This window comes from uncultured Roseibium sp. (genome assembly GCF_947496995.1).
Classification (GTDB): Bacteria; Pseudomonadota; Alphaproteobacteria; order Rhizobiales; family Stappiaceae; genus Roseibium.
Genome location: NZ_CANMFD010000007.1, coordinates 1 through 196427, shown reverse-complemented (window position 1 = coordinate 196427; position 196427 = coordinate 1). Strand labels below are relative to the sequence as shown.

General features: G+C 59.3%; 188 protein-coding genes, 4 tRNA genes, 1 pseudogene and 1 riboswitch. Of the genes and pseudogenes, 51 read left to right on the top strand and 142 right to left on the bottom strand.

The features are described from left to right. Positions 1-77, bottom strand: a tRNA-Asp gene (locus tag Q1B40_RS23075). A gap of 380 nt (positions 78-457) precedes the next feature. Further along, positions 458-533: transfer RNA gene (locus tag Q1B40_RS23070), tRNA-Val, on the bottom strand. 144 nt (positions 534-677) lie between these two features. Here Q1B40_RS23070 and Q1B40_RS23065 point away from each other — a divergent pair. Next, positions 678-2042 carry an FAD-dependent oxidoreductase gene (locus tag Q1B40_RS23065; RefSeq protein ID WP_299820268.1) on the top strand — a complete coding sequence of 455 codons (1365 nt, stop codon included), beginning with the start codon at positions 678-680 and terminating at the stop codon, positions 2040-2042. 4 nt (positions 2043-2046) lie between these two features. On the opposite strand, the gene Q1B40_RS23060 is transcribed toward Q1B40_RS23065, so the two are convergent. The 6 genes from Q1B40_RS23060 to tig all read right to left on the bottom strand — a co-directional run bounded on the left by Q1B40_RS23060 (position 2047) and on the right by tig (position 9775). Further along, positions 2047-2703 carry a hypothetical protein gene (locus Q1B40_RS23060; protein ID WP_299820265.1) on the bottom strand — a complete coding sequence of 219 codons (657 nt, stop codon included), beginning with the start codon at positions 2701-2703 and terminating at the stop codon, positions 2047-2049. A gap of 160 nt (positions 2704-2863) precedes the next feature. Beyond that, positions 2864-3139 (bottom strand): HU family DNA-binding protein, encoded by a 276-nt coding sequence (locus Q1B40_RS23055; RefSeq protein ID WP_068418563.1) that lies wholly within the window; start codon positions 3137-3139, stop codon positions 2864-2866. Between the two features lie 187 nt (positions 3140-3326). Beyond that, positions 3327-5756, bottom strand: coding sequence for an endopeptidase La (gene lon / locus Q1B40_RS23050; RefSeq protein ID WP_299820262.1), 2430 nt, complete (start codon positions 5754-5756; stop codon positions 3327-3329). Positions 5757-6084: 328 nt separating this feature from the next. Continuing rightward, a complete protein-coding gene (gene clpX / locus Q1B40_RS23045) occupies positions 6085-7350 on the bottom strand; it encodes an ATP-dependent Clp protease ATP-binding subunit ClpX (RefSeq protein WP_299820259.1) in 1266 nt (421 codons plus the stop codon). 238 nt (positions 7351-7588) lie between these two features. Next, positions 7589-8224, bottom strand: a complete 636-nt coding sequence (locus Q1B40_RS23040; RefSeq protein WP_299820256.1) for an ATP-dependent Clp protease proteolytic subunit — start codon at positions 8222-8224, stop codon at positions 7589-7591. Between the two features lie 201 nt (positions 8225-8425). Next, positions 8426-9775, bottom strand: coding sequence for a trigger factor (tig, locus tag Q1B40_RS23035; protein ID WP_299820253.1), 1350 nt, complete (start codon positions 9773-9775; stop codon positions 8426-8428). A gap of 315 nt (positions 9776-10090) precedes the next feature. Between tig and Q1B40_RS23030 the strand changes: the two genes are divergently transcribed. Further along, positions 10091-10732: a DUF4145 domain-containing protein gene (locus Q1B40_RS23030; protein ID WP_299820250.1), complete on the top strand. Its 642-nt coding sequence runs from the start codon at positions 10091-10093 to the stop codon at positions 10730-10732. 36 nt (positions 10733-10768) lie between these two features. Here the strand turns inward: Q1B40_RS23030 and Q1B40_RS23025 are convergent. Both Q1B40_RS23025 and Q1B40_RS23020 read right to left on the bottom strand, forming a co-directional pair. After that, positions 10769-10853 (bottom strand) — tRNA-Leu (locus Q1B40_RS23025). An 89-nt stretch (positions 10854-10942) separates the two neighbouring features. Then, positions 10943-12490 carry an NAD(P)H-hydrate dehydratase gene (locus tag Q1B40_RS23020; RefSeq protein WP_299820247.1) on the bottom strand — a complete coding sequence of 516 codons (1548 nt, stop codon included), beginning with the start codon at positions 12488-12490 and terminating at the stop codon, positions 10943-10945. Between the two features lie 466 nt (positions 12491-12956). Here Q1B40_RS23020 and Q1B40_RS23015 point away from each other — a divergent pair, with 466 nt between their 5' ends. Both Q1B40_RS23015 and glnA read left to right on the top strand, forming a co-directional pair. Then, the gene (locus tag Q1B40_RS23015; protein ID WP_006934743.1) at positions 12957-13295 is read left to right on the top strand and encodes a P-II family nitrogen regulator; all 339 of its coding nucleotides are present in this window, start codon (positions 12957-12959) and stop codon (positions 13293-13295) included. Between the two features lie 127 nt (positions 13296-13422). Further along, positions 13423-14832, top strand: a complete 1410-nt coding sequence (gene glnA / locus Q1B40_RS23010) for a type I glutamate--ammonia ligase (RefSeq protein ID WP_299820243.1) — start codon at positions 13423-13425, stop codon at positions 14830-14832. Between the two features lie 181 nt (positions 14833-15013). Here glnA and Q1B40_RS23005 read toward each other — a convergent pair whose 3' ends face one another. Then, complete coding sequence (locus tag Q1B40_RS23005; RefSeq protein WP_299820240.1) at positions 15014-15286, bottom strand: tyrosyl-tRNA synthetase; 273 nt, start codon at positions 15284-15286, stop codon at positions 15014-15016. Positions 15287-15627: 341 nt separating this feature from the next. On the opposite strand from Q1B40_RS23005, the gene tyrS reads away from it, so the two are divergent. Beyond that, positions 15628-16881 carry a tyrosine--tRNA ligase gene (gene tyrS / locus Q1B40_RS23000; RefSeq protein WP_299820237.1) on the top strand — a complete coding sequence of 418 codons (1254 nt, stop codon included), beginning with the start codon at positions 15628-15630 and terminating at the stop codon, positions 16879-16881. Positions 16882-16950: 69 nt separating this feature from the next. On the opposite strand, the gene Q1B40_RS22995 is transcribed toward tyrS, so the two are convergent. Beyond that, on the bottom strand, positions 16951-20178 hold the full coding sequence (locus tag Q1B40_RS22995) for an AsmA-like C-terminal domain-containing protein (RefSeq protein WP_299820234.1): 3228 nt from the start codon (positions 20176-20178) through the stop codon (positions 16951-16953). 274 nt (positions 20179-20452) lie between these two features. Between Q1B40_RS22995 and bcp the strand changes: the two genes are divergently transcribed. The 3 genes from bcp (at position 20453) to Q1B40_RS22980 (ending at position 23216) form a co-directional block, all read left to right on the top strand. Further along, on the top strand, positions 20453-20920 hold the full coding sequence (bcp, locus tag Q1B40_RS22990) for a thioredoxin-dependent thiol peroxidase (protein WP_299820231.1): 468 nt from the start codon (positions 20453-20455) through the stop codon (positions 20918-20920). Continuing rightward, complete coding sequence (locus Q1B40_RS22985; protein WP_299820228.1) at positions 20917-21774, top strand: ferritin-like domain-containing protein; 858 nt, start codon at positions 20917-20919, stop codon at positions 21772-21774. Before bcp ends, Q1B40_RS22985 begins: the two co-directional genes overlap by 4 nt. A gap of 89 nt (positions 21775-21863) precedes the next feature. Next, the gene (locus Q1B40_RS22980; RefSeq protein ID WP_299820225.1) at positions 21864-23216 is read left to right on the top strand and encodes a M23 family metallopeptidase; all 1353 of its coding nucleotides are present in this window, start codon (positions 21864-21866) and stop codon (positions 23214-23216) included. Between the two features lie 56 nt (positions 23217-23272). Here Q1B40_RS22980 and prfB read toward each other — a convergent pair. The 3 genes from prfB to Q1B40_RS22965 form a co-directional block, all read right to left on the bottom strand. Continuing rightward, positions 23273-24404 (bottom strand): peptide chain release factor 2 gene (gene prfB / locus Q1B40_RS22975; RefSeq protein ID WP_299820222.1). Its coding sequence is split into 2 segments (ribosomal slippage): positions 23273-24334 and positions 24336-24404, totalling 1131 coding nucleotides; the frame shifts between segments, so codons are not numbered across the junction. 199 nt (positions 24405-24603) lie between these two features. Beyond that, a complete protein-coding gene (locus Q1B40_RS22970; RefSeq protein WP_299820294.1) occupies positions 24604-27075 on the bottom strand; it encodes a penicillin-binding protein 1A in 2472 nt (823 codons plus the stop codon). Between the two features lie 191 nt (positions 27076-27266). After that, positions 27267-28544: an N-acetylmuramoyl-L-alanine amidase gene (locus tag Q1B40_RS22965; protein WP_299820219.1), complete on the bottom strand. Its 1278-nt coding sequence runs from the start codon at positions 28542-28544 to the stop codon at positions 27267-27269. 689 nt (positions 28545-29233) lie between these two features. On the opposite strand from Q1B40_RS22965, the gene Q1B40_RS22960 reads away from it, so the two are divergent. After that, positions 29234-31996: an Rne/Rng family ribonuclease gene (locus Q1B40_RS22960; protein ID WP_299820216.1), complete on the top strand. Its 2763-nt coding sequence runs from the start codon at positions 29234-29236 to the stop codon at positions 31994-31996. A 122-nt stretch (positions 31997-32118) separates the two neighbouring features. Here Q1B40_RS22960 and Q1B40_RS22955 read toward each other — a convergent pair whose 3' ends face one another. Continuing rightward, positions 32119-33282: an aminotransferase class I/II-fold pyridoxal phosphate-dependent enzyme gene (locus tag Q1B40_RS22955; RefSeq protein ID WP_299820214.1), complete on the bottom strand. Its 1164-nt coding sequence runs from the start codon at positions 33280-33282 to the stop codon at positions 32119-32121. 295 nt (positions 33283-33577) lie between these two features. On the opposite strand from Q1B40_RS22955, the gene Q1B40_RS22950 reads away from it, so the two are divergent. The 6 genes from Q1B40_RS22950 to Q1B40_RS22925 all read left to right on the top strand — a co-directional run bounded on the left by Q1B40_RS22950 (position 33578) and on the right by Q1B40_RS22925 (position 39900). Continuing rightward, the gene (locus tag Q1B40_RS22950) at positions 33578-35005 is read left to right on the top strand and encodes a M48 family metalloprotease (RefSeq protein ID WP_299820212.1); all 1428 of its coding nucleotides are present in this window, start codon (positions 33578-33580) and stop codon (positions 35003-35005) included. Positions 35006-35171: 166 nt separating this feature from the next. Continuing rightward, the gene (locus Q1B40_RS22945; protein WP_299820209.1) at positions 35172-35960 is read left to right on the top strand and encodes a DsbA family protein; all 789 of its coding nucleotides are present in this window, start codon (positions 35172-35174) and stop codon (positions 35958-35960) included. Positions 35961-36237: 277 nt separating this feature from the next. Next, positions 36238-36702: an acetyl-CoA carboxylase biotin carboxyl carrier protein gene (gene accB, locus Q1B40_RS22940; RefSeq protein ID WP_299820206.1), complete on the top strand. Its 465-nt coding sequence runs from the start codon at positions 36238-36240 to the stop codon at positions 36700-36702. A gap of 16 nt (positions 36703-36718) precedes the next feature. Then, positions 36719-38065 (top strand): acetyl-CoA carboxylase biotin carboxylase subunit, encoded by a 1347-nt coding sequence (gene accC, locus Q1B40_RS22935; RefSeq protein WP_299820203.1) that lies wholly within the window; start codon positions 36719-36721, stop codon positions 38063-38065. A gap of 48 nt (positions 38066-38113) precedes the next feature. Further along, positions 38114-38809 (top strand): leucyl/phenylalanyl-tRNA--protein transferase, encoded by a 696-nt coding sequence (gene aat, locus Q1B40_RS22930; protein ID WP_299820199.1) that lies wholly within the window; start codon positions 38114-38116, stop codon positions 38807-38809. A 110-nt stretch (positions 38810-38919) separates the two neighbouring features. Further along, positions 38920-39900: a hypothetical protein gene (locus Q1B40_RS22925; protein ID WP_299820196.1), complete on the top strand. Its 981-nt coding sequence runs from the start codon at positions 38920-38922 to the stop codon at positions 39898-39900. Positions 39901-40509: 609 nt separating this feature from the next. On the opposite strand, the gene Q1B40_RS22920 is transcribed toward Q1B40_RS22925, so the two are convergent. Next, positions 40510-40896: an NADH:ubiquinone oxidoreductase subunit NDUFA12 gene (locus tag Q1B40_RS22920; RefSeq protein ID WP_299820194.1), complete on the bottom strand. Its 387-nt coding sequence runs from the start codon at positions 40894-40896 to the stop codon at positions 40510-40512. A 151-nt stretch (positions 40897-41047) separates the two neighbouring features. Continuing rightward, positions 41048-41752: a response regulator gene (locus tag Q1B40_RS22915; protein WP_299820192.1), complete on the bottom strand. Its 705-nt coding sequence runs from the start codon at positions 41750-41752 to the stop codon at positions 41048-41050. 742 nt (positions 41753-42494) lie between these two features. Between Q1B40_RS22915 and Q1B40_RS22910 the strand changes: the two genes are divergently transcribed. Continuing rightward, a complete protein-coding gene (locus Q1B40_RS22910; protein WP_299820190.1) occupies positions 42495-46178 on the top strand; it encodes a vitamin B12-dependent ribonucleotide reductase in 3684 nt (1227 codons plus the stop codon). Positions 46179-46603: 425 nt separating this feature from the next. Next, a complete protein-coding gene (locus Q1B40_RS22905; protein ID WP_299820189.1) occupies positions 46604-49975 on the top strand; it encodes a type ISP restriction/modification enzyme in 3372 nt (1123 codons plus the stop codon). Between the two features lie 235 nt (positions 49976-50210). Here Q1B40_RS22905 and Q1B40_RS22900 read toward each other — a convergent pair whose 3' ends face one another. From Q1B40_RS22900 to Q1B40_RS22865, 8 genes are all read right to left on the bottom strand, one after another. Then, positions 50211-51278, bottom strand: a complete 1068-nt coding sequence (locus tag Q1B40_RS22900) for a Gfo/Idh/MocA family oxidoreductase (protein WP_299820186.1) — start codon at positions 51276-51278, stop codon at positions 50211-50213. Beyond that, positions 51275-51565 (bottom strand): hypothetical protein, encoded by a 291-nt coding sequence (locus Q1B40_RS22895; protein WP_299820183.1) that lies wholly within the window; start codon positions 51563-51565, stop codon positions 51275-51277. Before Q1B40_RS22895 ends, Q1B40_RS22900 begins: the two co-directional genes overlap by 4 nt. Before the next feature lie 4 nt (positions 51566-51569). Then, positions 51570-52865: a Gfo/Idh/MocA family protein gene (locus Q1B40_RS22890; RefSeq protein ID WP_299820180.1), complete on the bottom strand. Its 1296-nt coding sequence runs from the start codon at positions 52863-52865 to the stop codon at positions 51570-51572. After that, positions 52862-53953 (bottom strand): ABC transporter ATP-binding protein, encoded by a 1092-nt coding sequence (locus tag Q1B40_RS22885; RefSeq protein ID WP_299820177.1) that lies wholly within the window; start codon positions 53951-53953, stop codon positions 52862-52864. Before Q1B40_RS22885 ends, Q1B40_RS22890 begins: the two co-directional genes overlap by 4 nt. Positions 53954-53964: 11 nt before the next feature. Beyond that, positions 53965-54882 (bottom strand): carbohydrate ABC transporter permease, encoded by a 918-nt coding sequence (locus Q1B40_RS22880; protein ID WP_299820174.1) that lies wholly within the window; start codon positions 54880-54882, stop codon positions 53965-53967. After that, positions 54863-55756 carry a carbohydrate ABC transporter permease gene (locus Q1B40_RS22875; RefSeq protein ID WP_299820171.1) on the bottom strand — a complete coding sequence of 298 codons (894 nt, stop codon included), beginning with the start codon at positions 55754-55756 and terminating at the stop codon, positions 54863-54865. Before Q1B40_RS22875 ends, Q1B40_RS22880 begins: the two co-directional genes overlap by 20 nt. Before the next feature lie 307 nt (positions 55757-56063). Further along, entirely contained in the window at positions 56064-57347 is a 1284-nt protein-coding gene (locus tag Q1B40_RS22870; protein ID WP_299820168.1) for an extracellular solute-binding protein, read from the bottom strand. A gap of 81 nt (positions 57348-57428) precedes the next feature. Next, entirely contained in the window at positions 57429-58550 is a 1122-nt protein-coding gene (locus Q1B40_RS22865; protein WP_299820165.1) for a glycoside hydrolase family 88 protein, read from the bottom strand. Positions 58551-58771: 221 nt separating this feature from the next. Between Q1B40_RS22865 and kdgR the strand changes: the two genes are divergently transcribed. After that, entirely contained in the window at positions 58772-59560 is a 789-nt protein-coding gene (gene kdgR / locus Q1B40_RS22860) for a DNA-binding transcriptional regulator KdgR (protein WP_299820162.1), read from the top strand. Positions 59561-59707: 147 nt separating this feature from the next. On the opposite strand, the gene Q1B40_RS22855 is transcribed toward kdgR, so the two are convergent. From Q1B40_RS22855 to Q1B40_RS22790, 14 genes are all read right to left on the bottom strand, one after another. Continuing rightward, the gene (locus tag Q1B40_RS22855; protein ID WP_299820159.1) at positions 59708-60388 is read right to left on the bottom strand and encodes a class II aldolase/adducin family protein; all 681 of its coding nucleotides are present in this window, start codon (positions 60386-60388) and stop codon (positions 59708-59710) included. 89 nt (positions 60389-60477) lie between these two features. Next, on the bottom strand, positions 60478-61290 hold the full coding sequence (locus Q1B40_RS22850; RefSeq protein WP_299820156.1) for a TIGR01459 family HAD-type hydrolase: 813 nt from the start codon (positions 61288-61290) through the stop codon (positions 60478-60480). Between the two features lie 4 nt (positions 61291-61294). After that, positions 61295-62548 carry an FGGY-family carbohydrate kinase gene (locus Q1B40_RS22845; RefSeq protein WP_299820153.1) on the bottom strand — a complete coding sequence of 418 codons (1254 nt, stop codon included), beginning with the start codon at positions 62546-62548 and terminating at the stop codon, positions 61295-61297. A 2-nt stretch (positions 62549-62550) separates the two neighbouring features. Continuing rightward, positions 62551-63612, bottom strand: a complete 1062-nt coding sequence (locus Q1B40_RS22840; protein WP_299820150.1) for a class II aldolase/adducin family protein — start codon at positions 63610-63612, stop codon at positions 62551-62553. After that, positions 63609-65198 carry a glycerol-3-phosphate dehydrogenase gene (locus Q1B40_RS22835; protein WP_299820147.1) on the bottom strand — a complete coding sequence of 530 codons (1590 nt, stop codon included), beginning with the start codon at positions 65196-65198 and terminating at the stop codon, positions 63609-63611. The genes Q1B40_RS22840 and Q1B40_RS22835 overlap by 4 nt, the downstream gene beginning before the upstream one ends. Before the next feature lie 13 nt (positions 65199-65211). Continuing rightward, positions 65212-66252: a 2-hydroxyacid dehydrogenase gene (locus tag Q1B40_RS22830; protein WP_299820144.1), complete on the bottom strand. Its 1041-nt coding sequence runs from the start codon at positions 66250-66252 to the stop codon at positions 65212-65214. After that, a complete protein-coding gene (locus tag Q1B40_RS22825; RefSeq protein WP_299820141.1) occupies positions 66249-67808 on the bottom strand; it encodes an FGGY-family carbohydrate kinase in 1560 nt (519 codons plus the stop codon). The genes Q1B40_RS22830 and Q1B40_RS22825 overlap by 4 nt, the downstream gene beginning before the upstream one ends. Further along, positions 67805-68932, bottom strand: coding sequence for an ABC transporter ATP-binding protein (locus tag Q1B40_RS22820; RefSeq protein WP_299820138.1), 1128 nt, complete (start codon positions 68930-68932; stop codon positions 67805-67807). The genes Q1B40_RS22825 and Q1B40_RS22820 overlap by 4 nt, the downstream gene beginning before the upstream one ends. Next, complete coding sequence (locus Q1B40_RS22815; protein WP_299820135.1) at positions 68929-70038, bottom strand: ABC transporter ATP-binding protein; 1110 nt, start codon at positions 70036-70038, stop codon at positions 68929-68931. The genes Q1B40_RS22820 and Q1B40_RS22815 overlap by 4 nt, the downstream gene beginning before the upstream one ends. Before the next feature lie 4 nt (positions 70039-70042). Next, positions 70043-70900 carry a carbohydrate ABC transporter permease gene (locus Q1B40_RS22810; RefSeq protein ID WP_299820132.1) on the bottom strand — a complete coding sequence of 286 codons (858 nt, stop codon included), beginning with the start codon at positions 70898-70900 and terminating at the stop codon, positions 70043-70045. 2 nt (positions 70901-70902) lie between these two features. Further along, complete coding sequence (locus Q1B40_RS22805) at positions 70903-71826, bottom strand: carbohydrate ABC transporter permease (protein WP_068415886.1); 924 nt, start codon at positions 71824-71826, stop codon at positions 70903-70905. A 105-nt stretch (positions 71827-71931) separates the two neighbouring features. Next, positions 71932-73371, bottom strand: coding sequence for an ABC transporter substrate-binding protein (locus Q1B40_RS22800; RefSeq protein WP_299820127.1), 1440 nt, complete (start codon positions 73369-73371; stop codon positions 71932-71934). Positions 73372-73417: 46 nt separating this feature from the next. Then, entirely contained in the window at positions 73418-74401 is a 984-nt protein-coding gene (locus tag Q1B40_RS22795) for a sugar-binding transcriptional regulator (RefSeq protein ID WP_299820124.1), read from the bottom strand. A gap of 352 nt (positions 74402-74753) precedes the next feature. After that, positions 74754-75644: a LysR family transcriptional regulator gene (locus Q1B40_RS22790; protein WP_299820121.1), complete on the bottom strand. Its 891-nt coding sequence runs from the start codon at positions 75642-75644 to the stop codon at positions 74754-74756. Between the two features lie 118 nt (positions 75645-75762). On the opposite strand from Q1B40_RS22790, the gene Q1B40_RS22785 reads away from it, so the two are divergent. From Q1B40_RS22785 to Q1B40_RS22765, 5 genes are all read left to right on the top strand, one after another. Further along, complete coding sequence (locus tag Q1B40_RS22785; RefSeq protein ID WP_299820118.1) at positions 75763-76917, top strand: ABC transporter ATP-binding protein; 1155 nt, start codon at positions 75763-75765, stop codon at positions 76915-76917. Next, positions 76917-77837, top strand: a complete 921-nt coding sequence (locus Q1B40_RS22780; RefSeq protein ID WP_299820115.1) for a carbohydrate ABC transporter permease — start codon at positions 76917-76919, stop codon at positions 77835-77837. Before Q1B40_RS22785 ends, Q1B40_RS22780 begins: the two co-directional genes overlap by 1 nt. Continuing rightward, a complete protein-coding gene (locus tag Q1B40_RS22775; protein WP_299820113.1) occupies positions 77834-78781 on the top strand; it encodes a carbohydrate ABC transporter permease in 948 nt (315 codons plus the stop codon). Before Q1B40_RS22780 ends, Q1B40_RS22775 begins: the two co-directional genes overlap by 4 nt. 121 nt (positions 78782-78902) lie before the next feature. After that, positions 78903-80165 carry an ABC transporter substrate-binding protein gene (locus Q1B40_RS22770; RefSeq protein ID WP_299820111.1) on the top strand — a complete coding sequence of 421 codons (1263 nt, stop codon included), beginning with the start codon at positions 78903-78905 and terminating at the stop codon, positions 80163-80165. A 75-nt stretch (positions 80166-80240) separates the two neighbouring features. Further along, entirely contained in the window at positions 80241-81065 is an 825-nt protein-coding gene (locus tag Q1B40_RS22765) for a phosphodiesterase (protein WP_299820109.1), read from the top strand. 78 nt (positions 81066-81143) lie between these two features. On the opposite strand, the gene cynS is transcribed toward Q1B40_RS22765, so the two are convergent. The 8 genes from cynS to Q1B40_RS22725 form a co-directional block, all read right to left on the bottom strand. Beyond that, positions 81144-81647: a cyanase gene (gene cynS / locus Q1B40_RS22760; protein ID WP_235867110.1), complete on the bottom strand. Its 504-nt coding sequence runs from the start codon at positions 81645-81647 to the stop codon at positions 81144-81146. 39 nt (positions 81648-81686) lie between these two features. Next, positions 81687-82865, bottom strand: coding sequence for an FAD-dependent oxidoreductase (locus Q1B40_RS22755; RefSeq protein WP_299820097.1), 1179 nt, complete (start codon positions 82863-82865; stop codon positions 81687-81689). Positions 82866-82932: 67 nt separating this feature from the next. Beyond that, the gene (locus tag Q1B40_RS22750; RefSeq protein WP_299820094.1) at positions 82933-83787 is read right to left on the bottom strand and encodes a sulfurtransferase; all 855 of its coding nucleotides are present in this window, start codon (positions 83785-83787) and stop codon (positions 82933-82935) included. Positions 83788-83823: 36 nt separating this feature from the next. Then, positions 83824-84978, bottom strand: a complete 1155-nt coding sequence (locus tag Q1B40_RS22745; RefSeq protein WP_299820091.1) for an acyl-CoA dehydrogenase family protein — start codon at positions 84976-84978, stop codon at positions 83824-83826. Between the two features lie 83 nt (positions 84979-85061). Next, entirely contained in the window at positions 85062-85598 is a 537-nt protein-coding gene (locus Q1B40_RS22740; protein WP_068415913.1) for an OsmC family protein, read from the bottom strand. Positions 85599-85635: 37 nt separating this feature from the next. Then, positions 85636-86508, bottom strand: coding sequence for an ABC transporter permease (locus Q1B40_RS22735; RefSeq protein WP_299820086.1), 873 nt, complete (start codon positions 86506-86508; stop codon positions 85636-85638). After that, a complete protein-coding gene (locus Q1B40_RS22730; RefSeq protein WP_299820083.1) occupies positions 86505-87791 on the bottom strand; it encodes an ABC transporter substrate-binding protein in 1287 nt (428 codons plus the stop codon). Before Q1B40_RS22730 ends, Q1B40_RS22735 begins: the two co-directional genes overlap by 4 nt. Positions 87792-87822: 31 nt before the next feature. Beyond that, on the bottom strand, positions 87823-88656 hold the full coding sequence (locus tag Q1B40_RS22725; protein ID WP_299820080.1) for an ABC transporter ATP-binding protein: 834 nt from the start codon (positions 88654-88656) through the stop codon (positions 87823-87825). A gap of 340 nt (positions 88657-88996) precedes the next feature. On the opposite strand from Q1B40_RS22725, the gene Q1B40_RS22720 reads away from it, so the two are divergent. Next, entirely contained in the window at positions 88997-89584 is a 588-nt protein-coding gene (locus Q1B40_RS22720; RefSeq protein ID WP_299820291.1) for a TetR/AcrR family transcriptional regulator, read from the top strand. Between the two features lie 80 nt (positions 89585-89664). On the opposite strand, the gene Q1B40_RS22715 is transcribed toward Q1B40_RS22720, so the two are convergent. The 5 genes from Q1B40_RS22715 to Q1B40_RS22695 form a co-directional block, all read right to left on the bottom strand. Next, positions 89665-90357, bottom strand: a complete 693-nt coding sequence (locus tag Q1B40_RS22715) for an aspartate/glutamate racemase family protein (protein ID WP_299820077.1) — start codon at positions 90355-90357, stop codon at positions 89665-89667. Positions 90358-90362: 5 nt separating this feature from the next. Next, entirely contained in the window at positions 90363-91202 is an 840-nt protein-coding gene (locus Q1B40_RS22710) for an ABC transporter permease (protein WP_299820074.1), read from the bottom strand. A 2-nt stretch (positions 91203-91204) separates the two neighbouring features. Beyond that, positions 91205-92083 (bottom strand): ABC transporter permease, encoded by an 879-nt coding sequence (locus Q1B40_RS22705; RefSeq protein ID WP_068415925.1) that lies wholly within the window; start codon positions 92081-92083, stop codon positions 91205-91207. 83 nt (positions 92084-92166) lie between these two features. Continuing rightward, the gene (locus Q1B40_RS22700; RefSeq protein WP_299820069.1) at positions 92167-93459 is read right to left on the bottom strand and encodes an extracellular solute-binding protein; all 1293 of its coding nucleotides are present in this window, start codon (positions 93457-93459) and stop codon (positions 92167-92169) included. A 65-nt stretch (positions 93460-93524) separates the two neighbouring features. Continuing rightward, positions 93525-94517, bottom strand: a complete 993-nt coding sequence (locus tag Q1B40_RS22695) for an ABC transporter ATP-binding protein (RefSeq protein ID WP_299820066.1) — start codon at positions 94515-94517, stop codon at positions 93525-93527. A 269-nt stretch (positions 94518-94786) separates the two neighbouring features. Between Q1B40_RS22695 and Q1B40_RS22690 the strand changes: the two genes are divergently transcribed. Next, positions 94787-95506, top strand: coding sequence for a GntR family transcriptional regulator (locus tag Q1B40_RS22690; protein ID WP_299820063.1), 720 nt, complete (start codon positions 94787-94789; stop codon positions 95504-95506). Positions 95507-95545: 39 nt separating this feature from the next. Here Q1B40_RS22690 and Q1B40_RS22685 read toward each other — a convergent pair whose 3' ends face one another. The 5 genes from Q1B40_RS22685 to Q1B40_RS22665 form a co-directional block, all read right to left on the bottom strand. Then, positions 95546-95890 (bottom strand): SgcJ/EcaC family oxidoreductase, encoded by a 345-nt coding sequence (locus Q1B40_RS22685; RefSeq protein WP_299820060.1) that lies wholly within the window; start codon positions 95888-95890, stop codon positions 95546-95548. A 299-nt stretch (positions 95891-96189) separates the two neighbouring features. Next, positions 96190-96624: a peptidoglycan-binding protein LysM gene (gene lysM / locus Q1B40_RS22680; RefSeq protein WP_299820057.1), complete on the bottom strand. Its 435-nt coding sequence runs from the start codon at positions 96622-96624 to the stop codon at positions 96190-96192. Positions 96625-96912: 288 nt separating this feature from the next. Next, positions 96913-97785, bottom strand: a complete 873-nt coding sequence (locus Q1B40_RS22675) for an MBL fold metallo-hydrolase (RefSeq protein ID WP_299820054.1) — start codon at positions 97783-97785, stop codon at positions 96913-96915. A gap of 200 nt (positions 97786-97985) precedes the next feature. After that, positions 97986-98429: a DNA starvation/stationary phase protection protein gene (locus tag Q1B40_RS22670; RefSeq protein WP_299820051.1), complete on the bottom strand. Its 444-nt coding sequence runs from the start codon at positions 98427-98429 to the stop codon at positions 97986-97988. 321 nt (positions 98430-98750) lie between these two features. Then, positions 98751-99395, bottom strand: coding sequence for a peroxiredoxin (locus Q1B40_RS22665; RefSeq protein WP_299820048.1), 645 nt, complete (start codon positions 99393-99395; stop codon positions 98751-98753). Positions 99396-99507: 112 nt separating this feature from the next. On the opposite strand from Q1B40_RS22665, the gene Q1B40_RS22660 reads away from it, so the two are divergent. After that, complete coding sequence (locus tag Q1B40_RS22660) at positions 99508-100425, top strand: hydrogen peroxide-inducible genes activator (RefSeq protein WP_299820045.1); 918 nt, start codon at positions 99508-99510, stop codon at positions 100423-100425. A gap of 39 nt (positions 100426-100464) precedes the next feature. Here the strand turns inward: Q1B40_RS22660 and Q1B40_RS22655 are convergent, their stop codons facing one another. Further along, positions 100465-102507, bottom strand: coding sequence for a C1 family peptidase (locus Q1B40_RS22655; RefSeq protein WP_299820042.1), 2043 nt, complete (start codon positions 102505-102507; stop codon positions 100465-100467). 117 nt (positions 102508-102624) lie between these two features. Then, positions 102625-104598: a DNA/RNA non-specific endonuclease gene (locus tag Q1B40_RS22650; RefSeq protein ID WP_299820039.1), complete on the bottom strand. Its 1974-nt coding sequence runs from the start codon at positions 104596-104598 to the stop codon at positions 102625-102627. A gap of 262 nt (positions 104599-104860) precedes the next feature. Between Q1B40_RS22650 and Q1B40_RS22645 the strand changes: the two genes are divergently transcribed. Both Q1B40_RS22645 and Q1B40_RS22640 read left to right on the top strand, forming a co-directional pair. Continuing rightward, positions 104861-106342: a YdiU family protein gene (locus Q1B40_RS22645; RefSeq protein ID WP_299820036.1), complete on the top strand. Its 1482-nt coding sequence runs from the start codon at positions 104861-104863 to the stop codon at positions 106340-106342. Positions 106343-106516: 174 nt separating this feature from the next. After that, positions 106517-106945, top strand: coding sequence for an HIT family protein (locus Q1B40_RS22640; protein ID WP_299820033.1), 429 nt, complete (start codon positions 106517-106519; stop codon positions 106943-106945). A 62-nt stretch (positions 106946-107007) separates the two neighbouring features. Here Q1B40_RS22640 and Q1B40_RS22635 read toward each other — a convergent pair whose 3' ends face one another. The 4 genes from Q1B40_RS22635 to Q1B40_RS22620 all read right to left on the bottom strand — a co-directional run bounded on the left by Q1B40_RS22635 (position 107008) and on the right by Q1B40_RS22620 (position 109612). Then, positions 107008-107658 carry a glutathione S-transferase family protein gene (locus tag Q1B40_RS22635; RefSeq protein ID WP_299820030.1) on the bottom strand — a complete coding sequence of 217 codons (651 nt, stop codon included), beginning with the start codon at positions 107656-107658 and terminating at the stop codon, positions 107008-107010. Between the two features lie 37 nt (positions 107659-107695). After that, positions 107696-108058: an AzlD domain-containing protein gene (locus Q1B40_RS22630; protein WP_299820027.1), complete on the bottom strand. Its 363-nt coding sequence runs from the start codon at positions 108056-108058 to the stop codon at positions 107696-107698. Next, on the bottom strand, positions 108055-108816 hold the full coding sequence (locus Q1B40_RS22625; RefSeq protein WP_299820024.1) for an AzlC family ABC transporter permease: 762 nt from the start codon (positions 108814-108816) through the stop codon (positions 108055-108057). Before Q1B40_RS22625 ends, Q1B40_RS22630 begins: the two co-directional genes overlap by 4 nt. A gap of 91 nt (positions 108817-108907) precedes the next feature. After that, a complete protein-coding gene (locus Q1B40_RS22620) occupies positions 108908-109612 on the bottom strand; it encodes an SDR family oxidoreductase (RefSeq protein WP_299820021.1) in 705 nt (234 codons plus the stop codon). Positions 109613-109827: 215 nt separating this feature from the next. Between Q1B40_RS22620 and Q1B40_RS22615 the strand changes: the two genes are divergently transcribed. Then, the gene (locus tag Q1B40_RS22615) at positions 109828-111243 is read left to right on the top strand and encodes a patatin-like phospholipase family protein (RefSeq protein WP_299820018.1); all 1416 of its coding nucleotides are present in this window, start codon (positions 109828-109830) and stop codon (positions 111241-111243) included. A 113-nt stretch (positions 111244-111356) separates the two neighbouring features. On the opposite strand, the gene clpA is transcribed toward Q1B40_RS22615, so the two are convergent. From clpA to Q1B40_RS22600, 3 genes are all read right to left on the bottom strand, one after another. Beyond that, a complete protein-coding gene (gene clpA, locus Q1B40_RS22610; protein ID WP_299820015.1) occupies positions 111357-113798 on the bottom strand; it encodes an ATP-dependent Clp protease ATP-binding subunit ClpA in 2442 nt (813 codons plus the stop codon). A 12-nt stretch (positions 113799-113810) separates the two neighbouring features. Next, positions 113811-114143, bottom strand: coding sequence for an ATP-dependent Clp protease adapter ClpS (gene clpS / locus Q1B40_RS22605; RefSeq protein WP_068416230.1), 333 nt, complete (start codon positions 114141-114143; stop codon positions 113811-113813). A gap of 398 nt (positions 114144-114541) precedes the next feature. Continuing rightward, the gene (locus tag Q1B40_RS22600; protein ID WP_068415966.1) at positions 114542-114874 is read right to left on the bottom strand and encodes a phasin family protein; all 333 of its coding nucleotides are present in this window, start codon (positions 114872-114874) and stop codon (positions 114542-114544) included. Between the two features lie 617 nt (positions 114875-115491). Between Q1B40_RS22600 and Q1B40_RS22595 the strand changes: the two genes are divergently transcribed. Next, positions 115492-117126, top strand: a complete 1635-nt coding sequence (locus Q1B40_RS22595) for a serine hydrolase (RefSeq protein WP_299820011.1) — start codon at positions 115492-115494, stop codon at positions 117124-117126. A 17-nt stretch (positions 117127-117143) separates the two neighbouring features. On the opposite strand, the gene Q1B40_RS22590 is transcribed toward Q1B40_RS22595, so the two are convergent. The 3 genes from Q1B40_RS22590 to Q1B40_RS22580 form a co-directional block, all read right to left on the bottom strand. Further along, positions 117144-117851 carry a DnaJ domain-containing protein gene (locus tag Q1B40_RS22590; RefSeq protein ID WP_299820008.1) on the bottom strand — a complete coding sequence of 236 codons (708 nt, stop codon included), beginning with the start codon at positions 117849-117851 and terminating at the stop codon, positions 117144-117146. A 248-nt stretch (positions 117852-118099) separates the two neighbouring features. Further along, on the bottom strand, positions 118100-118846 hold the full coding sequence (locus tag Q1B40_RS22585; protein ID WP_299820005.1) for a VWA domain-containing protein: 747 nt from the start codon (positions 118844-118846) through the stop codon (positions 118100-118102). Positions 118847-118938: 92 nt separating this feature from the next. Further along, entirely contained in the window at positions 118939-119589 is a 651-nt protein-coding gene (locus tag Q1B40_RS22580; RefSeq protein ID WP_299820002.1) for a DUF2306 domain-containing protein, read from the bottom strand. Positions 119590-119669: 80 nt separating this feature from the next. On the opposite strand from Q1B40_RS22580, the gene Q1B40_RS22575 reads away from it, so the two are divergent. After that, complete coding sequence (locus Q1B40_RS22575; protein WP_299819999.1) at positions 119670-120284, top strand: TetR/AcrR family transcriptional regulator; 615 nt, start codon at positions 119670-119672, stop codon at positions 120282-120284. 96 nt (positions 120285-120380) lie between these two features. Here Q1B40_RS22575 and Q1B40_RS22570 read toward each other — a convergent pair whose 3' ends face one another. After that, entirely contained in the window at positions 120381-120815 is a 435-nt protein-coding gene (locus tag Q1B40_RS22570; protein WP_299819996.1) for a DUF1489 family protein, read from the bottom strand. A 121-nt stretch (positions 120816-120936) separates the two neighbouring features. Here Q1B40_RS22570 and Q1B40_RS22565 point away from each other — a divergent pair, with 121 nt between their 5' ends. The 3 genes from Q1B40_RS22565 (at position 120937) to Q1B40_RS22555 (ending at position 123718) form a co-directional block, all read left to right on the top strand. After that, on the top strand, positions 120937-121821 hold the full coding sequence (locus tag Q1B40_RS22565) for an NAD-dependent epimerase/dehydratase family protein (protein WP_299819993.1): 885 nt from the start codon (positions 120937-120939) through the stop codon (positions 121819-121821). A gap of 185 nt (positions 121822-122006) precedes the next feature. Next, the gene (locus tag Q1B40_RS22560; RefSeq protein WP_299819990.1) at positions 122007-122480 is read left to right on the top strand and encodes a hypothetical protein; all 474 of its coding nucleotides are present in this window, start codon (positions 122007-122009) and stop codon (positions 122478-122480) included. Between the two features lie 482 nt (positions 122481-122962). Further along, positions 122963-123718, top strand: coding sequence for a DUF599 domain-containing protein (locus Q1B40_RS22555; protein WP_299819987.1), 756 nt, complete (start codon positions 122963-122965; stop codon positions 123716-123718). Here the strand turns inward: Q1B40_RS22555 and Q1B40_RS22550 are convergent. Then, the gene (locus Q1B40_RS22550) at positions 123604-124851 is read right to left on the bottom strand and encodes an adenylate/guanylate cyclase domain-containing protein (protein WP_299819984.1); all 1248 of its coding nucleotides are present in this window, start codon (positions 124849-124851) and stop codon (positions 123604-123606) included. The genes Q1B40_RS22555 and Q1B40_RS22550 overlap by 115 nt on opposite strands. 265 nt (positions 124852-125116) lie before the next feature. Continuing rightward, on the bottom strand, positions 125117-125914 hold the full coding sequence (locus tag Q1B40_RS22545) for a YdcF family protein (protein ID WP_299819981.1): 798 nt from the start codon (positions 125912-125914) through the stop codon (positions 125117-125119). Positions 125915-126382: 468 nt separating this feature from the next. Between Q1B40_RS22545 and Q1B40_RS22540 the strand changes: the two genes are divergently transcribed. After that, the gene (locus tag Q1B40_RS22540; RefSeq protein ID WP_299819978.1) at positions 126383-126784 is read left to right on the top strand and encodes a Clp protease ClpP; all 402 of its coding nucleotides are present in this window, start codon (positions 126383-126385) and stop codon (positions 126782-126784) included. 812 nt (positions 126785-127596) lie between these two features. Here Q1B40_RS22540 and Q1B40_RS22535 read toward each other — a convergent pair. The 18 genes from Q1B40_RS22535 to Q1B40_RS22450 all read right to left on the bottom strand — a co-directional run bounded on the left by Q1B40_RS22535 (position 127597) and on the right by Q1B40_RS22450 (position 140035). Then, positions 127597-128211, bottom strand: coding sequence for an ATP-dependent Clp protease proteolytic subunit (locus tag Q1B40_RS22535; protein ID WP_299819975.1), 615 nt, complete (start codon positions 128209-128211; stop codon positions 127597-127599). Between the two features lie 231 nt (positions 128212-128442). After that, entirely contained in the window at positions 128443-129309 is an 867-nt protein-coding gene (locus Q1B40_RS22530; protein ID WP_299819972.1) for an adenylate/guanylate cyclase domain-containing protein, read from the bottom strand. A gap of 297 nt (positions 129310-129606) precedes the next feature. Continuing rightward, positions 129607-130011, bottom strand: coding sequence for an ACT domain-containing protein (locus Q1B40_RS22525; RefSeq protein ID WP_299819969.1), 405 nt, complete (start codon positions 130009-130011; stop codon positions 129607-129609). Between the two features lie 18 nt (positions 130012-130029). Beyond that, a complete protein-coding gene (gene speB, locus Q1B40_RS22520) occupies positions 130030-131028 on the bottom strand; it encodes an agmatinase (RefSeq protein ID WP_299819967.1) in 999 nt (332 codons plus the stop codon). A 145-nt stretch (positions 131029-131173) separates the two neighbouring features. Then, positions 131174-131485: a DUF4189 domain-containing protein gene (locus Q1B40_RS24730; RefSeq protein WP_367279184.1), complete on the bottom strand. Its 312-nt coding sequence runs from the start codon at positions 131483-131485 to the stop codon at positions 131174-131176. Positions 131486-131677: 192 nt separating this feature from the next. Beyond that, on the bottom strand, positions 131678-131986 hold the full coding sequence (locus tag Q1B40_RS22515; protein ID WP_299819964.1) for a hypothetical protein: 309 nt from the start codon (positions 131984-131986) through the stop codon (positions 131678-131680). 38 nt (positions 131987-132024) lie between these two features. Next, entirely contained in the window at positions 132025-132549 is a 525-nt protein-coding gene (locus tag Q1B40_RS22510; RefSeq protein WP_367279183.1) for an SDR family oxidoreductase, read from the bottom strand. A gap of 156 nt (positions 132550-132705) precedes the next feature. After that, positions 132706-133056, bottom strand: coding sequence for a DUF1428 domain-containing protein (locus tag Q1B40_RS22505; protein ID WP_299819961.1), 351 nt, complete (start codon positions 133054-133056; stop codon positions 132706-132708). A gap of 33 nt (positions 133057-133089) precedes the next feature. Further along, positions 133090-134070 carry a VOC family protein gene (locus Q1B40_RS24725; RefSeq protein ID WP_367279182.1) on the bottom strand — a complete coding sequence of 327 codons (981 nt, stop codon included), beginning with the start codon at positions 134068-134070 and terminating at the stop codon, positions 133090-133092. 14 nt (positions 134071-134084) lie between these two features. Further along, entirely contained in the window at positions 134085-134702 is a 618-nt protein-coding gene (locus Q1B40_RS22490) for a TetR/AcrR family transcriptional regulator (RefSeq protein ID WP_299819957.1), read from the bottom strand. 125 nt (positions 134703-134827) lie between these two features. Further along, positions 134828-135520, bottom strand: coding sequence for an SDR family oxidoreductase (locus Q1B40_RS22485; protein ID WP_299819954.1), 693 nt, complete (start codon positions 135518-135520; stop codon positions 134828-134830). A gap of 86 nt (positions 135521-135606) precedes the next feature. Next, the gene (locus tag Q1B40_RS22480) at positions 135607-136779 is read right to left on the bottom strand and encodes an isovaleryl-CoA dehydrogenase (protein WP_299819951.1); all 1173 of its coding nucleotides are present in this window, start codon (positions 136777-136779) and stop codon (positions 135607-135609) included. A 27-nt stretch (positions 136780-136806) separates the two neighbouring features. After that, positions 136807-137253 carry a GNAT family N-acetyltransferase gene (locus Q1B40_RS22475; RefSeq protein ID WP_299819948.1) on the bottom strand — a complete coding sequence of 149 codons (447 nt, stop codon included), beginning with the start codon at positions 137251-137253 and terminating at the stop codon, positions 136807-136809. A 3-nt stretch (positions 137254-137256) separates the two neighbouring features. Further along, positions 137257-137700, bottom strand: a complete 444-nt coding sequence (locus Q1B40_RS22470; protein ID WP_299819945.1) for a PaaI family thioesterase — start codon at positions 137698-137700, stop codon at positions 137257-137259. After that, entirely contained in the window at positions 137700-138101 is a 402-nt protein-coding gene (locus Q1B40_RS22465; RefSeq protein WP_299819942.1) for a MerR family DNA-binding transcriptional regulator, read from the bottom strand. The genes Q1B40_RS22470 and Q1B40_RS22465 overlap by 1 nt, the downstream gene beginning before the upstream one ends. 91 nt (positions 138102-138192) lie before the next feature. Further along, entirely contained in the window at positions 138193-138903 is a 711-nt protein-coding gene (locus Q1B40_RS22460; RefSeq protein ID WP_299819938.1) for a GH25 family lysozyme, read from the bottom strand. Positions 138904-138965: 62 nt separating this feature from the next. Continuing rightward, positions 138966-139391, bottom strand: coding sequence for a VOC family protein (locus tag Q1B40_RS22455; RefSeq protein WP_299819935.1), 426 nt, complete (start codon positions 139389-139391; stop codon positions 138966-138968). Between the two features lie 218 nt (positions 139392-139609). Continuing rightward, positions 139610-140035: an organic hydroperoxide resistance protein gene (locus Q1B40_RS22450; protein WP_299819932.1), complete on the bottom strand. Its 426-nt coding sequence runs from the start codon at positions 140033-140035 to the stop codon at positions 139610-139612. A gap of 175 nt (positions 140036-140210) precedes the next feature. On the opposite strand from Q1B40_RS22450, the gene Q1B40_RS24720 reads away from it, so the two are divergent. Further along, a complete protein-coding gene (locus Q1B40_RS24720) occupies positions 140211-140927 on the top strand; it encodes a MarR family winged helix-turn-helix transcriptional regulator (RefSeq protein WP_367279181.1) in 717 nt (238 codons plus the stop codon). A 48-nt stretch (positions 140928-140975) separates the two neighbouring features. Here Q1B40_RS24720 and mgtE (Q1B40_RS22440) read toward each other — a convergent pair whose 3' ends face one another. Next, positions 140976-142391, bottom strand: coding sequence for a magnesium transporter (gene mgtE, locus Q1B40_RS22440; protein ID WP_299819929.1), 1416 nt, complete (start codon positions 142389-142391; stop codon positions 140976-140978). 348 nt (positions 142392-142739) lie between these two features. Between mgtE (Q1B40_RS22440) and Q1B40_RS22435 the strand changes: the two genes are divergently transcribed. After that, complete coding sequence (locus Q1B40_RS22435) at positions 142740-143402, top strand: hypothetical protein (protein WP_299819926.1); 663 nt, start codon at positions 142740-142742, stop codon at positions 143400-143402. Between the two features lie 271 nt (positions 143403-143673). Here the strand turns inward: Q1B40_RS22435 and Q1B40_RS22430 are convergent, their stop codons facing one another. The 4 genes from Q1B40_RS22430 to Q1B40_RS22415 form a co-directional block, all read right to left on the bottom strand. Then, complete coding sequence (locus tag Q1B40_RS22430) at positions 143674-144012, bottom strand: hypothetical protein (RefSeq protein ID WP_299819923.1); 339 nt, start codon at positions 144010-144012, stop codon at positions 143674-143676. A 55-nt stretch (positions 144013-144067) separates the two neighbouring features. Beyond that, entirely contained in the window at positions 144068-144559 is a 492-nt protein-coding gene (locus tag Q1B40_RS22425; RefSeq protein ID WP_299819920.1) for a hypothetical protein, read from the bottom strand. A 288-nt stretch (positions 144560-144847) separates the two neighbouring features. Then, positions 144848-144934 (bottom strand) — tRNA-Leu (locus Q1B40_RS22420). A gap of 121 nt (positions 144935-145055) precedes the next feature. Further along, positions 145056-145322: a FliM/FliN family flagellar motor switch protein gene (locus tag Q1B40_RS22415; RefSeq protein ID WP_103222446.1), complete on the bottom strand. Its 267-nt coding sequence runs from the start codon at positions 145320-145322 to the stop codon at positions 145056-145058. A gap of 96 nt (positions 145323-145418) precedes the next feature. Here Q1B40_RS22415 and lipB point away from each other — a divergent pair, with 96 nt between their 5' ends. Then, on the top strand, positions 145419-146123 hold the full coding sequence (lipB, locus tag Q1B40_RS22410) for a lipoyl(octanoyl) transferase LipB (protein ID WP_299819914.1): 705 nt from the start codon (positions 145419-145421) through the stop codon (positions 146121-146123). On the opposite strand, the gene Q1B40_RS22405 is transcribed toward lipB, so the two are convergent. The 7 genes from Q1B40_RS22405 to Q1B40_RS22375 all read right to left on the bottom strand — a co-directional run bounded on the left by Q1B40_RS22405 (position 146120) and on the right by Q1B40_RS22375 (position 153783). Next, a complete protein-coding gene (locus Q1B40_RS22405; RefSeq protein ID WP_299819911.1) occupies positions 146120-147013 on the bottom strand; it encodes an NAD(P)-dependent oxidoreductase in 894 nt (297 codons plus the stop codon). The two genes, lipB and Q1B40_RS22405, sit on opposite strands and share 4 nt — an antisense overlap. Further along, positions 147014-147889: a glycosyltransferase gene (locus Q1B40_RS22400; protein WP_299819908.1), complete on the bottom strand. Its 876-nt coding sequence runs from the start codon at positions 147887-147889 to the stop codon at positions 147014-147016. It abuts the gene before it with no gap. After that, a complete protein-coding gene (locus tag Q1B40_RS22395; RefSeq protein WP_299819905.1) occupies positions 147889-149109 on the bottom strand; it encodes an NAD-dependent epimerase/dehydratase family protein in 1221 nt (406 codons plus the stop codon). The genes Q1B40_RS22400 and Q1B40_RS22395 overlap by 1 nt, the downstream gene beginning before the upstream one ends. A gap of 224 nt (positions 149110-149333) precedes the next feature. Beyond that, the gene (locus tag Q1B40_RS22390) at positions 149334-149621 is read right to left on the bottom strand and encodes an acylphosphatase (RefSeq protein WP_299819902.1); all 288 of its coding nucleotides are present in this window, start codon (positions 149619-149621) and stop codon (positions 149334-149336) included. 92 nt (positions 149622-149713) lie between these two features. Next, positions 149714-150631, bottom strand: a complete 918-nt coding sequence (locus tag Q1B40_RS22385; protein WP_299819899.1) for a DMT family transporter — start codon at positions 150629-150631, stop codon at positions 149714-149716. A gap of 80 nt (positions 150632-150711) precedes the next feature. After that, positions 150712-150896: riboswitch (FMN riboswitch) on the bottom strand. Between the two features lie 87 nt (positions 150897-150983). Then, a complete protein-coding gene (locus Q1B40_RS22380; RefSeq protein WP_299819896.1) occupies positions 150984-151637 on the bottom strand; it encodes an HAD family hydrolase in 654 nt (217 codons plus the stop codon). A gap of 133 nt (positions 151638-151770) precedes the next feature. Beyond that, positions 151771-153783, bottom strand: a complete 2013-nt coding sequence (locus Q1B40_RS22375; RefSeq protein ID WP_299819892.1) for an acetyl/propionyl/methylcrotonyl-CoA carboxylase subunit alpha — start codon at positions 153781-153783, stop codon at positions 151771-151773. A gap of 142 nt (positions 153784-153925) precedes the next feature. Here Q1B40_RS22375 and Q1B40_RS22370 point away from each other — a divergent pair, with 142 nt between their 5' ends. The 3 genes from Q1B40_RS22370 (at position 153926) to Q1B40_RS22360 (ending at position 155592) form a co-directional block, all read left to right on the top strand. After that, positions 153926-154483, top strand: a complete 558-nt coding sequence (locus tag Q1B40_RS22370; protein WP_299819889.1) for a hypothetical protein — start codon at positions 153926-153928, stop codon at positions 154481-154483. 123 nt (positions 154484-154606) lie between these two features. Continuing rightward, positions 154607-155065: a hypothetical protein gene (locus tag Q1B40_RS22365; protein ID WP_299819886.1), complete on the top strand. Its 459-nt coding sequence runs from the start codon at positions 154607-154609 to the stop codon at positions 155063-155065. Positions 155066-155277: 212 nt separating this feature from the next. Then, positions 155278-155592 (top strand): hypothetical protein, encoded by a 315-nt coding sequence (locus Q1B40_RS22360; protein ID WP_299819883.1) that lies wholly within the window; start codon positions 155278-155280, stop codon positions 155590-155592. A gap of 16 nt (positions 155593-155608) precedes the next feature. Here the strand turns inward: Q1B40_RS22360 and Q1B40_RS22355 are convergent, their stop codons facing one another. Then, a complete protein-coding gene (locus Q1B40_RS22355; RefSeq protein ID WP_299819880.1) occupies positions 155609-157141 on the bottom strand; it encodes an acyl-CoA carboxylase subunit beta in 1533 nt (510 codons plus the stop codon). Positions 157142-157453: 312 nt separating this feature from the next. Between Q1B40_RS22355 and Q1B40_RS22350 the strand changes: the two genes are divergently transcribed. The 6 genes from Q1B40_RS22350 to mgtE (Q1B40_RS22325) all read left to right on the top strand — a co-directional run bounded on the left by Q1B40_RS22350 (position 157454) and on the right by mgtE (Q1B40_RS22325) (position 164524). Then, the gene (locus tag Q1B40_RS22350; RefSeq protein ID WP_299819877.1) at positions 157454-158404 is read left to right on the top strand and encodes a hypothetical protein; all 951 of its coding nucleotides are present in this window, start codon (positions 157454-157456) and stop codon (positions 158402-158404) included. Between the two features lie 472 nt (positions 158405-158876). Next, the gene (locus Q1B40_RS22345) at positions 158877-160301 is read left to right on the top strand and encodes a circularly permuted type 2 ATP-grasp protein (RefSeq protein ID WP_299819874.1); all 1425 of its coding nucleotides are present in this window, start codon (positions 158877-158879) and stop codon (positions 160299-160301) included. Positions 160302-160308: 7 nt separating this feature from the next. Next, entirely contained in the window at positions 160309-161259 is a 951-nt protein-coding gene (locus Q1B40_RS22340; RefSeq protein WP_299819871.1) for an alpha-E domain-containing protein, read from the top strand. A 30-nt stretch (positions 161260-161289) separates the two neighbouring features. After that, positions 161290-162111 carry a transglutaminase family protein gene (locus Q1B40_RS22335; protein ID WP_299819868.1) on the top strand — a complete coding sequence of 274 codons (822 nt, stop codon included), beginning with the start codon at positions 161290-161292 and terminating at the stop codon, positions 162109-162111. A gap of 173 nt (positions 162112-162284) precedes the next feature. Next, positions 162285-163016 carry a proteasome-type protease gene (locus Q1B40_RS22330; RefSeq protein ID WP_299819865.1) on the top strand — a complete coding sequence of 244 codons (732 nt, stop codon included), beginning with the start codon at positions 162285-162287 and terminating at the stop codon, positions 163014-163016. 83 nt (positions 163017-163099) lie between these two features. Next, positions 163100-164524, top strand: coding sequence for a magnesium transporter (gene mgtE / locus Q1B40_RS22325; protein ID WP_299819862.1), 1425 nt, complete (start codon positions 163100-163102; stop codon positions 164522-164524). An 82-nt stretch (positions 164525-164606) separates the two neighbouring features. On the opposite strand, the gene Q1B40_RS22320 is transcribed toward mgtE (Q1B40_RS22325), so the two are convergent. Both Q1B40_RS22320 and Q1B40_RS22315 read right to left on the bottom strand, forming a co-directional pair. After that, positions 164607-165380: an ATP12 family chaperone protein gene (locus Q1B40_RS22320; protein WP_299819859.1), complete on the bottom strand. Its 774-nt coding sequence runs from the start codon at positions 165378-165380 to the stop codon at positions 164607-164609. Next, on the bottom strand, positions 165380-166060 hold the full coding sequence (locus tag Q1B40_RS22315) for an HAD-IA family hydrolase (protein ID WP_299819856.1): 681 nt from the start codon (positions 166058-166060) through the stop codon (positions 165380-165382). The genes Q1B40_RS22320 and Q1B40_RS22315 overlap by 1 nt, the downstream gene beginning before the upstream one ends. Positions 166061-166493: 433 nt before the next feature. Between Q1B40_RS22315 and Q1B40_RS22310 the strand changes: the two genes are divergently transcribed. The 3 genes from Q1B40_RS22310 (at position 166494) to Q1B40_RS22300 (ending at position 168680) form a co-directional block, all read left to right on the top strand. Next, the gene (locus Q1B40_RS22310) at positions 166494-167750 is read left to right on the top strand and encodes a tlde1 domain-containing protein (RefSeq protein ID WP_299819853.1); all 1257 of its coding nucleotides are present in this window, start codon (positions 166494-166496) and stop codon (positions 167748-167750) included. A 97-nt stretch (positions 167751-167847) separates the two neighbouring features. Beyond that, a complete protein-coding gene (locus tag Q1B40_RS22305; protein WP_299819850.1) occupies positions 167848-168438 on the top strand; it encodes a hypothetical protein in 591 nt (196 codons plus the stop codon). Between the two features lie 71 nt (positions 168439-168509). Continuing rightward, positions 168510-168680, top strand: a complete 171-nt coding sequence (locus Q1B40_RS22300) for a hypothetical protein (protein ID WP_299819847.1) — start codon at positions 168510-168512, stop codon at positions 168678-168680. A gap of 30 nt (positions 168681-168710) precedes the next feature. Here Q1B40_RS22300 and Q1B40_RS22295 read toward each other — a convergent pair whose 3' ends face one another. The 6 genes from Q1B40_RS22295 to Q1B40_RS22270 all read right to left on the bottom strand — a co-directional run bounded on the left by Q1B40_RS22295 (position 168711) and on the right by Q1B40_RS22270 (position 175247). Beyond that, entirely contained in the window at positions 168711-169730 is a 1020-nt protein-coding gene (locus Q1B40_RS22295; RefSeq protein ID WP_299819844.1) for an RluA family pseudouridine synthase, read from the bottom strand. A gap of 130 nt (positions 169731-169860) precedes the next feature. After that, entirely contained in the window at positions 169861-170244 is a 384-nt protein-coding gene (gene crcB, locus Q1B40_RS22290; protein ID WP_299819841.1) for a fluoride efflux transporter CrcB, read from the bottom strand. Positions 170245-170322: 78 nt separating this feature from the next. Beyond that, positions 170323-171111: a sterol desaturase family protein gene (locus tag Q1B40_RS22285; protein WP_299819839.1), complete on the bottom strand. Its 789-nt coding sequence runs from the start codon at positions 171109-171111 to the stop codon at positions 170323-170325. A 58-nt stretch (positions 171112-171169) separates the two neighbouring features. Next, positions 171170-171964 carry a sterol desaturase family protein gene (locus Q1B40_RS22280; RefSeq protein ID WP_299820279.1) on the bottom strand — a complete coding sequence of 265 codons (795 nt, stop codon included), beginning with the start codon at positions 171962-171964 and terminating at the stop codon, positions 171170-171172. Next, positions 171964-172743 carry a sterol desaturase family protein gene (locus Q1B40_RS22275; RefSeq protein WP_299819836.1) on the bottom strand — a complete coding sequence of 260 codons (780 nt, stop codon included), beginning with the start codon at positions 172741-172743 and terminating at the stop codon, positions 171964-171966. The genes Q1B40_RS22280 and Q1B40_RS22275 overlap by 1 nt, the downstream gene beginning before the upstream one ends. Before the next feature lie 110 nt (positions 172744-172853). After that, positions 172854-175247: a patatin-like protein gene (locus Q1B40_RS22270; RefSeq protein WP_299819834.1), complete on the bottom strand. Its 2394-nt coding sequence runs from the start codon at positions 175245-175247 to the stop codon at positions 172854-172856. 461 nt (positions 175248-175708) lie between these two features. Between Q1B40_RS22270 and Q1B40_RS22265 the strand changes: the two are divergent. Beyond that, a pseudogene (locus Q1B40_RS22265) lies at positions 175709-176551 on the top strand (adenylate/guanylate cyclase domain-containing protein); the annotation flags it as partial. A gap of 30 nt (positions 176552-176581) precedes the next feature. Here the strand turns inward: Q1B40_RS22265 and Q1B40_RS22260 are convergent. The 30 genes from Q1B40_RS22260 to rpsJ all read right to left on the bottom strand — a co-directional run bounded on the left by Q1B40_RS22260 (position 176582) and on the right by rpsJ (position 196292). Next, on the bottom strand, positions 176582-177886 hold the full coding sequence (locus Q1B40_RS22260; protein ID WP_299819831.1) for a replication-associated recombination protein A: 1305 nt from the start codon (positions 177884-177886) through the stop codon (positions 176582-176584). A 9-nt stretch (positions 177887-177895) separates the two neighbouring features. Beyond that, positions 177896-179359, bottom strand: a complete 1464-nt coding sequence (locus tag Q1B40_RS22255) for a DegQ family serine endoprotease (protein WP_299819828.1) — start codon at positions 179357-179359, stop codon at positions 177896-177898. 397 nt (positions 179360-179756) lie between these two features. Continuing rightward, complete coding sequence (locus Q1B40_RS22250; protein ID WP_299819825.1) at positions 179757-181760, bottom strand: methyl-accepting chemotaxis protein; 2004 nt, start codon at positions 181758-181760, stop codon at positions 179757-179759. Between the two features lie 363 nt (positions 181761-182123). Continuing rightward, entirely contained in the window at positions 182124-182549 is a 426-nt protein-coding gene (gene rplQ / locus Q1B40_RS22245) for a 50S ribosomal protein L17 (protein ID WP_299819822.1), read from the bottom strand. Between the two features lie 185 nt (positions 182550-182734). Beyond that, complete coding sequence (locus Q1B40_RS22240; RefSeq protein WP_299819818.1) at positions 182735-183814, bottom strand: DNA-directed RNA polymerase subunit alpha; 1080 nt, start codon at positions 183812-183814, stop codon at positions 182735-182737. 31 nt (positions 183815-183845) lie between these two features. Then, positions 183846-184235: a 30S ribosomal protein S11 gene (rpsK, locus tag Q1B40_RS22235; RefSeq protein ID WP_068416131.1), complete on the bottom strand. Its 390-nt coding sequence runs from the start codon at positions 184233-184235 to the stop codon at positions 183846-183848. Positions 184236-184306: 71 nt separating this feature from the next. Beyond that, a complete protein-coding gene (rpsM, locus tag Q1B40_RS22230; RefSeq protein ID WP_068416278.1) occupies positions 184307-184675 on the bottom strand; it encodes a 30S ribosomal protein S13 in 369 nt (122 codons plus the stop codon). Between the two features lie 180 nt (positions 184676-184855). After that, positions 184856-185452, bottom strand: coding sequence for an adenylate kinase (locus Q1B40_RS22225; protein WP_299819810.1), 597 nt, complete (start codon positions 185450-185452; stop codon positions 184856-184858). Then, on the bottom strand, positions 185449-186780 hold the full coding sequence (gene secY, locus Q1B40_RS22220) for a preprotein translocase subunit SecY (RefSeq protein ID WP_299819807.1): 1332 nt from the start codon (positions 186778-186780) through the stop codon (positions 185449-185451). Before secY ends, Q1B40_RS22225 begins: the two co-directional genes overlap by 4 nt. Before the next feature lie 50 nt (positions 186781-186830). After that, positions 186831-187298 (bottom strand): 50S ribosomal protein L15, encoded by a 468-nt coding sequence (gene rplO / locus Q1B40_RS22215; RefSeq protein ID WP_299819804.1) that lies wholly within the window; start codon positions 187296-187298, stop codon positions 186831-186833. 23 nt (positions 187299-187321) lie between these two features. After that, complete coding sequence (rpmD, locus tag Q1B40_RS22210) at positions 187322-187519, bottom strand: 50S ribosomal protein L30 (protein ID WP_103222480.1); 198 nt, start codon at positions 187517-187519, stop codon at positions 187322-187324. A gap of 41 nt (positions 187520-187560) precedes the next feature. Continuing rightward, positions 187561-188127 (bottom strand): 30S ribosomal protein S5, encoded by a 567-nt coding sequence (gene rpsE, locus Q1B40_RS22205; protein WP_068416144.1) that lies wholly within the window; start codon positions 188125-188127, stop codon positions 187561-187563. 41 nt (positions 188128-188168) lie between these two features. Beyond that, positions 188169-188531, bottom strand: coding sequence for a 50S ribosomal protein L18 (gene rplR / locus Q1B40_RS22200; RefSeq protein WP_068416147.1), 363 nt, complete (start codon positions 188529-188531; stop codon positions 188169-188171). Positions 188532-188543: 12 nt separating this feature from the next. Then, positions 188544-189077 (bottom strand): 50S ribosomal protein L6, encoded by a 534-nt coding sequence (gene rplF / locus Q1B40_RS22195; protein WP_068416150.1) that lies wholly within the window; start codon positions 189075-189077, stop codon positions 188544-188546. Between the two features lie 41 nt (positions 189078-189118). Next, on the bottom strand, positions 189119-189517 hold the full coding sequence (gene rpsH / locus Q1B40_RS22190; protein ID WP_068416152.1) for a 30S ribosomal protein S8: 399 nt from the start codon (positions 189515-189517) through the stop codon (positions 189119-189121). 12 nt (positions 189518-189529) lie between these two features. Further along, positions 189530-189835 (bottom strand): 30S ribosomal protein S14, encoded by a 306-nt coding sequence (gene rpsN, locus Q1B40_RS22185; protein ID WP_006936439.1) that lies wholly within the window; start codon positions 189833-189835, stop codon positions 189530-189532. Positions 189836-189856: 21 nt separating this feature from the next. Then, complete coding sequence (rplE, locus tag Q1B40_RS22180) at positions 189857-190414, bottom strand: 50S ribosomal protein L5 (protein ID WP_299819792.1); 558 nt, start codon at positions 190412-190414, stop codon at positions 189857-189859. Beyond that, the gene (gene rplX / locus Q1B40_RS22175; protein ID WP_299819790.1) at positions 190407-190724 is read right to left on the bottom strand and encodes a 50S ribosomal protein L24; all 318 of its coding nucleotides are present in this window, start codon (positions 190722-190724) and stop codon (positions 190407-190409) included. Before rplX ends, rplE begins: the two co-directional genes overlap by 8 nt. Further along, positions 190724-191092 (bottom strand): 50S ribosomal protein L14, encoded by a 369-nt coding sequence (rplN, locus tag Q1B40_RS22170; RefSeq protein ID WP_068416160.1) that lies wholly within the window; start codon positions 191090-191092, stop codon positions 190724-190726. The genes rplX and rplN overlap by 1 nt, the downstream gene beginning before the upstream one ends. Before the next feature lie 69 nt (positions 191093-191161). Further along, a complete protein-coding gene (gene rpsQ / locus Q1B40_RS22165) occupies positions 191162-191392 on the bottom strand; it encodes a 30S ribosomal protein S17 (RefSeq protein WP_299819785.1) in 231 nt (76 codons plus the stop codon). A 10-nt stretch (positions 191393-191402) separates the two neighbouring features. Continuing rightward, on the bottom strand, positions 191403-191603 hold the full coding sequence (gene rpmC, locus Q1B40_RS22160) for a 50S ribosomal protein L29 (protein ID WP_299819783.1): 201 nt from the start codon (positions 191601-191603) through the stop codon (positions 191403-191405). 21 nt (positions 191604-191624) lie between these two features. Further along, on the bottom strand, positions 191625-192038 hold the full coding sequence (gene rplP / locus Q1B40_RS22155; protein WP_299819780.1) for a 50S ribosomal protein L16: 414 nt from the start codon (positions 192036-192038) through the stop codon (positions 191625-191627). A gap of 47 nt (positions 192039-192085) precedes the next feature. Next, positions 192086-192814, bottom strand: a complete 729-nt coding sequence (gene rpsC / locus Q1B40_RS22150) for a 30S ribosomal protein S3 (RefSeq protein ID WP_068416171.1) — start codon at positions 192812-192814, stop codon at positions 192086-192088. Next, positions 192814-193194 (bottom strand): 50S ribosomal protein L22, encoded by a 381-nt coding sequence (rplV, locus tag Q1B40_RS22145; RefSeq protein ID WP_068416173.1) that lies wholly within the window; start codon positions 193192-193194, stop codon positions 192814-192816. The genes rpsC and rplV overlap by 1 nt, the downstream gene beginning before the upstream one ends. A 2-nt stretch (positions 193195-193196) precedes the next feature. Then, positions 193197-193475, bottom strand: a complete 279-nt coding sequence (gene rpsS, locus Q1B40_RS22140) for a 30S ribosomal protein S19 (RefSeq protein WP_068416176.1) — start codon at positions 193473-193475, stop codon at positions 193197-193199. Between the two features lie 12 nt (positions 193476-193487). Continuing rightward, on the bottom strand, positions 193488-194321 hold the full coding sequence (gene rplB / locus Q1B40_RS22135) for a 50S ribosomal protein L2 (RefSeq protein WP_299819772.1): 834 nt from the start codon (positions 194319-194321) through the stop codon (positions 193488-193490). An 18-nt stretch (positions 194322-194339) separates the two neighbouring features. Then, the gene (locus tag Q1B40_RS22130; RefSeq protein WP_068416180.1) at positions 194340-194633 is read right to left on the bottom strand and encodes a 50S ribosomal protein L23; all 294 of its coding nucleotides are present in this window, start codon (positions 194631-194633) and stop codon (positions 194340-194342) included. Further along, on the bottom strand, positions 194630-195250 hold the full coding sequence (rplD, locus tag Q1B40_RS22125) for a 50S ribosomal protein L4 (protein WP_299819767.1): 621 nt from the start codon (positions 195248-195250) through the stop codon (positions 194630-194632). The genes Q1B40_RS22130 and rplD overlap by 4 nt, the downstream gene beginning before the upstream one ends. Continuing rightward, the gene (rplC, locus tag Q1B40_RS22120) at positions 195250-195960 is read right to left on the bottom strand and encodes a 50S ribosomal protein L3 (protein WP_299819764.1); all 711 of its coding nucleotides are present in this window, start codon (positions 195958-195960) and stop codon (positions 195250-195252) included. Before rplC ends, rplD begins: the two co-directional genes overlap by 1 nt. A gap of 23 nt (positions 195961-195983) precedes the next feature. Beyond that, the gene (rpsJ, locus tag Q1B40_RS22115) at positions 195984-196292 is read right to left on the bottom strand and encodes a 30S ribosomal protein S10 (RefSeq protein ID WP_006936455.1); all 309 of its coding nucleotides are present in this window, start codon (positions 196290-196292) and stop codon (positions 195984-195986) included. Between the last annotated feature and the right edge of the window lie 135 nt (positions 196293-196427).

Genomic DNA, 196427 nt, shown 5'->3' with positions numbered 1-196427 from the left:
TGGCGCGAGTGACGGGACTCGAACCCGCGACCTCCGGCGTGACAGGCCGGCACTCTAACCAACTGAGCTACACCCGCTTGCGGAATGAACAAGTGTCCTTCCGAAGTGGCGCTGATGTACGGCGGCTGGATTGCGAAGTCAAGCACCGAGCTCATTCTTATGTGTCGTTTTTTTAAAACCCCGCCGGTTACGACACTTCGCAGGAATGAATCCTCTTCAGTCCTTGTGGATAATGTTTTCCGAAAGCAGAAGAAGGAGGGAATTGCCGGGACCGGCTGATCCGCGCTTTGTCATTTTCCTCAATGCCTTGTACAGAACGAAGCGCCAAGGGACCGGTCTGACAGCCTCTCTTCGGGACATGGTTGGCCCGGGATCACGATCAGGCTACGCCATTGCACATGAAGACCCTGACGCTGATCGCGCCATGCCAGGACAAATCAAAAAAAGACGGGGGGAATGGTGGGCGATGAGAGACTCGAACTCCCGACATCTTCGGTGTAAACGAAGCGCTCTACCAACTGAGCTAATCGCCCTCTATGAGGTGAGACGCCTTTTAGGTTGTCCCCCGGCACTTGGCAAGAATAAAATAGAACAGATTTCGCAGATCCCCACATGCTGTGGATGAGTGCGCACCGGCTCCCGGAACGGTCTTTCCCAAGTAAAGGATACCCGGACGAATGACGCCTTCCCGCCGGTCCGTGCTGACGCGCCTTTTTCTCGGCCTCGCCAGCTTGCCGCTTGCCTCCATGACGCGTCCGGCCAGATCGGCGGACGGTGCCAGGGTTGTCGTCATCGGCGCCGGCATCTCCGGTCTTGCCGCAGCAAGACAACTGGCGGATCGTGGTTTCAAGGTCACGGTTCTGGAAGCCCGTAACCGCATCGGCGGCCGGCTGTGGAGCGACCGATCGCTTGGCATTCCACTGGATCTGGGCGCGAGCTGGATCCACGGCACGCGCGGCAACCCGGTCGCGCAACTGTCCGAAAGTCTCGGCCAACCTCTCCAGGACTGGAACTATGAGGACAGGGCCGTTATCGACCTGACGGGCCACCGGGGGAGATTGCAGGAAAGAGCCGACGAATTCCTGACCGGATTGGAAGATTTCGCAAGTCAAGCCGGATCGCACGCCGCCACGCTTACGATTCGCGATGCCGTGAGCCACATCCGGCGAAATCGCCGGATCGCCCATCTGTCCGACGCGGAAATCGGCGCCTTGATCGCCAATCACGTAGAACTGGACTATGCCGCCGACAGCGGAGAACTCGCCCTCGCAGCTCTCGAGGAAGGCCGTGTCCTTGGCGGTCCGGATGCGATCCTGCCCCGCGGCTACGACCGTCTGGCCCATGGCCTGGCAAACGATCTGGAGGTCCGGCTCTCTTCATCCGTCGACGGCATCTATCACTCTTCCAACGGTGTGTCGGTCCTGGTGAACGGGCAGACCTTCAGCGCGGATTACGCCATCGTCACGGTACCTCTCGGCGTGCTGAAATCCGGACGGATCGACTTCGGTCCCCCACTGCCCGACGCAAAGCGCAAAGCGATCGGCAACCTGGGCATGGGCGTGCTCAACAAAGTCTATCTGACCTTCGCCGAACCATTCTGGGAACCTGATGCGCTGAACTTCATCAGGGTATCGGACAAGCCTCGCCAGTTCGCCTACTGGATCAATCTCAGCCGGACGACCGGCGTTCCGGTGCTCGGCGCGCTCAATGCGGGCTCCTTTGCCCGCGACCTGGAGGCCATGGACAACGCCGGGCGCATGGCCACGGCCCATGAAGCGCTCCGCACCATGTTCGGTGCCGACCTGCCTGCCCCGAAGGCCGGCATTTCCTCCGCCTGGGCAAGTGATGCACAGGCGCTGGGATCCTATTCGTTTCTTGCACCAGGCAGTACCGCCGCCGACCGGTTGGCCCTTGCAGCGAGCGTGAATGACAGGGTGTTTTTCGCGGGCGAAGCCACAAGTTCAGACTTCCCCGCGACCGTTCACGGCGCGCTGCTGTCCGGACGGAAAGCTGCGGACGAGGTGCAGGCGCTCGCCTCCTGACCGGTTATCGGAACCGGTAGGCGAACTGCAGCATGTCCGTCAGGCCGCGCTGCGGATCGTCCGCTGCCAGACCGTTCTGGTTGAAGAACTGGACCAGCCGGGCGATTCCCTGATGGTCGTCCGGACCCCTGGGAGGTGGCTGATCCATGAGCTTGGCGGCAATGATCCACGACATTGTCCGTCGGAATCTCTTCTGGTTGGCGCTGAACTCGGGATTGCTCGCCGCCCGCTCGAACAAGCCGCCCCAGGCCTGGTTGACGGCATCGTTGATGGCCTCGACCCGGATGAACCCGGCCTTGTTCGGACTGCGCGCCTTGTTGAGAAGGTGGTCGATATTGTAGCCGGCAAGATCGCTGGACGTTGCCTTGAGGCCATAGACCTGGTGGACAAATCCGAGCCAGGCCTTCTGGTAGGAGGAATAGCCCGCCCGCACCCAGACGCTGGCATTGTGGTCCGGGTCGCCCGGTTTCCGGACGATGGCGACATTCTTCAGGCTGCGGCGCCCTGCCCGTTCCGTTTCAATCGTGTCATCGAAACCGTCGAGAAAGACCAGACGACCGAGTCGTTCGGGATGCTCGACCTGAACCTGGACAAGCGGATCCTGCACCCAAGCATTGAAGAGCGCCCGCTGTCGGCGGCTTATGATGGCTTGCAGCGACATGTCCGGCTCCCGTTCCGTCGGCTGGATCCCACGCAACGCTCACTATAGCGGCGAATACGCAAACGCGGCAGCCCACAATCGGGAATTGAATGCTGAAAATGAGAAACCCCGCATCCGGCATCGGATACGGGGTTTCTCGAAGAACTCGAGTGTGAGCGCCTTAGGCGTTCACAGCGTCCTTCAGGCCTTTGCCGGCCTTGAACTTCGGCGTCTTAGAAGCCGGGATCTGGATCGTTTCGCCAGTCCGCGGGTTACGGCCTTCGGTTGCAGCACGTGCGGAAACCGTGAAGTTGCCGAAGCCGATGATGCGGACTTCGTCTCCGCCTTTCAGCGTCTGAGTGACCACGTCGAAAGTTGCGTCAACTGCTTCGCCTGCCTGCGCCTTGGTGAGGCCGGTCTTTTCTGCAACAGCTGCGATCAGATCGTTCTTATTCATAGCAGATACCTTTCTAAGAAACGGCAGATTGCCGACGATTCCTGTCAGCGCCGTTGCGCGAAATTCGGGCGAAACGACTCGAAACGCAAGTGGTTTTTTCGCAGAAAACCGCCATTTTGACCAATTATTCAAAAGAAAAGCCCCGGATTTACCGGGGCTTGACTTTTTTTGCGCTGTCGAGACGCTTTTAGTGAGCGAAAAGACCCGCTTTTTCCTCTTCCGACTCACCCGCCTTTGTGGCGGCTTCCGCGGCGGTTTCATCCCACTCGATCGGTTCGGGAACCCGGACGAGAGCGTTTTTCAGCACCTCTTCCATGCTGGATACCGGAATGATCTCCAGCGAGTTCTTTACCGAGTCGGGGATATCGGCCAGATCCTTGGCGTTGTCTTCCGGGATCATCACCAGCTTGATTCCACCCCGCAATGCGGCCAGCAGTTTCTCCTTCAGACCACCGATCGGAAGGATCCTGCCGCGAAGCGTGATTTCACCGGTCATGGCCACATCCCGGCGAACCGGAATACCGGTCATCGTGGAGATGACCGCGGTTGCCATGGCGATACCTGCGGACGGACCGTCCTTCGGCGTCGCGCCTTCCGGCACGTGCACGTGGATGTCCTTCTTGTCGAAGGTCGGCGGTTCGATGCCATAGGCGATCGCGCGCGAACGGACATATGAGGCCGCTGCCGAAATCGACTCTTTCATCACGTCCTTCAGATTGCCGGTTACGGTCATCTTGCCCTTGCCCGGCATCATCACGCCTTCGATGGTCAGCAACTCGCCGCCCACTTCCGTCCAGGCAAGACCGGTAACGACACCGACCTGGTCTTCCAGCTCGACTTCACCATACCGGTAGCGCGGCACACCGAGATATTTCTCGACCACTTCTTCCGTAACCGTGATGCTTTCCTTGTCGCTCATCAGGATGTCCTTGACCGACTTACGGGCAAGGGTCGCCATTTCGCGCTCAAGATTACGCACGCCGGCTTCACGGGTGTAGCGCCGAACGATCAGATGCAGGGCATCGTCCTCGATGGAGAACTCGCCTTCGCGCAGGCCGTGATCCTTCTCCGCCTTCGGGATGAGGTGACGGCGGCAGATTTCCACCTTTTCCTCTTCCGTGTAACCGGCAATCCGGATCACTTCCATACGGTCCATCAACGGACCGGGGATGTTCAGCGTATTCGCCGTCGTCACGAACATCACGTCGGAAAGATCGTATTCGACTTCCAGATAGTGATCCATGAAGGACGAGTTCTGTTCCGGATCCAGCACTTCGAGAAGCGCCGAAGACGGATCGCCGCGGAAATCCATGCCCATCTTGTCGATCTCGTCGAGCAGGAAGAGCGGGTTGGATTTCTTCGCCTTCTTCATCGACTGGACGACCTTGCCGGGCATCGAGCCGATATAGGTCCGGCGGTGGCCGCGGATCTCCGCTTCATCGCGCACGCCGCCAAGCGACATGCGAACGAATTCACGGCCGGTCGCCTTGGCGATCGACTTGCCGAGCGAGGTCTTGCCGACACCGGGAGGACCAACCAGGCAGAGGATCGGACCGCGCAGCTTGTTAGCCCGGCTTTGCACCGCAAGATACTCGATGATCCGTTCCTTGACCTTCTCGAGGCCGTAATGGTCCGTGTCGAGAACCTTTTCGGAAAACGCCAGATCATGCTTGATCTTGGATTTCTTGTTCCACGGAATGCCGATCAGCCAATCGAGATAGTTGCGCACGACGGTCGCCTCGGCGGACATCGGGCTCATCTGCTTCAGCTTCTTCATTTCAGCTGCAGCCCGCTCGCGCGCTTCCTTGGTCAGCTTGGTTTTCTTGATCTTTTCCTCAAGTTCCGCAATTTCGTCGCGGCCGTCCTCGCTGTCGCCAAGTTCCTTCTGAATGGCCTTCATCTGCTCATTCAAATAGTATTCGCGCTGGGTCTTCTCCATCTGCCGCTTGACGCGGGAGCGGATGCGTTTTTCCACCTGCAGAACGGAGATTTCGCTCTCCATCATGCCCAGGACACGCTCAAGCCGCTCGGCGACGGATACGACGCCAAGGATTTCCTGCTTTTCCGGGATCTTGATCGCCAGATGCGAAGCGATTGTATCCGCCAGCTTGGAGTAGTCGTCGATCTGGTTGACCGCGCCGAGGACCTCCGGGGAAACCTTCTTGTTCAGTTTCACATAGTTTTCGAACTCGGAAATCACGGAGCGGGCAAGCGCTTCCACTTCGATTTCCTCGCCATCGCGCTCCGGCAGAACCGTGGCGGTGGCTTCGAAATAATCCGTACGCTCGCTGTAGTCTCCGATCTGGGCGCGTGCGCCGCCTTCGACCAGGACCTTGACAGTGTTGTCCGGGAGCTTGAGCAGCTGCAGCACGGTCGCAAGTGTGCCGACGTTGTAGATCTGGTCCGGATTGGGATCGTCGTCGGCCGCATTCATCTGGGTTGCCAGAAGAATGTGCTTGTCCGTGGTCATCACCTCTTCCAGGGCCTTGATCGATTTCTCGCGGCCGACAAAAAGAGGCACGATCATGTGCGGAAAGACGACGATGTCGCGCAGGGGCAGAACGGGATAGACGGCGGTGCCGTCCGGATCGATGGCGCGGGTTTCTGCGTCGCTCATTTTTTTTCCTTTCTCGGCGTGTTCCGGCCCCACTCGGTAAAAGGCAGCCTGAACACTGGAATACGGCTTTCGGCTATTGCTTCCGATTGGCCGGACCGCGGCACCCCGACTGGGCATACCGGCGATCCGCACGAGCCGTCCTTTAGGGCTATTAGGTGGACACCTGACCTGCCGGTGTCAAGGTCGCTCCGACCGATGGTGAAGTCTTGTCTGTTGACGACTCGCTGCCCCGGTGGATAAGCGGCCGACACGGCACAATCGGGCGAAAAAGCAAAATGCCGCCCTTGTCGAGCGGCATTTATTCACGTTTTTCCTGTGTCGGAACCCATCAGGCGCTTGTCGCGGAGGTTTCCTCGCGATCCTCGTAGATATACAGGGGACGCGCTTCGCCCTTGACCACTTCCGGCGAGATCACGACTTCCTTGACACCCTTGAGGCCCGGCAACTCGTACATGGTGTCGAGCAGGATGGACTCAAGGATGGACCGAAGGCCGCGGGCGCCCGTCTTGCGGTGGATCGCCTTGCGGGCGATCGCCTTGAGCGCTTCGTCGTGGAACGACAATTCGACCTGTTCCATTTCAAAGAGCCGCTGATACTGCTTGACCAGAGCGTTTTTCGGCTCCGTCAGGATGGTAACCAGGGCTTCCTCGTCGAGGTCTTCCAGCGTCGCAATCACCGGCAGACGACCGACGAATTCCGGAATGAGACCGAATTTCAGCAGATCTTCCGGTTCCAGCTCGGAGAACAGCTCGCCGATCCGGCGGTCTTCCGGGGCATGGACCTTGGCCTGGAAGCCGATGGAGGTCTGGGTGCCACGGTCGGAAATGATCTTGTCGAGACCTGCAAAGGCACCGCCGCAGATGAACAGGATGTTGGTCGTGTCCACCTGCAGGAATTCCTGCTGCGGATGCTTGCGGCCGCCCTGGGGCGGGACGGAAGCGACCGTACCTTCCATGATCTTCAACAGCGCCTGCTGCACGCCTTCGCCGGAAACGTCCCGGGTGATCGACGGATTGTCCGCCTTGCGGCTGATCTTGTCGACTTCATCGATATAGACGATGCCGCGCTGAGCCCGCTCGACGTTGTAGTCGGCAGACTGCAGAAGCTTCAGGATGATGTTTTCAACGTCCTCGCCCACATAACCGGCTTCGGTCAACGTGGTGGCATCGGCCATCGTGAACGGCACATCCAGGATCCTGGCAAGGGTCTGCGCCAGAAGCGTCTTCCCGCAGCCGGTCGGACCGACAAGCAGGATATTGGACTTGGCCAGTTCCACATCATTGTTCTTGGAGGCGTGGTTCAGGCGCTTGTAGTGGTTGTGGACGGCAACCGAGAGAACCTTCTTCGCACTGCCCTGCCCGATGACATAGTCATCCAGGACGTCGCGAATTTCCTGAGGGGTCGGGATCCCGTCCCGAGACTTCACCAGCGAGGATTTGTTTTCCTCGCGAATGATATCCATGCACAGCTCGACACATTCATCGCAAATGAAAACAGTCGGGCCGGCGATCAGCTTACGCACCTCATGCTGGCTCTTGCCGCAGAAGGAGCAGTAGAGCGTATTCTTTGAATCGCTGCCGCTGGCCTTGGTCATACAATTAACCTCGCGTTTTCGGGGAGTGTCTCCCCTTATCTTTCCGGATGCGGCCGAATTATGACTGAACCGGTTTTGAAGAGATGCATTAGCACCCCTTCACAATCTGATGTCACCATGCTTCACCATTAAAAATCAATATAGGTTTAAGGCGAAGATGAAAACCCGGCATCAATCGGGCATTTTCCGGTCTTAAACCATGGAAATTGTGACCATGCTTAAGACCGGGTAAGCCTGATCACTTTTCAGGCTCTTCACCGAGCGTCGTGCGATCGGTTATCACCTTGTCCACGATCCCGAATTCCTTGGCCCTTTCGGCGGTCATGAAGTTGTCGCGCTCCAGCGCTTCTTCGACCTGATCGAGGGTCTGTCCGGTGTGTTTCACGTAGATGTCATTCAACCGGCGCTTCATCGCAAGAATTTCCTGTGCATGAAGCATGATATCGGCGGCCTGACCGCGGAAACCGCCGGAAGGCTGGTGAACCATCACCCGCGCATTCGGCAGAATGAATCGCATGTCCTTGTGGCCGGCGGCCAGCAGAAGCGACCCCATGGAGGCAGCCTGACCGATACACAGCGTCGAAACCGCAGGGCGGATGAACTGCATCGTGTCGTAGATCGCCAGTCCGGAGGTAACGAGACCACCGGGGGAGTTGATATAGATCGCGATTTCCTTGCTCGGGTTTTCCGCTTCCAGATAAAGAAGCTGGGCACAGATCAGGGTAGCCACGTGATCTTCGACCGGGCCGGTCAGGAAGATGATGCGCTCCTTGAGCAATCGCGAATAGATATCGAAGGCCCGCTCTCCACGGTTTGTCTGTTCGACAACCATCGGCACGAGCGTGTTCATGTAGATATCGGCAGGATCCTTCATACCTCATCCATAAGCTTGAGATGGGACCCGGCAGTCAGCCGGGCCTGATTCAGCCCCCCGAGCGCATCGATCAGGGGCCTGAGTCGAAAAAAGCGACACCCCGTATATATGGGATGTCGCCCTCAACGCAAAGTCATGACAGATACGGCGTGAAAGCAAAGTTAAGACCGCCGCCGCATCTGGGGATTAGTGGGAACAAGCTCAGGCTTCTTCCTCTTCCTCCGCGACCAGTTTCTCCAGCTCTTCCTTGGTCACCGTCTTGTCGGTCACCTTGGCGAGTTCAAGCATGAAGTCGACGACTTTTTCCTCGTAGATCGGGGCGCGCAGGCTTGCCAGCGCCTGCTGGTTGTTCTTGTAGAACTCGAACACCTGCTGCTCCTGGCCCGGGAACTGACGGACCCGGTCGTAAAGCGCGCGCTGCAGTTCCTCGTCGGTGACCTGAATGTTGTTCGTCTCACCGATTTCGGAAAGGACCAGGCCGAGACGCACACGGCGTTCGGCGATCTTGCGATATTCCGCCCGTGCCTCTTCTTCCGTCGTGTCTTCGTCCTCGAAGGTCTTCTCGTTACGCTTCATGTCCTCTTCGACCTGGTTCCAGACCACGTCGAATTCGGAATTCAGAAGCTTTTCCGGAAGATCGAAGGAGTAATGCTCGTCCAGCTTGTCTAGAAGCTGGCGCTTGACGCGCTGGCGGGTCATCTGGCCGAACTGGCCTTCGATCTGGCCGCGGACGATTTCCTTCAGCTTGTCGAGCGATTCAAGGCCGAGACCTTTAGCGAACTCGTCATCGAGCGTGACTTCACCCGGGACAGCAACTTCCTTGACAACAACGTCGAAGGTCGCCGCCTTGCCGGCGAGGTGTTCTGCCGGATACTCATCGGGGAAAGAAACTTCCACGACCTTCTCGTCACCGGCCTTCAGACCGATCAGCTGCTCTTCAAAGCCCGGAATGAACTGACCGGAGCCCAGAACCAGCATGCCGTTTTCGTCGGCACCGCCCTCGAAGGGCTCACCGTCGATCTTGCCGAGATAGGACATGGTGACACGGTCGCCGTTTTCGGCGGCTCCGTCCTTGGCTTCGAACGGCGTGTTGTTCTTGGCGATATCGGCGACCTGGGTGTCGACTTCCTCGTCGGCGATTTCGACGACCGGGCGCTCGATTTCGATACCGGAGAAATCGACGATCTCGAAGGACGGCAGAACATCGTAGGTCATCTTGAAGGACAGATCGGCATCGCCCGCCAGGATCTTTTCCGCGTCTTCGTCAGGCAGATCGATTTCCGGGGTCAGAGCCGGGCGCTCGGAGCGCTCCTCGACGGCCTTCTGGGTGGTTTCCTGGATGGTGTTCGACAGGATTTCCGCCATCGCCTGACGGCCATACATCCTTTTCAGGTGCGCGAGCGGCACCTTGCCCGGGCGGAAGCCCTTGATGTTGGCTTTGGACTTCATGTCGTCCATGTATTCATCGAGCTTGGCGGCGAGATCGCCGGCCGGAATGTCGATCTTGAGCTCTCGCTTCAGGCCCTCGGCGAGGGTTTCGGTTACCTGCATGGGTTTTGTCGTCCTCGATCCTGAGCGGCAGTCCGCTCCGGAGGTTTTGTTTTTAAAATTCCGTGTGCCGCATTGCCTGCACTCCCCTTTTCCCGGAAGCGTTCGAATGGCAATGCATCGCCGCAGACAAAGCCCGAGACGCACGATGCAAGCGCGATAAAGGTTGGGGTGGAAAGTGTCAAGGGGAGAGCGGGGGTTTGGGAGCGAAAGTGAGCTCGCGATTACAATAGCGCAGACAATTCGGACCGACTAATGCATAATATTTCTTTGGAATGAACTAATGCAAAAATTTTAAGCCCTAATTTGGGGAAATGAATGGCGATCTTCACAACAAATTGCCCACACTGCAGCGCACAAAGCATCTCTCTCACTGTGCATTACGCGACAGAAACGAATAGGCGTAAAAAGTATCTATTTTGCTTTTGTCCCCGCTGCTTCAATCCGGTTACAATTGAATTATCTTCCGGACTTGAAATAGCAGAATTTAAACATGATCGGAATGTAGACATATCACAATACAGTCAAACTATTATATTAAATATAATACCGCAACCAGTTGAGTATTGCGCTCCAGACTACACGCCTGAACCAGCCGCCTCCGATTATATAGAAGGAGAGGAATTGAAGGCCCAAAGGCGCTGGCGAGCTGCAGGTTTTAGTTATCGCATTGCACTGGAAAACGCGCTTAAGGCCTTTGATCCAGATGGTTCTGGAAAATTAGTAGGGAGAATAAATCGTTTGCGCGACACAGGCCAAATACCTTCAAGTCTCGCAAGTTTTGCACATGAAGTGCGATTAATTGGAAACGACGCAGCGCACGAATCTGAAAGACCAACAGAAAAAGACATTCATGAAATTTCGGCATTATGCGAATTGGTCTTACAGTATCTCTTCACACTTCCGGGAATTCTAAAAGAAAGAATGAACAAAGCTGAACAAACTGAAATTGACCAATAGCCGCATTGAAGTAAAAGTAATAAATAAGCTAGTAAATGGTACGGATGAAGGGACTTGAACCCCCACGCCTTGCGGCACCAGAACCTAAATCTGGCGTGTCTACCAATTCCACCACATCCGCATCGCCCGGGGGTTTTGAGCCCCCTGTCTGAAGCGGGGCCTCTATAGCATTGCTGGTTTTTCCGTCAAAGCAAAAAGCTCAAGCCGCATTCAGCTCCCGGCCGGTTTGTCCACAAGTGCACGGATTGCGGTTTTGATGGCGGGAGCCAGATCCTCGGCAATGAGCCCAGGACCGGCCTCCCGTCCCGCTTCGCCATGCAGCCAGACCGCCTGGCAGGCTGCCTCGAAACCCGGCACACCCTGTGCAAGCAGCCCGGCGCAGATCCCTGCGAGAACATCGCCGGACCCCGCTGTCGCCAGAAACGGCGGCGCGTTGTCGTTGATTGCGGCCCGACCGTCGGGCGCGGCAACCACCGTATCCGAACCTTTTAGAAGAACAATGGCGCCGGAGCGTTCCGCCGCCCGGCGCGCGCGGGCAAGTTTGTCGCCTTCAATGTCCGGAAACAGCCGGGCGAATTCGCCGTCGTGCGGGGTCAGCAGAACCGGCACCGCAGTCTCCCTTATCAGGGCGAACAGCTCATCAGCATGATCTGAAAAGCTCGTCAGCGCGTCGGCATCCAGCACACTTGCCCGCTTCTGCATCAAAATCTCGGCAACCGCGGCCCGGGTCGTCTCACCGACGCCATAGCCCGGCCCGATCAGCACGGCGCTGAACCGCCGGTCGGCAAGAAGCTCTTCAACCCCTTCCGGTCCCGAGACCTTTTTAAGCATCACCGCCGTCAGGTGGCAGGCATTGACCATCATCGCGTCCGGCGGCGAAGCCAGGGTTACCAGCCCTGCCCCGGCCCTCAGGGCCGCGCCTGCCGATAGCCGCGCCGCGCCCGTTGTCGACATCGGCCCGCCGAACACAACCGCATGGCCCTTTGTATATTTGTGACCGAGCGGATCGGGCCGCGGCCAGTCACTCAGCCAGAGCTCCGGTCCGTTGTGAAAGGTCGCCGGCGTGATCCGGTCCAGAACATCCGCCTTTATGCCTATATCGGCGACCGTGACCGGGCCGCACAGGGTCCGGCCGGGATTGAGAAGATGTCCGGGCTTGCGGCGGAAAAAGGTAACTGTTGCATCAGCAGCAATAGCCGCGCCCAGATCCTCGCCGGTCGCACCATTCACTCCTGACGGCAGATCGACGGCAAGCACCGGGCGGCCGGACCGGTTTACGGCCTCAGTAAGGGCCAGAGCCAGGCCGGCAAGCGGCCGGTCGAGCCCGGCGCCGAACAGCGCGTCGATGATCAGGTCCGCGCACTCAAGCTCCTCGGTGAGCGCAACGGAAATCGGCTCGCCATCGGCAACCACCGAGCACACAAGCCCCTTTTGCGCGCTCATGCGCGTGAAAGCCTCGAGGGCATCTCCCTTGAGTGTTTCGGAAGCCTTGAGAAGATGGACACGGACCGCATGGCCTGCCGCAGCAAGACAACGCGCGGCGATGAACCCATCGCCTCCATTGTTGCCGGGACCACACAGGATGGAGATCCGCGCGGCGGCAGGAACCATTTTTGCGGCAACCCTTGCCACCGCCTGCCCGGCTTGTTCCATAAGCACGATACCCGGCATGCCACCTTCTATGGTCAGCCGGTCCGCCTGCCCCATTTCTGCAGGCGTCAGCAGAACCGGAGTGGAAAATTCAATGTCCGGTTTCATCTCAAAAGGCCTCCAGATACCCGCTTGGCAACCTGCACAGCTTCGCCGTTGTTGTCGAGTTTTTGGAGCGACATAGGGCCACCCTCGTCAGCATTGTCTAATTTTTAGGCTATTTGCATATTGTTTAATCATCAGATCAGTGCTTCAAACGAAACAGCTCGGATGAACAGGTTGGTTTTGCCGCTTTTAGTGGCGGAAATCTCCACTCTGAGAAATTATGTGGGAGGTTGCACCGGATTGGCACGTATCGTGCTTTATAGCCAGCAACGGCCCCTACGGGCCCTTTCGGAGCATCCCGCGTCCTGCCGGATTCGGACCAGATGCTCCGGTACTTCAGATCGATCAGCTCGCATTCATATGAGACCATATGGTTGCGGGACGATTCAGGGTCTGCCTGACCCCAAGCCTTCCGAAAGAAGGTCCGCCGATTAATTCCGGCCTGACATGTGGAGAGAGACAAAAGGTGATGAAAAAGATCGAGGCGATCATCAAGCCCTTCAAACTGGACGAGGTCAAAGAAGCTCTGCAGGAGGTCGGCCTCCAAGGCATCACCGTTACGGAAGCCAAGGGCTTTGGCCGACAGAAGGGACATACGGAGCTTTATCGCGGCGCCGAATATGTCGTCGACTTTCTGCCGAAGGTGAAGGTCGAAATCGTTCTTGGCGACGACATGGTCGAAAAAGCCGTTGACGCGATCCGTTCCGCAGCGCAAACCGGCCGCATTGGCGACGGTAAGATCTTTGTTTCCAATATTGAAGAAGCTGTACGCATCCGGACAGGCGAATCCGGCATCGACGCTATCTGATCCAACCGTTCCCGGCATCCGCCGGTGATCCCAATTCCGGTCTTGAGTAACGGGCCAACATTGAAAACCCGAGCCGGGCCGGAACCAAACCCAACCGTTCACATGATAAATCAAAGGGATGGACACTATGACCACTGCCGCTGAAGTCCTGAAGGAGATTCAGGACAAGGACGTGAAATTCGTCGACCTGCGCTTCACCGATCCGAAAGGCAAAATGCAGCACGTCACCATGGACGTTGCTCTCGTTGACGAAGACATGTTCGCTGAAGGCGTTGCCTTCGACGGCTCGTCCATCGCCGGCTGGAAGGCCATCAACGAGTCCGACATGATGCTGATCCTCGATCCGGAATCCGCGCATATCGATCCGTTCTTCGCCCAGTCCACACTGGCGATCTTCTGCGACATCGTCGACCCGATCACCGGTGAAGGCTACAACCGCGACCCGCGCATGACTGCCAAGAAGGCAGAAGCCTACGTGAAATCCGGCGGTTTCGGCGACACCATCTTCGTCGGTCCGGAAGCTGAATTCTTCATGTTCGACGATGTCCGCTTCACCGCGGATCCGTACAACACGGGCTTCGTCCTCGATGGCGCCGAACTGCCTTCGAACATGGGCTCCGAGTACGAAACCGGCAACCTCGGCCACCGTCCGCGCACGAAGGGCGGCTACTTCCCGGTTCCGCCGATCGACAGCGCCCAGGACATCCGCTCCGAAATGCTGTCCGTCATGGGCGAAATGGGCGTTCCGACCGAAAAGCACCACCACGAAGTGGCGGCTGCCCAGCACGAACTCGGCATGAAATTCGACCACCTGACCCGCTGCGCCGACAACATGCAGGTCTACAAATACGTCGTGCATCAGGTTGCCCATGCCTATGGCAAGACCGCGACCTTCATGCCCAAGCCGGTTTTCGGCGACAACGGCACCGGCATGCACTGCCACCTGTCCATCTGGAACAAGGGCGAACCGACTTTCGCCGGCAACCAGTATGCCGATCTCTCCGAGACCTGCCTGTACTTCATCGGCGGCATCCTGAAGCATGCGAAGGCATTGAACGCTTTCACCAACCCGTCGACCAACTCCTACAAGCGTCTGGTCCCGGGTTATGAAGCACCGGTTCTGCTGGCCTACTCCTCGCGCAACCGTTCCGCTTCCTGCCGTATTCCGTTCACGGCGTCTCCGAAGTCGAAACGCGTCGAAGTCCGCTTCCCGGATCCGACCGCGAACCCGTACCTGTGCTTCTCCGCTCTGCTGATGGCCGGCCTTGACGGCATCAAGAACAAGCTGCACCCGGGCGATGCCATGGACAAGAACCTCTACGACCTGCCGCCGGAAGAACTCTCCGAGATCCCGACGGTTTGCGGTTCGCTCCGTGAAGCCCTGGAAGCTGTCGATGAGGACCGCGAGTTCCTCAAGGCCGGTGGCGTGTTCGACGACGACCAGATCGATGCCTACATCGAACTGAAGATGGAAGAAGTCGAGCGTTACGAAATGACGCCGCATCCGGTCGAATTCGACATGTACTACTCCGTCTAAGAGCTTCCGCTCTTTCGGATAAGGAAAACCCCGGTCGTCAGGCCGGGGTTTTTTGTTGGGTTGCCGTTCGCTTGTCCGTCGTCTTGCCGTTACGGCTCACAGGAAAAAGCTGAGGATGCGCGAGCCCAAAACGAAAAAGCCTCCCGAAGGAGGCCATTCGTTCGCGTGATGTGGACTGCACTCAGTAGCAGACCTGACGATACCCGACGACGACATACTGGCGATAGTACGGGTTCCAGCGGCGGACCGGCTGGTTGTGGCAACGCACCGGTGCATGGTAGCGCGGCTGAGCCTGCGAGGCGATGATCGCTCCGGCGGCAAGGCCGATGATTGCGCCTGCGGCGATAGCGCCGCCGCGGCGGTTCCCGGCCTGGGCTTCATTCGACGTCATGGTGACTGCAGCGGTTGCAACCGTGGCAACGGTTACGGCGGCGATGGCAAACTTGCGAAACATGTCATTTCCTCTCATCTGATCTTCAGCGGCATTGAACTGGCCGATGAAAAGACCCTAGTCCTCGCCGAGACTTTTCTCTGTGACAGGTGTCACGCTCTGTCCCTTTGGAAAAAACGTGAGAAAAAAGCCTTCAGGGCAGCGGAAATCTCACCTGTCCGGACGGAGGTGCCAGTCAGGCCGGCAGCCGGCATGTGCATCCCGGCTTTCCGATCCGCAGCAACAGGATCCCGGCGTCCTTCAGGTTTTCCGGCTACCGCGATTTACAACGCCCGCCGCACGCGCTAGAGCACGTCCGAAGCGCCAAGAGGCGATCCACGGGAAAAAATCACGGACAGGCAGGCATGAGCGAGTTCAAATCGGACTTTCTGAACGTTCTTTCGGAGCGCGGTTTCATTCATCAGATTTCCGACCCGGCCGGGCTGGACGCGCTTTGCCAGAAGGAAACAGTCACCGCCTACATCGGTTTCGACTGCACGGCGCCGAGCCTTCATGCCGGTTCCCTCGTCCCGATCATGATGCTGCACTGGCTGCAGAAAACCGGCCATCGCCCGATTGCCCTGATGGGCGGCGGGACGACACGCGTCGGCGATCCGTCCGGCAAGGACGAAAGCCGCAAGATCCTCACCGAAGAGATCATCGAGCAGAACAAGGCCGGCATCAGGAAGGTGTTTGAAAAGCTCCTCACCTTCGGCGACGGGCAGACCGACGCCATCATGCTGGATAATGCGGACTGGCTGCTGAAGCTCAACTACGTGGACTTCCTGCGCGACATCGGCCGGCATTTTTCCGTCAACCAGATGATCCAGCGCGATTCCGTCCGTCTGCGCCTGGAGCGCGAGCAGCATCTGTCCTTCCTGGAATTCAACTACATGCTGCTCCAGGGCTACGATTTTCTCGAACTCTACCGGCGCACCGGCTGCCGCCTGCAGATGGGCGGGTCCGACCAGTGGGGCAATATCCTGTCCGGGACGGATCTCGTCCGCCGCATGGAAGACAAAGAAGCCTTCGCCCTCACCTCGCCGCTCCTGACCACATCGTCCGGCGCCAAGATGGGCAAGACCGCCGCCGGCGCCGTCTGGCTCAACGAGGAGCAGCTTTCCGCATATGACTACTGGCAGTACTGGCGCAACACCGAAGACGCGGATGTGGAGCGTTTCCTGAAGCTCTTCACCATTCTGCCGATGGACGAAATCGCCCGCCTTGCAGCCCTTGAGGGCGCGGAAGTCAACGACGCCAAGAAGGTGCTCGCGACCGAAGCAACGGCGCTGATCCATGGCCGTGAAAAAGCAGAAGCTGCCGCGGAAACCGCCCGTCAGGCCTTCGAGGAAGGCCAGTCCGCCGAAGGTCTGCCGACGGTGGAAATCGCCGGGTCGGAGCTTGAAGCGGGCCTGGGCGTTCTGTCCGCATTCGTGACCGCCGGTCTTTGCGCCTCCAACGGGGACGTCCGCCGGAACATCAAGGGCGGAGCTGTGCGGATCAACGACCGCAGTGAGCAGGACCACAACCGCCAGCTCTCGCTCGCCGACGTGACCCAGGATGGCGTCATCAAGCTGTCGCTCGGCAAGAAGAAACACGTGTTGCTGAAGCCGGTCTGAAAAGACTGGAGGAAAGGCCGCCCCTGACACACGGGCGGCGATCTCCGGCAGCCAATGCCAATTGTCAGGTCAGTTCGACTGGAATTCGAACATCTTGCGGAAGATGCCGGGTGCTATCGCGGAAATCGGATTGACCGAAAGAACCGGTTCGGAAAGTGAGCCCGACAGCCGGTAGGTGACGCCGATCAGCCCTTCTCCCGAACCGCCGCCAAGCGCGAAACCGAGCAGCGGGATCTTGGCGAAGAAATTGTTGAGTGCATAGATCGGCACGAAGGTGCCCGTGAGGTTCAGGGTCTGCTGGGCCAGATTCACGGTTCCGCTGACGGTCCCCCCCAGCGCATTGCCCTGCAGTGCCCCGCGGCTGATACTCAGCATGTCGGCTTCGCGCGTGAAATTGATGTCGAGCGTGTCGAAGCTTGCGGAGCCCTTGTTCTGAACCACCCCCGTCGGACCGTCGGTGCCGTTGTTGCGTCTGCTGATCAGGTCCCGCTCGCGAATGCTCTGGATTGCCGGGTCTTCGGTGATGCGCAGGGAGGTCACGTTGAAGTCCCCTACCCAGCTGTCCTCATCGGCCATGACGACATTCAGCACACCCGTCCCACCGCGCATGCGCTCGTAGACATCCAGGAACCTGAGCGTCGCACCGGTATTCGCGAACCGGCCATTGGCAAGCTGCGATCCCTCGTTGTCGTTCACGGTGAATTCGAAATCGGAACGGCCGTTGACCAGACCGCGCAGGTCAGCCGAGACGAGCCCCTTTGTTCCCGTGTCGATCTTGCCGGAGAACCTTTCGATAGTCTGCTTGTTGAAGCCCGTCACCCTGTCGATCGTTGCGGCGATTCTGGCCCCGCTTGAAAAGTCGCCGGCTCCCTTGCTGCCGCCCGGGCTTCGAATACTCTGAATCAGCCCTCTGCCGTCGAAGGAAGCGCCGGCGAAGATGATGTCGTAACGCCCGTCCGACGCCCGCTGGATGTCGACCTCGATATCATCGCCGGGCCGCAGCCTGAAGGTTCCGAAGGACGCCTGACTCAACTCGCCGTCGTTGGTCAGCCGCATCGCGCCGCTGATGTTGACGCCTTCCGAAACAAGTTTGAAATTCTGGATGCGGCGTTCTTCGGCGGTCTCGGTCATCCTGAAGGACGCCGTTGCCGGCACGCCCTTGGCCTTGCGCCAGCCGAGCGCCGTCAGCCGCACGTCTGTCTGCTTCAGGTCGATGACAAAATCCTGCCCCTCGCCCGCTTTGGTCACGCTGAGCGTCATGCCGCCGTCGAGGAACGCGGTCAGATCGATGCCCTTGTCCTTGAGCTGTTTGGCGGTTACCGACACGACGACATCCTGTCTGGCGGCAATGCCGGAATCGCCCAGCGGGACGAGCAGATCGATATCCGCCTTGAACCCGTCAAGAACGCCCTTGCCGGAGATAGCGACCTGGTCCTCGTCCGCTTCCAGCGAAACATCGGCATTGGCAACCGTGTGCCCCATGATCGGATGAGGGTCTGTAAAGTTCTTGAAAACTCCGCTTGCGCTCCAGTCCACATCGGCCAGGTCCACCTGGCTTTGCAGCGGAAATGTCGCTTCGACAGTCATCTGGCCGGTGCCGGTGACACCATCGTTCCTGATGTCGGCCCGCTCCAGTATCCGGAACGGCGCGCTGTCCACCATCGCGCCCAGGTCTTCGACCTCGCCTTCCATCAGCGCGGTAACGCGTGCGGTCTTGCCATCCCGCTGGGTCAGATTGTATATTTCGAAAGTACCTGACGGCAGGACAACCGTTCCATCCTTCGCGGACACCGCCGATCCGTCCGTCGCGGCAACGCTCAGTATTTCGTCCTTTATGGTCAACGTGCCCTGCAGACCGCTGATTTCGGGAACGTCGCCCACCGGCGTGACGGCACCACCGGAAAACGTCATGTCGACACGCATTCCATCTCCGGACCAGCCCGGGTCCGGATCGCGGGGATCGAAGGCGGCCGGACGCAGAGCGCCGGTATAGGAAACGCTGTCGATCAGCCCGTCCTTGATCCGATCGACCACCCAGCGGCGTGCCGGCGGAACCAGCGTGATTGGCCAGACCTGTTTCGCCAGGGCTACGGGTATCTTCTCGCCATTGGCCGCAAGCGCCAGATAGGGCCCTTCAGCGGTCAGTTGAAGCATTGCCACACCGTGAACCACCGCTTTCCCGGAGCGGGCCGTGAACCGATCGATGCTCAAAAGCCGTTCCTGCGGATCGAAGCGACCGCGCAGCTGCATGCCGTCCAGCATGTTCGGCTCTTCGGCCACATCCGCCGGGCCGAACTGGGGATATTTGCTGTCCAGACTGACACCCCATTCAGGTGTTCCGTCTATGCCGGGCGTAAGAGAGCCAGTAAAGAAAAGCCGTGTGTTGCCTCGGATCACATGCGACGTCGTGATGTCGATTGCCTGCTGCCCGGCCGTGAACAACAGCGACAAAGCCGCATCGTCAAAGGCCACAAGGGTCTTGCCGAGCTGGAACCAGCCATTGCGCACACGGGCAACGGCGTTTGCCGAGACAAACTTCCCCTGCTTGTCCAGACTGGCTTCCATTTTCGCGGAAGCCGGCAGACGCAGGCCTTTCCCGTGTTTTGACCCTGCTTCCGGGCCGAGCAGCTCGGCCAGCGTAATGCCGTTGACCACGACACCTATGTTCTTGAAGCCGGCAGTTTCCGGTGCGCTCCGGGCAAGCTCCAGTCGCCAGTTGGATATATTTCCGGATATTTTCGCATAGGCGCGGATCACGCGGTTGCTTCCGCGGAAGATATCCGCGTCGATGTTTTTAAATCGCCGGGAAGCAGGCCCTGCCAGTTCGAATGCGCCGTCCACGATCCGCACAACCTTCAGACCGCGCCGGGCGAACTGATCGTCCACGACGTCGCTGATCCGGTCGACAGCTTCCATCAAGGGCCCCAGTTCCGGCACCTTGGCGGGGCCGCCGCTCAGGGCCAGTTTGACATGGGGCTTTTCAAGAACGAGCGATGAAAAATGGATCCGGCCGGAAAACAGCGCGTCCATATCAATGGGAGCGGTCAGTTTCGGCAGACGAATGCTGACCGGCGACGGTCCGTCGATGTCCGCCTTCGCATCCTCGATGATGATATCCAGGCCGCCCGGCGCGGTAAAATCGAGGCTGGCGCGCACGACCGAAAGCGTCACGGGACCCCGGGTTCCCTGCATTGCAAGAAGGTTGCCCAGAAACGGGATCCGAACCGGACCGGAAGCAAACAGGATCGTCAGCCCCACAAGGGCGCCTATCAGCACGACCGCGATAGAAATGCGCACAAGCAGGCGCCCGGTCTTTCGCGGTGAGGCTGTCTTGGATCCTTTCGGTCTGCCGTTCTTGGGCAAGTAATTCAGTCCATTCTTCCGCCTGAAGGCGCCAGGGGCGGTTCAGTGTGATCCCGGGGACAAAACGCCTGCTAAGCTCCGTGCCGCATTGAACGATTCACGGGACACTCTATGGTACAGCAAATGCAGCAGCAAAAGCGACAGTCGCAACTTGCCTGACTGCCGGTTCCCGGCATTAACCCACAAACTGTGACAGAAGGAAGGCGTAATGGGAGACCTGAACATTGGAGATATGGCACCGGACTTCGATCTTGAAAGCGATGGAGGCGGCCGCGTCAGCCTCAAGGCTTTGAAGGGCAAACCCGTGGTGGTGTATTTCTATCCCAAGGACAACACGCCCGGCTGCACGAAAGAAGCCATTGCCTTTACCGAATTGATGCCGGAATTCGAAAAATCGGGTGTCACGATCATCGGTCTTTCACCGGATTCGGCAAAGAAGCACGACAATTTTGTCGCCAAGCACAATCTGGCGGTCCGCCTGGGCGCCGACACGCAAACCGACACCGCCGAAGCCTATGGCGTGTGGGTCGAAAAATCCATGTACGGCAAAAAATACATGGGCGTCGAGCGGTCCACATTTCTTGTGGATTCGGAGGGAAAGATCGCCGCCATCTGGCGCAAGGTGAAAGTGCCCGGCCATGCACAGGCCGTACTGGAAGCGGTCCAGGCCCTTTGACGTCCCGGACCGGCGGCACAAAGACGCAGTCTTCCGCTGTCCTGCCGACCAGCCTTGTTGCGGGAGCCCGCGCCATCGTGGCCTCTCCGGACACCTCTGAAAAGGTCCGGCTGGCCTACGCGGTGTCGAAAGCATGGTTTCAGCGGGAGCTGGCGCTCGGTTCGCCTACGAAGGACGGCGCCATGCCCGACCGGCCCGGCCGGCCGGACAAGCCGGTTCTGATGGCCCCGCGTGACATGCCGAAACGCAGTTTGACCGGCAAATCCAGCCGTCTGGCCCTGATCCACTCTCTGGCCCATATCGAGCTGAATGCCGTCGATCTTACCTGGGACCTGATCGGACGCTTCGCCCATGTCCGCCTGCCGCGTTCCTATTACGATGACTGGGTCCGGGTCGGCCTGGAAGAAGCCAAGCATTTTTCCATGCTTCAGGACCGGCTCGCCAAGCTTGACGCCGCCTATGGCGACATGCCTGCCCATGACGGCCTGTGGGAGGCAGCCCAGAGCACCGGGAACGACCTGGCCGCACGGCTTGCCATCATCCCCCTCGTACTGGAAGCCCGCGGCCTCGACATCACCCCGCCGATGATCGCAAAGGCGCGCGCTATCGGTGACGAAGACACGGCCCGATGCCTGGACGTGATCTACCGCGATGAAAAGAACCATGTCGCTTTCGGCGCCAAATGGTTCCGCTTCCTGTGCGACCGTCAGGGAATCAGACCCGAACCTGCATTTCACGGATTCGTCCGCAAACATTTCCGCGGAGCGCTCAAACCGCCCTTCAACGACCGCGCCCGTTCGGAAGCCGGGCTAACACCCGGTTTTTACAAGCCTCTCGCGCGCTTGACCGGCTGATTTCAAGGCCGTGAAGACGATTTATTAACCTTACCAAACTCTAATCAGACTCAGTTCTTTTGCAGAATGCAGGCAGTGACTGAGTGAACATGCGACAGCGCCAGAATACAACTCGGCCTTATCAGACCCCCTGGACGGCACAACATCATCCGGTCCCGGAAACAAGCGCCAAGACGACGACCTACAGTGTCCGGCCGCTGCACCTGATCTGCGGCGCTCTGGCCTGCGTCACCGCGACACTGGCCGCTGCCGGAACCATCGGATATTTCCTTCTGCGCCACGACATGATGGTCGAGGCCAGTTCGGAACGCACCGAGCTGGTTCTTGAATACCAGGACCGTATCGACCGGCTGCGGGCAGAGATCGAAATCCTGACCAGCCGCCAGATGGTCGACAGGGAAACCGTTGAAATAAAGGTCATGGATGTCCTGCGCCGTCAGCAGGGTCTCAATCAGCGCCACGCGATTGTTGCCGATCTGGTGGCCCGTGCCGAAAGCAACGGCATCTATCTCAGCAGCGACCAGCCGTTGCCGCCGCAAAAACCGGCCCTGGACTCCGGCAATCTCGCCGCAATCGGAAAAGAAGACAAATCGGCGATCGGTGGTGAAAGCCAGTTGATCGACGAACCGGTCAAGGCCCTCGGCCTTCGGGACGGTTCATCGGAAGCCTTCGATCCGTTGACAATCCTGCAGAAGCCGGTTTCAGACCCGCTTCAATCCCAGTCCAGCGTAAAAAAAAACACTGAGAAACAAGCAGCTCTCGATGCGGTGAGAGCTCACATCTCGGCGATGGATGAAGAAAGCACCGTTGCGGTGGATGCCATCACTATCGCCACCGAAAGCCGCATAGAAGACATTCTCGACATTACCCGCGCCGTGACACCGTCCGTCAATGCGACGCTGCGCAAGAAGACCTCGATCGGCGGTCCCTTTCAGCCGATCACCGAGGAGAACTTTCCGGATCGGCTGCAGCGAGCCAACAAGGCTCTCGATGCCTTGCGCCGGATCAAGTTCACTGCCTTGCGCCTGCCGATAAAGCGACCCGTTCAAAACAGTTCCGTTTCCAGTACCTATGGACCCCGGGTGGACCCGTTCCTCGGCCGCCTGGCGATGCATACCGGCATCGACTTCAAGGCGCCCTATGGCGCCCGCGTCTTCGCAACCGCTCCCGGTACCGTGATTGGCGCGGGGCGTCACGGCGGCTACGGCAAGATGGTCGAAATCCGCCACGCCAACGGCTTTGTTACCCGCTACGCCCATCTGAGCCGGCTTCGGGTTACGGAGGGAGATCACGTGCTCGCGGGCGACCTGATAGGCAATGTCGGCTCCACCGGCCGTTCGACCGGAGCCCACCTGCATTACGAAATCCGCCGCGGCGACAAACCGAGCAACCCGGCGGCATTCCTGTCCGCCGGCGACAAGTTGGCCGCGCTTTCGCTTTGAAGGCCATCTGAAACAAAAAAGGGGGCCGAAGCCCCCTCTTCCCAATTCAGACAAGCCTAGTCGATATCCTCGACTTCGACCGGATCGCCGCCGAAGACCCGCTGCGCGAGCGCGGCTTCCATGAACTTGTCGAGGTCTCCGTCCAGGACGTCGCCGGGAGACGTGCTTTCAACGCCTGTCCTGAGGTCCTTCACAAGCTGATACGGCTGCAGGACGTAGGAACGGATCTGATGCCCCCAGCCGATGTCCGACTTGGACGCAGCCTCGGCGTTTGCCGCCTCTTCCCGCTTCTTAAGTTCCGCCTCATAGAGCCGGGCTTTCAGCATGGACCACGCGGTCGCCCGGTTCTTGTGCTGCGAGCGTTCGGACTGGCACTGAACGACGATACCCGTTGGCTGGTGCGTGATGCGCACGGCCGAATCGGTGGTGTTGACGTGCTGGCCGCCGGCGCCGGATGCGCGGTAGGTATCGATCCGGCAGTCGCTTTCGTTGATGTCGATGTCGATGGTATCGTCGATCACCGGATAGACCCAGGCGCTGGAAAAGCTCGTGTGGCGGCGGGCGTTGCTGTCATAAGGTGAAATCCGCACCAGGCGGTGCACCCCGGACTCGGTCTTCAGCCAGCCGTAGGCGTTCTCGCCCTTGATCAGCAGGGTCGCCGACTTGATGCCTGCTTCCTCACCGTCGTGATATTCCAGCAATTCGACCTTGTAGCCACGCTTTTCCGCCCAGCGACGGTACATGCGCAGCATCATCGACGCCCAGTCCTGGCTCTCTGTGCCACCTGCTCCGGAATTGATTTCCAGATAGGTGTCGTTGGCATCGGCTTCTCCGGAAAGAAGCGACTTGAGCTCCAGTTCGTGAACCTTGTCCTTCAGGCTGCGCAGCGCCTGTTCGGCTTCTTTCACGACGGAGGTGTCATCCTCCATCTCACCGAGTTCGATCAGCTCGATATTGTCGGAGAGATCCTGCTGAAGAGCCGTCACACCGCTGATGCCGTCATCGAGCTGCTGGCGTTCGCGCATCAGCTTCTGGGCCTTGCTGGGTTCGCTCCAGAGTTCCGGATTTTCCGAAAGGGCGTTCAGCTCTTCAAGCCGGACAACAGCCTGATCCCAGTCAAAGATGCCTCCTCAGCAGGCTTATGGCCTGCTTGATTTCGTCGACGATCGCTTCCATTTCGGCGCGCATCGGGTACCTCGCTTGATTGACATGAAGTGGCCCGGCCACCTTCAGGAGACGCCGGGCCTGTATCGGTCTTTAGAGCTTCCCGCATCCCCGTAGATGCCGATGGCTCTTGAATTGGAGCGGGACATTACCCGCACCGCCTGGCGCTGTAAACCACACACAGGCAGGTGGAGGTTCGCTCACCCGCCGAAGGTGGCCGGGGTCAGTAAAGACCGCCCGTCCCGCTGAGAACAGCGCCCGCGGCTTCCGGGGAGACCGCGTGCGGCACACCCATGGTTTCCTGGAATCCGATCACCGAGTAGCTGTCCGGCGGAGCCATCCCGGGCTTGAAGGCCTCAAGAATCGATCCGGGCGTTCCGGCGGCCGTGCGCATACCGGTGCGGCGGTTGATCGGGATAAGCTGCAGCCCCTTGGGCACCCGGAATTCAACCGGCGGCTTGTCCGCCAGTGCCTTCTTGACGAAATCCGTGAAGATGGGTGCCGCGACCTGACCACCAGTCGCACCGCGTCCCATCGGCTTCGGATTGTCGTAACCGACGAAGACGCCGACCGCCAGATCCGGCGTGAAGCCCATGAACCAGGCATCCTTCTCGTCGTTGGTCGTACCGGTCTTGCCGGCGACCGGGCGGCCCACCGCACGGACCGACGTCGCCGTGCCGCGCTGGACGACACCTTCCATCATGGAGGTGATCTGATAGGCGGTCATCGGGTCGAGAACCTGCTCGCGGTCGTCGATCAGGGTCGGCTCTTCCTGGCCTTCCCACACATCCTGGGTACAGCCGTCGCAGATGCGGCTGTCGTGCTTGTAGATGGTGCGGCCATAGCGATCCTGGATCCTGTCGATCAGGGTCGGTCGCACCTTCCTGCCGCCATTGGCGATGGTCGCATAAGCCGTGGTCAGCCGCAGCACCGTGGTTTCCCCGGCGCCGAGCGACATGGACAGGACCGGCAGCATGTTGTCATAGATGCCGAAGCGCTTGGCGTATTCGGCCACCAGTGGCATGCCCATGTCCTGCGCCAGACGTACGGTCATGACGTTTCTGGAAAGCTCGACACCCGTGCGAAGGGTGGCCGGTCCATAGAACTTGCCGCCGTAGTTCTGGGGCCGCCAGGTGCCAAGGCCCGGTCCCTGATTGATCTCCAGCGGAGCATCCATGACAACCGAGGACGGTGTGTAGCCGTTATCCAGGGCGGCAGCATAAAGGAACGGCTTGAAGGACGAGCCGGGCTGACGATAGGCCTGTGTGGCGCGGTTGAACTCGCTCTGGGCGTAGCTGAAACCGCCGACCATGGCCAGAACGCGGCCGGTATAGGGATCCATCGCAACCAGCGCGCCGGAAACTTTCGGGATCTGGCGCAATTCGAACGTGCCGGGAGCCACATCGCTCTCATGGACATAGACAACGTCGCCCGGAGCAAGCACGTCGGAAACCGCGCTAGGCGTCCGGCCCTTGACGCGAGCCCATTTCATGGTCTCCAGGAACAGCGGCCCTGTCTTGCGCTCGTCTGAAAGCTCGCCGCTTACAAGCCTTTCCGGCTGGACGCCGACAAGTGCCTGATCGCTGCCGCTTTCCAGAACTACAGCGAGCTGCCATTCGGGCAGATCGCTCAGGGCTTCGATCTTTGCCAGATCAACGCCCCAGTCGGCGCCCAGGGTGAGCTTCTCCACCGGACCGTTCCAGCTGCCACGCTGATGGTCGAACTTGATCAGCCCGTCCATGAGCGACTTGCGCGCCATCTTCTGAAGTTCCGGGTCAAGCGTCGAGCGGACGGAAAGACCGCCCTGGTAGAGACGCTTGTCGCCGAAGATATCGGCAACCTCGCGGCGGACCTCTTCGGTGAAATATTCGGCTGCAAACAGCTGCGAACCGTGTTCGCGCGGCGTGACGACAATCGACTTTTCCTTGGCTTCGTCGCCTTCTTCGAGACTGATGTAGCCATCGGCGATCATGCGGTCGATCACGTAGTTGCGGCGTGCGATGGCCGCTTCGGTCTTCCTGTAGGGATGATAGTTGCTCGGCCCCTTGGGAAGCGCCGCCAGATAGGCGACTTCATCCAGGGACAATTCGTGCACCGACTTGTCGAAATAGATCAGCGAAGCCGCCGCGACGCCATAGGCACCGAAGCCGAAATAGATCTCGTTCAGATACAGCTCGAGAATTTCGTCCTTCGTGTAGGCCTGCTCGATTCTCAACGAGAGAACCGCTTCCTTGACCTTGCGCTCATAGGCTGCCGATCGGCGCTGCTTTTCCTCACTGACCAGATCCGACAGAAGGAAGTTCTTGGCCACCTGCTGGGTGATCGTGGACGCGCCCTCGGGCCGCCTGCCGGAACCATAATTCTGGATGAAGCGGACCGCCGCACGGGCGATGCCTTCAGGGTCGACGCCGATATGGGTGTAGAAATTCTTGTCTTCTGCCGCGATAAAGGCCTGCTTCACCTTGTCCGGAATGGCCTGGATCGGCAGAAACATGCGCCGCTCGGTGGCATATTCAGCCATCAGGCTGCCATCGGCCGCATGAACACGGGTCATGACGGGCGGCTCGTAATTCTGCAAGGCGGTAAAATCGGGCAGCCCCTCCGTAAGATGCTGCAGATACATCCACACGCCAGCCGCCACCAGCAGTCCGAGGACAGCGCCGATGCCGAACAGATAACCGAAAAACTTCACCAAAAATTTCATACCGCGGGCTCGTCTTTCCCCGTCTTCAAGCGCGTAGAGCTTTTTAACATGGATACATTAATTCGGCACTAGAGTGCTTTGACACCGTCCGAAACATTTAGCAGCCTTCCTCGTGCACCAATATGGCGATGCTGAGGCAATTGTCGGTCACGTCCCTCGATTTGCATGGCGACACAAGGATTTTACTGAGATGCGGTTTCCTGCTGGCGCGCCAGCCGGGGCCGGAAAAAACCGTGCACAGCTTCGGTAATCGCACCGGCCATGCGTTCGCGCCACTCGTCGGAGATCAGGAGCTTCTCGTCATGCTCGTTCGAAAGGTAGCCGAGTTCGACGAGGACGGAAGGCACATCATGCGCCTTCAGAACCCGGAAACCCGCAGATCTGTGCGGATTATTGATGAGGCGGACGGCGCTTTTCAGCTCGCTCACGAGCGTCCTTGCAAAGTACACCGAAAAGGAGCGGGTTTCCCGGCGTGCCAGATCGATGAGTATGTCCGTCACTTCGCCCGGCCCCGTTTCGATATCCACGCCGGCGACCACGTCAGACATGTTTTCCGTCTCGGCGATTTCCGCTGACAGCTGATCGGACGCCTTGTCCGACAGGGTGTAGACCGTCGAACCGCGAGCCAGTTTCTGCCCTCGTCGCACCGAATCGGCGTGGATGGAGATGAACAGATCGGCCGCCAACTCATGACCGATCTCGACCCTGCGCCCGAGCGAAATGAACGTGTCGTCCTCTCGCGTCATATGCACATCGTAGAGGCCGCTGGCCTCCAGCTTTGCCTTCAGGAGCGACGCAAATTCCAGAACGATGGCCTTTTCCAGGGTTCCCGCAGCGCTCGTGGCACCGCTGTCGATCCCGCCATGGCCGGGATCGAGGACGATAAGCGGCTTGTGACCGTTTTTCTGCGCGGTCAGCTTGTCGCTCTTGGACGCGGCCTTTTCGCTGTCCACCGGGCGCGCGGAACGAGATGTTTCGACAAACGCGGCGAAGTCCTGCGGCGAAGAGCGCACCAGATCCATCACAAGCCGCGCGGGCTGGTCGTCGACGGCAGGCAGAAAGAAGGTCTTGTCGACGCTGACCGGTCCGCTCAGGTCCATCACGATACGCGATTTTCCAAGGGCGAACAGTCCGAAACGCCAGTCGCTGATAAGGCCCCGTCCGGTTTCACCCACATCCTGTGGGATTGAAAAGGACACTTCCGGCAGATCGAGAATGAGCCGGTAGGGATTAGCCAGGCCCGAAATGACGGGCGTGACCTGTGTATCCATGTCGAGAACGAATCGGGTGCGGTCTTCATCGCCGGCAACTCTGGCTCCGGTCACGACGGGTTTCACAGTTTCGGCCAGAACGGCACCGCTGTGAACAGTGAACGCGAGCGTAAAGAATGCCAAAAGCATGGCTGTCAGCGCGGCGAACCTGCGAATGCCGTCAAACACCCCGCCAACCTGCGGTTTCATTCCGATTTTCAATTCCATCATACCGGCCATGTTGCCCGAAAACCGTCCACGTCGAGGCTCTTGCGCTCCGTCATACGCCATCTGCACAACGAGGAAAATGGTTCCCCTATGTCACACTGCTTGCAATGCGGAGCCTTGGATCGTAAAAGTACCTTACGGATTTAGGTTCGAATCCGATACCTTCCCAGGTGACGAAATGGGATGTCTATCCACAACGTCATCGTAATCCAAGGCCTTTAAGCGACAGAACAGAGGCCGTTCTGCCGGTTTTCCAAGTGTCTGGAGTGCAGTGGACAGGGTATCGGCCTCTCTTCGATATCGCTCCGCCTCGTAGCATCATGCCTGTTTCCTTATGGCTGATCCCCGGCGAGGTCGGCAGCGGGCCTTGAGAGCGACCCTTTTCCGGAACCGGATGTAGATGTAGCGGCGAAGCCAACCTGCATGCCGGTGTGATGAAACAATGACTTTAACTCCTGGGCCTGCGTTGCCCCGAAGGACCCGCGTGATGCACATGATGATCGACATGAAGCAAGCCCCCGCTTTTGCGGCCGGTTGCGTTGATCATACGACCGCGCCGGGCGCAGACGCCCTTTCCCATCTTATCAAAACAAATACGGCAGCCATCCTCCTTTCGGGCGATGCGCGTTTTGGATACGCGCCAAGCAGCGCTGCCGTGGAGACGTTCAATAATGGCAAACAAAATGCTGATCGACGCGGGCCACCCGGAAGAAACCCGGGTCGTCGTCGTGCGTGGCAATCGGGTTGAAGAATTCGACTTTGAAGCAGCAAATCGGAAGCAACTTCGCGGGAATATATATTTAGCGAAAGTAACACGAGTAGAACCCTCGCTTCAGGCGGCGTTCGTGGAATATGGCGGAAACCGCCATGGTTTCCTCGCGTTCAGTGAAATTCATCCGGACTATTATCAGATACCTGTTGCGGACCGGGAGGCCCTGCTGGCCGCAGAAGCCGCCGATCGTCAGCGCGATGACGCGGATGCGGAAGAAAAGCCGAAGCGCCGCCGCCGCACTCGCGCCGCCAAAAACGACAGTGCGGAGACCGTCGCCAGCGAAAAAGTCGAGACTGATGACGCGCAGGCGGATGCCGGCGAATCGGCAGCGGACACGCCTGACGACGAGACCGTGGAAGGCCTGGACGCCAAGGCTGCGGAAGACGAAGACGCGCAGGACGCCGATAACGGCGACCAGTCTTCGGGCGACGAGGAAGAAGACGAAGCTCCGGTCCGGGCACGCGGACGGGGCCGTGGCGGCGGGCGTGGCCGCAAGTCCGAAGAAGATGACGACGACGCCGATAGTGACGATGACGCGGTTGAATCAGTCGGCGCCGAAGACGCCATGGAAGAGGTTCCCGAGCGCCGCGCACCGATCCGCAAACAATACAAGATCCAGGAAGTCATCAAGCGCCGCCAGGTCATTCTGGTTCAGGTGGTCAAGGAAGAGCGCGGCAACAAGGGCGCTGCTCTGACGACTTACCTGTCGCTGGCCGGCCGCTACTCCGTGTTGATGCCGAACACCGCTCGCGGTGGCGGCATCTCCCGCAAGATCACCCAGCCGACTGACCGTAAGCGCCTGAAAGAGATCGCCTCCGAACTGGAAGTGCCGGAAGGCATGGGCGTTATCCTGCGGACAGCAGGCGCCAGCCGCACCAAGGCGGAAATCAAGCGCGATTTCGAATATCTGATGCGGCTTTGGGAAAATGTGCGCGAGCTCACCCTGAAGTCCAGCGCTCCAAGCCTCGTCTACGAGGAAGGCAGTCTGGTCAAACGCTCGATCCGCGATCTTTACAACAAGGACATCAACGAGGTCCTTGTTGCCGGCGATGAAGGCTACCGCGAGGCCAAGGACTTCATGCGCATGCTCATGCCGAGCCATGCCAAGAACGTCCAGCCCTACCGCGACCCCTCGCCGCTGTTCATCCGCTTTGGCGTCGAACCTCAGCTCGACGCGATGTTCTCGCCGCAGGTGACGCTGAAGTCCGGCGGTTACATCGTCATCAACCAGACTGAAGCTCTGGTCTCGATCGACGTGAACTCGGGAAAGTCCACCCGCGAGCACAATATTGAAGATACGGCGCTGCAGACGAACCTGGAAGCAGCCGAAGAGGTTACCCGGCAGTTGCGCCTGCGCGATCTCGCCGGCCTTGTGGTCATCGACTTCATCGACATGGAAGAGTCGAAGAACAACAGGTCCGTCGAGCGCAAGCTGAAGGATTGCCTGAAGAACGACCGCGCCCGCATTCAGGTCGGCCGGATCTCGCATTTCGGCCTGCTGGAAATGTCGCGTCAGCGCATTCGCACCGGCGTTCTGGAAAGCTCCACCACTCCCTGCCCGCATTGTCAGGGCACCGGCATGATCCGGTCCGTGGAATCCATCGCACTTCATGTTTTGCGGTCTATCGAAGACAACCTGCTCAAGGGGTCTTCCCATAATCTGATCATCCGCACGACCACACAGGTGGCGCTCTACATCCTGAACCAGAAGCGCGCGAATCTGGTGGATCTTGAGACGCGCTTTGCGATCGAGATCGAGGTTCACGCGGACGACGCCATCAACGGCCAGCTCTATGTGCTGGAACGCGGCGCCCTGGTGGACAGGGAACGCTTCCCGGCACCGCCGCCGGTCGTTCAACCTCACATCATTGAAATCGAAGAGGCCGACGAGGCTCCCGAGGAGCAGCCGGAAGAAGCTGAAGAAGAACAGTCCCTCGATGACGAAGGCGGAGACCGCCGCCGCAAACGCCGCCGCAAACGCCGGCGGGGCGGATCGGATACTCAGTCCGAGGGCACCGACTTCAACAACGACCCCGGCACGACCTCCCGGCAGGCCTCAGACGCTTCGGGCGAGAGCGAAAGCGACGACGGTCAGCCGCAGGAAGCCCGTTCCGGTGAAGAAGAAGGCGACGACGAACCGCGCCGCAAGCGCCGCCGCGGCCGCCGCGGTGGCCGACGGGGCCGCAAGAATGGTGAAGGCGGAGACTTCAATGGCGAAGACGAAGCAAACGGAACCAGCGAAAACCCGGCTGAAGCTTCAAACGGCCAGGCTGCTGACGAGGTAGAAGCGCCTCCGGCACCCAAAGCGACAGCTTCCGCAGAGGCGCAGGCACCCGAAGCACAGGCTGAACCGGAAACCCCGGCCACGGCGAACGCAGACGCTGCCGTTGCTCCAGTGGACGAGGCCGTTCCTGTTGAGGCGGACACTTCGGAAACACCGGATGCTGAGGCGTCCGATCCTGTTGAAGTGTCGGAAAAAGAAGACATCGTCGTCGAAACTCCGACGTCCGAACAGCCGGTCGCCAGTGACGCGGCCGAGGAGCAGAAAACGGAAACTCCGTCTGCCCCGGCCGAGCCTGTTGTGACCAGCGAAACGTCCGGTGACAGCAAGGAAGCCAAGCCGAAACGTGCCGGCTGGTGGCGCGGCAGATCCTTCTTCTGATCACCGCCGAAGAGTTTGCCCAAGGAACATCCGGATCACCCTGCCTGCAAGCAGGGTGATCCGGGAAATATCTGCGCTTCTTTCCGGTGAATTAACTCCGGATTACCCGGTTTCCGACCACGCTATTTCAGGAATGTCGACAGCCGGTTCAACGCTTCTTTCATGTCTTCATGAGTTCCCGCGAAAGAAAAGCGCAGAAACTCGTGTCCGTGCACCGGGTCGAAATCCACGCCTGGCGTCGCAGCGACACCGGCCTGATGCAGCATCTGCCTTGCAAATTCCAGGCTGTTTGAACTGAAGCGGCTTATGTCGGCATAGATGTAGAAGGCGCCGTCCACCGGCAGCAGCCTGTCGAGACCGATTTCCGGCAATCCCTTGAGCAGCAACGCCCGGTTCGCCGCATAGCCGGCTTTTACACCTTCAAGTTCCTGAACCGCGTCCAGCGCCGCCGTTGCCGCGATCTGGGAAAGCTCCGGCGGCGAGATATAAAGGCTCTGGGCAATGCGCTCCACCGGCCTGACCAGCTGTTCGGGAAGAACCATCCAGCCGATCCGCCACCCGGTCATGCAGTAATATTTGGAGAAGCTGTTGATGACGATCGCGTTGCGGGAAAACGAAAGCGCGGTCTTCTGTTCCCCGGCGTAGTCAAGGCCGTGGTAGATTTCGTCGGATATGAACCAGATCCCCCGGTCCTCGCAGTAACCTATCAGGTCTTCCAGCGCTTCCGCGCTTATCATGGTGCCGGTGGGATTGGCGGGACTGGCGACCAGAACACCCTTCACGGGTCCGTCCTTCAGAACGTCTTCCAGATGCTCCGGCGTGAGGCTCCAGCGGGTTTCCGCCCCCACTTCCACCTCGACAGGCACCAGGCCGAGCGCTTTCAGGATATTGCGGTAGGCGGGATACCCCGGCGCGGTCAGCACCACCCGGTCGCCCGGATCGAAGGCGGCCAGAAAGGCCAGGTTGAAACCCGCCGACGATCCTGTCGTTGCCATGATCCGCTCAATGGGAACCTCGACTCCGTAGGTCCTCTTGTAGTGTTGGGCGAGCGCCTGGCGAAGCGGTTTTACCCCGAGGGCTTCCGTATAACCGAGCTTGCCGTGCCGGAGAGCCTCATCCGCTGCGGCAAGGGCTGCTTTCGGGGCCGGTGCCGAAGGCTGACCGACCTCCATATGCACGATGCTGCGGCCCTCCGCTTCAAGTCGCGCCGCTTCGGACAGAACGTCCATGGCAATGAAAGGAGCGACGTCGCTGCGGCGGGAAGGCACAAAGGCTGAGGATGTCATGACGACCTGTTGGTTCCGGAGCTGGTATTAACTCAAGGTACTCTTATGCGCGCTGACTGGAACGCGGAAGGTTTACCGCCCTTCGTATCGCGGATTCTCCGTTGGGATACAATCCGGGCCCCAGATCCATTGAAAGGACCTTTCCAGTCCGATCCTCTCCGAATTGTAATTACCTTTTCTTGACCGGATCCGCCATGATCCATACCTTCGCCACACATTCATGCGCCTGAGTGGGACGCTGTCGGGAGGATGAATGTGAAGTTCAATTCGCTGTTACGCTTCGGAGGTATGCGACTTGTCGCGTTTGGTTCCCTTTTCCATTCTGCCTGAAAGACTCTCCGAACTGCGGGTGATGCGCAAGGCCGTTGCTGTTGCATGTTCGGCCGCCCTTCTTCTGCCGCTGGCCGCAGCACCGGTTCAGGCTCAGAGCGGGCGCCTTCCGCTGGTCCGCGACGCGGAAGCCGAAGCGCTGTTGAAGGATTACGCCAAGCCGATCTTCAAGGTGGCGGGAATATCCAATTCCGAACCGCAGATCATTCTGGTCAACGAAAAGACGTTCAACGCCTTCGTGCCGGATTCGCGCCGCATGTTCATCAATATCGGTGTCCTGATGGAAGCGGAAACGCCGGGAGAAGTCATTGGGGTGATCGCCCATGAATCCGGCCACATCGCCGGACGGCATCTGGTCCGGCTGCGCTCAGCTGCCGCCAATGCCCAGATCGTCGCCGTGATCGGCATGATCCTGGGTGCCGGTGCCGCTGCAGCCGGTGCCGCGGCCGGGTCGGGCCAGGCCGCCTCCGGTGGCGCTGCTGCGATCCTCGGATCAGGGTCGGTGGGGCAAAGGTCACTGCTCGCCTACCAGCGCGGCGAGGAAGCCTCCGCCGACAGGGCGGCGCTCAAATATCTCGACGCCACCGGCCAGAGTGCACGGGGCATGCTGAAAAACTTCCAGCGCATGTCCGAACAGCAGCTGTTCTCCCGCAAGTTCGCCGACCCCTACGCCCAGAGCCACCCGATGGCGCAGGAACGTTATAACGGCCTTTTGAACGACGCCCAGAAGTCGAAATATTTCAACCAGCCGGAAGATTACGTCCTGCAATACCGGCACGATCAGGTCCGTGCGAAGCTGTTTGCCTTCACCAGCCATCCCTCGGCCACCTTGCGGGCCTATCCGCGCAGCGACAAAAGCCCCGCGGCGCAATATGCGCGGGCAATCGCAGCGATGAAAAGCCGGGGCAAGGGCGCGGTGCAGGAGATTGACGCTCTGATCCGCACGCAGCCGAACAATCCCTATTACTATGAGCTCAAGGGTCAGGCGCTGCTGGAAGGGGGTGACCCGAAGGCCGCGGTCGCGCCATTCCGCAAGGCCTTGTCCTTCAAGCCCAACGAACCGCAGTTTCTCGTCTGGCTCGGATATGCGCTGGTCGGCGCCAACGAGCCCTCCTATCTCCCGGAGGCGGAACGTATCCTGAAGAAGGCAATTCAAAGAGATCCGAACTCGGGCGTTGCCTACAGCCAGTTGGCGATTGCTCACGGACGCCAGGGCGAGCGGGCCGAAGCCGATCTGGCAACGGCGAAGGGCCTGATGGTCAGCGGTGATTTCCAGGCGGCGCAGCGCTACGCCGCCCGTGCTCAAAAAAGTTTGAAGCGCGGATCGCCCGCATGGCTTCAAGCCGACGACATTGTAGCGTACAAACCACCAGATCTGCCGAATCGCCGCTGACACCTGTAACCCGCATGGTGGCAAGGTCGAATGGCTATGAGCTTGTTACCTGGAGCAATCCGCGATCTGACGAACGCAGACCGGATGCTCCAACAAATGAAAACAGATCCACTTGTCCGCCGACATGCGACGTCGCCAGACAGCAGGTTGGTCCAGGGAGCCCCATATGACCTACATCACCAGTTTTAGCCGGACCATGTGCCCGCCCGCACTGCTGCGCATCCTGTCCGCCAGCGCGCTTGTGCTGAGCCTGATCGCCGGCTCTGCCACGGCCCAGGAGATCAACCGCGGCGAAATTGAAAAAATCGTGCGCGAATATCTTCTTCAAAACCCCGAAATCATCACCGAAGCGCTGACCGAGCTGGATCGCCGGGAAAAGGAAGCTGCGGAGACCGCACGCCTGCAGGTGCTGAGCGACAGCGCGGACGTCCTTTTCAACTCCACTCGCCAGGTTGTTCTCGGCAATCCGGAAGGATCCATGACCCTGGTGGAATTCTTCGACTACAACTGCGGCTACTGCAAGCGCGCGCACAGCGACATGGCGCGTCTGATCGAGCAGTATCCCGACCTGAAAGTCGTCCTGAAGGAATTCCCGGTCCTCGGTCAGGGATCGGTCGAAGCCGCCCAGGTCGCCGTTGCGGTCAATTCCATCGCGCCTGAAAAATATGCCGAATTCCACGAAGCCCTGCTTCTTGGCCGCAGCCAGGCAAACCGGGCAAGCGCCCTCGCCGCGGCAACCGCGACCGGCATAGAAGAAGAAGACCTTCTGGCAGCCATGGAAACCGACGAAGCCGGTCAGACGATCGAGGAAGTCTATTCGATCGCCAACCGCCTCGGTCTTACCGGAACGCCGTCCTACGTTGTCGGCGACGAGGTGGTCATGGGCGCTGTCGGCTTCGATCAGCTGCGGGAAAAACTTGACGCCATGCAGAATTGCGGTGAGACGACCTGCTGAGCTTCATTCCTGACAGACGCAAGTCTGTTGGAAACGGGTCTTCCGCCATGCCTAGGGGAAATCGGGGGTTTTCCTGATCCGATTCAATCCTTATAAGAAGCGTGGCTCGTGTCCGGCAAGGTCACGGGCCACAACCCTTTGTCCGCTTTTATCAGCGGTGCAAATAGCGTAAATGCAAGCCGATCCGGAGCGGAACCGGATCGGTCGGATGAAACGGCTGAAGCTGTCCATCCGGCACATTTCGCTCCTTGCGGACCGAGTACGAGAGCCAAACGATATGCGTAATGATAACAAGAAATTCGACACGGCCATGATCCGGGATCTCGCCATCCTTCTGGATGAGACTAATCTGTCAGAGATCGAGTTGGAACAAGGCGATACGCGCATCCGCGTCGCCCGCCAGATGTCGGTCAATGCCCCTGTCAACATGATGGCTCCCACCATGGCGCCCGCAGCGGCTGCCCCGGCCCCCTCGGCAGCGGCGCCTGCCCAGGAATCGGCCCCGCATCCCGGAACGGTCCTTTCACCGATGGTCGGCACTGCCTATCTTTCTCCCGAGCCCGGCGCCGCGCCTTTTATCCAGGTCGGCGACAAGGTGACCGAAGGTCAGTCGATCCTGATCATCGAAGCCATGAAGACCATGAACCACATTCCCACCACCAAGGCAGGAACCGTCAAACAGATACTGGTAGACGACGCCCAGCCGGTGGAATTCGGCGAACCGCTCATTATCGTCGAATAAGGGAGCCGCCGTGGCCATGTTTTCGAAAATCCTCATCGCCAATCGCGGCGAAATCGCGCTTCGTATCCTGCGTGCCTGCAAGGAACTCGGCATTTCGACCGTGGCGGTTCATTCCACCGCGGACGCCGACGCCATGCATGTGCGTCTGGCCGACGAAAGCGTCTGTATCGGCCCGCCCTCGGCGCGCGAAAGTTACCTGAACATTCCGCAGCTCCTGGCAGCCTGCGAGATCACGGGCGCCGATGCGGTCCATCCCGGATACGGCTTCTTGTCCGAGAACGCCCGCTTCGCGGAAATTCTGGAAGCCCACAATATCGAGTTCATCGGACCGTCCGCCGAGCATATTCGCATCATGGGCGACAAGATCCAGGCCAAGAAGACCGCGATCGAACTGGGAATTCCGGTCGTTCCCGGTTCCGACGGTGCCGTGACCCCGCAGGACGACGCCCACGCGATCGCCCGGGAAATCGGCTATCCGGTTCTGGTCAAGGCAGCTGCCGGCGGCGGTGGCCGCGGCATGAAGGTCGCCAGGACGGAATCGGAACTCGATTCGGCGCTTTCCACTGCGCGGTCGGAAGCCAAGGCGGCTTTCGGCGATGACGCCCTCTACATGGAAAAATACCTCAGCCAGCCCCGCCATATCGAGATCCAGGTTCTGGGCGACGGCAAGGGCAACGCGGTGCATCTGGGCGAACGGGATTGCTCCTTGCAGCGCCGTCACCAGAAGGTTCTTGAAGAAGCGCCCTCACCGTCCCTGAATGCCGAACAGCGCCACGAGATCGGCGAAATCGTCGCCAACGCCATGCGCAAGCTGAAATACCGCGGCGTCGGCACGGTGGAATTTCTCTACGAAAACGGCGAATTCTATTTCATCGAGATGAATACCCGCCTCCAGGTGGAGCATCCGGTCACCGAAATGATCACCGGTATCGATCTCGTCAACGAACAGATCCGCATCGCCGCCGGTGGCTCGCTGGATATGGTTCAGGAAGACATCCGGTTCGACGGTCATGCCATCGAGTGCCGGATCAATGCGGAAGATCCCGTCACATTCGCTCCCTCACCGGGCACCATTACCTATTACCATACGCCCGGCGGACTTGGCGTGCGGGTCGATTCCGGCGTCTATCAGGGCTACAAGATCCCGCCCTATTACGACAGCCTCATCGGCAAGCTCATCGTGCACGGCCGCAACCGCGTGGAATGCATGATGCGTCTTCGCCGCTGCCTCGATGAATTTGTGGTTGACGAAATCAAGTCGACTATTCCGCTTTTCCGCGATTTGGTGGACAATCAGGACATCGCAAACGGTCAGTACGACATTCACTGGCTGGAGAAATACCTGGCCAAGAAGTCGAGCTGACCGGATTTCGGCAAGGGCGCGCCCGAGCCGGGCGGACTGTGAGGCCCAATGGCTGGATATAAAGACGACATCGTGATGGAAATCACGCCGCAGGTGCTTCTAAAAGCCTACGCCTGCGGCCTGTTTCCCATGGCCGAGTCCGCCGACGATCCCGGTCTTTTCTGGCTGGAGCCGGAACAGCGCGGCATCCTCCCGCTTGACGATTTTCACATGCCCCGGCGCCTCAGGCGCACCATCCGCAACGATGTCTTCGAAGTCCGGGTCAGCACCGACTTCCAGGGCATCATCGATGGCTGCGCCGAGCCCATGCCCGGGCGCCAGAAAACCTGGATCAACCGCGAGATCCGCCGTCTTTACGGCGAACTTTTCGAGATGGGCTACTGCCACACGGTGGAAGCCTGGCAGGACGGCGAACTTGTCGGCGGCCTTTACGGCGTCAGCCTGAACGGAGCTTTCTTCGGGGAAAGCATGTTCACCTTCCGCACGGACGCGTCGAAAGTCTGTCTCGCCCATCTGGTCGCAAGGCTGATCGTCGGCGGTTACAGCCTGCTCGACACGCAGTTCGTGACCGATCACCTGAGCAAGTTCGGGACACAGGAAGTCTCCCAGGCCGACTACAGCAAGCAGCTTTCCGAAGCCCTGAAACTCGAGACCGACTTTTATGCCCTGTCACCGCAAGCAAGCGGCCAGGAAGTCCTCGACGTGCTCGACAAGTGGAAAGCCCGACCGGTCACCGCCACATAATCAGGGCTCGCCGCCAACGCCACCATGACTTGCAAACCGGCTGAGATTGCTACCTGATTCGTTTCTTGCTAGCATTCCCCTGCGTAACATCACGTTCGTCAGGATCGGTCATGCCAGGGGAAGTCAGGGAAAGCGGCAACAAGGCGGGTGCCGGGAAATCCAGGCAGGCCACCGGTTTGCCGGAAGAACTCCTCGGCCATGCGGACGTGACCAGCCCCGTTCCCGACACGAAACCGGGCATCGCCCGGCCCGGTCCCGCTGAGGACGAACACACGGGCCGCAGCGCCCCTCCCGGCCACACCATCAGTGACCAGAAGTTCAACAAGGATCTGGCGACCCTGCGCGGCCTGCATTCCTTTCTGATCCGCGAGGCGACCACCCTGCCCGAGAATTTCTCTCTGGGAGAACTCAATTGCCTGAAAGCCGCCCGCGCGACCGTGACAGGCCGGGCGCCCTCGGACAGCGAATGGCAGGCGGTGGAAAAGAAAACCCAGATCCTGTTCGCGCTCCTCACGGATGCCAACCGCAAACGGTTCCTGGTGTCGCAGATGCCGACCTTCCTGCCTACAATCGTTGTCTGGCTGGTGGCGATCTCCATCGGATCGATGATCTTGTCGGTGCTGATGGCCGCCGAAGTCTCGATTTTCAGCAAAGGCGTCGATGTCGCCCTGATGGTGCTGTTTTTCCTGCTTTGGCTGATGTCTCTCGGGGCTATCGGCTCGGCGGCCTTCATCGGCTTCAACGCCATCTCGGTCACCAGCGACATCACCTTCGACATATCCGACACCCGGCTGATCATTCAGCGGATCGTTCTGGGCGCCCTCTTCGCGCTGTTCTTCACCCTGCCCTTCGGGTTCCACGAGTTCCTGAGTTTCGTGAAGAGCCTCAGCAATTCAGCCCTCAACAAGACCACCGTTCCCACACGGTCCGAGATTGCCTTCACCAACCAGTCGCTGCTTTTGCTCATGCCGTTCGTGCTCGGCTACAGCACGTCCCTGGTGATCCTGATCCTCAACCGGATGATCTCCGCCGCCAGCACCCTCTTCGGCGCCCAGTCGGCATCGGCGCAGGGAAAAGCGGTAAGCAAGTAATACCAAAGAGCATTGATTATGACCCCTCTGATGAGTCCTAATCAACGCTCTTTGGTATAAGCCACCTGCGCCGCATGATACCAAAGGGAATAGCCCCGCGACTGCGAGGCTAAGAGACGAAATCTAAAACAGAGTTGATTGTTCGTTGGCGATTGGGTCAACGGTATCCGGAGAAGGCTTCCCGGTTTCGCGGGCGGTTACGGTGTTGATTTGGCAACGTTCCCTCGCACCGGGTGTCACCCCGGGCGCGGCGAAGCGGAGACCCGGGGCCCACTCGCGGTGCCGCTTGCTGAAGCAAGGGCGATTGTTCATCGGCGGTCGCTACCCGCTTCGGACCTGTACGCCGTATTGTTTGTCCCGGGGGCTGTGTTTGAAGCGGCCTTAGAGGCACCCAAGAGAGCCTCTGCGAACGAGTGGGCCCCGGCTCGGCGCTGCGCTTGGCCGGGGTGACAGCCGAGGGTGGTATTCAGCCTCTCAGTTCGCTCAACAGAGTTGATGACCGCAGCAAGAACGATGCTCAGCTTCACCAAAAACAAAAGCCCCGCAAATGCGGGGCTTCAGGAGACATTTTGATTGGATAGCCGAAGGTGGCGAACAGACCGCCTTGCCTCAGTTGCCCGGCGTCCAGGCCTCGTAGTCGCCGGTGACTTCGGGACGTTTTTCAGGGGTCAGGATCGAGCCGTGCGGGCGATAGGCTGCCGGTGTGCCGGTGTAGTTCGGCTCATGCGGCTTCTGCCAGTGCTTGGCGTGATAGGTTTCATCCACCGGCGGCGTGTCGACCCTGTGATGCATCCAGCCGTGCCAGCCCGGAGGAATCTGGGAAGCCTCTGCGAGATCCTTGTAGATCACCCAGCGCTTCTTGCCCGCGCGTTCCTTGTAATACTTGTTGCCGAGTTCGTCTTCGCCGACGAACTCGCCCTTGCGCCACGTGAAGAAACGGGTGCCCATGGTCTGGCCGTTCCACCAGGTGAACAATTCAAGCAGCAGAGTTTTCATGGCCCTCTAAAGGTCCCTTGATGACAGATCCTCGAACTCCGGAAACCGCTGAACCTGGATGCCGGATTTCGGCGGACTATGGCGGCAACAGGCGCTTGTGTCCAGTTCGAGTATCCTGCAATTGAGGATAAAACGGCAAGCGGGCCGGAACTCAGTGAACCTTGGCGCCCTTGACCGCGGCGAATCCCGCGTCGCGGATGTGCTTGGCCGCCGCCGAATGCTGTTTCGGCTCTTCCTTTTTCTCACCCGCGAACATCGGGCCCCGGTCCTGGTTGTTTTCGAAGGCCGCTTCGACGGCCCCCTCCACTTCGGCGCGCTTTTGAGTCGCGATCTTGTGATGAAGGCGCGCCCCCGCCAGGGTTTGCATCTTCTCCGCCTGCGCATCCAGGGTCTTGTGGATGCCATAGATGTTGTAGAAGCCGGAATGTTCCAGCGTCATCGGACGGTCGTCGTTCAGGATCCATGTCAGCCGCTTGTGCAGCGTCGATGGAGACACCGGCTTGACCAGCACATGATGCGCGCCGGCGCGCAGCGCCTTGTCCACCAGCGGCCGGGTGCCATGCGCGGTGACGAAGAGAATCGGTACGTAGCAGAGCGGTTCCATGTGGCGGTGCCGCACGAGACGCAGGAACTGGTATCCGGAGGTCGGCTCCATGCGCCAGTCGGTCAGAATCACATTTGGCGGTTCGGCCAGGCTGGCTTCCAGCGCATCATCGGCCGAATCGAACACCCGCACACGCGCAACCTTGAAGCTGAGGAGAATCGACCTCAGAATCGTTTGCATCGGCTTGCTGTCCTCAACGACAACAGCGTCGATGTCCTCCATCGAAAGCCCGAAGGCGGCGTGATGCTTCATGAAATGCGGGCCCCTATCCTGTCCTGCCCGCACTAAACCAGACCCGGCTTAAACCCCGTTGAAATCGATCCCGGCCATTTTCTTCAAATTTTCATAAAACTTTACGCACTCTCATCCACAGAAACCACTGCCCGGGCGGGCGGCATCGCTTCGCCGGGAAAGCAAGCGCTAAATTCCAGATGGTTGCGCTTGTCCTCCCCCCTCCCCACTATCCACATTCGCACACAAGATTTTGCGTTTGCCTACGAGTTGGGCACTAGCTGTTGTCACTCACGCCTTGACCTTAAGAATTCGTTTACATTAGTTTCACTATCATTGCGATGTGCGTAGTCGGGAGCCCTTCCGGGCGCTCCGGTCATCCAGAAAGTAAGTGTCAGCGTAGCCCCTTCCGGCTTTTCAGCCTTAAGCCGGAGGACGGGATTCCTTGCGCCTGTTTCTGTGTTCCACACCGTGACAAACCTGTTGAATAACACTATATATAGTGGACCAGCAATTCAGATACGCTACATACAGGCTCAGAGCCTGGCAATGACAAGGCGGCATTCGGCTCTGGAGCATCCCGTGTTCATGTGAACGCGACCAGGAGGCTCCAGCACTTTTGAACCGGTCGGTTCAGGATGATCAATCGATCCCGATTGGCATCCCTCGACCGGGTGGCCGGCGGCGACGCCAGGCCGGATGTGATGCGGACGAGAAGTCCGGTTCGGGCAGAACCGGGATGCGATACAAGGGGACTTAGAGAATGCGGATCGAGCGGCGCTATACCAAGGACGGTCAATCGCCTTACGCCACCATAGAATTTCGCACGGCCACCAGCGAGATCCGGAATCCGGATGGTTCGGTCGTCTTCCGTCTGGCCGATATCAAGGTCCCGGCCCAGTTTTCCCAGGTCGCAGCCGACATCCTGGCGCAGAAGTATTTCCGCAAGGCGGGCGTCCCGGCAAAGCTGAAGGCGGTTGAGGAAAACACCGTCCCGTCCTGGCTGTGGCGCCACGAAGCCGATGAAGCCGCCCTTGAGGACCTGCCCGAAGACGAGCGCTACGGCTCCGAGATCGACGGTTGCCAGGTGTTCGACCGCCTGGCCGGCACCTGGACCTACTGGGGCTGGAAAGGCGGCTACTTCGACGGCGAAGCCGACGCCCGGGCTTTCTTTGACGAACTCCGCTACATGCTGGCGACCCAGAAGGTGGCGCCGAACTCCCCGCAGTGGTTCAACACCGGCCTGCACTGGGCCTATGGCATCGACGGCCCGAGCCAGGGGCATTTCTATGTCGACTTCCAGACCGGCCGCCTGACCAAGTCCAAGACCGCCTACGAGCATCCCCAGCCGCATGCCTGCTTCATCCAGTCCGTCGGCGACGACCTGGTCAACGAAGGCGGCATCATGGACCTGTGGGTGCGTGAAGCGCGCCTGTTCAAATACGGCTCGGGTACCGGCTCGAACTTCTCCCATGTCCGGGCGGCCGGCGAGCGCCTGTCCGGCGGCGGTAAGTCCTCCGGCCTGATGAGCTTCCTGAAGATCGGCGACCGGGCAGCCGGCGCGATCAAGTCCGGCGGCACCACCCGCCGCGCGGCCAAGATGGTCGTGGTCGATGTCGACCATCCCGACATCGAGGAATACATCAACTGGAAGGTCAAGGAAGAGCAGAAGGTCGCGGCCCTCGTCACCGGTTCCCGCGTCTGCCAGAAGCACCTCAGCGCCATCATGCGCGCCTGCGTCAATTGCGAGGCCGACAACGGCGAATGTTTCGACCCGGCCAAGAACCCCGCGTTGAAGCGTGAGATCCGCGCCGCCAAGAAGATGATGGTGCCGGAGAACTACATCCAGCGCGTCATCCAGTTCGCCCGCCAGGGCTTCACCAAGATCGAATTCCCGGTCTATGACACCGACTGGGATTCGGAAGCCTACCTCACGGTCGCCGGTCAGAACTCCAACAACTCCGTGCGCATCACCGACGGCTTTCTCAATGCCGTCGTCGAGGACGGCACCTGGGACCTGACCGCCCGCCGCAGCGGCGAGACGCTGAAGACCGTCCAGGCAAAGGACCTGTGGGAACAGATCGGCTATGCCGCCTGGGCCTCCGCCGATCCGGGCCTGCAGTACCACACCACCATCAACGACTGGCACACCTGCCTGGCCGATGGCGAGATCCGCGCGTCCAATCCCTGCTCGGAATACATGTTCCTGGACGACACCGCCTGCAATCTGGCGTCCCTGAACCTGATGCAGTTCCGCCGCGAGGACGCGTCCTTCGACATCGACAACTACGAACATGCCGTTCGCCTGTGGACCGTCGTTCTGGAAATCTCTGTGCTGATGGCACAGTTCCCGTCGAAGGAAATTGCCGAACTGTCCTACAAGTTCCGCACCCTCGGCCTCGGCTACGCCAACATCGGCGGCCTGCTGATGACCTCCGGCATTCCCTATGACAGCGACGAAGGCCGTGCCCTGTGCGGTGCGCTGACCGCCGTCATGACCGGTGTTTCCTATGCGACCTCGGCGGAAATGGCCGGCGAACTCGGCTCCTTCCCGGGTTACAAGAAAAACGCCAAACATATGCTCAAGGTCATCCGCAACCACCGCCGCGCCGCCTATGGCGAAACGGAAGGTTACGAGGACCTGCACACCAACCCGGTTGCGCTTGACCATGCCAATTGCCCGGACAAGGTGATCGTCGACCGGGCCAAGAAAGCCTGGGACCGTGCGCTGCAGCTCGGCGAACAGAACGGCTTCCGCAACGCCCAGTCCACCGTCATCGCCCCGACCGGCACCATCGGTCTGGTCATGGATTGCGACACGACCGGCATCGAACCGGACTTCGCCCTGGTGAAGTTCAAGAAGCTGGCCGGCGGCGGCTATTTCAAGATCATCAACCGCGCTGTTCCCGAAGCCCTTGCCAAGCTCGGCTATTCGGAAAGCCAGATCGCCGAGATCGAGGCCTACGCGGTCGGTCACGGCTCCATCGACCAGGCGCCGGCGATCAACCCGGCGGCGCTCAAGGCAAAGGACTTCTCCGACGAGAGCCTGGAAAAGATCAAGTCGTCCCTCGGCTCCGCCTTCGACATCAAGTTCGTCTTCAACCGCTGGACGGTCGGCGACGAGCAGATGGCCGCCCTCATGGTTCCGGAAGAAAAGCTGACCGATCCGGCCTTCGACCTGCTGACCCACCTGGGCTTTACCAAGTCGGAAATCGAAGCCGCCAACACTCATGTGTGCGGTGCGATGACCCTGGAAGGCGCGCCTTTCCTCAAGGAAGAGCATTACCCGATCTTCGACTGCGCCAACCCGTGCGGCCGCATCGGCAAGCGCTTCCTGTCGGTGGAAAGCCATATCCGCATGATGGCCTCGGCCCAGCCGTTCATCTCCGGCGCGATCTCCAAAACGATCAACATGCCCAACGATGCAACGGTAGAGGACTGCAAGGAAGCCTATCTTCTGTCCTGGAAGCTGGCTCTCAAGGCCAACGCGCTCTACCGCGACGGCTCCAAGCTTTCCCAGCCGCTCAACTCGCAGCTTCTGGCTGACGATGACGAGGATCTGGAAGACACGGCCGAGGAAATCGCCGCAAGGCCGCAGGCCGCACGCGCCGAAGTTGTCGCCGAGAAGATCGTCGAACGCATCATCGAACGGGCGGTGCGCGAACGTGAAAAAATGCCGGACCGCCGCAAGGGCTACACCCAGAAGGCGCGCGTCGGCGGCCACAAGGTCTATCTCACCACCGGCGAATACCAGGACGGCCGTCTTGGCGAGATCTTCATCGACATGCACAAGGAAGGCGCCGCTTTCCGCTCCCTGATGAACAACTTCGCCATCGCCATCTCGCTCGGCCTGCAATACGGCGTGCCGCTGGAAGAATACGTCGATGCCTTCACCTTCACCCGGTTTGAGCCGGCGGGCATGGTGCAGGGCAACGAGGCGATCAAGAACGCCACGTCGATCCTCGACTACATCTTCCGCGAGCTGGCCGTGTCCTACCTCGGCCGTCACGACCTGGCCCATGTGCCGCCGGAAGCCATCGGCAACACGGCCATGAGCAAGGGCCCGAACGAAGGCCGCGACCAGGGCGGCGGACAGGTGGTCTCGCACGGCCTCGTCCGCGGCCAGACCGAGCGCTTCCGCCTCGTTGCCAGCGGTGATCCCGCCGGCGAGACAACCCAGGCGATCTCGGTCAAGACCACCAGCAGCCCCGCTGCCCAGGTCTCCGCCGTCGCCACGGCCTTCGCCCGCGGCTCGGAAGCCGCCGCGGCGGTCGAAATCTCCACCCCCCCGGCCCAGCAGCCCAACTCCGCGGCCCAGCAAATCGCCCAGGCCCGCATGAAAGGCTACGAAGGCGAAAGCTGCTCCGAATGCGGCAACTTCACCATGGTCCGCAACGGCACATGCCTGAAGTGCGACACCTGCGGTGGCACGAGCGGCTGTAGCTGAGGCGAGATCCGATAATTGTCCCTGACGCGCGTCAGCCATTCTCGCTCTGCGTCAGGATAGACTGCTCATTCAGCACTCAAAGGCTGCTCACCTGCCAATAGAATGCTGAAATGGGGCGTCGCCGCCGCTGAAACACAGAACCCGCCCATCGGAGACGATCGGGCGGGTTTCTAATTTCCGGGGATGTCATTATGGGCGGGGAGCGGGCATTCGCTGCGGTCGGATCGAACGACGTGAATGCGCCAGAAGCGGAAGTTGATGGATTCTTAGTTCTCGGTCCCAAAACGGCCGTCAGTCTGTTGAGCCACGGACGACCGCTCGTGGCGCGTTCTAGACGTAAGCTCACTCCGCAGCAAACATCCGCTTCCCCTTGAGGTGGCAGGGGAAAGCTGGTTCAACAGTTGGAGGAAATATTCGGGGGAATCATGAGCATCGATATTGCCGCCTTTGTCAGCGAATTGCAGCGCCTTACGGCAACAGGACAGACCACCGAACACTCCTTCCGTCCGGCGCTCGCCGGCTTGCTCGATTCGCTCGCCGATGATGTGCATTGCATCAATGAGCCGACTGCGATTGTGAATGTCGGCCGCCCGGATTTCGTGCTTGAACGGGCCAATGGGCAGAAGGCGGCGATCACCGTCGGCCATGTCGAGGCCAAGGACATTGATCTCGACATCAAGCCAAAAGCGATGCGTGACGCCAACAAGGCGCAGTTCGAGCGCTATGTGAAGGCGCTGCCGAACCTGATCTACACCAACGGGCTGGATTTCGCGTTCTACAGGAACGGCGAGCTGGTGCGCGAGATCTCCATTGGCGACTGGATGATGGGGGTTCAGCCCAAGCCCGAGAATTACGAGGCGCTCACCAACCAGCTCAGGGATTTCGCCGCCGAACGGCTGCAGACCATCACCAGCGCGGAGCGGCTGGCGGAAATGATGGCGGGCAAGGCGGTGTTGGCCAAGGACGTGCTGTTCAAAACGCTGCGCGAGGATAAGGACCTCAATTCCGAACTGGCGGAGCAGTACAAGGCTTTCAAGGACCAGTTGATCCATGATCTGGAGGTCGAGGAATTCGCCGATATCTACGCCGAAACCATTGCCTACGGCATGTTTGCGGCGCGGCTGCATGACGAGACGCTAGAGGATTTCACCCGCGAGGAAGCCCTCAGGCTCTTGCCCAAGACCAACCCGTTCCTGCGCAAGCTGTTTGAATATGTGGCGGGCACAAGCCTGTCGGAACCGGTGCGGCGAACGATCGACGAACTGGCGGAAATCTTCCAAGCCACCGATCTGCAAAAGCTGTTCGAGAATTTTGGCGCCTTCACCCAGCGCAACGACCCGTTCATTCATTTCTACGAGACGTTTCTGGCCAAATACAATCCGGCCAAGCGCAAGGCGCGTGGGGTCTGGTACACGCCCGAACCGGTGGTCAATTTCATTGTTCGCGCCGTTGATGACGTGCTCAAGACCGAGTTTGGCTTGTCCGACGGGCTGGCCGACACCTCCAAGATCACGATTGACTGGGACACCGGCCAGCGCAAGATGAACAAGGACGGGACACTGGCCAAATCCGGGGCAAACCTGATCGAGAAGCGGCAGGTGCACCGGGTGCAGATCCTCGATCCGGCAGCGGGTACGGGTACGTTTCTCGCCGAGGTGATCCGCCAGATCGGCGAACGGGTGCGGGGCATCGCGCCGGGGCAATGGTCCAGCTATGTCGAAAACGAGATGATCCCGCGCCTGCATGGCTTCGAGCTTTTGATGGCGTCGTATGCCATGTGCCACATGAAGCTTGACATGATGCTGACCAAGATGGGCTACAAGCCGACCGGAGCCACACCGCCGAGGCTCGGCGTGTATCTGACCAACAGCCTTGAGGAGGGCGAGAAGGTCAACCAAACCCTGCCTTTTGCGCAATGGCTGTCGAACGAGGCCAAACAGGCAAACACGGTGAAGAACGATGTGCCGGTGATGTGCGTGATCGGCAATCCGCCGTATCTCGGCGAAGGCGGCAAGTCCGAGGGCTGGATCGGCCATCTCATGGATGACTACAAGAAGGAGCCGGGGGGCAAGCAGAAGCTTCAGGAACGCAACCCGAAATGGCTGAATGATCTTTATGTGAAGTTCATCCGCATGTCGTCACATTTGATCGAAAAGAATGGCGAAGGCGTCCTCGGCTTCATCACCAATCACGGCTATCTCGACAACCCCACCTTCAGGGGCATGCGTTGGCATCTGCTCAATACCTTCGACAGGATCTGGGTGCTGGACCTGCATGGCAACGCCAAGAAAAAGGAAGTCAGCCCGGATGGCTCTCCTGACAAGAATGTCTTCGACATCCAGCAGGGCGTGGCAATCATCATTGCCGTGAAGAAGAAACGCGACGGCAAAGCCGAGAAACCGCTGGCGCAGATGATGCACGGCGATCTGTGGGGGAGCCGGAGGGAGAAGAACGAGGCTTTAATTGGTGGCAGGCCGGAAAGCCTGTCAGCGGTAAAGCTGCCCAACAAGGCACCGCAATACCCGTTCGTGATGCGGGATTTTGGATTAGAGACGGTTTATCTGACAGGGTTCAGTGTCAACCAACTGATGTACCAAAACGGAAATGGTATTGTAACCAAAAGAGACCGGCTATGTGTGCAACCCGATCGGCCATCGGTAGAAACTGTCCTGAATGACTTCGAAAAATTGTCAGAGGTAGAACTTAGGAAAAAATATTCTCTTCCTGCAGACGTGCGCGATTGGCGCTACGAATGGGCCAAAGCCGATGTTCTGAACAATCGAAAAACAGCGGATATTGCCGAAATAAACTATCGACCATTTGATGTTCGACACATTTACTACTCTGGCAAGGCAAGGGGGCTTGTCGGCTGGCCAGTCAAGCAAGTCATGCGCCACTATTTGCAGGGATGCAATATTGGGCTACTAACTTCTAAGGCACTTAGGGATGCTAACTTTGCGCACGCGCTGGTAACCGAGAGGCCCACTGAAGCAATTTTGTTGTCGGGAACAACAGGCTCAAATGCTATGAACTTCCCCCTCTACCTCTACCCCACCGAAACCGAACTCGACCAGTCCCGCCGGGTGAATATGGACCTGGCGATCCGGCGCAGGATCGAGGCGGCGGCGATGGGGCAGACGATCTCCCCCCTTGCGGGGGAGATGTCATCGCAGATGACAGAGGGGGGGGCGGCTTCAGACACCGAACCCGGATCGATACCCCCCTCTGCCTTGTCGAACATCTCCCCCACAAGGGGGGAGATCGACGATGGCGAGATCGCGCCAGTTTACGACACCGATGGGCGGCCCAACGAGGTGGCGATCTTTGATTATATCTATGGTGTGCTGCATTGCCCGGCCTACCGCGAGACCTACAAGGAATTTCTCAAGATCGATTTTCCGCGCGTCCCCTATCCGCCGTCGCCTGAGGTGTTCCGCGATGTCCAGGCGAAAGGCACCGAGCTGCGCCGTCTGCACCTGATGGAGGATGCGGCGGTGGGCGAGACGCCCTATCCGTTCACCGGCGAGGGCGATCCGGTGGTGGGCAAGGTGGCTTATGAAAATGGCGCGGTGCTCATCAACGACACGCACCGTTTTGAGAATGTGCCATCGATTGCCTGGGAGTTTTACATCGGCGGCTACCAGCCGGCGCAGAAATGGCTGAAAGACCGCAAGGGCCGGACGCTTTCTTTCGAGGACATCAAGCACTACCGCAAGATCATCAAGATCCTGACCGAGACCGACCGGATCATGCAGACGATCACGATGGACCTTTCACGAATGAACCGTCAGGGCTAGCAGTATCCGCTTCTGTGTTCCGCACTTGCGAGATCGGCAGTGTCGATGAACGGCAGCTTCGGGCCGGAAGCGACCGGGTCGCCCAGGCACGTCAGCCATTCTTGCTCTGCGTCACGGTAAACTGCTCACTCAGCACTCAAAGGCTGCTCACTTGTCAAAGGAGCGCTGAAATCCGGCTCTATGACCACTGAAACAAAGACTCCGCCCATCGGAGACGATCGGGCGGGTTTTCGTTTCAGGGCATCCAGCCGTCAAGCAGCGGGCTGTCAGCGGGAAGCGGGAGACGAACCGATTGGCCGGTTCTTGCCGATGCGTAGATCGCGGTGATCAGTTCTATGGAATGAACACCCTCCTCCAGCGTTGGAAGGTAGAGATCCGTTCCCTCGACGAGCCTCTGATGCACGTCGGTAAATTGCCCCTCGAACCGCGGCCTGATATCGGCAACCTGCGCGAGGATCCCTTCCAGGGCTTCCTGCGCGTCCGGTCTGGTCGCCTCGAAGGTCCAGTCACCGGCGCCGATATGATAGGGCAACGCGCCGGACGTCGCCGTAACATGCTCGAAACAGGCGCGGAACCGCGAGCTGTTCCCGGCCGCCCCGAGCGTGATCGACGAGGTAACAAGCGCGCCCTGTTCCGTCCGCATGCTGATGGCCGCGCAATCCTCCGTCTCGATGGGATTGACCCGCGTATCCATCAGGGTCGAGACCTCGACGACAGGCCCGAGCAGATGGGTTGCCAGATTGTGTGCATGGCAGGCATGACTGACAACCGCCCCGCCCATTTCCCCTTTCCAGGTCCCGCGCCACGGGACCGAGTAATAGTCAGCGCCCCGTTGCCAGTGGGTCTCTATCGAAAGCGAATAGGCTTTCCCGAGAAGGTCCTGCTCCCGAAGGGCGTGAATCAGCCTGTACCCGCGGCCGTAGCGATACTGAAAAACAGGTATCACCAACTTGCCGCTGGACTGCGACAGGGCACGCAGCCGCTCGGCCTCTGCTAGGGAACCTGTCATTGGTTTTTCGCAGATCACATGTTTGCCCGCCTTCAGCACCGCTTCCGACGCCCAGAAATGCAGCTGCGGGGGAAGACACACATTGACGAGTTCGACGGCAGGATCGGCGAGCACGTCCGACAGTTCCGTCACCGCGCGGCAACCCGGCGCGATTTTGGCCGCTTCTTCGGCGCGCGCCTTGTCGAGATCGCAAACATAGGCGACTTCGAACAGGTCCGGCAGAGCGGCATAGGCACCGACATGCTGCTGCCCGATCCCGGCGCCGACGACCGCTACCTTGATAATGTGGCTCATTCCGTCTTCCCGCCTTCGGCAAGTGGCTGCGCATTCAGCGCCGGCTCTGCTGCGAGGAAGGCATGCGCTTGCATCATTGCGGTCTCCGTATGTTCGGCAATGTCTTTCCTGAAGGCGACAAAGAAGCGTTCGCCCTCCCCCTTTGCGTCGAAATATTTCATGTGCTTGCCATCCACCGGGAATACATGATCCGTACCGGGCCGGCCGCTGATGTCGACATGGGTGCGCAGATCGATGCAACTCTCGGCGCCTTCGATCGTCAGGCGACCGTCGCCACAGATATTCATGGTCCTAAACGTTCAGCTGAATGCCGCGGGCGCGCAGCATGGAAGCGATATTGACGGCGGAGCCGGTTTCGATCGACGCATTGGCGGCAATGCCGGTCAGGATCGACCAGCCGCCGGCAACGTGATCGGACGCGCGCCCGTAGCGGTCGGGCTCCATGTTTTCAGCGTCGAAAATATACCCGAGCATCACCGGATCGGCGCCGCCGTGATGACCTTCTCCATGCGGAACGTCCAGCATTTCCGGCTTGCGGCCCGCCAGATGAAGCTCGGTCGTGACGGCTTCATTGCCTGCCTCTTCCCGCTGACCGCCAAAGACGCCGTGCACCTCCACATGGCGATGAGTAAGATCGCCTTTCGTGCCCTGAAACTTGATCTCAAGCCCCTCCCACGGCGCGTAGGCCGTCAGCGTGTAATTGGCCGTCACACCCGATGCGTAGCGGATATGGGCCTGCATCGTATCCTCGATGCCAATCTCCTCGTCGAAAACACAAAGGTCCCGGAAATAGCCGTCTTCGTCCTCGGCCTTGCGGTAGAGCTGGTGCAAGGCCTCGTCCGCGTCCAGATCGAGTTCGAAGTCGCACTTCTGCGAAACGGGGCATGCCGCACAGCGTGCCCCGCGACCTTCCAGACCAAGCTCAAGGGCAGTCTGCGGCCTGTAGAAGACCCTGCGGCCGGAGGCATAGACATCTGAAGGCACCGATCCGAGCCACCAGTTGAGAAGATCGAAATGGTGGGTCGACTTGTGAACCAGCAAGCCACCGGAATTTTCCTTCTGGCGGTGCCAGCGGCGAAAATAGTCCGCGCCGTGAACCCGGTCGAGATGCCAGCGGAAGTCCACTGCTGTAATCGTACCGATCGTTCCTGAATCCAGGATGTCCTTGATCTGCGTCCGCGCGGGCGAATAGCGGTAATTGAAGGTCACCATGACCTTGCGGCCGGTCCGCGCCTGGGCGTCCACAATCTGCTTCAGCCGGGTGAGATCTATCGTCAGCGGCTTCTCGCAGATCACGTCGCAGCCTGCCTCGAAGGCTCGAACGATGTAGTCCGAGTGCAGAAAATCCGGAGTCGCCACCACGATTGTGTCCGGCTTCTGCTCTTCTACGAGACGGTCGAAGTCGGCCGCCATATAAGCCGCGACACCGTTCGTTCCCGGTTTAGACGCCGCTTGCGCCGCAAGCCTCAGCCGATGCTCGTTGCTGTCGCACATGGCGACAATCTCATGTTTGTCGGAATAATCCTCAACAACGGAGTCGCGGAACATCTTGTGCCGCGAACCGCAACCGACGATGGCTATCTTCACGTTGACTGTCTTTCCTGTACGGTTTGAACGCGCTCTCCCGAGGCATCGAAATAGTGGAGGTCCGTTGGGTCAAAGCCCAGCACCACCGTGTCGTCGACATGCAGGCTGTGGATAGTGCTGCTGCTGACCAGAAGCACCTGCCCGGAGGAAAGCGCGATATGGAGCAACGTTTCGCTGCCCAGATATTCCACCAGTCTGACGCGCCCTTCGGTGCGCACGGCTCCGCTTCCGATCTTCACTGCCGCGGGACGAACGCAGAGCGTGAGCGACCTGTCGCTCGTGCCGAGCTCCGGCAATGTGAATTCGTTGAAACCGTCGACACTGGCGACAAGCTGTCCGTCGCGCTCGGTCACGGTCGTCTCCAGCATGTTGATTTTTGGCGAGCCGATAAACCCGGCGACGAACAGGTTCTGCGGATTGGTGTACAGCTCCTGCGGCGTGCCGACCTGCTCGATCTTGCCGGCCCTCAGAACCACGATGCGGCTCGCCATCGTCATGGCTTCCACCTGATCGTGCGTCACATAGATCATCGTGGTGCCCAGCCGGTTATACAGCGAGGCAAGTTCCGCACGCATCTGGACCCGCAGCTCCGCGTCCAGGTTCGACAACGGTTCGTCGAAGAGGAATAGCTGCGGCTCTCGCACGATTGCCCGCCCGATGGCGACACGCTGCTTCTGTCCGCCCGACAATTGCCGCGGCTTGCGCTCCATCAACGGCTCGATCTGAAGGATCTTCGCAGCCTCCGCGACCCGTCTGTTGACCTCCGCTTTCGGCATCTTGAAATTCTGCAGTCCGAAGGCAAGGTTCTTGCGCACGTTCATGTGCGGATAGAGCGCATAGCTCTGGAAGACCATCGACAACCCGCGCCGTGAGGCGGGCAGGTCATTGACGATCTTCTCACCGATGGAAATCGTTCCGTCGGTGATGTCCTCCAGCCCGGCAATCATCCGCAGCAAGGTGGACTTGCCGCAGCCCGAAGGGCCGACCAGCACCAGAAACTCCCCGTCATGCACGTCGAGGTTCAGCCCGGACATGACGCTGAGACCTCCGTAATTCTTGCCGACGTTGCGCAGTGTCAGTCCCGACATCCGATAATTCCTTATTTCATTCCCGACGTGGCGATGCCGCGGACGATCAGTTTCTGGAAAAGAACGAAGAAGATCACGACCGGAACCAGTGACAGCACGGACATGGCGAACATCTGGCCGAACACCGACTGACCTTCCTGGTCGAGGAACAGGCGCAGCGCCAGAGGCACGGTGTAGCTCTTGATGTCGTTCAGATAGATCAGCGGAGCGAGGAAATCCTCCCACACCCAGATCAGCGAGAAGATTGCCGCCGTTCCCATTGCCGGAAGCGACAGAGGCAGAATGATCGCCCAGTAGATCTTGTAGGGCGAACAGCCGTCGATCATTGCCGCCTCGTCAAGCTCGCGCGGGAGCTGACGGAAGAACTGCACCATCAGAAAGATGAAGAAAGCATCGGAAGCCAGGAACCGCGGCACGACCAGCGGCAGGTAGGTATCGACCCACCCCAGCGCCAGAAACTGGACGTATTGCGGGATAAGGACCACGTGATAGGGGATCATCAGCGTCATCATCATCAAGGCGAAGAACAGGGTCTTGCCGGTGAACTTTAGCCGCGCGAAGGCATAGGCCGCGAAGGAGCAGGAAATCAGGTTGCCGATCACCGAAAGCACGGTGACGATCGCCGAGTTGACGTAAAACACCGTGAAGGATTTCGGCAGCGCGTACCATCCTTCGGTGTAGTTCTCGATCCGCCACTCGGATGGCCACAGACCCAGATTGCCGAAAATCTCGTTTTCCGGCTTGAAGGACGACGCCAGCAGCCAGAACAGCGGATAGAGCATCACGCAGGACATGGCGATCAGGAAGACATGTTTCAGCAGGCGGGCATTGCGCTCGCGTTTGTCACGCGCCAGCCGCAATTCATGAGCAACCCGCGCGGCCTCATCGACCTGCATCACAAGCTCGAGGTCAGTCGCGGTCGTTTTCATAATGCACCCAGTATCTTGAGGTGAAGAAGGCAATGGCGGTGAAGACGGCGATAATCACCAGAAGCACCCAGGCGAGCGCCGAGGCGTAGCCCATGCGGAAGAACTTGAAGGCCTCGTTGAAGAGATAGATCGTGTAGAAGAGGAGACTGTCCGCAGGCGCGCCCGTGCCGTTGGAGATGATGAATGCACTGGAGAAGGTCTTGAACGCCTCGATGGTCTGAAGCACCAGGTTGAAGAAGATCACCGGCGCCAGCAACGGCAGTGTGATCCGCGTAAATCTTCGCCAGGGCCTTGTCCCGTCTATCTCCGCCGCCTCGTAGAGATCTTTCGGAATGCCACGCAGACCGGCCAGGAAGATGAGCATCGGCGAGCCGAACTGCCACATGGCGAGAATGACCAAGGTGTAGAGCGATGTGTCCGGATCGGTGATCCAGCCCGGCCCCTGGATGCCAACGAGCGCCAGCACCTGGTTGACCACCCCGTCCGCAGTGAAAAGCTGACGCCATAAAATGGCGATCGCGATGGAGGCCCCGAGCAGGGAGGGCAGGTAGAAGATCGCCCGATAAAGGCTGATGGTCCTGAGCCCCTTGTCGAGCAGCATGGCAACCCCCAGCGCCATGGCAAGACGCGCCGGTACCGACAGCGCAACATAGGCAAATGTCACTTCCAGCGATTTCCAGAACCGCCGGTCTCGCGTGAACATGTATTCGAAATTGTCCAGCCCCACCCAGCGAGGACTGGCAACCATGTCGTAGCGTGTGAACGACAGATACAGCGACGCAAGGATCGGCCCGAGTGCAAGCAGGAAAAACCCGATAAACCAGGGCGTCAGAAACACATATCCTGGAGCATTGCGGACAAAGAAACGTCTCATGCGGCGGCCTTCTCGAATACGGAACACGTGATGTCAGGGGTTAGCGCGATGCGTCTCCACCTGCCTGCTTCTTTCTCCTGTTGGGAGATGTCGGTGACGGCCGACAACGGCAGGAACACCCCGGCTGCAATCATTGTGGGATCTGACGTTCAGCCGGCGCTCGCCACTGCCCTGCCCCCGCTGGCAACAACGCCCCAATGAGGAAGAGAAGAACGCAAGTGAACTGGCAGAAGACAGATTCCACGTCCTCCGACAGGCTCTCGCACCTTTGTGCGAGAGCCTCCGGTGTCGTCACACCCAGACGGTATCAGCGCGCACGGTCGACGATGGCTTGAGCGTCTTCGATGAAGATACCCGCAGCTTCGTCTGAACTCATATTGCCAAGCACCACATCGGTGCCGATCCGCATATAGGCGTCACGCACCTCGCCGGCGCCCTTCGGAGCCGGAAGCGGCAGTGGGCCGACCTTGTCCTGAATGGCGTTGAAGTAGTTGACGGACGCCAGTTCCGGCGGCGTGAAATTCGGCTCCAGAGCCGCACGCACATTCGGATTGGCCGGGATACCGCGCTCAAGTCCGAGGATCGATGTGGTTTCCGGCTCGTTGATCCAGTCGTTCATATAGGCAATCGCGCCATCCACGTCCCTGGCATCACGGGTCAGCGACATGAACATCGACGGTTTGATGAACTGCCCGGGCGATCCGCCCGCCTTGTGCGGAATCATGGCAGCGCCGACCGTATCCTTCATCAGGGACTGGACGCCGACAAGCTGGTTCGACCAGAACAGCGCCATGGCGCTTTCACCGGTAACGACACCGGTCTCGGACATCGGATGGTCCAGAACAAGCGTCTTGTCCTTGCCGCGGACAATCTCCGCCTTGCGCATGTCGTCCCAGAATTGCCAGTAACCTGCGACATCTTCCGGCGTGGCCTGAACGTTGCCTTCTTCATCATAGAAGTTCCGGCCGTTCTGGCGGGCCCAGGATTCACAGCCCTCGATATAGAGCGAGAAGTCGTCCGATCCCTTGACGCTTCCACCGGAATGCGACGTGATCTTTTCGCAAACGTTCTTGAAATCGTCCCACGTCCAGTTGATGACGTCGGCATCGACACCGGCTTCTTCGAAGATACGGGTGTTGTAGGGAATGACCTGCGAATTGGAGCCGATATTGAGAGCATAGAGCTTGCCGTCGACCATACCGCCGGAAAGCGGCCCCTTGTCGAAGTTCGACAGGTCCAGACCGTTGCCGATATGCTCATCCAGCGGCTGCAATGCACCGCGGCGGACATATTCGAACAGGAAGCGGTAATCCATCTGCACGAGATCGGCCATGTTCCGGCCTGCGGTCTGGGTGGCCATTTTGGTCCAGTAATCGCCCCAACCGATGGTTTCCCCGGAAACCTCGATATCCGGATGGTTTTTCTGGAATACATCGATCACGGCAAAGGTCCGCTTGTCGCGTTCCGGATTGCCCCACCAGAAATGCCGGACGGTGCGGTCGGCCGCCATGGCCGGCAGGCGCGGCAGCGCGGTTGCGGCAGCCGCCACCCCCATGGTGCCCAGAAGGCTACGTCTCGTCAGTTTGGTCATGTTACTTCCTCCACTTCGCCCGTAGCCCTCCCCGGCCCGGACTTGATCTTGCGGTTTTCCCGCGATACCCGCACAGCTACCTCAGATGTAGCTGCGCAAAAGCTCCGTCAGACACAGCATGGCCATCGCCTGCCCGTAAGGCATCGAAGTCAGCTTTATCTCCCGGTAAAAATCGAGGTCGCCTCCCATCGCAGTGCCGAAGGAGACCTGCTGCAGTTCCCCGTCCGGGCTGATATGATCGACCACGCCCTTCATCGCCCGTTCCGCGGTCTCCAGATACTCCCGGCCGAGATAGCGCTTGCGCACGCCTTTCATCAGGCCATAGGCAAAACCCGCCGTGGCCGAGGCTTCCACATAGCTGTCAGGATCATCGATCAAGGTGTGCCAGAGACCTGTGGCCGGGTCCTGATGCTGCTTCAGGCTTGCCGCCTGGCGTCCAAGCAGGGACACAAGATGCCGCCGCAGGGCATCCCCCTCCTCGAGATCCAGCAGCTCGATGAATTCCGGGATCGCGATGGTGATCCAGCTGTTCCCGCGCGCCCACAGGGCGTTTGCAAAATTGTGGTTGCCGTCGAAAGTCCAGCCATGGAACCAGAGGCCGGTCCGGGTGTCGCACAGATACTGGGCATGGACGAGAAACTGGTATTTCGCCTCTTCCACATAATCCGGCCGGTTCAGCAGCAGACCGATCTTGGCCAGCGGCAACACGCTCATCATCAGCGTGTCATCCCACATCTGCTGGTCGTTCACACTGTTGTAGACGATATGCTGAAGACCGCCTTCGCGGGTTCTCGGCATTTCGTGCATGACCCACTCGGCCCAGGTTTCCAGATAAGGCACGAAACGCGGATCGCGTTCCAGCTCGTAAAGATGGGCGAGCGTCAGAAAGGGCGCGACCGTGTTGATGTTCTTGGTTGGAGTTCCTTCCGCCAGCCGGGCCTCGAACCAGTCCTTGATGATGGACATGGACGTCGGGTCACCGGTCTGCTGCCAGTACTTGAAAAGCCCGTAAAGACCGATGCCGTGGGTCCACTCCCAGCCGGCCCAGCCCTTGGTGTCGATGACACGGCCATCTTCAAGCCTCAGGAGAAATTCACCGGTTCGGTCTTCGATGCTGATCAGATTGCGGGTTAACCGCTCGATCAGTTCGCAGACATCCGCCCGCTCGATGAACCTTTCCTTCTGCCGCAGCAGTGGATGCATGGACTGATTTCCTCCCTTGGGGCGCTCTCTTGATTTTTTCGGAACGCCATTTCATTTTTAATGATGCACAAAACTATCAGGAATTCAACGGTAGATTATTCTGCGGATATGTTAAATTAAATCGTTTTAATTTCAACGCCCCGAATGAGACGGCGTTCCTGCTTGACAGCAACGGGCTACAAATTCAGAATGCAGTTCCATTTTTTTTAGAATAGGAAATGATGACCGGCCCGCAAGTCAAAACGGAAAATGTCGCCGCTGTACTGAAGGTCTTCGCCGTGCTTGAGTCTCTCGTGGACGAGCGGAGTGTCGGCCTCGCGGATCTCGCACAGCGCGCCATGACCTCCAAGTCAACCGCCCACCGGCTGCTGCAGACGATGGTCGATCTGGGCTATGTCGAGCAGGATCCGGAAACGGAGAAATACCGACTGACCCTGAAGCTTTTCAGCCTCGGCGCACGCTCCCTGGAGGAACAGTCAGATTTGCTGCGGGTCGCCGACAAGGCCATGGGCAAACTCTCCCGGGCGACCGGGGAATCAATCAACCTGGGCGTACTGGACAATCAGGAACAAAGGGTCGTCTACATTCACAAGTACGAGTCCTTCTACAATCTCTCCATGAAGTCGACACTCGGCCTGCGCAACCCCTTGCACAGCACCTCACTCGGCAAGGCCCTGCTCGCCTGGCGCGACGAGGACGAAATCCGGGAACTGCTGGCAAAGATGGACATGAAGAAGCAGGCGCCCAACACGATCACGGATCCAGAGGTCTTTTTCGACCAGCTCATGCTGACCCGCGATCGCGGGTTTGCCGAGGAAGTGGAAGAAAGCGAAGCGGGCGTACGCTGCATGGCGATCCCGATCTTCAACCACCTCGGCAAATCGATCGCAGCGGTATCGATCGGCTTTCCGCTCTTCCGCTTCGATCAGGGCCGCAGAGAGGAATACATCGAGCTCCTGAAGGCCTGCGGTGAAGAAGCCTCGTCGGCCCTCGGTCATCAGCCTGGCTGAACCCCTCTGAGACCGGTTCCGGGAACAGACGCGCAATCGGCGCATTGATGCCCTATCCAAAGCCCCCTCTGGCGGGCCAAGCTGTGCCAGAAATCCTCCTCGAGCAATTTCGCCCGCCGGTCTCGTGATTGCTGAAGGGGAACGGTGTCACGACGCCTTTTTCTTCTTACCCTTTCCGTCCTGAAGACCGTAGCCGGAAAAGGAATTGAGTGTATCGGCAATGGCTTCCGGGCTCAGAAGCACGGGACCGCCGATCTGCAGGCTGAGGTAATACTGTCTGGCAATGGTTTCCAGCTCGACGGCCCGCCACATGGCTTTGGCTAGGCTCTCCCCGACGGCGATCATGCCGTGATTGGCCAGGAGACACGCGGTGCGGTCCTCCATTACCTCGATTGCCAGCTTTGAAAGCTCTTCGGTACCGAATGTGGCATAGCCCGCACAGCGCACGTTGGTGCTGCCGAAAGCGGCGATCATGTAGTGGCACGAAGGGATTTCCTTGCGCGCCATGGCCAGCGTCGTGCAATAGGTCGGATGCGCGTGAACGACAGCCTCGGCGTCCTTGCGCTCACGCAACAGCGCGTGATGAAACCGCCATTCGGTCGAGGGTTTCAGCGGCCCTTCCCAGGCGCCGGACGGATCGTTCAGATCGACCGAAGCAATCATCTCCGGTTCCAGCTGGTCATAGGGCGTGGCAGAGGGCGAAATCAGCATCCGGTTGTCATAGCGGACCGAAATATTGCCGGACGTGCCTTGATTGAGTCCGTTGACATTCATCTCCTGGCAACAGGCAATCAGTTCCTGGCGCAGTGCGAGTTCGGCTTTTTTCATCTGACGTTTCTCCCGTCGGTCATAATCGTGCAGTTGTCTGATGTGCCCGCCGGCATCGGCTCCAGCCGATCCGGCAAAACACACGGATTTCAGAACCTCAACCGGTCCATCGAATAGTCCGGTGCAACGCCCTCTTCCGCCAGACCGGCCTGAACCCCGGAGGTGATCAACAGGGTCCGGCACCCGGCCCGCTGACCGCCCAGGATGTCGTGATGCAGACTGTCGCCCACCATGAGGCAACGGCCGGGGTCAGGCTTGCCGAGGGCTTCCAGCCCCGCCTGAAACATCGCCGCACTTGGCTTGCCGAAAGTGTCAACCGTTCCCCCGGCAGCGGCATAATCTTCCGCCAGCAGACCCGGGCCGAACGAGGCGCTCTCCCCCGCATAGATGCTGGTATCGGGATTGGCGCAAATGGCGGGAACACCCGCGCGCGCCAATGGCGACAAAAGGCGTTTGTAATCGTCCCGGCTGTGCGTTTCAGGCTCCGCGCCGCTGATGATCACCAGATGAACGTCGTCGCCCGGCTCGGCAACCTTCACACCCAGACCATCCAGCAGGCTGGCGTCATTTTCCCGCGCCAGCATCAAAATCGAGCTACCGGGTTTCAGGCGGCCGTCCGCCAGGCGCTTGAGAAGATCGTGCCGCGTCAGTTCGCCGGAGGTCACCATCGCCCTGAAGGCCGAGGCCGGAAAGCCGAGCCGGACCAGACGATCCATATTGGGCTTTGCACGGCGGCCGGAATTGGACAGGGCAACCAGAGGCAGGCCCCGCTCCTGCAAGGCCTCGACACATTCTATCGCACCCGGAAACGCCCTGGTGCCGTCATGCAGCACACCAAACTGGTCAAGCAGCAGCGCATCGATGTCCGGGAGAATTTCTGAAAGGTTCGAGATCGTTCGCATGATGTCAGATCATTGCTCCCCGTGCGATCACGGCTGACCCGACGGCCGCTTCTCCGGCCAGCACGGGTGCCGCAGGAACCCCGAGAAGCTTGAGGCGGATACGGCTCCACACGGCGTTGTTTGCACCGCCACCGACAGTCCTCAGGCTCACCAGGGACGGTGCGCCGAGCTCGGACAGGCGCTGATAGCCGAGTGCTTCAATGCGGGCGATACCGGTCAGCAACCCCTTGAGGAATTCCGCATCGTCATCAGGTCTTGGTGTTTCCCGAGGCGGCAAGGCCGGATCATATATCGGGAACCGTTCCCCGCAGGAGGTCAGCGGGTAATAATCCAGGTTGCAGACACTCTCGGGATCGATCTGCGCCGAGAGATCCGCCAGTTCTGCAGGTGTGAAATGGGCCAGAAGCGCGCCGCCGCCGCTGTTGGACGCACCACCCGCCAGCCACAGGTCGCCAATCCGGTGGCTGTAGATGCCGTATTCGGGCGCAAACAGTGGCCCGTCGCTGAGGAGCTTCAGCGTCATCGTCGTGCCCAGCGCGGTCACACCATCGCCCGGGCGGCTTGCACCTGTCGCCAGAAAGGACGCGCAGCCGTCTGTCATGCCTGCAATAATTGATATGCCGGGCGGCAGGCCGTAAGCACCGCTGGTTTTGCCAGTGACGGTGCCGGTCGGAACAACCTCCGGCAAAAGGTTCATCTGGAGAGACGTCGCCTTGATCCACTGCGGCCATTGCCTTGCAACCGGATCATATCCAGTCTTCAGCGCGTTGCTTTCGTCGCTGGGCAGCGGGTGTCCGGCCAGACGCTCGGCAATCCAGTCCGCCTGATGAACGATCCGGACAACGCCTGACCGCTCCTGAATCGTGATGGCGCGCGCCAGGGCGGAACTCGCCCCATGGGCCGCGCTTTCCCTTGGCGCACTCGCCGAAATTTCCGCCAGGACCCGCTGATCAGCTACCGTATCGTTGTACATCAGCGCCGAGCCAATCGGTGCGTTGTCGGCGTCCAGGGCAAGGATCGTACCCGACGTGCCATCAACGCTCAGCGCGGCGAAAGCCGCGGGGTCGACTTTCCGGCACAGGTCCGCAAGACACGCGCCCAGCGCCCTGTCCCAGACCCAAGGATCACGGCGGGTGAAGTCGTCTGTTCCAAAGTCTGCCCGCGCAATCGCAAGGACCTGAAGCTCCGGATCGAGAGCCACAGCCCGAACGCCGGACGTACCGATGTCGATCCCCAGAAACAGGTCGGTTCGCGTCATGGTCAGCGCCCTGCCTTGTTGAGGGACTGCCGATAAACCTCGGCATCCCAGTCAAGCAGCTCGGCTTCCTGATCTTCAGACAAACGGGACACCGTGGCCTGAGGCGCGATCCGCACAAGGACGTCTCCCAGAGCCCGCGCAAGGGCGATATCGGAAGCAGTCGCGGTGTCCGGCATCGCGACACCATGTCCAGGCACGATCACCAGCTTGCTCGGAAACTGCTGCTGCCCGGCGCGATCCAGCACGTCAGTCAGCTGCTCGCCTTCACGGACAATCGTTACTCCGGGGCCCAGAAAGACCAGGTGATCGGGATAAAGCGTCCGGCCATCGGCGAGCATCAGCAACCGTGCATTATGAGCGATCTTTTGGGTTGGTCCGTGCGGCACGGGTATCCAGCCACTCCCGGACAACCGGTCCTGAAACGCATCGTCAATACCGGCCGATCCGGCAAGTGAAGACGGTGCAAGCCGGGCACTGACCTCCTGAAGAAGATTGTGGGCTTCGGTCACCGTTGCACCACACGTCACCAGCCCATGGTTGCCCAGGATCAGGATCTGCGTTCCGCCGGGCGCATGTTCACGGATGGCGCGGGCAAGGTCGATGCCCGGCTTGGCATAGGGTATAAACGCGTAAGGAAGGCCTGCCAGTTTGCTCTTGACGAACGCAGGCGCATCCGTTCTGACAGCCGCCGCAATCGTCGCGACACAATGGGTGTGCAGCACCACGGTGGCTGGCATGGAGGCGTGAACGGTCGCTTCAATGGACGCGCGCAGCCCGGACGGGTTTTCTTCCCGACATGTAAACGGACCGACATCATCGGCTCTGCCATCATCAGCCGCAAGCGCTTCGGTCAGTGCTTCATGGTAGACCGGGACGAACAGGTCGGTGCTCAGCGCGTCGGAGAGCCAGGTGCCGGAAGCTTTCACCCACATCAGATCACCGGACTTGATGGAGGTATTTCCCCCCGGCCCCTGAACCTGCAGCGGATCGGAGCCAAGCTCTGCGGACACGGCGCGCAGGGCAGTGAATTCCGGATTGGACTGAAGCTCTGAATAGAGTGTCATGCCGCCCCTCTTATGCCTGTCAGCCATGTCTCGACGGAGGCTTTTTCGTCATCTGTCAGGAACAGCCCGTGTTTCGTGCGCCGAACCAGCATGTCGTCCGCTGTCCGCGCCCATTCATGATCCAGCAACCAGCGGGCTTCAACCTCATAGAAGAGACCGCCGAAATGAGCCCCAAGATCAGCCGGACAAGACGCCCCCGCCAGCAGCTTCGCCGCGTCTGTGCCGTAGCAAAGCACATAGTGCTCAGCCAGTCCTTCCGGCAGCCAGGGATTTGATTGGCGGAACGACACCGCCCACTCGCTTGACGCCCGCCCGGAAAAGTCCCCGCCGGGCAGAGAAGCGCTCGCCGTCCAGGCAGGCTTCATCTTCGGGAAGAACGGAACCAGGTGATCGAGAGCGTGTTCCGCCAGCTTGCGATAGGTGGTCAGCTTGCCACCGAACGCACTGAGCAGCGGCGCGCCCTCCCAGGTGGACTTGTCCTCTTGAGATTTACCCTTGCCTCCCTTGGAGCCTGTATCCAGCTCAAAGGTGTAATCGCGGGTAACGGCAGAGGCCGATTTGTCATCGTCATCGTTGAACAGGGGCCGAACACCTGAATAGGAGTGCAGGATATCCGATCCGCTCAGGTGCCGGGTGAAGTAGGTGTTCAGAATGCCGAGCAGGTAGTCGATTTCGCCCTGATCGATCTTCACGTCTTCGGGCCTTCCGTCAAACGGCACATCGGTGGTGCCGACCAGAGCCAGACCCTCGAAATACGGATTGACGAAGATAATGCGCTTGTCCGGAGCCTGCAGGACAAAACCATTGTCTCCTGTCCACCACTTGGGAAGGATGATGTGACTACCCTTCACCAGCCGGACAGACGAGCCTGAGTTCACCTTGTCGACGGAAGACAGAACCTTCTCCACCCAGGGGCCTGCCCCATTGAAGATGGCTCTTGCGTGAACCTCCCGCCAGTCACCCGTCTCGACATCGCGCAAAGTTGCACACCAGAGCTCTCCCTTACGCCGGGCACCGGAGAGTTCGGTCCGGGTCAGGATCTCCGCGCCGCGCCGCGCCGCATCCACGGCATTCAGGACCACGAGGCGTGCATCATCGATCCAGACATCCCAATAGGCAAAGCCACTTTGGAATTCAGATTTGATCAGCCCATCCGGCCATTCCGATTGAAGGTTGACGGCCCTGGACGCCGGGATGCGCTTTCTCCCTCCCAGATGGTCATAGAGAAACAACCCGAGCCGAATGAGCCAGCGCGGTCTTTGCTCCGGACTGTGAACCAGAATGAGCCGCAAGGGCTTGGCCAGATGCGGGGCGACATCAAGCACGACCTCGCGCTCGATCAGGGCTTCGCGCACCAGGCGGAATTCGTAATACTCCAGATAGCGCAGACCGCCGTGAATGTATTTCCCGGACCTGGAAGATGTTCCCTCTGACAGATCGCCCTTCTCGCACAGAAGGACGGACAGTCCCCGTCCGACCGCGTCCCGGGCCACACCAACCCCATTGATGCCGCCGCCCACGACAAGCAGATCGAAGGGATCGGCTTCGGTGCCCGATGGCGTTTGGTGAGAAACCTTGTCTGTCATGACCACACCATCCTCAGCACGGGTTCAGAGGCGGCCCGCCATCAAGCCAGCGCCGAACTTCCTCGGCCGCCTTGGCAGCGGCGATACGGACCGTCTTGAGCGAGGCACCGGCGATATGCGGCGTCAGCGTGACATTGGGCAGTTGCAACAGCGGCAAGTCGGGCGGTGTCGGCTCAACAGCGAAGGTTTCAAGCATCGCTCCGCCCAGGTGCCCGGACACCAGCGCGTCATGCAGCGCGTCGTAATCCATAAGAGGCCCCCTGGCGGTGTTCACCAGCAAAGCGCCACGCTTCATGGCCGCAAGCTCTTTTGCGCCGATCATGCCCCGTGTTTCCTCCGTCACACGCGGATGAAGCGAGACCACGTCCGAGTTCTGCAACAGGACATCGAGCGAGACATGCTCCACCCCGGCCCGTGCGTCCTCTGCGGACAACTGAACATAGGGATCACACACCAGTATCCTTGTGCCAAAGGCCCGCAGCAGCCGGACGACCCGGGTTCCCACGGCGCCATAGCCGATCACACCGACCGTCATGTCGGACAGCTCATCACCGGCAACGTCGGAGCGATAGAGGTCTCCCCGGTATGTGCCCTCGCGCAGGGCTTCATGGCCCCGGGTGATGTTGCGCGTTTCCGTGATGATGGCCCCGATGGTGAACTCGGCAACAGCGGAGGCATTGCGGCCCGGTGTATTCACCACCAGAACTTTATGGTCCGCCGCGGCGTCCATCGCCACATTGACAGGACCGCCCCTTGAGACGGCCACAAGCTTGAGCATGGGCGCGGCCTCGAACACGGATCGCGACAAAGGCGCAAGATGGGTCACCAGAACAGGCGCATCACCCAGATGCTCCAGAACCATTTCCGGCGTCCCCATATACTCCTTCAGCCCCTCCATGCCCGGAACGGCATAGCCGTGCTCCATGGGTTCGTCGGGCCAGGCAAGATCAAGTGTCTTGCAGGTAATGCGGTCGCCGCAGGCGTCATGCAGCGCCGCTGCAAACATTTCGGACAGCATGAACCGGTCGCCGATAATGGCCACTTCTGTTGTCATGACAGCTTTCTCCGGGCGAGGTCTTGTGCATGCCACGTCTCGGACATGGCTTTTCGGGTGGACAGATAGGCAGGAAACAAGGCGTCGTAGACGTCGGCGAGCTCCGGATCCGGTTCCTCTGCAGGTTCGACCAGAGGATCGACCCAGTCGCGTGTGACCGACGTCAGGTCCGGATAGAGCCCTTGCTGGACCGCTGCCATCATGACGGCCCCGGCAGCCCCAGCCTCCGGCTGGGCCACGGTCTTGACCGGAGCCCGCAGCGCTGCCGCCAGCAGCTTTTTGAGCGCGGCTGATTTGGCAGCTCCTCCCGTCAGGTGAATTTCACCCGGAATTCGGCCAAGCGCCGTGTAGCAATCCCGCGACGCCAGAACCAGGCCGTCAAAGACACCGCGCAGGATGTCAAACCATCCGGTGTTCTGATCCAGCCCGGACAAGGACGCGCGGGCGAGCGGTTCGGAAAACGGCCCTCGCTCTCCGGCAGAGGAAATATAAGGCAGATAGAAGGCTGCCCCCGGACGAGCGGCCAGAACCTGATCGTCCAGCCGGGCCAGAAGATCCGCCTGCGTTGCCTCAACACCGGCGGCAGCCAGAACCTCCCGCATCAGGCCCAGCGCCCAGTCGATGTTCAGCGTTGCCGCCATGTTGGTCTGTATCTGCGCGAATGCACCCCCGGGAAACGGCATTGTGTAGCCGGTCATGTCGGGATTGAGCACAACCTCGCCGGCACCCGGCACAAAGCGCATATGCATGCCGGTCGAACCGAGGATGGTCATGCCCCGATCCGCAGACGCATCATGCAGTCCGGCTCCCAGCGCGCAGCACATCACGTCAACGCTTCCAAGACAGACCGGAAGACCGGCCGGTAGCCCGATCAGGGAAGCCGCCTGCGCTGTCATGGCATGGGTCTGGCGCGTGCCGTCAACAATCGGCGGCAGCAGATGTCGATAGGCCCTGAGGCCAAGGGCATCCACCACGTCTTCGCTGTAGGTGCCCTCCTTGTAGGAGCCGAAGGTGAACCCGGCTTCGGACACATCGGAGGCCGTGATGCCGGTCATCTTGAGGTAGAGCCAGTCCTTGCAATGCAAGGCAGCGGCGCTGCGCTTCAGAAGCTCTGGCGCGGTGCGCGCAAGATGGACCAGGTGCGTGCGCATCTGGCAGACATTCAGTCCCGTCGCCGTCTCCCGGTAGATCGTGTCGATTGCATCGGATGCGCACAGGTCCCGGGCCGTTTCCGCCGCCCGCGCATCCAGCCACAGCCAGCCATCATCGACAGGCTTGCCATCCGCATCGATCAACCAGGTACCATCGCCCTGCCCCGTGACGGCCAGCGCACGGACACTTGCAGAACCGCCGGGCAGCTGCTCGACAAGTTCCTTGAGGACTACAACCGTATCCTGCCAGGTGCGCGCCATGTCCTGCACCACGCCGCCATTGGGCAAGGTGGTATAGGCATTGCGCCGGTGGGCAATCGCAATCTGATGGCCCTTGAGGTCATAGGCGACGGCCTTGATGACCGACGTGCCCGCATCCAGCCCGATCAGCACCTCAGGGTTCATTCCACACCTCCCCCATGAGAGAAGGCAGCACCGGTGTCGGAATGGAAGAGATGAAGGTCGCCGGCATCCAGCTCAATGCCGATGTTCTGGCCCGGCGCATGACGGGCCCGGTCATGCCGGACCGAAACGATGGTCTGTCCGGCGAAATAGGCTGCGATGTGTGTCTGATCACCCAGCCACTGATTGGCAAAGACTTCAGCAGGCTGGCCGGTTTCTGTAATTTTTACCGCATGCGGGCGCACGCCCATCATGAACTGTTTCTCCAGCAGCAACCTGTCCTTGAGACGCGGTGAAAAAGCACCGGCGGGAAAAGACAGGCTCACACCCTCTTCCAGATGCAGCTTGATGAGATCATCCGCAACCTCGGCCTGAACCGGAAAGACGTTCATGGGCGGTTCGCCGATGAAGGTGCCGGTAAAGAGGTTTGCCGGGCGGTCCTTGAGATGCTCAGGCGTATCATATTGCTGCAGAAAACCGCCTTCCATCACGGCGATCCGGTCCGCAAGCGCATTGGCCTCGGTCTGGTCGTGCGTGACGAGAATGGCCGTCAGGCCGCGCTGCTTGATGAAGTGCTTGATCCGGCCGCGCAAGAGCGCACGCAACTGGGGCTCCAACTGCCCCATCGGCTCATCGAGCAGATGCAGGTCCGCCTTGCGGATCAAGGCCCGGGCCAGACTGACCCGCTGTTGCTGACCGCCGGAAATCGACCCGGGCGAGCGCTCCAGAATGTCACTGATTTCAAGCAGATGAGCGATCTCCGTTACCTTGGCCTTGATCTCCGCCTTGTCGAGACGTTCCGACTTGAGAGCAAAGGCAATGTTCTCCGCGACGGAAAGCGGCGGATAGAGCGAATAGCCTTCAAAGGCCATGGCGACATTGCGCTTTGCCGGATGCAGCCCGTGCACCGGACGCCCCTTGATCAGGACCTCGCCGGAGGTCACCGCCTCGAACCCGGCAATCATGCGCAGGGTCGAGGTCTTGCCGCAGCCGGATGACCCAAGAAGGGCAACGATCTCGCCGGCGGCGACAGTCAAATTCAGGTCGCTGACCGCCTGAACCGGATGACGGGATGTCTCGTTGTAGATCTTGTTGATACCCTGGAGGGTGAGCAAACCATCACTCATGCTGCTCTCTCCGCTGCCTGATTGCTGCCATTCGGATCTATGCGGAGACCTGTCTCCCGGTCGAACAGAACAGCATCGCTCGGATCGATCGTGATGTGGACCGTGCCGGACTCTGGTGCCGGCGTACCGGACGGCCGCGACAAGAGGATTTCGCGCTTGCGCAGCGTGGTGACCAGGGTGACGGATTTCTCATTGAAGGGTGTTTCGGCTTCGATGGTCACCGGCACGCCGTCACTGGCATCGGTGAAACTCAGCGCCTCGGGCCGCAGGCCAAGAACACACTCCTTGCCCGCATAGCCTGCCAATCCGGGATCAAGCTGGATCCTTCGGTCGGACAGCATGGCGTGGACCCCGGACGCATCGCTGACCGGAATCACATCAAGCAGGTTGATGGTCGGATCGCCAAAGAGTTTGGCTATATTGATGGTCGCAGGCTTGCGGTAGATTTCCTCAGGCGTTCCATTCTGGATGATGTGACCGCCGTCAAGGACCGCAATCCTGTCGCCAAGCGCCATTGCCTCGCGGTAGTCCTGCGTCACATAGATGACCGTCGCGCCCTGGTCAGACAGCAAACGCGGCAGCTCGAGGCGCATCTCGAACCGCAGCTTGGCATCCACATTGCGCAAGGGATCATCCAGCAACAGGACCTTGGGTTCTGACACCAGCGCTCTTGCCAGAGCCGTTCGCTGCTTCTGGCCGTTCGACAAGGCCTTCGGCGTGTGGTCCAGAACGTGGTCGATCTTCAGCAGCCGTGCAACGGCCTCAACACCCTTGCGGATCTGATCACCGGTCTTTTTGCGCGCGGTCAGCGGACTGGCGATGTTGTCGTAAGCGCTCATGTGGGGAAACAGCGCGAAGTTCTGAAACGCCATGCCGATGCCGCGGTGTTCGGGCAGCACATCGCTTACACTCGCCCCGCCCAGAAGCACATCGCCGCTGTCCGGTTCGATGGCCCCGGCAATGCAGCGGAGCAGGACGGTTTTGCCGGCACCCGAGGGGCCAAACAAGACCAGCGTGCTGCCTTGAGGCACATCCAGGTCGATACCCGACAGGACGGCGTCTTCCTTGAAGCTCTTTACGAGATTCCTGATTTCTATGCGGCTCATGAGATCATCCTTTCACCGCGCCGAGCGACAAGCCTTCCACCAGATACTTCTGAGCCCATAGGGCGAGCAGCAGGGTGGGAGCGATTGACATGACGATTGCAGCGGCGATCTGGCCATACTGGATGCCCGACGCCGTGACGAAGGCGAGTGCGCCGACGGTCACCGGCTGCTTGTCGGCGGAGGCCAGTACCAGTGCGAAAACGAAGTTGTTCCAGGCGAAGATGAACGCCAGAAGTCCGGCAGCTGCAATGCCTGGGCCAGCCAGCGGCAGGGCGATCTTTCTGAAGGTCGCGAACCAGCCATGCCCTGCAATCCGGTAGGCATGTTCGATGTCCGGCGAAATATCTTCAAAATACCCGCGCACGATCCACAGGATCAAAGGCAGGCAGATCAGCTGATAGACCCAGATCAAACCGACATAAGTGTTCGCCAGACCGAGAGACTGAAAATACAGTGTCAGCGGCAAAAGCACCAGCAAAGGCGGCGCAAACCGGAAAGACAGCAGCGTGAAGGCGATGTCTTCAGAGCCTTTGAACTTGTGCCGGGCAAAGGCATAAGCTGCAGGCACGCCGAGCACCAGCGCGAGCGCGACCGAACCGACCGACAGGATGACCGAGTTCATCAGATTGCCCATGAACTGAATGCTCATGGAAGCAACGTTGGAATCCAGCCGACCGGCGATGATCGCAGCATAGTTCTTGAAGGTTGGCACAAAGGCCATGCTCGGTGGAGAGCGCAGGATAGTCTCGTTCGTCTGCAGGGACATGAGCACGATCCAGAAGATCGGGAACATGAAGAACAGCACCACGAGGGCCAGCGCGACGGCGCGCAGAATGCGCTCGAGCGGGGACATGTGATCCATGGTTACGCCTCCCCTCTGGCACGCTCACGAAGGCGCAGCCAGTTTTTGACGAATATGTTCGACAGGACATAGGTGATGGCCCACAGGATCATCAGCAGAGCCGCCGATCGCCCGACATTGGTGGATTGGAAGAAGTTCAAGTAAGCCTCGACCTGGAAAACCATCAGTTTGTCGCCGGGCCCTCCCTGGGTCATGGCGTAGATGATGTCGAACTGCTGAATGGAATCGAGCAGCCGGAACAGGGCCGCTGTCAGAATATACGGCGACAGCATGGGCAGCGTGATCCGCCAGAACTGCTCGAGCCGCGGCACGCCATCCAGCGCGGCAGCTTCAAACGGCTGGGTCGGCAGCGAGCGCAGGCCTGCCAGCAGCAGGATCATGATGAACGGCGTATAGACCCACACATCAACCAGAATGACCGTCAGCAGTGCGGTGTCAGGCGAAGACGCCCAGCGGAAGTCCTGGAAACCCGCCAGTTGCATGAAGTAGCTCAGAATTCCGAAATTCGAATTGGTCATCAGTTTGAACATCAGCGCGGCCAGCGCCGGCGCGGTCATCAGCGGCATCAGCAGCATGATCGACACGAAGTTGTTCACCCGGCTGCGCTTTTGAAGCAGCAGCGCAATCCCCAGGCCCAGCAGCAATTCCAGGACCACGGTCAGTCCGGCGTAGGTCAGCGAGACCTGCAGCGTGTTCCAGAAATCAGGATCGGTGAAAAAATTCAGATAGTTCTCGCCCCAGTTCATGCCCCGGTTCCACGGCTGGGACATGCGATAGCGCTGAAGCGAATAGTAGACGGCCGTCCCGAACGGGATCAGGATCCCGATGCACACCAGAAGTGCCGGCAGACTGAGCAGATAGGGGAGCATCGTCCTCGACAGACGGCTGGACCGCCGCATAACCGGCATGTCGGCTTGAACAGACATAGAACCTCCGTGACAAAGCGGCCGGGCAGCGCTGCTGCCGTCGCCGGTTCATCGGAAAAATGTGCAGGGCACCGCCCTGCACACGTCAGTTGGGATTGAGAGACCTTAGCGCAGACCGGCTTCCGCCAGCTGCTTGTTCATGCTGGCTGCAAGCTGATCCAGCCCCTCGTCAACCGGGACTTCCCTGGCAACCATGCGCTGAAGCATGGCGGCCCAGTCGGTTGTCATGTCGAAGAACAGCGGCTGCGGCGTGAACTTGATCGACGCACCGGGAGCAGACGCATTGTACATGTCCACATAGCCCGGATAGCCGTTGTTCAGCTTCTCCTTGAACATCTCGTCTTCCCAGACCGAATTGCGGACCGGATCCACGAAGTCCATCTTGCGGGCACCGAACAGCGCATGCTCCGGCCCGGAAGCCCACTGCATGAAGTACCAGGTCGCATCCAGATCCTTGGAGGCCTTGGTCATGGCCAGCGACCAGATCCAGATGTTCGGGGTCGGAGCTTTTGCCTCGGGATTGGCTGCAAAGCCGGCATAAGCCAGTTCGCCCGCCATGGCGTTGTCGCCGCCATTCATGAAGTAGCCAAGAATATCGGCGTCGAAGATCATGGCCGATTTGCCGGCGCCCAGATCCGTGCCAACCTGATACCAGGTATGGGTCGACCAGTCGGCAGCGCCGCTGTCCTGGATCATCTTGACCCAATCCGCATGAAACGCCTTGGACCCGGCCGTGTTCATGGCAGCCGACAGCTTGCCGTCATCGTTGGTCAGATCCATTTCGCCGAAGTTGGAATAGGCGGACAGGAAGCCCGGATGGATCGTCGCCCAGGAGCGTGAGCCACGCACACCGATGCCGTAAATGCCGTCCGTATCGGCCTGAACCTTGGCGGCGGCTTCCATGAGTTCGCTCATGTTTGTCGGAACGGCAACGCCGGCCTTGTCGAGCATGCCCTTGTTGAAGGTCAGGTTGTTCTGCTCATAGCCCCACGGAATACACCACTGCTTGGCATCGTCGGAGCCCAGCTCACCTCCCGGAACGCCGTTCCAGGCACAGGACTTGCGCACGCCTTCCAGCATGTCGGCCCAGTTGTAATTCGGGTTGGTCTTTTCCGGATCGTTGATCCATTCGTTGTGATCGACAATCCAGCCGGCCGGGCCATAGGTCCAGGTCATGTATGCGCCGGTCATGAAGGCATCATATTCACTGGATCCGGAGGAAAGCGCCGCCGTCACCTTGTCGAAATAGACATCTTCGGGAAACACGTCATAGGTGACGTCCATGCCGGTCAGTTCCTTGAACGCATCCAGATTTGCGATCATGGCATCTGTGTAAGGGTGTTTGTTCAAAAGCAGCTTGATGCTTTTGCCGGAATGCTTTTTCCAGTCGAAATCTGCCGCTAGCGCCTGTGTCGCCATCAGGTTGTGCAGTGTTCCGGCCGAAGCTGCCGTCAGACCCATAGCGCCAAGGCGCTTGATCAGACTTCTTCTGCTCATCCCGCCGCTCAAGAACGTGGAAATGAGATCCTTTTCCTTCTCATGCATAGTCTTTCCTCCCAAAAAGCCCTGACTTTTAAATCGCTCCCGGCGTCTATGTCGGAGGCAATGCGACGACAGCCCGGGCCGTGGCTTCGTCAGTTATCAATCCGGTCAGAAGTCCGCTGGCCAAGGCTGCGCAAATCGCCGGTATTTTGGTCGCACCGCCGGCAATCGCGACCACTTCCCTGCCCTTCAGGCTTTGAAGCGGCGCGGCCATGACACGGTCGTCATAGGGGCTGGACAGGATGCTGCCGTCGGCACTCAGGAACTGGCCGAGCATTTCAGCGACGGCTCCTGCCTTTCGAAGGTCTTCCGCGGCCAGCGCCCCATCCAGCATCGAGGCGCTGATGCCCCCTTCACCGCTGCCGATGTCTCCCACGCCAACGACAATCAGCGTGGCCTGCTCGATCAGGCTCATGGTTTCGGAAATGCCGAACTGGTTCAGCATGACCTGTTTGTCTTCCGCCGAGTTCGCATAAAGCGGCGCCGGCATCAGATAGGACGCAGCGCTGGTCTTTTGCGACAGACGGTGGATCACGTCGTAGGGGTTGGCGGCGAACGACCGCGTCAAACCGCCCAGAACAGATACGAATTTAACATCCGGGGAGGCCTGGCGGCCCATGGCATTCACCGAGGCCGCCAGGGTTCTTCCGTTGCCAACGCCGATCACCTGATGCTTACGGCCGGCTGCAGCCTGCATGATGAAATCGCCGCCAACGACGGACAGGGTCTTGAGGGGGATTGGATTGGAATCCGGCACCTCCATGCCGATCCGGCAGTATCCCAAACCATAACGGCGCATCAGCTCCGTTTCGAGCTGGACGCAATCGGTCGCCTCGACATCGACGAAAATCCGCACCAGGCCTTCATTCTGCGCACGGGCAATATAGCGATGCGCCCGTGTATTCGGCACGTTCAGGCGTTTGGCGACTTCGCTCTGCGTCATACCGCCAACGTAATGCAGCCAGGCAGCTCTCGCCGCCAGATCGGCATCACTGTCGCTTTTCGCGATCGCCAGGCTTCGACCTTCAATCATCAAGACATTCTCTCAACTGAAAGATATTCCAGATTTGGAATTTATTTCATCAATCATAGACACAGGCCAGCGGAGAGTTCAAGTCCTCAGAGGCACATGAATTTATCGAGCCATAAATTGAGCAAATCGCTGCGCTGCAACGACGGGTGAGTTCGACTTTGAACCAAGGCCCATGAACCAAGCGTTCTTCCGGGATCGGACTGGCGGGAATTCACTCGATTTGACCTTAGACCCGAGTTCCTTCCATCCGATTCAGAGCGGGTAGCCTCCCACCCGGATCAATGGCGTTTAGCGGGGCATATCAATGCCGTCGATAAGACCCGGAACTCATTTATCGCCTGGGGAATCGCGGTCAGAACGATTGCTCTGCCTTTGCTTCCACAGCAACATCCAGAAAGCTTCTGATGAGCTTGAGGTCCTGCTTGTCTGAGGGAACAGCGATACAGTCGCGGTATTCTTCCGGCATTTCGATGATCGGAACCGCCGACAATTTTTCCGACGGGTGAAGACTGTTTTCCAGAAGCAGGCCGATGCCCAGCCCGTGCAGGATCGCTTCCTTCACCATCGGGAATGTTGTCGTTTGAATGATCCGGTAAAAATCCAGACCGTATTTCTCGATCTTCCGGCGCGCGATTTTCTGGGTCAGGGACCCGTCTTCGGGCAGAATGAGCGTATCGCTCTGCAGTTGAGACAGAGACAGTTTTTCTGCCTGTGCCAGCGGATGGTCATGGCGCATGTGGGCCATATAGACGGTACGGCGCAATTCGCGCGTGAAAAGCGCCTTGCTTTCCTGGGGTTCGGTCACGATGGCAATATCCACCTTGCGATCGGCAAGCAGGCTCATGGAGCTTGCCCAGTCATAAAGCGTGAAATCTATATTGACCTTGGGAAAGAGCTCACCGTACCGGGCGATGATGGGCATGGCTGGACGGGGTGCATTCGCGATAATTCGAATATGACCGTCCGTCAGGGCTCCGTAATCATTGACCTTTTCCGTTACAAGCTGATCGAGCGTCGTGAGCCGTTCGGTGATTTGGAACAGTTCGTTTCCCGCACGTGTCAGTTCCACGCCGTCCCGGCGCCGCACAAAAAGCAGCGTCCCCATCGTTTTTTCAAGTTTGGCTACATGCTGCGTCACCGATGACTGGGTGACATTCAGCTGTTGGGCTGCGCGGGAAAAACTGCGTTCACGGGCAACGTAAGTAAATGCGGTGATCTGATAGGGGCTTGGCCGAACGTTCATGACAGTTCCATGTTGGATTTCATGGAAAACTCTAGCTGTCATTAGCGACGCTAATATTACGTCACAGACACTTCAATCAGCCTCGCTAGTTTGCCCTCGACACAACGGGGCAGACTTAATGGCAGCCATATCCTTAAGCGCAATCAAAAAGAACTACGGCGAGACATCCGTCCTTTCCGGAATCGATCTGAGTATCGCCGAAGGCGAATTCCTGACACTTGTCGGCCCGTCCGGCTGCGGCAAATCAACGTTGCTGCGCATCCTGGCAGGTCTGGAGGCTCCGTCTTCCGGCGATGTCCTGATCGACGGAAAACGCGTCAATTCTGTTCGGCCTGCTGACAGGAATCTCGCCATGGTGTTCCAGTCCTATGCCCTTTACCCGCACCTGACCATCGCCCAGAACATCATGACCCCGTTGCGGTTACGGGATCTGTCATTTGCCGAGCGCCTGCCGGTCGCAGGTGCCGTGATCGGCCGCAAAAAACACCGGATGCTCCATCGGCAGGTTGAAGAAACCGCCCGAATTCTGAAAATCGAGCATCTTCTCGACCGCAAACCGGGTCAGCTGTCCGGCGGCCAGCGTCAACGCGCTGCGCTGGGACGCGCCATGGTTCGAAATCCGGCCGCGTTCCTGATGGATGAACCCCTTTCCAATCTCGATGCCGCATTGCGCATCCACATGCGCGCCGAACTTGCAGAACTGCACCGGTCGCTGAAGACGACATTTGTCTATGTCACTCACGATCAGGCCGAGGCGCTGACCATGTCGGACCGGATGGCAGTCATGATGGATGGAAACATCCTTCAACTCGGGACGCCGGACGAGATCTACAACAATCCGCGTGACATCCGGGTCGCTGAATTTGTCGGGGCACCGAAAATCAATCTTCTGGCCGGTCATCTGGACCCCGCCGGCCATGCGCGATGCGCAGATGTTGTCCTCTCGCGCGTGGCGCCGTCAGCCTGTACCGACGTAACCATCGGCCTGAGGCCGGAGCATCTGGCGCTCTGTGACCCGACGGATCCCGAGGCCCTCAAGGGCCGGGTCATTCACAAGGAAAATCTTGGCGCGGACATTTATTTTCATACAGCCATTCAGGACGGCGCCAGTCGGCTTGTTGTTCGGGCATCTCCCGTTGAAGGCAGCGCGATCTCGATCGGCCATGACATCGCTTTCAAGCGCCTACATGGCCTTGCCATGGTGTTCGATCCGTCAGGCAAGCGGATGGATCTGATGACGGAACCGCTCGAACATGTTTCGGAGGTCGCCTGATGCCGTCCTCCAGAGCCCATTGGTGGTTCATCGGCCCGGCGCTGTTTCTGATGGCCGTCATCCTGCTGATGCCGATCGGAATTGCCGGCGTGATGAGCTTCACCAACTACAGTCTCGGTAATCCGGGGGCGGATTGGGTGGGACTTGAAAACTACGAGAAGATCTTCACCCGCTCGACCTATCAGAAGATGTTCGGAGCGACCTTCCGCTATGTCTTTGTGGTGGTTCCCCTGTCGGTCGGTCTGGGCCTTGGTGCTGCGCTCCTCATCAATTCGACCAAACGGTTCGGAGATTTCTACAAGACGATCTATTTCCTGCCGGTCATGGCCGCCCTGATTGCCATGGCAATTGTCTGGGAATTCGCGCTCCACCCCACAATCGGCATCGTCAATTCCACGCTCGAAAAGGGCTGTGGCACGGTTCTGGAAAGCTGGAGCTGGTTTTCGCAGGGATGCGACCGCGGGTTTCCGCTCTGGCTGACCGACCGGGACTACGCCATCTGGACCGTTGCCTTCATCGGTGTGTGGCAGGGCTTCGGCTTCAACATGGTGCTTTATCTTGCCGGCCTGACCTCTGTTCCGCGCGAGCTTTATCAAGCGGCGGAAATGGACGGTGCCAAATCCGCTTGGGAACGGTTTCGGCTGGTGACCTGGCCAATGCTCGGACCGACAACCGTCTTTGTCGTGACAATATCCTTCATCCGCTCGTTTCAGGTGTTCGACACGGTGGAAGCCTTTTATCCGCAAGGCGGCGGGCCTTCGAAGTCCGTCTACGTGATGATGTTCGCCATCTACGAAAAGGCCATTCAGCAAAACCTGATGGGCATTGGTGCGGCAATTACCGTCGTGTTCCTCGTCTTTGTCATGTTCCTCACCCTTGCCCAGCGGTGGCTGGTGGAAAAACGGGTCCATTATTCATGAGCGATCTCTCTTTGCCCGCAAACGGGACAGCATCTGGCGCTTTCAGCGTGCCATCTTTCCGGTTCTCCGCGACGGAAACCCTGAAACATCTGGTGTTGATCCTGGGAAGCCTGATTGTCCTGCTGCCGTTCTATGTGATGCTCAGCTACAGCTTCAAAAGCCCCGCCGAGATCATGCAGAACATCGGAGGGTTTTTCGGCGCCCAGGAATCCTTCCGGGACGATTATTGCGTCAAGCTGGGCAAGGACATTGCCGACTGCATGGTAACCCCGGCGATCTACAATTACACCACGGCCTTTCACAAGGCCCCGCTCGTCCGCTACCTGCTGAACGGCGTCATCATCACGGCGTCCATCTTCTTCATTCAGGTCCTTGTCGCGCTTCCCTGTGCATATGCTCTTGCGAAACTGCGGTTCTGGGGGCGCGAAGCCGTGTTCGGGCTCGTGCTGTTCTGTCTGCTGATCCCGGTTCACGCGATCGCCCTGCCCCTTTACATCATGCTCGCCAAATTGGGCCTTACCAACAGCTACGCCGCACTGGTCATCCCGTGGACGATATCGGTTTTCGGAATTTTCCTGATGCGGCAGTTTTTCATGACCGTTCCAGACGACCTCATAGATGCCGCCCGGATGGACGGAATGAGCGAGTTCTCGATCATCTGGAACGTCATGCTGCCAACCGCCGTTCCGGCCCTTTTGGCTTTCGCGATCTTCTCGGTCGTGGCGCACTGGAATGACTACTTCTGGCCGCGCATCGTCATAACCGGCAACCGGGACCTGTTCACCCCGCCGCTCGGCCTGCGGGAATTCAAGGGCGATGCGGACGGCGACAACTTCGGTCCCATGATGGCGACAGCCACCGTGATCGTGGCCCCGCTCATCATTGCTTTCCTGATCGCCCAAAGACGCTTCATCGAAGGCATCACCCTGAGCGGCATGAAGTAGGCCCGCAAAAAAGGCCGCCTTTGAAAGGCGGCCTCATCACCGAAATCCCGCGAGGGGATCAACCGGGAACGGGCGAGTTTGGCGACCTGACCGCTCCCACGGCAACACCACGGAGACTTCCATGAAAAAGTGCCTCACCGCAATAGCATTTCTTCTCGCCGCCGGCACGGCGCACGCTGAAGAGAAGATCACCATCGAATTCGCATATCCTTACAGCCACCTGTTCGATGTGACCTACGAGAAGATCCTGCCTCTCTTCAACGAGAAATATCCGAACATCGAAGTGAAGATGCGCGCTGCGTATGAATCCTACGAAGACGCTTCCAACACGATCCTGCGGGAAGCTGTTGCCGGAGAACTTCCGGACGTCACCATGCAAGGGCTGAATCGTCAGGCGATCCTGGTCGACAAGGGCATTGCCAAATCACTCGCACCTTTTATCGAGGCTGAAGACGGTTTCGCGACCGAAGGCTACCACGATGCGATGCTGAAACTCGGCACGTTCGGCGGCGAAGTCTACGGCCTGCCGTTCTCCGTTTCCCTGCCTGTCGGCTATTACAACATGGATGTGATGGCCAAGGCCGGCATCACGTCCGCCGACCAGTTGCCGAAAACCTGGGACGAAGTCGTCGCGACTTGCGGCAAGCTGCGCGAAGCCGGTGTCAAAAACCCGATGTTCTGGGGCTGGAACATCACCGGAAACTGGTTCCTGCAAGCGATGATGTGGTCGCAGGACAAAGCCATCATGGAAGGCAACGATTTCCAGATCTCTTCCCCGGAAGGCCTTAAAACCCTTGAAACCATGAAGGGATTGTTCCGCGGCTGCGACATGCAGAATATCGAATGGAAAGCGGCTCTGGCCTCCTTCTCCGCCGGTGAAATCGGCATGATGTACTGGTCGACATCCGCCCTTGGTGCCGTTGAACGCGCCAAAGGCGATTTTGAACTCAAAACCAACGAATTTCCGGGTCTCGAAGCAACGGGACCGAAGGGTCTCCCGGCCGGCGGTAACGCCGCTATGCTGGTTTCCACAAGCAAGGACCCGAACGAATTGCAGGCTGCCTGGAAGTGGCTGAAATTCATTACGTCCGGCCAGGGCGCGGCTGAAGTGGCTCGCACCACAGGCTACATGCCCCCCAACAAGGCAGCCAACGAAGTCATCCTGGCCGATTTCTACAAGAACAACCCGAACAAGGAAACCGCCGTGCGTCAGCTGCCGCTGCTGCGTGACTGGCAGGCCTATCCTGGCGACAACGGTCTTGCCGCGACACAGGTGATCTACGACGGCTTGGAAGGCATCGTTACCGGTGAATACGACGACATGAAGGAACTGCAGGAACAGCTTCAGGAAGAAGTCCAAGACCTGCTGCCGTCCGGTAGCTAAATCCGCACTTTCTTGAATGAGCCGCCCGGTTTCCGGGCGGCTTTTTTCGCCGATACCGACGCCTTCGGGGACATCATGAAACTCATACAGCTGACAGACATACATTTGACAACGCCAGGTCAGACGATCGCCGATCGCGATCCCAATGAAAACTTCAAAAAAGCGCTGAACCATGCACTCTCGTCCCATCCGGATGCAGACCGGATCGTAATTACGGGAGATCTGTCCGACTGGGGTGAAAAGAGCGACTACGAGCGTTTGAAAGCCATTCTTTCGAACGTGCGCATTCCTGTGAGCCTGTGCATCGGCAATCACGACGAACGAGATGTCTTCCTGACCGTTTTTCCGGAACAGGCTGATGAAAACGGCTTTGTGCAGGCCGTATTCGAATTGCCGATCGGCACAGGCATCACTCTGGATACATGGGGGCCCGATTCACACGCCGGGTTTTATTGCGAAAAGCGTCTTGAGTGGCTGTGCGACCAGTTGGACAAGACTGTTGGTCCCGCTTTCCTCTTCATGCACCACAACCCGGTTCCAATCGGCATCGATCCTATGGACAAGATCATGTTGCGCGATACAGATGCCTTTGCCGGCGTGATCGCCAAACACAAGCACAAGATCCGCCATATCTTTCACGGCCACTGCCATCTGCCGCTTTGCGGGTCCTTGCATGGCGTTCCGTTCAGTGCGCCCCGTGGCACCAACCATGCAGGCTGGGCTGATTTCGGCAATGAACGAAACCTGAGTGGTTCCGATTTACCCGAGGCCTACGCGGTCATCCTGACCGATGAGCACTCTGTCATGGTGCATATGATCGAATACGGATACGCCGGCAAAGTCCGCCACGAAGGCTCACCCGACTATGCCGACTGGGACAGATTGACCATGGTCCGTTGAGTAGAAAGGGAACCGGATTGGCGAGCGCTTGAAACAGGGCAGCCGCTCCGGTTGGATCGGCTGCCCTCCTGGTTCACATCACCATTGATTATAAGGCAGGAACTTGCCGCACATGGTCACCTTGACCCGGTCACCTTTCGGGTTCTCTTCCCGCTCGATCTTCAGGTCGAAATCGATGGCGCTCATGATTCCGTCGCCGAACTCCTCATGGATCAACTCCTTGATCGTGTCGCCATAGACATAGGTGATCTCGAAGAAGCGATAGATCAGCGGATCCTTGGAAACCGTTTCGGCTTCCTGACCCTTTTTGGGCGGCAGTTGAAGGGCGATCTCGACGTCTTTGGTGCGATTGCCGAAGCCGAGGAAGCCGGCAACCTTTGCAGCGGCTTCTGCCGGAAGGGCATTCTGGCCGAGACACGCCGACACCACGAAAACATCGGACATTCCGGCGGCTGCGGAGATATCCGCCCAGCTTGCCTGCTTTGCGAATTTCGCGGCCATGACCAGTTCGGTCATCTCCAGCTTGGTCATCAAGGGCGCCAGTGTGACATCGGCGGATGGCATGCTCGTAACGGTGCTCATGTTTGCTCTCCTGGTTTGACGTGGTTATGCAATTCCGTTTCAGGCGGCAGCAGCCTCGGGCAGCTGCGCGAGTTCTCTGCGCGCCAGCATGTGCTGACGCGGTGCGTTGATGGCGTCGACGGCCAGAAGCCGGTCGCCGGAAAAGTAGCTCAGGGAAAAACTGCCGCTGTCGGGATCACCGTCCAGCCGTGTGCGATCGTAACCTTCGGACAGGCCGGCGATCTGCAGCTTGGTGTCAAACTGATCGGACCAGAACCAGGGAACCGGATCGTAGACAACGCTTTCGCCCAACATGGCGCAGGCCGCAGCCTTGGCCTGATCGATTGCATTCTGGACGCTTTCGAGGCGGAGCTGCCTGCCGTAGCGCTTCGAGGGATAGAGACTGCAGTCACCGGCGGCAAAAATATCCGGTGCCGATGTCCGGCAGTCCTCATCGACGACGATACCGCTCGATACCTCAAGCCCCGCCGCCTCTGCAAGTCCGGTGACCGGCACGGCGCCCACCGCGACCAGGACGAGATCCGCCTCAAGTGCACTGCCGTCAGCCAGCTTCACTGCAGTGACAGAGCCGCTGCTCCCCTCAAGAGCCACAACATTGATGCCGAGATGAAAGCCGACCCCGTTCCGGCCGTGAAGCGTTTGAAAATACTCCGATATCTCCGGAGCAACCGAGCGCATCAGCACCCGGGACTGTGCCTCGACCACCTGCACCGACTTGTCCATGCCCGCGGCTACTGCGGCGAATTCCATTCCGACGTAGCCTGCGCCGATGATGACGATCCGTCTCGCGCATGCCAGCGCCTCGCGGAGAGGGGCGATATCGTCCATGCTGCGGAGGGTGAAAACGCAGTTCAGATCTGCGCCCGGCAACGGAATTTGCCGCGCCCGCGTTCCCGTGGCCAGCAGCAGCCTGGAGTAAGCGAGCTTTTCGCCGTTCTCCAGACAGACACTTCTGGCCTGAACGTCCAGACTGTCGACCCTGCTACCCGACCGGAGATCGATCGCTTGTGCCGCAAAATAGGCTTCCGGGCGGAGGTAAAGCTGCTCTTCCGCCATGCTGCCTTTCAGGTAGGCTTTCGACAACGGGGGCCTCTGGTAGGGCAACCGGCGCTCATCCCCGAAGAGCACGAGATCCCCGTCATACCCCTTGGCCCGCAACGTCTCGGCGGCTTTCATTCCGGCCTGACCGGCTCCAACAATCACAATTGGCGCATTCATTCTCTTGGTCCTGTTTTTCGCTCAGGACACCGGCGGCAGGCTGCCGCCGCCGGTGCGGTTCAGCCTTTTAAAAAGGCAGACCTTCCTCGATCGGAAGCGCAGGATCGCGAGACCACTCGTTCCAGGAGCCGAAATAGATCTTGACGTCTTTAACGCCCGCCTCCTTGAGCGCCAGATAGGTGTTCGAAGCGCGCGCGCCCTTGAAGCAGTAGATGGCAACCGGCGTTTCCGGCGTGATGCCCACCGTGGCGCATTCCGCGAGGACCTCGTCCTTCGACTTGATCATCGGCCCCGATGCCGTCGGCTTCATCATCCGGTACCATTCGATCCATCTGGCACCCGGAATCCGGCCCTTGCGCGGGCAGAAATCCTTGCCGTATGGCGACGAGCTTTCCGCGATCCACTCGTCGATGTCGCGCACGTCCAGCTTGACGACACCTTCGCTCTTGATCGCCTCCATCATGTCGGCGACGTCCATCATCAGTTCCGCGCCATTGTCGGATACGGGGAACGTCTTCGGTTCCGGAGCGACGGCGTCGGTTGATGTCGAAAGACCGGCAGCCTCCCACGCCTCATAGCCACCATGCAGGACCTTGATCTTCGGATAACCCAGATATTGCAGCAGGAAATAGCCGCGGCAGGATTGACCGAAGCCGGTTGCCATCGACTGTTCGTAGATCACGGCCGTTTCCGCGCCCGACAGACCGACCGAGCCGAACTCCTCTGCGAACTTGCCCCGTAGTTCGGCAATGCCTTCAGGCGAGGACGTTGCCAGATAGGTGAAGATGTCATGCAGATTGACCGCGCCGGGAATATGACCGGCGGCATAGGCTTCCGGTGCACGGGTATCGATCACGACACAGGGCTCACTTGCGACGAGGCTTTCAAGGCCTGCGGGAGAAATCAGACTTCCATCCGTCATAATCATTGCTCCTTGGTTTGCAAAAAATCGGTGTGATCAGGCAGCCCCAAAATCCGACAGCATCTTTCTGAGCTGTTTGGTGGCGGGTGTTACGATGGCCACGAAATAGGCCTCACGAAGTTTTCTCTGAGCCGCGCCGCGCCGCACATAGCCTCGCGCGCCGCAATGAAGCATCGCGTTGTGAGCGGCTGCGACCGAAGCATCGCCTGCCGCCAGGCGCGCCTTGATGACGCGAATGAAATACTCCCTGGACGTATCGAACGGCGTCCTGGCCAGCTCAAAGACCTCCTGCTCCATGGCGGCGAGCTGCGCGCGGAAATCATCCGGTTGATCGGGAAGATGGCAGTTGACGTGAGACAGGGTTTGACCGGCCTGATCCATGAGGTCGATACATGAGCGGATCATGCCGAAAGCCATGCCGGCCTGAAGCAGGATGAACCCGGCCCGGATGCGCGGAATGTAGTCGTCTATCGGATCTGCAAGCACGCTCTCCACCGGGATAAACGCCTTGCGCAACTGAATGCCGAAAGTCCTGGTGCCATCGAGCGCAACGAAATCGTCGTTCTCGGAAATCTTCACACCCTCGCCGGAACAATCGGCAACGGCCATGACCTTCCGTTCGCCCTCATCCGGCAAGGCAAAGACGATACCGAAATGATGGTCCTCACCCAGGTTGGACACCCAGGGCAAGGTGCCGGTGACCTCATAGCCTCCCTCTACCCTGACGCCCTTGAGGCGGAGCTTTTCAATGCCGAAGAGCGATTTCATCGGATTGGACAGGCCGGTGCCGCCGAGGACGTCGCCGCTGGCGATCTTCGGACCGAGGGTCCGCTTGAGGGTTTCATTTTCGGAATTGGCGATGTACCAGGCGAGCGCGTCCTGGCACCAGACGCAAAAGGCCGTCGAGAGACATTCCTCACCGACTGTCGTCATGGCGCGGATAGCGGTTTCGAGATCGAAGGCATCCGGAGCATCGGCCTCCGCCGCGCTCATCGGAGCATGTTGGCCATAAGCGCCGGCGCGACCGAGCGCGCGCATCACGGCTTCCGGGTAAACGCCCTTCAGATCGATGTCGTGGACGAGAGGAGCAAGGTCGGTCTTCGCGATCTGCGCCACATTCGCCAAAATGCTCTCGACGCTCTCCGGCGAGATCGCATCTACGACCGTCTTGAGCTGTACCTGTGCGTTCATCTTCACACCTCCTCGTTCCACGGACGGGAATTGATTTTCGGGACGATCCGCCCCGCCTGCTGCGGCGGGGCGAACCGGTTGCATCAGACGGACGCAGCGACCATGTTCACGGGCCGCGAGAAGGTGTTGAACACCGGCGACCACTGGCACACATGAGCGATCAGCTCGTCGATGGTTTCCTGCGGAGCATCCGCGTCCATGTGGACGTTGATCCGCACGTCGGTGAAACCGACCGGCTTTTCGCTGACATCGCCCGTGCCCCAGACAGCGGTGATGTTGAGATCGCCTTCGAGTTCAACTTCGAGCGAGTTGATGGTTATCCCCCGGTGCACCGCGTTGGCGTGCAGACCGACGGCAATGCACGAGCCGAGGGCTGCCAGAGACGCTTCGGACGGGTTCGGCGCAGTGTCATCACCCAGAAGGCCCGGCGGTTCGTCGACGATGTAGGGATCCAGGTCGCGGATGTAGTTGGCATGCCGGAATCGACCTTCCGCAACCGTCTTGCACTTCAGGGTCTTGACCGCTTTCGGGTTCTTCTTGCCATTCTCGATCAGGGCATCGAGACCGCCCTTGTCGATAGGTGCCAGACATCCCGTCAGGGCTGTTGCAGGTTCGGACATTCGTTTCTCCTTTTTGGTTTCCTTGGGCAAAATGAACTCAGGATGATCGCAGCCAGCTGAGCTTTGCGATGGCCAGCTGCAACAGGGAATCGAGGCTGAAACCAATCACCCCGATGATCACGACGGTGGCCGCGAGCCGGTCGTATTCGAGCGTGTCGCGGGCGTCGTTGATGGCGTAGCCGAGCCCGGAGGTGACCCCGAGGTATTCGGCCGGAACGAGGATGATCCAGGCGACACCGAGCGCCAGGCGGATGCCGGACAGGATGTCCTGGGAGATCGCCGGCAGGATGATGACGAACAGCATGTGCCAGGGTCGGGCGCCCAGGTTGCGGGCGACCTTGAACCAGGAAGGTTCAATGCGCCTGAGACCGGAAGCCGTCGAAAACAGGACCGGCCAGATGGCGGCGACCGCAATCAGGAAGACGATCGCGCCTTCCCAGGTGGCGAAGGCCATGACCGCGATGGGCATCCACGACAGGGGCGAAATCATCCGCAGGAACTGAAACGGCACATTCGTGAGCTTGCGAAAGCCCGCGATGGCACCGACCAGAATACCGACAGGCACTCCGATGGTGATGGCCCAGAACAGCCCGGAGGCGATCCTGTACAGACTGGGAACCGTTATCTGGAAAGCTTCCCCTGTCCGGATCATGTCCGTCAGCCGGACCAGGGTCGGCGCGGGAGCGAAATCGGCAAAGGCATAGAGATCGTCGGAGGCCGCAACCATGCGCCCGCCGAGCCACCAGACGGCCAGCAGCAAAGCCATTCCGGCCAATGTATAGCCAAGGCTTTCCAGTCCGCCGCCGATACGGCCTCTCATGTTCTCGGACAGAAAGGCCTTGCTGCTGCCGGGTGAGTAGGACGGTGTGAACCCGGCCTCCCGCGTCGTGATTGGGCTCGCCTGGTTCACAGCGACAGGACCTCCTCGCGGTTGTAGGGGTCGCCCGGATTGACCGACGGGTCGTTCTTCCATTCAGGGTATTTTTCCAGAGACGCCTTCACGAAGCTGCGGTCGACAAGGTCGTCGGCCACGAAGGCCGGATCGAGACCGGCTAGAAATTCCGTGTCACCGCCAACCACGGTTTCCTTCATCTGCTCGACAGTCAGTCTGGTTGCAGAAGGATAAGGCCACGGCTGGAAGTCGATCCGTCCGTTTTGCCACTCGTCAACATGCTTGACCGCACCGCTCTCCCGGTAGGCGGGCATGTCGTATTCGGTCATTGCACGTTTGACGACCGGCCCCGGAGCCGGAAGATAACCTTCGCCGTTCTTGGAAATGATCTGTGCGACCTCGGCCTTGTTGGTCGAGGCGTAGATCGCACCGCGCACAACGGCATTGACCACCTTCTGGGTCCACTCGGGGCGTGCCTTCGTCGCTTCCTCATGCATGCAAAGCACGCAACAGGGGTGGTTCTTCCAGATATCGCCGGTGAACCGCAGCATCCGTGCACCGGCCTTCATTTCACCAAGCGCGTTGAAGGGTTCCGCGACGATATAGGCGTCCAGTTTCCGCGCGGCGAGTGATGCCGGCATTTCCGGTGGCGCCATGACCTGAAGATTGCACTCGTTTGCCGCCAGCGGCTCGCCCGGCCCCTTGATCACCGGCGTTACGCCTGAGGCTCTCAAGGCATACTGCAGGACGATGTTGTGCATCGAATACCAGAACGGCACCGCCACCTGTTTGCCGCCAAGCTGGGAAAAGTCGGTGATGTCGGTGTGTTTTCCAACGACGAGGCCGGAACCGTTGGTATGCGCCCAGGCCATGATCTTGACCGGGAAGTTGTTGTTGTACCGCATCCAGATCGGGATCGGATTGAGGAAGTGCACCACATTGAACTTGTTGGAGACGAAGCCCTCGATCAAAGGCGACCATCCGCGGATCAGGGTCGGCCGTTCCGCCTCCAGCCCTTCATCGGCGAAGAAACCCTTGGCATGGGCCACCAGAAGCGCGGTCGCATCGGTGATCGGCAGATAGCCGATGCGCACGACTTCATCGTCCTGCGCGTAGGACATCTGAGGCAGTGACGACAGAAGTCCGGACAGCGACGCGAACAGACCGCCCTTGGCGAACATGCTCAGCATTTGACGGCGCGAGTAATCTCCCGCATAGGCCTCGCCGACCCATTTCTGCATTGCCCAGTCAAACTCTTCGGTTTTCAGGCTGTCGAGATAGTTGCTTTCGGATCTGCTCATGGTCACATGCCTCTGTTGTCGGGAAAACGGGTCAATTGGCGGCCAGCCGGTCTATGGGCGCTGGCGTGTTCAGGCTGTCCTGGGGAATGAAACTCTGCGCCTCGGCCATCGCCATGCCCGCCGCCGCCTCATAGGCGGCAACGAGCTCACGGCGCGCTTCGCCGAAGGCAGCCATCGATGGCAGGCGGTCACCCGAGATCGGGATTGTGATTTCGGCTTCGATGTCCCCCGGGTCTGCTTTCATCACCAGCGCACGGTCCGCCATCATCACGGCTTCGTTGATGTCGTGGGTAACGAGCACGAGCGTGATGCCAAGCTCCTTGCAGATCTTGCGAATATCCCTTTGCAGCGCATGCCGGGTGAAGGCATCGAGAGCCGAGAGCGGCTCGTCGAGCAGCAGGACATCGGGTTTCAAGGCAAGTGATCGTGCCAGGGCAACACGCTGCTGCTGGCCGCCGGAGAGATCCTGGACGTTGCGTTTCGCATAGTCGCCGAGTTCGACCAGTTCCAGGACTTCCGGGATGCGTTTGCCGGCCTCGCGCATCTTGCCATTGAAGCGCAGACCAAGCCCGACGTTCTGCTCGACACTCATCCAGGGATACAGGCTGGGAGCCTGAAACATCATGATCCGGCTCGGCGATGGCTCCGTTATCCGGGTCCCGTCGATCAGAACCTTGCCTTGGGTCGGCAATGACAGCCCGGACAGGATATGCAGCAAAGTCGACTTGCCACAGCCCGATCGCCCGACCAGTGCAACCGCTTCACCGGGACAGATCTCCAGATCGATCTGCCCGAGAGCCTGCGTCCCTCCCCCCTTGTATGTGTGGGAGACACCAATCGTCTGAATATGCGCACCATCTGTCATAGATCGCCTCAAGCATGATACATACCGTTCTGTTTCCTATAAGCAGGGACCATGCCAGTTGGCGGTTTTTCTTCTTCCGGGTTGTTTCCATTGATATTTTCTGGTTCCGGCCAAATTTCCGGAACGACCGCACTGCACAAATTGAAATCGAATGATCATGCCAGGCGCCTATTTCCGCGCCCGGTGCACCTGAGGTTCACTCTTATTTGCCTCACGCCCCCGGATTGACCGGATTGAAATGTGCAATCGGGTCGGCTAAGCAAAGGAAACAGATCGGTCGGTAGCTTTAGGAGAGGTCTCCGTGTCCCTTTCACAAAACACGTTTTCGGAAAACTCCGGTGTGACCTCACAAGCTTCCGGACGGGGGGCCGCACGCGAGCGGCTCCTGCTCGCCGCGTCGGATCTCTTCTGCAAGCAGGGCATCAATGCCACCGGCGTGGACGCCGTCATTGCTGCCGCAGGCACCGCCAAAACAACTCTCTACAAGGCCTTTGGTTCAAAGGAAGGTCTGGTCGAGGCGGTTCTGGAGCGCGAAGGTGAAAGCTGGCGAAAATGGTTTGTCGAAGAGGTTGACGCCCTGCCCGGCAGTCCCTCGGATAAACTCGTCCACCTCTTCGACGTCCTGAAGAAATGGTTTGCCGAAGAGCACTTCTACGGCTGTCCCTTCATCAACGCCGTTGCGGAGCACGACAAGGACGATGACCGCATGCGGGCTATCGCCCTCCGGCACAAGACCGTCGTCCTCGACAAGATCCGCGAGCTGGCCCGTGAGGCCCGGCCGGAAGATTCCGAGGGACTGACCCATGAGCTGGCGCTTTTGATCGATGGCGCCATTGTAGCCGCTCTGATCACCCGCGATCCGAATATCGCCGACCACGCCCGCAATGCCGCAGCCAGGATCCTGAACAATTACGACCTGGATGGATGAGGTGGTTGCTTCGGCGCAATAACTGAAAATCGCGGCACGATATGATTGGGATACTCTTCCCACCAAGCCGACCGCCAGTTTCAGCCTGAACGATTGCCCTGATACGGAAGGGCTTCAATCAGCCTGACCGCAGCCGCGATACCGTCGATGACAGAGACCTTGAATTTGTCACTGAGGTCTTCGGCAAGATCGGCCATGCCCGCGCAGCCCAGTGCGATGGCGCCGATGTCATGGTCCGCCAGAGCCGCCGCGATCTCGGCCTCGATTTTTGCGCGCCCGGCGCCACCCTTTTCTTCCAGCGCCAGAACCGGAACCTCCGAGGCACGAACCTCGGCGCATCGCGCCCGCAGACCGGTCCGGCGCAGGTTGTCCTCCAGAACCGGAACGGAAACGGACAACGTGGTCACGACCGAAAACCGCACGGCACTCAAGGCCGCCATGTGGTAGGCGGCTTCGCCGATGCCGAGAACCGGAAACGGACAGCGCTGCTTGAGCTCCCAAAGGCCGGTATCGTCAAAGCAGGCGATAATGATCGCATCGATGTGCTCGGGTCCCGCAATCCAGTCCTCGACAAGCGCGAACAGACCGGGAAGAGCCGCCTCGCCGTCCTCCCTGCCCTGAATGGCGACCGGACCGGTGGGGGGATTGACGGCGGTTATCCGGGTGGACGGGCCGGCAGCGGCCATTGCCGCCACCCCGATCTTCGCAGTCATCGAAGCCGTGGTGTTCGGATTGATGACCAGAATATGCGTACCATCCCTGCCGCGAGACATGCGCCTCACACCAGCCCCGAGCCGGCATCGGAGCCGCCGCTGGCCTGACGCTTGCGCATCACGACAACGATGGTCAGAAAGGTGCCGATGATGAAGAACGAGAAAACGGTCGTCAGCGTGCCGAGAGCATAAAGAACCGGCGACGTGACATTGGTCGTCATGCCGAAGATTTCCAGCGGCAGGGTGTTGTAGGAGCCCGCCGTCAGCAGGGTGCGCGCGAATTCATCGTAGGACAGGGTGAAGCCGAACAGGGCGACACCGATCAGCATGGGCGCTATGATCGGCAGCACCACATGGCGCACGGTCTGCCAGGGCGACGCCCCGAGGTCACGCGCGGCTTCCTCATAGGATTTGTCGAAGCGGTTGAAGACCGCGAACATGATCAGCAGCCCGAACGGCAGCGTCCACGTCAATTGCGAGCCGAAGCCGGACGTTGCCCAGTGCACTTCCAGATCGAGAATGTTGAAGATCAGGCCGACACCCAGTGACACCAGGATCGAGGGAACGATCAGGCTGGCGATGATCAGATAGAACAAGACCGAGGAGCCGCGGAACTTGCGGCGGAAGGCCATGCCCCCCATGACCGACAGCACAACCGTCACGCTCATGACCATCAGTCCCAGCGCGAAGGAACGCCGGAAGGAGCCCCAGATGTCGCCGACCGCCTGCTGCTCGAACAGATCGTAGAACCAGTGAACGGAAACGCCGTTCATCGGGAAGGTCAGCCCGCCCTTTGGCCCCTGAAACGACAGGATGCCGATGGTGATCACCGGGCCGTAGAGAAAGATCACGAAGAGCGTGAAAAAGGCCGCCAGAACATAAAAGGAGCGCGATCTCGGTTCCATGCTCACAGCTCCTTGCGGATGTCGACGAAGCGCATCATCACGCCGATCATCAAGAGGACGGTGCACAGAAGCACCACGGAAGACGCCGCCGCCGCCGGATATTGCAGAAGCGCGATCTCGTTGGAGATGATCCGGCCGACCGAGGCGCTTTGACCGCCCGACATGTGGCGTACGGTGATGAAATCACCCATCACCAGGGTCACGACGAAAATCGATCCGATCATGATGCCGGGCTTGGCCAGCGGTATGATGACGTTGGTGAGGATCTGCAGGCCGCTTGCACCCGCATCGCGCGCCGCCTCGATCAGGGATTTGTCGATCCGCATCATGGTGTTGAAAATCGGAACGACCATGAACAGCGCGTAGAGATGCACGAAGGCGAGCACCACCGCGAAATCGGAATAGAGCAGCCATTCCAGCGGCTCGTCGATGACGCCGAGACTGATCAGGCTGGAGTTGGCGATGCCGTTGCGGCCGAGGAACGGGATCCAGGAAATCATCCGGATGATGTTAGAGGTCCAGAACGGAATGGTGCACACCAGGAACAGCGCGATCTGCACCGGCAGGGAGCGGACATGGAAGGCCAGGAAATACGCCACGGTAAAGCCGATAACAGCGCAGAAGCACCAGGTTAGCACCATGAATTTCAGCGTCTTCAGATAGGTTGCCCAGGTCACCGCCGAGGTCAGGTGGTAAACGTAATTGTCGAGAATGAAATCGGGAAAGAACGACCACTCGTTGAAGTTCCAGAAGCTGACCGTGACGATGGTCAGGATCGGCAGCAGCAAAAAGAACCCGAGAACGCAGGCCAGTGGCGTCACCAGCATCCAGCTGACACGCTCGGCCCGTTTCGATGGATCGATCTTCTTTGTCGTCTTCATGAGATCAGGTCTGCCCGGAAGGTTTTAATGCCCCTGCCCGGCACGACGCCGGACAGGGAAAGCTGGAGTTCTCGTTGCAGCGGTCAGGCGGCGATGAACTCGTTCCACTTGCGAACCATGTAACGGTTTTCGTCCATGACCGCGTTCCAGCAGGCAACGGAGCCCATGCGGTCGTAGAAGGAACCGCCGTCGCGCACGGCACCGGCTTTTTCCATGACATCGCCGAACGGGTTCTTGATGTCGCCTTCGGCGGGCTTGCCCTCGAACCAGAAGCCCCATTCGTCTTCGGTCATGAAGTTCTTGGAGGTTTCCGGCACGGCGGAATAATAGCCCTGGCGCATCAGGAAGCCGCCGACCCAGCCGTCGAGATACCAGTTGATGTACTCATAGGCCGCATCCAGTTCGAGGCCGGACAGGTTCTTGGAAAGGCCCAGACCGCCGCCCCAGGAGCGATAGCCTTCCTTCAGCGGCTGATAAACGCAAGGAATGCCCTTGGCGCGCACGGCGGTGATCGCAGGCGACCACATGGACTGGATCACCACCTCACCGGAAGCCATCAGGTTGACGCTTTCGTCGAAGGATTTCCAGAACGCGCGGAACTGACCGTTCTTCTTGGCTTCCGTGAAGATACCGAGCGTCATGTCGATCTCTTCCTGGGTCATGTTGCCCTTGTCCGGGTATTTGTATTCGCCCATCGCCTCGACAACCATGGCCATGTCCATGATGCCGATGGAGGAGATGTCGAGGATAGACGCCTTGCCCTTGAACTCCGGGTTCAGCAGTTCGGCCCATGTGTCGATCGGACGACCGATGAGATCCGGACGAATGCCCAGCGTATCGGCGTTGTAGATGGTCGGGATCAACGTCATCCAGCCGGATTCTTCCTGAACGAAATCCGTGCCTTCCGGACCGGATGTAAAGCCGACCGTATGCGGCGCCGTACCCTGAGCGATGACGCTCTCCGGGGTCAGTTTGCCGCTTTTGAAGGTGCCGACAATCTTGTCGTAATTCTTGATCTTGGAGGTGTCCATCGCCTGCAGGTTACCGGCGCCCCAGACCTTCTTGCAGATCCAGTATTCGATGTCCGCGATATCGAAGGACTTCGGCTGTGTAGCGGCACGCTGGGTGACGCTGTCGCTGTCGAGCGCGGTCATCTCCAGTGTAAAGCCCAGGTCTTCCTTCACCTTGGCGGCAACTTCATTGATGTTGGAAACACCGGTCCCGAACTGGCGCAATGTCACATCCTTGATGTTCTGCGCCCAGATGGTCGGAAAGCCGGTTACGGCTCCCGATCCGATGGCGGCACCGGCGGCGGCGGCGCTGCCTTTCAGGATGCTGCGACGGCTGATGCCTTTGGTGTCTAGCTGCTTTGTCATGCGTTTCTGCTCCTGTTCCCTGAAAAGGATTTGTTCCGGCGTCCCCTGCCGGCGTTTCAGACGGCTTACACCGCCAAGGCGTGGGCATCCTCCGGCTTCCAGACGAGGAAGACGGTGGTGCCGATTTCGATCGGATCCGTGAAAAAGACCGTGTCCGACAAGGCAGCCGTCAGATCGCCTGCGCTGCCCGCATCGAGCGCCAGATTGACCGACGACCCGAGATATTCGACGTCCTTGACGGCGGCGGTCAGCATTGCGCCGCCTTCGCCCGCCTGTCGTCTGACGTCCAGTTTGTCCGCCCTCACGGCAACGGCCTCGCCGCCAACCTGCAGAACGTTGTGGCCCCCAATGAACCTGGCGACGAATTCGGTTGCAGGTGCATTGAAGACATCCCGGGGAGAGCCGGCCTGTTCAATCTTCCCGCCATTCATGACGATGATGTCGTCCGCCAGCGCCAGGGCTTCGTCCTGGGAATGGGTCACGTGGATGAAGGAGATCCCGAGTTCACGCTGCAGGCGTTTGAGCTCCAGCCGCATCTTGATGCGCAGAAAGGGATCGAGCGCCGACAACGGCTCATCGAGAAGCAGGACGGAGGGTTCGGTGATCAATGCCCGCGCCAGGGCAACACGCTGCTGCTGGCCGCCCGACAACTGATCGGGAAGTCGCTCCGCATAGGACACCATGTCGACCAGGTCGAGCAGCTCCATCGCCCGCTTCCGGCGTACGGATTTCTCGACGCCCTTCATTTTCTGGGAAAAGGCAACATTGTCCACGACGCTGATATGCGGGAACAATGCATAGTTCTGGAACATCATCGCCGTGCCGCGGCTGGCGGGCGGACGATCGGTGATGTTGACGTCGCCCAGAAGGATATCGCCTTCGCTGACCTGTTCGTGGCCGGCGATCATCCGCAATGTCGAGGATTTACCGCAGCCGGACGGACCGAGCAGGCACGAATAGGTTCCTGACTTGAACGTGTGATCGATGGCGGCCACCGCAACGGTCTCACCGTAGCGTTTGGTGGTCGCGACAAGTTCCAGGTCAAGTGCTTTGGTCATATGCTCGGTTCTCGGATCGCCTGACGATTTCGCCAGTTCCTTCGCAATCACCGTGCCAGATTATTTTTTTCGCGGAATTCCGCTGATCATGAGGAAATCGATCTGATAAATGCTGCGGCAGACCATCTCGAGTGCACAATTTATCATCACATTAAATACACTATGCACAAATATTGTATACAATTTTGATTGTGCCCGCGAACACCCGCGCTATGATGACGACATACCCACAGTCCGCCAGCTTAGATGGCTCCGCAGATCGCAAATCGATGCCCGAAAGAAAAGACGCACACCACCTTCATGATCTGTTCCAGCTCCCGCCGGGACGAACTCTCGATATCTGCCTGAAGATCCACGCAGCGATCCTGGAGCACCGCCTCGCGCCGGGCACGAAACTGTCTGAAGATGAAGTCGGTGAGATTTATGGCGCCAGTCGCACGGTCGTTCGGGCCGCCCTTCAGGCATTGGCCCACACGGGACTGGTCACGATTGAAAAAAATCGCGGTGCCTTTGTCGCAAAGCCGAGCATTCGTGAAGCCCATGAGATTTTCGAGGCCCGGGCACTCATTGAGCCAAGAGTGGCCCGCATGACGGCCAAAGCCATCACCGAGAACGACCTTGCACGTTTGCAGGCCCATATCGATGCGGAGCACCAGGCCCTTCATGACGGAGACATGGGCAAAGCCCTGTCACTCTCCGGCGCATTCCACACCACGATTGCCGACATTGCAGGCCAGCAGGTCCTGGCCCATATGGTCCGGTCCCTCATTTCCCGGTCCTCCCTGATCATTTCCATGTACTGGAAACGCCCCGACACGGCCTGCGAAAGCCATTCACACCATGCGCTGATGAAAGCCTTTGCAGAACATGACAGCGACGCGGCCGAAGAAATCCAGAAAAGTCATCTGATCGATCTTCATTCAGGGCTGAATCTGGTCGAAGTCCGGCAGCAGCACGACTCCCTGAAAGACATCCTTCGAACTGGATGACGGTTCAGGTTTTTCCATACTTTCCGCCAGGAAGCGGCGTCATTTGGACATGGCGAGCACATGATACATGTCCCGGTGCAGAAACCATTCGCCGTTCACCTTCTTCCAGATGTGCATGGACCGGCCGGTGATGGTCTGCGCGTTGAAGGCGACCAGCGTCTCGCCGATCTCGATGGCCGTATCGTTACTGGTCTGATCGATCTCAAGCACGCGGTATTTGAGGCCGGCGACACCACTTGCAAACGCGTTCGCGTAGTGCGCCGCAATCGGCGCACGCCCGACAAGGGCTTTGCCCTGGGGCGGAAGAAGCGCACCATTTTCAGTGTAGAAACCGGATATGATCTCGGCATTCTTCGCGTTATAGGCCTCTGTGAAGGCAGCCATTCTTGTCACGATGGGATTGTCCTGAGATCGGGCTGGGCCGCAGACCGTCACTGCAATCAGAACAAAAAGACAGAAGCGAATAATCGACATTGTGCGCTCCAATTCATGTGGCCTGTCCAGCAGGCAAATGCGATCACGTCGGAATATTTTTTTTGAATATTTGAATATATGTCGGGAGTGACCTCTTCTCCCCGGGTTCGTGCCGCGCTTGCAAATCGGCTTGGCGCGCGTCGGGCAAAGTTCTGTCCCTGTCGATAATCCCCAGACCGCGGCATGTGCCGCGGTCTGGAACAATGCCCTTAAAGGGCAGGAATACGCAGCACCTGACCCGGGTAGATCTTGTCCGGATGCGACAGCATCGGCTTGTTGGCCTCGAAGATCGCCTGGTACTTGGAGCCGTTACCATAGGCCTTTTCCGCGACCGCCCAAAGCGTGTCGCCCTTTTCCACCGTGTGGAAAGTCGCTTCGGGCTCGCTGGTCTCGACCGAAATCTCTTCTTCGACCTTGCCGATCCCTAGGACGTTGCCGGCAGCAAGGATCAGCTTTTCGCGCGCTTCCTGCGTCGGAGCGGCACCTGCGATCTTGACGGTATCGCCGCTCACCTCAACCTTGACGTCTCCGTCGAGCCCAAGGGCTGCAACTTCCTTCTCGATAGCTTCCGCGCTGGAGGCCGGTGCCTCGTCATCGCCGAACAGCTTCTTGCCGGCATCTTTTACAAAATCGAAAAATCCCATGTCTTTTTCCTTTTAAACGTGCACATGCGGAACCTGCCGTTCCATCTGGATGGAAGCAAGTTCACGCAAGGGAATCATATTGCAGAATTTGGCGGTATGCGGAAGAAAATTCAGGTCCACAGCCCAAAAGACCGTGCGCAGCCCGATCCGAAAAGGCAGTGGGACGGGCGATGACCCATTTGCACAGCCTGCCGTCATCCTGCGATCCGGCCCGCTGTTGCCGAGCCGCTACAGGTTTTGCCGGGTCCGGCGACGGGCCGCAAGGTCTTGTGGCCCGTCGCACCGGTGTCACCGGCGTTCGAAATAATCGAGCGGCACCTTGAGGTAGGACCGGCCGTTGTTTTCCGGTTGCGGTTTACGGCCGCCACGAATGTTGATCTGCAGCGCCGCCAGCATGAGCTTGGGGAGCGGCAGCGTGGCGTCTCGCGCATCGCGGACAGCGCAATAGTCGGCTTGCGACGGTGCCCCGGCAAGATGAATGTTCTCCGCCTTTTGCGCACCGACCGTCGACATGCACTCGGCTTCCCGCCCCTCCGGCGCGTAGTCGTGGCCGACGAAGACACGGGTGTCGTCCGGCAAGGCGAGAATGCGCTGCAGGCTTTGATAAAGCTCTTTCGAAGAGCCGCCGGGAAAATCGGCGCGCGACGTGCCGCTGTCGGGCATCATCAGCGTGTCATGCACGAATGCGGCATCCCCGGCGACATAGGTGACCGAGGCCAGCGTGTGACCGGGTGAAAACATCACCCGGACCGGTATGTTGCCGACCATGAACTCCTCACCGTCGGCGAACAGATGGTCCCACTGGCTGCCGTCCGTCGGAAAGTCCTCCGGCAGGTTGTAGATTTCCTTCCAGAGCCTTTGCACTTTCACCACATGCTCGCCGATGGCGGTCGGCGCGCCGAGTTTTTCCTTCAGCCAGGGAGCGGCGGAAAAATGATCGGCATGGGGATGCGTATCGAGAATGCGGACGATCTCGATGCCTGTATCGCGCACATGAGCAAGGACTTCTTCGGCGCTGTCGGTGAAAGTGCTGGCCGAAAGCGGGTCGAAGTTCAGAACCGGATCGACGATCGCGCCCTTCATGGTCTGCGGATCGTGAAAGACATACTGCCAGCTTCCGGTTTGCTGATCCCAGAAGGATTTGACGACGGGATGGGGCATTTTATTCTCCTGGAGCGTGTCGCGTTACATTGAATTCAGGAAACCGTTTAAACGCAACACGCTATAAGGGATCCCGCCGCGAGGTTTTGCATCCCGCGGCGTGGTGTCCACCGATTTCAAACGGTCCGATGTTGAAATGGAGAGCCTGGTCGACGTGTGGATGTCGGTGCACCCGCACGCCAGAGGACAGCTTCCGAAGCTTACTTCCGCGAGGCTTTCATCATCCAGAGCTGCTGTTCATGCCATTCCAGGCGATCTGACAGCATGCCTGCGGACGGCTCGTCCCCGGCTTCCTGCGCCGTCACGATGGCCTTGCGCAACTGGCCCGCCAGAGCGTCATGGGATTTGATCAGCGCATCGACCATGGCTTCGGCGGATTGCGCCGGGGCGGCTTCCTCGCCGGCCAGTTTCATCAGCTCTCCGATGGAGCCCGGAGCATAAGCTCCCATGGCGCGGATACGCTCGGCGATCGGATCGAGCGCGTTCCAGAGGTTCTGATACTGCTCCTCGAACATCAGATGCAGCTGGCGGAAACTCGGGCCCTCGACATTCCAGTGATAGCCATGGGTCTGAACGTAGAGACGGAACGTCCCAGCCAGAACCTTGCTGAGGCTGCCGGTGTTGTCTTGCGATTTGTCGGTCATGATCTGTCTTCCTGAAAGTTTGTTGTTCCGGAATGAAACTGAAAGGCCCCAGGCACGTAGCCTGGGTCTTTCCGGGTAGGTGAATAACTGCCTTGGATCACGGACCCACGATGGAGGATGAGTCGATTGGACGCGGAGCAATCCGGTCAAATCCAGAAGCAAGGCGTTGGCTTCCCCCGCGGAGCAGCGCACCTGACGGGCAGCAAACCCGTACCGCGCGCCCTTTCCGGCGAGGGCCACCATCCTCATTCTATTTCGTCCTCGTCCGGCTGGCCCTGACCTAGATCATCCTGTCTTCATTCCCGTGAAGACAGGAGTTCCTCAAAGGCTGCGGGTCGAGAAGTACCAGTCGACGGTGTCGTAGCCTTCTGAGTTTCGGGCCACCGCCGCATCAAACGTAGCCGGGGTGGGCACGATGACCGCATCGCCGGGTTTCCAGTTTTCCGGGACGGCGCATTTGTTCTCGTCCGCTGTTTGCAGGGCGACCAGAAGACGGTGGATTTCGTCCACCGACCGGCCCGCGACCATCGGATAGTAGACCATGGCGCGCAGGATGCCCTCTGGATCGATGATGAAGGTTGCCCTCACGGCCGCCGTGTCGGAGGCACCGGGCTGTATCATTCCATAGTCCTTGGCGACCTTCATGTTCAGATCGGCGATAACCGGAAAGCCGACATCGACGCCGAATTTCTCCCTGATGTTGAGCAGCCAGGCGATGTGGGCATAGTGACTGTCGATCGAAAGCCCGAGCAGTTCGGTATTGCGCGCGGCGAAATCGTCCTGCCGCCTGGCGAAACCGATGAATTCGGTTGTGCACACGGGCGTGAAGTCGGCCGGATGGGAAAAGAGGATCAGCCACTTGCCCTTGTAGTCCGACAGTGTTTTCCGGCCCTGGGTGGTCGGAGCGTCGAAAGCGGGAGCCGGTTCGTTCAGACGCGGCATCGGGGTCTGGGTCGCTTCGCTCATGATCAAATCCTCGGTGAAAGCTGAGTTCGTTTATTGCGATGATTTGAAAATAAGAACTGGCTATTCATTTGTGAAATTGATAATTAGAAATTCTCTTATAGGGTTTTTCTATATGTCACCGGCAATCACCCTGCGCCAGATGCGCTTCCTCGTCGCCGTCGCCGACGAGCTCAACTTTTCCCGCGCGGCAAAAGTCTGCTTCGTGACTCAGCCAACCCTCAGCACCGGCCTGAAGGAGCTGGAGGAAAGGCTTGGCGTGGTGCTGGCGGAGCGCACCAAGCGGTCGGTCATTCTCACGCCTGTCGGCGCGGAAATTGCCGCCCGCGCTCGCGCTGTCCTGGTGTCGGTTCGCGAAATAGAGGATCTGGCCGCCACCCGGGCCGGATCCGACGGCGGCGATCTGCGGCTTGGCTCAATTCCGACAATCGGCCCCTTTCTGGTTCCGCGCGCCCTGCCCGCGATCCGGAAAGCATTTCCCGACTTGCGGCTGCTGCTGCGCGAGGAAATGACCGAAAACCTTCTGGAAGGCCTGCATGATGGCCGTCTCGACCTTATCCTGTTTGCACTGCCCTTCGATACGTCAGGTCTCGAAACCATGCATCTGTTCGACGACGGCTACCACCTTGCCACCACGCCCGGCAGTCTTGGAACAACACCGGTCAGCGGCTCGGAACTCGACGGCACCCGGTTGATGCTTCTGGAACGCGGCCATTGCCTGCAGCGCCATGCCCTGAGTGCCTTTCCGGAAAGAAATATTCTGCAGGACGACAGCTTTTCCGCCACCTCCCTCTCCACGCTGATCTCGATGGTGAGCGAAGGCGTGGGCATTACCCTTCTGCCCGACCTTGCCATCGACGCGGGCGTGCTCGGCGGCCAGAAGATCGACATCGCCCCCCTGCCCGACGCCTGTCCGCGCCGCGTCGTTCTGGCCTGGCGCACGACCAGCGCCCGTATCGACCTGTTCCGGAAACTGGGAGAGATATTGCGGGAGACACGGACGCATATCGGACAGCACCCAACCGACCCGTGAGCGGATGCGGCCCAGCGGACCGGCAGACACCCGGCTATCCTATTCCACCAGAAGGCTGGCCCGGTCGTCATAGGCGGTTTTGAATACTGACACGGGCGCTTTGCCGAGAATGCGTTCCAGCAGCATGTCGAGCACATCGATACGCAGGTCGAAATCCCTGTGCGGCACATTCAGCGAATGCATCGATACGCCCGGCTCATCCGCCAGAACATTGGCCGGTCCGCCGAGAGCCAGAAGATTTGCATGCCATGCCTTGTCGTTGTCGCAATAGCTGATCCCTCCGGTTGCTATCCCGGTGTAGTCGTCATTGGCGCGCCTTTCCGCGATCGCCAGCACCCGAGTCCACAGTTGCGGCCAGTTACCGCTGTATCCGGGCAGCGGCCGGTCGTTGCGCATGGCTTCCTTGCCCTGCAGATAGAGGTCGAGATGTTCGATCACCGCGTCGTCTCCCCGTGCCCTGCGGCTGAGTGGCAGGTCTTTGGGATGAACCAGCCTTTCCAGAAAGGACTCGCGGACCGTCTGCACGGTCAGCATGGGTGCATAGAGACTGATCGATGACAGGACAGGATGCCGGCTCCAGTGCTGCGTGTGCGAGAGAAGCGCGGCAAGCAGGGACGCTCCAAATCCATGCGCCGACAAGTGGTAGGAAACCTCGCCGCGGCGGTGACGGTCACCGAGCGCGCTGAACAGGTCATTCAGGATATCCAGTCCTTCGCCAAGCCGCCCATCACCGTTCCCGTAGACCACCGACATCGAGCTGCGCTGTATTTCTTCGACGATCCGAAGCGCCGACGCCGAAAGCCGGCCTTCGATACGCCTGTCTTTCTCCTGGCTTTCGCCCAGACCCGCAATCACATTGGCGCGCTCGACCTCAGCCTCCACCATGTCATGCACGGTGGAGGACAGTTCGTTTTCGACGGTCACGAAGAACGGGTAGATACCCTTACTCTTGAAGACCGGGACGGCATCGCGAATTGCGGCCATCGTTGCGTTCTCGTGGCGCTGCAGCCCCATGAAATGAACGAGAACATGCTTGTATTTCGGACTGTCCTGCAGAATTCTGACCGTTTCCTGGAGCGTCCTGGGATCGACGTGATAGGCGCCATAGCGGTCCAGACGACCGCGCGACGTCGATGCGATATGGCCCAGCACATCGAAGCGCGTCGGCGGTGTGGCCGGCCGCAGAGAATCCTTGTCGAAAGCGCCTTCTCCGAGCCGCAGTCCCCGGCTTCGCAATGACAGCGGGTTGACCGCCGTTGCCTTGCTGGCGACCTGCACCGCGAGCCGGAGGACCCACATGTCGACGACATTGGCCGACCAGTCCTCGTAACTCCACAGGGCCACCCCCTTGTCGCCCCATTCGGGCCCCCAGGAATTCTGAACAAGAAACCCTTCTTCGGTATAGCCGACCAGGATGAAGGCATGCCGGCCGATCCTCTTGGCTTTCCTGTCGCCGAAGGGAATGCGTCCGCCATCGGTTGCCCAGCCCGGGTGCAGGTCTGCCGAGGCAAGCACCAGTCCGGCCTCATTGAGCGCGGCATGCACATCCGACAACCGCGGACGCACACGGTAATAGGCACCAAGCTGAACCCGGCGCGCGCTTTCCAGGATTTCACGTGTCATATGCCATTGCTGGTCCGAAAGCCCTCGGGTCACCGCCTCGGAGCAGGCACCGTTGAAATAAAACGCCTTCAGCGCACCGCGGATCGATGAGCCTGAATAGGATTCGCCGGGGAATTCATCGTGAAAGCGGGCAATGTTGTAGAGCATGTCCGCCGATGCCCAGGATCGCCGGTCTTCCGCCGGAAGAGGCGCATCCTTGGGCAGGTTGAGCATCCGGTCACGGGCCCGTAAATGATCGATTATCCCGGCCAGCGCATGGGCGGTGCAACTGCTCTCGTTTCCCTGGTCGCGAATACGCTCGTCGCTCCACCAGGGCGCCGTTCCGTCACGCGGATCGATGCGCGGCGCCAGGCCGGCCAGCGTCGGCTTGTAGAGATAGTCGCGGACATCCCCGACATCGGCGCTGGTTTCCAGCAACCGCGTCCCGCCGAAATACAAAGTGGAAGCCGGCTTAACCAAATCGGTGTCCCCTGAAGCGCCGCCTTGAACTCTCCTGCTCCCGTCCGACTTTGGTTGACGGGGGCAGGACGCTGACCTGTGCCGGCATTTTTCTCGTACTCACTGAATGCGGTCTGCCTAACCGGCTTCCACATCCTCAAGAGAGCCGAGCGGCTTGATATGATCGCTGGGACCGGTGAGGAGCCCCGTCACGGATTCCAGCTTCTGCTTGTGCTCGGCACGCATTTCCGAGGTCACCGCGAACGTGTCCGCGTCCCGAAGTGGACCGAAATCATGCCCTGTCAGCCGTTCCAGTTCCTCGATCGTCACCTGGTACTCCTCGAAACCCTGCCCGAAGACCAGCTCCAGATCCTTTGGTTTGACGAGATGCTCCTGGGAGAGAATGAAGGCCTGCGCCTGCAGCACGCGGCGGTTCGACCGTCCGCGCCGTGTCCTGCTGATCGAGGCAACAACCTTCCAGAAACGCATCGGCACCTGAATGCCGGTGCGCTTCTGCACCGGGTCACCGTCATCGAAGATGCAGCCGACGAAAACCGAGATCCTCGCATCCGCATCGTCTGTCTTGTCGAGAACATGCTCCTCCAGCTTGAGCCATATCCTCTGGTTCAGTTTTTTGTGCTGGGGCGCGATATTCGGGAAATACATCGAATCCAGATTGGCCAGTTCGGCCTCTTCCTTGGTTCCCCAGCACGGATCGAGCCGGCGGATCAGGTGGCCCCGATCCAGATCGTTCCTGGAATAGAGATCTTCCCCGGCCTGTTTATCTTCCGCCAGCCTGGGATCGAGCTTGAAGGAATTTATCCTTCTCGGCCGGCGGAGTTCGTTGCCGTCGATATTGGCGGCCGCGTAGAAGGCCAGCCTGCGTTCTCCGTTTATGACGGCCGAATAATGGGTGTATTTCAGCTCGGTCTCACCGGAGTGCGTTTGCGCGAGTTTGAGAACCTGCACACTGTTCAGCTCGGGAAGCGGAACCCGAAGGGAGCCCTCACCCAGGAAATCGGGCTGATAACCCTGCCTGCCCTCGAATTGCCGGGCCTCTTTTGACGAACCGGAACCGTTGGATCCGCCGGAAGCCTTCGTGTCCTCGTCTTCGTCACCGGTTCCGGTTTCGAAATAAACGGAATGACGCGTCAGGATATCGGCGACGGCGTCAATCTTGACGGCGTAGTTCTGCGTCAGCGCGCTTCCGGCGTAGTGAAGGCCCACGGCGCCTCCCGTATCGACATCGATAATCATCGAACCGGAATTGCCGCCGAGGGTCGTCGCATTGTGTGTGAAACCGGTGGGCGACTGGTTTTCGTCCATGATCTGACCGGGGGCGAAGCGTTTGACGTTGTAGATATCGTTGAAATACAGGTCCATCGCATCGACCGGATTGTCGCGCACGGCTTTTGCCGGATAGCCGATGACGCCGATCGTATCAGGCTTGCGTCCGTCAAGCTGAAGAGCGACGGGGGCCGCCATGTTCGTCAACGCACTCCTGTCCATCTTGAGGATCGCCACATCCGGCAATCCCGTCGGCTCGATATGGAGTATCGAGGACACAAGCATTTCGAGCTGTTCGTCGGATTCATGCTCTTCGCGCAGGTCCATATAGACCTTTATGCCGCGCGCGAAGCCCCAACCCTCGCGCCGAAGCTGGGCGAAATAGGCGGCAACGTGCCGGTTGGTGACGAAGGTGTCCTCATTCACCCGCCAGCCGGTACCGATCCACTTGTTGTGAGGATCGTTGCGCAGGTCCACCCTGCCGACATTGGCAATCGCCCGGTCGATCACGTTGCGCCTGGGAAGAAGAACATCTCTCCAGAGTTGCAGTTTGGGTGTTTCGAAGGTGCCGTTCTTGACCAGCAGCGACGGATAGCCGGTACGCATCACGATCGCTTCGGTATAGGTCGGAGCGCTCAGGTCGGTCTTTCCCTTGCGCAGGCGGTCAACCGCTTCTTCGAGTGTGGCCGGACCACTCCTCGCGGTGACGCCTTCGAGCATCTCATCCTGCGGGAACGGCGCTTCCGCGACGATCTTGCTTTCGTTGTCGAGAAGACTTTCAAGCGCCTGACGGTTTTCGAGCTGGGACTGGAAAACAGTTTTCATGACAGATACCCAAATGTTTGAACCAAGAATAAGAAATAACTGATCGGAAAATTCGACCCTGAGGCGATAAAGGGAAATTATACACTAATAGCGTTGCGGTTTACAGCCGAAAATTCAAAGTGCCGTAGTCGTTGCGCATGATCGCTCGAAGAAACGGCTGCCGGATCTTGCGAAACGCAAACCCGATCCGCAGTATCGTTTACGCTGTCCATCGCACCTATATGTCTCCCATACTCAGGCAGACCAACCACCGGATTCGCAGATGACCGCCACACCGCCCCTTTTCCAGTTCGACAATTCCTACGCCCGGGACCTGCCCGGGTTCTATGTCACCTGGGAAGGAGCAAAGGTTCCCCGGCCGGAACTCGTTCTCTTCAACAGCCCCCTGGCAGAAGAGCTCGGTCTCGATCCGGCCGGCCTGGACACTGCCGACGGTGCGGCAATCTTCGCCGGCGTGACGCAGCCCAGTGGCGCCTCTCCCCTCGCCCAGGTCTATGCCGGCCATCAGTTCGGAGGCTTTTCACCGCAGCTTGGAGACGGCAGGGCCCTGCTGCTCGGCGAGGTCATCGACACGCATGGGCGGCGGCGCGATATCCAGCTCAAGGGCTCGGGCCCCACACCGTTCTCGCGCGGCGGCGACGGCAAGGCGGTCATAGGCCCGGTGCTGCGCGAATATATCATCGGCGAAGCCATGCACGCTCTGGGCATCCCGACGACGCGTGCCCTGGCCGCCGTGACAACCGGAGAAATGATCTACCGGGAAGGTCCGAAACCCGGCGCCGTCCTTGCCCGCGTCGCCGCAAGCCACCTGCGCGTCGGCACCTTCCAGTATTTCGCGGCCCGCGGCGAAACAGACAAGCTCCACCTTCTCGCTGACTATGCCATTTCCAGACACGATCCGGATCTCGCCGAAGACCCGGATCGTTTTCTCAAGTTTTTCCGCCGTGTCACGGAACGCCAGGCCGCGCTCATGGCCCGCTGGATACTCGTCGGCTTCGTCCATGGGGTCATGAACACGGACAACACCACGATCTCCGGCGAAACCATCGATTACGGCCCTTGCGCGTTCATCGACGCCTATGACCCGCAGGCCGTGTTCAGCTCCATCGATCACGGCGGGCGCTATGCCTTTGCCCGCCAGCCGCAAATCGCCCAGTGGAACCTCGCCCGCCTCGCCGAAGCACTGCTTGCCCTGATCGAGCCGGAAGACATGGACAAGGCGGTGGATCTGGCCGGTACGGAACTCGCCCGGTTCCCGGAGCTCTACAATGGGCACTGGCTGGAGGGCATGCGCGCCAAGCTCGGGCTTGAAACCGCTGCGGAAGGCGACATGGAGTTTTTCAAGGCGCTGCTGACCGTGATGGCCGAACAGGGCGTCGACTACACCCTGTTCTTCCGCGCTCTGGGTGCGGCTGCGGAAGGTGCGCCGGAAAAGGCGCGCGCACTCTTTGTCGATCCGACGGCCCTCGATCCCTGCCTGGCCGAATGGCGGCAAAGACTGGACGGGGAAGGACTTGCCCCGGCCCTTGTCAGGTCCCGCATGGATGCGGTCAACCCGATCTACATCCCCAGGAACCACAAGGTGGAAGACGCGCTGAGCGCGGCCGAAAAAGGCGACTACGCTCCGGTACAAAAACTTCTCGAAGTGCTGAAATCCCCTTTCACCGAAAGACCGGATCTTGAGGCCTACGCACAGCCTGCTCCGGACACCTTTGGTCCCTATCAGACATTCTGCGGCACCTGACTCCACACAGAATACCGTTTTCTTTCCAGGATTCGTGCAGCAAATTCCGCGCGGGACGCGAGGGAGCGCAAGTGGCAATCACTTGCCTCTTGCCCCCTTCCCGTCTGTCCGACTAGTCTCGCGCCAACAGCGCAAGCTGACCGACCTATGCCTTTGAAACGGGAATTTTCAGATATGCCCACGCCCGCTTACGACGACCAGAATGTCTTTGCCAAAATCCTGCGCGGCGAACTGCCGTGCCACAAGGTTTATGAAGATGACAAGACGCTGGTCATCATGGATATCATGCCGCGCGGAGACGGGCACATCCTGGTGGTCCCGAAAGCGCCCTCGCGCAACATTCTGGACATCGCTGGCGAAGACCTCAATGCCGTCATGGCCACGGTCCAGAAGATGGCGCACACCGTGATCAAGGCATTCGACGCGGACGGCACGACCATCCAGCAGTTCTCCGAACCGGCAGGTGGACAGGTGGTTTTTCATACGCATGTGCACGTGATCCCGCGCTTCGACGGCGTGCGGCTCAAACCGCATACCGGCGAAATGGCCGACAACGATCTCCTCGCCGCCCAGGCGGAAAAGATCCGCGCGGCGCTCGGCTAGAGCACTTCCCGGTCATACTGGGTCATTGGACGGGTGGTCTGGTGACCTGGAGCCCAAAAGCGTCAGGCAACACCTGCCTTTTCGGCCGCTTCCTGCTGCTCGGCCGCAAACCGCTGGTCGTCCTGAAGCACGGTTTGCGGCGCGAGACGCTGAAAGTAGCGGTCGGTAAAGGCCTTGAATTCCTCGAATTCCGGCACGATGCCGAAGGCCATGCCCCAGCGCAGCCCCGTGGCCCACAGAACGTCGACAGCGGTTATTCTTTCTCCCAGCACGTAAGGCCCCGTGGCAAGCTGCGCGCGCATGGTTTCCATCACCGTGTCGTAGCTGCCATAGGCCGACATCACGTGCGGGGCTTCTTCCCGTTTCATGGCACGGTCGATCAGGGCCGGCTCGAAACAGGACGCCATATAGACGAACCAGCGCAAATACGGCCCGCGCAAAGGATCGCTCAAGTCAGGCGCCAGACCCTTTTCCGGAGACAGATCCGCGAGATAGAGATAGATCGCGACCTGCTCGGTGACGACGGCCTCCCCGTGTCGCAGCACAGGCACCTTACCGACAGGATTTATGGCGAGGTAGTCCGGACGGCGGTTTTCGCCGAGCTTCAGATTGAGAACATTGAGTTTGTAAGGAGCGCCCAACTCTTCCAGAAGCACGCGTACACCGGTTGCGCGGGTCTGCGGGGCATAAAAAAGTTCCAGTTGATCAGACATGCCGGCCTCATGCGAGTGGAATTGAGTTCCTTCGCAATCAACCTAGCTTATCAAGGGCCAGCCAGCCACACAGCAGGAACGCCTCTGCTGACAGGACGCCGACAACAACTCTCTGCCGCGCAGCGAAAAAAGCAGCAAAACCAACTCCTGTCGCAGCCAGCCGCAGCCAGATCGGCGTGTCCGCCAGGACGCCTTGCGGAAACAGGATCAGTTTGGAAATAACCCCGGCAACGAGAGCGGTTGCAACGCAGCGAACCCAGATGAGCAGTTCGCCGTCTTCACGCAGCCTGCCGCCGGCGAAAACGCCCAGCCAGCGCCAGACGTCTGTGGCCAACCAGCCCGCCACGATGATCATCACGAAAGGCCACCACCAGGTCTCCGCAAGAAGCACATCCGTCATGTCAGCCCCCTGCGGTAAAGCCGCGTGCCGACATAGGCCAGGGTGCCGCCGACAAGGCCTGTCCAGAGAAGGTCAAGACCGGGAAAATAGATGAAGAACAGCGGCCCCAGGGCCAACCCGGCGATCATGGCGACCCTGTCGGCATTCAGCCGGGAAGCCCCCCACAGCGAACACAGGAAATAGACCGGCGTCAGCAGGAAGAGCGCTCCCGCCACGATGTCCGGCAGGCGTTCGACAAGCAGATAGGCAATCGCGGTCATGCAGAAGACGAAACTGGACACCGAGCCGCCGAAGCCGACAAAAAACGGCAGGCGCCCTTCTTTCGGCAGGTCCGGCAAGTGTTTCATCGCATAGACCCAGGCCGTTACCGCGACAAAATGGGAGGCAATGAGGAGCTGCCAGTTTCGGGTCTTGCCCGGCACCTTGATGAGCGGCATCAGCGCCATGGTCATCGGCATCAGCCGTACAGAGGCCAGCGCCACGGCAATTCCGGCCGGAAGCAGCCCCATACCGGAAGACAGCGCCCCGGTCAGGACCACGACCGACGGCAGCGCCCACACAAGGCCGGTCATGGCCAGCGTTTCGGCCAGAGTAAGCCCGGTCTCGCGCGCAAGACCGGCGTAGCCGACAAACGCCGCAGTGAGAATAAGAGCCGGAATGGAGATGGCGGCACGCGCTCCGCGCAACATCCAGATCCGGCCGGGAACCGGCGTGTCCGTCAGCAATTCCGGCCGCTCGGGCCTTTCAGGGACAGTCATTTCACAGGACTCGACGTAAGGTAGATAGTAAGGATGCCTTACCTTTTTCACGCAAAGCTGTCCAGCCCGACCAGTGGAAAGGCCGCCGGTATCAGACCGATCGGGTCAGGCCTCCGTCGATCCGGATATTCTGTCCGGTGATATAGGCTGCCTGCTCGCTGGCAAGATAGGAGATCAGGCTGGAAACCTCGTCGGAATGGCCATACCGGCCCATGGGAATACGGGCCTTGCGGTCAGCCGTTTCCGGCAGACTGTCGATGAACCCCGGCAGGACATTGTTCATGCGTATGTTCTGCGCCGCGAACTTGTCGGAAAACAGCTTGGTGAAAGCGGCAAGCCCCGCCCGGAACACTCCGGAGGTCGGAAACAGCGGATCAGGCTCGAAAGCGGCGAAAGTCGAAATGTTGATGATGGTGCCGCCGCCCTGCTGCGCCATCACCGGCGCGACAAGCCGGCTCGGGCGAATGACATTCATCAGGTAGACGTCCATGCCCAGGTGCCAGTCGTCATCGCTTATTTCCAGAATGTCCCCTTTGGGCCCATGGCCTGCGGAGTTCACCAGAACATCTATCTTTCCATAAGCTTCCAGTGACTTGTTGATAAATTCATTCAAGTCGTCGGCAACAAGGTTGGATCCCGTGAAACCGATCCCGCCCAACTCCTTCGCCAGCGCCTCCCCCTTGCCGGAGGACGACAGGATCGCGACCTTGAATCCATCTGCCGCCAATCGTCTGGCGGCATCCGCCCCCATCCCGGATCCGCCTGCCGTGATCACTGCAACTCTTGTCTCGGTCATCAACTGTCTCCTGCATCTCTGCACAAAAGTTAGGGACGCCAAAAGCAATCCGCAAATGATTTGAAGGAATGGAATCGATCAGGGATCTGAATGGGTAGAGCTGGGGCGCTGTACCGTTTTACCGGTTCGGCACTCCTATGCCCCGTTTCAAGAGGCGTGAATTGGGGTAGTATATACCACTGATTGATTTTTATTGTTTTTCAAAGGAAAGCGACATGCCGATCGGACTGGTTTTGGGCGGCGGAGCCCCGAATTTGCCGCTGATGAGCGGTGCATTGCTGGCGCTGGATGAAGCAGGTCTCCAGTTCAAGGTGATTTCCACCACCGGGGCCGGCATGCTCGCCGGGCTGCTTTATGCCTCGCCACAAAAGGCCGCTCCCGAAGACGACCTTGCGGCTACACGGCGAGAAGCGTTGAAAGCTACCCGCCTCATGGGCATCGACGACCTGATTTATCATTTCATGCCGGTCAACTTCAAAATCTTCCAGAAACCCGGCCCGATTGCCGAGGCCATGGCCCCGGCCTTCAATAGCTTCCTGTCCGCCTTTCCCAGGGAAAGGCGGGACCAGCGCCTGATGGGAGACTGGCTGGCTCTGGTCACCGCGACGATGATGCCATCCAATCTGAGCACGAAGAGCAAGGGGCTTTGCCAGGCGCCGTCCTGGATCGAGGCAATGGTCGATTTCGACGATCTGGTGAAAAATCTTGGTGAAACCCGCTTCCGTCTTGGCGCCTACAGCGTCGAGGACAGGGACGAGGTCACGTTCAACCGGGAAGACATCACCATCGACCACTGCAAAGCCGCACTCGCGATGCCCTTCATCTATGAGCCTTACAAACTCAAAGATCCGAAAACCGGCGAGGAAAAGACTTATCTGGAGGGCTCCGCCTTCGATCCCCTCAAGCTCGATCCAGATGATGTCATGGTCGAACACGACATCGATACCATCATCTTCTTCGACATACTCGGCCACCGCAGGCTGATTGACGAGCCGCGCGACCTGACCGACGCCTGGGTCCAGTCGATCATTGCCCCTCTCACCAGGCTAGCCGAAAACAGCGTCACCTCCTTCAAATCAAAGCGGGACCTGCATGCAAGGGAGCGCTTCCTGAAGCAGTTGGACGGCATCATGGATCTTGCCGAGAGCGACCCCAGAGCCTTTCAAAAGCAGCGCAAGCAGGCGCGCAATGACCAGGAGCTTTACGAGCTGGTCGACCTGCTCGGCAGCGCGGATGTGGACCTGGCGGCGTTCGACGATCGCGCCCAGGCCTATCTCGATCAGAACCCGGATCCCGAGCTGGCCAAATTCGTGGGGCTGGCGCTGACCGATTATCGCGCCTTCGTGCTGAAGCGCGAGGCATTCCTGAAAAAGCGGGAAAAGGCGCTGGGCGGCAAATCCATTTGCAAGAAAACCCACAGCAGCCGCTCGGAACTGCTCAGAATGCCCTTCCGCCGGCACATTCCGGAAGAGCATTGGCCGAAAGTCCTCGACTGGAGCCATTCCAACATGTCGATGCTTTTCGACATCGGCTACGAGACCGGCAAAAGCTTTGTCGCCAACCACAAGGAGCGACTGGAAAGCAGCATGGGAAAGACACTCGCAAGGGAACCGGAGCGAGCGTCGGTCTGAACATCTTTCCGGGCCTGTCGATTGCCCGGCGAGACCTGCGAAAAGGACAGATTTACGCCGAAAAACGAAAAAAGCCCCGGAATTTCCGGGGCTTTTTGATGTGATGCAGCGCTTTAATCGGCCAGCGGAACCTTGGGAACCATGCTCTTCTTCGCGGAGCCGCCTTTTCCGGCGGGTGGCTTTGTGTCCTTGGCGGCGACGGACTTTGCCGCGGGCTTGCGCTTGCGCTTCGGCTTCGGTTTGGCGCTCGCCTTGGGTTTCGGCGGTGTCGCCCGCTCCTCGATGCTTTCCAGCAACAGGCCCTTGCTGTCCTCGGAAACGGACACCTTGACCATGCCGCCCTTTTTCAGCTTGCCGAACAGAACCTCGTCCGCAAGCGGCCGCTTGATATGTTCCTGGATGACCCGGCCAAGCGGGCGGGCCCCCATCTGGTTGTCATACCCCTTGTCGGCCAGCCATTTGATCGAGTCTTCCGTCAGTTCGAAGGTCACACCGCGATCTGCGAGCTGAACTTCGAGCTGCATGACGAACTTCTCGACGACCTTGTAAACCACTTCCATCGGCAGATTGCCGAACGGAATGATCGCGTCGAGACGGTTGCGGAATTCGGGCGTGAACAGCTTGTTGATGGCTTCCGTGTCGTCGCCTTCCCGCTTCACGCGGTTAAAGCCGACCGGCATCTTCTCCATGTCCGCCGCGCCCGCATTGGTCGTCATGATCAGGATGACATTGCGGAAATCGACCTGCTTGCCGTTGTGGTCGGTCAGCTTGCCGTGATCCATCACCTGCAACAGGATGTTGAACAGATCCGGATGGGCCTTTTCGATCTCGTCGAGCAGCAGCACGCAATGCGGATGCTGATCGATACCGTCGGTCAGCAGTCCTCCCTGGTCGAAGCCGACATAGCCCGGAGGCGCGCCAATCAGGCGGGACACCGTGTGTCGTTCCATATACTCCGACATGTCGAAGCGGATCAGTTCCACCCCGAGCGACAGGGCAAGCTGGCGAGCAACTTCCGTCTTGCCGACGCCGGTCGGGCCTGAGAACAGATAGCTGCCGATCGGCTTGTCCGGTTCGCGCAGGCCCGCACGGGCGAGTTTGATCGCCGACGCCAGCGTGCCGATGGCGGCATCCTGGCCGTAGACCACACGCTTCAGGTCCTTTCCGAGATTTTCCAGAACTTCCGCGTCGTCCTTGGAAACGGACTTCGGCGGGATCCGCGCCATGGTGGCGATGGTGTTCTCGATTTCCTTCACACCTATGGTCTTGCGACGCCGGGCTTCGGGCACCAGCATCTGCGAGGCACCGGTTTCGTCAAGCACGTCGATCGCCTTGTCCGGCAGCTTCCGGTCGGAAATGTATTTCGCCGACAGTTCGACTGCCGTCTTGATGGCGTCGTTGGTGTAGCGGACCTTGTGGAAGTCCTCGAAATAGGGCTTCAGGCCTTTCAGGATATCGATCGCATCCGGAATCGACGGCTCATTGACGTCGATCTTCTGGAAGCGACGGACAAGCGCCCGGTCCTTTTCGAAGAACTGCCTGTATTCCTTGTAGGTCGTCGAGCCGATGCAGCGGATCGCACCCGATGCCAACGCCGGCTTCAGCAGATTGGAGGCGTCCATTGCCCCACCTGACGTCGCGCCCGCACCGATCACGGTGTGGATCTCGTCAATGAACATCACCGCGCCGGGATAGTCCTCGATTTCCTTGACCACCTGTTTCAGGCGTTCCTCGAAATCGCCACGATAGCGGGTGCCGGCCAGCAGCGAGCCCATATCGAGCGAGAAGATGGTCGCGTCCTTCAGGACCTCCGGCACGTCGCCGTTGACGATACGATGCGCAAGTCCTTCGGCGATGGCTGTCTTGCCGACGCCGGGATCACCCACGAAAAGCGGGTTGTTCTTCGAGCGGCGGCACAGGATCTGGATCGTGCGCTGGATCTCGCGGTCGCGGCCGATCAGCGGGTCGATCTTGCCATTGATCGCCTTCTCGTTGAGATTGACGCAATAGGCTTCCAGCGCATCGGTTTTCTGGTTGGCCTTTTTCTCCGATTCGGCACCGGGCAGCACATCTTCCTCGTCCGCCCCGTCCACCGGGCGTGCCTCGGACATGCCGGGGCGCTTGGCGATCCCGTGAGAAATGTAATTGACCGCGTCGTAGCGGGTCATGTCCTGGTCCTGCAGGAAATAGGCGGCATGGCTCTCGCGTTCGGCAAAGATTGCCACAAGCACATTCGCCCCGGTCACCTCTTCGCGTCCGGAAGACTGGACGTGGATCACTGCGCGCTGAATGACACGCTGGAACCCGGCCGTGGGTTTGGAATCCTCGTCGCTGTCGGTGACAAGGTTGTCCAGCTCGGTCTCGACATATTCAACGAGATTCCGGCGGATCGTATCCAGGTCGACATTGCACGCGCGCATGACAGCGGCGGCGTCCTGATCGTCCAGCAATGCCAGAAGAAGATGTTCAAGCGTCGCGTATTCCTGCTGGCGCTCATTGGCGAAAGCCAGCGCCTGATGCAGGGCTTTTTCAAGACTGCGTGAGAAAGAAGGCACTTGCGTTTGTCCTCACTTTTTTTCCATGACGCATTGCAAAGGATGCTGATGCTTACGCGCGAAGTCCATCACCTGGGTCACTTTCGTCTCCGCGACTTCGTAGGAGAATATTCCGCATTCTCCTACGCCGTGATGGTGAACATGCAGCATGATGCGGGTCGCCTCTTCCCTGTTCTTCTGAAAGAAACTCTCCACGACGTGAATGACGAACTCCATGGGAGTATAGTCATCATTTAACAGCAGCACACGATAGAGATTGGGCCGCTTGGTAACTGTTTTGGTGCGGGGGATAACAACCGTTCCGGCGTCTCCACCGTCATTGTCATAATCTGAACCCGCCGACATTGCCGCTTCTACCGCCTCTATAACTCCGGCCATCACCATTCCCTGCTCCGGCTCAGCCATGACCGGCCGGTCCACAGTTTGGTCCCACAACGCACCCCGCGCCGCCGGTCGGCATTTTCGTGATGTTAATCCTGCCGCGCAAGTCGCGCTCGCGCAATGGTCGATTTCATCAACATTCCGGAATACGGCGCATTTGGAGGGTGCGCCCATTCGTTGGACCTGAATGTAGGTGTCCGGAAAGAAATTAAAAGATGGGAGAGAAAGGCATTTCCGCATGCGTCCGGTCATGGCGACCCGGACAAACCACCGCAGGGTAAAACTGTGCATATACGAAAAAACCCGGCTCAAGAAGCCGGGTTTCAGTCAATTCGCCTTCAAGCGGCGGATGTAAACGGCAGTTATTTCGCCATTTTACCCAGCACGCCTTCGTAGGGCTTGTAGGCATCCTTGGAAAGGTCGGTCATCATTTCGCCGATCTTTGTCATCTCGCCGACAAAACCTTCATATGCGGTCTTGAAGTAGTCAGCCTGAGCTTCGAACGCCTTGTCGAGAGACTTGGAGGCAACCAGCTTTTCAACCGCTGCGGAACCGTCTTCGAAGGACTTCTTCTGGTAGTCGACAACCTCGGCGGCGATCGCCTGAAAGCCCTTGTTCATGGAACCGAAGGTTTCCATGGCCAGGTCCATATTCTCTTTGCTCAGTTTCTGCATTTCTTCAAAGTTGCTCATTATACCTTGCCCTTAGTTTTCAGCGAACCGGGTTCGGAGGCAGCCAATGGCCCAGAGACCTCCGCGGTGCGCGTATCGCGTTACCTGCAGTGTTTTTTGATAATGCACTGCACAATTACTGTCAAGGTGATTTTGCAGTGCAACAACAACCCCTACGGGTAAATACAGACATGAATGATGTTTCGTGTTCTGGCTCCCGAGCAGCAAAAGGCGTGCATTCTCGGCTTCGCCCCCAGACAAAGGAAATGCCGCCGTCTTTGTGCAGCACAGCTCTAATACTAAAACAATTTCCGCAAACATCGACTTACATAAAATTCTCTTGAAATAAACACATAGATTCAACCAATCCTATTGAGTTACAAAGAAAAAATTCCCAAAAATACTTAGGTTGATATGTTTTTAAACTTGAGATGCATTTTAACGAAAGATTAACCCTGTCGAAAAACTATTTTTTAATGTGCTTTTTATGCTGACTATTTACACATTCGTAACCGTGTTTCCCTCAAATGTCCGTGGAACATTGGAGCAGCCGGTTTGAATCGCTAGGGGGTTGAGATCCGACCCGGCCCGCTCCAGACACGAACCACCTGACCCTGAATGGGATAGTAACTGTGTTTGGTATGCGTATTCTTCAAAATGCCCGGGCGATTGGCCGCGCGGCAAAAATCCTGACCCTCGGCGTCCTTCTCTTCAGCGTCCCGGCAACGGCTCTGGCCAACCCGAAATATGCGGGTATCGTGGTCGACGCGAAGACTGGCAAGACGCTTTACTCCTCATCTGCCGACTCCTATCGCTACCCGGCTTCGCTCACCAAGATCATGACCCTTTATGTGGTCTTCGAAGAGCTGGAGGCCGGACGGCTGACCCTGGATTCCCGTCTCAAGGTTTCGAAATACGCCTCGGGGCGCCCACCATCGAAACTTGGTCTGAAGCCCGGTGAGACCATCAAGGTAAAAGACGCGATCCTCGCGCTGGTAACGAAATCGGCCAACGACGTCGCGTCGGTCATTGCCGAGAATATCGGCGGCTCGGAACGCACGTTCGCCGAACGCATGACCCGCACCGCGCGCCAACTGGGCATGAGCAAGACGACCTTCAAAAATCCGCATGGGCTGCCGGATTCAGGCCAGCGTACCACTGCAAGAGACATGGCAACGCTCGGCCGTGCAATCCAGGAACGCTTTCCCAGCTACTACGGCTACTTCAAGACCCGCGCCTACAAATACAAGGGCCGGACCTACGGCAACCACAACAAGCTGCTGGGCCGGGTGAAGGGCGTGGACGGAATCAAGACCGGATATATTCGCGCCTCCGGATTCAACCTTGTCACCTCCGTCAACCGCGACGGCCGCCATATTGTCGCTGTGGTCATGGGTGGAAAGACCGGGGCGTCCCGCAACGCCCAGATGACCAAGCTCATCAACAACTATCTGTCCAAGGCCAGCCGCGGACCGAAAACGGCACCTGCAATTGCTGTCCGTGACATCGCACCGACCTTTGTGGCCGCCGCGCTTGAAAACCCGCCTCTCCCGGCCGCCAAGCCCGGAAGCGAACCGGCCCCGGCCGCAGGCACGCCCATGGTGCTCGCATTCAATCCGCCCGCCACAGCCTCCGTCGTGCCGATGCCGGCCCCGGCAACCGTGCCAGGTTTCGGAGATGCAGTGCCTCTGCCGCCGAAAATGATCAAGCAGCGCCTCGACTCGTCCTTCGCCGTTGCAAATTCCCTGCCGCCGATCCCGCCGGAAAGTCCCGACGCGCCTCTGACCACGAATTCAATTTCCGAAACCGCCCTGCGCCAGGCTGCCCGCGACAAGGCCGCCCGGACCGGCAGCCTCCAGGTTGCCTCCGCATCGGCGCAGCCGTTCAAGACCGTCAACGTGGAGACTATCCGGGTCGATCCCACTCCGGTCGCAACGATCAGTGCGCAAATCGCCGAAGCGGCAGAAAACGCCACGGAGACCGAAGAGGATTCCGTGACGGTCGCCACCAGCGATACGCGTGACATCGAGCCGGGCTGGCAGGTTCAGATTGCTGCTGCGGAAACGGAAGGTCAGGCCATCACGATGCTCAAGAACGCCAAGGCCAGGACCGGTGCCGCTCTGCGTGGCCGGTCACCTTATACCGAACCTGTCGAAGCCAACGGGCAAACCCTGTACCGGGCGCGTTTCGTGGGCTTTGAAACGAAATCTGCAGCCTGGAATGCCTGCAAGAGCCTGAAATCTGCAAAATATGCCTGCTTCGCCATCTATCAGTAACTGCGTAACGGATGCCGTCAATGTCTTCTGAGAAGCGTGTCTTTAGCCTCGTTGATTTTCGCCGCGAGGAAACCGGAGCCGCCCTGGTCGGGGTGAACTCTCTTCATAAGCCGGCGGTGCGCGGCTCGAATTTCCGCGTCCCCGGCGTCGGAAGAAAGCCCCAGGATCTGGTAGGCCTCCTCATCTGTCATGGGGCCCGCGCTCGCCGCGCTTCTCTGCCGATCTGTTCCATCAGACTGGAAGTGTTCACGCCAACCGGCAAGCCGGCGGTCGAGATAGGCTTCGACTAACTTCTGGCTCTGTTCGTCCTGGCCTGTTTCGCGCCAGAAGGCCTGTAAGTCATCTTCGCTCAGATCGTCCAGCCCGCGGCCCTGAAAGCCGCCGGCCAGCACGGTCCCGGTCATGACACCGGTGTCATGGTCAAGCTCCATTTCAAGCATTGCGGTGCGGACCCGCGATTGCTGACCGGAAGCCTTCGTCGGATTGTACCCGCCCGTGAGGCCGCGCAGGCCCGAAAGCCCCATAACAGACAGCCCGAGCCCGAAGAGCGGTATTGCAAAGACAAACCGTCCGCCGAATGCGAAGACGGCCGCAATGGCGATCAATAAGATGCCGCCATAGATCCGGAGCTTGCGCGCCAGCTCCTTCGGATTGGCGTTGACGAAGGCCTGGCCTGCCGCCAGAAGCACCACCAGCAGAATTCCGCTGATCAGAAGATAGATCATCCGGCGATCCCTAATCCTGTTGTCGATTGCCGCCAGTATACCGCCATGGCTCAGCCTCCCTGCTAACCCACCCTGCCCGTTTCAGGTCGAACCATCTCAGGTCAACGCGATAACGGACATCGTTGAGAGGGCTTTCTGACAGGAGCGCCCCCTGGAACTCCAAGAGGCCCGGCTTGCGGCAATTCGCCGGAAAAGGCAACCGGCAAGCAAACCACCGCGAGCCTGTCCCGGAAATCCGGATCGCGAGATCACTTCCGGCTGGGCTTCAGCTGTTCCAGCAGCAACCGGGCACCCTGGCCGCCCTGCTTCTCCAGTGCCTGGAGCGCCGTATGTCCGCCGCTGGCGAAAACGGCGACGGCCTTGAGCAGATCCGCCAATTGCTTTGCTGAACCGGCATCGAACGGGCAATAAGCACCGTTGGTCAGCCGCGCCATTTCACGGAACGCCCGCTCGGCGACGCTGTCACGCCCCTCCTGAAAGAGGAACATCGGGACACCAAGCAACCCCAATTGCCCGGCCTTGTCGCACAGGAGGTCGACATCCTCTTCCATGCAATCACCGACATAAACCAGCGCCGCGATCTTTTCCTTGTCCGCCGCGCCCAGAGCCGCCGTCAGGACCTTGCGGATCTGCGTGCGGCCGCCCTGGCAGGCAATGCCGCTCATGGCACGCGCCAGAGCTTCTCCACTTTCGAACCAGCGCGAAGCCCGGCACTCGCCGAAGCCGCGGAAATAGACAAGCTTGATCTTCAACCCGCCGATCTTGTCGGACGCCTGAAACATTTCCGCCTGGATCTGACACGCCTGGTCCCAGGTCGGTTGCCGGCTCATGGTGGCGTCCAGGGCAAAGATCAGCCGGCCGCCGCGACCGGTCGTCGGTATTTTCCGAACTTTCTCCAGAAAGGCGGCAACATCCGAATCGGCAGATGGTTTGTCCGGGCTCTGATCCTGCCGAACGAACGGAACCTTTGTGCTTTTGCCGGTTGGTGCCACCACGGGCTATGTCCTCCTGCCTTTTTCTATCCTTCAAACTGGGACCGGAAGCCGGGTTTGGCAAGCGCCCTTGCGGTGAAGCATTGCCTGCCCCGTCAATTGGCGACAGCAATCCCCGCGCCATGTCGGCCTCCGGCAGCACGGAAAAATCGCAGATAGACTTCAACGGCAAGCGCATTGGGAACCCAGCAGGCCCAGGCAATCAGGGAATACGCCGTTTCAAAGTCGGCATCGAACGCCATGGCTATTCCCAGATATAGGCGCAATGTCACTGCGGCGAACGTCAGTGCGGCAGAACGCAGCATCCAGGCCTTGTGACGCGCGAAATCCCGCCGCACGGCAAACGCCAGGCCTGTCGCTGTCGTTGCTATCCACACCACGGCCAGCAAACCGAAGCCGGTGCCAGCAAAACTCCCCGCCGTTGTGTGAAAGGCAAGTTGGAGACCAGCAACACCGGACACGAAAATCGCGGCGACATAGACCCGCCCGAGCCAACGGTGAACCACAGGCCGCCGCAGTCTGAGCCCTGCCCAGAACTGGAACGGCATCACCGCCAGCGCGAGGGGCGCCCCCCCGATATGGGCGTAGAGCGCCAGGGCGTTGCCATCGAGATTATGTGCCATGTGCTCCATGGCCTGCGTCACCCCCAGGGGCACGAACCGATACGAAACGACGGAAATCACCACCGACAGCACCGCCATGGTGACATATCCGCCCCTGCCGCAAATCCTCAAGAACCGTTCCACTGCGCACCTCCAATCAAACTTGACACTGTCAAGATAAGTCGTGACTTGACAGTGTCAAGTCGATGCGTGATGAAGTTTTCATGAAAACATCCGCTTCACCCGCGCGCCGTCCACGGGACGGCACACTCAGGACAGCTCTTGTGGATGCGGGCGTCGCCCTGTTGCGCACACGCGGTGCCGATGGTCTTTCCTTGCGGGAATGCGCGGCACAAGCGGGTGTGTCCCACGCGGCGCCCGCCTATCATTTCAAGAACCTCGCCGGCCTTTCGACCGCCATCGCGGCGCGCGGCTACAGTCTTTTCTGCCAGGCCATGACGGCTCGACTGGCACGTGCCGAAGATTCACCGACGGCTCGTCTGAACGCGATCTGCCACGGCTATCTCGATTTTGCGAGCGCCCAGCCGGAACTGTTTCTGTTCATCTTTTCCGGCCAGCAGTTCGACAAGGAAAACGAGGATTTCGCGAAGCACTCCTCGAATGCCTACGCAATCCTGCGCAAAGCCTGCGCCCCCTTTGTGCGGCCCGGCGCGGAACCTGAAGAGGTCGAGATCCTGGTCTGGTCCGTCGTGCACGGCTACGCGCATCTCACCATGACCCGCAAGGCCGACAATCCCAGGTTCCTGCAGAGCTGGCCGAAACTGGATCTCCTGCTCGAGCACCTCGACAGAGCCCTGGAAAAGTCCGTCAAGACTTGATGGCCGAAAAAGACAATTCCTGCCGGAAGCGTCCGCTGGCGCATATTGCGTTGAATTGAATTCGGGAAACCATGAAGCGCCTGAAGGCGATGCGCTTTAAAGAAGACAGAGGTCTGTCAGATCGCGGCGCATGGCGTCGGGCATGGACTGCGCGCTGCCGCCGATCCGAAGATCGGCCGGTGCATCTGTCGCTTTCAGGTACCGCCAGCCCTGAAAGGGCCTTCTGGGCTGATATTGCGTCAGCACCAGCCGCGGTTCCATCACCAGATCGCACCGCTTGACGCCCGCCTGGTCGGTAAACGGCCTGATATCGAGAAGATGCTGGCGTGCCTGAATTTTGCCCTTGATGACCCAGAAAAGTGACCCGCCGTCCAGCAGCTCATCCTTTCGCGTCGGCACCATGCGCGTCGTGTGGGTTGTCTCCTCGGCGAGCCCCGCCATGCGAGCCTGCTCCATCCTGAAATCGATCCAGGCTTGCAGAGACTCGACGCTGTCCGCGCCCACACAGAGTTTCACCAGATGCAAGGTCATCCCCCTGACGTAACAGGCCTGCCGGCAAGGTCAAGCAGCTGCCGGGCCGCAGTGGTGGATTTTGCACAGGCGCAAACAGGTTGATCTTGCACCGCACTGCCGAAAAGAGTTCTCTTTGACCATGGATGTTTTTGTAACGGGCGGTACCGGCCAGATCGGTGCCGCCGTGGTGAAACGACTGATTGGCGAAGGCGTCAGGGTTATCGGCCTGGCTCGTTCCGACACTGCTGCGGAACAGCTGCGAGCATCGGGCGCCAGCGCTTATCCGGGCGACCTGCGCAGCCCTGAAAGCTGGGTCGGCAGGGCAGCCTCCTGCGATGCGGTCATTCACACCGGCGCAACGTTCACGGAAGATATGGGACGGATCGACCGTCAATCCATGCTGGCCCTCAAACAGGCGGCAAAACACCGAAAACAGCCTCTGAAGATCGTCTATACGGGCGGTATCTGGCTCTTTCCGGCCGTGTCGGGCACCCGGCTTATTACCGAAAAGACCCCCTTTGCTCCCCTGCCCGCCTTCCGTTTCATGACGGAGACCATCCGGACGCTCTCCAACGGTACAGACCTGAACCTGGCAGTCGTCCATCCGGCCCTGGTCTGCAGCCGCACCGCCGGCCCGATCGCGGACATGACCCGGGCGCTCGGCAAAAACCTCCCGTATGAAACGCGCGCCACGCCGGACACGCTCTGGCCCTTGGTGGAAGCAGACGATCTTGCAGCGCTTTACGCGCTGGCGCTCCGCCAGCCGCGCTTCAGGATGTCGCTCATCGCAAGTGGCATTCAGGGCATTTCGGTCGCGCATCTCGCATCCCACATTTCCGCAAGGCATGGACTGCAGCTGGACATCGCGACACAACCGGTTCCCGATGACGCAAAGCCGGATACGGATTGGCAGGCAGGTTACGCCTTGTCACAGTCCGTCGATATACAGCACGCCCGTCGCGCCACCGGCTGGCAGCCGGACCATTCCACGATCGAAGATCTTGTCGTGGCGCTTTCCAGATAGAATTGCTTATCGAACAATGCGACATGTCCCGGAATATCGGACGCTCGATCAAAACTTTTTAAAGTTTTAGCCAGCTACAATACCGAACATGCCAATTCCGGGATCCCGCGATGCCTCGATTATTTGCAGCAATACTGGCTGTTATTTTTTTTGCCGCCCCGCTTCAGGCAGGAAGCGATCATCCGGTGGGCGAATTCCGCGTGATCAATTCCAGCGGATTTGTTGAAAGGGACGGTGTCCGCCAGGATCTCGAAACGGACCGAACCGTCGCGATAGCGAACATCTCCCGCGATACGGATGACAATGTGATCGTTGCGATCAACGGATCCACAATCCGTCTTCACACGTTGAAAAACGGACTGGACGCGCTTGAGTGGAATGCTCGGGGAACGGCGATGTTGCACAAGGCCGATATTCAGGCGCTCATGAACGACCGAGCTCCTGCCGATATCCCGGCGTGGGGCTCGGAACTTGACTGGCCGGGTCTTGGACCGGTTCAAATGGTCCTGCTGCCGTTCGGCTTCTCCGCCTATACAGGTTTTCTGATCAGCCACCCCGGCGACAAGACAGTGGTCAGGGAAATGGAGTTCCGACAGATTTTCGGTCCGGCGGACCGGCCGCAGTTTTCAGTCAATTCCCACACCGGCGAATTTGAATAGGGTTGCCGCCGGGCAGAACCTGCAAGGTGAAAACGAAAAAGGCGCAGCCTGCCGCTGCGCCCTTGTTCTGAAAACCTTCCGCTGGCCTTATTTGGCTGCGGCGATGGCTTGTTGAGCACTCTCCACATCGTTGAACAGGAGAACCATCGTCAATGCGATACCAACTGCAGCGACAGTCCAAAGAGTGACGCTCCAACAAGATTTCTGCACGTTTTCGTCCATTAAAGCCCTACATTTTTGTTTTGGGTGCCTGGCCCCCTGTGGCCGTGAATGTGGCACCTTTGAGGCGAGGAGGTAAACGATCCCTTACCATTTCGCAAGTGCAAAAAAAGTGCACCAGCAATGCCATTTTTGCGGGTCTCGGATTCCTCATATTATTCATGCGTTTATTGTATCAAACTGACCTTTGGAGCCGCCGGGCCAACTCTGCTATGAGTTCACGATCCGGTTGCGCTCCCAACTGAACGACTGAAAGGCTCGCGATGCATCCCCTCACACAATTGGACCTGGCTGCTGCGGCATGGTTCCTCTTCGCCTGGCTCGGGTTCAATTTCCTGATCGATATCAGTCCTTTGCGCGGCAAGACACTGTCGTCCACGATGGATCAGTACCGGCTCGACTGGATGACGGCGATGTGCACACGCGAGGTGCGTATCATGGACACATCCATCATGGCGGGACTTCAGCAGGGAACCGCCTTTTTCGCCTCGACCGCACTTCTTGCGATCGGCGGCGGGTTCGCCCTTCTGGATGCGACCGAACGCATCCTGCAGGTTGCCGGCGACCTTTCAATCCCGGTTGCGGACAGCAGGGCGCTTTGGGAAATCAAGGTTCTGGGCCTGATGACGATATTCGCCTACGGCTTTTTCAAATTCGGCTGGGCCTATCGGCTTTTCAATTACTCCAGCATCGTCATGGGAGCCGTTCCGGAGCGGGGCAAGGCGAGCGAAGAAACGATCCACGCCATGGCGAAACAGGCGGGCGAACTCAACGTTCTGGCCGGCCGCCACTTCAACCGCGGCCAGCGGGCGCTGTTCTTCGCGATCGCCTTTCTCGGCTGGTTTGCCGGTCCCTACGTCTTTGCCGGCGCCACCTTAGCGGTGCTGATCGTGCTGCTACGCCGTCAGTTCGCCTCACGTGCCCGCAAGGCGGTGCTGTCCGGGCAATACCCGGTCATTGCGCCTGCCGACAAGTCGGGAGAATATACCGCGACGGGGTCGTCAAATCCCTTCACCTGATACTTGCCGAAAAGGCCCGAGCGGCAGCCCATGATCTCCGCAAGCGCGTCGGAGACCAGAACCTGGCGTTCCAGGTCCTTGGCAAGTTCCGCGATGCGCGCCGCCAGATTGACCGCCGGACCGACCACGGTAAAGTCGAGCCGGGTTTCGCTGCCGACGTTGCCGTAAAAAACATCTCCGGCATGCAGAGCGATGCCGACGCTCATGTCCGGTGTCGCGGAACACTTGTTGGAATTGTTGATCTCGTCAATCCGCTCCAGCGTCTCCTGAGCTGCGAGCAATGCCTGAACCGCAGCTTCCCTGGCTTCCTCAGACGTTTCGAAGGGAAAAATCGCCATCACTTCATCACCGATAAACTTCAGAACCTCGCCGCCATGGGCTTCCACGGCCGCGGTCATCGCGCCAAAATACTTGTTCAGGAAAACAATGATCTTGTCCGCCGGCAACGTGTTGGACAGCCGCGTGAAGCCACGGATGTCGGCAAAGCTCACCACCGCCTTGATCCATTCGCCGTCTCCCCGGCGCGTGGTGCCGTCAAGAACCTTCAGGCCGGCACGGCGCCCGACATAGGTCTCAAGAACGGTTTCCGCCGTCCTGCGCAGCGTTTTCAGTTCACAGACAAGCGCCAGTGGCCGGATGAGCGAGTCCAGCACACTCAAGTGAGACGCCGTAAAACCGCCCGGTGCCTTGGTCGCGAAAGAAACGACCTTGACCGACCCGTCGGAGAACGGCAGCGGCAGGGCAATGTAGTCCGTGTAGCCCTTCTCGCGAAGCTCGGTGGCTATCGGATATTGATCCGTCGCCGCCTGTTCCTTGGCGATTTCAACACGAACGCCCTTCAGGGTCTCGTGTACCCGCTTGATCGGGCTGGCGGCATAGCCCTCTTCCTCGTTCCGGTCGGCTTTGTAGAGCAACAGGTCCTTCGTTCCATCGCTGGTCCACACGGAGCCCTCGGCGCGCACATTGGGATGCACCACCCAGATGGCCGTGTTCACACGGTCCACCGGCACCTTGCCGTTGCGCAGGCGCTGCCCGAGTTCGCTGACAATCTCCAGCGTGTCCTTGAGATGAGACGCATCGCTGTAAAGCCACTGAACGATGTCCGCCGCAACAATCGGCGCTTCTAGCACCATCCGCCCGTGTCCTTTCAACTAGCCTGGCCACCCGGAAAAAACCGTCCGATGCGACCGCATATCCTGTCTGCATTCAGTGAACGCAGCCGGTTCCAACACTTTAAAACCGAAAATTTTACTGCCCATGACGGCACCGAAGCAGCCGGAAGGCCGATCCCTTTCCCGACGCCTGCATATTCTGCAGCCACTATATGGTGAGACTCAGGCAGGTGTAAAAGGGTCTGGTTGTGAATTCCGCATCTTGAGGCGAAGCGTCTTTCCCCCATCAGGGACCGGGAAAGACCGCCGTGCTCCGCCCGCTTATCCAGTAGGCAACAAGCCCTATCCATTCCCGGAAAGCGATGTCGAACCGGCGAAGTCCCTTCGACGCCCCGTCAAAGCCGAGCGTCAGATCCTCTTTCCCGCGCGTCCGGTAATCAACAGGATATGCCGTGATGCCGGTCCAGCCCGCCATCTCGAAAACTCCCATCGACCGCGGCATGTGATAGGCGGAGGTAACGAGAAGCCATCTCTGTCCGGGCCCGGGATTGACAAGCTCCCTGGTGAGAACCGCATTTTCCCACGTGTTGCGCGCGGCATCTTCCAAAACCACTCTGTCGGCTGCAATGCCGAAATCCTCAAACAGGCGAGCGGCCCCTTCCGCTTCGGTTGCCTGGGATGCGACGATGACGCCCTGTCCGCCCGTGTGAATAACCCTGGCGGCGGGCAACTGGCTGGCAAGGCGCGCGGCAATCGTTATGCGTTCGCCGGACGTGGTCAGCGCCGTGTCGCCGCGCGCACCGGTCACGATGGTATCGACCGCGCCCCCCAGCACGATGATACCGTCATAGCCGGTCAGCTCCGTGGGCTTGGGAAAGCGTTCCTCCAATGGCAGTATCAGCCAATTGGCGGCCGGAGAAAATCCTGCGATCAAAAGGCCCAAAACACCGGCCCAGGCGAACAACTGTCCGGTCTTACGCCATCTGGTGACAGCGCTCACGATCAATCCGGCAAGAACCAGCGCAATCAGGAAATTGGAAGGCTGAATGAGAAAATAGCCGATCCGGGCCATGTAGAAAAACATTGAAGGGCTCCACCGCTGGACGTCTCGCAAGTCCCACAAGGATCGCTGCAAACCGGCTTTTTTGAGACCCGGGCCTGAGAATGGCTCAGCAGGAGCAACTGCCCACCGAAAAGCATCGTTCCAGTGGAACCTGCCGGAGGCCCGGGTCAGTCGACAGCCGAATTCATCCGGTTTCTGTTTTCACACGCCCGGCCAAAAACCGACCAGATCGAGAAAAAAGCTGCCGGTCTAGGCAATGTAATATTTCTGTTATCCCAACCACACATTTTACCGGTATCTCGCGTCCCGCTTCGCTCAGGAATTGGCGGTTTCCGTTGCAGCACACCCAAGCGCAGCAGGACCTCTAACCCACTGCAGAAAAAAGAGACTTCGCTGCAAAGGCAACAACCGTGATCCGCGTCACATGCCCCGTGTCGGAATTACGGCAGTTAATGGGCATCGTTTCGTAGGCAGTCGAGGATAAGCCAGATGACACTCTATATGAAACTCGGTGGGCGCAGAGCATTCATGCAGGCTATGCCACGCTTGCAGGCCCGTCTGGAACAGGATTCCTGTTTCGATCTCTCCAAATTCCGCCATGAGTTCGAAAAATCGGACGACCTGAGCGAGTTCCTGATCTTCCTGTTCGGCGGAGCACCGTTCTACGAGGGAAAACCCGTCACCAAATTGCTGTCGCCGGTCTGTCCCTCCCAGGAAGTCTATCAACGCTTTGTCGACCACCTCGTGGCGGCATTTTTCGATGGCCGCGCGTCGGATGAGGAAGCCGAGTTGCGCAACCTGATGGAGCGCCTGCGCCCTCAGGTGCTCAACCCGAAACCCGTGGCGCCCGTCCTGGTCTATTCGGCCAAACGGGAAACCTTGAGCGCGTAAGGCGACGCACGCCCGCAACGCTTGCGATTGCGATCAAGCGGAGCCTTCGCAAGGCACAAACGCAAAACGCCGGAGGATGATCCTCCGGCGTTTCTGTGTATCGACAACCCACTGTTGTCATCAACTCTGTTGAGTGAACTGAGAAGCTGAATACCACCCTCGGCTGTCACCCCGGCCAAGCGCAGCGCCGAGCCGGGACCCACTCATTCGCAGAGGCTCTGTTGGGTGTCTCCAAGGCCGCTTCCCATATAGCGCTCGGGACAAACATACGGCGAACAATTGCGAAGTATTCTGCAGAATCTCTCGTGAAAAACACACCATTTTCAGCAAGCAGCACCGCGAGTAGGCCCCGGGTCTCCGCTTCGCTGCGCCCGGGGTGACACCCGGTGCAAAGGAGCGCTGCCAAATCAAGTACGTAAATGCGTGGGCTTGCGCAGAGGAGTGGAATGCCTCCTCCGGATACCGCGGGCCCGCTTGCAGCAGCAGCCCCTCGGTTGTCTTCCCGGACGGTCTGCAGCGATAGCTGCATGGCCAGATCCGGGATCCAGACATATTTCGCGCCACAGGCGCGTCCTGTCTCGTGATCTCAGCCGCTTGATCGGTCGAGTGCTCGCATGCGCTCGCGCTGACACGCTGGTTTCCGGATCAGCGTGCAGCATCGCTGCACTTGTCCGGAAAGACGAACTGAGAGTTTGTAAACAAAATGAAACGCCGGAGGATCATCCTCCGGCGTTTCGGGTTTTCTCGAGCATTCCGGCGTCTTCAGGTGATCCGGGAAATGCGTCGGCGCTTTAAGAGCGACCGGCTGATCGTCAGCCCAGTTCGTCGACAGTGGTGACGACCTTGCCGACCAGACCGTATTCGATCCCTTCGGACGGGCTCATCCAGTAGTCGCGATCGGTATCTTTTTCGATCCGTGCGATGGGCTGCCCCGTCGCATCGGCGAAGATCTTGTTGAGGCGATCACGCATCTTGATGATTTCCCGGGCCTGGATTTCGATATCCGTGGCCATGCCGCCGGCGCCACCGGACGGCTGGTGCAACAGGAAGCGGGTGTTCGGGGTGCAGAAGCGCTTGTCCTTCGGCACGGAGACATAGATCAGCGCGCCGGCGCTGGCGACCCAGCCCATGCCCAGGATCCGGACTTCCGGCGCGACGAACTTGATGGTGTCGTGGATCATGTCACCGGATTCGACATGACCGCCCGGAGACGAGACGATGACCGTGATCGGATCGTTGGAAACCTGTGCCAGTGCAAGAAGACGGGCGCAGACGTCGCGGGCCATCTCCTGGTTCACCTGGCCGGTGATCAGCACTGTCCGCGCTTCGAACAGATGCTTGTCGACCTGAATCGACGGCTGGCTCTTGGCTTTGTCCTCTTCGTCTTCGTCGAGGCGTGCAGGCACCGTGGTCGAATAGTTTTTCATGCGCAGGATTAAGCTCCCTTGGCTGCTGTGCCGGTAATACCGGCGCTTTCTGAGGCATCCCGTGTTCCTTTGAACCCGGACTGCCCGTTCATTTTCTGGTTCGCGGGGGCGATTCCACCGCCACGGCATTTGTCCATGTGTATGCCAAGTGACGGGCGCTCGCAAATCATGAGACCGTCAATAGCGCGAAAAGAGTTAGCAGATCGGCAACGCACCGCGAGAAGCCCTGTTTCAATCGCCATGTTGGGGATCGTCGCCCAGCTTCTTTTCCCGCCGCTCGACCATGAAGTGCCAGACCAGCGCGAGCGCAAAGGGCAGCGACGGCCACACGAACCACAAGGTGGACAGTCCGGACGTCAGCAGATTGAGAATGAAAAAGAAACCGATCATGAAAACACAGCTTCTCACCCGCTTTGGCTGCGCCTTGAGCCACCGGCGAGCCTGTTCGAACCCGTTCGCAACTGCTTGCGTGTCTTTGTTCAGATGCGGATGCGCTTCCGTATCATTCGGGCTGCTCCGCGGCTTGCCGCCGCCGTCCTTCGCCTCGCCCATGGGACGTTTTTCCGGCGCGTTCCGTCCGCCCAGCCGCACGGAATAGGTATCCACAGGCTCGCTCACGTTCTTCACATGCTGCGGCCCGAGTGGATCGAACCCCACGGCCATCTTGGTCTTGACCTGTTCATGGACGGATTTGGACAGCATGATGCCGCCCCGCGGCGAAAGCTCCTGCAGCCGGGCCGCCACATTGACCCCGTCGCCATAGATGTCCTCGCCTTCCACCATGATATCGCCGAGATTGATACCGATGCGGAATTCCATCCGGTTCATGTCAGGCAGGTCTGCATTGCGATGGGTAAGTTCGTTCTGGATCTCGATCGCGCACTGAACGGCTTCCATCACCGATCCGAATTCGATGATGACCGCATCGCCCCAGGTGTTGACGATCCGCCCGTTGTGACGGTCGGTCAGCGAGGACATCACGTCTCGGTAAGTCTTCAGCCGGTCCAGCGTGCCGTCTTCGTCCCGCTCCATGAGCGTTGAATACTGCGCAACGTCCGCGCACATGATAGCCGCAAGACGCCGCTTGACCCGTTGCATACTCTTACCCCTGATTGCTCATGCTTAGGAATGGTAAGCCCTCGGCCAAATTGCAAGGGAAAAACCTTGGGAATCAGAAGTTCCGGGGGCGAAAACAGCTGGAAAGAGACAACCTTGAGCTGAAGACATACACGGCGCCGACGGGCGCAAAGCCGTTAAGGGCATGCACAACGCTCCCGGATCCGCGGTCCGCGCCACCTTGATCCATGTTCTCCCGGTGCCATGAAAAAAAGAGACCGAAAACCGGACACACCCCAGAGCACGTCACCCGGATCGTTGCTGACAGATGTCCGGCTCTCAGGCGCTTTCCGCCAGAGAGCGCAAAGCAGCCAATGCGTCTTCGGCATGTTCTACCGGTACGAAGATGTGATCGTGGAAATATGCCGCGACGACATTGGCCGGGATGCCCTTGTCGGCAAGTGCGGTGGCAACTGCGGCGGTCAAGCCGACGGCTTCGAGCGAGGAATGCACCGTCAGCGTGATCCTGCGAAACCACTCCGCCTCCGCAAACCCAAGCTCCCTGGCACGTTCCGCCGGCAGGAGCGCGGTCAGACCTTCCGTCTCGGCGAACAGTCCGATCGGTTCGAATTCCGCCAGATCGGCCATTGATTTCGAAGCGAAGGTACAGAACACATACGGAACCGGATCCAGCATCGGCCGCATCTGAGCAATCAAGGCATTCAAATCTGCTTCACCGGGCATTCACTCAGTCGCCTTTTCCTAACGCGTGCCATTACCTGCTTCCGGGTTTTCGCCCGACGCTACAGCCGCGCGCGCCATGTTGCACAAGATCTCGAACATGATCGACACCCCCAGAAACGCCGTACCGCCACTGGTATCGAACGGCGGCGAAACCTCGACCATGTCCGCACCGATGATCCTGACGCCCTCCAGCAACCGGGCAACCTTGAGAGCCTCGAAGGAATTCGGTCCACCGACCTCAGGCGTTCCGGTCCCCGGGGCAAAGGCCGGGTCGACAAAGTCGATGTCATAGGAGACATAGGTATCTGCCTCGCCGACGATCTCCCTGGCTTCCGTCATGACATCCTCCGCCCCCCGGGCATGAAACTCCTCGATCGGAATGACGCGGATGCCGACGCTGTCGGCGAAATCCCGGTCCTCGCTATCATAAGCGGTTCCTCGAATGCCGATCTGAACTACGCGCTCCGGGTCCAGAAGCCCTTCCTCCACCGCCCGGCGGAACGGTGTACCGTGTGTGTAGAGCATGCCGCCGAAATAACTCTTGTAGAGATCCGTGTGGCTGTCGAAATGGATCATCGCGAGCGGCCGCTTTCTGGCCAGTGCCCGCAGGATCGGCAGCGAACACAGGTGATCTCCCCCGGCCGTCAGCGGCAGGATGCCGGCGGCCATGACCCGGTCGTAGAAGTCGGTGATGCGGGTCAGGCTGTCTTCGATGCTGGCCGGATTGGGACCGACATCGCCGAGATCCGCGCAATTGACCAGTTCGAACGGGCGCACGCCGGTTGCCCCGTTCCCGGCCCGGATCATGGTCGACATGTCGCGCAACTGGCGCGGCCCGTGCCGGGGCCCCGGACGGTTGGTGGTGCCGCCGTCCCACGGCGTGCCGATCAGACCGATGCGGACCTCCTTCAGGCGCGGGTGATCCAGATCCACATGCGGCAGACGCATGAAGGTGGGCACACCGGCAAAACGCGGCAGGTCTAGTCCCGAAACGGGGTGGAAATAGGTGTCGGTCATGAGGGGTCCTGAAATCAGAAGTGCTACAGAGGCAATTCTGACCCGATTTGTCCAACGAAGAAACTTGAATCGGGGGGTACCTCACGACCGAGCAAAAGCTTTCCTTCAGACAAGGCGATTCAGCGCATCTAACCAAGATGCTGCATTATTTGCCGCAGGTATTTAACTTGTGAGGATTGCAGCCGCTTAGAACGATCTTGCACGCGGCCCCTTTGAACTTTTTGCAGTTGTTCAAAGCGCTGATCTCGGCATATTTTTTTGCCTCGTTCCCCCAACTCCATCCACAATGTTCACGATCAGAACTGATTGCTAAAGCATAATAACCTTTTCTAATCGACTTGTCCTCCAGTCTTTTTGCGCACACTTTTTTTGATCTTTCCGAAGCGTGAACAAAATCTACAGAGAACCCTGAAAAACAAAACAGCGAAAAAGCGACAAGAAAAACTCTAAAAAACATAAATAATACTCCAAAAAGCAATTTTCATATCAATTAATACTAAGGAAAGTAATCATTTCGGATTACCTCATCCTTAACCGGCCCATACGTGGAAGACAGCCTGATAACTTGACCCATTTTGATTGTCAATTATGCCGATCTCTTCCGAGCAGCACGCGACCACTAAAGAATTCCAATACTGAGTTGATTGCGTCAAAAAACGGCTCTCTCATCGCCAGTGAACAAATTTGAACTCTCCGAAAAGTTTTTCTGCTTCCTGCAGACGATCGAGGTGGGTTCGTCTGACTTGATGAAGACCTCGCGGCTGAACCTCATGCTGTAGATTTCAGACGTGCCTGCGCGAATTCGGGAGAGATTGGCGTCGCGCTGCGGGCAGCCGGTCTGAAGTTCGTTTATGGAACAGTTGCCGCAAGGTAACTGGACCGCGCCCAAAGCCATCTTGGTCGCATTTTTGGCCGCAACAACCGCACGGGCGGTGTCTTCGCAAATGAGCGTACCCATTCAAGACCCGTGCGGCCCGGATTTCAATCCATTCTGCCTTACCAGGGAACCGGCTTACCCATATGATCGAAAAACGAGCCACTTTGCTCCGAGGAAAGCCCATTCAGGACACCAAGCAGCCTTTCCGCCGCCATTTCCGGCTCCTGGACCTCAAGACCGGTCTTGGCGAATCCTTCCGTCAGGGGCGTGCGCACCGTGCCGGGGTGCAGTGCCACACAGATCGCCTCCGGTCTGCTCCGGGCCAACTCAACCGCCGCGGTGCACACCAGCTGGTTGAGCCCTGCCTTCGACGCCCTGTAGGCGTACCATCCACCGAGCCGGTTGTCGCCGATCGACCCGACCCGGGCGGATAGTGTCGCGAAGACGCTGCGCCCGTTTCGCGGAAAAAGCGGCAGGAAGTGTTTCATCAGCAGCGCCGGTCCGATCGCATTGACAGCATAGGACCGCGCCAGCGCCGCAGGGTCGAGTTCGCGCAGGCTCTTTTCCGGACGTGCGCCTTCAAGCGTCAATGCGCCTGTGGCGTCAAAGACCAGCCTGATGTCCCCTCCGACGGGCCCACCCATTCCGCGCAGTTCCTGACGCTGTCTTCGTCGAGGAGATCCAATCATTCCATGATTCCGATTGGGTGGGCACGCTCCAGAGACAGGCACTATATCGTCTGATCCGGTGCGGGCGCCAGCGACAATTGTTCGCCGCCGCCCGCACCGTGGCCCTGGGCGTCAGCTCTTGTGCAGAACCTCGAAGCCGCCGAAGACCATCCGCTTGCCGTCGAACGGCATTTCTCCGGGGAAAAGCTCACTATGCTCTTCCATGACGCGCTTCAGACCGACGTCACGGACCTCCTTCGATGGCCACAGGACCCAGGAGAACACGACGGTTTCGTCAGCGGCCCGTTTCACCGCCATCGGAAACGACGTCACCTCGCCGTCGGGAACGTCGTCTCCCCAGCACTCGACCAGTTCGAGCGCACCGTGCTTTCGAAAGATCGGGGCCGACTGGCGTACGAACTCCAGATAGGTAGACTTGTTGGCCGTCTTCACGGCGGCCAGAAATCCGTCAACATAAGACATGATACGTCCCTCGCATGTTTCGGGCTGCTGCCGTCAGGCGGCCGCTTCCAGGCCCGCAATGTCGATTTTCTTCATCTTCATCAAAGCTGCGGTGACCCTTCCGGCGCGGGCAGGATCGCAACAGTCCATCAGTCGCGGCAGAACCTTCGGCACGATCTGCCAGTGGACGCCGAAACGATCCTTCAGCCAGCCGCACTGGCCCTCCTCGCCGCCATCGGCGATCAGCGCCTGCCACAGCCGGTCCGTTTCCGCCTGATCCTCGGTCAGGACAGAGATCGACGAGAAATGACTGGCCTGAACCTCCGGATTGCCGTTGAGGATCATGTAGGGTGTGCCGGCCAGGGTGAATTCGGCGACCAGCACCGGTCCCTTCGGATCGGGCCGGTTGACCGCTTCCATTTCGCTGCCCGGAAGCAGCGAAACATAGTAGCGCGCAGCCTCCTCGCCCTTCTCCCGGAAGAACAGGCAGGTCCTGACCTTGGATCTCAGGCCTGCGCCTCCTGCTGTCTCGGGTGCCGTGCGGTGCTCCTTCCCGGCCAGGGACCGGGCAAGCTCGGCCAACTGTCCGGAAGCCGCTGTCCAGCCCGGCTCGAAGCCCATGTCCAGATGCTTGTCCCGGGTGGCTTCGCTGCCATGCCGCGCGCCCCAGACAAGCCGTGTTCCGCCCCCCGGAAGATCCGCCAGCGTCATGTAGCCTGTCATGAAGGACGTTTCGCGGGGAACGTACCCTTCGCGATAGGCATCGGTAAATGTCAGCCGCTTTCCGGGATCGACCTCCAGAAACATGCCCTCGTTCTCGAAGCGCTCGCCGTTCGGCCCGGCCATCACCGTGTTCATCCGTCCGCCCGGGCGGACGTCGAAATCCGCTTCCGGGACGGACCAGGGCCGCGGGCAAAACCACTGCTTCAGAAGCTCCGTGTCGGTCCAGCACCGCCAGACGACGTCTCGCGGCGCCGCGATGTCCCGTCGCAGTTCCAGTGTCAGCCCGTCTTTTCGTATGTGTACATCCGCCATATTCCAGTCCCTCCTCATGTTCGGCCGAACAGCAGCTCCACATAGCGTTTGAGATGATCGATGCTGTTGGCTGCAAGTCTGACGTCGTTCCCGGCCTTCGCCAGCACGAAAGCGCCCTGGATCACCGCCTGCGTGTGCAGCGCGAGGCCTTCGGCACCGCCGGGCAACGTGGCACCGTAAAGCTCCGCCGCCTCGGCGATATCGGCCACCAGGGTGCCCGCATGCCCGGTGATGCTGCGGTTGCAGGCGTCCCGGATGACGGGCGACGTGTCATGAACTTCCTGCACCATCGTTCCGACCAGGCAGGTGACTTCCGCCATCTCCCCCTGAAGAATCGCCTTGCGGAAATCGAGATAGGCCAGCACGCGGTCCAGAGGATCCTCCGGACTGTGAAAAGACGCGTTCTCGAAGAAGGCTCCTGTGGTCTCGGACCAGAAGTCGGCCGCTGCGACGGCCAGATTTTCCTTGGAACTGAAATGGTGGAAAAACGCCCCCTTGGTGACCCCCGCCGCCTTGCACAGGTCGTCCACCGTGGTCGCCGTATAGCCCTTCATCCGGATCACGCTCAGCGCCGCTTCCAGCAGCTTTGAGCGCGCGTCGGGCTTTGCCGATTTTTTGTTTTCAATGCTCATGCCAAGTACATACCAACTGGTCGGTACGTCGTCAATCCGGAAAATCTCGCGCTTGCACCGGCCTTCTCCGGGACGGCAGAAGCAAGGGTCATCCTTTCGAAAAAACGTGAAGAGGCGTCAGCTTGTTACCAGGGTATCGACTTGCCGAGATGATCGTAAAATCCGCCCGACTGTTCGGGGGTGAGCATGTCCACGACGGCGACCAGCCGGCGTGCGGCAAGCTCGGGAGGCTGCACCTCCAGACCGGATTTGACGAACCCCTCACTCAAATCGGTCCGGACCGTTCCCGGATGCAGCGCCACGCAAATGGCGTCCGGGTTCCGGCGGGCCAGTTCGATCGAGGCCGTGTGCACCAGCTGGTTGAGCGCCGCCTTCGAGGACCGGTAGGCGTACCAGCCGCCGAGCCGGTTATCGCCAATGGAGCCGACCCTGGCGGAAAGCGTCGCAAAAACGCTGCGGTCCGTGCGCGGCAGCAAGGGCAGGAAATGCTTCATCAACATGGCCGGTCCGATGGTGTTGATCGCAAAGCTCCGCGCCATGGCGGCCGGGTCGAGCTCCCGCAAGCTTTTTTCCGGACGAGTCCCCTCCACGCAAAGGGCACCCGTGGCATCCAGGATCGTCCGGATCGCACCGCCGCGCGCCTTTAACCAGGCCGCACACGCCTCGACAGACCCCTCGTCCAGAAGATCCAGGGGCGGGTCCGACGCCCGCCCGAGACCGATGACCTCGTGAAAGCCCCCGCTACGGGAAAGCGCACGGTGGAGCTCGGAGCCGATACCACCGCTTGCACCGACAACAACTGCAAGGTCTTGCGCCATACGTGTCCCCTGAACCATCCGTTCAAGGGCATACGCATCCATTGCGGCAGGAGATCAATCTCCGCCCGGCATTTGCGTCAGAACTTTCACGCCGTCTTGTTGAAGATCTCACGACCGATCAGCATGCGCCGGATTTCGGAAGTACCGGCACCGATCTCGTAGAGCTTGGCGTCGCGCAGCAGGCGGCCGGTCGGATATTCGTTGATATACCCGTTCCCGCCCAGGAGCTGGATCGCATCGAGAGCGATCTTGGTGGCGTTTTCAGCCGCATAAAGAATGGCGCCGGCCGCATCCTCCCGCGTGGTTTCGCCCCGGTCGCAGGCCTTTGCGACGGCATAGACGTAGGACTTGGTGGCGTTCATGGAGACATACATGTCCGCGATCTTGCCCTGCACCAGTTGGAAGGTGCCGATCGCCTGGCCGAACTGCTCGCGCTCATGGACATAGGGAATGACAACATCCATTGCCGCCTGCATGATGCCGACGGCCCCGGCCGCCAGAACGGCCCGCTCGTAATCCAGGCCCGACATCAGCACATTGACGCCCTTGCCGACCGTACCGAGCACGTTTTCTTCCGGCACCTCGCAGTCCTGAAACACCAGCTCGCCGGTTTCCGACCCGCGCATGCCGAGCTTGTCGAGTTTCTGGGCCACCGAGAAACCGGGGAAACCCTTTTCCACCAGGAAGGCGGTAATGCCCTTCGCACCGGCGTCCGGATCGGTCTTGGCGTAGATGATCATAGTGTCGGCGGACGGACCGTTGGTGATCCACATCTTGGACCCGTTGAGGATATAGCGGTCACCCTTTTTCTCCGCCCGCAGTTTCATGGAGACGACGTCGGAACCGGCGCCTGTCTCGGACATGGCCAGCGCGCCGAGATGTTCCCCCGTCACCAGCTTTTCCAGATAGCGCTTCTTCTGATCGTCCCTTCCCCAGCGGCGGAGCTGGTTGACGCAAAGGTTGGAATGCGCGCCGTAGCTGAGACCGATGGAAGCCGATGCCCGGCTGACTTCCTCCATGGCGATACAGTGTTCCAGGTACCCCAGGCCGGAGCCGCCCCAGTCTTCCTCCACCGTGATGCCATGCAGGCCGAGAGCACCCATTTCCGGCCAGAGTTCACGCGGGAACCAGTCCTCGCGGTCGATCTTTTCCGCCAGCGGCGCGATACGGTCCTGACTGTAGGAGCGGACGCTGTCGCGCAGCATGTCTGCGGTTTCACCAAGATCGAAATTGAAACCCGGAAAATCATTGCGGATCATTTTGGTTTCCTCCCAGGGGTCCTGAAATCAGGAACGCTCATATCGGACAAAGTCACTTAAAGCGCCGACCCGGTCATAGAGTTTCCGGGCGCGCTCGTTGTGGTGATGCGTGTGCCAGTAGACGGTGCCTTCGGCGTCGGGTTCGGAATCTGCCGCCGCATAAACGGCTTCCATCAGGCCGCGCCCCGCGCCGGTTCCCCGGCCGGCCTCGCTGACGAAGAGATCCTCCAGATAACAGGTCGACCTCTTCGACCATGTGCTGGCATGGAAGAGATAATGGACGAAGCCGATGAGGCTCCCGTCCCTTTCTGCAACCAGGGCGTCATGACCTTTCGCCGAGAGAAGTCGTTCGAACAGAGTGTCGGTGACATCCGCCGGCAGATCCTGGCGGTAGAACTCGAGATATGCGTTCCACAAGGCCTGCCAGGCCGGCCGGTCTTCCAGGCGAAGCGCCCGTATGACGGTTTCAGCCATGGCTCAGTCCTTTACTCCGGAAACACTCACAAGCGTAAACAGGCCGGTGGCGACATGCACGTGGACACCCTCGTCAAGACCGTAGACATCGGCTTTGGCGATCGTCAGCGTGCGTCCGGGTTTCACCACCCTGCCGCGCGCCAGCAGAACCGGCTGTTTGGCCGGATTGAGCAGATTGACCTTGTATTCGCTGGTCAGAACGCCGAACCCGGCCGCAAACAGGCTCAAGGCGGCATAGCCGGCGGCCGAATCCGCAATCGAGGACGTTGCGCCGGCATGAAAGAAACCGTGCTGCTGCGTCAGTTCGGGCCGCATGGTCAGCTCCAGATCGACAGCCCCCGGCGACAGATGCACGAGCCTGGCGCCCAGATGTGTCATGAAATTCTGGGCGGCGAAACTGGTTCTGACCCGATTTTCCCAGTCCGGATCCCTCGGAGTGAACTCCATCAGACTTTCTCCGCGGACAGCCTGGTCCCCAGTTCGGAAATACGCGCACGCGCACCGCTCTCGACCTCGTCAAGCTCCAGAAGGGTCAGTTCAATGTCTCGCTGCTTTTCCAGAAGCTCTTCGCGCCGGGCGGCAATCCTGTCCAGCAACAGCTTGAGTTGACCGGTCTCCCCCGGATCGCTTGCGTACATCTCGATGATTTCCCTGATGTCGTTCAGGGAAAACCCGAGACGTTTGCCGCGCAGGATCAGTTTGATCCGCGTCCGGTCGCCGGGGGTATAAAGGCGCTGACGCCCGCGACGGCTCGGAGACACCAGCCCTTGCGCCTCGTAGAAACGCAAGGTGCGGGTGGTGATGTCGAATTCCTGCGTCAGCTGGGTGATCGTGAAATAGCGCTGCATGCCCGATCCTTTTTGGATGGGGCACAATTCCGGCTTTTTACCTTAAAGTCAATACGATCATTTTAAACATTGAAATACAAATGCTTACGGGTCACAATTTAAGGCCATCCAACTTCATGTCCTTGTTCAGGACATTCAGATCCACATCGCCTGATATCCCTTTCACCGTGCCGCGGTCGTGATACTGCCAGCCGGTCCACTCATCTGCATAGGCGGGAGAATGCCAGACTGAGCGGGCCCAGAGCCTGCGGTTCAGGCCGCTGTCCTTCAGATAGGCGAAATAGAAGTCCTCGGGCGAATAGAAGATGATCCGCTTGCCGCCCGCCTGCTCTACCAGCGCGGTAAAGTCGCTGATCTCCCGCAGCACCTCCTCGACGGGCGGACGGCGCGCGCAATTGCCGGTGAATTCCAGGTCCACCATCGGCGCCAGCATGTCGCGGTCGTCCGGAAGGACGGAGAGAAAATTTTCCGCCTGTTTTCTGCCTGACTGGCACAGGCTGAAATAGTGGTAGGCGCCGCGGGCAAGACCGGCCGCGCCGGCACCGGCCCAGTTCTTTTGAAAAGCGCCGTCCTTGAAGTCGCCGCCTTCGCTTGCCTTCATGTAGACAAAGGCCACGTCGTCCGCCGCGACCATGCTCCAGTCGATGTCCCCCTGATGGTGGGAAACATCGATGCCACGCAGCGGATAGTCGTCCCGGTCAGGTTCCCAGTTCATGAAAAAAAACGCCGCTCCGGCAACCGAAATCACACCGCCGACCGCTATGTAAAACAGCACCCGCAATGCCGCCTGCAAGAAACTCATATCGCCGCACCCGCATTGTCCCCCCCAAATCAGATCAAACCTGCCTCACAAGGCGTTAAAATTCAGGATAGAAAATTCGGCCAGAGCGGAGCCGCAGCCAGTTCCAGGACGTTTCCGTCCGGATCATTGAAATAAAGGCTTGTCCCGCCGGCCGGCCAGGTCACCTCACTGATCATGACGATCCCCTGCTCGGCCAGATAGTCGCGCCAGGGCTGCAGCTGCCCGGCGGAGATCCGGAACGCGAAGTGACTGTGACCGGTGGTGTCGTGGCCCGGCACGAAGCCGCCGTCCGTCTCCACGTCTTCGCCCGTATGACCGCGATGAAAAACCAGCAGGGTCTGCGCGGGTCCGGCATCGTAGGCGTAGAGGCGCTCGCCGGCGACCATGCGTTCAAGTCCCAGAACACCGGAATAAAAGGTGTGCGCAGCCTCCATGTCATCGACATAGACGGCCGTCTCCAGAATACCGTCGATCTTTGGCGCGGGCATTATTCAAGGCTCCTGAAGACCATGCGTGTCGATTCAGATCACTTTACCCGATAGAGCGGGAAAGACGAACCGCAGCACTGCCGCGCCCTGCATCTTTGCCGGTCCTGTGTCTTGATCTGTCGTGCTCCGCAAAACCGAAATCGCCCCGCAGATTGCGGGGCGAATTCGAAAGTCGTCAGGTCAGGGCGGCAGTCTGCCTTGACCTGGACCCAAGGCCGTCAGACCACCGTCAGCTTGACGTCGATGTTGTTGCGGGTGGCGTTGGAATACGGGCAGACCTGATGTGCCTTGGCGACAAGGTCCTCGGCAACCGCCCTGTCGAGGCCAGGCAAGGAAATTTCCAGCGCGACAGCCAGACCGAAACCGCCTTCCGAACGCGGCCCGATACCCACAGTCGAGGTGATCGAAGTGTCTGCCGGGACGGCGATTTTTTCCTGACCGCCAACGAATTTCATGGCACCGATAAAGCAGGCGGCATAGCCGGCGGCGAACAGTTCTTCCGGGTTGTTGCCCTCCCCGCCGGAACCGCCCAGTTCCTTCGGTGTCGCCAGCTTGACGCTAAAGGAACCGCTCAGGGTTTCCGCCGTGCCATCGCGTCCGCCGGTCGCCCGGGCCTTTGTTTCGTATTTTACATCTACAGCCATCTGAATTCTCCTTCATTTCCATTCCGACCAAGGGGTCACTGCAAAGCGATTGCAGAAGTTTCATAATTATATCGCACAAGTTTTAATCGTGCACGATACATTTATTCACATATGGTGCGCTCGCAAGAACGTCAAGAACTTGCGATCATATCGTGCACGATTTATAAGAAGGCGCATGACCCAGACGACAGAGCAGATGTCTCTTCTGGACGCGATCGGAATAACCGCGCCCGAGGAGCAGAAAAAACCGAAAAAAGACAAGCCTGCCAAGGCTGAAACGTCCGAAAAAAAGCCGCGTAAGAAGGCCTCTGCCAAAAGCGGAACCAGGTCGGCGGAGAAGCCGGAGCGGACGGCCGGGGCGGAGACGCCGCCTGCCGAGACAGATGCCGGTGCAGCTGTTTTACCGGAACCTCCCGCGGACAAGCCGATCCCCGACCCTTCCGAGGTCGCGAACGATCATCTGCCGCTCGACAAGTTCCTGTGTTTCGCGCTTTATTCCGCCAACCATGCCATGCACGGCGTCTACAAGGATCTCCTGAAGGAGATCGGTCTCACCTACCCGCAATTCCTGGCCATGACCGTCCTGTGGGAGACCAGCAATGTGCCGGTGGGCACGATCACCGCAAAGCTGCAGCTCGACACCAACACGCTGACCCCGCTTCTGAAGCGGCTGGAAGCCATGGGCCTGATCACGCGCACGCGCAACATCAAGGACGAGCGCCAGGTGATCCTCAAGCTGACCCGCAAGGGACGCGCCCTGCAGAAAAAGACACAGCATTTCAGCAGCTGCATCCTGTCCTCCGCCGGCCTCGAGCTTGAAGAGGTCATGGAGCTTCAGGACAGGATCATCAAACTGCGCGATAATCTGCGCAAGGCCGACACCGGCTCCTGAGCGGCACCCGCCGTTCAGGCATCCACCCTACATCAAGGCAGGATTTCGCTACAGCGGCAGGCCGAACCAGAGCGCGGCGATGCCGAGAAAGGCAAAGAAGCCGACGACGTCGGTGACTGTCGTCACGAAAACGCTGGAGGCGATTGCCGGATCGACATTGAGCCGGTCGAGCGCAATCGGGATCAGCAGGCCGGAAAGACCGGCAAACAGCATGTTGATGATGATCGCCCCGCCGATCACCACGCCGAGCCCCGGACTGGAGAACCACAGCCAGGCGGTCAGTCCGATCAGCAAGGCGAGCGCGACGCCGTTGAGCGCGCTCACCAGGATTTCGCGGTTCAGCACCCGCATCATGTTGCGGGTTCCCAGTTCCTGGGTCGCGATCCCGCGCACGGCGACGGTCATCGTCTGCGTACCGGCATTTCCCCCCATCGACGCCACGATCGGCATCAGGACGGCGAGCGCAACCATCGCCTCGATGGTTTCCTCGAAGAGCGCAATCACCACGGAAGCCAGGATCGCCGTGCCCAGATTGACCACAAGCCAGGCAAACCGCGAACGCGCGATGGTCATCACAGTGTCGGAGATTTCCTCGTCGCCGACCCCGGCCAGCGCACGCAGATCTTCTTCCGCTTCCTCCTGGATGACATCGACGATGTCATCGACGGTCAGGACACCGACAAGACGTTCATTCTCGTCAACCACGGCGGAGGAGACGAGGTTGTAGCGCTCGAACCGGCGGGCCACTTCCTCCTGGTCCTCGGTTGCCAGAACCGCCTGCCGGGTTTCCTCCATGATGGAGGTGACCTTTTCCCTGCGTTTGGTGCGCAGGATCTTGTCCAGATGCACCGATCCGAGCAGCTTGAAGGCTGGATCGACGACATAAATCTCGTAGAAACTGTCCGGAAGGTCGCGCGCCTCGCGCATGTAGTCGATTGTCTGGCCAACCGTCCAGAACTGCGCCACGGCGATAAACTCGCTCTGCATGCGCCGTCCGGCGCTTTCTTCGGGATAATCCAGCGCTTTCTGGAGCTGTGCCCGGTCCGCATAGGGCAGCTCGTCCAGGATCGCGGCCTGATCCTCCTCGTCCATATCCTCCAGGATGTAGACAGCATCGTCGGAATCGAGTTCGCCGAGGCCTTCGGCGATGGCCTCCGTCGGCAGGTCCTCCAGAACCTGCAGGCGGGTCGCCTCGTCCATTTCGGTCAGGGCGGTATAGTCGAAATCCTCGCCCAAAAGCCGGATGAAGGCGGCGCGCTCATCCGGATTGATGGTCTCGAGCAGATCCCCGGTATCGGCCTCGTGCAGGTCAGCGGCAAGCGCCCTCAGGCCGAACTGGTCATTCGCCCTGATCGCCGTTTCAACGGCGGCAATGAAATCCGGATTGAGATGATCTTCCTCGTCGCGCACCGGAATCACCGGTTCGGGAGAGGCTGAAACATCAAGCTCGGCTGCATCACTCATACGGTGCTCCCCCTTCTGTGCGCGTTTATCTTCACCGGCGAAACGGGAGCCGGCATGTCGTGACCAGAACTAGCGTCTGGCAGGTAAAAGCGCCACAGGAAAAGCGGAGCCGGTCCACAGGACTTGCAATCGAAATACGAAATGCGCGTGGCGCGCCGGCCATTTGCCGAAAGGCCCGAATTGCGATTGACTAAACACCTAATACCAAGACACTGCCTGAAAGATTTAAGCGCTTCGCAATAATCACAAGTCGCACTATTAGATAGAGCAAAATTCATGAAAATATTTTGTCAGGGAAATCAACATTGATTGCAATAAATGCAAATAAATTAGACAGAGATACATAAGATGAACGCAACGAAATCAATCTTATTTTCTATATTCAGTGCAGTATTATTTTTGATGCTTGGTCCAGCGTCGTTAATGCTGATTGGGCTATTAATCGTACAGATGTGTCTTAGAGACAGCTCCACTCCGCGCGCCGATGCCCTTCATATCGGCAAACCTCTACTGCTTTCAATCATCGTACCGATGTCAGTTGCGTATATTTCAGTAAATACGATCCCATTAAATGAATTGAAGAAGCTTTTTCTGTCGCTAACGTCGCTTCAGTTGCTAAATATAACTTTCTCCAGCGCCGCCATTGAAAATGCTGACACTGATAAAAAGCTCTATTTTGCTCTAATATTAAATATAGTTTACTATACATCTGCCTTTTCTATCACGATTTACCTTTCTTATTACTTAAGAAATTTTGATAAAATTAGAAAGTCAGTTGAAGAAATACAAGTGAGAAATGAAAAAAACAGCAAATCTGCTAGCTTTTTGGGGTTATTGTTGCTTGTCTCGTTTGTTTTCATTTTAAATGCATTTTTTTACACAGATTTCTTGTTCTCACATCGAAGTGGCTGGATTTCTTTTCGTGGAATACTTGGGATCTCTCTCTCGTCCCAATTGATACTGCTTACGTCGATCCCAGCCTGGTTGCTGATTAAACGCCTGGCATCTTGAATGTCCACCTGCAACACTCATAGGTGAAAAATGAGCTCATCATTTGTGGTTTTGTTTCGTGAATTGGCTGACCAATTCAGTGTCACGGCCAGATACTTGAAAGAAGGTGGGTATGACGATGCGGCGGGCAGCTTAATTGATGCCGCGGATCGATCGAGGACCATCGCGCGTACGGGAGATAGCATCGGTGAAGCTGCGCTTACTGCTGATGCAAACGCCGAATTTCGCGCCATTGTTAAAGACTACACCATCAAATGCCGGGGCCAAACACCTAAAAGCCCACGCACCCCTTGTTCCGGGCCGCGCTTCGAAGCTGAAGCAGATAGTCGAGTGCTTTTTTAGGCAGGATAGTCTCATCGGAAGAAATACAGCGATCCGCCCGCCGGAACGCCCGCCGGAACGCCCGCCGGGCCCGTTCACTCTGAAGACACACCCGCCCCTCGGACAGGAGCTGCTGCTCAATGTACCAGAGCTGCTGGCAGGTCATTCCGGGAAAATTGGCCGGGTTCGTGGAAAACGATTGGGCCACCACAGGAAAAGCCGTCAGCACGGCAGCCAGCACGGCACAAACATAGGTCTCGCGCCTGTATCTCCGTAGGATCTGTTTCATGTGCCTGTCTGATGGACGTGACTGGATTTCAGGAAGCTTGACGCGGACCGTCAGGCTATTCGAGCGCACATTCCGGCGGCCGCGTATCCATGGTCCAGTCCGCAACCGCCACGGTTTTCAGTGAGGTCCTGAAGGTCTTGCCGTCCTGGATCCCCTTGCCGGTCAGAAGATTGACGTCGCACTGGCCCGAGGCATCCGGGTCAAGGGTGTCGTAGTGGGAATAGGTATATCCGGCCACCACGAACACACCGCGGCGATAGGCGATGGTCAGCACCTGCTCCCAGCGGTTCCGGCCGATGGCGGAGTTTTCCGAATAGATCTTGAGAGAGCCGTGCTCGCTGACTTCCATCCACGGCTCCTGCCCGTACATGCCGCCCCGCCAGACGATGTCCCGGGCATGGACAGCCTGCTCCCAGCCGTTGCCCGCATCGGTATAGATATAGAAATCCGCGCCTTCCTGCGTTTCAACGAGAACCGCCCGGTAGCGGTTGATATCCCCGTCCACCGGAACCGTCGCAACACCCGCCACAGCTTTGGGCGGGATCATGGCGTCCTGGGCCAAAGCACTCGCCGAAAATTGAATCGGAACAAGGACGGAGAAAAGGCAACCGACTAGAACTGATTGAGCTTTGAACACCTGATACTTTCCCCGCACTGCGCGTCACCGGAACGGTCCCGACGGCCACTTCAAGAAGCGCAGGTAACCACACACCGGCTGGTCAGAAAAGCGGCTTCCGTCATCTGCGACAACGATGAGCATGATGCAGATGCACTCCGGTGAATCAAAAAGGCCGCCCGAAGGCGGCCTTTTGAAGCAACTGAGTTGCCGTTCGAATGGTGCGGTCGAGAAGACTCGAACTTCCACGGGTTTTACCCCACAGCGACCTCAACGCTGCGCGTCTACCAATTCCGCCACGACCGCATATTCGATTGTTCCCGGCGCCTGTCAGCGTCGAGGCGCCTCGTGTAGCAAAAGGATTTTGGGGGCGCAAGAGCCGAATTTGCAATAATGCACAGGCACATGCTTTTTCTTCGGCCGGCCGTTACAGCGGGCCCTCCGTGCGCATCGGCCGTATTTCCGGCGGACGCAGCAGAACCTCGGTGATGGAGATACCGATCCGCTCGCCCAGCAACACCACCTGCCCCTTGGCGACAAGCGTGTTATTGGCGTAGATCTTCACGTCGGCGTCTTCAGCGACATCAAGATCGATCACCGCGCCGCGGCCCATGCGCAGCAACTGATGCACCGGCATTTCGGACTCGCCGAGCACCACGGAAATATCGACATTGATCTCATCAAAGGTGGTCATTGCAGGCCGGAATCCTTAAATATGGCGCAAGCCGCCAAGGCATGACCATACCACGGCATGACCAGCCAACTCAAAAAACAAAGAAGTGTCATCCACATGTCACCTGCCGATCGGGACGCCCTGAACGTTAGTTTTCTGCCGGATCCGGGTTCTCAGCCGGTCGAATGGCGCATTTCCGACGCGCCTGTCGATTACCCGCAGGCGCTCGCGGAGATGGACGAGCGGGTTGAAAGAATCATCAAGGGCGATGCCTGCGAACAGGTCTGGCTGCTGGAGCACCCCCCGCTCTACACTGCCGGAACAAGCGCCAATGACGCCGATCTCGTGGCGGCGGACAGGTTTCCGGTCTACCGCACGGGACGCGGCGGCCAACACACCTACCACGGTCCCGGCCAGCGGGTTGCCTATGTCATGCTGGATCTGACGCGCCGCCGGCAGGACGTGCGCGCCTTCGTCTCCGCCCTGGAGGCCTGGCTCATCAATTCGCTGTGGACCTATCACGTCAGGGGTGAGCGCCGGGAAGACCGGGTCGGCGTGTGGGTCCGGCGGCCGGACCGCGGAGCGGACGTGGAAGACAAGATCGCGGCAATCGGCATCCGCTTGCGCAAATGGGTCACCTTCCACGGCATCAGTTTCAACGTGGAACCGGACCTGGAGCATTTTTCCGGCATCGTGCCCTGCGGCGTGAGCGAGCACGGTGTCACCAGCCTGGTGGATCTCGGCATTCCGGTGACCCTGGCCGAAAACGACAGCGTGCTGCGCGCGGAATTTGAGAAGATCTTTGGTCCGGTCGCGACCTAATTCGTCACTTGAAGGTCCGCGCAGCAGGTCTTGAGAAAGTCCCGCAAGCCGTCCCGCCCTGCGGGCCTCCATCCGAGCGCCTGCAGCTTTGCCGTCTCCATGACACCGGGCATGGCCTCTGCCGGACCGGGCAGCGTTCCGGTGCATCCGCACAGCGTCTTGAGCTCTTCCAGCAGCTCCCGCCGGTCAATGATCAGATCGGACACGTTCAAGACGTCGAATTGTGCCAGGCGGCACGTTTGCCGAGTACCCTCAGCCAGCACGATTGAAACCGCATCCGCAAGATCCTGGCCGCACACTTCCGTCGCCCTGCGCGGTTCGACCGTTTCTCCGGAAACGAAGGCCTTGAACAAACCGGACCATTTGTGCGTTTCAAGTCCCGGAACACGCCCGTAGACGCCGGTCACCCGCAGCGCAGTTCCTCTGAATTCCGAACCTGTTAAGCCTTCCAGGATCGCCTCCCCCGCCAGCTTCGCCTGCCCGTACAACGTGTCGGGAGTTGCCAGATCGGTTTCCCGCAACAGCTCACCTGCGCGGTGGTCTCCGTAAACCGCGCGGCTCGACAGAAAAACGGCCTGTGTGCAGCCCACCTGCCGCGCTGCCTTGAACAGGATTGCCGTTCCCTCGACATTGAGGCGCAGGAAGCGGTCGGGATCGTTCCCCTCCCCACCCCTGAATTTGCCGGGTTCGTGAGAAAGCGCGCAGTGGATCAGCGCATCCGCCTGCGGCAATTCCGGAATCGGATCGGCAAGATCGAAGCGGCTGAACGCTGTCGGCAGATCTTCCGGCGGCCTGCGGCCCAGAGCAGTGACATGATGCCCATCGGCAAGCATCTTCCGGGTGATGAAGCGGCCGACCGTACCGCCGGCTCCTGTTATCAGGACATGCATTCAGGAGGCCCGCTTGTCCGCCAGGGCTCCGGGACCGGGAAGCTGCGAGAGATCACCGGGAATACCCTCACCGGAAGCATAAGCCTGCCAGAGGTCAATCAGCGGCCTCAGGCGGTCCGCTTTCTCATGTCCCGCCTGCCAGGGTTTTTCATACTGGTAGTGCAGTATGTGGATCTGGCTCCAGTCCCACAGATCCGGCAGGTTGAACCAGACATATTGCAGCATGTTGTAACAGACAGGCAGGCCGTGCCAGTCGGGGAAATAGCTCTCCAGAAAACTCTGGTCAGTACGCCGCCAGAAGACATCCGGCTGGTCGAGGCGCGACAGCATTTTCTCAAAGGTGGCGCTGTCCGGCCGGGCCGTGAAAACGCCGCTGTTCATGCGATGAAAATCGGCCAGGCTTTCATAAACATTCGGCGCCGCGCAGAATTCCGGATAGCCGAACAGCTTGTCGCAATTCTTCAGCACCAGCGCATCGGCATCAATGAACACGACCTTCTCGTATTCGACGAGTTGCCAGAGACGCAGCTTCACGAAATTGTCGAGCGGCGTGTGAAACACCGGTTTGCCGCCCTTGGTGAAGGGGGCTGCCGCATGCAGGCGGCCGCGTTCATGGCGCAGGTTGAATTCGGGCGAGGTCGGCAGCCGCTCACAGCGGCCGAGCCGTGGCTTGAAAGGCTGCAGAGCGGCAAGATCCTGCGCGTCGACGCTGGGCGTGAACAGAACCACCAGATCCGCACTTGTGCCTGTTCGCCTGAGCGACCGCAAAAGCGCCGTTGCCCCCAGCACATAGTCCCGGTTGGTCACCAGCGTCACATAGGCAAAAGGGCTTTCAGGCCCCCTGTCAAACTCGGGAGTGTCGCCGACGAATTCCATCAGGAGACCGATTTGAGCCGGGGATGTTCGGGATCGCGTTCGATTTCCTCCGCGATTTCCTTTGTCCAGGCGGAAACCGCCGGAACCCGGCTGCGATCGACCCGATAGGCGAATGTCTTGGCCACGTCCACGACCTCGCTCAGGAGGCCGTCCGCCAGCGTTGTCGGATCCAGACCAAGTTCAAGGAACTGCTTGTTTTCGACCACAAGATCGTTTTCAGGCGCTTCCTTGCGCGGGTTGGGCAGATAGGCGATCTTCGTGCCGGTCAGGCGCGAGATCAATTCGGCCAGGTCGCGCACCCTGTGGGTTTCCGTCATCTGGTTGAAAACCTTGACCCGGTCGCCCTGCTTCGGCGGATTGGCCAGCGCAAGTTCAATGCAGCGCACCGAATCCTGAATGTGGATGAAGGCCCGTGTCTGGCCGCCTGTCCCGTGCACCGTCAGCGGGTAGCCGATTGCCGCCTGAATGAGAAAGCGGTTGAGAACCGTTCCATAATCGCCGTCGTAGTCGAAGCGGTTGATCAACTGCGCGTGGCGCCGGGTCTGCTGCGTATGGGTTCCCCAGACGATCCCCTGGTGCAGATCGGTGACCCTGAGACCGTCATTCTTTGCGTAGAACTGGAACAGCAACTGATCCAGGCATTTGGTCATGTGATAGATCGATCCGGGATTTGCCGGATAAAGGATCTCCTGAGCCGCCTTGTCACCGTTCAGCGTCTCCACATCGACGCTCAGATAGCCTTCCGGTATAGCTGCCCCGACGCTGGAATAGCCGTAGACCCCCATCGTACCCAGATGGACCAGATGCGCATCCAGATCGAGCTCCACCATGGCGTTCAGCAGATGATGGGTGGCGCTGACGTTGTTGTTGACGGTGTAATTCTTGTGCTGATCCGATTTCATCGAATAAGGCGCGGCGCGCTGCTCGGCGAAATGGATGATCGCATCCGGCCGGGTTTCCGCAAGCCAGGCCTTGAACACCTCGTAGTCCCTGGCGATATCGATCAGATGGAAGCGGATGGTGTTACCGGTCTCCTGCTTCCAGATCCGCGTGCGTTCCTGAATGGAATCCATCGGCGTCAGGGACTGCACCCCGAGTTCGGCGTCGATCCAGCGGCGGCTGAGATTGTCGACGATATGAACTTCATGGCCTTGATCGGACAGGTGCAGGGACGTGGGCCAACCGACAAAGCCGTCGCCGCCGAGAATCGCAATCTTCACCAGAATTCTCCTTGAGTTACGCTGCAGATGCCAGATGAAACAAACGGGATTGTTCCATATGACAGAACAGAATATTGCGATAATTCAATGACAACACAACAGCTGAACAGTGCGATTGTTATATAAAAGGCTGTTGAGAACAGCGTTTTCCCCGCAGCGGAAAAGTCCGACATTCTGCCGCGCGTGGCCGCCTCCGATGGCGTGACGTCAGGCGATTCTCCGCCTCAGACCGTCTCCCGGACAGCAAAAGCTCCGCTTTCCGGCTCGGCGGGTTCAAGATCCCTGACCAGGTTCACCCGGGCAAATGCCGGGCCGTGCCAGAGCACGTCGAGCATATCCACCACGGTATCCGACGGCCCGCTGAAAACGGCTTCAACTGCTCCGCCCTTCACGTTGCGGACCCAGCCGGACAGACCGCGCGACTGCGCTTCCTCCGCGCACCAGGCGCGATACCCGACGCCCTGCACACGGCCTTCGATCAGCACATGAACGGTCAAAGGATCTGTTGTCATCGCAGTCTCCTGTCCGGCTCGCCGGTGCGAAGTTCAGGGCATACACTCATAAATCAAGTTGCCCCGAACGGGAATGTCTTGCCGGAAGGTTGTCAGGCCTTGGCTGCGTCCGCGGCGGCCTGCCGCGACGCCCGCTTCTGTTCGTCCAGCATCACCAGAAGGGACGCACCGACAATGACGAGCGCCCCGGGCCAAAAGGCTCCGGTGGGGGCAAATCCGAAGGCAAAGAACCCGACGGCGATATTCAGCGGCAGCTTCAAATGGTCGAAAGGCTGCACGAAGGCCGCATCCGCCTTCTGGTAGGCAACGGTCAGAAGATAGTTCGCCAGCACGGTCAGAACGCCTGCGCCGACAAGGAGCCACAAAGCATTGCCCGACGGCAGGATCCCGCCCTCGCCCAGCGCAAGGAGCGCGTTTACCGGTGTCAGCAGCAAAAGCAGATAGAGCGTGATGGAATCGGCGTTTTCTGTTTGCGTGAGCTTCTTGGTCACCAGCGAAGTGCCCGCCCAGAACGCCGCCGCCCCGACAGGCAGAAGCGCCGCCAGGCTGAAACTGTCCGTCCAGGGTTCAAGAATGACCATCCCGCCCGAAAAGCCGGCGATTGTTGCAAGCCAGCGCACGGCGCCCACCCGCTCTCCAAAGAAGAGTTTCGCCCCGAGGATGACGAAGAACGGCGACGTCATCACCAGCGCAATGGCCTGCCAGATCTCGACCTTCGCCAGACCCGCGACCCAGAGCTGAATGCCGATCACAGCGAAGCCGGCGCGCAACAGGTGCCATCCCGGTTGCCGCGTCTTCAGCGCACTCGGCCCGCGCCGCAGGACGAACGGCAAGGCCACCAGCAGACCCAGCGCATACTGCCAGAAGGCGGCGGAGGTGGACGGGACACCGAGCTGCATGGTCGAGGCTTGCAGAGCACCGTTGACCAGGGCGAAGGAGGCCCCTGCCCCGACCATGGCCAGAGCCGCAAGCAGCGGTCTTTGAAAAGGTTTCGATAAAGTGGCGGGCATGTCCGAATTCCGTTCCAGTTTCGTATCCAGAACAGTCTCAAAAGACACTGCGCCTGCCGGTCCCGATAGGGGATCCGCAGCCAAGTTCTCTCTCATCCGGACTCTCGGGCGTGATCCTGCCGACGAAGATCGCACCTTAACCGTCGGCTCCGGCTTCTCACCGGATCTGCTGACCCATGAAACCCGTCAGGTTCCATGGCGCTCGCGGGCTCCAGGTTTCCCTGATACCGCCGGTGGGGAATTTCACCCCGCCCCGAGAACTGTTCTCACGGCAGTTTCAGTATCGCTGAAAGCTGAAAAAAGCAATGCCAAACTCGGCTGGAGTAGCCCGGAAAAATATCTCTGGCACTACTCAGCCGGCGGACAGATGTCTGGAAATATCCACCGGAGCTGCAGCGATCAGGACCGGCTGTTCCTGTTCGAGTTCCTCCCGGCTGCCGTAGCCCCACAGAACCCCGATTCCGGCAACCTTGTTGGCATTGGCGCCGATGAGGTCATGCTTGCGGTCGCCGATCATGACCGTTTCAGACGCTCCGATCCCCTCTTCCTGCAGAATATGCGCAATCAGCTCCGCCTTCGCCGAACGTGTGCCATCGAGTTCGGCCCCATACACCTTGCCGAAATACGGCATCAACCCGAAATATTCGACAATCCTGCTTGCATAGGCATGCGGCTTTGAGGTGCACACATGCAGTTGGTGGCCTGAGGCCGTCAGACGGTCGAGGGTCTCCGGAATACCGTCAATCAGCGTATTCTCGAAGAGCCCTTTTTCCGTAAAACGCTCCCGGTAAAAGCCGATCGCCTCATCCACTCGGGACCGATCGTCCGTCCCCAGCAATAGCGGGAAGCTCTCCCACAGAGGCGGACCGATACACCAGCGCAGCTCGTCGGCCTCCGGCACAGGCGCAGCCATCTTCTCCAGCGCGTACTGGATGGAGCGGGTGATCCCCTCGAACGGATCTGTCAACGTCCCGTCCAGATCGAACAGCAAGGTCGTGAAAGGCATCGTGCCTCCAGGAGATTGAGGAAACCGAAAACGGCTCGCAGCATCAAGCCACAAGCCGTTGGAATATCGCTGCCCTCATCTGCCTGTCAATCAGGCCACAGGTTCATAAGTTATTCCCTGACCCAGACAGGTGTCAGGAGAACTCCATGATCACCGCATCTACAGCCAGACTGTCTCCGGCGGCGGCCTTGATGGCGGTAACGGTGCAGTCGCGTTCGGCGCGCAGAACGTTTTCCATCTTCATGGCTTCCACCACGGCAAGCTGTTCACCGGCCTTGACTTCCTGCCCCTCGGAAACGGCGATGGACACCACCAGGCCGGGCATCGGACACAGCAGCAGCTTGGACGTATCCGGCGGAAGTTTCTCCGGCATCAGACCATCCAGTTCCGCAGCGCGCGGGGTCATCACCTTGGCGATCACCGAGCTTCCCTGCCAGTCGAGACGGTATCCGCCTGTGACCGTGCGCACCTGAACCGTCACCGGCCGCGAGCCCACGGTGCCCGACCAGAGCGGGTCTCCCGGCGCCCAATCGGATTCGACGGTCATCACCGGGCCATCGCCGATTGCCACATCCAGTTCGATCGGAGTCCCCGGATAGCCGGCGGCCAGCCGGATGGGCACATAGGTCTTGTCCACCTTGACGACCCAGTCCTCGCGCAGCGCCCCGGAATGCGGACGCAGGCGTCCGGGCAGATGGTCCAGCCGTTCCCTTTCCAGGGCCCCCATGGACAGCGCGACGGCAGCAAGCACCGAATAGGCAGCTTCATCCGGGAGGGAGGGAAAAAAGCCGTCCGGATATTCGTCGGCGATGAAGCTGGTCGAAAGCTTCCCCGAACGCCAGCGCGGATGGTTCATCAACGCCGTGAGAAACGGCACATTGTGCTGGATACCGTCGACGTAGAATGCATCGAGCGCCGAACTCATGGCATCGATCGCCTCTTCGCGGGTCGGCGCATGAGTGACAAGCTTGGCGATCATCGGATCGTAGAACATGGAGATTTCCGATCCTTCGACAACGCCGGTGTCGTTGCGGATCGTGACGCCGTCGACGCACATTTCCTCCGGCGGCCGGTAGCGCACGAGACGTCCGATAGACGGCAGGAAGTTGCGGTAAGGGTCTTCGGCATAAATGCGGCTTTCCACCGACCAGCCGTTCAGTTTCACCTCGTCCTGCGCAAGGGCCAGTTTCTCGCCGGCAGCCACGCGGATCATCTGCTCGACCAGATCGACACCAGTGATCAATTCGGTCACCGGATGTTCCACCTGAAGACGGGTGTTCATTTCCAGGAAGAAGAAGCTCTTGTCCTGTCCGGCGACAAATTCGACCGTCCCGGCGCTGTCATAGTCCACGGCCTTGGCCAGGGCGACTGCCTGTTCACCCATTTTCCGGCGGGTTTCCTCATCCAGCAGCGGTGACGGGGCTTCTTCGATGACCTTCTGGTTGCGTCGCTGGATCGAGCATTCGCGCTCACCCAGATAAATCGCGTTGCCGTGCTTGTCGCCCAGCACCTGAATTTCGATATGCCGCGGGTTCTCGATGAATTTCTCGATGAACACCCTGTCGTCACCGAAGGAGGATGCCGCCTCGGATTTCGAGCGCACATAGCCGTCGCGCGTTTCTTCCGCATTCCACGCAATCCGCATGCCCTTGCCGCCGCCGCCGGCGGAAGCCTTGATCATCACCGGATAGCCGATGCCTTCGGCGATTTCGACCGCATGGTCCGGCGTATCGATTTCACCGAGGTAACCTGGAACCGTGCTGACGTTGGCGGCGTTGGCGAATTTCTTGGATTCGATCTTGTCGCCCATGGCCTTGATGGCGCGCGGATGCGGTCCGATCCAGACAATCCCCTCCTTTGCGAGCGCTTCGGGGAAGCTGGCCCGTTCGGACAGGAAGCCATATCCGGGATGAACGGCTTCAGCGCCGGTTTCCTTGCAGGCCGCGATGATCTTGTCGGCCACGAGATAGGATTCTGCTGCTGCAGCCGGGCCGATATGCACCGCCTCGTCCGCCATCTCGACATGAAGAGCGTCGCGATCGACGTCCGAATAGACAGCCACCGTCCTGATGCCCATCCGTTGTGCGGTCTTGATGACCCGGCACGCGATCTCGCCACGGTTGGCGATAAGAATTTTCGAGAACATGCGTTTCCACCCAGCTGGAGCGTTTTAAAGGTTGTAGGCCGGGCCTCCATGCTGCGCAACTTATCCAAAGGGCGAGACGTGTTTATGCGGATAAGGCTGTTGAGGTGCGAGCACACAGGGCACCTCACGCCGGGAAATGCCCTTGGCCAGGGTTGTTTCCGCAAGTTTTTATCTGATTATTAATAAATCTATAGTTATAAATACTAAAGGGGATTATCAAAAAATGAAGACATTCACTACAATATATTTTTTGTTGGCCACTTTACTTTGCTTGCCAGCCGGGGCTGAAACCGTGGAAAAGTGGAGCAGCGGTGAGGTCAACGGATTTACGCGTTTCTGGACGACGAATAACCAGGGAGCGAACTTCGTCGTTTGGTGCCATCCCCAACGCAAGGTCAACGGCACGCTTCTGCACATCGTGATCGAGGGCAAGACACCGCCTCCCGATACCCGGGTCAAGCTGATCCTCGACCAGGAAGTCCTGGATCTGCCGGTCAACAAGCAGGGGTATATCAGCAGTGAATGCGCGACCTGTGCCGACAGCTTCGATTACGTCTGGCACAAGCTCAGATCGTCACGCTCGCTTGCTGTCAAATTCCAGGATGAGCGCTATGCCGGGTTTTCGCTCAGAGGCGCGCGTCAGATAATCCCAGGTCCCGTGTGCCCGACCGATTGGGAAAAACGCAACGCAGGGTCCTGAACCCGCGGCACCTGACCTTCCCAAGCTCCGCAAAAAATCTATTGATAAAACAACCTAATTTTTTAAACACGCATTAAGCGCGGCATCGTATTTTCCACGTCGGAGTTGTCGGGGGGAAACACGATGATAACCAGAACAATGCTAACCGCGCTTCTGTGTTTGTCCGCACCGTGTCTGGCGTTTTCAGAAACACACGGACAATGGAACCGCGATGCTGCTCAAGGCTACGACCGATACTGGACCGTAAATTCCCTGGGCTCCTATTTCACCATCTGGTGCCCAATGAACCGTAACATGCGCGGCGCGCTGATCGGTATCAACGTCAAGGGCAGCCTGCCTCCTCCGGGGTCCCTTGTCAGGGTTCAGCTTGACCGCGACCTGATCAAGTTCACCACCGGTCCGGACGGCTACATCCTCAATGACTGCCCGGCCTGCCCGGACAATTTCACCTATTTCTGGCATCGGCTGCGGTCAGCGGGAAAACTTGTCGTTCAGTTTGAGGACAAGCGTTTGGCAGGGTTTTCTCTCAACGGCGCCAGGGAGGCAACTCCCCAACCTGTGTGTGCAGTCCGAAAAGACTGAAAAGCACATCAGGCGGACGCTTTGTGCCCACGGCAGCAGTCCGCTTTTCACCGTCCAAAACAGCAGAATGTGGTTCTGATCACATTTTTGCCGCACAGCCTGCCGCACACTCCCAACATTACCAACTCAGGGAAAGGGCGATGGTCTTTCTCTAGGGCTGGATTGGACCGGAAATTGTTTTCCGGCCTGAAACGGGATCCATGGAGGCCAATATGCGCAAACGCCGTCTTTTCATCGCCGCGCTCGCACTGGCAGGCACCTGCCAGCCCCTAGCCGCGCAGCAGCGTCCCGATCTTCGGACCATGACATGCGCCCAGGCCCAGTCGTTGGTTCGCCAGCACGGGGCGGTCGTTTTCACAACCGGCCAGCACACCTATTCGATGTTTGTCTCCAACATCAGTTATTGCGACCGGAACCAGCAGCTTTTCGTCCAGTACGGCCCGACGCGCGACGCCCGCAAATGCCCCGTTGCCTATGAGTGCAAGGAGCCCCTGTTTCCGCGCGGCGGGTTCAACCGCTGGGATTAAGAAGTGGGCCGATCGCCTAGAGAGGAATGTTGTCGTGTTTCTTCCACGGCATTTCCACCTTCTTTGAACGCAGCAATGCCAGCGCTCTTGCCACCCGGCGACGTGTCGAGTGCGGACGGATGACGTCGTCGATATAGCCGCGCTCGGCGGCCACGAACGGGTTGGCGAACCGGTCCTCGTAATCCTTCGTGCGCCCGGCGATCTTGTCCTTGTCGCCCAGTTCGGACCGGTACAGGATTTCAACGGCGCCCTTCGCTCCCATCACCGCGATTTCGGCAGTCGGCCAGGCATAGTTGATGTCGCCGCGAATATGCTTGGAGCTCATCACGTCGTATGCGCCGCCATAGGCCTTGCGGGTGATGATCGTGATTTTCGGCACGGTTGCCTCCGCATAGGCGAACAGCAGTTTTGCTCCGTGCTTGATAAGCCCGCCATATTCTTGTGACGTTCCGGGCAGGAACCCGGGCACATCGACGAACGTCAGCACCGGAATGCCGAAACAATCACAGAACCGCACGAAGCGGGCGGCCTTGCGGCTGGCATCGGAGTCCAGCACGCCTGCAAGCACCATCGGCTGGTTGGCGATGATACCGACGGTGCGGCCCTCGACCCTGCCGAAACCGGTGAGGATATTCTTCGCGAAACTGCCCTGAATTTCGAAGAAGTCCCCTTCATCGACCGTCTTCAGGACAAGTTCCTTCATGTCGTAGGGCTTGTTCGGATTGTCCGGAATGAGTGTATCCAGGCTCATGTCGAGCCGCTCCGGATCGTCGTAATGAGTAAGTTCAGGCAGGTCCGCCAGATTGTTCATCGGCAGGAAGTCGATCAGCCGGCGCATCTCCTGCAGGGCTTCCACGTCATTGTCGAAGGCACCGTCTGCGATGGAGGACTTGGTCGTATGGACTGAAGCACCGCCCAGTTCTTCCGCCGTGACCGTCTCGTTCGTGACGGTCTTCACCACATCCGGTCCCGTCACGAACATGTAGGACGTGTCCCGCACCATGAAGATGAAGTCCGTCATGGCCGGAGAATAAACATCGCCGCCCGCGCACGGGCCCATGATCAGGGAAATCTGCGGAATGACGCCGGAGGCCAGCACATTACGCTGAAAAACTTCCCCGTAGCCGCCCAGCGCCGCGACGCCTTCCTGGATACGGGCCCCACCCGCATCGAACAGGCCGATGATCGGGGCGCGGTTCTGCAGGGCCATGTCCTGCAGCTTGGTAATCTTTTCCGCATGGGCTTCCGACAGCGAACCGCCGAAGACCGTGAAATCCTTTGAGAACACATAGACCGTGCGACCGTTGACCGTTCCCCAGCCCGTCACCACCCCGTCACCGGGGATATGCTGTTCTTCCATGCCGAAGTCGGTACAGCGGTGCTGCTTGAACATGTCGAACTCTTCGAACGAGCCTTCATCCAGCAGGATTTCAATGCGTTCGCGCGCCGTCAGCTTTCCCTTGGAATGCTGTGCGTCGATGCGGCGCTGTCCGCCGCCCAGCCGTGCCGTCTCCCGGCGCTGTTCCAATTCGGCCAGAACTTCTTTCATGCGGGACTCCCAAATCTAGCTTTCTGACGCCTAGCACGATCTTCCCACGACAACATAGTCAGCACATGGGCTTATGGGGAAACTACGTCCGGTCCGGGAACGAACTCGAAGGTGACCTCCATCACATTCGGGACGAATTCATCCGGATCTCGATCAGGATCCACTTTGCCTTACGTCATTTCTGTCGTAGCCTCGCAGCATTACGCATCATGCAATTTCCTTTTGCACCAATTGATTTCATCAGGCCGTGTCGGCTGAGCATCCGGAAAGGGTCGGGTCAGGCAAGGGCTTCATTCAGGTCGGAGTACATTCATGTCCGGAAAGTTCGTGGTTGACCACTGTGACGGCGCTATCACGCTCGCCCGCCTGCAGTTTTTTGACGTCAGCCAATCAAGCCTCAAAGAGGAACACAAAAACTGGCTCAGGAGGAACGTCGTTCCGCTCTTGAAAGGTAATGGCAGCATAAGCCTTGTGGGACTTTCCAGCAGGAGCGGAAAAGCCTCCTTCAACAAGGCCTTGTCCATGAAACGGGCAGATGCTGTCAGGATCTTTCTCGAGGAAAGCCTGCAATCCAGTTTTCCATTTGATCTGGTCGACGGCCTCGGTGAATCACTGGCCGAGGATATGGGGCAGGAAGACGGTGTGGAGGACGGCCAGTTTCGTGCCGTCATGATTTATGTGCACTCCATTCCGACGCCGCCCAACCCCAAAGTCATCAAGACACCGAAAAAAATGAAGCCCAAACCCAAAAAGGCTTCAACATTGTGGGTCGGCATCGGGGAGAGCCACTCGGGTGATCTCGTCGCGCTTGGGCGCTACAACTGGAATGCGCGCCTTTACCGGGCCAGTGCGGACGATGGCGGGTTTGTCGACTATGTGGATCTGATGGCAGATGGCTGGAAGCTTGGCGGCGGACTTGGCGGAAGCGTCGGTGCGATCGTCGTTGTGGCTCATGGCGTGAAGTCTGCTCACGAATTCAACAAAAAGGGTGAATGGTCGGACTGGGACCTGGATCTCGCAATTGGCGGCAAGCTCGGCGATGTCCTGAAGGGCATCAGAGGCATCGACAAGATAGTCACCACCATGGATAAATATGAAGAACTCAGCCACGCGGCGATCGAAATCACCAAGAACAAGGGGTTCGTGAAAAAGGGCCTTTATACAATTCCCATGCTGGGCGTCGGCACAGGCCTGCACGTTTGGACCGGGCGCAAATATGGCGACGTGTCCGTTATATCGGTCGGCAGAACGAACATGAATTGACATCGTTTCATCCCGGCCAATCCGGCAATGCCCAAGTCAGGCTGCTTCGGGCTGGATTAAAACCGGCCCGAGCTGCACATTGACTGTGCAGACTTCGGCGGCAGGCGTTACCAGTGCCTGATCGAAACAGCCCTCCGGCATCGAGCAGGTCCGGCTAAGCGTCTCGGGTCGCTGCGAGATTCGCGCGGCGGCATGACGTATACCGGCATGCTGCAAAAAAGCGGCAGACCCACCGTATATCTGCCAATGACCTTCCTCGAAATGATCCTGCCGCGCCCCGGCAAATGACATGAGGACAGCGCATGTCAACAGCGACGCCAGAATCGAGAAAGACAGTCAACACAACAGGTTACCGGGACAACCCCTCCCATTTGCCTAGATACTGAGCAGCGCCGCCGTCATATTGCTCTTTGACACGGCATGGATTCTTGCGATGATTGCTCAACAAGCATGCACCTGCGAAGGGGAGGCAATGGCGGACGAACGTACTTTCTTCAATGAAATGCTCGAAGAAACTGGCGAGCCGCGACAGGCATATGCCAGACTTGCCCAATGGCTGGAAGACAAACCCGCTAACTTCCTGACGAAAAAGAGCCGCGATGCCGAGATGGTTTTCCGCAGGCTCGGTATCACCTTCGCTGTTTACGGCGCGCAAGAAGCTACCGAACGGCTCATACCCTTCGACCCCATACCGCGCATCATTTCCGCCGCGGAATGGCGGCGTCTGTCCGCCGGTATAGACCAGCGCGTGCGCGCTCTGAACGCCTTTCTGCATGACATCTACCATCGCCAGGAAATTCTGCGTGCCGGCAGAATTCCCGCCGATCTTATCTTGCAGAACGAGGCGTTCCTGCCGGAAATGGCCGGGTTCACCCCGGCCCGCAAGGTCTATGCACATATCATCGGCACCGACCTGGTCCGTGTCTCCGAGAACGAATTCTATGTTCTGGAGGACAATACCCGCACCCCGTCCGGGGTCTCCTACATGATGGAGAACCGGGAAACGATGATGCGGCTGTTCCCCGAACTCTTCCAATCGCACCGGGTCGCGCCGGTGGAACAGTATCCGGAGAACCTGCGCCAGACCCTGGAAAGCGTCGCCCCCGACCCGGCCAAATCGAACCAGACCATCGTCGTCCTCACGCCGGGCATCTACAATTCAGCCTATTTCGAACATGCCTTCCTGGCAGACTCCATGGGTGTCGAGCTGGTTGAGGGCCGCGATCTTTTTGTCGATAGCGGCAAGGTGTTCATGCGCACCACACGTGCACCCAAACAGGTGGACGTGATCTACCGGCGCATCGACGACGCGTTCCTCGATCCCCTCACCTTCAATGCGGACAGCATGCTCGGCGTGCCGGGCCTGTTCGACGCCTACAGGGCCGGCAGCGTCACCATCTGCAACGCGCCCGGCACGGGGATTGCCGATGACAAGGCCATCTATGCCTATGTCCCGGACATTATCGAGTTCTATACGGGCCAGAAACCGATCCTGAACAATGTTCCGACCTGGAACTGTTCGCGGCCGGACGATCTGGCGTACGTGCTCGACAACCTGGAAGACATCGTCGTCAAGGAAGTGCACGGCTCCGGCGGTTACGGCATGCTGATCGGCCCGACCGCCTCAAAGCGCGAAATTGCCGAGTTCCGCCGTGTACTGGAGGCCAATCCCTCCAACTACATCGCTCAGCCGACCCTGGCGCTTTCGGCCTGCCCGACCCACGTCGCTTCCGGCGTCGCGCCGCGTCATGTGGATCTGCGTCCGTATGTCCTGATCGGCGATCAGGTGCGGATCACGCCGGGCGGGCTGACCCGCGTGGCCCTGAAAAAAGGCTCCCTTGTCGTCAACTCCAGCCAGGGCGGCGGCACCAAGGATACCTGGGTACTTGAGGACTGAGAAATAAATGCTCGGAAGAACCGCCTCTTCGCTGTTTTGGATGTCGCGTTACCACGAGCGCGCCCAGAACGTGACCCGTCTTCTGGAAGTGGGCTTTCGCGGCGCCATCATTTCCCATTCCGGCCAGGAAGACGGCACCCACTGGACCTTTGCGCTGTCCTGTTCCGGGTGCGAGAAAGACTTTGCGCAGAAATACGACGAACTGAACCTGCGTAACGTCGCGTCGTTCATGATCTTTTCCAAGGACAACTCGGACAGTGTGCGCCATTGCCTCGAACTGGCACGCAACAACGCAAGGGCTGTGCGCACCAGCATCACTGCAGAACTCTGGGAAGCCGTCAACACCACCTGGATCGAGTTCAACGAAGTCAATCCGCAGACCATCACCCAGGAAAAGCTGCCGGATTTCCTTGCCTGGGTGAACCAGCGCTCGCATTTGTTCCGCGGCGCGCTGTTGAACACTGTTCTGCGCGATGACGGCTATTTCTTCAGCCAGATGGGAAATTTTGTCGAGCGGGCGGACAACACGGCCCGTATCCTCAACACCCAGTACTGGACCTTGCTGCCGGACAGCGACATTGTCGAGGACGGGTCGGTGGAACGCTATCAGTGGTCGGCGATCCTCAGAGCCCTGGCGGGACGCAGAAGCTACCGTTTCGCCTATCCCAACGCCCGCCTCAAAGCCTTCAATATCGCGGAGTTCCTGATCCTCAGAACGGAAATGCCCCGCTCTCTTGCCCATTGCTACGACTGGATCGCCGACACTGCGGAGGATCTGGCCCAGTTCTACGGCTCGCGTGAGCCGAGCCTGGACCTGGCAGCCGAGATTTCACGCGAATTGTCCGAAATGCAGATGCGCGAAATCTATCAACAGGGACTGCACGAGTTTCTGACGGAGTTCGTCGGAAAAAATAATCAGTTCGCACAGCAACTGAGTGAAGACTACAATTTCGCCTGACCCTCGAACCAAGCAGATCCCCGGTGCCGCATGCGATTGACCGTCAGACACACCACCAGCTATCGATACGACACGCCGCTGGCCAATGCCATGCAGCAGCTGCGGCTGACGCCCGAGGACGGCCAGTCACAAAAGATCGTCGAATGGTCCATCGAAACGCCGGGCATCGAGCGGGCGACAACCTACAAGGATGCCTTCGGCAACCAGGTTCACATGGTGTCCGGAGATGGTCCGGTTCAGGAAGTGGAGATCACCGCCTCCGGCACCGTCGATACGATCGATACCAACGGCATTCTCGGCCATGAACTGGATGCCGGCATTCCGCCGCGCCTCTTCACCAGGATCACTCCGCTGACCCAGTCGAACCAGGCAATCCGGAAACTGGCCAGCCTGGCGGAGGGGCACGACAGGATCGCCGGCTTCCACGCGCTCATGCATGCCATCCGCGACAAGGTCGACTACAAGGTCGGCGTGACGGAAACCAGCACCACCGCCACATCCGCCCTGGCCGCCGGCGAAGGTGTCTGCCAGGATCACGCGCACATCTTTATTGCGGCGGCACGCTCCATCGGCGTCCCTGCCCGCTATGTGTCCGGCTATCTGCTCCTGGAGGAAGAACAGTCCTCCGAAGCCCATCACGCCTGGGCGGAAGTGCTGGTCCAGGGCCTCGGTTGGGTCGGTTTCGACATATCCAACGCTATGTGCCCGACGGATCGTTATATTCGCTTGACGGTTGGCCTGGATTCCCGTTCTGCTGCTCCGATCAGGGGCATCCGTTTCGGCGGACTGGAGGAGAACCTGCGGGTTGAGGTCGACGTAGCTCAAGCCGCCTTGCAGCAGCAGCAGCAATAGCTGTCATCTTCCTTTCGCCAAATACGGAGCTACTGACAAGCCGGAGCTATCCGCGCTCACCCCGGGCAGGACGTTTCGCGACTTTACGTCAGATCAACAGTCGCTCTTTCTCGTGATCCCACCTGAAGACGGGTTGACCCGGCGTTTCGAATTTACGTCAGAAGGGCGATGGAATGACCTATTGTGTCGGTTTGAAACTGGATCGTGGCCTGGTCTTTGCCGCGGACACGCGAACCAATGCCGGTGTCGACAACATCTCCACTTTCAAGAAATTGCATGTCTGGGAGGAACCGGGCGAAAGGGTGATCACACTCGCATCCGCCGGCAACCTGGCTGTTACCCAGGCCGTCATTTCCCTGTTGAGCGAACATATAACCTCGGCGGAAAGTGACCGGGCGACGCTGATGAGCGCCAGAACCATGTTTCAGGTCGCCCGCCTGATCGGCAGCGCGGTCCGGGAAGTCAAGGCGATCGACGGAGAAGCACTCGCAGCCAGCGCGGACAACTTCTTCGTGACCTTCATCCTGGGCGGCCAGATCAAGGGCGAACAGCCGCGCATGTTTCAGGTCTATGCGGCCGGAAACTTCATCGAGGTGGGCGAAGACACCCCCTACCTCCAGATAGGTGAGCACAAATACGGCAAACCGATCCTGGACCGGGTAACCCGTGCCGACATGCGCCTGGGTGAAGCGGCCAAGCTGGTTCTCCTGTCCTTCGACAGCACCCTGCGCTCCAACCTGTCCGTCGGCATGCCCATCGACATGCTGCTCTACAACACGGACTCCTTTTCCACCGAGCGCCAGGTCCGGATCGAGCAGGAAGATCCCTATTTCCAGAAACTGTCCCACGGCTGGTCGGAAAAGTTGCGCACGGCCTTTGCCGAGCTTGAAGAATTCGAAGTCTAGCAGCATAGCCGGCTCAAAGGTCCGTCAGGACGGCGTCACAAAAGCACTTTAAAAGCGGACCGGTCATTCCCGGAGGTTTTCCCATGAGCAATTCCAGTGCCGAGCCAGATCTGGACACCATTGTGTGGACACGGGAGCCGGCCCACAAACCTCTGGACGCCAATGACGCGCCGCTCAGGGCCGTGCGCGACATGATCAAGACCGGCCGGCGCCATCAACTCGTGGATCTGCTCAAACGCTGGGATCCAGCCGATGTCATGCAGCTTCTCACCCGGCTGCGGCTCAAGCATGCCCGCAAGCTGTTCCAGTGGCTGCCGGCCAATCCGTCGATCAAGGTTGTCGCTGAACTGAGCCCGGAATTCCGCTCCATCCTGATGGAGGAATCCACGCTTGAGCAGTTCCGCGATATTCTTGCAGGTCTCGATCCGGAGGATGCCACCGAAATCCTCAACGAGTTCCCCGATGACGTCGCCGACGAACTGATCGCCCGCCTGCCGGATGTGGAAGACATCGCAACGCTTGCAAGCTACGCCGATGACACGGCCGGACGGGTGATGGCACGAAAGTTCGTTGCCTTGCCGGAGGACTGCACCGCTGGCGAAGCGGTGTCGCAGATGCGCGAGCAGGCCGACCGTATCCGCAAGATCTTCACGGTCTACGTCACCGATGCCCATGGCAAGCTGACAGGAACAGTCGAAGTCGGAAAGCTGCTTCTGGCGCCCGGCGAGACGCCACTGAGCGAGATCATGAACCGCGACGTCCTGGCCGTGTCCGCGGACACGGACCAGGAACAGGTCCTGCGCCTTGCCCGCAAACGCGACATGCGCACGGTGCCGGTCGTTTCCGGCGAAGGCCATCTGCTCGGCCGGATTACCCCCAAGCAGCTCACCCGGATCGCTTCTGACGAAGCCAACGAGGACATGCTGCTGATGAGCGGCGTCTCGGCCGAAGCGCGCGCGGACGACACCATCTTCAGGATCGTCAGGGGCCGCCTGCCCTGGCTTCTCGCCGGGCTTGTCGGCGCAAGCGTTGCCGCGACCGTTGTCGGCTCCTATGAGGATCAGCTCGCGGAAGCGGCCATTCTCGCGGCCTTCATTCCCGTCACCATGTCGATGGCGGGCAACGCGGGGCTGCAGGCTTCTGCGGTGGCCGTCCAGGGCATCGCGACCGGCGCGCTCTGGTCGGGCGATATTTTCTATCGCCTGATGAAGGAGTTTTTCGCGGCCCTGTTCAACGGAGCGATCGCAGGGGTCGTCCTTGGCTGCCTCGTCCTGATCGCTTCTCTGGTGGTACCGCTGGAGGCACCCCTTCACCTTGCGCTGGCGACATCCCTGTCCCTGGTGTGCGTCACCACCCTCGCCGCCACGGTCGGCGCGAGCATTCCCATCATTCTCGACAAGATCGGCATCGACCCCGCCATGGCCATCGGCGTGTTCATCACCTCGTCGAACGACGTGCTTGGCGTGCTGATCTTCTTCCTGATGGCAACGACATTTTACCTGGGCTGACGCTCACCCCATTCCGGAAAGCTGGATTTGAATGCGTGGCCGAACGCTCTTGATCGGCATAGGCGAATTATCCGACTGCCGGTCAATCCACTTGCAGGATCAGCACCGCCGCATCGAATTCCGTGCGCTTGTAGGCCCTAAGGCGGGCCGCATCCGCGTCCTCGCCCCAGCGCTCGATGTTGAAGTCTTCTTCCACATGCGCCGCGCTCCAGACACTTTCGGCATCCAGGTGCCCCTCCTTCAGGGCCAGCGCCAGAAGAGCAGAGCCGGTCAGGCTGGTGGCCGTATGCAGCGCTGCAAGGCGCAACGGTGTTTCCGAGCCGATCCGCTGCCGGTAGGCCTTGAGCAGGTCCTCAGGCTGGGGCGCATGGACAATACCCTCGATCAGCACGAAACGACCGCCGAGCAGACTGCCCGCCCAATCGACGACGGGATCCCAAAGGCGGCGCTGCGTATCGACCAGACTTTGGGGATCGTCTGCGCGGTAACACAGCGCATCGGTGCCTGCGAAACGGGTGATGTCGTCGGCGACGTCGCCATGCCGGACCGAAACCGCATCCTGCGCCGAGTTGGCGATCCGGGTCAGCGGCATATTTGCCGGGTTGATCACCTTCTCCTGCGCCATCCATTCGGCCGCGACCGCCGCGCCGATTGTCTCGTTCGGCAGGAGCAGCGTTGTCTTGCCCGGCGTCTTGACCGGCCGGCCGTCGAGGTGAATGGCAAAGCCGCCCTCGGCGGGTTCATGGGTCGCTTCCTTGTAGAAGCGCTTGGGCAGTTCGCGCCGGGAAAACTCCCGCGCCCGCTGTTCCGGATCCCGTGCGGCGTCTTCCTGCAGAACTTCAAAAAAATCGCTCATCAGATTGATACCTCGGAGAATTGAAGAATTTCGCTCAAGGCAGGATCGAGATCCTCGAACCCCTGAATGATCCGGTTCGCCCCGCCTTCCGTCAGTTGCGCATGGTCGTGATATCCCCAGGTGACACCGACGGCATGCGCTCCGGCAGCCCGTGCCATCGCCATGTCGAAGCCGGTATCGCCGATCATCAGTGTACGATGCGGTTCCACACCCGTCTCCGCCATCGCCCTGAAGATCATGTCGGGATGAGGCTTGGACGGCGAGGTGTCGGCCGTCTGGATCGTCACGAAACGGTCGTGCATTCCATGGGTGTCCTGCATGTGTCTGACGCCGCGCATCGCCTTGCCTGTCGCGATGCCGAGCAGGATGTCGTCCTGTCCGTGCAGTCTCTCCACGGCTTCCCTGGCGCCCGGATAAAGCGGGTCGATATCGAGCCCCAGTCCGCGCCGGGAGATCTTGGATGTCCTGTAGGCGTCCGCCATCGCCGGAACCTTGTCCGCATGCGCTTCCCCGACCAGATCCGCAAAGGCTTCCTCCAGCGACCGCCCGACAATCGACAGGGCGGTTTTCCGGTCGGGCATGGGCAGACCGACCGCCTCGAACCCCACCTGCAGACCGTGCAGAATGGTGTTCTGGCTGTCCACCAGCGTTCCGTCGACGTCAAAAATGATCAGATACATGGGAGCTCAACCTGTGCTTAGAGCCCGCATGTGCCGGTTTTTGGCGCTTTGGTCAAGGCTTTGCGGCACCACCAACCGGTCGCAACGAAAACCATTTTCTCGGCAAAAAAATCCCCTCGTCCGCCCACTGCCCGCTGAAATCCACAGCTTGCGGCATATGGACCGGTTATTTCTGGATATCGCCGATATGACCGGTGCGCCCGAAAATCGCCTCTTTAAGGTGGTTTTCGACCACAGGCCGGTGTCGTACCGGTTCGTAAACACGTTGGTTACCATGTTTTGCGATATTGGTGACTTCGGGTGGGCATGATCGTTTGGGGCAAGCTGGCTCCCACAGAAATATGGATACGGACCGCTGTCGCAAGACTGCGGGCATAAGATTGGTTTTGCCTGAATGCAGCAGAAAAACAAACGGATTGGTGAAGACAGCCGGATGGCAAACCCCAAGAAACAGCGGACTTTCTATGCGCTCCTCGCCGGATCGACGCTGCTTATCGCCGGCTTCGCCGCATCCGCGGTCTTCCTCGGCCCTGCCCTGACGCCCGAAAATTTATCACCATTGGCTGCAAAGTCCGAAACGCTGACTTTGGCCCATGTCACCACCGAATTGCCCGCCTCCGCCGGCCTCCCTGTGAGTGTGGCGGCAGCAGTCGAGACAGCCAAATTCGCAAAATCGCCTGCAGCGATGTCCGTTCAGGCGGAAGCCGCCGAAGCCGCACTCCGGCAACAGGCAGAGGACGCCCTCGCCGAAGCCCGGCGCACGGCCAAAAACGCGCTCGCGGCAAAACTTGCCAAGCTCAAGCTCACCCGCACGCTCCTCGCCGCGAAGGCCAGAAGGACGCCCGCGGCGGACAAACCCGCTCCCGTGCAACGCGCCTTCGCCGAAGCGCCTGCGGCGGCCCTGTCACCAGTCCTGCCGAAAAGCCTGGCCGCCAAGCCCGCTGAAACCTCGCCGGAAACAGCTTCCGAAGTCGAGGTGGCCTCGCTTGACCCGCAAGCCTCCCGATCCCTGGTCGAGACTGCAGGTCCAATCAAACCGGGAGCCATACCGACCCGTCTACCCGGCGTGAAACCCGAGATTGTTCGCAGCACGAAGCCTTCGGTTTCGAAACCTGTCGCGACAAAGCCCAGGCGGGAAAAGCCCTCTGAAACCACTCCTGTTCTGGCCTATGCGACGCCCGGAAATCCGGAAGAAGATGAAAACGGCGTCTTCAGCGGTCTCGGCAAACTGTTCGGCGGCGGCAAAGGCGGATTGCCGGGTGCGAACAGCAAGGTTGCGGTCTACGACATCAGCGCGGCGACGGTCCACATGCCGGACGGCACCAAACTCGAAGCCCATTCGGGTATCGGGGCCAAGATGGACAATCCGAAATACGCCTATGTGAAGAATTACGGGCCGACGCCACCGAACATCTACAAGCTGCGCATGCGCGAGCGGCTTTTCCACGGGGTCGAAGCCATCCGCATGCTGCCGCACGACCGGGCGGCGATGAAGGGCCGCGACGGAATGCTGACGCATACCCGGCTGCTGCGCCGGTCCATCGGCTCTCATGGCTGCGTCGCCTTCAAGGATTACAACAAGTTCCTGAATGCCTTCAAGGCCGGCAAGGTCAAGACCCTGATCGTTGTTCCCTCCATGGAAAAGCTGCCGACGTACATGGCAAAGCTTCAGCGGAGCACCGGCGCCTGATCTTCTCCCTCCGGTTTACCCGGACTGCCTCTGTGCTAATGTTACAGCGCTGATCCATCCTGTTTTTACGGAGGCAAAGGTGCATATTTTATCCTGTTTGAATTATTTTAAATTCATCGCAATCGCAGTCGTCACGGTCACGGCCGGCGGGCTTTCCGCGCACGCCGGCTGCAAGGAAGACATTCAGGCCATGATGAAAGCCGGTGAGACGGCGGAGAACTACAAGCTGCTTGTCGAATTGGGCATGGGCGGCCAGGTCGTCCAGAACAGCGAGCAATATTACCGGGACTACAGCCATTTTTACCAGATCATCAAGCAAACCGGCGTCCACTGGCTTGTCCTCGGCGATCAGGAGTACACCTCGAGCGACGGCAACACCTGGACTGCCAGTCAGAAGCGTGAGGCGGACTGGCTTGAAAAGACCTTGGAGCGGAACGCTGAAACGCGTGCTGCGATCAAGGACGTCTCGTGCACGACGGAAATGCTCGACGACAAGACCTTCACCACCTACCGGTACACGCAGTCGACAACACTCCCGGTCGAATCCACATCCGTTGTCACGCTTTGGGTCGATCCGGAGACCTCTCTCCCGCAACAGCGTCACATGAAGACCCTGGTCAGCGGACAGGAGATCGAGACAACGACCCGTTACCAGTGGCTGGATGCGCTGGAACTGCCAACGCCGTAGGCGAACTCCTCGACATCACGTGCAACAAGGGTTAAGGGAACGGCCATGGCCATCACTTCCCGGATCCGCCCTTGACCAAGATTCTCATGCTGCTGCTGCTCCTGGTCGCTACGGTTCAGGTCATCAAACCGCTCGGCTGGCCGGGTCTGAAGAAGCGTTCCGACGCATGGAAGCTGGTTGCCGGCGTCGTGGCCGTCACCTTCGTCTCGGTGATCCTGAGCGCCGCGTTTCAGGGGTTCTAGGCTTCCAGGCCTGGTTCTGAGGGCAGAAACCTATCGCTTGATCAGCGTTTCATCCGGATCGTCCGCTTCCGGATCGTAATCCTTGGCATTGAACCCCAGAAGGTTCCAGGTCTGCTGCATATGCGGCGGCAGCGGCGCGGAGACGTCGATCGCACCATGTCCCGAGGGATGCGGAATAACGATCCTGCGGGCGAGCAGGTGCAGCCGGTTCTGGATGCCGCCCGGCAGCTCCCAGTTCTCGATATTGAAATATTTGTCGTCACCGATGATCGGATGGCCGATATGGGCCGCATGGGCGCGCAGCTGGTGCGTCCGTCCCGTGACCGGCTTCATGGTCACCCAGGACAGTTTCTGGGCGGATTTCTCGAAGACCGAATACAGCGAGACGGCGTGCTGGGCTTCGTCGTCGCCCTGACGGACAACCTGCATCCGCTCCTCGTCGTCATTGCGGGCAAGAAAAGTCGAAATCCGGCCCTGATAGGGCTTGGGAACGCCGGCCAGCATCGCCCAGTAGATCTTGCGGGTGTTGCGGTGGCGGAAGGCCTTGGTGAGCTCCTGCGCCGCCTGACGGGTTCGGGCCACCAGGATGATGCCGGAGGTTTCGCGGTCGAGACGGTGCACGAGGCGCGGCTTGTTGCCCTTGGCGTCGGTGAAAGCGTCGAGCATGCCGTCCAGATGGCGGCTGAGACCGGACCCGCCCTGCACGGCAAGACCTGCCGGCTTGTTCAGGACCATCACGTGGCTGTCCTCGAAGAGGAGCATGTCCTCGACCGCCTTGCGGTCGTCGGACGTCAGTTTGGTGGACTTCGGCCGAGCATTCTTCTTGTCGTCCGCGCGCAGTTCCACGCCGAGCGGCGGGATACGGATCATCTGCCCCTTGGCGATACGGGTATTGGATTCGGCGCGCTTGCCATCGACCCGCACCTGTCCGGTCCGCAGCAGCTTCTGCAGATGACCGAAGCCGAGCCCCGGATAATGGCTTTTGAACCAACGGTCCAGGCGCATGCCCGCCTCATCGGCGGTCACGTGTTTCTGTTCAATCGCTGACATGTTGTTCTCAAATTCGGCAGCTGGACACTGATTCAGGTCCGGCGCATCCCACAGCCCCGCGCCTGAAGGCACCGGGTGAAAAATCGTTCCGGAGCGTATAGGCGGAATTGCTGCGAAATGGAAGGAAAAGTTAGGATCCGACCTGACGCATGATCATCAGCCCGGCAAAGACGGCAACGATCGACACGAGCACCGAGGCGGCCACGTAGATCAACGCCAGATGCGTATCGCCGCGTTCCCAAAGAACGGCGGTGTCCAGAGAAAAGGCCGAAAAAGTGGTGAAGCCGCCCAGGATACCGGTCGCGAAGAAATAGCGCAGCGGCTGCAGCCCCCCGGTCTCATGATTGACCAGCCAGCCGATGAAGAGCCCCATCACCAGCGATCCGATGATGTTGACGCTGAGCGTGCCGACGGGAAATCCCGTTCCGAACAGCCTGAGCGTCGCCAGCGACACCAGATGCCGCCCGCCCGCACCCAGCCCGCCGCCGAGCATCACAAGAAGAAGATGATACAAACCGCAGTCCGCCCCTGAACCTTCGTCGATATCCCGGTTTTGCCGTCAGGCGTCGCTCCGGGGTGACAAATCAAGCCTCTATTCCCCAGGAGCCACGGATTTCGCAGCGTCGCCCTGCCCCATCTCCTCGAACACCTTGACCTGTTCGTCATATTTCGGATCGATGGTGCCGCAGACACGGTCCCAGAAGGAAAAGAAATTGGCGTAATTGTAACGGAAACGGGAATGATGCTGATCGTGGAAGGTCACGCAGACCATCGGCGAAGGCATGCGCGACATCGGCGACGCCCAGAACTCGAAGCCGGAATGGCCGATGGTGCCGTTGAAGTGATCCCACAGACGATGGACGATCAGAACCGGGATCGGGATCGGCAAGATGATTACCGCCCACAGATAGTAGCTCTGCATCACGAATGCGTCGATCAGGTCGTCCGAATATGTGCTCCAGACAGTCGGAGCGACGGAACGGTGATGCTCGGCATGAAACCGGTACATCATCTTCGTGTGCATGAAGCGGTGACCCCAGTAGAACCAGGTGTCGAACGCGACGATGGAGACCGCGAACATCAGGAGCGCGGACCACCAGGAAAGCTCCAGCGGAGACACAAGTGTCCAGCCCTTCAGCGACAGGAAGATACCGCCGGCAAGACATCCAGCCGTCACCGTCAGGGAGAGAACGCTCGCGCGGATTTCCTTCCACATGCGTTTTTCGCCGCGCCGGTTCTGCTGGATCCGGCGCTCCGGATGGCGGTTCTGGATCTGGATCAGCACCCAACCGGTCGCGAAATACAAAAACACATTGATCGCGTAGACGGCCGCGTAAATCGGCAGAAATTCGAGCAGAACGGAGAGTGCCTGATCCAGCATGATTTTCCTTTAAGTCCGTTTGCAGGTTGGCTGACACAGCGTGTGAACGCGTGCGGGCTTACCCGGTTGCCTTGACCCCGGTTGACCTGACTTTGGTCTCTTCCGTCTCCGGAATTTCCCCGGTCTCTTCCATTGACCGCACCAGCACATCGTATTTCGGATGCACAGTACCGCAAACACGGTCCCAGAACGAAAAGAAGTTTCCGTAATTATAGTGGAACTGGGAATGATGCAGATCATGGAAGGTCGTGCAAATCAGCGGCGAGGGAAACCGCGAGGATCTGGACGCGAAATATTCGAAACCCGAATGGCCGACCATTCCCGAAATCTGGTCAAACAGACGCAGCGCGAAAACGCTGAGCGCCGGAACCGGCAGAACGAACCAGACGAGAAAATAGAAGAAATGCTCGATCAACGTATCGACCGTGGTCGAGCTGTCATTGCTCCACACCGTCGGCGCGATGGACCGGTGGTGCGGCACGTGAAACCTGTAGAGCGCCGGCAGATGCAGGATGCGGTGGCCCCAGTAGAACCAGGCATCGAAGAGCACGAAACACACAGCGAACATCAGCGCAAACGACCACCAGGACAACGCCAGCGGTTCAAACAGCGTCCAGCCCTGCGTCTGCGCGAAGTATCCGCTGGACAGCAGCACGGAAGACGTCGCGAGCGCCTTCATCGAGGCACGGATTTCCTCGGCCTGCCGCTTCAGCCCGTCGCGATGTTTTTGGATGCGCCGTTCCGGATGGCGCGCGTTGATCGCCATCACGGTGAAGCCGGTGGCGAAATAGACAGCCACCATCGCCACATAGACCAGCGCGACAATCACGAGATAATCGACGAGAAGCTCCATCACGCCTGATCCTGCTTGCCGGAATAAAGCGCTTCGAATCCTTCCACCTTGTCGTCATAGGTCGGATGGATCGTGCCGCAGAACCGGTCCCAGAAGGAAAAGTAGTTGGCGTAATTGTAGACGAAATACTGGTGATGCTGGTCGTGGTAGAGCGTGCACAGGAGCGGCCACGGCTTGCGGGCGCTCGGGCTTGCGAAATGCTCGTAGCCGCAATGGCCAATGGCCGCCGAAACCTGATCGAACAGGCGGTGCCCCAGAAACACCAGCGGCGGGATCGGCACCACGAAGAGCACCAGCGCATAATAGGAATGGGCGAACAGCGTGTCGACGCTGGATCCGGCATCGTTCGACCAGACGGTCGGTGTGATCGTCATGTGATGCGGCTTGTGAAACCGGTAGAACATCTTCGTGTGCAGGATCCTGTGGCCCCAGTAGAACCAGGTGTCATGCAGCGCCAGGGAGACTATGAAAAAGACCGGCACGGACCACCAGGAAAGCGCCACGGGCGCAAAAAGCGTCCAGCCGCGCATCTGCGCGTAAAGACCGATCGACAGGCAGCAGCTGGTAATCGCGAGCTGCTTCATCGACGAGCGAATATCGCGGAGCGCGTCGTGGGTCGGTTGCCGTTTCTGGATCTTCCGGTCCGGATGGCGCTCGTTCAGCGCGGTCATTGCCAGACCCGTTGTGAACAATACGATGAGGCTCGCAGCATAAAGCCCGGCGAACATCGCCAGGAAGGCTCCTGGCCCGGTACCCGTGTAGTCAGTCAGAAATTCCATGAACACTTACATTCCGCTCGCGGGACAAAACCCATCCCATATGAGAGTGCGTAGCGAACCAGCAGCCGTGACGTCAAGGATGCACTCGCCGGTTTTCGCCGGATGACAGTCTATACGTCTTCCGCCACATGGGCAAAATCCGGGTAAACCGAGCGGACGAGATCGTCTACCCTTGCAATTTCCTCGGGTATTTCAATGAGTTTGTCCCGTTCTTCCTCCAGGATCGCCAGAAAAATCCTGGCGCGGGCCTGATTGACCTGCATCTGCGGCAAAGTGCCCTTGCCTGCCGCGGACAGGATGATGCTGACCAGTCTGTCGGCGGCGTTGAGCCTCCCCCACAGGTAATCATGCTCCCGCCAGCCGCGATTGAAGAACGCCCCGAAGGAATTCAGCGACTTGCCTTTCAGGTCGAAATTGTCCGTTTGCAGGCTGTCGGCGTCCCGGGGGCTGATCCTGTCGACGAGGATCTCCGTCACCTCCGAAAAATCGTTCCTCTGCAGCACCGGGAAGGTGATCAGGTCGTAAAACCCGAACCCGATATAGGACCGCATCAAGGACGCGTGACGCTCCTTGTCCAGAAAGCTTCGCGCGGTTTTCGCGAATAGCTCATCCTGAAGCCGGTCGAGATCCGCCAGCCCCATCATCGTCGATATGCTCTTGAGCAGCGGCACGACCTGGTCACCGACTGTCTCTGCCCCTGCGTCGAGATCCTTCACAAATCGTTCGGAAAGGTCCCGGCACCGGCCGCCGAAAAACCGTTCCGTCCAGCGCCAGCTCAGGTGGTCGATCTGATCGTAGAGCAGGCCCTTCATGTGATCGAGCGCATCCGTGTCCGGTGGCGGAAGACCGGAGCCGGGTTCGAAATGGTAAAACCCGTTTAGCCTGCGGATCGCAAAGCGCAGGCGCCGAATGCGATAGTCGACATCCAGCCCGCGCAGCATTGCGATGACATGCGGGTCGTTGCGCCCCAGGAGATCCTTGCTCTCAACGGTCAGCGTGGAGAAATGGCGCGCCAGATGCGCCAGAATGGGCTCTTCCTGTTTGCGGGCGTCCGTCAAACCGCTCAACCGGGTCGTCAGCGCGGCAAGACGCTCACTCAGCGAATGCAGTTTCAGCGACTGGTAGTTCAGAAAGGCGAAACCGGCCTGCCGGAAAGCCGCCTCGGTCGCATCCTTGCGGCATTTGGCCAGGATTTCCGGCGTGACGGTCCTGCGTTTCGGCAGCAGGCCCTTCACCGCCTGTTCGACCATCGGTCCCGCAGCATCGATCAGCTGCGCCAGCCAGCGGCTGCGCCGGTTGTTCTGCTCCAGTTCCTTCAGATCGTCGCCGATCGGCTCGTTGCGCGGAATATGCGCCAGGGACGCGAGGATCACCCTGAAGAAACCCGGCAATTCGGCCTGCCGCCCTTCCGCCTCCACCGGTTCGACCGGCGCCGGGTCGATATAGATCAGCCGCCGGGCGACTTCCTTTGTCGCCGGCCGGTCCTGAATGACCTTGATGACAGGCGCAAACGGCTTGTTCATCACGACGCTGCCATCGACAAAACAATGCCTTCCGGTCGTCTCCGGCGACAGGTTCAGCCCATGCTTCAGGAAGGTCTCGCGATGCGGCCAGGCCAGGTGCTGTCTTGCGAGGGCCCGTTCCATCTCGGCAATCGTGGCCGGCGGAAAAGCGCCGGGAAAGGACGACGTCGCCCGGGCGGCAAAGACCAGTTCCGGTATGTTCTCGGCCGCGAACTGGCTATCCACCACACCCGGTGCGCGGTGGACCGCGTGAAAGTTCAGGATGCGGCGGTGGTCCCATTCCTCGACATAGTCCGGATCGTCCAGGTGAATGCGGCGCTTGATGCCGTTGTAGTCCGTGATGGTCACGAACAGATCCAGCGTCTGGCCGCGTGGAATGAGCGTCCGCCCCGGTTCCGCGGCTTCCTCCATCTGCTTGCAGGCATCCAGCATCCAGCCGATGAACCGTTCGCCGGAAAACGGCGGCGAAAACCATCTCGCCTGCATGAAACGACGCAGCTTTTCGCGGGTTTCCGTGCTTTCGATCTGCTTGTTCAATCGCGAGGAGACCAGGCGGTCGAGCATCGGGGAAACCGAAATCTTGAGATAGCGCGAAAGCCCCGACTGCGGCCGCGCCAGACGGGTGACATCGGCGTTTTCCAGCCAGAGCCGGCTGTGGCTGTCGAGGGGCAGATCGTGGGCCAGCGCCCTGGCCAGCATGATGCCGTTCACCCCACCGGCGGACGCTCCGGCGATCGCATCGACCACGACCCGGATGTCGGCAACCGGAGACAGGATATCGAGCAGTTCCTTGTAGGCGCTCTGGACGGGGGGCAGATCCTGCTCCGCGGCCACGTCCCCCGCTCCGCCGGTCTTGCGGTCCAGGCGGACTCCCGAAGCACGAACCAGGTTCAACATTTCGCGGCTCACGCCATGCATGTAGATGGCGAGCGAAACCCCTCCGTAAAAGACAAGGCCAAGCCTGAGTTCGATTTCCTTCATGAAGCCGCCGAAATGATCATTGCTCTCAATATTGCCCGCAGCAGCATAAGAAATAGTTACAATGCCCAGGCCCGGAAAAAGGCATCCGGATTGCCAGCCATTTCATTTCAGCCCTGTGACGAAGCCCGCCATTTGCCGCGAGATACGGCCTTGGGAAGATCACACAATGATACATTTTTCCCTCATGACCCGCGATTATTACGATAAGATAAGCTCCGCTATCAAAAGCGAATCTTGAGACATATCCGCATACGGAACGCGCCACGACGTCGGTACTGCGAATTGAAATGGCAAAAAACTTGAAAAACGAAACGAAAGTGCCTCTTTCAGACGACGCCGCCGACCCGGAGCAGGCCTTGCGGGCGCTGCAGGAAGAAAACAAGTACCTGCATTCCGAACTGGAAGACCTGCGCCTTCTCTACGAAGCGACCATCGAACACGGTGAGGCCGTTGAAGACCAGCTGGCCGACCAGTCGACCCGCATGGAAGATCTGTCCAAGCAGCTGGCAAAGTACCTGTCGCCACAGGTCTACAAGTCGATCTTCGAGGGCCGTCAGGAAGTCAAGATCACCTCGACGCGCAAGAAGCTGACCGTTTTCTTTTCCGATATCGCCGGCTTTACGGAAACCGCCGAGCGGCTTGAGTCCGAGGAACTGACGTCCATCCTCAACCAGTACCTCACCGAGATGTCGAAGATCGCCCTCAAATACGGCGCCACGATCGACAAATATGTCGGCGATGCCATTCTGATTTTCTTCGGTGACCCGGAAACCCAGGGTGTCATGGAGGATGCAATGGCCTGCGTCCGGATGGCGATTGAAATGCAGGACCGGATGGCGGAGCTTCAGGATGTCTGGCGCGAGGCCGGCATTTCCAAGCCACTGAAATGCCGGATGGGCATTCACACCGATTATTGCACCGTCGGCAATTTCGGCAGCAACGACCGGCTGGACTATACCATCATCGGACGCGGCGTGAACACGGCGTCCCGCCTGGAGAGCCTGGCGGCGCCAGGATCGATCCTGATTTCCTTTGAAACCTTTTCCCAGGTGAAGGACCAGATACAGTGCATCGACACCGGCGAAGTGACCGTGAAGGGCATCGCTTATCCGGTTGCGACCTATGAAGTCATCGGCTTGCGGACGGATACCCCGGAAGGGCCGGATCTGGACCTGGCGGTGGTTTCACGGCAGCTGAACCAGCTTGCTCTTCACCTTCCTGGCGCTGTCAGTTCGCAGGAGCGCGAACAGCTTGCCGTTTCGCTCCAGGCCGCGCTGGACCGGCTCAACAGCACGCAGGGCTGACGCAACCTTCCAGCGCCGTGATCGCGCGCGTCAGCCGCGCTCCTTGCGCAATTTGTCCCAATAGTCCAACCGCTTCCTCAGTTCCCGCTCGAAGCCGCGTTGCGGAGGATCGTAATAGGTTTGCCGCCCGAGTTTCTCAGGAAAGTAATCCTGCCCGGAGAAGCCTTCCGGCGCGTCGTGGTCGTATTGATACCCATCGCCGTAGCCCTCCTGCTTCATGAGCTTTGTGGGGGCGTTGAGGATATGCTTGGGCGGCAGCAGGGAGCCGCTGGTCTTCGCGTCGCGCATGGCCGCCTTGTAGGCCACATAGGCCCCATTGGACTTGGGTGCGGTCGCCAGGTAGATCACCGATTGCGCGAGAGCCAGCTCGCCCTCCGGCGACCCGAGCATCTGATAGGCGTCCCGGGCGGAATTTGCCTGAACAAGCGCGTTTGGATCGGCCAGGCCGATATCCTCCACAGCCATGCGGATGAGACGGCGGGCCAGATACATCGGGTCCTCGCCACCGTCCAGCATGCGGCAGAACCAATATAGGGCCGCGTCGGGATCGGAGCCGCGCACGGATTTGTGCAGGGCGGAAATGAGATTGTAATGCCCGTCCGCGCTCTTGTCGTAAATCGGCGCCCGCCGCTGCACGATCTCCTGCAGGCGGTCCGCATCGAAGACCTCGTCCTCCGCCGCTGCCCGCCAGACATCCTCCGCCAGCGTCAGCGCGGAGCGGCCGTCACCGTCCGCCATGCGGATCAGCACCTGCCGGGCATCCGCATCCAGCGGCAATTGTTTTTCCTCGGTCTCCTCCGCCCGGCTCAGCAGACTGTCGATCGCCTCAAGGGAGAGCGAATGGAAGGTCATCACATGGGAGCGCGAGAGCAGAGCGGCATTCAGCTCGAAGGAAGGGTTTTCCGTCGTCGCGCCGACAAGCGTGATCGTGCCGTCTTCCATCACCGGCAGGAAGCTGTCCTGCTGGGCGCGGTTGAAGCGATGGATCTCGTCGACGAACAGCAATGTCGCCCGTCCTCCCATACGCCGGACGCGGGCGGCCTCGAAGACCTTCTTCAGATCGGCCACACCGGAAAAGATCGCCGAGGTCTGCTCGAAGGCCAGGTCGGTCTCATTGGCGAGCAAACGGGCAATGGTGGTCTTGCCCGTCCCGGGCGGCCCCCAGAAGATCAACGACCCGAGCGTCCGCGTCTTCAGCATCCGCGAGAGCGTTCCTTCCGGACCAAGAAGATGGTCCTGGCCGACGACATCGGCAAGCCTGGTCGGCCGCATCCGGTCGGCAAGCGGTCTTGGTCCCGTCTGCTGAAGACCGGAGGCTTCGAAAAGATCGCTCACCCTGCCCTCCTATCCGCGCAAGGTGATCTGCGAGACCTTGCCGTCCCGCTCGATGTCCAGTTGCCACACGCGCGGCGGGGCTTTCGTGATGGCTTCGAGCATGCGCGTCGTTTCGATCTTCTGCCGGTTCACAGCGCGGACAATGTCGCCGGGACGCAGTCCGACCCGGTCGGCTGTGCTGCCCCGGTTGACCTCCGCGATGACAACCCCGTCGAAGGCGCCGCCCTGAAGACCGATTTCCTCGGCGACTGCCGGCGACAGGTTCATCACCGTCGTTCCCTCGAACGGGGAATACTCGATCAGTTCGCGGGTATCGCGCGATGGTACTTCAGGGGCGGGCTTCAGGGAAATGGACAGCGTGATCTCCCTGTTGTCGCGCAATATCAGAAATTCCGCCTTTTCGCCGATCATCTTGGTCGCGAAGCGATAGCCGAACGAGTTCGGATCGACCACTTCCTTGCCGTCGACGGCGATCACCAGATCGCTGACCCTGAGGTCGGCCTCCTGCGCAGGCGAGCCTGGAAAGACGGCCGTCACCAGGACGCCGCGAGGCCTGTCCAGTGAAAGCGCTTCGGCGATCTCCGCATTGACGATCTGGACGGTTGCCCCGAGCCAGGGCCGTAGAACCTTTCCGCCCTGATCCGCCGCGCGCGCCACGAACCGCGCCATATGCGCCGGGATGGCGAAGCCGATGCCGTTCGATCCGCCGGAGCGGGAGAAAATCGCCGTGTTGATGCCGACAAGCCTGCCGGTCATGTCCACCAGCGCGCCGCCGGAATTGCCGGGATTGATCGCCGCATCCGTCTGGATGAAGAACTGGAAATCCGTCACGCCCACCTGCGTGCGCGCCGTCGCTGAGACGATGCCCTGCGTCACGGTTTGCCCGACACCGAACGGATTGCCGATGGCAAGAACGATATCGCCGACCTCCAGACTGTCGGAATCGGCAAAGGCCACATGTTCGAAAGGCCCCTCGCCGCGGATTTTCAGCACTGCCAGATCGGTGCGTTCGTCCAGAAGAACGATATCGGCGTCGAACTCGCGCCGGTCGCTCAGGGCCACCCGCACCTCATCCGCATCCTTGATGACGTGATGGTTGGTGATCACCGTTCCATCGGCGGAAATGATCACGCCGGACCCAAGGGAGGATTCCACCCTCTCCCGGGGCCGGTCGAAGCCACCGCCGGGCTGGCCGAAGAACCGGCGGAAAAAGGGATCGTCGAAGAACGGCGAAACCTGTCTGCGCTGCACGACCTTGCGGCTGGCATAGACATTGACGACTGCCGGGGCGACCTTTTTGACGATCGGAGCGAACGACAACTTGATCTGCGTTTCGTTTTGCGGGACCAGCCGCAGATCGGCCGGTGACGGTTGCGCGGTCTGCGTGACCGCCGCAACCGGCCAGAAAGCGAGCAGTCCCGCCAACATCACCCTGAGCATATGCCGGGCGTTCCCAGAAATTATCAAGCGCATTGCCGGCTCCCCGATACCAAGACACATTGATTATGACCCGTCTGATCGGTCATTCCCAGTCGCCGGAGAGGCGCGTTGCGAAGCTCGGCCTGGTTGGCGGGACGAGCAGCGCAACGAAGTCCGGCGGACAGGAATGGCTCACCGGCGGCCGTTTTGGGAGGGTTTTCGGACGGCGTCCCACGTCTTGTCCGATACCCCGCATCGCGCTGCGACGTGCTCCTTGCCGAAAATCCTCCCAAAACGGTCAGATGGATCAAAATCAATGCTCCCTGGTATTACCTTCGAATCTATCAAGTCTCCTTGCGATACATGGCAGATAGGGAGGAAAAGAGGCAAATACAAAAGCAAAGAGCCGCCGGAAATCCGGCGGCTCTTTTCATTACGAACCTGTTTGGTGTCAGGCGGAGCGGACCTGATCCAGGAAGCTGCGCACTTCCTTATCGAGCTGCTCGGCTTCCATCGCCATGTCCGCTGCTTCTTCGGAGAAGTTCTGCGCGGCCATGTTGGTGTCGTTGGAAAGCGCCGACACGTTGCGGATATCCTCGGTAACCTTGGAGGTACCGCCGGCTGCCCGCTGGGTGTTTTCCGCAATACCCTGGGTCGCGTAGCTCTGTTCAGTGACAGCCGCGGCAACCTCGCTCACCGACTTGGTGATCTCGTCGATGGTCTTCTGGATATCGCCGATCGCGCCGACGGCATCGTCAGTCGCACCGCGGATCGCATCGATCTGCTGCTGGATCTCTCCGGTGGCCTTGCCGGTCTGGGATGCGAGATCCTTGACCTCGGACGCGACGACCGCAAAGCCCCGGCCCGCTTCACCCGCACGCGCCGCCTCGATGGTGGCGTTCAGGGCAAGAAGGTTGGTCTGGTCGGCAATGTCGCTGATCAGCGTGATGACCTCACCAATCCGGTTCGCTGCTTCCGCCAGCGACTTCACAGTCTCGTTGGTGGTCTCCGCCCGCTTGGTAGCGGCGGCTGCAACACTGGAGGACCGCTCGATCAATGTCGAAATTTCCTGGATGGAGCTCGACAACTGGTCCGACGCGGCAGCGATGGATTCCACCTCGGCCAGCGTGTTCTTGGACATCTCTGCCGCATTGGCGGAGGTCTCTCCGGCGCTGTCGGTCATGCTGCGCATGTTGGTGGCCGATTCACGCAGCTTGGTCGCCGAACGGGCGACCTTGTCGACCACCGTTCCGACGGTCGCCTCGAAGTCCCCGGCAAGGCTCGACAGCATCTCGTGACGCTGTGCCGCCTGCCGCTGGGCAGCATCGGCTTCTTCCGCTGCACGGCGCTCGTTTTCATCGGCCGCGTTCTGGCGTATCTGCACGACTGCACGGCCAATGTCGCCGATCTCGTCCTTGCGGTTCGCAGCGGAGATTTCAGCTCCCAGATCACCGGATGCAATCGCATTCAGCGCTCCGACCAGCGTGGTGAGCGGACGGGTAATGGACCGGGAGAAGAAAACCGCGATAACGGCAGCAACGGCAACCGTGATCAGCGACCACATGAACATCTGGTCGCGCATGTTGCTCACTGCCGAAAGCGTTTCCTCAACGCTCTTTTCAGCGACAATCGCCCAGTTCTGTCCCTGGAAAGGCAAAGGACGGGCAACCATCAGGTCAGCCACACCGTCGGCTCCGGTGACCACGCCGGCAGTTTCCGTACCCGCCGCAGCAGCCAGCGCTGGCTCCGCGGTGGACTGTACGACCAGAGCCGTACGGTCACCGGCCAGCGGCATGTCGCTGAGCAGCGTCCCGTCCTGATCCACAACGTAGACCTGGCCGGTTTCGCCGAGGTCGGCCCTGCTGGCGACAACATTGTTGAGGAAGGAGGAATCGATCCGCATGGCAACCACACCGGTCAGGCTGATTGTTCCAAAGGAATTCATGAAGACGGGTGAAGCAAGGAACAGGGAGCTTTCGCCGCCCGCCGGACCGTAGGATTCAAAAACGCTCGTCGCGATCTCGCCTTCGCCCAGATCCCTGGCAGAGGTAAAGACAGCTTCGAGGCCGGATCCGTCCACAAGACCGCCGTCACCGATTTTTTCCAGAAATTCGCCGCCCTTGGTCACCGAATAAAGGATTAGACCGTCGGAATCGATCAGATAGACATCCGAGTAGCCGCCGTTCTTCCAGACATTGTAGAATGCCGGATGGGCCTCCGAATGGCGCCAGGCGTACATGGTCTTCTGCTCTTTGCCGGTAATGGCTGCACGCTCATCGGCTGTCTGCGGCGCGTGAAACAGGCTGAGGATTTCTTCCTTTTCCTTGGAAAGGTTCATCGCCGCATTGCCCAGATTGCTCAGGGGATCCGCGACACTCGATGCGAGATTGACGATCTCCGCCTGAACGGAATGCAACTTGGATTCCAGCAGGGCGGACCGCGCGGTAATCACCATTCCAAGTTCCGCTTCAGCGGCTTTCTGCAAACCGTCCCGGCCAGTTATATAACCGATCACTCCAACCGCGGTACAAGCCGCGACGGTGACCACGATCATCAAAGCAGGAATGACAAAGGAAAGACGTAGAGATAAAAAATTCCTCTTTGCGCCTGAATGTTTCTTGCCAATCACAGTGTATCTCCCCAGCCTAGTCACAACCTAATAAAGGCACTGGGCGGGACGTTACCGGCGACTTCTTAAATCATTGATAATGGTAAAAACTGCTAGGGGAAAAAACGTACTTTTCGGCCATAGGCTTACGCGAAACGAGCAAAGGCGGACCAATGGCCCGCCTTTGCAATCATTCCGCGAAAGTTGTTTTTACGCTGCGTTTTCGGCTGCTTCTGCAGCTTCTGCGCGAGCACGGTCTTCAGCGCCGCGCGCTTCCGGATCCCGGTCAACCAGTTCGATAACTGCCAGAGGCGCGTTATCGCCGTAGCGAAAACCGGCCTTCAGAACGCGGGAGTATCCGCCGCTGCGATCCTTGTAACGCTCACCGAGCGTTTCGAACAGCTTGGCAACCATCGCCGTATCGCGAATCTGCGAAATGGCCTGACGGCGTGCATGAAGTCCACCGCGCTTGCCCAGGGTGATGAGCTTGTCGATGATCGGCTTCATTTCCTTGGCCTTCGGCAAGGTCGTGACGATCTGCTCGTGCTTGATCAGTGACGCTGCCATATTCGCGAACATAGCCTTGCGGTGGCTGGATGTCCGATTGAGCTTGCGGCCGGATTTACCGTGGCGCATGGCCCTCTCCTTTTTCTGTCAGGCAGTCTGCTTGAACCATTGAAGCACTTGCCCGGTTTATCCTCAAGAGCAACCCGTATCCAGGCGGATCACCTGAATACGGACAAGTCGCTCGATTCATTCGTCGGCGAGCATCCTCTTCGCGTTCAGTTGAACGCCGGATGCTCTAGGGACGCGTACGTCCCTTAATACTGATGGTCTTCGTAGCGCTTGGCGAGATCGTCGATGTTCTCAGGCGGCCAGTTGGCGACTTCCATGCCGAGATGGAGACCCATCTGGGCGAGAACTTCCTTGATCTCGTTGAGCGACTTGCGGCCGAAATTCGGCGTGCGCAGCATTTCCGCTTCGGTCTTCTGAATGAGATCGCCAATATACACGATATTGTCGTTCTTCAGGCAGTTGGCGGACCGGACGGACAGCTCCAGTTCGTCGACTTTCTTGAGAAGGGCCGGGTTGAACGCAAGTTCCGGGACGGAGTCCTCGGCCACTTCGCGCTGCGGCTCTTCGAAATTGACGAAGATGGAGAGCTGATCCTGCAGAATACGCGCCGCGAAAGCCACGGCATCATCCGGCTTGACGGAACCATCGGTTTCGACAGTCAGGGTCAGCTTGTCATAGTCAAGAACCTGGCCTTCACGGGTGTTTTCCACCTTGTAGGAGACCTTCTTGACCGGTGAGTACAGGCTGTCGACCGGAATGAGACCGATCGGAGCATCTTCCGGACGGTTGCGGTCGGACGAGTGATAGCCCTTGCCGGTGTTGACGGTGAATTCCATGCGGATCTCGGCGCCCTCATCCAGCGTGCACAGCACGAGTTCCGGATTGAGAACCTCGACATCGCCAACGGTCTGGATGTCACCTGCGGTCACGACACCAGGACCCTGCTTGCGCACGACCATGCGCTTGGGACCTTCGCCTTCCATGCGGATGGCGATTTCCTTGATGTTGAGCACGATGTCGGTGACATCTTCCCGGACGCCCGGGATCGACGAGAATTCATGCAGAACGCCGTCAATCTGGACCGCCGTGACGGCGGCACCCTGCAGGGAGGACAGCAGGATACGGCGCAGAGCGTTGCCCAGGGTCAGGCCGTAGCCACGCTCGAGCGGTTCGGCAACGACAGTTGCCAGAAAGCGGGGATCGTCACCCGGCTTGATCTCGAGTTTGGTCGGCTTGATAAGTTCTTGCCAGTTTTTTTGAATGGTCACGTTTTCGTCCCTTCGGCTATCCCGCTCGGCTTTGGAGGCCGAGCCATTCCTTGCCATTTGGAGAAACTAGTAACTAAAGCGGGAAGCCTTAGACGCGGCGGCGCTTGCGCGGACGGCAGCCATTGTGCGGTATCGGCGTCACGTCACGAATGGACGTGATGAGGAAACCGGCAGCCTGCAGGGCGCGAAGAGCGGATTCACGACCGGAACCGGGACCGCGAACCTCGACTTCCAGCGTGCGCATGCCATGTTCGGCGGCTTTCTTCGCAGCATCTTCCGCGGCAACCTGGGCTGCATACGGCGTGGACTTGCGCGAACCCTTGAAACCGAGAGCACCGGCGGACGACCAGGAGATCGTGTTGCCCTGGGCATCGGTAATCGTGATCATCGTGTTGTTGAACGTCGAGTTCACATGTGCGACGCCAGAAGAAATGTTCTTGCGCTCGCGGCGACGCACGCGCGTCGTTTCTTTAGCCATTTTGTTGTCCTTGTCTTGATCTCTTCACTGCCGTAATTCCGGCAGCTCCACCACCAATCGCTGAGCGATGATTATTTTTTCTTGCCTGCGATCGGCTTCGCCGGACCCTTGCGGGTACGAGCATTGGTATGCGTCCGCTGACCGCGAACCGGAAGGCCGCGACGGTGACGGAGGCCGCGGTAGCAGCCAAGGTCCATGAGACGCTTGATGTTCATCGCGGTGTCGCGACGAAGGTCACCTTCAACCATGTAATCACGGTCGATGGTTTCGCGGATCGAAAGAACTTCCGAGTCGGAAAGTTCATTGACGCGGCGGGCAGCATCGATGTTGTTCTTCTCGATGATTTCCTGAGCGAACTTTTTGCCGATGCCGTGAATATACTGAAGCGCGATGACAACGCGCTTGTTCGTCGGGATGTTAACGCCAGCAATACGTGCCACGTTGGTCTCCATGTTGAGCAGCAGCCGCAACGGCTTGCCGCAGAGAGAAAAAACCCGCGTCCGGTGGAGTCCGGCCCCTGCGGGGTACGAAAATGCCGGGGCGACCCCGGCACAGAGAATGCCGGTCCCACTGTCGTGAAACCGGCTAAACTGTAAGGTAGAACGCGTCCTTTAACGGCTTCAAACCTGTTCGTCAAGTCCTTGCAGCGCGGATTCTATGGACGCTGTTACTTCGTCAATAGATTGCATACCGTCAATCACGGAAAGAAGGTTTGCCTTCTCGTAATAGGGCACCACAATTGCAGTATCGCGATTGTATGCTTCAAGGCGCTGCTTGAAAACTTCCGGGTCATCATCCTTGCGCACGGGCTGACCGGCAGCCTTGGCGTCTTCGGCACGTTTGATAATCCGGTCAACAAGCTTGGTCTGGTCGACGCGCAGTTCAATAACCGCGTCCACCTTCTGATTGCTGTCGTCAAGCATCTTGTCGAGTGCTTCCGCCTGGGCGATGGTCCGCGGGAACCCGTCCAGGATGAAACCTTTCCTGGCGTCGTCTTCGGCGATCCGGTCGTGGATGATGCCGACGACGATCTCGTCAGAGACGAGACCGCCGGCATTCATCACTTCCTTGGCCTGGAGACCTACCGGGGTCTGAGCGGCAACGGCAGCCCGCAACATGTCTCCGGTGGAGAGTTGCGGTATTCCGTGTTTTTCGACAAGGCGCGCGGCCTGTGTCCCCTTCCCCGCTCCCGGCGGTCCTACCAGAATCAGCCTCATCTACGCCTCCCACTCAATTTCGCTTTTTTCACCAGACCTTCATATTGATGCGCAAGCAGGTGGCCCTGGATCTGGGATACCGTATCCATTGTCACGCTGACGACAATCAACAAAGAGGTTCCCCCGAAATAGAACGGAACGCCCGTCGCCGAAATGAGGAATTCGGGTAATAGACAAACGATGGTGATGTAGATCGCACCCACAGTGGTAATGCGCGTCAGCACATGATCGATATACTGCGCCGTCCGTTCACCCGGACGGATCCCCGGTATGAACCCGCCATGCTTCTTCAGGTTATCGGCGGTATCGCTCGGATTGAAGACGATAGCCGTATAGAAGAAACAGAAGAAGATGATCATGGCCGCGTAAGCGATCATGTAGAGGGGCTGGCCGTGACCGAGCGCCGCTGTAATGTAGGTCAGCCATTCATTGCCCGAGCCCTGTCCGAAACCGGCAACCGTTGCCGGCACCAGCAGCAGGGACGAGGCGAAGATCGGCGGGATCACACCTGCGGTGTTGAGCTTCAGCGGCAGGAACGACGTCTGTCCCTGCATCATCTGGTTGCCCATCTGACGCTTCGGATACTGGATCAGCAGACGCCGCTGCGCCCGCTCCATGAACACGATGAACGCGATCACGACCACAGCCAGAATGATGACTGCAAGAATGATCCAGGTCGCGAGCGACCCCTGACGGCCGAGTTCCAGCGTCTGAACGATGGCAGAGGGAAGACCCGCAACAATACCGGCGAAGATGATCAGCGAGATACCGTTGCCGATGCCGCGCGAGGTGATCTGTTCACCCAGCCACATCAGGAACATGGTGCCGCCGACCAGTGTGATCACCGTCGAAGCCCGGAAGAACCAGCCCGGATCGGTAACGACATTCGCCGCCCCTTCCAGCCCGACGGCAATGCCATAGGCCTGGAATGCGGCCAGGATCACGGTTCCGTAGCGGGTATACTGGTTGATGACCTTGCGGCCCTGTTCGCCTTCCTTCTTCAGCTGCTCGAGCGTCGGCACGACGGTCGTCATGAGCTGCATGATGATGGATGCGGAAATATACGGCATGATGCCGAGGGCGAAGATCGCCATGCGCTGCACCGCTCCACCGGAGAACATGTTGAACATGCCGATGATGCCGGACTGGGCCTGGTTGAAGGCCTGCGCAAAAGCTTCAGGATTGATACCGGGCATCGGGATATAGGTGCCCAGTCGATAAACCAAAAGCGCCCCCAGTGTGAACCAGATGCGCTTTTTGAGTTCTTCAGCCTTGGCGAAAGCTGAGAAATTGAGATTTGACGCCAGTTGCTCGGCGGCCGATGCCATGCCCTACTCCGGTCAGATACTTGCTGACAAAATGGGAAAAGCCCAGGCTGTTAAGCCTGAGCTCCCAGAACGGCAACCTTGCCGCCCGCTTTTTCAATCGCTGCTACAGCGCCCTTGGAGGCACCGGCAACTTCAAATGTCACGGCAGCAGTGAGTTCACCACTGGCAACGAGACGCACACCGTCACGGATACGCTTGACGACGCCTGCGGCCTTCAGCGCTTCGACGGTAACCGTCTCGGACGCCTTGAGCTTGCCGGCATCGATGGCCTTCTGAACACGGCCGATGGACACTGTCGTGTAGTCCTTGGCGAAAATGTTCGTGAAACCGCGCTTCGGCAGACGGCGGTGAAGCGGCATCTGACCGCCTTCAAAGCCTTTGATCGCGACGCCGGAACGGGACTTCTGACCCTTGACGCCACGGCCGCCGGTCTTGCCCTTGCCGGAACCGATACCGCGGCCAACGCGGGTGCGGTCTTTCACGGCACCTTCGTTGTCACGAAGTTCGTTGAGCTTCATGTTTTTCTCTCCTCACCCCGTTGTTACGCGTTGTCTTCGACAACACGAACGAGATGCTGGACCTTATTGATCATGCCGCGCACTTCAGGAGTGTCCTTCAGTGTTTTACGACGGTGCATCTTGTTCAGGCCGAGACCGACGAGCGTCGCGCGCTGATCCTTAGGACGGCGCAGCGGGCTGCCAATCTGTTCGACCGTGACAGTCTTTTCGGTGTTCGCCATGGAACCTACCCTCTTTCAGCTGAAAACCGGAACCGCTAAGGTCAAGCCTCAGCGGCAGCCGGAGCCGCCTCATCGTTGTTGTCACGACGCCGGGACTGCAACACAGAGACCTTGAGGCCACGGCGGGCAGCGACGGAGCGCGGGCTGTCTTCCTTGGTCAGCGCAGCGAATGTCGCGCGAACCATGTTGTAGGGGTTCGAAGTCCCCAGCGACTTGGCCACAACATCCTGAACGCCGAGCGTTTCGAAGACGGCACGCATCGGGCCACCTGCGATGATGCCGGTACCGGCCGGAGCCGCACGCAGCAGCACCTTGCCGGCGCCATGACGGCCTTCCACATCGTGGTGCAGCGTCCTGCCTTCGCGCAGCGGCACACGGATCATCGTGCGCTTTGCAGCTTCTGTTGCCTTCCGGATGGCTTCCGGCACTTCACGTGCCTTGCCATGACCGAAGCCGACACGGCCCTTCTGATCACCAACCACAACCAGAGCAGCGAAGCCGAAGCGACGGCCACCCTTGACCACCTTGGCAACGCGGTTGATGTGAACGAGCTTGTCGACGAATTCGCTGTCTCGCTCGTCGCGATCGCGATGTTCCTGTCTCGCCATATTATACGTCTTCCGTTCTTAAGAGCGCCAGCGGGCGCTGGTCAGAATTCAAGTCCACCTTCACGAGCTGCATCAGCAAGCGCTTTAACGCGCCCGTGATACTGGTACCCGCCTCGGTCAAACACGACCTGCTTGATGCCGGCCGCGACTGCGCGCTCGGCGACAAGCTTGCCAACGGCTGCGGCTGCAGCAACGTCGGCGCCCGTTTTCAGGTTGCCCTTGAGATCTTGTTCGATCGTTGAAGCAGAGGCAATCGTATGCCCCTTCGCATCGTCAATGATCTGGGCGTAGATCTGCTTCGACGAGCGGAAGATAGAAAGACGCGGACGATCTCCTGCGGCTTTCCTGATCGAACGACGCACGCGATCGCGACGGCGCTCGAAAGCTTGTTTGCTGTTCGCCATGATCCTGGTCCGTTACTTCTTCTTGCCTTCTTTGCGGACGATGAACTCGCCTGCATATCGAACACCTTTGCCCTTGTAGGGCTCCGGCGGGCGGAATTCACGAATTTCAGCAGCAACCTGGCCGACACGTTGTTTGTCGGTTCCGGAGATGCTGATTTCCGTCGGTTTCGGGCACGCGATATCAATCCCCTCGGGGATCGGATAAATGACGTCGTGCGAGAAACCCAGCGCCAGCTGAAGGTTCTTGCCCTGGATCTGTGCGCGGTAACCGACACCGGTCATGGCGAGGTCTTTCTTGAAGCCCTCGGTCACACCGGTGATCAGATTCGCCACCATCGTCCGGCTCATGCCCCACATGGAGCGGGCCGGCTTGGTGTTGTTGCGCGGATCAATCCTGATACCGTCATCCGTCATTTCGGCCAGAACAAGATCATTGAGCATGAAAGACTTTTCGCCTTTCGGGCCCTTGATCGTAACCGTCTGACCGTCGATCGATGCCGTTACCCCGCTTGGCACGGGGACTGGCTTTTTGCCAATACGAGACATTTGACCAACCTTGTCGTTGTTTCAAAAGTGAGTCTGTCGCATCAGAAGACGCGGCAGAGAACCTCACCACCTACATTTTCATCCCGCGCCTGATGGTCGCTCATGACGCCGCGCGGGGTCGATATGATCGACACGCCCAGGCCATTGGAGACATGCGGGATATTTCTCACCGACGAGTAAACGCGGCGGCCCGGCTTTGAAACCCGCTCAATCGTGCGGATAACCGGCTCGCCATCGAAATACTTCAGTTCGATTTCCAACTCGGACTTGCCGCCCTCGTATTCAACCGTGGTGTAGCCACGGATGTAACCCTCTTTGGCGAGCACATCAAGTACGTGCGCGCGCAATTTGGAATTTGGTGAGCTGACCTTGTTTTTGCGACGCATTTGCGCGTTGCGAATTCGGGTCAGCATATCCCCCAACGGATCAGAAATTGCCATCGGAGTTTCTCCTTACCAGCTCGACTTGACCAGGCCCGGGATCTTGCCCAGGGAACCCAGTTCACGAAGCGCAATACGCGACATCTTCAGCTTGCGATAAAAACCGCGCGGACGGCCGGACACTTCGCAACGGTTGCGAACGCGGTTCGGCGCGGAGTTCCGCGGCAGTTTCGCCAGCTTGAGACGGGCATTGTAGCGCTCTTCCAGGGACAGGCTTTCATCTTTAGCCAGTGCCTTCAGAGCAGCGCGCTTCTCTGCGTATTTCTTTACAAGCTTCTCGCGGCGCTTGTTTTTCTCGATTGCGCTTTTCTTCGCCATCGTCGATCCCTTCCTTGCCCGTTACTTCGTGAACGGGAAGTTGAACGCGCGCAGAAGCTCGCGTGCTTCGTCATCCGTCGGCGCCGTGGTGCAAACGATCACGTCCATGCCCCAGATCTGGTCGACCTTGTCGTACTCGACTTCCGGAAACACGATGTGTTCCTTGATGCCCATGGCATAGTTGCCGCGGCCATCGAAGCTCTTCGGGTTCAGACCCCGGAAGTCACGAACGCGCGGCAGCGCGATGGTGATGAGACGGTCAAGAAATTCGAACATCTGCTGGCTGCGCAAGGTGACCTTGACGCCGAGCGGCATGCCTTCGCGGACCTTGAAGGTCGCGATGGATTTCTTCGCCATGGTGATAACCGGCTTCTGACCGGCGATCGCCGCCAGGTCGTCCGCTGCAACACGGGCTTTCTTGGAATCGCCGACGGCTTCACCGACACCGATGTTCAAGACAACCTTTTCCAGCTGCGGAACCTGCATGACGTTCTTGTATTCGAACTTTTCAAGAAGCTGCTTGCGCACGACTTCATTGTAATGCGTCTTGAGACGCGGCACGTAAGTAGTCTCAGCCATCGATCAGGTCTCCCGAACGCTTGGCCACACGAACCTTGGTGCCATCGTCCTGAACTTTGAAGCCGACGCGGGTCGCCTTGCCGTCCTTCGGATCGGCCAGTGCGATGTTCGACATGTGGATCGGAGCTTCCTTCGCCACGATGCCGGCTTCCTGCGCCTGGGTCTGCTTCTGGTGACGGCGGACCATATTGATACCGCGAACCAGAGCCTTGTTATCGGACGTCAGAATCTGAACGACCTCACCCGACTTGCCTTTGTCACGACCGGTCAGCACGACAACCGTGTCGCCTTTTTTAATTTTCGCAGCCATCAGAGCACCTCCGGCGCGAGCGAAATAATCTTCATGTGGTTCTTTGCGCGGAGTTCACGCGGCACCGGTCCGAAGATACGGGTGCCGACGGGCTCCTTGTTGTTGTTGACCAGCACGGCCGCATTGCGGTCGAACCGGATCACGCTGCCATCGGGACGGCGGATATCCTTAGCCGTGCGCACGACGACAGCCTTCATCACGTCGCCCTTTTTGACGCGCCCCCGCGGAATAGCCTCTTTCACGGAAACAACGATGATGTCTCCGACCTTGGCATATTTACGCTTGGAGCCGCCGAGCACTTTGATGCACATGACACGACGGGCACCGGAATTGTCGGCGACGTCGAGGTTTGTTTGCATCTGAATCATGACTGGCTGCCTTGTTCTTCTAGCGGCGCACGGGTCACGTGCGCCTGATGCTCACTGAATGGAGCGCGATCACTGGGTGATCACGGTCCAACGTTTGTTTTTCGAGATAGGCGCGCACTCTTCGATCTGAACAGAATCGCCGACCTTGTAATTGTTGCTTTCGTCATGCGCCCGGTACTTCTTCGTCCGGCGCACAGTCTTCTTCAAAAGCGGGTGTGTGAAGCGGCGCTCCACGTTCACCGTGACCGTCTTGTCATTGGCGTCGCTGACTACGGTGCCCTGCAGGATACGCTTCGGCATTGCCGTCTCCTTACGCGTTCGCCGTCACACGCTTGTCGCGCATGATCGTCTGGATGCGCGCGACGTCACGGCGGATTTGCCGGACACGCGCGGTATTTTCAAGCTGACCCGTGGCCTTCTGGAAGCGCAGGTTGAACTGCTCTTTCTTCAGGGCCTCAAGCTCACTACGGAGCTCATCGAGGGTCTTTGCCCTTACATCGGAAGCCTTCATGGCTGTAACTCCTCGCCTGCCCTACTCGCCGATACGCTGAACGAAGCGGCACTTGATCGGCAGTTTGGCGGCGGCAAGACGCATGGCTTCACGCGCAATGTCTTCCGGCACACCGTCGACTTCAAACATGATCCGGCCTGGCTTGACACGACAAGCCCAGAAATCCGGCGAACCCTTACCCTTACCCATACGGACTTCGGCAGGTTTCGAAGAAACCGGGACGTCCGGGAAGATTCGGATCCAAACACGACCTGCACGTTTCATGTGACGGGTCATAGCACGACGGGCCGCTTCGATCTGACGTGCCGTAACACGTTCCGGCTCCAGAGCCTTCAGACCGAATGCGCCGAAGTTGAGGTCAGTGCCTCCCTTCGACAAGCCGTGAATGCGGCCTTTGTGCTGCTTGCGGAACTTTGTGCGCTTCGGTTGCAGCATCGTTCTTCTCTCGTCTTTCTTTTCTTACGAGCGGCAGGCAGCTTGATTTAAGCTGCGCGCTCGCGGCCCCGATCCCGGCGTCCGCCGCGATCACCCTGATGTCCTTCGGAAGCTGCAGTCGCGCGGCGTTCGGACGCCATCGGATCATGCTCCAGAATTTCACCCTTGAAGATCCAGACCTTCACACCGCACACGCCATAAGCCGTGTGGGCGCTTGCGACACCGTAGTCGATGTCCGCACGCAGAGTGTGAAGCGGCACGCGGCCTTCACGGTACCACTCGATACGCGCGATTTCCGCGCCACCGAGACGGCCGCCGCAGTTGATCCGGATGCCCTGGGCGCCGAGACGCATGGCGGACTGAACGGCCCGCTTCATGGCGCGGCGGAAGGCAACACGGCGTTCCAGCTGCTGTGCGATCGAAGCGGCAACCAGGGTCGCGTCGATTTCCGGCTTGCGCACTTCAACGATGTTGAGATGCACTTCCGAATTCGTGATTTCGGCAATCTTCTTGCGAAGACGCTCGATATCGGCACCCTTTTTACCGATGACCACACCCGGACGACCGGAGTGAATGGCAACACGGCACTTCTTGTGCGGGCGCTCGATAACCACCTTGGAGACCGCAGCCTGCTTGAGTTCCTTCAGCAGGAACTCACGGATGCGGAAATCTTCATGAAGAAGGTCGCCGTATTCGTTCTTGTTCGCATACCAGCGGGAATCCCAGGTGCGGTTGATCCCGAGGCGCATGCCGATCGGGTTTGTCTTGTGTCCCATCAGGCAGTCTCCTCAGTTTCACGAACAACGATGGTCAGGTTCGAGAAAGGCTTCTCGATCCGGCCGACACGTCCGCGAGCACGGGCCTGGAACCGCTTGATGACAAAGGCCTTGCCAACATGAGCTTCGGCAACCACCAGGTTGTCGATGTCCAGGTCATGGTTGTTTTCCGCGTTTGCGACGGCGGACATCAGGGTCTTCTTGACGTCCTGCGCGATGCGCTTACGGGAGAATGTCAGGTCCGCAATCGCGGAACCGACTTTTTTACCGCGGATCGAAGCCGCAACGAGGTTCAGCTTGCGCGGCGAAACGCGCAGCATACGGGTCATTGCCCGGGCCTCATTGTCAGCGAGCGTCCGCTCACGCTTCGGCTTGCCCATCGTTACTTCCTCTTCGCCTTCTTGTCGGCGCCGTGTCCGTAATAGGTCCGGGACGGAGAAAACTCACCGAGCTTGTGACCAATCATTTCTTCAGACACCAGCACCGGAACGTGCTTTTGACCGTTGTAGACGCCGAAGGTCAAACCTACGAACTGCGGAAGAACTGTTGAGCGGCGGCTCCAGGTCTTGATGACCTCGTTCCGGCCGGACTCACGAACCTTGTCCGCCTTCTTAAGCAGATACCCGTCGACAAACGGACCTTTCCAGATCGAACGTGCCACGATCCTTGTCCTTTACTTCTTACGCGCGTGGCGGCTGCGGACGATAAACTTATCGGTCTGCTTATTGCGCCGTGTGCGTTTGCCTTTGGTCGGTTTACCCCAGGGGGTAACCGGATGACGTCCACCGGAAGTCCGGCCTTCACCACCGCCGTGCGGGTGGTCGATCGGGTTCATGGCAACACCGCGAGTGTGCGGACGGATGCCAAGCCAGCGAGAGCGGCCTGCTTTACCCAGGTTCACGTTGGAGTGGTCCGGATTGGACACGGCGCCAACGGTTGCCATGCAGGTTCCCAGAACACGGCGCTGCTCGCCCGACATCAGGCGCAGCGTGGTGTAACCCTGGTCACGGCCAACGATCTGAACGAAGGCGCCTGCGGAGCGGGCGATCTGGGCGCCCTTGCCCGGCTTCATTTCGATGTTGTGCACGATCGTGCCGACCGGTATGCGCGACAGCGGAGCGGCGTTACCCGGCTTCACGTCAACGCTTTCACCGGCAATAACGGTGTCGCCGACACCCAGGCGCTGAGGCGCCAGGATATAGCTCAGCTCGCCGTCTTCATAACGGATCAGCGCGATGAATGCGGTCCGGTTCGGATCGTATTCCAGGCGCTCGACCGTCGCCGGCACGTCCCACTTGCGCCGCTTGAAGTCGACAAGACGGTAGGACCGCTTGTGACCGCCACCGCGGTTCGGAGACGTCAGGCGACCGGTGTTGTTGCGTCCGCCCGATTTGGACAGGCCTTCGGTCAGTGTCTTGACCGGCTTGCCCTTCCAGAGACCGGAGCGGTCAACCTGAACAAGCTGACGGCGGCCTGGGGACGTTGGGTTGAATGTCTTAAGTGCCATTTTTCTTAAGTCCCCGCCTTAGAGCCCGGTGGTCACGTCGATTGCGTGACCTTCCTGCAGCGTTACGACGGCCTTCTTGAAGTCAGACTGACGGCCAAGACGTCCACGGAAGCGCTTGACCTTGCCCTTGCGGACGAGGGTGTTCACCGCCGTTACCTTGACACCGAACAGCGCTTCTACTGCGGCCTTGATTTCCGGCTTCGTTGCATCGTTCGCAACTTTGAAGACAACCTTGTTCTCTTCGGAAGCCATTGTCGCCTTCTCGGTGATTACCGGGCCGACGATTTTGTCATAATGAGGAAGTTTGCTCATTTGAAGCGCTCCTCAAGTGCGGACACCGCTGCCTTGGTCAACACCAGGGTGTGAGCCCGCAGGATGTCGTAGACGTTGATGCCCTGCACCGGCAGCACATCCAGATGCGGAATGTTGCGCGATGCCAGAACGAAGTTGTTGTCGACTTCGGCACCGTCGATCACCAGGGCACTGGTCAGACCCAGCTTCGCGAGCTGTTCCTTGAGAGCCTTGGTCTTCGCTTCGGCCGCCTTGGCGTCCTCAACGATGACGATACCGTCCGCCTTGGCTTTCGCCGAAAGGGCATGCTTCAGGCCGAGGGCGCGAACCTTCTTGGGCAGATCGTGACCGTGGTCGCGAACGACCGGGCCGAATGCTCTGCCGCCACCGCGAAACTGCGGGGCCTTCTTGTTGCCGTGACGTGCGCCGCCCGAACCCTTTTGGCGGACGAATTTCTTCGTCGTGCCAGTAACTTCGGAACGGCCCAGCGTTTTGTGGGTGCCGGCCTGGCGTTTCGCCAGCTGCCAGCGCACCACACGGTGGATCAAATCGGTGCGCGGCTCGAGACCAAAGATCTCGTCAGACACCGTGATCGAACCGGCCGCCCCACCTGCGAGGGTCTTGACCTGGAGTTCCATCACTCACTCTCCTTCCCGGCGGCTTCAGTCGCTTCGGATGCCTTGAATGCACCCGGAACCGGAACGTTTTCCGGCAGCGCCTTCTTGATCGCATCGCGGACCAGGATCCAGCCGCCCTTGGCGCCCGGAACAGAGCCCTCGACCATGATCAGGCCACGCTCAACATCAGTGCGCACAACCTTGAGGTTCTGCGTGGTCACGCGGGCATCGCCCATGTGACCGGCCATCTTCTTGCCCTTGAACACGCGGCCCGGGTCCTGACACTGACCGGTAGAACCGTGTGCACGGTGCGAGACCGAGTTACCGTGCGATGCACGGCCCCCACCGAAGTTGTGACGCTTCATCGCACCGGCAAAACCCTTACCGATGGATGTGCCCGTCACGTCGACGAACTGGCCTTCGACGTAATGGTCTGCGGTCAACTCCGCACCGACGTCGATGAGATTATCCGCAGAAACGCGGAACTCGGCGACGGTTCGCTTCGGTTCGACCTTTGCAATTGCAAAATGGCCGCGCAACGCCTTGGGCGTATTTTTGACTTTACGGATACCGGCGCCGAGCTGCAGCGCGGTGTATCCATTTTTTTCGTCAGTCCGGTGGGCAACCACCTGGCAATTTTCCAGCCGCAGAACAGTGACCGGAACATGCTCGCCCGCATCATTGTAAATGCGGGTCATGCCCACTTTCTGAGCGATCACTCCAGAACGCATGGATGTGTCCCCTTTGACCCGCTTTAGAGCTTGATCTCGACGTCAACACCAGCGGCAAGGTCGAGCTTCATCAGCGCGTCCACCGTCTGGGGCGTCGGATCAACGATATCGAGAAGCCGCTTATGCGTACGCATCTCGAACTGATCCCGGCTTTTCTTGTCGATGTGCGGACCGCGAAGCACCGTGTACTTCTCAATCCGCGTCGGCAGCGGTACGGGACCCCGCACCTGAGCACCGGTCCGCTTTGCCGTATTGACGATCTCCTTTGTGGAGGCGTCCAGAATACGGTGGTCAAACGCTTTCAGGCGGATCCGGATATTCTGACCGTTCATTGTTATTGTTCCCAATAAGACTGCGGGCCTGCCCGCGTTTCATTCAGTTCACCGGCAGGCCCGGCAGTCGGTTTCATCTTAAGCGATGATGGATGCAACGACGCCGGCGCCGACGGTACGGCCACCTTCGCGGAT

What these genes read in the sequence shown, in the direction of transcription:
- Q1B40_RS23065 (WP_299820268.1), top strand. Translation starts at nt 678, where the DNA reads ATGACGCCTTCCCGCCGGTCCGTGCTGACGCGCCTTTTTCTCGGCCTC.
- Q1B40_RS23060 (WP_299820265.1), bottom strand. Translation starts at nt 2,703, where the DNA reads ATGTCGCTGCAAGCCATCATAAGCCGCCGACAGCGGGCGCTCTTCAAT.
- Q1B40_RS23055 (WP_068418563.1), bottom strand. Translation starts at nt 3,139, where the DNA reads ATGAATAAGAACGATCTGATCGCAGCTGTTGCAGAAAAGACCGGCCTC.
- lon (WP_299820262.1), bottom strand. Translation starts at nt 5,756, where the DNA reads ATGAGCGACGCAGAAACCCGCGCCATCGATCCGGACGGCACCGCCGTC.
- clpX (WP_299820259.1), bottom strand. Translation starts at nt 7,350, where the DNA reads ATGACCAAGGCCAGCGGCAGCGATTCAAAGAATACGCTCTACTGCTCC.
- Q1B40_RS23040 (WP_299820256.1), bottom strand. Translation starts at nt 8,224, where the DNA reads ATGAAGGATCCTGCCGATATCTACATGAACACGCTCGTGCCGATGGTT.
- tig (WP_299820253.1), bottom strand. Translation starts at nt 9,775, where the DNA reads ATGCAGGTAACCGAAACCCTCGCCGAGGGCCTGAAGCGAGAGCTCAAG.
- Q1B40_RS23030 (WP_299820250.1), top strand. Translation starts at nt 10,091, where the DNA reads ATGGCGATCTTCACAACAAATTGCCCACACTGCAGCGCACAAAGCATC.
- Q1B40_RS23020 (WP_299820247.1), bottom strand. Translation starts at nt 12,490, where the DNA reads ATGAAACCGGACATTGAATTTTCCACTCCGGTTCTGCTGACGCCTGCA.
- Q1B40_RS23015 (WP_006934743.1), top strand. Translation starts at nt 12,957, where the DNA reads ATGAAAAAGATCGAGGCGATCATCAAGCCCTTCAAACTGGACGAGGTC.
- glnA (WP_299820243.1), top strand. Translation starts at nt 13,423, where the DNA reads ATGACCACTGCCGCTGAAGTCCTGAAGGAGATTCAGGACAAGGACGTG.
- Q1B40_RS23005 (WP_299820240.1), bottom strand. Translation starts at nt 15,286, where the DNA reads ATGTTTCGCAAGTTTGCCATCGCCGCCGTAACCGTTGCCACGGTTGCA.
- tyrS (WP_299820237.1), top strand. Translation starts at nt 15,628, where the DNA reads ATGAGCGAGTTCAAATCGGACTTTCTGAACGTTCTTTCGGAGCGCGGT.
- bcp (WP_299820231.1), top strand. Translation starts at nt 20,453, where the DNA reads ATGGGAGACCTGAACATTGGAGATATGGCACCGGACTTCGATCTTGAA.
- Q1B40_RS22980 (WP_299820225.1), top strand. Translation starts at nt 21,864, where the DNA reads ATGCGACAGCGCCAGAATACAACTCGGCCTTATCAGACCCCCTGGACG.
- Q1B40_RS22965 (WP_299820219.1), bottom strand. Translation starts at nt 28,544, where the DNA reads ATGAAACCGCAGGTTGGCGGGGTGTTTGACGGCATTCGCAGGTTCGCC.
- Q1B40_RS22960 (WP_299820216.1), top strand. Translation starts at nt 29,234, where the DNA reads ATGGCAAACAAAATGCTGATCGACGCGGGCCACCCGGAAGAAACCCGG.
- Q1B40_RS22955 (WP_299820214.1), bottom strand. Translation starts at nt 33,282, where the DNA reads ATGACATCCTCAGCCTTTGTGCCTTCCCGCCGCAGCGACGTCGCTCCT.
- Q1B40_RS22945 (WP_299820209.1), top strand. Translation starts at nt 35,172, where the DNA reads ATGACCTACATCACCAGTTTTAGCCGGACCATGTGCCCGCCCGCACTG.
- accB (WP_299820206.1), top strand. Translation starts at nt 36,238, where the DNA reads ATGCGTAATGATAACAAGAAATTCGACACGGCCATGATCCGGGATCTC.
- accC (WP_299820203.1), top strand. Translation starts at nt 36,719, where the DNA reads ATGTTTTCGAAAATCCTCATCGCCAATCGCGGCGAAATCGCGCTTCGT.
- aat (WP_299820199.1), top strand. Translation starts at nt 38,114, where the DNA reads ATGGCTGGATATAAAGACGACATCGTGATGGAAATCACGCCGCAGGTG.
- Q1B40_RS22925 (WP_299820196.1), top strand. Translation starts at nt 38,920, where the DNA reads ATGCCAGGGGAAGTCAGGGAAAGCGGCAACAAGGCGGGTGCCGGGAAA.
- Q1B40_RS22920 (WP_299820194.1), bottom strand. Translation starts at nt 40,896, where the DNA reads ATGAAAACTCTGCTGCTTGAATTGTTCACCTGGTGGAACGGCCAGACC.
- Q1B40_RS22915 (WP_299820192.1), bottom strand. Translation starts at nt 41,752, where the DNA reads ATGAAGCATCACGCCGCCTTCGGGCTTTCGATGGAGGACATCGACGCT.
- Q1B40_RS22910 (WP_299820190.1), top strand. Translation starts at nt 42,495, where the DNA reads ATGCGGATCGAGCGGCGCTATACCAAGGACGGTCAATCGCCTTACGCC.
- Q1B40_RS22905 (WP_299820189.1), top strand. Translation starts at nt 46,604, where the DNA reads ATGAGCATCGATATTGCCGCCTTTGTCAGCGAATTGCAGCGCCTTACG.
- Q1B40_RS22900 (WP_299820186.1), bottom strand. Translation starts at nt 51,278, where the DNA reads ATGAGCCACATTATCAAGGTAGCGGTCGTCGGCGCCGGGATCGGGCAG.
- Q1B40_RS22895 (WP_299820183.1), bottom strand. Translation starts at nt 51,565, where the DNA reads ATGAATATCTGTGGCGACGGTCGCCTGACGATCGAAGGCGCCGAGAGT.
- Q1B40_RS22885 (WP_299820177.1), bottom strand. Translation starts at nt 53,953, where the DNA reads ATGTCGGGACTGACACTGCGCAACGTCGGCAAGAATTACGGAGGTCTC.
- Q1B40_RS22880 (WP_299820174.1), bottom strand. Translation starts at nt 54,882, where the DNA reads ATGAAAACGACCGCGACTGACCTCGAGCTTGTGATGCAGGTCGATGAG.
- Q1B40_RS22875 (WP_299820171.1), bottom strand. Translation starts at nt 55,756, where the DNA reads ATGAGACGTTTCTTTGTCCGCAATGCTCCAGGATATGTGTTTCTGACG.
- Q1B40_RS22870 (WP_299820168.1), bottom strand. Translation starts at nt 57,347, where the DNA reads ATGACCAAACTGACGAGACGTAGCCTTCTGGGCACCATGGGGGTGGCG.
- Q1B40_RS22865 (WP_299820165.1), bottom strand. Translation starts at nt 58,550, where the DNA reads ATGCATCCACTGCTGCGGCAGAAGGAAAGGTTCATCGAGCGGGCGGAT.
- kdgR (WP_299820162.1), top strand. Translation starts at nt 58,772, where the DNA reads ATGACCGGCCCGCAAGTCAAAACGGAAAATGTCGCCGCTGTACTGAAG.
- Q1B40_RS22855 (WP_299820159.1), bottom strand. Translation starts at nt 60,388, where the DNA reads ATGAAAAAAGCCGAACTCGCACTGCGCCAGGAACTGATTGCCTGTTGC.
- Q1B40_RS22850 (WP_299820156.1), bottom strand. Translation starts at nt 61,290, where the DNA reads ATGCGAACGATCTCGAACCTTTCAGAAATTCTCCCGGACATCGATGCG.
- Q1B40_RS22845 (WP_299820153.1), bottom strand. Translation starts at nt 62,548, where the DNA reads ATGACGCGAACCGACCTGTTTCTGGGGATCGACATCGGTACGTCCGGC.
- Q1B40_RS22840 (WP_299820150.1), bottom strand. Translation starts at nt 63,612, where the DNA reads ATGACACTCTATTCAGAGCTTCAGTCCAATCCGGAATTCACTGCCCTG.
- Q1B40_RS22835 (WP_299820147.1), bottom strand. Translation starts at nt 65,198, where the DNA reads ATGACAGACAAGGTTTCTCACCAAACGCCATCGGGCACCGAAGCCGAT.
- Q1B40_RS22830 (WP_299820144.1), bottom strand. Translation starts at nt 66,252, where the DNA reads ATGACAACAGAAGTGGCCATTATCGGCGACCGGTTCATGCTGTCCGAA.
- Q1B40_RS22825 (WP_299820141.1), bottom strand. Translation starts at nt 67,808, where the DNA reads ATGAACCCTGAGGTGCTGATCGGGCTGGATGCGGGCACGTCGGTCATC.
- Q1B40_RS22820 (WP_299820138.1), bottom strand. Translation starts at nt 68,932, where the DNA reads ATGAGTGATGGTTTGCTCACCCTCCAGGGTATCAACAAGATCTACAAC.
- Q1B40_RS22815 (WP_299820135.1), bottom strand. Translation starts at nt 70,038, where the DNA reads ATGAGCCGCATAGAAATCAGGAATCTCGTAAAGAGCTTCAAGGAAGAC.
- Q1B40_RS22810 (WP_299820132.1), bottom strand. Translation starts at nt 70,900, where the DNA reads ATGGATCACATGTCCCCGCTCGAGCGCATTCTGCGCGCCGTCGCGCTG.
- Q1B40_RS22805 (WP_068415886.1), bottom strand. Translation starts at nt 71,826, where the DNA reads ATGTCTGTTCAAGCCGACATGCCGGTTATGCGGCGGTCCAGCCGTCTG.
- Q1B40_RS22800 (WP_299820127.1), bottom strand. Translation starts at nt 73,371, where the DNA reads ATGCATGAGAAGGAAAAGGATCTCATTTCCACGTTCTTGAGCGGCGGG.
- Q1B40_RS22795 (WP_299820124.1), bottom strand. Translation starts at nt 74,401, where the DNA reads ATGATTGAAGGTCGAAGCCTGGCGATCGCGAAAAGCGACAGTGATGCC.
- Q1B40_RS22790 (WP_299820121.1), bottom strand. Translation starts at nt 75,644, where the DNA reads ATGAACGTTCGGCCAAGCCCCTATCAGATCACCGCATTTACTTACGTT.
- Q1B40_RS22785 (WP_299820118.1), top strand. Translation starts at nt 75,763, where the DNA reads ATGGCAGCCATATCCTTAAGCGCAATCAAAAAGAACTACGGCGAGACA.
- Q1B40_RS22780 (WP_299820115.1), top strand. Translation starts at nt 76,917, where the DNA reads ATGCCGTCCTCCAGAGCCCATTGGTGGTTCATCGGCCCGGCGCTGTTT.
- Q1B40_RS22775 (WP_299820113.1), top strand. Translation starts at nt 77,834, where the DNA reads ATGAGCGATCTCTCTTTGCCCGCAAACGGGACAGCATCTGGCGCTTTC.
- Q1B40_RS22770 (WP_299820111.1), top strand. Translation starts at nt 78,903, where the DNA reads ATGAAAAAGTGCCTCACCGCAATAGCATTTCTTCTCGCCGCCGGCACG.
- Q1B40_RS22765 (WP_299820109.1), top strand. Translation starts at nt 80,241, where the DNA reads ATGAAACTCATACAGCTGACAGACATACATTTGACAACGCCAGGTCAG.
- cynS (WP_235867110.1), bottom strand. Translation starts at nt 81,647, where the DNA reads ATGAGCACCGTTACGAGCATGCCATCCGCCGATGTCACACTGGCGCCC.
- Q1B40_RS22755 (WP_299820097.1), bottom strand. Translation starts at nt 82,865, where the DNA reads ATGAATGCGCCAATTGTGATTGTTGGAGCCGGTCAGGCCGGAATGAAA.
- Q1B40_RS22750 (WP_299820094.1), bottom strand. Translation starts at nt 83,787, where the DNA reads ATGACGGATGGAAGTCTGATTTCTCCCGCAGGCCTTGAAAGCCTCGTC.
- Q1B40_RS22745 (WP_299820091.1), bottom strand. Translation starts at nt 84,978, where the DNA reads ATGAACGCACAGGTACAGCTCAAGACGGTCGTAGATGCGATCTCGCCG.
- Q1B40_RS22740 (WP_068415913.1), bottom strand. Translation starts at nt 85,598, where the DNA reads ATGTCCGAACCTGCAACAGCCCTGACGGGATGTCTGGCACCTATCGAC.
- Q1B40_RS22730 (WP_299820083.1), bottom strand. Translation starts at nt 87,791, where the DNA reads ATGAGCAGATCCGAAAGCAACTATCTCGACAGCCTGAAAACCGAAGAG.
- Q1B40_RS22725 (WP_299820080.1), bottom strand. Translation starts at nt 88,656, where the DNA reads ATGACAGATGGTGCGCATATTCAGACGATTGGTGTCTCCCACACATAC.
- Q1B40_RS22715 (WP_299820077.1), bottom strand. Translation starts at nt 90,357, where the DNA reads ATGTCTCGCGGCAGGGATGGTACGCATATTCTGGTCATCAATCCGAAC.
- Q1B40_RS22710 (WP_299820074.1), bottom strand. Translation starts at nt 91,202, where the DNA reads ATGGAACCGAGATCGCGCTCCTTTTATGTTCTGGCGGCCTTTTTCACG.
- Q1B40_RS22705 (WP_068415925.1), bottom strand. Translation starts at nt 92,083, where the DNA reads ATGAAGACGACAAAGAAGATCGATCCATCGAAACGGGCCGAGCGTGTC.
- Q1B40_RS22700 (WP_299820069.1), bottom strand. Translation starts at nt 93,459, where the DNA reads ATGACAAAGCAGCTAGACACCAAAGGCATCAGCCGTCGCAGCATCCTG.
- Q1B40_RS22695 (WP_299820066.1), bottom strand. Translation starts at nt 94,517, where the DNA reads ATGACCAAAGCACTTGACCTGGAACTTGTCGCGACCACCAAACGCTAC.
- Q1B40_RS22690 (WP_299820063.1), top strand. Translation starts at nt 94,787, where the DNA reads ATGCCCGAAAGAAAAGACGCACACCACCTTCATGATCTGTTCCAGCTC.
- Q1B40_RS22685 (WP_299820060.1), bottom strand. Translation starts at nt 95,890, where the DNA reads ATGGCTGCCTTCACAGAGGCCTATAACGCGAAGAATGCCGAGATCATA.
- lysM (WP_299820057.1), bottom strand. Translation starts at nt 96,624, where the DNA reads ATGGGATTTTTCGATTTTGTAAAAGATGCCGGCAAGAAGCTGTTCGGC.
- Q1B40_RS22675 (WP_299820054.1), bottom strand. Translation starts at nt 97,785, where the DNA reads ATGCCCCATCCCGTCGTCAAATCCTTCTGGGATCAGCAAACCGGAAGC.
- Q1B40_RS22670 (WP_299820051.1), bottom strand. Translation starts at nt 98,429, where the DNA reads ATGACCGACAAATCGCAAGACAACACCGGCAGCCTCAGCAAGGTTCTG.
- Q1B40_RS22665 (WP_299820048.1), bottom strand. Translation starts at nt 99,395, where the DNA reads ATGAGCGAAGCGACCCAGACCCCGATGCCGCGTCTGAACGAACCGGCT.
- Q1B40_RS22660 (WP_299820045.1), top strand. Translation starts at nt 99,508, where the DNA reads ATGTCACCGGCAATCACCCTGCGCCAGATGCGCTTCCTCGTCGCCGTC.
- Q1B40_RS22650 (WP_299820039.1), bottom strand. Translation starts at nt 104,598, where the DNA reads ATGAAAACTGTTTTCCAGTCCCAGCTCGAAAACCGTCAGGCGCTTGAA.
- Q1B40_RS22645 (WP_299820036.1), top strand. Translation starts at nt 104,861, where the DNA reads ATGACCGCCACACCGCCCCTTTTCCAGTTCGACAATTCCTACGCCCGG.
- Q1B40_RS22640 (WP_299820033.1), top strand. Translation starts at nt 106,517, where the DNA reads ATGCCCACGCCCGCTTACGACGACCAGAATGTCTTTGCCAAAATCCTG.
- Q1B40_RS22635 (WP_299820030.1), bottom strand. Translation starts at nt 107,658, where the DNA reads ATGTCTGATCAACTGGAACTTTTTTATGCCCCGCAGACCCGCGCAACC.
- Q1B40_RS22630 (WP_299820027.1), bottom strand. Translation starts at nt 108,058, where the DNA reads ATGACGGATGTGCTTCTTGCGGAGACCTGGTGGTGGCCTTTCGTGATG.
- Q1B40_RS22625 (WP_299820024.1), bottom strand. Translation starts at nt 108,816, where the DNA reads ATGACTGTCCCTGAAAGGCCCGAGCGGCCGGAATTGCTGACGGACACG.
- Q1B40_RS22620 (WP_299820021.1), bottom strand. Translation starts at nt 109,612, where the DNA reads ATGACCGAGACAAGAGTTGCAGTGATCACGGCAGGCGGATCCGGGATG.
- Q1B40_RS22615 (WP_299820018.1), top strand. Translation starts at nt 109,828, where the DNA reads ATGCCGATCGGACTGGTTTTGGGCGGCGGAGCCCCGAATTTGCCGCTG.
- clpS (WP_068416230.1), bottom strand. Translation starts at nt 114,143, where the DNA reads ATGTCGGCGGGTTCAGATTATGACAATGACGGTGGAGACGCCGGAACG.
- Q1B40_RS22595 (WP_299820011.1), top strand. Translation starts at nt 115,492, where the DNA reads ATGCGTATTCTTCAAAATGCCCGGGCGATTGGCCGCGCGGCAAAAATC.
- Q1B40_RS22590 (WP_299820008.1), bottom strand. Translation starts at nt 117,851, where the DNA reads ATGATCTATCTTCTGATCAGCGGAATTCTGCTGGTGGTGCTTCTGGCG.
- Q1B40_RS22575 (WP_299819999.1), top strand. Translation starts at nt 119,670, where the DNA reads ATGAAAACATCCGCTTCACCCGCGCGCCGTCCACGGGACGGCACACTC.
- Q1B40_RS22570 (WP_299819996.1), bottom strand. Translation starts at nt 120,815, where the DNA reads ATGACCTTGCATCTGGTGAAACTCTGTGTGGGCGCGGACAGCGTCGAG.
- Q1B40_RS22565 (WP_299819993.1), top strand. Translation starts at nt 120,937, where the DNA reads ATGGATGTTTTTGTAACGGGCGGTACCGGCCAGATCGGTGCCGCCGTG.
- Q1B40_RS22555 (WP_299819987.1), top strand. Translation starts at nt 122,963, where the DNA reads ATGCATCCCCTCACACAATTGGACCTGGCTGCTGCGGCATGGTTCCTC.
- Q1B40_RS22550 (WP_299819984.1), bottom strand. Translation starts at nt 124,851, where the DNA reads ATGGTGCTAGAAGCGCCGATTGTTGCGGCGGACATCGTTCAGTGGCTT.
- Q1B40_RS22545 (WP_299819981.1), bottom strand. Translation starts at nt 125,914, where the DNA reads ATGTTTTTCTACATGGCCCGGATCGGCTATTTTCTCATTCAGCCTTCC.
- Q1B40_RS22540 (WP_299819978.1), top strand. Translation starts at nt 126,383, where the DNA reads ATGACACTCTATATGAAACTCGGTGGGCGCAGAGCATTCATGCAGGCT.
- Q1B40_RS22535 (WP_299819975.1), bottom strand. Translation starts at nt 128,211, where the DNA reads ATGAAAAACTATTCGACCACGGTGCCTGCACGCCTCGACGAAGACGAA.
- Q1B40_RS22530 (WP_299819972.1), bottom strand. Translation starts at nt 129,309, where the DNA reads ATGCAACGGGTCAAGCGGCGTCTTGCGGCTATCATGTGCGCGGACGTT.
- Q1B40_RS22525 (WP_299819969.1), bottom strand. Translation starts at nt 130,011, where the DNA reads ATGCCCGGTGAAGCAGATTTGAATGCCTTGATTGCTCAGATGCGGCCG.
- speB (WP_299819967.1), bottom strand. Translation starts at nt 131,028, where the DNA reads ATGACCGACACCTATTTCCACCCCGTTTCGGGACTAGACCTGCCGCGT.
- Q1B40_RS24730 (WP_367279184.1), bottom strand. Translation starts at nt 131,485, where the DNA reads ATGTTTTTTAGAGTTTTTCTTGTCGCTTTTTCGCTGTTTTGTTTTTCA.
- Q1B40_RS22515 (WP_299819964.1), bottom strand. Translation starts at nt 131,986, where the DNA reads ATGGGTACGCTCATTTGCGAAGACACCGCCCGTGCGGTTGTTGCGGCC.
- Q1B40_RS22510 (WP_367279183.1), bottom strand. Translation starts at nt 132,549, where the DNA reads ATGGGTGGGCCCGTCGGAGGGGACATCAGGCTGGTCTTTGACGCCACA.
- Q1B40_RS22505 (WP_299819961.1), bottom strand. Translation starts at nt 133,056, where the DNA reads ATGTCTTATGTTGACGGATTTCTGGCCGCCGTGAAGACGGCCAACAAG.
- Q1B40_RS24725 (WP_367279182.1), bottom strand. Translation starts at nt 134,070, where the DNA reads ATGGCGGATGTACACATACGAAAAGACGGGCTGACACTGGAACTGCGA.
- Q1B40_RS22490 (WP_299819957.1), bottom strand. Translation starts at nt 134,702, where the DNA reads ATGAGCATTGAAAACAAAAAATCGGCAAAGCCCGACGCGCGCTCAAAG.
- Q1B40_RS22485 (WP_299819954.1), bottom strand. Translation starts at nt 135,520, where the DNA reads ATGGCGCAAGACCTTGCAGTTGTTGTCGGTGCAAGCGGTGGTATCGGC.
- Q1B40_RS22480 (WP_299819951.1), bottom strand. Translation starts at nt 136,779, where the DNA reads ATGATCCGCAATGATTTTCCGGGTTTCAATTTCGATCTTGGTGAAACC.
- Q1B40_RS22475 (WP_299819948.1), bottom strand. Translation starts at nt 137,253, where the DNA reads ATGGCTGAAACCGTCATACGGGCGCTTCGCCTGGAAGACCGGCCGGCC.
- Q1B40_RS22470 (WP_299819945.1), bottom strand. Translation starts at nt 137,700, where the DNA reads ATGGAGTTCACTCCGAGGGATCCGGACTGGGAAAATCGGGTCAGAACC.
- Q1B40_RS22465 (WP_299819942.1), bottom strand. Translation starts at nt 138,101, where the DNA reads ATGCAGCGCTATTTCACGATCACCCAGCTGACGCAGGAATTCGACATC.
- Q1B40_RS22460 (WP_299819938.1), bottom strand. Translation starts at nt 138,903, where the DNA reads ATGAGTTTCTTGCAGGCGGCATTGCGGGTGCTGTTTTACATAGCGGTC.
- Q1B40_RS22455 (WP_299819935.1), bottom strand. Translation starts at nt 139,391, where the DNA reads ATGCCCGCGCCAAAGATCGACGGTATTCTGGAGACGGCCGTCTATGTC.
- Q1B40_RS22450 (WP_299819932.1), bottom strand. Translation starts at nt 140,035, where the DNA reads ATGGCTGTAGATGTAAAATACGAAACAAAGGCCCGGGCGACCGGCGGA.
- Q1B40_RS24720 (WP_367279181.1), top strand. Translation starts at nt 140,211, where the DNA reads ATGACCCAGACGACAGAGCAGATGTCTCTTCTGGACGCGATCGGAATA.
- mgtE (WP_299819929.1), bottom strand. Translation starts at nt 142,391, where the DNA reads ATGAGTGATGCAGCCGAGCTTGATGTTTCAGCCTCTCCCGAACCGGTG.
- Q1B40_RS22435 (WP_299819926.1), top strand. Translation starts at nt 142,740, where the DNA reads ATGAACGCAACGAAATCAATCTTATTTTCTATATTCAGTGCAGTATTA.
- Q1B40_RS22430 (WP_299819923.1), bottom strand. Translation starts at nt 144,012, where the DNA reads ATGAAACAGATCCTACGGAGATACAGGCGCGAGACCTATGTTTGTGCC.
- Q1B40_RS22425 (WP_299819920.1), bottom strand. Translation starts at nt 144,559, where the DNA reads ATGATCCCGCCCAAAGCTGTGGCGGGTGTTGCGACGGTTCCGGTGGAC.
- Q1B40_RS22415 (WP_103222446.1), bottom strand. Translation starts at nt 145,322, where the DNA reads ATGACCACCTTTGATGAGATCAATGTCGATATTTCCGTGGTGCTCGGC.
- lipB (WP_299819914.1), top strand. Translation starts at nt 145,419, where the DNA reads ATGTCACCTGCCGATCGGGACGCCCTGAACGTTAGTTTTCTGCCGGAT.
- Q1B40_RS22405 (WP_299819911.1), bottom strand. Translation starts at nt 147,013, where the DNA reads ATGCATGTCCTGATAACAGGAGCCGGCGGTACGGTCGGCCGCTTCATC.
- Q1B40_RS22400 (WP_299819908.1), bottom strand. Translation starts at nt 147,889, where the DNA reads ATGGAATTCGTCGGCGACACTCCCGAGTTTGACAGGGGGCCTGAAAGC.
- Q1B40_RS22390 (WP_299819902.1), bottom strand. Translation starts at nt 149,621, where the DNA reads ATGACAACAGATCCTTTGACCGTTCATGTGCTGATCGAAGGCCGTGTG.
- Q1B40_RS22385 (WP_299819899.1), bottom strand. Translation starts at nt 150,631, where the DNA reads ATGCCCGCCACTTTATCGAAACCTTTTCAAAGACCGCTGCTTGCGGCT.
- Q1B40_RS22380 (WP_299819896.1), bottom strand. Translation starts at nt 151,637, where the DNA reads ATGCCTTTCACGACCTTGCTGTTCGATCTGGACGGGACGTTGACAGAT.
- Q1B40_RS22375 (WP_299819892.1), bottom strand. Translation starts at nt 153,783, where the DNA reads ATGTTCTCGAAAATTCTTATCGCCAACCGTGGCGAGATCGCGTGCCGG.
- Q1B40_RS22365 (WP_299819886.1), top strand. Translation starts at nt 154,607, where the DNA reads ATGATAACCAGAACAATGCTAACCGCGCTTCTGTGTTTGTCCGCACCG.
- Q1B40_RS22360 (WP_299819883.1), top strand. Translation starts at nt 155,278, where the DNA reads ATGCGCAAACGCCGTCTTTTCATCGCCGCGCTCGCACTGGCAGGCACC.
- Q1B40_RS22355 (WP_299819880.1), bottom strand. Translation starts at nt 157,141, where the DNA reads ATGAAAGAAGTTCTGGCCGAATTGGAACAGCGCCGGGAGACGGCACGG.
- Q1B40_RS22350 (WP_299819877.1), top strand. Translation starts at nt 157,454, where the DNA reads ATGTCCGGAAAGTTCGTGGTTGACCACTGTGACGGCGCTATCACGCTC.
- Q1B40_RS22345 (WP_299819874.1), top strand. Translation starts at nt 158,877, where the DNA reads ATGGCGGACGAACGTACTTTCTTCAATGAAATGCTCGAAGAAACTGGC.
- Q1B40_RS22340 (WP_299819871.1), top strand. Translation starts at nt 160,309, where the DNA reads ATGCTCGGAAGAACCGCCTCTTCGCTGTTTTGGATGTCGCGTTACCAC.
- Q1B40_RS22335 (WP_299819868.1), top strand. Translation starts at nt 161,290, where the DNA reads ATGCGATTGACCGTCAGACACACCACCAGCTATCGATACGACACGCCG.
- Q1B40_RS22330 (WP_299819865.1), top strand. Translation starts at nt 162,285, where the DNA reads ATGACCTATTGTGTCGGTTTGAAACTGGATCGTGGCCTGGTCTTTGCC.
- mgtE (WP_299819862.1), top strand. Translation starts at nt 163,100, where the DNA reads ATGAGCAATTCCAGTGCCGAGCCAGATCTGGACACCATTGTGTGGACA.
- Q1B40_RS22320 (WP_299819859.1), bottom strand. Translation starts at nt 165,380, where the DNA reads ATGAGCGATTTTTTTGAAGTTCTGCAGGAAGACGCCGCACGGGATCCG.
- Q1B40_RS22315 (WP_299819856.1), bottom strand. Translation starts at nt 166,060, where the DNA reads ATGTATCTGATCATTTTTGACGTCGACGGAACGCTGGTGGACAGCCAG.
- Q1B40_RS22310 (WP_299819853.1), top strand. Translation starts at nt 166,494, where the DNA reads ATGGCAAACCCCAAGAAACAGCGGACTTTCTATGCGCTCCTCGCCGGA.
- Q1B40_RS22295 (WP_299819844.1), bottom strand. Translation starts at nt 169,730, where the DNA reads ATGTCAGCGATTGAACAGAAACACGTGACCGCCGATGAGGCGGGCATG.
- Q1B40_RS22285 (WP_299819839.1), bottom strand. Translation starts at nt 171,111, where the DNA reads ATGCTGGATCAGGCACTCTCCGTTCTGCTCGAATTTCTGCCGATTTAC.
- Q1B40_RS22280 (WP_299820279.1), bottom strand. Translation starts at nt 171,964, where the DNA reads ATGGAGCTTCTCGTCGATTATCTCGTGATTGTCGCGCTGGTCTATGTG.
- Q1B40_RS22275 (WP_299819836.1), bottom strand. Translation starts at nt 172,743, where the DNA reads ATGGAATTTCTGACTGACTACACGGGTACCGGGCCAGGAGCCTTCCTG.
- Q1B40_RS22270 (WP_299819834.1), bottom strand. Translation starts at nt 175,247, where the DNA reads ATGAAGGAAATCGAACTCAGGCTTGGCCTTGTCTTTTACGGAGGGGTT.
- Q1B40_RS22255 (WP_299819828.1), bottom strand. Translation starts at nt 179,359, where the DNA reads ATGCGCTTGATAATTTCTGGGAACGCCCGGCATATGCTCAGGGTGATG.
- Q1B40_RS22250 (WP_299819825.1), bottom strand. Translation starts at nt 181,760, where the DNA reads ATGGTGATTACCGCGCGGTCCGCCCTGCTGGAATCCAAGTTGCATTCC.
- rplQ (WP_299819822.1), bottom strand. Translation starts at nt 182,549, where the DNA reads ATGCGCCACGGTAAATCCGGCCGCAAGCTCAATCGGACATCCAGCCAC.
- Q1B40_RS22240 (WP_299819818.1), bottom strand. Translation starts at nt 183,814, where the DNA reads ATGGCAAGGAATGGCTCGGCCTCCAAAGCCGAGCGGGATAGCCGAAGG.
- rpsK (WP_068416131.1), bottom strand. Translation starts at nt 184,235, where the DNA reads ATGGCTAAAGAAACGACGCGCGTGCGTCGCCGCGAGCGCAAGAACATT.
- Q1B40_RS22225 (WP_299819810.1), bottom strand. Translation starts at nt 185,452, where the DNA reads ATGAGGCTGATTCTGGTAGGACCGCCGGGAGCGGGGAAGGGGACACAG.
- secY (WP_299819807.1), bottom strand. Translation starts at nt 186,780, where the DNA reads ATGGCATCGGCCGCCGAGCAACTGGCGTCAAATCTCAATTTCTCAGCT.
- rplO (WP_299819804.1), bottom strand. Translation starts at nt 187,298, where the DNA reads ATGAAGCTCAACGAACTTCGTGACAACGAAGGTGCCGTGAAAGACCGC.
- rpmD (WP_103222480.1), bottom strand. Translation starts at nt 187,519, where the DNA reads ATGGCGAACACCGAAAAGACTGTCACGGTCGAACAGATTGGCAGCCCG.
- rpsE (WP_068416144.1), bottom strand. Translation starts at nt 188,127, where the DNA reads ATGGCGAGACAGGAACATCGCGATCGCGACGAGCGAGACAGCGAATTC.
- rplR (WP_068416147.1), bottom strand. Translation starts at nt 188,531, where the DNA reads ATGGCGAACAGCAAACAAGCTTTCGAGCGCCGTCGCGATCGCGTGCGT.
- rplF (WP_068416150.1), bottom strand. Translation starts at nt 189,077, where the DNA reads ATGTCTCGTATTGGCAAAAAGCCAGTCCCCGTGCCAAGCGGGGTAACG.
- rpsH (WP_068416152.1), bottom strand. Translation starts at nt 189,517, where the DNA reads ATGGCAATTTCTGATCCGTTGGGGGATATGCTGACCCGAATTCGCAAC.
- rpsN (WP_006936439.1), bottom strand. Translation starts at nt 189,835, where the DNA reads ATGGCGAAGAAAAGCGCAATCGAGAAAAACAAGCGCCGCGAGAAGCTT.
- rplE (WP_299819792.1), bottom strand. Translation starts at nt 190,414, where the DNA reads ATGGCTGAGACTACTTACGTGCCGCGTCTCAAGACGCATTACAATGAA.
- rplX (WP_299819790.1), bottom strand. Translation starts at nt 190,724, where the DNA reads ATGGCTGCGAAAATTAAAAAAGGCGACACGGTTGTCGTGCTGACCGGT.
- rplN (WP_068416160.1), bottom strand. Translation starts at nt 191,092, where the DNA reads ATGATTCAGATGCAAACAAACCTCGACGTCGCCGACAATTCCGGTGCC.
- rpsQ (WP_299819785.1), bottom strand. Translation starts at nt 191,392, where the DNA reads ATGCCGAAGCGTATCCTGCAGGGCACCGTAGTCAGCGACGCCAATGAC.
- rpmC (WP_299819783.1), bottom strand. Translation starts at nt 191,603, where the DNA reads ATGAAGGCTTCCGATGTAAGGGCAAAGACCCTCGATGAGCTCCGTAGT.
- rplP (WP_299819780.1), bottom strand. Translation starts at nt 192,038, where the DNA reads ATGCTGCAACCGAAGCGCACAAAGTTCCGCAAGCAGCACAAAGGCCGC.
- rpsC (WP_068416171.1), bottom strand. Translation starts at nt 192,814, where the DNA reads ATGGGACACAAGACAAACCCGATCGGCATGCGCCTCGGGATCAACCGC.
- rplV (WP_068416173.1), bottom strand. Translation starts at nt 193,194, where the DNA reads ATGGGCAAGCCGAAGCGTGAGCGGACGCTCGCTGACAATGAGGCCCGG.
- rplB (WP_299819772.1), bottom strand. Translation starts at nt 194,321, where the DNA reads ATGGCACTTAAGACATTCAACCCAACGTCCCCAGGCCGCCGTCAGCTT.
- Q1B40_RS22130 (WP_068416180.1), bottom strand. Translation starts at nt 194,633, where the DNA reads ATGAGCAAACTTCCTCATTATGACAAAATCGTCGGCCCGGTAATCACC.
- rplD (WP_299819767.1), bottom strand. Translation starts at nt 195,250, where the DNA reads ATGGAACTCCAGGTCAAGACCCTCGCAGGTGGGGCGGCCGGTTCGATC.
- rplC (WP_299819764.1), bottom strand. Translation starts at nt 195,960, where the DNA reads ATGCGTTCTGGAGTGATCGCTCAGAAAGTGGGCATGACCCGCATTTAC.
- rpsJ (WP_006936455.1), bottom strand. Translation starts at nt 196,292, where the DNA reads ATGAACGGTCAGAATATCCGGATCCGCCTGAAAGCGTTTGACCACCGT.